Below are 230686 nucleotides of genomic sequence, written 5' to 3' on the forward strand. Positions count from 1 at the left end.
GTCTTGGGAGAAAGCAGACGAACCGGTCTGCCAGCGGAGAAGAGATAAGAGCGGAATTCTGGCCCCCGCTCGCTATTATTCAAAAGATGTCGGATTGGTCACAGCGCACGAACTCAGCATCCGGGTAAAGTTGGGTAATCTACTTCGAAACGCATCGCAACAGGATGACGACGGATCTCCTCTTCACGCTCGACCTGATGGATCAGGTTCCGGAGATGCGCCTGCTTGCCGATCTCTCGCACTTCTTGGTGAGCTGCGAATTCTGGTATCCGATCTCGGACGAGGACGAAGCGCTGGTGCGGCGAGTGCTCGATCGCACTTGGGCATTTCATGGCCGTGTTGCGTCTCGCGAGCAGATACAGGTCGAGATCACGTTCCCTCAACACAAGATCTGGCTGGACCTATTTCTTGGATGGTCGAAATACGGATTCAAGAGCTGGAAGACGCGCTGCTGCGGATGCCCGCCTCACCTTCGCATGCGAACTTGGCCCACAGCCTTACGCAATTAGCGATCGGCTGGGCAACGACACCACGGACCGCTGGCAGGAAGCTGTCCTGCTCAAATCCCTGGTGCGCGCAATCTGTTTGAGGAGGCGGCGAACGATGAGCAGTCGTCACCCGTAAATCGTTTAGTCGCGTGAGTAACCAATCCACGATAGTGATCGTTGGGGCGGGCGAAGCTGGTAACGCCGCTGCCGTCGCTCTGCGGGAGGCTGCTGGCATGGTGGTCATCGGCAATGAAAGTACGCTGCCGTATGAGCGCCCACCTCTGTCGAAGGCGGTCCTGAGCGACGAGGTCAACCCTGCACCAAAATTGATTGTCACGTCGGAACGCCTTGCCGAGCTTGGGGATCGATTATCGCCAGGGCAGCGAAGTGATTTCAATTGATCGCGCGGCCAGTATTGTCACGCTCTCAAACGGATCAGCAATAGCGTATCACCGGCTCATGCTGGCGACGGGAGCCCGACCTCGGAAATTGAGCATCCCGATCGCCGAAGGAGCCAATGCGGCGACTCTGTCGTCTCATGCTCCAGAGCGGCTGCTGCTGACTGCCATGATTCGGGCATCGATACCTTGGGCCCGCAGGCTACGCTCCTACAAACAGATGCGAACGGACAGATAGCATTGATCAATTCCCGAGCGAGCGAATTCATCGGCTGCTCCTCGCAGCTTATCCATTCCGATCTTTTGCGAGCCGACCAGGTACCGAGCGATGAATCAACCGCAGCTGAAATTACCCAACGTGAGGTCTTTGACGACGTCGAAGGATTGGCGAGCGAGGCTCAACTCCCAGATGGACGGTGGCTACGAGTCAGCCGCAGTCCGACCCAAGAGGGGGGCGTTATCCTCGTTTATAGCGATATCACCAGTTTGAAGCATCAGAAAGCCGAGTTGCATGCGACGAACCTGAGACTGGATGCGGCGCTGACGCACATGTCTCAGGGTCTCTGCCTCTACGATAGTGGGGGCGGCTGCGAGTTGTAAACCGGCGCTTCCGTGAGATCTTTGATCTTTCGCCTGAGCTCGTTGTTCCGGGCACGACTTTCGAAGAGGTGCTCGGTCTGAGTGTTGCCGCTGGAAATCATGGCTGCCAGACGGTGCCCGATCTGCTGGCGGAGCCGGAGAACTGTTTGCTCCACAACGAGAGCGGCAACTATCTTCAGTCCCGGCAAATGAGACATCTACCGCTTCCTCAGGTGCGGCAGATGATGATCGGTCCAGCTTCATTTATGATCTGACTGAACAAATCATGATCTTCCTGTGTCCAGACGTGCGCCGTTGGTGATTCTGGTGAACGGGCATTATCGATCGGGTTCGGATCCATAAAGCTCCCCTTTCTATTATGAGAACAAAGGCCACTTGAAGATCTCCCCCAGGGAGTGAGCTGAAGTTCGTCACGAATTCAGACATGGGTGGCTTCGTCATCGAGAGGCCAAGTTCGAGTGTTAAAGAGGCTGGCTTTCGAGAAGCTGACAAAGGTCAAGCAAGGGAGATAAACCGGCGGCCGCATCTGCCACGTCTGATGCGATCATCTCCGAGCAACGTCTCATTCCGCCCGACCTCGCAGTCGGCGCGCAGATTTGCGTCGTGCATCACATTCATCTGGCGGTAAAGCTGGTTAGGAGGTCCAGGCGATGCGGACCGCGGCCAGACCCAGTCTTGCACCGAACATGTGAATTTCGATCTCTACTCGCGACCAGTCGTTCTGCCTTACAATTTGAGCCATGCTCGGGCCGCTAATCATAGTCGCGCCAGCGCGAGAACAGACGAGAGCGCGACCTACGTGAGAGTTCCGGCAAGCGCGGAGCGAACTGTTCACCTAATTAGATGAAGAACGAAATCGCTCAGACGCAAAGCGGCCGAGCCGATCATCCCGCGTACGGCTAAAGGAGCGGCCGTGCCGGTGATCCCGGGACTGCGGCTGCCACTGCGTGTAATGGGCACTTCGCGACGTCCCCGGCGCCTCCGATCCTGCGCGTCATGATGCAACCTCCGACTGACAACCGGAGCTACATCGATCAAGCGGCGTGTTTCATCTCAGGCGAGGCAATACGAACGGCCAACTTTGTCCCGGCTGCTATTGACGCTCAGCGTGATGCAGATGGCGCTCGTGTCAGGGCGAGCTTGGAGGAAGCGGACATTTCAGCGGCGACTTCGACACTGAGCGCTTGTTAGGTTCGAGACCAATGTCGGCAAGTTGACGATACGCACGGTCGGACAAAGCGCAAAAGCGGCAACTTCAGTTTGGTATGCGGATTGCTTTGTTACGGCATGATCACCGATCGCTTCCAAGGCGACGGATAGGTAGCAACAGCAGAGGCCCGGCTATGTCGCAGGCTGAGGTAGAACGGTTTGTCAAGAATCTAACGAAAGAGGGTAGTCTGCTCGAAAACCTTAAGCAGAGTGCTACAGGTCTTGCACCGATTGTAGCGGTCGGAAGAAGTCACGGCTACGATTTCACGGTTGACGAGATTAGGAGCAGCATCCGAGCGCCAGGCCGACACGAGTTGATGCAGGTCGACGCGATTGTCGGCGGCAGGCAGGATTTAAGCGGTGCGGGCTTGAGCAGCATTGTGCATACCACTGCGTTGGCTAGTTCATCGTCGGAGGCACCCACGAGCGCCGTGCAAGCCGCGGAAGCCGGCCGTGACCTGGTCGCTATCGTTTTGCTTATTGTAGTTGTTGTCGCGGTCGCGGCCTGACATGTTTTCAGCTCTGATCGCATTGGCTCGTCCTCAAGGAGACGAACCGGTGCGAAGAGAACTGAAATCACGCCTCGTCAGGCGTGAGATCATTGCTTTCAGGCCTAGAGATGCGGCTTTAGGGCGCACCCGCACCGTATGACGCACACTGCCACCGAACACTGCCGACAGATCTTTGACCGGCGTACCCCCGAGCAACTGCGCACGTTGTCACACATCAAGCGCTTCATGGAGCGGCTGGCTGTGACTTGGAGTTCCGCAGGGCGCTTTCGGAGAACGTTGATTCTCCTCGCGCGGTAACAGAGCGCTACGGCATCGAAGTTGACCCAATGAAGATGCTGCCGCTCTGGCGCGGCGGCTACCTGAAACACCGCTTCAAGCCGGAGTCTACGCCCTGGCCCCTGGCTATGATGTGGGACGAGTTTATCTGCGAGATGTTGCGCCATCGCGGCATCCTGCGCGAAGAGGGCGAAATGTCGACGATCAACTCTCGCTTTCATGCTTGGCGCGAGCGCCAAATCCGGCGCTGCAACGACGAATTGGGCGTAACGGCGGCGTCGGTCACGTACCCGATCATCGCTTTCGAGCTGAGCGACGGCTGCTCCGTCGGTTGTTGGTTCTGCGGCCTCTCGGCCGACCGCTTCAAAGGCTATTACGAATATAGCGAAGAGCATGCGGCGCTTTGGCGCGGTGTGGTCGGTATCGCGAGCGAGATGTTTGGTTCGGCTGCCCGTACTGGTTTCTGCTACTGGGCCACAGAGCCTATGGACAACCCACACTACGACCGCTTTCTATTCGACTACTATCAGATCACGGGCGCATTGCCACAAACAACGACGGCGGCCCCGATCAGGGATCGCGCGCTCACCACGCGCGTGCTCGAACTGTTCAAGCGCTATCGCACCGTGACAAATCGTTTCTCCGCGCTGAGCACAACACATCTCGACCAGATTCACATGGCGTTTTCGCCTGAGGAGCTGATCGGTGTCGAACTCGTCCTGCAGGGCAAGGAGGCGCTGACTGCAAAGGCTTTTGCTGGGCGCGCGCGCGAGCGGAGCGAGAAACTTAGGGTCGCCAACAAAGATGATGCAATCGCCTTGCTGGAGGGCGATCACACGACCATCGCCTGCGTTTCCGGCTTTCTCGTAAATATGCTGCAGGGGCGTTTACAATTGGTGACGCCGGTGCCGGGTAGCAAACGCTGGCCTCTCGGCTACCGCGTCTTGAGTGAACGCTTCTTCAGGACGCCTGACGAGTTCCGCGAGGGGCTGCAGCGCATGATTGACCAGCATATGCTCGAGAGCCCAGCTCCCAAATTGCCGATCCGCTTCCGCAGGGACCTGCAATACCAGGCCGGGAACCGATGCTTTCATCTCCGGTCACGCAACATGGAACACCGGGTGCTCGACGACATCGCTCCGACTTCCGTTGGCCATCTAATCGCCTGCGGCAACTGCACAGCGTCGGAGCTGGTTAGGCAGGTCACGACTGACGGAGCGAGAGTGCTCGCAGTAGCCGACCTGCTCGATCAGTTATACGCGGCCGGGGTGATTGAAGAGGACTTAGACGACAGCTTCGCCTGGCAGACCAGCTGACCTGCTACTGCGCTTTCATCCGGCAGCGGTTAGAGTTTCGGATTTTGTACGCCAGTGGGTCCGCCGGAAGAATTTCATTGTCGAGTTGCCCAGGCGAACGGTGCATGATGCCCCTGCAGTTCCACCGCGCTGTCAAAAACATGGAAATTTGGAGTGCACGCAGCGGCGGCTACTCGTTCGTTATAAGCTTGCAGGGCCCGACCGGTCCTGGTTTTCGCGGGAGGTTCGGCTACGTCGCTTCGTGGCGTCCGCTTGACCAGAGCCGTGGCGCGATCAGGGTGCTCGGCTCGCCGCTGCAGAGCTTCGCTGAGGCCGATGACGCCTGCAATAGTATGCTCAATTACCTGAGAGACTGAACTGATTCCTGGTCGCGGAAAATGGAAGCATCTTAAAGATGCTGCAGTCGTGCCGGGTGCTACCCAGGATGTTCACCGGGTCGAGACGTACTTTGTAGCGATTGAGATTATCGCGGCCGATTTCAGCGGGCGCTACACGTTCTATCCGTCGGACGGGCTTGCTCCAAATCGAGCTCATGTGGATTATCTTGAAGATCATCTGCCGTCCCTGACGCCGCTCGGAGCAAACATGTTCGTCGAAGGCTCGACAGATTTGTTCGCGTTTCCCAATCCGGTAGCTAAGCCGTACCACAGGATCGTGATCCACGAGACGCCCCTAGCGAACGGCTGGGCCCTACCGGATCTATTCACGAAATGATCAGCACGATCCGTACACGGTTGCGAGCCAGAACAGCTTGATGACAAGGGCGGGACAGGTCGTAACGCCGTAGTCCCAATGACTTCACTGATTTTGCCGTCCTGCCACGCCTGTTTGCGGCGGCCGCCGTAGTAATGCTGCCAGATCTCGCCGAAGCGACCGGCCGGGGAGCGGGCTTGGGCCTTGACGGGCAGCGACCAGAGCCGCGCTCTGGAGCTATCCGGTTGGCATAGCCCTTTTTCGTCAACGATTCAGCCTGCGCGTTATTTCTTTCGACTATTCGTGCCGACCGGGGGACTAACCTACGAGAGTGGCTAGACGATCATTGATACCGGTTACTGCCTAACCCGGCGCGCCCCTGCTCCAACCTGAATACGGAGTACAGACAAATGCAAAATGCTAAGACGGCACAATTTGAGCAAGAGGTACTTAACTCGCTTCAGTCCATGGAGCTCGAGCTGGCGCTCCGGGGCAGCATGAACGCGCTACCTGAACAGCCAGTCGACACGAACCCGGAGAGAGCCGAACAGCAATCTGCGTTGAACGAGGCTGTGTCTCTCGTAAAGAGACGAGATGTGCTGGAGAGGATTTGCCCCGGCCTTCAGTCCGTCGCAGGCGACGCGCAAGCTCTCGCCAAATGGATTACGCCGGTTCTCCTTCCGATGGCGATTGCAGGCACTGTCCCCCTGAGTCCGCTAGTCTTTGCGGGCGTCGCGGTACTCTTCTTCCGGGTAGGCGTGGCGACGCTCTGCAAAGGGTGCGTTCCAGCCAAGGACAAAAGCGACTGATCTGCCCGGGACCGGAAAGAAAGTGATGACGCCACAACAACTCCTAGCCGAGCTGCAGAAAACGACCGAGTTGCTGGACTGGATACTGAAGCTCGTGCCGCCGTGCGGCGGTGGGTTGCCGCGCGGCGAACAGGATGGAAGTGGAGCGTCGACCATGATGAGAGGGCTACGCCGGGCTCGTGACGCAGGGAGGGCGTAGCCCGACCGGAGTTACGAGCCCGGCGTCGGCGCGATCCACAGCGGACCGCGCCGACTGGTGATCGCGGCCGGCTGGTTATGCAAGTGGTTCTTCCGCCAAGAGGAATCACTCGCGTGCCAGGCCGACACATTACCGATCACCAAATGAGGCTCTACATGAAGTACCGTCAGACCGATAGCCCACCCGTGGCCGCCGCCAAGGCTTCGTTCAGCACCTCGACCGCTTACCGGATCGAGAAGGATCGACGCCTTCCGTCGCAGAAGAAGGCTCCCCGCGGCCGTCGCCGGCCAGATCCCTTGGCCCGCGTATTTGAGACAGATATCGCGCCGATGCTGAAGGCCGCCCCCGGTGTGCGGCCGGTCACGATCTTCGAGGAGTTGCTCCGACGCCATCCCGAGCTCGGCGCCGGCATCCGTCGCACGCTGGAGCGCCGGATCCGGGCCTGGCGGGCGATCCACGGCGAGGAGCAGGAGGTCATCTTCCGCCAGACCCACGAACCCGGTCAGCGCGGCCTGTCCGACTTCACCGACATGGGCGAATTGGGTGTCACGATCGCGGGCGTACCGCTCGACCATCGTCTCTATCACTTCCGGCTGGCCTATTCCGGGTTTGAGCACGCCCATGTCGTGCTCGGCGGTGAGAGCTTCGTCGCTCTGGCCGAAGGCCTGCAGAATGCCTTGTGGTCACTCGGTGGGGCGCCACGGGAGCATCGCACCGACAGCCTGTCGGCCGCCTTTTGCAATCTCGACCGCGACGCCAAAGACGATCTGACGCGGCGATACGAAGACCTCTGTGCCCATTACGGCATGCGGCCTTCCCGCAACAATCGTGGCATCGCCCACGAGAACGGGGCGATCGAGAGTTCGCATGGTCATCTCAAGCGAGCGATCGGCGACGCGCTGTTGCTGCGTGGCACCGCCGACTTCGACGATCTAGCTGCCTATCGTGGCTTCATCGATGAGATCGCCAGCCGCCGCAATGCCCGCAACGCCAAGCGGATCGACAGTGAACGTAGCGCACTTCAGGATCTGCCGGACCGCCGCACGTCGGACTATGAAGAGGTGATCGTCCACGTGACGTCGTCCGGCGGCTTCACCTTGCGCAAGGTGTTCTACACGGTGCCGTCGCGCTTGATCGGCCATCGGCTGCGGGTGCGCCTGTATGACGATCACCTCGACGTGTTTGTCGGCGGCACGCATCTCCTCACCTTGCCGCGCGGGCGGCCGCATCCCAATGGCAAGCACGATCAGGTCGTCGATTATCGGCACGTGATCCATTCCTTGCGGCGCAAGCCGATGGCGCTCCTCAACCTGGTCTACCGCGACCAGCTGTTCCCCCGGGAAGCTTACCGCCGAGCCTTCGACGTCTTGCGCAAACGCTTACCGGACAAGAAGGCCTGCCGGATCATGGTCGATCTCCTCGCACTCGCCCATGAGCGCGGTTGCGAGGCCGAACTCGCCAATCAGCTCACGGCTGACCTGAACGACGGCCGGCTGCCCGACCTCAACCGGCTACGTACTCACTTCGCCCCGGATCCCGCCCAGGTGCCGAACGTCGTGGTACGCCTCGCACCGCTCGCCACCTATGAATGCCTCATCGGTACCGCCGAGATCGGAGGCGCCGCATGAGCACAACCAACGTAGTCGACACCGCGCGCCTCAATCTGTTGCTCAACGAGCTGCGGCTGCCCGCCATCAAGGCGCTGTGGCCGCAATTTGCCGAGCAATCCGATAAAGAAGGCTGGCCGGCGGCGCGCTTCCTCGCCACCATTGCCGAGCACGAGATCGCTGAGCGCGGCCGCCGCCGCATCGAGCGCCATCTCGTCGAGGCGCGGCTGCCTACCGGAAAGACCTTTGACAGCTTCGACTTCGAGGCCGTGCCGATGATCTCCAAGGCGCAAATGACCGCACTCGCCGCCGGCGACGGCTGGCTCGGCAAGGGCGCCAATCTGCTGCTGTTTGGTCCGCCCGGTGGAGGCAAGAGCCACTTGGCGGCAGCAATCGGCTTGGCCCTCATCGAGAACGGATGGCGCGTCCTGTTCACCCGCACCACCGATCTCGTGCAGAAGCTCCAGGTGGCTCGCCGCGAGCTCAACCTCGAGGGCGCCATCAACCGCCTCGATCGCTTCGATCTCGTCATCTTGGACGATCTTGCCTATGTCACCAAGGACCAGGCCGAGACCAGTGTGCTGTTCGAGCTCATCAGCGCACGCTACGAGCGACGCTCTTTGCTGATCACCGCCAATCAGCCCTTTGGAGAATGGAACAAGGTCTTTCCGGACCCAGCTATGACCCTCGCGGCGATCGATCGCCTTGTTCACCACGCCACCATCGTCGAGATGAACGTCGAGAGCTATCGCAGGCGGACTGCCCTCGAGCGAAAGCGTGGTCCAGGGCGGCCACCGGAGCACGCGACACAAAAAACGCTCGCTTGATTGACGCTCCGCGACAATCAAAGCAAACAAAACTCTTGCGCGCGACAATCATCGCGGCGATCATCATCGCGCCGCGACACTGACTCGCCATCCTGATCGCCGCGCTCTTCCGACCCAGATCGTCGCGCTATAGTGGGTCGAATCTATTGTGGGCGCCGCCGGATCTGGAAGCACAATTCAAGGTCCTAGGCATCGCGGATGGGACGTTTATCGATCGCTACTCCTCGTTTCTGAAGCGGACAGACTGGGTGCACAACGCCTTCGAGGACTTGATTTCGAAGTCTCCGGCTCTCCGCCAAATCTGCCGAGCGGACGCGGGGATCGCGTCCGGAACCGTCAACGACGCAGAATTCAACGGGCACGTCTACTCCTTCAGGTCATCACAAGGACTCGGCTACGTGATCGCGTTGCCGATGGGTGCGATGCCGTTAATCTCGAGCGGTGCCGAAATGCTCATGCTGCTCGCGGACACAAGTCTATGCGAGACGCTCGGAAACGCATTGACCAAAACGGGGCTTGGAAAGGATTCAGAGCCGTGGCTGCTGCGGCTAAGGCGTCGGCTGGTCCGCTTCTCCAGCCGGCCCTACCTCGCCAAGCGGTTTTCTAAGCAGATCGGCTGGCAGTTCGGAATGATGATCCACCGGTACGTTCACCTCGGAACAGCTGACACGCCGGACGTGATCAGGGAACTTGGAGCAATTCCACTTGTCACCGACGTCCGGCGTTGGGGGCACCCACTTGAGGCTGGGAGCAACCTTAGATTTTTCGCGATCCAGTTCCTTCTCCTGCATGAGTGCGGGCATGTGGCGGCTGGAGACCTGTCCACAACAGATACAAGTCACTTCGAGATGGAATTCGCTGCTGATGGTTTCGCGTTTCGGGAATTGATCGGCTCTGCCGATGGAGATGATGTGGCTATATCGGGCACTCTGGGGGCGTGGCTGATCCTGTTGGCTGCATGGATTGAGGATCTGTCCCAAGAGACCGCGCCTCGATCACATCCACCGGCAAGGGAACGCCTCGAACGTCTCCGCGCCTACTTGCGGTCTCGAGAGCAGGAACAGCCGTCGATGACGCGCGCCCTGGAAGTTTTCGACGCCATGGCGAGTATGCAGAAACGGCTTTTTGAGGAAGCGAAGTCAGCTGGCGTCCTCACCATGGAGTCTCCGCTGTCGCGGTTTCTAAGCATGTGCGCACAGACCGGCCGGCATGAGATGTTCTACGACCAGCTGCCGCGATGGCTACTATTTGGCGCGCCTTCGCGCCTTTGCCGGGAGTTGGCCCGCCTGCGCGTCTGCATGGAGCGAAGGATTGAGAGCGATCAGCAGGATGGCCGCGCAAAAGAGCAGTTGGGGCTAATAAACTGGGTGTTCGATGCGGCTCTGGCCGCGCCGAGCAACTTCTTGTCCAGAAAACTTCAGGCCTTTTATGCGAGAGCGCGAGCGGCGACCGATAGTTGACTGTCTGCTTTTCGGCGCTCGTCGGGATGCTCGATACCTGATACCGGAGGACGCCTGCGTTCAACGCGCGGCTGGCGCTCTACTTCCAGCCTTCTCGATCACGTCGCAGTGGCGGTGCTGTTTGGATGATACCGCCTCCTGACTTCGAAATCGCGGTTGAGGTCGAGGACGTCAAAGCAACGCGGTCGGTGCGGCCTGCGTAACAGCCGCGAACGACCCCACGTCTTAAAGAACTCACGCTCTTGTCCGGCCTTTGACGCTGCAGCACCGAAGCGTTCGAGCAACAGTCTCAGAGCACTTTGCTCCAGCGCACGATTGCTAATTTGCGTCGCCTGCACGATTCAGGCCTGCTCTCTCCAAGCCAAACAGAATATAGAGGGAGGGTGAGGATCGTACGGCGGGGGTCACTGTTGCGTTGCTGCTGATTGCCCTAGGATCCGAAGCCTTCGCTTCTGGGCCGTGTTCGAGCACAAGGCATGGGGACCGAGGTGGAACGGCGCCACCATGGATTCGCGGGAGCCCAACTCGGATCCCTGTTGAACGGTGCCGGCTTCTTTCACCATGCGCACAGGGCCGACGACTGTCACGCCCTCATCAAGATCCTGACTACCATCCGCAGGCGCGCCGGCGCTTGCGGTGCTGCTAGAGCAAGCCCGAAAGAGAACGGTAAGGCTGTGGGCCGAGCAGTCGCCGTTCGATCTGAAGGATGTCCTGAAACGTCGCGGCTACAGATGGAGCGACGGCAGCCCAGATCCTGGTACATCGACGTCGGCGAGGCGGCTGTCAACGACGAGATCGCTTTCCTCAAGGCGGAGATCTACCTGCGCGAGATCGCCCTCGCCTGCAGACGTTGACCGCCTTTATCCGTTTTTCACCGTGGGCATAGAAACGTGCCCCCGGGTACTCACCGGGGCCGCGGCACGGTGGTCATGCCGCGGACCCGCAACCAAGGCGGCGAAGTCGTTCAGGCTGATCGCGGGCGAGCGAGCGAGCGCCGATCGCACCCATATGAGTTTTATGGCCATATTCTAAAATATTATGTAAAACTAATATCCTTTTGATATTGCGTAAAAATCATATTCGGCCTATATGTCTTAAATCTCATACGGGATGACGGCATGATTTTGAAGACAATCAGTGACTTAGGACTGGCCGTCCGGGAAGCCCGCCGTCGGCGGAAGCTGACCCAGAAGCAACTCGCCCAGACGCTGGGGACCACCCAAGAGTGGATCTCGCAGTTCGAGACCGGCCGCCTGGAGAATCCGAGCCTCGGAACGGTGCTAAAGGCCTTCGCCGCGCTGGGGATCGACCTGAACATCGACAGTGTGCCGGGATCTCTACGGAACAACGACTTGGATACCGGTGATCTGGCGCTCGACGAGCCGAGCTTTCTCAAGGGACGGCGGCGATGAGCAAATTCATGAACGTCCTGATGGGCGGCGTCCCGATCGGCCGTCTCGAGCAGATGGATACCGGCGCCCTGGCCATCGAGTACGCCGATGGTTGGCTCGCGGCCGACAGGGTTCAAATTCCGCTTTCGATGTCGCTGCCTCTCGCCGCCAAGAAGCACTCCGGCGCAAAGGTGGCCAACTATCTCTGGAATCTGCTTCCGGACAGCGACCAGACCCTGCAGAAATGGGGACAGATCTACGGCGTGTCGCCGAACAGCGCGTTCGCTCTGCTGTCGAAGGTCGGAGAGGATTGCGCCGGCGCGATCCAGATCGTCACCGACGAGTGGATGGCCGCCAATGCGGATTCGCCTGGGGAGGTTCAGTGGATCGACGAGGCGGAGGTCGCGAACCGCCTCAAGCGCCTGCGCGAGGAGAGGACCTGGACGGGACGTCGCGACGGCGACCGGGGGCATTTCAGTCTCGCCGGCGCGCAGCCGAAGATGGCCTTACTGTTCGACGGAAAGCGATGGGGCGTACCGAGCGGCCGCCGGGCGACCACGCACATCCTCAAGCCGCCGATGCCTCACCTGCGAGGCACGACCGAGAACGAGTACGCGTGCCTGCGCCTCGCGAACCACCTCGGGATCACGGCGGCCGAAGCTAAGGTCGGGAAGTTTGGCGAAGAGGTCGCGATCGTCGTCACCCGGTACGACCGCGAGATCGACAAGGACGGCGTCGTCAGACGATTCCACCAGGAAGACATGTGCCAGGCGCTCGGCGTGCATCCCGCCGTCAAGTACCAGAGCGAGGGCGGACCCTCGATCGAGCAGATCACCAACGACGTGCTGCGCTATGCTACCGATCCGGAGGCGGACAAGGCGGCGTTCGCTGACATGATCGCCTTCAGCTTCCTGGTGCTCGGTACCGACGCGCACGCGAAGAACTTCTCAGTCATCCACCTCCCGGGCCGGCGGATGTTTCTTGCGCCACTCTACGACGTCCTGAGCTTCGTGCCTTACGACAACGACGAACATGAGCGGCGACGCCTGCGCATGGCGATGAAGATCGGCGGCTATTACAAGTTCTCAGAAGTCCTGCCGCGGCATTGGAGACGCCAGGCGGAACTGATGAAAATGGATCCCGACGAGATGATCGCGCGATTGGTGGTGCTCGGCGAGAAGATTCCCGACGCGCTCAGCGACGTCGTGAAGGAGGCGAGGGTCGAGGGCCTGAAAGAACCGGTGCTTGACACGATGCTGGACGGAATCTCGGCGCGCGGCAAAGCGATCGTGCAGCAATACTCGGCGTGAACGCGCCGCGCTCGGGATCGTCGATGAGGTAGGCGTGACGCCGACGGACGCCGTCGGCGCCCGTCCGACGCTCAAATCCGATGACCAAAGTTTGTGTGAAGATTTGGGAAGGCATCGAAGACACCGCCGAAAAAGGACGAGCTAATAAAATCGTTCGACCGCGAGGCAGACAATCAACTAAGAAAACAATTATCAAAAGGCATAATATCGAAGGTGTACGATTGGCTCTCGCGACCGAGATAGGATAGCCAGCGCCAATTGCCATCCCGACCGCTCAAGTTCTTCGATGTGGATACCGAAGAAGCTGAGGGTTGGCCGGCTTGAGCTTGATATTACACGCGCCATGTTGTCGCAGGGTGCTACTTTGCAGAGGGATTCGCGAGCGATCAGCCCGAGCTAACGAGCGGAAACCCCTGTAAGTGGATCACTAGATTCGGCGCCGGCAGTTATTTGCAACTGAAATCTCCGCGCCGTCCCGGTACATGTCGTGGTTTCCCGAAAACGTATAGACCTGCGCCCGTTTTCCAAGCTTTCCAAAGACGTCGTCCAAAATGGAGGAGAAGTTCGATTTGCACCCATCCGGGGGGCCCGGCTAATGGACAACCTAGTACCCACTTTTCTTGGAACGTGAGTCGTGATTCAAGGTCGGGATGATACCCGAAGCAAGAGAAGTCCACCTTTCGAGGAAAGATCGCAAGGTGCTTGAGGCGTGCTGTCGCTCACCGGTGACGTTGCAGCGCGATTTGAAGCGGGCGCGGATAGTTCTGTTGGCGGCGGATGGGCGCAGCACCCGGTCGATCGCCAAGGAAGTTGGGGTCCAGCCGCGGATTGTCAGCCTTTGGCGGCATCGCTATGCCGACCATGGCCTTGAAGGGCTGCAAGACAAGCCGCGGCCTGGCAAGCAGCCGATCTATACGAAGACGACCGACAAGCGGATTCTGAAGCTGCTGGATAAGCCGCCACCGCAAGGGTTTGCGCGCTGGACCGGCCCCCTGCTGGCCGAGGCGCTGGGCGATGTCGATGTCCAATATGTCTGGCGGTTCCTGCGCAGCCACAAGATTGACCTGGTGGCTCGCAAGTCCTGGTGCGAGAGCAACGACCCGAACTTTACGGCCAAAGCCGCCGATGTTGTCGGCCTCTATGTCGCGCCGCCGGCGAAGGCCATTGTGCTGTGCGTGGACGAGAAGCCCTCGATCCAGGCTTTGGAGCGAGCGCAGGGTTATCTGAAGTTGCCCAATGGCCGCGCCTTAACCGGCCAAAGCCACGATTACAAGCGGCATGGCACCACAACATTGTTTGCGGCGCTCGAAGTCGCCACCGGAAAGATCATCGCGACCCATTCAAAACGCCGGCGCCGCGTCGAGTTTCTCGATTTCATGAACAGCGTCACCGCGACTTTTCCGAACCGCAAGCTTCACGTCATCCTCGACAACCTCAACACCCATAAAAAGAACGAGGACTGGCTCAAGGCCCACCCCAACGTGCAATTTCATTTCACGCCGACAAGTGCGTCATGGCTCAATCAGGTCGAAGTATGGTTTTCCATCTTGCAGGGGCAGTCGCTCAGCGGCACCTCCTTCACGAGCCTCAAGCAGCTTCAGGAACACATCGATGCCTACGTCAACGCATACAACGACAGAGCCGAGCCCTTCGTCTGGACCAAGAAAAAGGTCCGTCAACGCCGTTTCAAAGGCCGCCGTATCACTCAGCTCTGATTCCGGGTACTAGATCGAAGACGGCCGACCTGTTATTGGCTGAAGGAGCACGGCAATTTCGATCTGCTCGATGTTGGCGGCAATGGGCAGTTGGACATGGCGGCTTGAGTCGCTCTCATTCATCCACCATTGCGAGATAGTCCGAGAGTCGCATCCGACGATAGCCGGGCCGCTGCGGCGCCTCGTCTCCCGGTGGAACCATCAGGACGCTCTCCTCGCCGCGCGGCCGTGGGACGAACTTTTTGGGCGGGACCGGGTCGGCGCGATCCCAGTCGATCTCAAACGCGTCCGCAAAGTACTTTGCAATTCCGGCGTGATCGAAGATCAGTGAAGCATCGCGGTTGGTCGATACCCCCATGCCACTCCAATTGTGACTCCCGATCAGGACGCGCTTGCCGTCGACGACCATACCCTTGGTATGATGGTTGGGGATTTGCTTGAGACGCGAGTCGATGTCGACCCCCTTCGACTTAAAATACCAGGCAGAGTGGGTGGGATCCGAGAACTTCTTGCTGCTGTCCGCGCGCAGGATCACGCGGGCATCGTCCAGCGAAACCAGCTTGTCGGTCAGTTCGCCGATCAGATCGTCGATGTAGCCGCGATGCTGCCGCGGGTTGCTCGGCATTCCGATATAGGGGATCTGGAAAACGAGGCTGCGCCTTGCGGAGCGGATCAGCTTCAAAACGGCCTCGCTGTACACTCCGCCTTCGCGGTCGGGCGTGAGCAGAGGGGCCGCGACAATGCTTTCGGTGATCTCCAGGGGCTTCTTCAGCCGCGCTGGCGGCCGGCGTTCGCGCGGCCGCTCGATGGCTTCGAAGACGGACTCCGGCACATCGACCAGCGGCTCGCGATCATCCGCTTTCACCGGCACTTCCTTGCCGCCAAGGTCATGCGACCGCCGCACATCCTGAAGGATGTGCTCGCGAAATCGCTCGGCTATAGTTGGGCTTTGAACAATCACGTGCCACTCGCGATTGCCGGGCAGGTCCTCCTCCGTAGCCCTGTCGCGCTCGGATGGATCGATGATCGGCTGGCTCGACGAACTCTTCCAGTTGCCAGAGGACAGCCAGAACTTGTCATCGTTCCGGACGGTGACCTTGATGTGATAGGACTGCTGAACCAGGCCGGTTGTTCCGAGCGGAACGGCGATGCGCTTGAACTTGCCATCGCCGAACCGATCGGCCCACTTCTGAAAGATCGCCTCTGCATCGAATTCGGTAGTCTCGTCGTCAACGTCAGCGAACGTCTTGAAGTCGGCTGCCAGGATGATCTTCGTTCCGGCAGCGAGACGTTTTGCCATCAGGTCGCTAATGGCTGATGCACGAAATTCGTATATCGCCGAAACCCAGGAGCCTGCATCCTCGCTCATAAAGGCCTTCAGCTCATCGAAGCCGTATTCCGGGCTGACGTGCGCGCGCACCGTCATCAGTTCTTCGACCGGACTCAACTGGTATTTTGGATCGCGGCGGGCATCGTCGTCGTAAGCGTTCGGAGCCGCGGCGGCCTCGAGAGACATCAGGCCCTCGAGCTGCTCTTCGACCGTGGCCGGGGCGTATTGGACCTGATAGCCCTGGAACGAATGCGGTCCGTCCGCGCGCAGCCCCTCCAGCGCGCCTGGTTGCGCTGACACGGCGATGCAGGGCGTATCGCCGATGCGGCCGTCATCCTCAAGATAGCCGACGCGCGCTGCGAGCACGCCTTCCGGCTTCTGCTTCCAGAACGCCTCGGCGGCATGCTCGACCGACATCCCGACACGGGCCGCACCGGCCACAGTCGATATCGTGCCGAGGTCGACCGTGATGGTGACCGGCACCGTGACGCTCACCGTGCCCCGCCCGCCGGGGGCGGGCTGCGGCGCCTGTGCGATCGCCGGCCGGGACTCGATCACCAGAGGCAGGGTCCAGCGCTTTTTCGCTACGTAAAAGTTGAGCTGGCTGGCCGGGACCGCCAGGTTCGTCTCCTTATAGATGCCGGCGAAGTGCAGGCCGACGACTTCGCGGGTCTTGAAATCGACGACCACCGATCCGGAGTTGCCGCCCAGCGTCGTGCAATCATGCGTCGTGGCACCGGCACGCGGCGCCGTGATGTAGCCGGGGGCAAACCGCTTCACGTCATATATGCCACGATAGAGCCGCTGCATCAGCGCCTGATCGGAGATGCGCGATGGCGGTGCCTTGGCGGGGTAGCCGAGCGTGAAAACGGCGGTGTTTTCCAGAGCGTCGGATCCTGCGATCTTGAACGGCGGCAGTTCATCCCCGTGGCCAAGGGACGCAAGCCTCATGAAGGCGATGTCGTTCGGCCCATCATCCGGCTCGATGTAGAGCACTTCGGCAATCTGGCGGCGCAGCCCACCAGATGCCGCATCGCGAAAATGACCGGTATCCCAAACCGTGCTCATCGTCCCGCCGCCGGCGCCTTGACGGAACACAAAGCCCTGCCCTTGTCGCCGCGCGAAGACATTCGCCACGTGGCGGTTGGTCACGATAATTCCGGCATCGATCAACCAGCCTGTCCCCGCGAATGGCGCACCGCCCGGAAAGTCCACGAGGTCGATGCGGCCGACCCGGTCGACCAAGCCTTCCGGAACCGCGCGACTTTGCTTCGACAATTCGAACAGCGTCTGTGCCTCGACACCGATAAGCGACACATCCTCAAAATTGAGACCGGCTTCTCCATTTCGCTCGACGAAGAAAACCGGTCTCTCCTCAGACACGATCGTCTCCAGATCGGCGATCGGACTGCGTGTCAAAAGGTCAATCACATCACGCGGGCTTGGCGGCGCTTCCTCGAGGTTTGCCGTCTCGAGACCGGCCTTGTCCCTTATCCGTTTGGCGATGCTCTGCGCCGCGTCGGGATTGCGCGCGAGCAACCGTTTGACGAACTCGATCAGATCGCTTCGTTGGGATTTGTCGGCCATCGTTCGCGCTCCGCGGTTGCTGGAAAATGATTACGGCGTCGCCGGCGAACTTGTCGCCGGTCAAGCGACGCGCGCCGGAAAAAGTTGTTTGATCTTCTGATGAAACAAGTCGGCGAATTGCTCAAACCCCGCCTTCGCAGGATGGAGTTCGTTGTGCCAGGAGGACACCTGCGGCGCCAGCACACCTTGCGTCCTGACGACCGTCACCCGAGGACCGCTCAGCGACTCCAGCATCGCCTCAAACTGCCCGAGCATCTCGCTGACGACGGCTTGGCCCGACGCAATCGTCGGAAAGTTGCGCAGACCGAAGGTCGGCTTGAGCCACGGTCCGAATTTGCAGATGCCGCGGCCGTCGGGTATGGCGAAATCATAACCATGAAAGATGAGATGCGTGTCGGGGCTGCATTTGTCGCGGATTGCAATCAGATCCTCATATCCGGCGCGCACCAGCGCCAAGGCCGCAGCAAAGCGCGGCTGATTGACGTGCGCCGCTGGTGGCTGAGTCGGATTCCAGTCCTTGACCCAGAGCGCCATCGGATTGTCGACGATGTCGTTTCCACCTCCGGAAAACAGCAGCAGGTCCCAATCGCCGCCCGCGGGACTGCCGTTCGTCAATCGTTCGGTCAGGGTCGTGCGCTCCTCGACACCCAGCATGAAACGAACCTCATCGCCCGTCTTCGCCAGGTTGAGGATGGGCACGCCCAGCCGTCGCTCCAGTCGCGGAACGATGCCGCCGCCGAACAGCGGCACGGGATATTCGAACCACGAATCGCCTTCGGCGAGGATCTGCAGAGGCGCGAACGCCTCGCCGCGCTCGCCTGCCGCCTCGGCGCCGCCTTCCCCGCGTCCCGCTCGCGGCGGCAACGTGCCGCGGGCCTTCATGATTTTCATGACTGCCTGGTATTCGCGGGTCCGGCGAACGCGCTCGCTGCGCTGTTCGCGTCGCAGCTTTTCGCGCTCCTGGCCAATTGTCCTTAGCGACGGCGACTGCGCTACCGCTGCCCGTGCGGTCTCGAGACCAGCCGCGCGTGGCCGCGCCGGCGCTGATACGCCGGCAAGCACGCGCGCTTCGTCCAGGGTCACGGGCCCGGCCGCGACCGCCGCCTCCCTTGCGCCAGATTGCGAGCCGGCCTTGCCCTTGCCGGACCGCGGCTTGACGGTGACCTTCCTGGTCCGCTTCTGCTTTGCCATACGCACAGCATGCTATCGTGATTGCAATACACATTCCGCACCCAGGGTCCCGCCATTCGCGCGGGCCCAGGCAGACAAAATAGGATCAACATACTACTTCAAGATGCATGAACGACCACCGCTCGTCAATGCGGCACTTGACTCAATCCAGGCAAGCGTACGCCTTGGCTCATATGGCTGCTTGAAATTCGAAATTCGGTCGACGCGGCGATCGAACTACAGCTTGTATTTGCCGTCCGAGTTTACCAGGACTCCGGCGCGCAAGACCCTGCACCTGCCGGTATCGACGCAGTCCTGCACCTTTTTCAAGACCTCATCGACCTTCATGCCGTCGCCCGCCTTGCGGCCGACCCCGTTGTTGAACAAGTCCATTTGCGTCGCGAGCGGCTTGCCGGGATTTCCGTCCTCATGCGTAGTCGCCCATTTGTCGGCCCAGACAACGCCCACGCCGCTGTCGGCCGCCATACGGGCGTTCCACAACGCATGACGAAAGGCATCGCCATTGTCGTCTTCGAGCGCCGTCGACTTGTAGCGGGCGAGAGCCTCGTTCACGGCAGTTTTCGCGTGTAACAGAACCAGAGCGCCGACGACGGGATTTTGCCTGAACAAATCCCATTCTGGGGCACTGAGAACACCTGAGGTGATCGGCAGCCCGCCGGATTCCTGACCAGACTTTTCATGTGCGAGCCTCTCCGCGGCCCGCTCGCGGCCCTCGGTCCAAAATCTTTCCGTCGGCTTCGGGGCCGCGGCCTCACCATTGATCTTGGCCTTCGGGACCGCTGCATTTCCGACCTGAGCCACCGCGCTCACGCCGAGCAAAGCCAACAGTTCGGCGGGAAGACCCGGAAGATGTCCGATAGGCTCGTTGCTGGCAGTTGCCACGACAAGCCGACCTACCGCGACCACATAGGCAACGAGAACCGCGGCTTGAAGCAGCAGTTGCTGCACGGCCGTCATATCGACGGTGTTCTGAACGCCAAACTGGCTATTGGTTGTAATGTCGGCAGGCTTCGCGTCATCGATCTCGATATTGCGGTACATCGACCCCTGGCGCCGGGGGTCCGGGGAGAGAGCGCTCTCGTGGGCACCTGCATCCTTTGGCGGGGTCGCGGCATGGATCGAATTAACCACGCCGTTTCCGACGAGGCCCCCGAGCACGACACCAGCGAGCGCCCAGATGCTTGCATCAATCTCAACGAAGGACTGCACCACGCCGCTTCCGCCCGCCTTCCACAAGGCAACGTTCCAGAACGAAATTGCGAGGAAGGCCGAAGAGAGGACGACAAACCACCCGAACGTAATGACGCGCTGCAGTGAGTAGCAATTGAACTCGTCGACCAGCGCGGTCTTCACGCCGGTGATGCCGCTTGCAAACATAAATACGCCGAGCAGACAGACACCCCCGACAACCAATCGCAGGTAGCTTGGCGTCGCCGCCTCCGCATATCCGAGCGAAACCGCGGAAGCCACGATGAATGCCAACATTGCCGCGGAAATACGCCACCACTTCGTTTGCAGATTCATTTCGTTAAACCCTTACCGTCAACCAGAAATCAACTTTGCGGGAAGGACGCAGCGCCGGATCCGGATGATCGGCCGGTTCGACGCAGCCTCGAATACACGAAGGTCAAAGACATAATTGCCGCCGGCTGCGGGCCGATAAGACCGGCGCCACGCCGCTACCGATTCGACAAACGGGCCGACCCAGCCCGCCCAGTCCCCGGTCCGAAGTCCGGAGCGCGCAAGGCCCGACACGTGCAGGCCGTCTCCCTTGATATCGACCTCTTCAGCAAGAAGCGGCTCGAAGGTGAGGAGCACATCCAATGAAAGTTCTCCGAGAATCGCGTCGTGGTCGGAAGCACTGCCACCGCGCGGCCCAAGCAGATCCTTCAGCATTGCGGCGAAGTGTTCGCCGAACGAGCGAGCTTGCGACGCCATCTCCACCTCGGCCACGGTGAGTATGGGCACCAGCGGAGCACCCGACGCAACGGTCGGAACCCGATAGACGAATTCCTTGGCGACAGGTTCCCCCCGGATTTCGGCATTACGTGTCAGATCCAGCTCCGTCTGCACGGAGCGATAGGCAAGAATGTCGAGATCCAACGCATCGAGCCGTCTCAGTCGCTTCGCCAGATCCCCCTCATTGAAGATCAGCGGACCGACATCGTCGGTCTTCGGATGGGCGGCGTCGGCCGGACAATAAAGCTCAAAGCTCCCGGGCCCGGGCAGACCGGCGCGGCTCTTATCACGCTTGATGACAAGACGGCGCCGGCTGTCAGCCATGACCTCCTCTGCAACATCGTAAACATCGAGACGCTCGACCAGCGCGGCCTCGGATTCGATAATCTGTTGCGACAATGCGCTTGCGAGGTCTTGCGCGCGTGCCGCGAGGAATTTGGCAGCAGCCTCGCCGGTCGCCTCCCTGCCGAGCTGTCGCAGAACGGGCTCGACCGCCTCGGCAAAGATCGCAAACGCCCTTGCTCGCAGCGCGTCCCGGGTAAGGCCGAGTAATGCTTCCGTGGGCAATGGGCCGGTTCCCGGATTGTAGCGGAGGGTCAATTTGAGTCGATCGCTTCCGCTGCCTTCGTAGCTCCACGTTCGCGAATGCCTCCAAAGCCGCGCATCGCCGATCGTGTTCGCCACCGTGTCTCTAATTGATTCAACCTCGATCGCGGGCGTCCGCGGATACCGCTTTCGCACGATCGGGATGTCCGCATCGGGCAGCTCATAGACCCGTGGTGTCGCGAGCTTGAGCCATGCGGTCGGCCGATAACGCCCCGGATCTCCCGGCACCACGGCCTCGAGTGCGGGTCGCGGCAATCGCTGCACGTGCGTCAGCCGATACCCGGCCGGCGAAGGAACGGTGTTCTTGTCGTAGTTCGGCGTCACGTCGGTTGTGACAAACAAGTGCCGTCTCCCGCTCGCCGGAGCTCCGATCTGCATCGCGGACGGCCGCATCGTGTACGGCACGACGCCGGTGTCACGCGACACGATGCTTCCATAGGCCTGCGGTCGCTTCTCCTCGTCATGCGGGACGGCAGCCTGATCCTCGTAATACGAGATCGTGTCGATTGCATCTGCAGCGGAGAGCCGCATCAGAACCCTGTCCTTCAAAATCGCGTTTGGAACGTTTCCGATGGCCGGCCGGCCATCGAGAACGGGGCGAAGATCTGCGACAAGTGACGCGGCAATCGACGCCTTGGCGATCAGGATCTGCTGCAGAGCGTCGCGGCCTCCTTGCGTGTCGGACAGTCTTTGCACGGCCGGAACATCGAGCACTTCGTCGTACAGCGTAAGCGCACGGGCAGCGGTTGCATCTGCATCGATCCGGTCGAAGCCAACCGACCGCACGGGCTTTTCGTCCCCGAACGTCGGCACGTCGGCAACGAAGCTGTGCAGGCCGGTTGAAATGGGTGGCAGTGCGAGGTCGTGGCGCACGGCGGTGGTGAAATGATTGGCCGGCGGAAGCACGTCTTGCCGCACCAGCCAGATCGCCCGCTCGACCAGCCCCGGGACGCTGCCATACCCCGTTGCGAGCAGGAACTGCGGCGCAAAGTGTGCCATGGAAGCCTCCAGTTCTTCCAGGGTGCGCCCAAAACCGGCGGGGAACGCCACGGTGTTTGCAGGCTTGGCAGAGCCGTCATGGCGCAGCGGCAGCGGCAACGGCACAACCACGCTCTTCACATCGGAAGGCTCAGTGCCATCCAGCCCATCCAGGCTGGTGCGCTCGACCCGAAGCGCCAATGCAAGCTCAGCGAACTCTCCATCCGAAACTTCGACATCAAATCCGAACACGACAGGATCGCGAGACAACAGCCGTTCGGCTTCCGTCCTGACCGTCGTCGCCGGAATTGTCCGCAAGTCTCTCACGCTCGTCATCGCACCGAACGCTGCGCTGGCAGCCTCCATGAACTTCCAGAGCTTCTCGACGTCGGGCCTCGCAAACGCGACCGACCGCTTCAGGGCACGAGTCTGCTCGCTCCCGCCATCGGTCAACGACACGCCGATGTGTTCGTCGCGAAGCTGCAATGCCGCCTGGGCGTAGATGACCCTGGCGCGATCTGACATTTCAATCAGCGCCCGGTACTGGTCGTCGGTCAGGGGGCCTTCACCTTCCGGCACGATTGACGACGCAGAGCGGGGATCAAGCACCATGGCTACGTTGAGCCGGCCGGCAGTGCTGCCAGGCCACCATGCGAGCAGCAGCCCGGGCAAATCGTTCAGCGGGATCAGGCGATCGGAGTATCGGATTTTGACCGGGACGCTCGCGAGCGGCGGCCCCGACCAATCGTTGCCGTAGACGTCGCGCCATTGACCGGCGAGCTGCAGCGTCTTGCCTACGGCAGCATAGGGCGACCTCGCATTCATCAGCTTGGCGAACGGCAGGGCCAGCCGGTAGGTGAGCATCTCCGTCACGCCCTCGTCGTCGGTGTGCCCCACAGCGAGGCTCTCGGATATCGAGACCAGCTCGGCATTGTCATCCCTGACCGAATAGGCGAACATGGAGAAGCGCGCGGCGAACTGGTCCCAAAGCTCCTCGTTGAGACCGGTCGGAACGGCGGGCCGCTCCGGCCGCGTCACGATGATGGGCAAGACCCCGGCCGGAGCGATTGGTTCGCTGAGCTCCGCCCGCGCCAACGGGTTTTCGCTGTCGATCTGGAACGTGAACGAGTGACCATCCAGATAAGCCGCAGGATCGGCCTGGTCGGCAGGAACATCGAATACGACTGCGTTCGCGTATCCCGCGCTCTCCTCGGTCAGGTACAGGATCATCATTAGCTCGATCGGCGGCGTGCTTCCATCACCCTCCGGGCGAGGCGGGAGCTGCTGGATCGAACTGCCAGCCGTCGGCCAGCCGATACTCGTGCCGGCGCGGTTCGTGACGCCCGCGCGCCGCACGATTTCGACAAAAGCCTGAAGCTCGTCGATCGAAGCCACATAGGTCTCCGAGATAGCCGTTTCCGCGGCCAGCTCTGTCGCTCCGAAAGGCCTTGCTTCGGCCGACAGGTCACTCTGCACGACCACGGCCGAAGTCGCTGCACCAACCAGCGGCTCAAGCCCATCCGGCTTGACGTTGTAGAACTCGGCGCGTGCGATCCGTTGCGCGCCGCCGGCCTCCAGGTTGAGGGCATCCAGCCAAACGCGATCGCCTTCGGGCATACCGGCGATCTCGAAGCGATCGAGGACGGCAGCACCCGGGGCCGGTTTCACCAGTTGCAGCCGCAGCGTCACCGCGATGACGGCGTGCGAGCCGATTTTTGCCGCGGCTTCCGGACGCGTCCGCTCGCCGATTCTGAAGGCACGGAGGCCTGGACGACTGAGAAGGCCCTCGCTACGCGTCCTCGCCTGGTGACGAATGACCTCGGCCGGGAACGGGACCAGATGGGCACGGTTGCCACCGAGAACGCGGGGGCGCCCCACGGCGAAGTCGCGCGGCACCGTTCGAAACCTGTCGGCGGCGCTGATGCGCCCGCCAAGGTCGGTAAACAGGTGCGCACTGGCCGCGAACTGGACCAAGGCATCGCTCTCGACGCCGTCGATAGCAAAGGTGAGCGCCCCGCCACGCAGGAACGAATCTCCCGTCTCAATGACGAAGGCCGGCCGCTCAGCCGGGACGGCGGGGCGCCCGAGCGGATGTTGCAGCCAGGCGAGCTGGTAGAGACCATGATGCATTCCGGGCGCAAGGTTCGGAGGCATGACGCCGGCGGGCGGCGAATCCGGGTCGGGGAGCCGCGGTCCATGCAAGAACAGGCGCGTCGCCATTGCGAGAACGCCTGAGCGAACCTCGTCCCGTTCCAGTTCGTCGAGCAGATCGCCCAGCCTGAAGGCATGAGGCGATCCATCCGCACGCGGCGCTGCGGTCCTGATCTTCTCCGCGGCGATGGCACAAAGGCGCGAGATCGAGCCGCGGATGATCAACCCGACATAGTCCTCGAACAGGACCTGCGCGATCGGGAGCCGCTGCGGCTCCGCCTCGGCGCCGACCGACTCGGCAACTCGGGAAGGCACAAGAGCGGCCATCTGACGCTGGAGTTCGGCGTCGATCTTTTCGCGGTAGGCATCGTTGACGACCTGCTTGTCGGCAAGGCGCGTCGTCACCGGCCATTCCGATTCGGCAAAGCCGCTCCGGGTGATCGTCGCGGTGGGCGGAAGCGGGAAGAACACGCCGCCGATTTGCGCGGCACCATCGACCGCGTCCGGCGCACGCGAGATCGTCGCGTCCACATTGGTCCGAAACAGCGCATCGACAAACAGGAAAGACGGTTGGCGCTTCCGACGCTCGGATGCGTGGGCGGTTCCGTCGAAGATCGTGTCGCCCGCAGCAACCCAAAGCGAAATTCTGTCGAGCGTGTCGAACGTGATCTCGTGATCGCGCAAGGCGACACCGGGGCTCCGGTTCGTGGTGTTTGCGATCGTCCAGGCCGCCATCAAGACAGCCAGGCTCGATCCGCCGACGGGATGCCCATCGGCCGTACTATCGGGAATGACGCCGAGAAAAACGGCGTTGGCGCGAACGGACGCGTCGGCTGCCGCTGCGAGCGTCATGTCCGGCATCAGATACACGGGCATCCGCCATGGCCCAAGATCCGGTGCGAGCCGCCAGTCTGCCGGATTGATGTTTTCGGTCCAGGCCGGCGGCTCCTTGAACACCAGAAGCGGCCTGCCGGCTTCGGTCACGACAATCGACTCGGTGCCGGCACGCGGCTGGAACAGGTAGTACTGCGTGTTGCGGTCCGACCCGACGTAGACGGAATAGTCTACGGTCGTCGAGAAGCTGAAATGCAGACTGATCTCGATGGTCTTGCCGAACACCCTGAAGCGGGCGATCACGACCGAAATCCGCACGCTGACACCGGCCTCGATATAGAGGCGAATGCGGTGGTCCGTTTTCATATCGAAGCCGTAAGCAACCCATACGCGAATGGAGACTCCGGCCTTCACGATGCCGAAGTCGACATAGCCGTATATCTCGCCGAGTATGCCGACCTGCCCGCGGATCGCGACGAAGGTGGATGCTGCCTGCGTCCACTGACGCACCTCCGGGCGAGCCGGATCGTGCCAGAGCACGCCATAGCCTCCCTCGATCTCGGCGAACACCGTGACCGAGAGCCCGGCACGAAAGATACCCTTGTTGATCTCCTTGCCGAGGCCGACACGAAACGCCATGCCGACCTCGGTGACGGGCTTGTAGGTCAGAAGGCTATCATCGACGATCAATGCGCCCGATCCGCCGCCCTGGTGAAATCTAGGCTGTGGGATCAACCATGCAGCAGGCCCCGATACGCGGCGGAAGTAGAGCCCGCCAGATCCGATGAACGGGAATACCTGTACGCCGAAGGCGCGTCCATAATCCTTGTTGAAGGGATAACCGAGATCGACGGTGAAACCGCCGTCGGTATAGATCTCAAATGCGATCGTTGGAAGCGTGACACTGACGACGCCGAATTCCAGCTGACGCCAGGCCGGCGGCGCGACGATCTCGATCGAATAGACGCCGAGCTTTTCACTGAGCTTCCGATACAGCACATCCAGCGAGAAGAGATAGTCGCTGGAGCCGGGCGACAGCGTGACACCGAAGCGAATGCCATAGATGTCGTCGTCGCGCATCGCAAGGCCGAGCTCGACGCGATCGGCGAATACTGCGGAGAAGCCGACGGACCAGCCTCGCGACGGGTCGAAGCGGATGTAGTCCCTCTCGATCGCGGTGGATATCTTGTCCAGCGCGGCCGTCTCGTTGTTTCCAGGATCCTGGTCATACGGCGCTTTCGATGTCAGGGCCGTAAAGCGACCGACGACCTCCTTGGTGGTCCTGGGAGGAGGCTGGGTCGCCGGAAGCGGATCGACACGCTGCCCGAGCGCAATCGCCTTCAGATCGAACACGCCAATCTTGCCATCGATGGGCTTGCGGGCGGCGAACCAGCCGATGCCACTCGCGGCCTGTCCGCTCCCCAGCGTTTTGGGGTCCACGAACAGGAACAGGGAGATGCCTGCCTCATCCTTCGGAAACTTGTATCCGAGAATTTCGAGCTGGGCGCCGATCGCATAGAGCAGCTTGATCTGCGATGAAGCGCCGCCCCCCGGCGGCCGGAACTGCTTGTCGAGAATCTTGAACCGTTCGGCCCGCAGCTTGATCACGCCTTCGATGCCGATGTCGAGCTTGCCATCGCTTTCCGGGAATTTGATGCCCAGCGCCCAGCGCGGAGCCCATCCGCCACCCGTCCTCACTCCGTCACTGAAGCCGAACAGCACCGACAGCTTGAATCCCTTCTTCGGCGCCAGCGAGCCGAGGAATCCGAGATCAAGATCGAACTCGAGACCAAAGCGGAAGCCGTCGGTCTCCGGAAAATTTCCGAATCCAAAATAGCCGAGATCGGGAAGTCTCAATCCCTTCCCGAACAGGTTCAGAGCCTTGAACTTCAATGGAAAGGAGGACCAGAATCCGCGGCCGGGCCGCTTGGCGGCGGAGCCGAACTGAAAGCGCAGCCGCCCCGGATTGAAGAACATTCGCAGGGCTCGCTCAATCGCGTGGCCGGGCAGGTTCGGAATCCTGAACCCCGTCGCAATGCCCATGTCGCTGAAATCGAGGGCCTCGATATCGATGACATCAAGCCCGCCCAGGGAGCCAAATTTGACCCTGCCGTCCAGAAGAAAGCGGGAGACGACCGATCTTGCATCCGCCCCGTCGGGTTTCGAATCGTCGGTCACATAAGCAATGCGATTGACGTCGACTATACGGATGATTGCATCTTCATCGCCCTCTTCAGGTGCAACCTGCCCCTCCTTTTTGGCGGCGTATCTGAAGCTTTGCTCGGGGTCGGTCTCATAGGTGTATACTTCACGCGTGGCTCCGCCTTCGCGTATCCGCTCGTAGCGTCCGACCAAAGACAGAATGGAGTCGTGCTTTCTCTGCCAGGCCGTGCTCCCTCTCTTCTCCCATATGTCGCCGAACCCATGGAACAAACGTCCCAGGTAGAAGTCGATCTTGGCTTGAAACGTCGAAATTTCGCCGTTCGCAAAGCTGACGAGCAAGCGCCGGATCTTGAAGCCGTAAGAACCGTCGTGTTCGGGCTCTTCCTCATTTGCTAGGGCAGGTTTGATCGCCGAGCCGTCGTCCCGATAGTCGACCAGACCGGAAAGGCGCGATTTTGTGGACCCGCCCGAATTGCCGATACCCTTGAGTTCGATTGCAACATACTCGCCGCGCAGCCGGTCGAGATCCATGCCGCCGAGCAGACCCTGGACCTGCGCGGGGAGATCGCCGAGCCCCAGATCGCAATTGATGATGAGAACGCCGGCCCAGTTGCCGTCGTTGAGAATGCTCAGCAGTAGCTGGTATTGCCTGGCCGCAGCGGAGTCGGTGGCAGCGGCTTCTGTCTTCGCACGGTTGATGAAGGCCTTAAGGATATCACGCGCATTCGCGGTCGGATCCTCTTTTCCCTCGGGTCCCGGGCGCAGAAACTGATCCCTGCCCGACCAGGATGCCGGGTCATCGGCGAGTTCGATGATACTTCTGCTTTCATATCCCTTGATGATGAAAAGCGTCTCGGGGCGTAGTTTTTGACGGTCCGCGCGCCCTTCTGCGCCCGGAATGCCGACATCGAAAGGCCAGCCCCCGATTGCCAACCGGCTCTCGAGGGAGGTGCCACCTTGCGCCGTCACGTCGGGCATCTTGTTCGCGACCAGGAACAAGCGATTGCGGATCAATGCGTCGGCAACGGCCGGCAGCACCGGCCCCTTCCCTCCGCCCGGGGTCCGGCCGCGAACGGCAAATTGAAACTGCGCCGGCTGCCCCTTGGCGGTGCCAACCGAAACGGCAAAGACGATCGCCGCGATGCGCCCGTCCGGCAGGCGCTCGACCTCGAAGCCGAGCGGCGTCGTCGATCTGCTGATGTCCGGATCGGTTTCGGTCGCGGGCGAACTCTCGGTGACAGTATATCCCTTTGGGGCCGCCAGCTTGCGGCGCTCATGCGCCAGCCTTTCTATGTCGAACGCCTGAGCGGACTTGCGCTTGTCCTGCTGAACGCCGCGCGGCGGCAGGACAGGCACAAAACCCGCCGGAATATTCGCGGCGTCCTGCCTCCCGACCGTCAGCTCGAGCGGCGCATGCTCGAGCACACCGCCATCCATCTTCAGGTTGCGGCCACTGGGTGGCTCGGCGATCATTCGCATGGTGCCGGAGGGATCGCCGCGGTGCACGCTCATCCACGACGTAACGCCGAGGCTGTCACCTTGCGCCGAGAGCGCGGGCGTGTTCGTGGCTGCAGTGCTCTCGGCGGCTTCGGCAAACCCCTCCGGCGGGCGCTTGTCAATCGCGGGGCCGAGGTCGAACGTGACGAATATATCTCCGGACGCTTCAGTTCCGGAAGCTGAAGGCCCCAAAGTCTCGCTGGGCGCAAAACCAGGCAGCAGTCCGAGCAGCGCAAGGTCGAGCGCCGCACCGGCTTCGGTGCCTCCCGCAGGTGGCTTCACCTTTGCCTTGAAGGTCCCGCGCAACGACATCGTGTCGTCGTAGTCACTGGCACCTGCTTCAAGTTTCAGCGGCTGGCGCGTGAATACAAAAACCGGTCCGCGCTGCAGCGCCGGGGTCGGATGTGGCACGACTTCAACGTCGTGCCCGGGCGCTGTCGGGATCGCCAGGACGAGCGCTTCGGTGTCGGAGCGAGGCAATGGCTGGAGAAACGACCGGAGCTGGTCCAGCGGTGCAAACGGATCAAGCGAAAGCACGCATCGACCGCTTCTCGTGCCGGCCTCGCCGCCGTGCAGCACGGCAGCCTCTTCCGTAGAGGTCGCGGGCGATCCATCGTTCCGCTTCAGGTAAGTAAAGCGGTTGACGAGCCCCGCGCCGACGATCTCGTCGATCGACGTCGGCGTCAGGACATCGCTACTCGAGCTGAGGTGACCCTCGCCACGGAAACATCCGATCGCGGAAGCGTCCGTGAGATCGAGCTCCAATTGCATGATGGCGAAGGGCGAGCGGCTTGTGTCCAGTGCGCGCCGTCGACCGAAAACATGTCCGGATCCCTGGGGCGTGAATACCAGACCGATCGGGCCGGCCGAAAGTATCGATCGGTCGAGGTCAAGGACGTATTCCAGCAATCCTGTTGCCGGATCCTCGAGCTGGACCTGGTTAGCGCCGAGCGGAAAGGACCCGCTGCGCCCGCCTTTCAATACGAACAGCGGCACACCGCCGCCGGCGCGACCGAAAGCAATTCGCTCCGCTGTCTGGGCGAGCCCGATTGTTGCCTGCTCGGCCGCCCGATGATCGAGCCATGCAACGATCTCCGAAAGTCCGGCAAACGGTTGCGCTGACGGCAGCACCCAAAAGATGCCGTTGCGAACGACGCTGTCGTCCAAGGTCAACGACGGCTCCGACGCGACATCGTTGATAGGACGAAACAGGATTCTGGGGTTTACAGCATCGTTGGCAAAAATGGACGAAGTTCCACAACGGGAAAATGTCACCATGAAATGCGACTCCCTTCGGTCAACGGCAATCCGAGTAAACGACAATCCTTACGGTCAATAATCAGGGGGGCTGGAAGGCCACCGAGTTCAATCGTCACCGCCTTGCCGAGCCGTGCACCGGGCGGCCATTGATCGGTGGCGTCCTTGATCGGTTCGAAGCAGCCTTTTTGAATATCCGCCGGGAGGACATGTGCAAGGCGTGCTCCCAGCGGCACCTGACGATCCTGCCCGCCGATCTCGATCTTGACGTTCGGCGAATAGGTCAGGCCACCGAGGGCGACCGCACATGCAACCTGATATTCCGGCTTGCAAAGGACCGTTCGGTCGAATGCGGTCGTATGAGCGTCGGCTGTGAACTTGTCCAACGCGGCCAGATCCTGCGCCGCCACGATCAACGTGGCCGGATTTTGAGCGAGCGAGTCAGGCGCCTTGCTGAAATAAATGGCCGGGCTCGGAATAGTCGCTATGGTCTGGACCTGGCGCAAGTTTCTCGGGAGAAAAACCCGCACAACCCCTTGCTGGAGCAAATCCTCAAAGACGACATGGGACGCGAGGGCCCCGAGTTTAAGTGTGGTACCGGCCTCCACTGCAGCCCCGGCGGCGCTCTCGGCCTTGGCATTCTCGGCATTGGCGTTCTCGGCATTGGCGTGCTCCGCCTTGGCGCTCTCGGCCTCGGCACTTTCCGCCCCGAGGCTGCTCGGCCGGTTAAGCCTGCCCGACAACATGTACGCCAAAAACAGGTCAGAGGCGGCGCGCCCGCGCGGCGCGGCCACCTTTCGCGGCCTAGGAACCAATGCGTAGGGATCAATCGGATCGGCCTGGGTGGCCAGATCCAGTGGCGCGCCGGGCTGCATCGTGCGCGACACCGGATCCACGCTGGTCGACTTGAAACGAAGCGACATCGCCGGGTGCAGATCGAAGAAATGGAAATTTCGATCCGCCCGATGCGTGTGTAGCATCATCCCGTCGATCGTCTTCGGCAGGCGCGAAACCACTTCAGATACGATCTGCCCGTTCAGGAGCTTGTGACTCTCGTCAACAAGTTTCGAAGCCGTTCGTCCTGCGGCGATGCTTGCGTAGCAATCGACGATCCGTTCCCAGGGCTTCGTGGCCGGATTCTCCACGGCGGGATTTCCGACGGAAGACGTAAGTTTTTGAGGTAGCGTCGCCAGATGCAGGGCGACGGCCCAGTATCCGGGGATCAGGTATGGCGTGCTCTCGGCCTTGGCGAGCCGAAGGACGATGCGCACCCCGTCGGTCGTGCGCGTTCCGTTGAGGCGGCGAACCGGGACGACCTCGACCGAGCCGGACAAGTTCGGCTCGAACTGGTGAAGAGGGTATTTCGCCGAATCGACGCTGCCGCCAGGTCGAGCGAGCTCGACCCAAGGTGTCGATGGATACTCGAATTCGGCCGGCGGGCGGTTTGCGGGAGCCTCCGACGCAGGCGCCGCGATCGGTGTCCGGCACGCCTTGCTGATCGCGTCAATCTTCAGGTCGCCCTCCGCGAGCGTGACGCGAAACGGACCATACGGCATGCTTCCTTCCGGAAACAGTCGAAGCGCCATATCGTCGGACTCGGGCGACGGAGCCGACGCGTGCGTCAGCGCCGCGGAAAGAATCTCGATCTCGACCCGACGATGGGACGGTTGCGGCGCCGGCTCGCCTGCAGCCTCGGTGGCCGGCCTGGCAGGATCCGCACAAGCGCCGCCTGCTCCTGAATTCGCCTTGGCCTGCCCGCGTCCTTCGATCTCGAGCGCGAGCGGCACGCCCGGCGCGCTTTGTCGCAACAGTGCGGCGATCGTCTGCGCGCGCTGGAACGAAAGCTTCAGGTTTGAATCGTCCCCGCCCTCGCTGTCGGCGAAACCCGAAACGCGGACGAGCAGGCGCGACTTCGACGGCCTGCCACTGTCACGATTCGCCGCGACGAGCAGGGCCCCCAGCTCCTTGATCTCCCGAATGATGGCAGCTGGCCGCTTCTTGTCGGACGACCAGACATGGCCGCTCAACCTGCTCGCACCGCGGGGAAAGCAGATCAGAGGCTCGCGAATGACGATAGTGCCGCCGGTTTCGACAGGACCGCCATTGATGAGCGCCAGTTTCTGATACAGCGCATTCACGCAGGTACCGTGTGCACCGCAGTTGTCTTCACGGACTGCGGCGGACGTTGCACGAGTGGCGGTCGCAAGACAAAGGAGCGTCAACAGAGCCGCGCATGGCCGGCATGGCGCCCGCCGACTCGTTCGGTTGTACCTCATCCCCCACCCCCTTAGAAAGATTGCCCCATCAGCAAATGACTTTCAACGAGTATAAATTCTCAAGCAGTCGGTGACAGCATAGACGTCAGCCAACGTCTCCATCCCTGAAATGCGGCAGCTATCGCAATGAAATCCTGCGCCCGATCGCTGTGGTGGTCGACGATCTCCGCATATGCAGATAAGGCTTCGACGAAACTGCCGGCCTCATCGGCCAGCGAAAGAATGGCGTAGCCATCGAGTGGCCGCCGACTGCGGGCCTGGCGGCCGCCGTTCGCCAGGTATTTGTCGACCGACGACCACCATCCAAGCTTGCTCGGAATCTCTCCTGGAAATGCCCTGGTCAGGGCGTGCCCAGCCGGCTCTATCCAATCGGGATGTGTCCCGGCGAGCGTGTTCAGGACACATCGCGCCGCGGCCTCCGAGCCCGATGCGGCCATCTGTGCGACCAACCCCGCGAATTCGCGCGTGAACTTTGGGTCGGCGATCACCGCGTTGCCCGGAATCGCGGACGAGCCCTTCAGCAAGGTCCTCATGCCGGAGACTAGCTCCGGAAAATTGGGCTGCAATTGGGAAGCGACGGCTTCAAATGACTTTCCGAACTCCTGCAACATCCGCGCCCCGATCGTGGAGAAAACGGCGTTGAAATCGAGCTTTCGCAAAATCGGTCGCGCCGTATCCGTTTCATGGAAAGCGAGCACGCGCAATGCGCCGCTCGTGGTCGCGGCCGCCGGCACCTTTTGTCCACTCCTGCACATCGCTCCGACTGCATCGAGGATGCGAGCTTTTCGCTCCAGAACGACCGAGCCGGCAACGAAGTCATCCGCATGCACGATGCACGCTGCATAGTCCCAGGCTGCATCGCCCAATCCGGTCGGGAACGATACGAGCTTCCAGTCGGCCATGCCGGACTGCAGCAGGACGGGAATGGCCTGCGGGTCGCGTGCCCCAAGACGCAAGCAGAAGCGCAACGGCCCGCCGGCAGCTTCATCGGCCATGCGCGCGGCATCGAAGTCGCCGTCGCCAAGCGCAGCGAACGCAGGCGCCAGCGGTCCGGAGGTCGTGCCTCGATTGAGCCACTCCCGCAGCTCGTCCCAGTTCCCCGAACGATACTGGGTTTCGCAGACCATCCCGACGAGCGCAGGATTGTGCGCGCCCCTCTGCAGATCGTCCAACACGGAGGAAAGCCCGACGACCGCTCCCCGCTGCAGAAGACGCCTGCCGAAAGCCACCAGCAACGAGGACGCCACCCTAGGCGGCAACGTTCTGAGCGCCTCCGCAGAGACCGCCCGTCCGAGCCTGACCTTGAGGTAGACTTGCGCCGCCCCCGTCAGGTCGTCGACGGCACTGGCCAGGAGGGCTCCCACCTCTGGCCTCCAATAGGAATCCGCCTCCTCGATTCTCTCCTCGCCGCTCAACAGCAGATGGTAGATCGCTTCCGCGCGCATGTCGGTGCTGCTGTTGGCCCGGGCGCGGAAGAATTTCGTGGCTCGCAAATTGGCGTTGTCGAACCGCCGGCGATCCTGCCGGCGCATCAGGTCGAGCATCGCAAGCCTTACATCGCTTCGGTGCCGCAGGCACTCGCCGGTGCGGGTCACAAGCCAGCGCTCGGATTCAAGCCGCCGCAACAGCTCCATCGCTTCGTCCGTTGACAGCGCATCGGCTTTTTCGACGAGGCCGCTGGCCGGGGCCATAACCTCGCGGATGACGTCGGTGGTGACGGCGCGCACGACCAGCCCGGGCACCGCGAGCTGCCGTACCTGCGGGTCGTTGATGTGATTGACCATCCGGTTGATCAGGATGCCCGTAATGCGCCTGCTCGTCACCAGGTCTGCGCCGGCATCACTGTCATCGTCTCCGGCCGACTCCTGCGCATCCCCTGACTCGCGGTCAGATGCCTCGACTTCCCGAATGATCTCGTCCAGGAGAGACGCACGCTCCGCTTGGTCCCTGCTCTTGAGCCAGTTCATGACGATTGCGACATCGAGAGGACTGCCCCGCAGCAGCTTGGCAAGAGCTGTGATCTGCGAACTCGCGATTCCGATGGCATCGCTTTGGTTGCGCCGGCGGATGAGTTCGACAGTGGCCGCGAGTGGAAGCGGCCCGAGCTTGATGGGCGGGTGACTAGTCGTGATCTCCGGCGCGCCGGCGCGGCCTGCTACAACGACCCGCAAATTCTCCCAGCTCCCCCCCGATCTCGCGCCCGTCGGCGGCGTCGGTGCGCGCAGCGTTGCGATTAGATCTGAGATACCTTTCACCGCCTGCTGGTCGTACTGAACCACTTCGAATGTGTCGAAGACGAGCAGTACCGGCGCCCGACCCTCGTTGATCGATTCGATGATCGACCTCAGCTCGAAGCAATATGCATTGAGCTGCGATCGCGTCGTATCTTCGAGCAGCCGCTGCGACGGATTGTTGGCCAGCAGATCGATTGCACCGCGCAAATCGGCTCGGAATTTGGCCAGCGGCGCTTCCAGCCCGGGAAACCACGTGGAGAATTGGAGGGCAATGTCGATGAGGATCTGCAGCGGCTGGCGCGGTGCCAGCGCGGCGCGATCGAAATCGAGATAGGCGAAGGGTAGATCGACGCCCGGAAACAAGGCATGGTCGAGAATGAATTTTCCGATCAGACTTGACTTGCCCATGCCGCCGATGCCGCTGATGATCAGCGGCTCGTTGGCTGCGTCGCTGAAGGTTATTCTCTGCCACAAGCTCCGAATGGCTCGACTTGCATATTGCCTGAGCTCTTCGGGCGGCACGATTCCAACATATGCGCGCAGCGTCTCGATCTGCTTTTCACGGCCGACGATGCGGTCTCTGCTGCCGTCCGCGCCATCCTGCTCCGTCCGCCCAACCAGGACTCTCAAGGGCTCCAACAATTCGCGTTTGGCGATTTGCCTGCGGACATCTGCCGTTGGCGGCACCGCCGCGAAGTCGGTCCCGGCGAGCCAGCCGGACACGACCATCAACTGATCGAGCTCCGAGGCCGTGGCGGCGTCTAGCTCGGGCAAATCACCCTTTATGACCCGGCGGAGCATGGCGCCCTCCAGATCGTCGCTGTCCGCAGGTATGTCGATCGCGGACTTCAGCGTGTTGGACGCGTTGGCATCCAGCAGCACCTGCCGACGGACGCTGGGCTTGAGTTGCCACATGGGCGTCCCGCTCCGCGGCACCAGTTCGGATTGGGCAAGCAACGCACGAAGATCCGGACTTTCGTCCTTGTCGGGCGAGAAGCCGATACTGTTGGGAAGGAAGTAGCCGCGGGTGGCGGCGGCCAGCAGCTGCTGTGACGCGAGGTCACCAGGGAAAGCCGTCTCGGTCTTGCCCGACACGGAATTCGCAGCGTCCCGCACCACGCTCAAATCGCTATCGAGCTTTGCCGTATCGATACCGGCTGCTCGCAATCGCGCGACGATGTCAGCCATTGAAGACGTGCTATCCGGTGCCGCCATGCCATTCACCTCTATTGCATGACCTTGATTGCCTTCAGCGCTGGGACCACACCGCCAGCCAACGTCTTCAGCCTGAGCCCAGGATCGGCCAAATCCGGCAACGTGGCCTTCGAATATTCGTAGAGCGCTGCAACCGTATCATCGTTGTAGCGGCCGTCCGCGCCAGCGGCAGAAACTGCTGCCCGAATGCAGCTCTTCCAGGCTTCGATGCCAATCGTGTCGTAAGCGACGACATCGTGCTTGTACTGACTTGTATATTCGCGCACAAAATCGGGAATATGACCGATTAGCAGCCAACGCATCGATTTCAAGCCCGGTCCCAACACCTGCTGCGTGTCCGTGACACCGATCATCCCCGCGATGAGTTCCTTCAGCCCTCCGTCAGGCGGCGACTTGTGGATGTCATCGATGACGATCCAAACGAGTTCGCGCAATACCAGTTCCTGACCTGCCGCCGGCCCCGCCGTTCTGTCGATCACGGTTTCGCTCACGGTAAGTCCAGCGTTTTTGGCGCGATCCTCCAACAGCCGACCGAACCAGGCCGGCAGATCGTTTGCCCACCAGCGGGTACGTTGCCGCTCGTCCGTAGGTTTTTCCGGCATACCCCTCATTTCGCCGAGATCGATGCGGCGGCCGAGTTCCAGGAGAAAATCCTCCGGCCTGTCGGATTTAAATTCCTTCATTTCCTCGGCGGAGAATTCGACCACGATCGCGGGCCGACGTCGCGCAATGGCGCGCAGGATTCGGGTGGAAAAGCTCTTGCCGGACTTTCCAGGCACACCAGATGCGTTCTGCTCGCTGACGACCAGAACCCGCTGCACCGCATGCGAATCGAACATCGCGAATGCGGCTTCCTTGAAATCCACCCTTCCTAGCACAGGCTCGGGCTTCTGGCGATCATCGGACAACGACCACAGCCCGTCGTTGGTCCCGAAAACGGCGGATGATTCCAGCAGAAGGCCTGGTTTCTCCACCGAAAGCCGGGCGATCACCTGATTTATAAACACACCCTGATTGCAGAGACTGGTGGGCCTGTTCGGATAGGCTGACGGGTGCCCCGCATTGTGAAACCCGACGATATCCGGCGTTGCGTCGAAGCAAGGTGATCCGGAGGAGCCTCCGTTCGTGTTGGTCGAATAAAACAATCGGGTCGAGGGATCGGGATCGCTGTCGACAAAGTCCCCCTTATCGAACATCTGGGGACCGGCGGAGGGATGCTGCAGAAGCGCGATTGCACTGCCAGGACGCGGCGGGCGCACCGGGGCGCCCAAACGCTGCCATCCGCGAAGCTTGCCTCCGCCTCCGCCAATGGATTCGGCACCGATCCGCTCGGCCAGACGAATGATTGCGCAGTCGAGGCGCTGGTCAATCGGCGGCGGGCCGAAAAGGTGGGTCCGTCCGTCATCCGGATGCTTCATGCTCGACCATTCGAGCCAACGGCTGGCTGGCGGATTTTCCCGAGGAGTCACGAGCCTGACCACGCGCAGACCACTCGGCGGGGCTGCGACGGCGAAGGCGCCGACGGGCGCCCAGTAGTCGAACACGAAAGCTAGGCTCTGCTCCGCTCCCGCCAGCGCAACATCCCCGGCCGGGCCGGGGACCAGGAAGCGCTCGACGACGTGACGCGCCGTCAGAACGAGATCTGCCCCGATGAGGAAACCGGTCCCCTTGAAGCCCGGCTCGTACGGATCGTCGATCCAGATCGCACACACACGGTAACGGGCGGCCTCCATTCCTTCAAAGAACGTCTTCGAAACCAGGAAGGGCTGAACCTTGTTGTTCAGGCTCTGGAGGTTAGCCTGATCGGCCACTCCGTCCGCATTCACGGCAATCTGGTCCGAGAGGATTCCGCGAAGCACGGCATTGGTCTGACTGCGACTGATGAGCTCGACACAAAACCGTTCGAGCCATCCCTGGCTGGCCAAGTGCGGTACCAGCGCTTCCGTCAAGACGACCTTGTTGCCCGGATCCTGTGGCGCAAGACGCTCGATATAGTTCTTGCGATCGCTCGGCTGCGTGTCGGGCGGCAGGATCGCGTCGACCGCCGCCGTTATCACCGCCCACGAGGCGTAGAGATTCAAGACTTTCGGTAAAATCGCCTGCGTCGGCATTTTAGATACCCCACTCCCCCGTCTGGCTTCGGACGATCGCAGGGTGATCGGCTATCGCCGACAGGAGCACGGCTTCGTTGCGCGCTCCGGGGCGGCCAAAATAATGCAGTCCCACAACCTTCGACGATGCGAAATCCACCAGCGGACTGCCGGAGGACCCATTGGTCGTCGAACAGTCGTGGGCCAGTACATCCGTGCCGAGAAGCTCCAGCACGCAACCCGGAGAAAAGCGCTTGGTGCCGTCGAGCTCACCGAAAACTTTGAATACGTTCTGATCGTCCGCGAGGTCCTTGATCGGGTGCCCTGCGACGAAAACATTCCGTTTCGCCCATCCGTTGGACTGTGCCTTCAGATCCATCACGATCGGTGACGGCATGCCGCCTGCCGCGTCCGCCGTCGGCGGCTTCAGCCGGAAAATCGCGAGATCCGGTTTGTCACCGCCCTCGACATAAAGCACCTCGTCGAGGGCGAACCGCGAATGCTTCGAGCCTCCCTTCTCGAAGCGGAAATCTACGACGCATGGCCGATCGGTCCGCAACCGCCATCCCTGGCGCACGTCGGTGGCCGCCAGCGCAGCGTTCTGTCGGGCCACCGCACCGGCGACATGCGCATTGGTCACCAGCGTGTTCCTGCCAATCAACCACCCGGTCGCAACAGGAACGAACGGCTCAGCGCTTCCGACCATGATGCAGCCAACCCGAGCGCAGATGTCCAGGATCGCGTTCTGTGCCGTATTGATATACGCAACCCAGAAGTCGTCTTTCGCAGTCGCCGCACTGGTGTCGGGCGCATCGCCCTCGACGAACCAGGCTGGCCGCCCAATGACTTGGATCACGGCCTCCAGATTCGCCAATTGCCCTGCGTTGAGATCGCGATGGCTGACGTGACCGCCGGCGAGCGAGGCGGCAAGGTCGAGTCCTTCCCGTGCGGTCTTGTTGGCAACCGCGCGAGCGAGCTCCGTCGCGCCGGGAGACGCCGCTTTGAGATTCCATTCGATGCGCTGCTCAACCTCCTGCAACGACGGTGACTTCGGCGCGACTGACTCCAATCCGCCGGCTTCTCGCGGCGCCGCCGCTGGTCCGAGCCCCAGCTTCTTGATCTCTTTGATGACTCGTTCGGCGCGTTCCTCAGTGGACTCCGGGAAGCGGGCTCGACTTATCATGGCGTCTCTCCGCAGGGGACCGTCATCAGGGCGGATCGATTGTTACGTCATAGGTCTTGTCCGGCTCCGCTCCGACATTGATGTCTACGGAGCGGCTCTCGCCAGAGGCGGTGAAGATGCGCAGCCGAACCTCTCCGGTTGGAAGCCCGATCTGGGCATGCCCGTCCGCATCCGTTTGATACATCAGTTCCGGCACCGGACCGCTTGCCTGCTCGACCGCGATCCGGGCACCGGCAAGCGGCTGCCCATCGCGGAGGGTCACATGAATGAAGCACCGGCTGCGCGGCACGGAAGCTGTCAAGCCGAGGCGGCCTGCAACCACTCCTTCACCGTCAACACGATCTCCGGCGAAAGTCGCGGTCCGGAATTCGCCGTCACGCCGAGACTGGGCGCCGTGCCACCTATTCCATAAGCGTGCACCGCAACGGCAACAGCTTCGCTGGTCGCCGACGCCTGGACCCAGACAGGCGAGCCACTCTGGCCTCCGTACGTATCGACGTCGTAATAGATGCGGTGTGCGGACGTCCGAAGCACCCTGTTCTGGTGGAAGTACTGGTTTCGCCCGTTGTCGAGATCACCCGGATAGCCCGAAATGTTGACGAGAGCGTTCTCCAGCTCGGCATCCGTCTGCGACGCGATCTTGAAATAGCCGACCTCCTCGCCCAGCGGCTCCGCCAGCTGAATGCAACCGATGTCATGATCGGGATCGGCCGAGTTGATCCATTGCTGAAGCGCAAAGAACTTCGTTGCGGTCACGGTCCTGAAGGGAGATACGCCTGCGTCCTGCCCCGGCGAGACCTCGATCGAACCAATCCAGCCGTTGAAATCCGACGGGCTGTAGACGCAGTGTCCTGCGGTCAGCAGGGTCTTGGGGCCGATAAACCACCCCGTCCCGATATACGAAGATGTCTGTGGCGGCCGAGGCTTCAATTTCAGCCCGGCAATCTTGCGCCACGGCGGGGCCTTTGTATTGGTAATTCTGACGCGGTCGTCGGTGCCCAGCACTGTTTCGTTGCCGACCCGCACGCCCTTCGGTTTTATCTTGACATCCGATTTTCCAAAGACAAGCAGATCCTGCTGCGATTCGCCCTTGGACTCGGCGCTGCCATCACTGCCGGCAGTTTCGATGACGGGCGCAATGGGTTGATTTTCGGTGGGCGGCAAGGCCGCTGACGACGACCAGGGCAACGCATTCATGCCAAATCCTCCTCAAAAAATAAATCAAGAGATTACGGCTACATCCTAGTTGCGTCAGAATTTTCTGCAACCAAAATCGGATCTTCGTTCCCGTCTCGCCATCGACGACGGGATCTTTTAAGGTCAGGAGCTATTCCATATTGAACGATGAGCTTGTGGCCTGTCTTCTGCTGGAAAACTGGGGCAAAGTCCGTTGAGCACGTATGCGACTGAAGGGACGACATTCAGTTCAGCTGCATTACTCTGCCGAGAGCATGTGGCGGCGGGCATAGGCAGAAACTTCACCTCGACATTCCTGATAGCGTTCCTCCTCCGACTTTCTCGCAACACACTGTAATGACGAACCACTAAAGAATGTTGTTCAGTAGAGAGAGCGCTCGCGAAGTTTGCGCCGCGCGGGCAATGGTTCCCGTCGCCGATCGCTCGGCAAAGGCGAAAGTCAGTTTGTCCGTATTCACTTCCGACAATCCAAGAAGGCTGTCCGGCCTTTCCCCGCTCGAGCCCGAGAGTTTGGTAGTGAGGTTAAGCCCTTCGCTCGTGAACGCCATTTCGGCGGATCTGACGAGGCTGATCTCTCCAGCCAGACTCGTGTCCACGCTGGGACTGCGGAAGGAGTCCACCTCTGCCCCAGTTTGCGGCTTGCTCCTGCGCCAAGATCATCTCCGTAACCGAGCCGACTGACAGTTGATCGTGATCGAGGTCGCTGTCGTTTGAGAGTACGCCAATGGCTGCCGACGCTGTAACAACCCTGCCTTTTGCTACGCCATTGCTGTCGGAAATTGCGACCGGATCGTGGTTGGTTGGGGTGAACAACACCCACTATCCTTATTGCGACAAGTACGGCGGTCGCACCCAATGCGCCGATACCAGGGATTGTCATCAGCCGGCGTGTGACGTCCTCTCGATCGGCGACCGCCTCGATCTCCTTTGTCACTTCGCGAATCCGTTCTTCGAGGCGGCGGAGATCGGCGAAGAGATCGCCCACCAGGCGACGCATCACTGGTGACAAATCGTTTCTTTCGTCATTCAAAGCGCGCGGCAACTCGAGTTTTAAAGGGGATCAATCGCTGTCCGCTCAAGCTCCCGAACAACGCCAAACTCTTCGCCGTTGAAGCAGTCCTCAGGGCGATCCGAGACGTCGTGATGAGGCCAGCGCCAGAACACCATGAGTGTTCAACCGAACAACAGAATGAGAGCGACGACTATCTGTGCTTGTAACACTTCCCCCGGAAAAGGCTTGCGGCACTATTTTGTCCAGAATTTTCGATGGGCCAACAAGCGCGCCGATGCGACTCAGTTCGAGAACGGGCCTTCGGAGCAAATGCTGGCTTGGTATGCAAAATCGGCAACAGATATTCGTCACTTCTTAAGGAGAGATCAGCCGCAGGAGACCAAGTTGCCGCGGCCAGAGCTCGGCCGATCAGCGTTGCTGCGCAACTGCGCTGATTCACTCCATCCCTTCGCCTGACCACCGTCCCTGCTATGGCGCTCAGGTTGGTCGTCCAGGCAGCGGACGACCTCTTCTCGAGCGTTCGCGTTTATCTGGCGCGCAACTGGTTTTCTCTAACGGACGATCTTCTAGACCGAAGGCGGGACCGCTCAACGCCACAGACGAAGATGGCGAGACCTGCCTTCGGTCTGGCAGGTGCAGTTCGGATTTGCGCCTTGCACGAACCAGCGAGAACTTGGATGGAGAAAATAGAAGAAATTGGAGCAACCACGATCGGTTGGAAAAGCAGCAATTCCGATCGACATCTTAATGTGCTGGGCAGCCAGAATGATTCCCGCGGCCATGGATGTGAACCCCACCGAGAATTGCGGGTCACCTGGCCGGTTGACGTAGTCGGCAAGTTGCTGGATGCCGACCGACGCGCACCCTGGATTGCTTAATGCCTCCTCGACCTCGTTAGCGCTCATGCCGCGAGCAGATGTCCACGCTGCCCGTTGCACCTGCGACAACCCGCGCAACTCATCAACCAGGGCAACGAGTTCTTTGCGTGGATCGCGAAGCCGGTTGTGGCACTTCAGGCACATCCACGGCGAGGGAACGTCGTAGATGGAGACGCTTGACCGCAGACCCGTAGCGTGCGTGCTGCCGCCCATCAACATGCGCGGCCATACATTCTGGATCGCGTGCCGGGCGAAGTTTCCATCAGTATCGTCAACACATGAGAGTATCGTGTCGAACCGGAAGATTGCCTCATCGGACGCGAGCTCCGGAAGCTGATCGCCTCGATCGACGCGACGCAGAAACTCCTCCCACTTCTTCATCACATGGTGGGCCGTCAGCCCGCGGGACCGCAGATATTGGGCAACGATCTCAGCCTTCGATCGATCGTCGTTAAAGTCAACGATGCGAGCAAGCGGATAACGGTTGAGATTGGTTATATCGTCCAGCGCCTCCGGATCGATGGCCGTCACGTGACCCCGCACACCAGGCACGGAGCCGAGGGCCAGCGCGAAAGCCTGGCCGACCGCACCGGCGCCGACCAAGTAGGGCTGGCCGATGGACAACGTCTCGGGCAGCTCAGCGGAGGGCAAATCTTCCCACCCCGATCGGGTCTGCAGATCGAGGAGCGAATACGCAAGCTGATCGACGAAGGAACCGCGTTCGGGGTTAATTCCGCGCAGGTGCTTGAAAACCTCGGCAGCAGCTAGACACCCCGCGAAAGCAGGGCCGAGTGGATTTTTGTCCCGCGGTATCACGCTAGGAGCTGATCCGAGCGGACCCGCGTAGATATTCCATCCGTCTGCGAAGATCGACAGTCGTCGATCCGCGGCGAATCGCGCGCCCTCATTTCCAACCGTGATCTCAACGTCTGCGCGTTTATCAGCGGCGATATCGAGCTCAACGCGGACACGATCGCCTACGGCTTCCTTCGCCCATGCCAAAAGAGACTCACCGAGACTTCCAGGCTTGGCGTACGGTACGACGCCGTCGAGAAGGCGGGTCTCCGGCACTGACAACGCGATGCCCTCGACAAGCTGGTCTTGCCGGACCAGTTGGTTCGTCAGAGTCCAGATCATGTGCTGCCCGGCGAACGTGGACGCGATCGCGGCGGGCACCGTGACTCTCACCAAACCTTTGCGGGCCTGATCGATAGGTCGAAGGGCACCGGAAGGGTCCGGCCGCAAATGCCTATCGCCGAGAAGAGGGCCAGACATCAGCGCAAATCCAGAAAAGAAACCGTACCGGCACCTTCGAGAACGAGACGGCGGGCCGCGTCGGCGATCGAAAGAAGGTGCCAGTAGTTGATCTGGAATTCATGGATGCCGGCCCGATGCGGCCATGGACCGGTCCAGTGACCGTACCGCGGAAAGACCACCGACAAGACCCCTCGACTTATCGCACGGGCGTCGTCGTATCGGGAATGCTCGACCCAGTCGCCCGGATGCGAATGCACCTGAGCGAGCGCGACCCAGCGCTTTGCTCGGGTGGCCGCCGACACCGCCGCCATTGCCTCGCCGGTGACGTCGTAATTGCCCCACGTGCCGCGCTGTGGGGGCACAACAACGGCTTCCACGCGCCCGCACCCTCCAGGCAGATCGCGACCGTACCAGAAGCAGCACGTCTCGACGCGCCCGGCCCCTTGCAGCACCCCGACCGTTTGTTCGAGGGCATTCTTGGGCGCGTAGAGGATAGCGGAATTGGCTTGATAGGGCTGCTGCGGCGGCGATCGGCGTATCTGGTCGTCCTGATCGAAATTGCTCATGCGGTTACCCCTGACGGCCCCTGTAGTAGAGCCGCATGGCCTCGGTGATGGTGAACAAGGTGTGGTTGAAATTGTGGCGCTCAGGGTCCCAGACATGCCGCGCCTCTACCGAGTGGCGCAAGTCGTAGAACTCCAGCGTCGTGGAGTTGCAGATGAGCTGCCGCTTTTGGTCGTTGTAATTTGGATGCACCCTAAGGTGCGGCGCCTCGATGTTGGGAAGCCACCGATCATCGTCGCCCAGCTTGTAGTCCTTCGTAATCGGGTTCACGAATTGCGCGCTCGGTGGCCATTCGGGATAGCAGTGAAATTGAAGTCGCAGCAGGAAGAAGTCGGCACTCGGGCTCCAGAGCGGCACGCACAGGGTTAAGGCGTCGATTCTGCACCAGCCGGCCTCTTCCAAAGTCCGTCCCTTCAGAGCGAGAGGAAGATCCCGCTCGAGCGCCTCGCCGCCACGAGCAGGATCTGGGACAGGTGTCTCGTTGGCATTGGCCATCACGCCCCGCCGGTGCCACCGACGATCTGATACTTGCGTGCCGGACAGATATGCTGCTCTTGGGCCTGCCGCAGCGTGAGCCCGAGATAGGGCGTCAGGTCGGCGCCGGCGTGTTGGCACTGGAACTTGTCGTCAGCGTCCTTGTGCTCCGCCGGATTAAACTTGCCGTAAGAAGCGTCCCATACAGCCTGCAGCGTGGTCGCCCACGAAACCTTAAAGGTCACGTCGCGGTTTGTCTTCGTGTTCAACACCACGACACGCGTTTCTTTCGCAAAATCAACAACTTCATTCTCATCGGCAACTTCAGCCATCTGCTCGGCTCCTTCCAAAATCAGCTAATTAGCTGAGCCCCTCAGACTAGAGCAGCGGCGGCGCCGGCTTTTTGCGTTTTCACACGGAGTCACGACGAACAAGGGCGCGGGGTGTTGTTTTCAAGCCGCAAGACGTCGCTAACGACGGCCATTCGATCGCAGCTTCGTCGCGGACAATCTCGCACCTGTGCCTTGCAAGCGCGCATTCTCTGCAGGCAACGGTGCAGTTCGTGCTGAACGTTCGCATCAGGCCTTGTCAGCCGTCCCAGCGGGACATACGTCGGCAAGCTATTCGCCGAGCGATGCAAAGAAGTCGGGTCATTCGGAGGAAAACTCTGCGATCGCCGCGTACAAGATATCGACAAACCCGGAACACTTCTGTAGGGAAGTGCACAATATTAAACGCGCCACCTAAGAGCGTAGCCGTAATTCAATCCGTTTCAAGTCGCCCGTATGGTTGGGCTCAATGCTTTCAATGTGAGCTAGCGCGAATGCCTGGTACCGGAACCATTTCAGTGGTTTGCCAGCGCCCCCCATAAATATGTGAGAAGATCACGCGATGACTGTGCGCGAGCAGCTGTTTACTTTGTTGCGCAACCTGCCTCTTCCAAGGCCCTCAGCCGCTTCGCCTCGGAAACCTCCATGCCGCCGAATTTGGCCTGCCAATTGTAGATCGTCGCCTCGGAAACACCCTGCTTGCGAGCCAGGTCGGCTGTCTTCGCCCCAGCCTATGGTCCTTTAATACCGCGATAACCTGCTCTTCCGTGAACCTTGCTCGCTTCATCTGTCCTCCTTCTTCTGATATCTGAGGCCGGCAAACTGGACCATTTTTGGCTAGAGTTCTCGCTGCCGATCCGTCGACATCCGGACGTACTGCGCAGCCCGGAGCTCGCGCTCCCGAGGCCCGGGCAGCGGGGCATGCTGGACGGTGAGCTCTGTTTCCATGGAAGGCTCCCGAACTGTGCAGCGGTCAGCCTATTCAACCCGCCTGAAAACCAAGAAGTGTGAAGCTGTTCACCCCCGCCGAATCCCTCTTCGCCTACAATAGGAACGTCCCGGTCCGGGACGCTCATCCGGGAATGGACGAGTCGGAGCTGGGGAAGCTGGAGGCCGGCCATGAAGCGCCACGCCATGAGCAAGTATTTCGGTAGTGGCGCCGGCCACGTTCTGCGCCAGCACAACAGCGCCGTGCTGCTGTTCAGCTGGCGCGGCAAGTCCGACGGATCGGCCCGATATGTCGAGCGCGTCAACCGCTACGCGCGCGATGGCGTGGAATATCCCTGTCTTGCCGCCTTGCTCCGCGCGGTCGAGGCCGAGCACGCTCAAAAGGAGCGCTGATATGCAACATCAACGGCATCGCCCCACCGACCTGTTGGATCTGTACATCGGCGCTAAGCGCGCGTTGGAGCAAGCGATCACGGCGCTCAATGCCGGAGCGGCAGGGCCGCGGCAGCGAATTCGGTGCCGGCCTCAAAGTTTGCGACGGCGGAGCTGTTCCAACCCATCCTTGATCAATCGGAGATCTGCGTGAACGTGCTTGCTTGCGGAGCCGGACGCGGACTCGAGCAATTCGCGCCGAAGGCCCCTCATATCTTCAAGCGCCTGCTGGTTCCTTAAGCGAACGTAAGCTGAGACTATTGCTTTACACCACATGTCGTTCCAAATGCGTTACAAAATGAGTTCTCAAGATTGACTGAACTGCAGTGACCCGCGAGTACATATGTGAATCGCAGATGCCGAAATCTCAAATATCATGTGCAAACGGCACACGGGGAGACTGTAAACCCAGCTCGCAGACTTCGGCAACAACCTGCGCTCGGAGGGAAACACGCCGGAAGAATACGGAACCCAATCCGCTGGACGCACTCGGCGCCGCGCGGAACTTCGACGCGCCGGAGTGGACCGGCCCCGGCCTGGAGGTTTTTTCCGGATCGAAAAACCGAGCTGGGACGGAGAGGTCTGTCACTGTCTGGGCGGCAATAAGCGACAAACGCAGCTTCATCCCCCAAAAAAGCCGGGGAGTGATCCGCGGAACCCAGCTTGCCAAAGCCAAAGAGCTGCTCAGTGACCTTTGACCTTGCCCCCATATGTGGAACGGCCCGCGAGGCAAGAGCTTTTTCAGTCGATTTCACACATTGGAACGGTGCGGTCATATGTCCGGCCTTTGCGCGCGGCACAATATGGCCGCTGGCCTCGATGAGATCCGCGGAACGAGGAGCTAAATCAAGTTTACGCGCTTGAGCGCATTGGGGGCAGTAGCTTCACTCGTTTCGGGATTTCGTCCCATGGGTTCATCGCCTGTTGTTGCACCTCGCCCTCTGCCGGCCTGCGCCGGTCAGATCGTTTTGGCGGTCACTGCGTCACCGCGGCAATCGCCAATGGGTCGGGACGCCGATAAATTCCGCCCTTGTTCAGGAGCGCCCAGATGATCCGCGCCGTCTTATTGGCCTGCGCGACGGCGGCAACCTTGAAGGGGCGTCTGGCGAGAAGCGCCTTCAGCCACGGCCGCGCCCGAACGTCGTTTCGGACAAGCCGCAAGACGGCCGTTGCCCCGACAACGAGGAGAGAGCGGAGTTCTGGATTTCCCATCTTCGATATTCGTCCCAACCGCTCTTTGCCTCCGCTTGAATGAGGCCGCGGCGTCAATCCCAGCCAGGCGGCAAAGTGGCGAGCCGACTTGAACCCGCCGGGATCCGGCACAAGCGCTTTGATGGTCGCCGCCGTAATGGCGCCGACGCCAGGGATCGTGGTCAACCGACGCATGTCCTCGTCGTGCTTGGCCTCCGCGACGATTGCGCGCTCGAGCCTCTCGATCTGGTCGGCTGAAGCTTCAATCTCGTCGGCAATAGCCATCAGCGCGAAGCGCGCTGCTGCGGGCAGGCGTGCATCTGTCTCATCCCGTATGATTGCGACCAGCGCCTCAACCTTTGCCAGGCCGGCGGTGGCGATGATCCCCAATTCTGCCAGATGCGCGCGCAACGCGTTGACCGACTGCGTTCGCTGCCGCACTAGAAGAGCGCGGGTCTTCAGCACCATCGCGGCAGCCTGTTGCTCAGCCGTCTTAATCGGCACGAAGCGCATGGTCTTTCGGGTCACCGCTTCGCTGATGGCCTCAGCGTCCGCCGCATCCGTCTTGCCACGCTTGACGAAGGGTTTGACATAAGCCGGCGGAATGAGCCGGACCTCATGACCGAGAGCTGCGATCTCGCGCGCCCAATAGTGGGCGCTACCGCATGCTTCCATCCCCACCAGGCATGCTGGCAGCTTCTCAAAGAAACGCAGAACTTCGCTGCGCCGTAGCTTCCGGTTGAACACGGGTGAGCCCTCGGCATCCGCCCCGTGAACCTGGAAAACGTGCTTGGCCAGATCCAGCCCGATGGTGATAACCTGTTTCACGGAACGGTCCCTCCTTTGTGGCGTTCGAACAACGACCACGTTCTAGCACTTTGATGCTGTTGGAGCGGGCCGTTCCACCACATCAAGTTTTATCCAGTCCTGAGTTCGCCCCGGCTGTTGGATTTGCCCGGTTGGGCGGTGGTAGCGACGGGAGCTGGCGCGGAGCCCTCGGCATAGCGCAGCGCCAGATCCCGGCGCGGATCGCAGGTGAAGGCGAACTCGGACGGCGTCTTCCATCCGAGCCGCGAGTGTGGTCGTGCGTCGTTGTAATCGGTCCGCCAGCATCGGAGCGCGACGCGGGCATGGGCCAGCGACGTGAACAGCGTCTCGTTCAACAATTCATCCCGCAGCCGGCCATTGAAGCTCTCGATAAAGGCATTCTGCATGGGCTTGCCCGGCGCGATGTAGTGCCATGCAACACGGCTCTGATCGGCCCATGTCAGGATGGCGTTGCTGGTGAACTCGCTGCCGTTGTCGCTGACCACCATCTTCGGCTTGCCGCGTTCCATCAGCAGCCGGTCCAGCTCCCGCGCCACACGGGTGCCGGAGAGCGAGGTGTCGGCTACCAGCGCCAGGCACTCGCGGGTGCAATCATCGACCACGGTGAGGATACGGAAGCGGCGGCCATCGGTGAGCTGATCCGACACGAAGTCGAGCGACCAGCGGTCGTTCGGCGCCATCGGCACCATCATCGGCGCCCGGGTCCCGATCGCCCGCTTGCGGCCGCCGCGGCGGCGCACCGCAAGCCTCTCTTCCCGGTAGAGCCGGAACAGCTTCTTGTGGTTGATCAGATAGCCTTCCCGCTTGAGCAGAACATGGAGGCGCCGATAGCCGAAGCGGCGGCGCTCCTGGGCGATCGCCTTCATGCGCTGGCGAACGCCGGCTTCGTCCGCCCGGGTCGTCCGGTATCTCATGGTCATGCGGCAGCAGCCGATGGCTTTACACGCCCGCCGTTCACTCATCCCGTGGGCAGCCACGAGATGCGCGACAGCCTTCCGCTTGGCCGCGGGCGTCACCACTTCTTTCCCAAGAGGTCCTTCAACGCCGCATTGTCCAGCATGGAGTCGGCCAGCAGCCGTTTCAGTCGCGTGTTCTCGTCCTCCAGCGTCTTTAGCCGCTTGGCCTCCGACACCTCCATGCCACCGAACTTGGCCTTCCATTTGTAGATGCTGGCGTCGCTGACGCCATGCTTGCGGCACAGATCGGCGACCGACACGCCGGCCTCATGCTCCTTCAAAATCCCGATGATCTGCTCTTCCGAAAAGCGGCTGCGCTTCATGCTCTGGTCCTTGTGGTGGGCCAGAACGAACTTCAAACTGGATCAAGCCCGAGGGGCAAGGTCAGATGTGATCGGGCACGATTGGTAGCTTTTGGAGCGCTTCCAACATCTGCTTGAGTTTGGCCGAACTGGCGTATCGCTCTTCCGTAATGTTGTCGCCGCCATGGCCGAGTATGTCGGCGCGGAGTTCAGAAGCCACGCCAGCGTGCTTCAGATCAGCGCCTCCGCTTTTGCGAAACGAATGGAAAACCTTCTTCTCGGCGGCATTGGGCACCGCGACGTTTGGCACTTTGATCCAATCACCATAGAACGTGTCGCCGAGTCCGGTCATTAGCCGCTCGCAGCTCCGGAAATAAAAGCTTGTGGCCCAGCTTTTTAATGGCGGAGTGGTATTGAAGAAACCCAAGTCGGAGAACTTCACTTATGAGCGGCACTCGCCGCATCGACTGCAGATTCTTCAGCGCTCGGTGCTCGTTCGGCCGAATGAAGATATAGGGGATTCCATTCTCTTCGAGAACGTCATCGATGTCCAAGCCGCATAGCTCCTCTCGGCGCCCGAAAGTGTATCTCGCGAGGTACGGTACGACGTGCAATGCGTCGTGATAGACGAGCGAACCGGCCTTGATCCTGTTTTCGGAATCCTTGCATCCTCTCCATGGAGCTTGACGGAATATAGCGGCCAAGTCTTCAGCAGAAAACGGATTGCTTTGGTCGCGATCCCTACCTTTCTTCGTTACCCCTAGGCCTGCAGCGATCGCATTCGTCAAACAAGGCGGCCTCTGGCGGGAGGTATCCGATCTTTGGCGTACGGTTCCGCCTCCGCGCGCTGAGAGAGAAAGATGTCGTTGGCCAGCACTGAGTCTCCGCCCGCGCGTTTCGTCCACAGCACGCCATCGCACCACACGTGGTCAACGCGGTCCCACTGGCAGGCAGATGCCGCATTCGGGAAAAACCCGCGTCCATTGTGATTGGCGCTTGTGTTGCATAGTAGCGGAATGCCCGTGAGGCCCTCGTATTCGACGAGAAGTTCGGCGATTTTGTGCTGAGAGGTCCTGCAAATAGTCTGCAATCGAGCAGATCCGTCCAGATGCACAACAGCGGGGATCTTGGCCCGCCATTCTGCTCGTGTTAGGTGCTCGAAGAGCATGTAAGGGTCTGGCGTTCCAGGACTAAAAATATCCGGCGCACGATCCTCCAGGCATATTGGCGCTACCGGCCGGAAGTGCTCGCGAAGTTTGATGTCGTTGAGACGGTCCTTCATTCGCGGCGATGTCGCCGCGGCCAGTATGCTTCTGCTACCCAAAGCCCGAGGTCCAAGCTCCGCGCGGCCGGCAAGGAAAATGACGGGCTTGTTGCTGGCGAGAATCGTTGCAAGTTCACGCATGCTACATGGTGAGCCGTCCCATCCGGGCGGCACGTCGCCTCGTTCCACGGCTGGACCACTATAGACGGACCATTCCAATGGTACAAAGCCTTGGTCCGCCCCTAATGCGGAGCAAGCGGCACCTATTGCCGAGCCACTGTCATTCGGAAAGGGTGGCACCCAGATAGCATCGAACAAGCCGGCAGCTCGTAGTGTGCTATTCCATTTTATGTTGAGACCGCAACCGCCGGCGATGCACAGATTGCGCGCGGGAAGCCTCGAATGTCTCTGTATAGCACTCGCGAGCTTGGTAACGAGCAGACGCTCTTGGAACCAATGAAAGGATGCAAGCACATCTTCGGGGGCTTTGGCTTTTAACCGTAGCGCGCTGGCATCGAAGAACTCGTGGACAGGCTCAAGCGCGGCGTCCTCGCTGCAACGATCGACTGGCTCCGTAAACGTGCTAAAGTGCTTTTCGTAGAGCTCCTGAAACACCTCGACGATGCCTTCGTCGACCGAACCGAGCGCGATATAGGCCATCAACTTGCCCGCAACACCGAGGTCCCACTTGGTCCGGTTCGACTGCTTGTATGGTCCGAAGTGGTAGCCTGCGGCAGCATAAGCATGCCCGATCAGCGGGAAGAGGCACTCGAGGAACCTGGCTGCGCGGCGTTCTATATGGTAGAGACGTGGAAAGGAGGCGCCGTCCCACACCAGACAGAACGCGGGCTGCCCGGCCTTGGCGAAAGGGCTAGTACAAAAGGCCGAAGCCACATGGGCTGTGACATGCGGATAGCTTTGATAGGGGAAGGCGCTCCCGTTGAGCATTAGCCCAGAGCCGTCGTGCGCTATGAGGAGGCCTTCGGCATCGCCCTCAACATACGGCGCCCCTTTAAGGGTAATGGGTGCAGTCCCACTGAAAACCTCAAATTGTGACTCGACCTCGCCCCACCATCCGTCGATGACGAAGCGATCAACGTCTCGCGGATCAAAACCGTGCTCTGCCAGGGCGACAACAACTGCATCGAGATTGTCGATTTTTTGATATCGCGGATTATTGCCCCGCTTCTCCTGCTCGATACAAAAGACAAGCCGTCCGTCCTCGATAAGAGCGACTGCTCCGTCATGGGTCAGTTTGATACCGCAGATGCGCATACTGTCTCCGAACCTAATGCCGGTGATCCACTCGACTTGAAGGCGCCGCAACTGTTGCTCATCGCGAGACTCAGATGGGCTCCCATCTGTCACGATGCACGCTCTGGGCCAGTTCAAATCAGTGGAATCGCTGGCGATTGTCTGATCAAAGTCGGAGTTGGAAGCGACTTGACCGATTCGTGACACCGGACGCGTTCGGTTTCGGACCAAGCACTCCCGCCTACGGCGACAATTTGCGTGCGTGCGACCTGCGGCCCTTTGTGCCTTCTCCGACGTCGAGCGAACGAGTGCATCGGAACTCTTTACCGGATGGTGAGATCGTCGACCAGATCAGGAGACGTGACCTCCAGAGGCGGCGACGAAATGCGGTCTTTGACGTTACGATTCGACCGATGCTCGCCGTTAACGGACATAGGAGCTGCTTACATTGCCGAGTGCAAGTCATCAGCTGAAGCGCAGATATTCACAACCATGCCTTTCGTCTGGAACTGGACCGGCCGTTATTTGATCCTAAGGCTATTTAGCGCCTGGACGACGCGCGTCAGGCCGATGGCCGATGCCCCCGGAGGGGCGCCGAATGAGAGTCGCAGACCGTTGACGTCGCCAAACGCGTCTCCCCCAACGCAAGCCACGTTAGTTTGCTTCAGGAGCCAGCTTGCAACATCATCCGTCACTCCAACGCGACCTTCGTCCTGCAAAGCAGATGCAAGCCTGTTCAGATCAAGATAGAAGAATAATGCCCCGTCGGCACGAGGTGGCGTTACATCACGTAGATTAGAAAGGATGTTAAGACCTATGTCGCGAGCGTCGAAAAGCCGTTGGTATGTCTCCCGCTCAATACGGCCGCCGACCTGAAAGTGGCTCAGCGTAGCCTGCTGCGCCTCTCGACTTGGTATCATCGCTGCATAGCCCTGAAGCTTTCTAGCGGCGGAAACGATGGCCCTTGGAGCCGCGAAATAACCCAAGCGAGAGCCTGATATCTCCAGCGCCTGTGAACATGGATTGACCATGATCGTTCGCGATCGCACGGCGGGGTGCGCCACGACGATCGACTCATGGCGGTGTAAACCAGTGAATACCAATCTTGAGTAGCGCTCGTCCGAAATGATCCATATTCGGAATTCGATAGCAAGCTCGCCGACGTCCTGCAATGTTGTTCGGCTGTAGACTGCGCCCGTCGGATTGTTGGGTGAATTGATAATCATCGCTTTAGTCCGCGATGTAATGGCAGCTCGGATTGAGTTGCCATCAGGAGTATATCGTGGGCGCTGAGCGTCGACGAACACTGGTACTGCGCCAGCGGCGTGAACCAGTGCTGGGACAAACGGTTGCCAGGGGCGGATAATGATAACTTCGTCGCCCCGCTCTAGGACAGCCAGGCCCGCACAAAGCAGCGCTTCCTTTGAGCCGGCAGTGATTGCGATCTCTTCCGCACTCCAATCAAAGCCTGTCTGGGCGGCGAGCCTTTCCGCAATAGCTTTGCGGAGCGGCATGAGGCCAATGGGATCCAGGACGCCGCTCGCCCCAGAATCGACAGTAACCATCGCCCTCTCGTGCGCTAATGAGAGTGACTGGAAGATCTCGTCATTTGCGAGATCGATAAACTCATGCCCGCCAAAAGCAGAACCCGACGCCACGTCCTGGGCGCCGGGCACACGCTCTGTAAAACAGAACGATATCGAGTCTGACTGCAAGTGACCTCCTACGGTCGTCGAACTCGAGCAGCGAGCCAAAGCTCGCGACCGCCGTACTCTCGCGGTCTAGCCATCGAACCATATTCGGCGAGGCTGGCGATCTCACCTACACCGACACAGCCCCCCTACACAAAGCCGACAGCCTAATCGCCCGTCGCTCCATGCTGAGTGCTTGGTGCGACAATTGTGGCTCAACATCAAACTGACGGCTCTTTGGCTCGACTACGCTGCATAGAACGGCTGGACTGCTTGCAAAATGCGGGCCCCTGCCATCCTCCTACTTGCGAAGCGTTTTGCAGCCGGCACGTGGATACTTGAACGACCTCGGGCTCAAAGGATTTCGCAAACGTGAGGACTAGGCACGTGCGCCGCGACAGAGCCGTTGACGGTGACATATTGCAGTTGCTCCTGCCAAATTCGTTCAAGGTGCATCGGCGCCCGATCCGCGCAGGCGGCACGGTGTGTCATCGCCAGGAATTTTGGTGCCTGATCAATCACCAGTGTTAGTAGTTGATCCGGTACGCGTTGAAAACGCGCGTTAAGATGTTGCGACCTTTCCAGACAATCATGCACCATGCAAGCTGATGATAGAGGGTCAATATGTAAGCCAAATGGAAGCGAAGATTACAATGGCGTGAGAAGGACGGTTTTCACTCTGTGGAGGTTGAGATCGACAAAGCCGTTCTATTCGTCACTCGCCCCCTGAGATTGATTAGGGTAAGGCAGGAAAACATCGGGCCGCGAGATCGGTCAGGCGCTCGCTACCCCAGAGAGCCTGTTCGTAGCAGTGTGCGCACAGCGGCTACCAAATGTGAGTTGGCCAAAGAACGGAGGGGCTAGGTTGCCTATAAGTCCATTCGTTACTCTGTCCCGCAGACGGACGTGCGCACTTCGACTGTCCAGGACCCGGCTCTCGGTATCGGCAATCGCGCAATGGGTCGCTTTGCATCATCTGCCGGGTCTTACTCGCAAAACACGAAAATACCAACGCGCCGCTACCAGGCCTGCTTGGAGCCCTTTTCTAATGCTGGTCGTCCGTAAGGACCCGCTTTGGTGGTTTCCCCGCAGAATGGAAGGAAATGAGTGGAACATCAGAAGGCTTTCACTGACTTCAAGCACTCGCACCTTCGCTCCGGTGTGGCGCTTTTCGCACACAGTCGTAGCATCTTGAACATCGTGTGAGGGCCTGAACGAGGCACAACACTCAACTGAGTGGCTAGAGTGGCTCGTGTTCCAATTTTCCTCGCTCTAGAAGTGCCAGCCAGTATTTTCAAAGGAGTGGTACGACGCTTGCTTAAGGATGAAGCGAACTTCCGCCTTCATATAGCCATGCGAGGCGCCCCGCCAGATCGGCTTCTTAAGAAGTGGGTGACTATATGTCCGGTGTCGCCGGTGCGTTTCTCTGCGCTTCAAGCGAACCATGGTCGCGTGTTGTTGATCAGCTGAAGAAAATGATTCCGACGCTTGCACTCCGTGGGCAAGCAGGTGTCGCGGTCTATGCTTTCATGCAAGAGCGTGGGATCCGATATGCAAGGGCGATTCAATCGAACGATAATTCAGTGCGCATCGACGGAATCGAACAGGACCCGCGCTTTCGGCCTCATGTTGCAATCGCGCAGATCCGCAGCGGAGGTGGGGATGACGGCGATGTGCAGTCAATTCCCAGCCGCTATTTTGCAATTTCTCTGGACGGCGCCTTGGTGAACGCTCATGAACTCAGGAGCGAATTGCTCGCTCAGGGACCACTGATAGATACCAACACAGACGCCGAGCTCTTGCTGAGGTGGATCGAACGATCTTGCGAACGAGAATATTGGCGTCACGGCTTGCCCGCAGACTACGAAGCTATCTTTCGCGAGCTTGATGATCGTATCGATGGTGCCATTTCCGCGCTTTTGCTAGATATGAACGGTGATCTTGTTGCATATCGCAATCGAAGCGGTTTGCGACCGTTGGAGACTATGCGGGCAAGCAATGGATTGTTGCTCTTTGCTTCCGAAAATTGTGCCTTCGCTGGCTTGAAAGGTGAGACCCAGCAGCTCTTGCCTGGGAGCATACGGCGCGTGGACGCCAAGTCCGGCCGCAGCGTTGACCATATCCTGAACAGCCGAGGATGTAAGGCCAAACTCTGCGCCTACGAAACTCTCTATTTGGGAAGTCCGAACACATCGGTTGAGGGCCATTCACATCGCCAGACCCGTCACAACATCGGGCTGGCCTTGGGGAGAATCGTTGCGGAGCGAGTCCAAGCAGACCCACTCTTGATGCCGCCAATCGTGTCCTCCATGCCAAAGACTGGGGGGCCGTACGCCGATGGTCTGTTTGACTCTCTCGCCGAACAGGGCGTGCTCGCCGAGCGTAGTGACGTAGTGGCAACGCAATTTCTTGAGCGAACGCTCCTGGGCAGACCCAAGGCCCGACAATCTCGCATTGCTCAGAAGTATCTCGTGTCGGAATCTGCCGTCGCTAAACGGACCATCATAGTTGTCGATGAGGCCCTCATTCGAGGTGATACCAGCCAAGCCGTCACAACGATGCTCCTTGCCGCTGGAGCCGAAGCCGTACATTGGGCAATTGGTTCGCCGCCTATAGTTGCTCCACACTACTACGGCATGGGTATTGATACGCTAGATGAGCTCGCATTCTGGCAGGCGTTGAAGCGACTGCCGCCCGAACTACGCGCCCAGAGTCTTCGCTTCCACAGGATGGATCCGCCAGCCCTCAAAATTATTGAAAGCAACATTGCGACGGCAATCCAAGCAGCCACCATCACTTATCTGCCCTTCCGTGCCCTTGTACCCATATTGGCCAACAGGCTAGAGGGCATCGATTTGTCGCCCTTCACGTTGGAGATGCCGACCCCCGCTGGACGTCAGCGCGCGGACAGAAACTTGAAAGCTTTGCTGGCCGCTCTTCCTGTCAATCCCCGTCTGAGGTCAGCATCATGATGCCCGCTCTCGTATTTGACTGGAACGGAACACTGCTCGATGACACATACGCGCTGCTCGAAACGACCAATGTAATTTTGGACCGCTTTGGTCGTCCGAGCATCGATATAAACACCTTTCGAGAGCATTGTGATGTTCCCCTCGATCGTCTCTATCGTAGCCTCGGAATGTCGCAGGAGGAGGTTGAGGCGGTGGAGCGTGACGAAGGCGCACTGTTTCACGACACGTACGAGCCTCTTGCGGATAAAGCCGATTTACGTGAGGGGGCGCGCAGAGTGCTCGCGTTAGCCCGCCGAGAATCTGCTCTACTCATCATCCTCAGCAACCACATAGTCGCGCCTCTACAGTTTCAGCTGAGGAGACTTGGAGTGGATGACTACGTCACCGACGTGCTCGCCTTTGAAAGCCGCGCCACGCAATACAAATCGATAAGCAAAGGAGAGCGGCTTCGCCTTTATATGAACAGGCACAACCTGAAGCCGTCGTCAACCTTCATCGTCGGCGATATGCCCGTCGAGACTGATATTGCACGCAGTCTCGGGCTGACAAGCATATCCATTACCGGAGGATTTGTTTCGACCTCGCGCCTGCAAGCTGCGCGTCCAGATTACACCATCAACAACCATCACGAGCTGTTGCCGATCCTACAAAGCCATGGCTTCTTTCGGAATACTAAATCATGAGCAAGGGATCGTCAGCGAACGCGGCTCCCAAAACGATCAAGCAGAGCATAGGGCTTATCGGAGCGGGGCGCATGGGAACAGGTATAGGGATCAGCCTGCTGCGTCAGCAAAACGAACTCCACATCAAAGTCAACAAGAACCGGTTCGGTGCTGATCGCCTGATGGGTGCAGGGGCCCGCGAGCATGCGTCGATCGCTGAGTTGGCGCAGCATGTAAGTGTGGTGGTGTTGTCATTACCGTCCAGCCGCGAAGTTGAGACGGTGTGCCTCGATCACGATGGACTGTTTGTTAACATGTGCCGAGGAGGTTTGATAATTGATTGTACGACCTCGTATCCCGCATCGACCATTGCATTGGCCAAAACGGCGGAAAGACGAGGTCTTAGCTTCATTGATGCTCCAGTAACACGAAGCCCCGAGCAAGCAGAGCTCGGCCTTCTCAATGCGATGGTTGGATCGGATGCAACACTCTTTCCCGTTGCTGAACGCATTCTTGCTGCGTTTTGCGAGACCGTTATGCATGTTGGAGATGTCGGACACGGCCACAAGCTCAAGCTTGTTTACAACAGCATGACTATGGGCATCGCTGCGGTCGCCGCTGAGGTCTGCCAATTCGCGGATAGTCTTCAGATAGATCTTGTGACACTGCGCTCTTTGGTCAGTCGGGGCTCTACGAACAGTGGAATATTCCAAGCCTTCGCCGCCTTTTTGTTGGGAGAGAAACCAGATGCACTGGCAATCTCGATTGCAAATGCTGCAAAGGACATCGAGTGTGCTGTGCGCCTAGCGCGCGAGAGTGCCGTTTCCGTGCCGGTCCTGGATGCTGCCGCGCAGGAACTCAACCTCTCAGTTGTCGCAGGCAAAGGTGAACTGACCCTCCCACATTTGGCCCGATCGTAGACGCTTGGTGTGGTTCCAAGCGGGCCATTTTTCCACGAGTCCCTGGTGCCCCTCGACTTCCTGGGCATCGAGAGCGATGACTAGGACGAGATGGTCCGCATCTTCAAAGAAGTCAGCGGCGTTTCTTATACGATGGGGTGGAGTTCGATCCAAACAGCGTCAAGGTCAATCGCATTCGCGAGGAAACTGAGTATGGCGGCCTGCGCATCACCGACGCGTTGGTCGATACTGCCAAGGCCCGAATCATTATCGATTTCGCCTTTGGTGATGCGGTCGAATCGGGTCTACTGGACATGGACCTGTCGGTTCTCCACGATCTTCCTGCTCGCATCTGCGCGCTTCTGCGCGTGAGATGGTCATCGCCGAGAAATTCCAGGCGATGGTCATGCTGGACCGCACCAATATTCGTGGTGCTCGCGGCCTCATCATTGGCGCGGATACTTGAGGGCTTTGGCACACGCAGCTGTTATCCGTCCGCGCTGATCTGCGGACAACGTATCTCATTTCTGCTCTCGCCTGAAAGAACAAGAAGGTGTCGGTCCAGCAAAGAAAAGGACCGCTGCCGGATTTCTCCGACAGCGGCTCAAGTCTGGGGAGAGGCAGACGTACCGGTCTGCCAGCGGAGAAGGGCGGAGCGCTTGAAGCGATCCGGCGGCACTAACGAAGTCGTTCTGCTCCGGTTTGGTATCTGGTATTCCGGTTCTAGCTCGCCTGGCTCACGAATTTGGTGTCGAGATAGCCCTCGATTGCCTCGAGGCCACCTTCCGAACCGAAGCCTGACTCCTTCGTTCCTCCGAAGGGCACTTCGGGAAGCCCAAGGCCATGATGATTGATCGATACCATCCCGCATTGGAGATCGGCCCCGATCGCGGCCATCGTTGCGGCGGATCGCGTGTAGGCGTAGGCGGCGAGCCCGTAAGGCAGTCGATTGGCCTCCGCCACAACCTCGTCATAGGTTTTAAACCGCGCAATCGGCGCGACAGGGCCGAACGGCTCTTCATTCATGATGCGCGCTTGAGGTGGAACATCGGTCAGGACCGTCGGCTCGAAGAAGTACCCCGTATTGCCGATACGCTTGCCGCCGATGCGCAACTGGGCGCCGCAATCGAGAGCGTCCGCGACGAGGGTCTCCATTGCATCGACCCGGCGCGAATTGGCGAGCGGCCCCATCCGGCTATCTCTTTCAAGGCCATTGCCAACCTTGATCGCGCTGGCCTCGGCAACGAACCTCTTGACGAAATCTTCATAGATACTGTCATGCACCAGAAACCGCGTCGGCGAGACGCAGACTTGGCCCGCATTGCGGAACTTGTTCGCCGACAAGATTCTTGCGGCTTTCTCGACGTCGGCATCCGGGAAAACGATGGCAGGCGCGTGCCCGCCGAGCTCCATGGTGGTGCGCTTCATATGGGCGCCGGCAAGGGCTGCGAGATGCTTTCCGACCACGGTCGAACCGGTGAAGGAGACTTTCCGGATGATAGGATGGCGTATGAGATAATCTGAAACTTCGGATGGCACCCCGAAGACGAGATTGATCACGCCCGCAGGCAAGCCAGCATCCGCGAAACTACGCACCAGCGCCATGCAGCTCGCTGGCGTCTCTTCAGGTCCCTTGACGATGATGGAGCAGCCGGCTGCAAGGCTGGCGGAGATCTTCCGCACGGCCTGGTTGATCGGAAAATTCCAGGGCGTAAATGCGGCAACCGGCCCGACCGGCTCCTTGGTCACGAGCTGGACAACATTGCCAAAGCGCGCCGGGACGATCCGTCCATAGGCGCGCCGCCCTTCTTCGGAGAGCCAGTCGATGATATCGGCAGCAAGGAGCGATTCAGCACTCGACTCGGTGAGCGGCTTACCCTGTTCGAGCGTCATGATCAATGCGATGCCGGCTGCGCGCGAGCGTATGAGATCGGCGGCCTTGCGCATCGTCCTGTATCGGTCAAAGGCCGAAACCTTTCGCCAAATCTCAAATCCCTCCTGAGCGGCCATGATCGCACGATCGAGATCGCCACGAGACGCATAAGGAGTTTCGCCAATCGGCTGGCCGGTTGCGGGATTGAGGATCTTTTCCGAGCGATCCGAACCCCCTTCCGTCCACTCGCCGGCAATGAACATCCTGATCTTGGGGTACACAGGTTCTGCCTGCGTGGCTTGTTCTCGGCGCATCATGCCCGCATCTCAATGTCCCCAGCGAAGAGACAGCGGGTTGAGCTCACGCGCAAGCTCGATCAATCCAGCTCTCGTCGCCGGATGGATCTGCTCGAGCGGATGCCGCACGGCTTCGCATTTGATCACGCCGCCTTCAGCCATTACGCTCTTGGTGGCGCGCAGGCCGCACTGGCGGTTTTCGAAATTGATGAGCGGCAGCACCCTTGCATATGCAAGAGCGGCTTCCTGCCTGCTGCCCCCTTTGTGATGATCGAGCACGGGGCGGAGCAAATCGGGCAACAGCGCGCTCGACATTGTTCCGCTCGCACCGGCATCGAGGTCCGCCATCATAGTGATGGCTTCCTCCCCGTCAAAAGGACCAATGATGACCTCACCGCCGAGCTCGATCAGACTGCGGAGCTTGGCAGCCGCAAACGGCACCTCGATCTTGAAATATCTGGCGAGCGGCACCTCGCAAGCGAGCCGGACGAGAAACGGGACCGTCAATGTAACGCCGGAGAGCGGCGCGTCCTGGACCATAATTGGAATCCCGGCGGCGTCCGCGACCCGGCCGAAATGCCCGATCATGGCGCCTTCATCCGCCTTGAGGCTTGGACCATGATAAGGCGGCATCAGCATGAGGAGGCTTGCGCCACGTTCGGCCGCATAGCGGGCGCGTTGCACCGCAATCTGCGTGCTGAAATGGCTGCAGGTCACCATGACGGGCTTGCGGCCCGCGACATGCGAGAGGCAGAGATCGACCAGAAGGTCACGTTCCTGATCAGACAGCAGGAACTGCTCGGAATAGTTGGCCAGAATGCAGATCCCGTCCACGCCTTGGTCGATCATGCAATCGAGCACGCGCCGCTGCCCTTCGAGATCGAGATCTCCAGATTCCGTAAACGGCGTCGGAGCGACCGGGAACAAGCCGCGATAGATGGGGGGTTTCGCATTTCTCATGTAGAGGATTCCAGACAGGAGGCAGTCAGTTGCTGTCTAACTCGATCAGCCCATCGCGAATATCCAAGGAGTGGAGCCGATGCCGTCGGACTGTTTGGACAGATTGACTGGCGTGGCGTCACAAACAAGATTGGTTGGAGGCTTTGTTCGCGTTGGAAGCCTTTCGCGCCTCTAGATCCAGCCAGGCGGCACCAGATCCGTCAGGATGGCAAGGCATTCAAACAGGAAGTAGCTTCCGAAAATCAGCTCGACGTTCTGGGCCGCATCGATATCGCGCACGATCGCCTTTCGGGTGAAGCAGCCGCCGGTGAGCATTCCAGGCGGGCGCGGGTCATCGGGAGCAGTCGGTGTCAGGTATTTCGAGCTCAGTTGAGTAACTGTGCGCTCCGCAAATAATCTATATTTGGCGCCCCCCTCAGGACCAAGTGCGGATGCGAGGCGCAGCGCCGCGGCGGCAGCGATAGCAGTGGCCGCAGTATCCCTGCTGGTGTTGGGGATCGCCGGATCGTCGAAATCCCAGAAGGCAATGAGATCCGCGGGGACATGGTCGATCCACCAGTCAAGAAGGCGGACGGCGTAGTCGCGCCATAGCGGTTCGTCGGGGCGGACCATGGCGGCGTGAGCGGTGTAGAGCATCGCCCATCCCTGCGCCCGGCCCCAGGTGCTGATATCGCTATATCCCTTGTGCGTGTGCGTTCTGAGCACCTTACCGGTGTGATCAAGGGTGGAAGACTGGATAACTGAATTGTCCTGCCGCACATGGATCTCCAGGACGCGCCGCATATGTGCATTGGCGACCTCCTCCATCCGGGCATCGGAAAGCTCGTCCGCGGCCCAATAGAGCAGGCCTGTCGCCTGGAGCGAGTCGATGCTGCTCTCGGAAGCTCCCACTGCGCTCGCCTCCTCGGCATCCCTGCCCAACGGTATCAGTCCGAGGTGTGGATCGAACATATCACGAAGCGATCTTGCTGCTGTCAGAGCCACCGCGCGGGCGTTTTCTTCCTTGAACAGGATGCTGCCGAGGGCGCCGGCATGATAGAAGCCGAAGCCCTTGAAGGCCGTAAGCCGCTCGGCACGCGGCAACATTCGGCTTAGCGCAGCACGCGCGTCTTCGATTGGGAACTGGCTGCGATCAGCGAGGTGCGCGAGCCAAAGCTCACCGACAAATGCCCCGCCGGTCCAATCACCATCGGGGGTAAACGTCCATTTTCCGTCGGCGGCACTCGCCCAGTGTGGCAAGCCCGAGCGTGCGGTGTCCCGAGTCTCGGCAATGCGCTTCAGCATACGCTCGCGCGCGGGCAGATATTGGCTTTCCGACATGGCTTCTGGTCCAACATAATACTCGCCGCGCGGCTTTGCCCTGGCGGCAACTTAAAGCTCTTTACCAACAGATCCTGGACTGGCGCGAACGGTTGGTGTTCACGAGACTTCCAATCGTGCTTGGCTGCATCTCTGCGGAGTAGCAAGCCTCGTCAGCAGCACCGCAGGGAAAGCCGCGTGCAAGTTTATGCCAATCACGATGACCCTCCGACGTAAGCGTGCTGCTTTCGACAATCCTCGTTGTTCGTTAGTGATGCGAGTCCGCAGCGCCGATGGCGCCGGTTTCATAAAGATGCTTCAATTTCCTAGCGTCATAGCCCAGCTCTTTCAGAATCTCTTCCGTTTGCGCACCGAGCTTTTGCGGCGGCAAACGCACGTCCGGCTGCTCGCCGTCGTAGCGCACGGGATGGCTGACAAGGGTGATGGGAGCTCCGGTCGCGCCGGTCACGACCTGAAAATTTTTGTTATGCGCGATCTGCGGATCCGCAACGACGTCGGCATAATCGTTCACCGCAGCGTGCCAAATTCCACGCGCCTCGAACAGGACGATGCATTCCATGGTTGAGCGTTTGGCGATGTTGGCAGCAATCATGGCTGAGGCCTCGTCCCGCCGGCGATACGCCTCCTCGTCAGGAATTCGCTGGTCGGCCGGAAGGCCAAGCGCGCCTGAGAGCGCCTCCAGCGATCCCAAAGAGATCGCAATGTGCCCATCGCGTGTCGCATAGATGCCGTAAGGCGCACCGTAGTACCAGCCGGCCACCGGGCCCGGCTGACGGACGTCGTCAGGCCTTTGGCCGTTCAGGTAGCAGGTAAAAGATTCCATCTGCAGGTCGAGCGCAGCCGACAGCAGGCTAACATCGACGCGGCAGCCCTGCCCCGTCCGCGCCTTCCGCACCAAGGCAGCCAGGATCCCCGCCGCAAACAAGGCGGCGCCGTGATGATCGATGGCGGAAACGCCGACAGCCCGCGGCCCCTGCTCGCGACTTCCGGTGATCATCGCAAGTCCTGATAGCGCCTGGATCAAGAGATCCTGGCCTGGGCGATCGACATAGGGCCCGTCAGGACCGTAGCCGGAGGCAGCGGCATAGATGATCTGCGGATTGATCTTCTTTGCATCCTCGTAGCCGAGACCAAGCTTGTCGAGCACACCCGGGCGGAAGTTCTCTGCGATCACATCCGATTTGGCGATCAGTTGCCTGGCGATGACCACGGCTTCGGGTTTTTTCAGATCGAGCGTGAGGCTGCGCTTGTTGCGGTTTCCCGTCAGAAGCAACATTGATTGGCCGTCAACCCGCTTGTCCGCCCCGCCCCATTTCCTCTGAAAGGCCCCCCCGGGCGGTTCCACGGCGATCACGTCCGCACCGAGGTCGGCGAGAAACTGCACGCCGACCGGACCCATCAGAAAGTGATTGAGGCTGAGGACTCGAATGCCCTTCAAAAGATCGACCATACATCCTTGCTTTCGGTTTTACCTGAAATCGAGGTGCTGGTTCTCGATTTCTGAAATCGATTTCAGACTTAGGCTGTGCGAGAAGCGGAGTCAAGCGAATCTACCAACTTTCGAATGAGATTCGCTTCATCCCGCTCCATCTGTGCATGAGAGGGGCAGAAAATAGCGCCGATGGCCCGCATACAGGGCTTGAGAAGGTAGCGCTCGTGATGGTTTAACCCTTTTGAGGGGAGACCCTCTCCTTCTCCTGGTTGACCAACGCAAATGGACAAGAAACCTGTAATCGCGCCCAAAGGCCGGCAGCAGCCGCGCGTGAAGATCGAGGACGTTGCCCGGAAGGCGAATGTGTCGCCGGCGACGGTGTCGCGGGTTCTCAATCACCCCGATATCGTACGGCCGGAGCTTCGCGACAGGGTCATGCGGCATATCAATGACCTCGCCTACACGCGCGATAGCGCAGCCAGAGCATTGAAATCGGGACGCATGCGGACCGTCGGCGTCATCGTTCCGACACTGGCGCTCGGTATCTTTGCAGAAGGCGTGGAAGCCCTCCAGAACCGCCTCAGCGAAAGCGGCTACACGCTGTTCATTGCGAATTCGCAATATGACCAGCGGCGTGAATTTCAGGAACTGCAAAGTCTCATTGAACGCGGCATCGATGGAATCGTGCTGGTCGGAGCTTCCCACGGACGGGAGCTGAGGAGCCTGATCGAACAGGCAGGCGTACCCGTCATCACCACCTATGTTGCCAAGGCCGGCGGCGGCATCCCCGCGATCGGAATCGACAACGAAAGCGCCACCCGCGAGATGACGGAGTATCTGCTAAGGCTTGGACACGTCCGTTTTGGCGCGATTGCCAACGTTGTCGCCGCGTCCAACGACAGATCCCGCGCCAGACTCGAGGGAATTCAGCGCGCGCTGTCGGACGCCGGTCTCCCGCTCAAGCCGAGCCAGGTCGTCAAGGCCGATTATTCGCTTGCCCAGGGCCGTAGCGCCCTTCGTCAGCTCCTCACCGATCATCCGGACACGACAGCAGTCATCTGCACCACCGACACGCTTGCCATCGGTGCAATGGCAGAGGCTCGCAAGATGGGGCTGGCCGTACCGGCTACGCTTTCCATCACAGGATTTGACGATGTGGAGCTGGCGGCGCAAATGGACCCGCCGCTCACAACAGTCAGCGTTCCGGCAGCAGAAATCGGCCGGGGAGCCGCCGATTATCTCATCAATGCCATTGCCGGAAGTCCTGTCCCGAGAAGTGTCGTGTTGCCGTACCGGCTGGTCATGCGCTCATCGAGCGCCCCGCCGCGGTCCAGCGTCCGTCCCGCCCGTCGCGGGCGCAGTCGAGATCATTGACCGGGCCACGGTCCTGATAACTATTTCAGAACCGGAGGCTGGCGTCCGCATCCCAGGACCCGATGACGCAAGCTGCTCGCCCCTTATCATTATTCGCCCGTAAGTAGAGGTGGCTGAGCATGCGATGCGCCGCCTGCGCGATCGTCAATGGCACAAGAGACTTCTCAATGCTCGCGTTCAACGTGAACGGAGTGAACGGGCGCATGGTGGTGGCTGGCGCCCAGTTCGTGCAATCTATGATGCAGGCGATGATGCGCAAGTTCCAGGGCAGCTCGCAGCCGCGAGTGTCGCGCTTCGTCGGACTTGGGAGCGAGCGTGTCCATATAGGCGATCGATCCCTCGATTTGAGCAAGGACCGACACTGCATCCGCGGTGGCAAAGATGGGCATTCCGCCTACTTTGACATATACCGCACTGGTGTGCGCCGCAATGTCGGCCTCGCGTCCGGCGACACTGCCCCGAACGCGCAGCGCGATCCAACATGACTCGTTGATGGGCAGGGAGAGCTGCCCCTTGCACGACAAGCCTCCGCATCGAACCTCCTCGAGGACCGTGCCGTTACATATGAGCTCCACCCGCGCCGGCGGGACGCTGACCGATTCGATCCGCCAGTCGATCGTGAGGGTGCCGCCTGAACGGGGAAGGGACACCGTGCCTCCAGGGCGACGTCCTTCAACGGTCATCTCAACCAGAGGCCCGACAGTGATGAACGTGTCCCCGCTGCGTACGGCATCCATCCAGTTGCGATACGTGAAGTCGCGTTCGCCCAACCGCACATAGGTCCGTGAGCCCCCGAGGAGCGCGGCCGCGTCCATCTTGTCGGAGCCCGCCACCAGCGGCAGATGGTAGCCGATGTTGAGGTAGCGATACCAATCGGCGAGACCAAATGCGCTGAGCTGCGCGGTCCGCGGGTTGAACGACATCATTTCGATGGCGTCGACAAGGCCGAGCACAATGTCGGCCGCACGCTCCGCCTGCGGGTTCGGCGCATGCGGCATTACCACCAGCCCCCCTTGCTGACGGCAGCGCTCCGCCCAGTCGGCCATGGTCGCTTCCAGAACATGGCCGATTGCAGCTTCGTTGGACCCGCCGCAAGAGAGCGGATTGATCATCTCACCTTCATAGCCGAGCAGCGATATGTGCCCCAGAACCTGCATCCGGTTCTCCGTGCCGACCCGAACCAGGAATTCTCCGTCGCCGCCGAAATCCTTTGCCCCGAACGTCGTGCGTCCGTCGAAATCGGCGACGTTGGTGAATAGCTCGCCCCACTGTGCGGCGAGCAAGTTGACCACGTTGACACCCTCCGCCTTGCCCTCAAGCAGCGCTGTCTGCGGGCTTAGGAAATGGACGTGCGTATCAGAGCTAACCCATCCCTGTTCGCGCCAGCGCAGCACACGATCGAGCTCAAAGGTGAGAGTGTCCGTGCTTGCAGTGATGTCGACGATGGTGCGCAACGGGCGCACCTCAAAACCCCTGCAGATCTCTACGAACACGGGCCCGAGCGGCAGGTCCGCCTCGCAACTGCCGTCCACGTAGACGTACTGGTTCAGCCCATTGGCAAATTCGCCCGAGAAGTCCTCGAACCTGCCGGTATTGACCTTGCGGTGATGTCCCTTGGGTGGCAGATACTCCCCATGCGCACCATGGACATGCAACCGCGCGGCAACGCGCACGCCACTGTCCTTTTCCATGATGCGGATCTTGACCGGCCTTGTGGCCGGTTCGACTGTCGCCACATTGAGCGAGGCGCTTGCGTTACCGCCACCTTCCAACGATCGAAGCTCGAACATGTGCAAGCGGCCATCGTCGGGGCGCAGATAGAGTCTTGCGTCCGGATGCGCCGAGTACTCAACGATGACTTCGCTCCCGCAGCGCACGGGCTGCACATCAACTTTGGCGCCCAGCCAATCCGCTCTGGAGTACTCGAGCACTGCGCGTGCCGAGATGACCGTGCCGAGGTCCATGCCGATCTGCTGGCCCCGATCGTCGACATCGAGCTCGCCAAGCTTGTTCAGATGGAACCCCGGCGGCAGCCTCACCTTCAGCTTGCGACGGCCCTGGAGGCGCAGCGGGTGCTGGGTGAGCGCTGTCGTGGTCACCGCAAACACAAGCGAGATTTCCTGTTCCGCGCGCAAGCTCAACGCCGAAAGCTCCTTGTCCGGATAAGGATTGGGGAGCGCGTAAAGCCACACGTTCTCACCTTGTCGATCCATGCGTCCCGATTGGGTGCGAGCCTCGCCCTGGAAGAAGTTCGCCCCCGGCGCTCTGCCGAGTACAAAGTCCTCGCCGGTGCTTGCATGTACGGTGGGCGCGCGTAGCGGCAAGGCGGCGAACGCACTCGCACTCCAGGAGATGTGGTTCTGCTGGATCGCGAAGCGGCGCAGCACCGGCACGTCGGTCTCGCTGCCGTCGGCATAGCGGAGCCCGTATGTCGCCACCCGGTCGCCGAGTGGATTGCCTTCTACAGGCAGCGTAGCCGGGCCGATCTCTCCGAAACCCTCGGGGCTTGCACTGGGGCGGTCTGCCGCCACTTGCACGAACAGCACATAGCTCGCCATCGTCGGCGGCAACGCGATTACGGCAGGAGGGGCGCCGGGGCGCAGCTCCAGCACATCCGGCCCTATTTCGCTGCCGAAGAGAAAGGGCATGCCGCGATGGGTCTGGAGCCCGCGAAGTGAATCGATCCAGCCGGTGTCACCCGGGCGGGCGGCGAACCCTTCACCGGCATTTGCGCGCTTGGCGTTGAAATATCGCTTCAAGTCCACAGGCGTGAAGTGCGGCGATGAAGGTGTTTTCATGCTTCGGACTCCAGTTTCAGCAACTCAGTGCCTCGCAAGCATTCTTTGTTTGTTGTGAATGACTGCTCGCGCAAGGACGCTTGCGCCGACCCCATGCTCATGCCGAGCATGAAGAGATACGCGCGAGCCCTTATGTTTTGCAGCTAACGTGGACGCCTTGCGTCCGTCGCGGGCACGGCGAAGCGCAGGGGCAGAGCGTGTTCATTCACCTATGTAGAGGCAGCCGCGCTTCTTTGCGATCTGGTAGACCAGCACGCTCAGGAGCGCGATCAACGATCCGTAGACGGGAAACATCCAGGCGATGTGCTCGCGTTGCAACCAAACCAGCAGATAGGGTGACGTCCCGCCAAACAAGGAGACGCCGAGCGCATAGCCGAGAGCCACTCCGGTGGTCCGCACGGCGCGCGGCATCAGCGTGGTGGCGATGAAGTTATAGAGGGCCATGTTGAAGCCCACGATCGCGCCGCCGAACACCGTAACAAAGAAGAACGTGACGATGCCTTTTTCCGAATAGAGCAGTGTCAGGAAGAAGCATGGGATGAGCAACAGGCGCAGCAGCGCGAACGCGCGCGAGGGTCGCACCTTGTCCGCGAAAGCGCCGACAAACGGCGCCGTTGACATCCAGATCAGGACCATCAGGGTCATGATCCCGTACACATACGTGCTGTCCTCCTTGAAGACCGTATTGGCCATGTTGGGAAGACCGGTGTTCCAGGCATAGTTGGCGATCTGCACCGACCCGATCACCAGGATGACGGCGAGCAGCGAAAGGCGGACGCTCCATAGCGTTTTCCACACACCGCCAGTCGATTCCTGAATGCGCGAAGACTCGTCTTGCCGATGCATGGCTCGATTGATCAAGGTTTCCGGCACCGTCGTGCGCAGATAGATGATCAAAAGGCCCAGCACGCCGCCGACCGCAAAGGGTATACGCCAAGCCCACTCGCGCATGGCTTCAGGTGCGACCGAGGCGCTCACCAGGAAGGCAACTAGGCTGGATCCAAGGCTTCCCAATTGGATGAATGTGCCGCCAATCAGACCGAGATAGCGTCCCTCCTTACCAGGTGGCGCCAGTTCAATTGCAATGGCGTTGGCGACACCAGCTTCAGCGCCTGTGGCAAACCCCTGAATCAGCCGCATGATCAGCAGCGCTATGGCCGCCGTGACGCCGAGGTCCTTGTAGGTGGGCAACAAGGATATCAAAAGCGAGCAAACCGCCATGGCCGTGACAGAGATCAGCATGACGCGCTTGTGGCTGATGCGATCTGCGACCGGCCCCAGCAAAACAGCGCCCAGCGGTCGAGCGCAAAAGCCCGCGCCGTACACGGCAAGTCCCGCCAGCAGCGAGGTGGTGGGATCATCGGAAGGGAAGAAGTGCGGCGAGAGAAACGCCGCCATTACGCCGTAGACATTCCAGTCGTACCACTCTAGCGCCACCCCTCCTCCAAGGCCGGCGGTCATTCGCTTGTTGGCAGTTTGCTTGTCAAGCTGGACGGGTACAGCGCTGGGCTGAGCAATGATGTTCATGGGTCCTCGGGCTCTATTGATGACTTAATGATTTTGCGGGTCGCGCGAGAACGAGCAGCCGCTCGTCGGCTCAACTGCGCCCGCCGCGAGCGGGGGTCTACGAGAGCGGCGGCCTTGAGCAGGCCGGACCGCGGAAGCGCAAGCGCAACAGCTGCCCGGGATGCCGGCGGAAAGCCCGCCTGGCTTCACGTAATTGCGGGCCTCGCCTCACGAGCGGCCATTGCACGATCCTAATGGCGCAGGACGCCTTCATCGTTGCTTCCGACTTGCGCGGCGACTCGCATAAAGCGCGCGCGAGATTCCGTGCCATTCCCATGGCCAGCCTTCCTCCTGTTGCTCTAAGCGCGCTTCTGAAGAAGCTGATGTTCTTGTTGGACAGCGCGGCGTCACAAGACCCGTCGCATCGTCAATGAGATCCTTCAGATGTGACCCACTCTCGCCGGCCGCATCCTTCTGGTTTCCCGCAGTACCGGGCATTTCGACATCGAGTTCTGAAATCGATTTCAAGATTAGTAAGAATTCGGAACTGCGGAGTCAAGCCGTTTTTTACGGGTGAAGCCCGCCTCATGGTCTCCGTCGGCTCCGCGTTGAGCAAGGTGGCTCAGCGCCGCTGAGGCTGGTTCTTCCAAGAAGAGGCTTTTGGATGCCTCGTTGCGAAGAAATCGATTTCAGTCTAAGGCGTGGTTCTCATATTCCTTCAGGAGAACCGCTCCATGTCCGAGACGCCCGATCTCATCCTCTCGACATCTGTCGCGCCCCACGTGCGCCTATTGACGCTGAATAGGACATCAAAACGAAACGCCTTGAGCAACCAGTTGATCGTGGAGCTTGGCGCCATCTTGCGCCGTGCCGCAATCGATGAGGATGTCCGCTGTGTCGTGCTTTGTGGCAGCGATGCGTTCTTCTCTGCCGGAGCCGACATCAAGGAGATGCGGGAGCGCGGCTTTGAGGCAATCGACAATTCCGCCCGACGTTCTGCCTGGGGGGATGTCGCCAATTTCCCCAAGCCTCTCATTGCCGCGGTCGAGGGCATTTGCTTCGGCGGCGGCCACGAATTGGCGCTGCTCGCGGATATCGTGATAGCAGGTGAAGGGGCGGTATTTGGGCAGCCTGAGATCAACATCGGAATATTGCCCGGCGACGGCGCAACGCAGAGGCTGACACGCGTGGCTGGCAAATCACTGGCCATGCTGATGATCCTGAGCGGCCAATCCATCACGGCGCGGAGTGCGATGCAGGCCGGCCTTGTGGCGGAAGTTGTCGAAAGCGGCAGGGCGCAGAGGCGAGCGCTCGAAATAGCCGATCTGATAGCGCAAAAGCCTCCCCGCTCGGCTGAACTTGCCAAAGCTGCCGTTCTCGCCGCCTTTCAGACCACGTTGGACGCCGGGCTCGAGTTCGAGCGGCAAGCGATACGTCACGCTTTCAGCACAGCTGACCAGAAGGAGGGAATGAACGCCTTCTTTGACAAGAGGCCGCCGAATTATCGCGGGAAGTAGCCCCCCGCGATTGGCTCGCACGCGGCGCCGGCGAAGCTCGCCCGCGCAACATGCGACATTCAACACTCCTTCGGCTCGACCGGGCCGGCGCTACGGGCGACGATCTCGTATTGGCCGGCCTTTGCCACGCCAATGTACATGTTCATCCTGCAGTGGCGCTTGCCCGGCACCATCTCCGCCGGCCCGCCAGGCCCTTCCGCAATCTTGGCGTGGTCAAGCGCGGCAGCGACAGCCTCGCGGTCAATTGTACCGGCTTCCCTCACTGCGGCTTCCCACAGCTTCAGTCCTCGATACGTGCCGGTCGCGGCGCTTCCTGCTGAGAACCGGAACTTGCCCGGAAACTGCTTTTCGTAGGCCGACTGAATTTTGGCGCTCACCGGATCTTCCGCCGCGAGCGCCTTGTAATAGTCGAGGCTGCTGGCGAGGCCTTCGATCTCGTGAGCCTGGTTCATTTCGAGCGTGTTCTCGTCATAGTAGACGCAGCCCAGCTGTCCCCCATTCCTAGAAAAGCCCGCTTCATAAAGCTGTTTGAAGAACGAGCCGACGCCCGGGGGGATAACACTGTTGAAGACCACGTCTACCTTGTTGGACGTGATGCGGCTCACGGTCGATGAAAAATCGATTTGGTCAAGCGGGTAGTACTCCTCGAACACCACCTCCCCGCCGCTGCTCTCGATCACCTTGCGCGCATAGGCATTGATTGTTTGCGGCCAGACGTAGTTTGATCCAGGCAGCGCGAAGCGTCTGCCACCGTTCTTGATCAACCACGGAATGAACCGGTCGCAATTCTGCGCCGGTACCGGCCCGGTGCAAAACAGATAGGGCGTGCACTCCCTGCCTTCGTAGGCCTGTGGATAGATGTAGAGCGTCTTGCCACGAGAGATGATGATGTCCTTGATGGCGTTGCGCATCGAGCTCGCAATGCCGCCGAGTACCAGGTCGACCTTGTCTCGTTGAATCAGCTTGCGGACATTGCCAACAGCGACGGACTCGTTGGACGCGGTGTCTTCGATCAGGAGGTCGATCGGGCGCCCCAAGAGACCACCGTTCTCGTTGATCTCGCTCGCGACCATGCGCGCGACATTGGCGTCGGTATTCCCGGCAAAGCCGAGTGCCCCCGTAAGGTCGGTGGCAATGCCAATCCTGATCGGGCCTTCAGCGGCGTTGGCCCAGTCAGGACGGATCACCCAGCTGCCCGGGCCGGCCGCAATGGCCGCAGACACAAAGGCGAAATTGCCGAGAAAGCGGCGGCGGCTGAGTTGCCGGTGATCATTCAACATGGAACTGACCTCCCCTTGGCTCATGGCCTTAATCCACGCGCCCTGCTCTTTCCTGGGGGGCGCGGTAACCGGAACGCTATCCGTCATTTTTCGGTTTCAAGTCGGCTCTTCGGATCAACTTTTTAAAATCGCGAACGAAGTGCAGCAATCAGGACAGTCTGAAAAGCTCCCTCGCGTTCTCGCCAAGGATCCTGACCGCCAAGCGCTCTGCGTCTCGGGGGCGAAAGTAGCCGCTCGCAACTTTTTCTTTCAGAACCTCGCCGATGAGCCGGCGTGCGCCCTGTATCGCGGCAAATGTCTCCTCAACGTGAAGACAATCTCCTCCGATCATCATTCGCGATTCATCCGGCAAGACTTCAATAGCCTCGTGCAGGGCCAGCTTGAAATGGGACGGGCTCAACAGGAAGGACCAGCACAAATCGAGCCAAACATTGCGGTACACAAAAGCCATTCCCAACAAGTCCCGGCTCCAGGGATAGGCCAAATGCATCAGCAGAAAACGGGTCCGAGGATGACGCTCAATCAACCCGGTCATGCGTAGCGGGTGGGAGCCGCTTATGATTGCCGTTCCAAGATGAGTTTGGACTGGCAGGCCGGCTTCGCCTGCGAGCTGACAAAACAAATCGACGACAAAGTCACAGAAAGCCTTGCGCGCCGCAGGGGATGGAGACCTTTGTCCCCAGGCCTGCCGAGCGAGGTCCTCGTTCGGTTCGTCAAAGCTTAGATCGCGGTCATAGGCGAGCGCGTTTTTGAGCGCAACGTGATTGCGCCGGGCGCAGCCGGCTACGAGCTCCCGGATTGCGTCGCAATAATCGTCGAAGGTTTTCACCTCCATGCCGAGGCGCCGCAGCAACGTATGGCCGCAATTTCCATTGTGATCGCGAGATTCCGGGTGCCAGCCGAGGGCGAATGCATTGATCCGCAGGACCGCATCGTAACTTTGCCCTAGGACCGGCCGCGGATCCATCAACGGATCGAGAAAAGGGTCCGTTACGATCCTTCCGATGGCGGCGCGCCCAATGACTTCACTTGGCCATGTCGCCTCCCTGTGGCGCAAGCGCACCAAAGCGTCTACTGCCTCCCAGTTGTCGCGCGTGATTCCGGTTTCGGCGACGCCGTAAAGCTCGGCGACACCGCCGGCGAGGTTACGAACGAATGCATTTGAGCCGCTCCTCTCCAGGAACGGAGCAAGGGCCTCCCAGGTGATTGGCTCGGTAGCGGTAGATAACATATCGCCAGTCGCCTTGGGCTCGGATGGCAGGACGTGGCTTGTCCAAGCCGCATAGCTCTGCTGGAACAGTTTCAAAAGATTCACGTCCCGGCTATGTGCGACCTCGGACATGTGATGTTCATGGACATCGACGACCTGGCACGCATTCACAAAATCGCTCATGGTTTTGGACATCGTCCCTCTCTGTTCAGTCATCGCAAGGAACTTCAACGCGCCATCTTTCGGGCGTGGGATGGCAGCCGGGACGCCTCTACGGCGCCAGATACGTCAAGAGCCGCGGGTCGTCGCGCAGCTGTTGCGACGGGCCCGACAGCGCGACACGGCCGCGATCGACCACATAGGCCTGCTCCGCGACGCGCATTGCGAGATCGAGATGTTGCTCGACGATGATGATCGCGATCTCTCTGGCTAGTTCGATCAAGCGCTCGGTGATCTCCTCGATGACGCCGATCCAGACACCCTCGGTCGGCTCATCCAGCAGGAGGAGTTTGGGGTTTCCGAGCATCGCGCGGGCGATTGCGAGCATCTTGCGCTCGCCACCGGACAACGTTCCGGCCGGCTGATCCAGACGCTGGCCGAGTTTTGGAAACATCATCATGACCCGGTCCACTGCCGATCTATCGCGGTGCAAAAGCGATCCGACGGCGAGATTGTCGCGCACCGACAGGCGCCCGAACACTGAATGCTCTTGCGGCACATATCCAATGCCGGCCCGCACCCGCTCTTCGGTTCGGCGGCGATCGATATCTTGGCCGTTGAATTGCACGCCGCCCCTCCATGCCGGCAGTTCGCCCACGATCGCCTTCATGAGCGTGCTCTTTCCGGCGCCGTTACGGCCGAGGACGGCCACACCGCCCCGCGGTGGGACGGTCATATTGACACCGAACAGCACCTGGCTGCGTCCGTAGCCGGCGTCGAGATGCTTGAGATTGAGGAATTCAGGCACGGCGCAAATAGATCTCCTGGACGCTTCTGTTGGCCTGGATCTCGGCAACCGTCCCCGACGCCAGAACCTTGCCCTGATCGAGCACGGTTAGCCGGTCGCAGATGTCTCGGATGAAATCCAGGTCGTGCTCCACGATGACAAGCGAGCAATGCTGCTTGATCGGCTGCAGCAACTCGCCCGTGACGCGGCGCTCCTCAAGGCTCATGCCACCGGTCGGCTCGTCCAAGAGCAGAAGGCGCGGCCGGCATGCGAGCGCCATCGCGATCTCCAGCCATTGCTGCTGACCGTGAGAAAGGGTCGCCGCAGCATCAAACGCGCGATCGGCGAGCCGGAACTGGAGGAGCAACGTCATGACCTCCTCGTGCAGTCGTCCCCGACTGCGCGAGAACGCCAGATCCAGCAGTGAGGACCGGGCCTGCAGCGCGAGCAGGATGTTGTCGTATAGCGTGAGGGTCGGTAGCACGGCGGTGATCTGGAATTTCAGGCTCATGCCCGCTCGCGCACGCTCTGGCGGCGTCAACGAGGTGACGTCAGTATTGATGAATGTCACCTTGCCTCGCGTCGGCACTAGCGCACCTGCAAGACACTTCATCAGCGTGCTCTTGCCCGAGCCGTTCGGCCCGATCAGGCCATGAAACTCTCTCTCGCCGACGCTGAGCGCCGCTCCGTCCAGCGCGGTGAGTTTGCCAAAGACCTTGGAGATGCCGGCGGCTTCAAGGAGCGGCATTGCGCTTCTCCTTCAGGCTCGGGCCGAAATGACCTACACGTTCCCGCTCGCCCAGCACGAGGCTGATCAAGCCGAGGGGGCGGAACAGAATGACGAGCAACAGCAAAACGCCGAGAATGATCGGCCAGATATCGCGATAATTGTCGGAGAGCCAGAAGCTGAGGCCCTCAACAATCGCGGTGCCGATGACCGCACCGATCAATGTCCCGGAGCCGCCGAACAAGACGTAGAGCACGACCTGGGTAGACATGACCACGCCCAGCATGTTCGTCCAGACGAAGCCCTCGTGAAACGCATAGAGGCTGCCGGAAGCACCTGCGATCGCGCCGCTGATTGCGAATATGATGGCCTTCAAATGCTGCACATTGTAGCCGAAGAAGGCGATGCGCTGTTCATTCTCTCGCAATCCCGCCAGTGCCAGACCGAACTGCGACCGCAGCAAAAAGCGCGACAGAAGGTAGATCAGAACCAGAATGGCGAGAACCAGATAGTAAAATCCTGGTCCCTCGCTCAATTCGTGCGAGCCGATTGTCATCGGCGGGATCGAAGGGATACCGTTCTGGCCGCCAAGATAATGAGAACCCCGAGCGAGCCGATCGGCTGCATAAGCTCCGGTCATAGTACCAAGCGAAACGAAGACCACACTGGAGGGGTGACGGCCAAGCAGCAGGAAACCTGCCAGCAACAATGCCGCTACAAAACCGATCAAGGTTCCGGCCGGAAGAACGGCAAAAATCGATGCGACCCCGAAATCGCGTGAAAGCAGCGCCACACCGTAGCCGGCCGTGCCGAAGAACAACGACTGACCCAAGCTCAAGATCCCGGCATAGCCCCACACCAGGTCGAACGACAACGCGAAGAGGCACAGGATGAGCACTCGCGTTGCATAGACAGTGATGTAATCCCGCAGGACGAGCGGTGCGATCGAAGCGGCAATCAGCAATGCCAGTTCGAGAATTGGAAGCACCTTCGTTCGCCCTGCGATGGCAGATGCCATGACGGGCGAACGAGCAGCTTCAATCACGTGTGGCGGGGGCTGTGTGCCAGTGCCGGTCGATGACATCAGCACTCCTTCGGATCGACCAGGCCGGCGCTACGCGCGACAATCTCGTACTGGCCGCCCTTCGCCACTCCAATGTACATGTTCATCCTGCAGTGGCGCTTGCCGGGCGCCATTTCGGCAGGCCCGCCCGGCCCTTCCGCAATCTTCGCGTGGTCGAGGGCGGCGGCTACCGCGTCGCGGTCAATTGTGCCGGCCTCCTTCACTGCAGCCTCCCACAGCTTTAATCCTCGATAGGTGCCGGTCGCGGCGCTGCCTGCCGAGAACCGGAACTTGGCTGGAAATTGTTTGTCGTAGGCCGATTGAATCCTGGCGCTTACCGGATCCTCCGCCGCAAGCATCTTGTAGTAGTCGAGGCTGCTCGCGAGCCCTTCAATCTCTTGGGCCTGGTTCATTTCCAGGAAATTTTCGTCGTAATAGACGCACCCCAGCCGCCCGCCGTTTTTGGAGAAGCCGGCTTGATAGAGCTGTTTAAAGAACGGGCTGACGCCGGGCGGGACAATGGCGTTGAAAACCACGTCGACTTTGTTGGATATGATCCGGCTAACTGTGGAGGAAAAGTCAATCTGGTCGAGCGGGTAGTATTCTTCAAAGACGACTTCGCCACCGCTGCTCTCGATCACCTTGCGTGCATAGGCGTTGATTGTTTGCGGCCAAACATAATTGGAGCCAGGCAGGGCAAAACGCTTACCACCATTTTTGATCAACCAGGGAATGAACTGGTCACAATTCTGTGCCGGTACCGGTCCCGTGCAGAACAGATAGGGCGTGCACTCTTTACCTTCGTAACCTTCCGGATAGATATAGAGCGTCTTGCCGCGAGAGATAATGACGTCCTTGATCGCATTGCGCATCGAGCTCGAGATACCGCCAATCACCAAGTCGACCTTGTCTCGCTGGATCAGCTTTCGCACATTTCCCACGGCGACGGATTCGTCGGAGGCAGTATCCTCAATCAGGAGTTCGATCGGGCGTCCCAACAGGCCGCCGGAGTCGTTGATCTCCTTGACCAGCATGCGAGCGACATTGGCGTCAGTGTTGCCGGCAAAGCCAAGTGACCCGGTAAGATCGGTCGCAATGCCAAGCCTGATCGGGCCTTCCGCAGCATTTGCCCAATCCGGGCGAATTATCCAGCTGCCCGGACCCGCCGCGATGGCGGCGGAGGCGAAGGCGAAATTGCCGAGAAAGCGGCGGCGGCTCAGTTGACGGCTGGCGTTGATCATCGGTTGACCCCTCTTCCCGAAACAAGGCCTTGCGGCCGGAACTTGATGAAAATGATGGCAAGCACGAACACCAGAACGTCGGCGATAACCGGTGACATCAGCCAAGGCAGCCAGGCACTGAACGTGCCGATGACGCCGGCGCCAGCGACTGGGCCGGCGAAGGACCCGACCCCACCGACCATCACAGCAACGAAACCCTGGATAAGAAAGCGGATGCCGAGATCGGCGAACAATGAAAAGACCGGCACGATCAGCGCGCCGGCGAGACCCGCGAGTGCCGCACCAAATGCAAAGGTGACGCTGTAGATCATGCCCGTGGAGATGCCCGAGGCACGCGCCAGCTGTGGGTTCTCCAGCGAGGCGCGGACTCGCAGGCCGAACGAGGTGTAGGCGAGCAGAGCATGGCTCGCGGCCATGACCAGCAAAGTGATGATGACGATGACGCCGCGCCAGGCGGCGAAATGCAGACTGCCGATCGTGATAGAGCCACTGATTGGCTCCGGCACCGAGAGATACAGTCCCCCGGTCAGGCCGCGCACGGCTTCGCGAATGATCAGCCCCAGCGCATAGGTGCCAAGCATGGCGACGATTGGAGCGGCATAGAATCGGCGCACCACGAGTTTTTCCAGGACGAAACCAAGCGTGCCGACCGCGACGGGCGCGGCAAGCATGCCGAGCGGGACCGGCAAACCGACGCTGTGCATGAGATAAGTGACGTAAGCGCCGAGCAGGACGAACTCGCCTTGGGCGAAGTTGAAGATGCCCATCATGCTGGCAATGATCCCGAGACCGAGCACGACCAGCACAACAATGGCACCGAAGCTCAAAATCTCGAAGGTCGCGATAAGTAGCGTATCCATGCTGCTGCGTCACATTCCTTGGGCTTGCGAGCACAGCTTCTTCACGCCGACCGCGCGAAGGCGTGAGCTACTCGTTGGAATGCGAAGGGCTGCTGTCACAAGAGCGCTCCTGGAAGGTCATCCCGGCAATGGGAGTTGCAGGCGATGGTGGGCTTCTAGGGCGGCCCGCCTGTCGGCGCTTCATTCACGACATGCGGCTCGAGATTGCCTAGATCAACGTAGGGAGATTTGGGTAATGTTGGGTAATGTTGGCCAGGCGACCGACATTGCGGACACGTTAAAGAGGTCCTACGGCGGGTCGCCGGCCGTTCTCGCCAGCCCAATTTCGATGCAGCCAAAAGCGATAGAGAGCTATCCGCATGCCCTCACCGCAGGCTCCCGCAAACGCGCGCGTCGTTAGCGCCTACCGAACTATCGGAGGAAACCAGAAGAGCTGACGCACCATTTGCGATGGCCGCAGGCCGTGAGTTCAGCACCGAGAAGGCATCAAGTCATTGTGGCCGAGCACCTGGCTTGCCGACCAGCGGAAATGTGAATTCAATTCCCGCACCCGCAAACGTGGTCCACAGAGTCTGCAGCAGATCGTCGGATGCGGGAGGCGTGTCATTGTACTCTTCGAGCCGCCTGATGACGGCGCACGATAACCCGCTTCGCTCGGCCAACTGCTTCACCGACCAGTTCAGCATCCCCCATGCGGCTCGCAATTGCCTCCCCGTGAGCTTCGATGCGGCTCTCCGCTCCCTTGCGAGTATATCGTAATGCGCGTCGATCTACACGCCGAGCCACTCCCTTACACCGCCATAGCTGTTGCCGAGCGGTACAGCGTGCATCGATGGCAACGAGAAGGTCGCTGTCGGCGCAGTGATCATCGAGTCCGGCATCTGGGTTGCGACGATGACGGGCTTGGCAACAAGCCGGCAGGCCCTGACGAACTCCTTTTGCCGGCCCAGCACCTCCTCAGGGGGATTTCAACCCTGAGGTCGCCTCGCGCGACCATGATGGCGTCTGACAAGTGGATCATATCCCAATACGATCAAGCGCCATCGGGGTCTCGATCTTGGCAACGCCACCGGCGGCCTCACCGATCAAAGCTCGTGCCTCGACCAGGTCAGATGGTTTCTGAACAAAGGACAGCAACCCAGTCGACGCCAAGCTCGAGGCCGAACGCAAGATCGGCTCGATCCTTCTTGGTTAGAGGCGAGATCTTGAGCAGCGCGCCTGGCAGGCTGGCGCCCTTGTGATCACGGATGACGCCGCCGATCACAACGCACGCCATTCTCCGTTCAGAACCGAGCTTTTCGACGACTAGCTAGACGAACGCCCATCGTCAATGAGCAGGGCCTGACCGGGATAAGCGGCTGCGAATATTTCTGGATGAGGCCGCGGGATTGACTGCTTCCCGCCTGTCTCTTAGCGCGAAGCAGACCGTCTCCCCGGCATCCAGCGCGAGCTTGCCTTCATCGAGCCGGCCAATGCGGATCTTCGGGCCTTGCGGATCCTGCAGCACGCCGATCGGCCGATTGAATTCCAGCTCCAGCGCACGGATCGAGACGAGCACACGGGCGTGATCGTCATGGGTCCCCGCGGCTGAAGTTCAGCGTGAAAGTATCAGCCCCCGAAAGATAGAGCGCACAAAGCTTTTCAGGTGATGCGGTTGCCGACCCAACGGTTGCGACAATCTTGGCATGGCGTGAGCGGCGCATCGTGCCCCTCTAGTTCAGAAGATAAGTTCGGCATCAAACGAGATAGGGCCGCTCACAAGGTATTCAAAGCGAGCTGGCCGACGTTGCGCACTTTCGCTCTCTCCACCGTCCGTCGTTGCTGGACCAAGAGGTGAAAACACTGCACTTATGCACCGGATGCCGCCGCCGTCTGTCCCTGATGGGTGGATTGTACGATGCTGTTCACCGCGCGGTAGGCGAACACGATGGCTGGTCCGATCGTAATGCCGGCCCCAGGGTAGATCCCACGCATCGGTGAAGTCATGTCGTTGCCGCAGGCATAAAGACCTGCGATCGGCACGCCGTTTCCATTTAGGACCCTTCCGCCAGGATCCGTTGACAGGCCGGTCGCAGTTCCAAGGGTCGCCGGGACAATCGGGAGCGCAATGAATGGCCCGTTCTTGATAGCTCCAAGGTTCGGGTTTTTCTTTCCAACCGCGGGATCTCCCAGGGTTCGGTTGAAAGCCGATTCACCGCGTTTGAAAAGCGGATCGCGCCCTTCAGCTGCGTGGGCATTATGTTCTTCAACGGTCTTTTGGAGCTCTTGCGGGTCGAGGCCCAATTCCGCCGCAAGCTCCGCAATCGTCCGGCCAATCTCGATGTAACCCAAGCGGGCATACTTCTTGATACTCAAAGTCCAGGGCCAGGGGAGCAGGTGTCCCATGCCTCTGAGGCGGACGAATTCCTTGTCGCAGATGAAATAGAACCGCTTGTCCGCCGGATAGCCGCTATTGAACATGGCAAGACAGATGTCATGGTACGAATTGGATTCATTGACGAAGCGCTTAGCATTTGGCCCCACCGCGATGACACCTGGACGGCCACGATCGAGCCAGCCGTACGGGACCACTTGCGAGGAGCGGCCGTTCCTGAGGATCGACACGGGCGTCCAGAATCCACTCGATGCAACGTCATTATCGATCGCAGCTCCGAGCCTGCCTGCGAGCGCAATGCCGTCTCCTGTGACATCGCTGTGGGCCAGCGTATCATTGTGCTGGTGGGCTCGGCTGAGCTGGGCTCGCAATTTACCGTTCCGCGCAAAGCCACCGGTTGCCAGGATTACTCCGTGCGAGGCTCGGACGCGGAGATCCGTGCGATCCCGCTTGAGGAGTGCGCCAGTAACTCTCCCTCCCTCCCTCATCAGATCAACCGCTGGGCAGCTTGGCCAGATTTCAGTGTCGTATCTGCGAAGGCTTGCCAATAACCGCGCGATCAGAGCATTGCCGCCACTGAGTTCAGTGCCCCTCCTGTAGCGCAGCCGGTCGCCTGCGTAGCGGCTGACCCGGCGAAGGACGTGCTTGAGCGAGGCAGCCGACTGGAAGGGATTGAGAAAGCTTCTGACCTCGCCGGACGAAATCATCATGCCGCCGAGCACGACGCGAATCGGATCACTTATCAGGTCGAAATCCTTGCCGAGAAGCCGTCCGTCGTAAGCTGCGGGGCTCAGCGCCCGGCCCATGTCGATCCCGCCGATCTGGCTCGAATGATAATCCGGAGCGGAGGCCAGTGTGAACTTGACTTCACTCCCATTCTCCAAGCTGGCGAGCGCCGTTGGGCCGTCTTCAAGATAGGCATCCACGAAGTCGGGGCGATAGTAATCGCCAAGTTCGTGTTGCAGATAGATCTTCGCATTCGCAATCGAATCATCGATTTTCGCCGCTCGAGCCTGCATTGAGCATGGAACCCAGATCATGCCGTTCGAGAGGGCGGTCGTGCCACCGAGCCGGCCAGACTTCTCGCATACCGTCACGCGAAGTCCGGCTTTTGCCGCATAGAGCGCCGCGGACAGCCCGGCAGCGCCGCTGCCGATCACGAGCACGTCCGTCTCCCAATCGTGCGTCGGCTTGTTCGCTTTGGAGGAGGAAGCGGTACTAGGTTTCAATTTGGTGATCGGGTTGTTCATTCCTGCCTCGGTGCAGATTTCTGCATTGATTGCTGACGCTTTCGCGGGAGCGGAACGGCTTTGAATTCTTCGGCTGCAGCTTTCACCGCCCGCTCGATCGGAATCCGTTCGATGGAGGAGGCGCCAACGAAACCGACACATCCGGTAGACCGGTAGACTTCCGAGGTATCCTGGGGCTCGGCGATTGCCCCGCCATGGCAGAGAAGGATGACTTCCGGCCGAACGGCTTGAGCGGCAGCATTGATCTCGTTGATGCGCCTGATGGCCTCTTCGATCGACTGTCCCGCCTCATGACCCACAAGCCCGCCGCGCGTTGCGCCGACATGTGGGACAATGCAGTCGGCTCCCGCGGCTGCCATCGCCTTGGCATCGTGCGGGCTTGCGACATAGGCGAGGGAGAAGATGTTCTTCTTGCGGGCCGCCGCGATCAGCTCGACCTCACGCTCGAAGCCGAGCCCGACGCGGCCACGACGCTCGCGCCATTTCTCACCCATCGTTGAAATGGTCGGGTAATTGATCACGCCGGAGAATCCGGCAGCCCAGAACTTGTCCAAGAGATCATCGAGCTCGAGCCGGAGGGGATCCCAGGCCTCGACACCGCCTATAACAGGAACCGAGGAGACGACGTTGCGGATCTCCGCCGCGAGCTCGAGCGTGCGCGCATTGGAATCGCCGATCCGGCTCGTCGGCAGCCCCATCAACCGCGACAGCCCGGTGCTGTAGACCACGAGCATGTCGGCGCCGCCGAGAGCTGCGCATTTTGCGACGAGGCCGCAACTGCTCGCCGCGGCAAGCACTGCCTTTCCAGCCTCAACTTGAGCTGTGATCTTTGCGAGTATTTCGGCCCGATCAAACATCCGCAACTGATGAATCTCCTGGTGTCAATTGTTCGACGATCCACGATGCGGCCGCCTCCGCAAATTCCGGATCATTGATGTGACAATCCAGCTCGCGGGCGATGATCGATCGCGGCAGATGTCGCCTGACCGCGTCGAACCAGGCCCTATCGGCTTCAGGGTTTCGAAAGATGCCGCCGTCCCGGTCATAGTCAGAGACCCCCTTGACCGGCCACAGAACGAGGGCGGGCGCCTTTGCTTGCGAAAGGCGCTCGGCTGTGAGCCTGCCTATGCGCTCATTCTCCGAGACGGTCGTACGCATGAGCGTCGTGAAGGGGGTATGCGAATAGAATTGGCGCTCCTTGAACTCGGCAGGCACGCTCGAGGGAGGGCCAAAATTTACCATATCGACGGCCCCCGGGGCGATGAGCTGCGGAATCATGCGGCGAGATGCTGCTTTGAGCCGACCCGGACCCGCACTAGCGGTGCCGCCGACAAGCTCGTCAGCGAGCTCGGTTGTGGTCAGATCGAGCACCGCATCGAACTCGCCGGCGGACACGAGCTGCTCCATCTTGCGGCCCCCGGCGCCATTGGCCGGAAAGACAATCGCGTCGATGCCTGCCTCTGCCAGCCGCGCGACACAGCGATTTGCCGCCGGCGTCGTGACCCCAAAGGCCGTGATCGCAACCGTCTTCTTCTTCCGCCGATCCTGAGCGGGCACATAGCGCATCGCCGCAATGGCCCGCCCCGCATTGTCCAGAACGCGTTCGGTGAACGCGTTGATCCCGAAAAGATCGACCAGGGTCGGATAGAGGATGATGTCGTTGTGGAGGGCCAATTCGGCCAGGAGGGCTGGCCTCGCGCTGCTCACCAGTAGCTTCGGGAATCCATACGGCAAATCCGATACAACTTCACCGAAGACCGCGCTGCCTTTGCCGCCCGCCACGCCGACGATGGCGTCGATCGCACCTGATCGGAGGAGCTCCTTGACCTCTTCACGCGCGCTTGCAGCTATTTCCCGCAAGACCTCGGCGGGTGAAACCACGCGTGCATCGCTGCTGTTCCTCCGGTTTGATGTGCCTACATCAATCGTAAGAGTCTTGCGGCCCCACTGTTCGATGACGCGCGCGAGATAAGCGGTTTCGCGGCCCTTTGTGTCCAGGGTTGCGACGATCGCGGCCATGCCCGCAGGATCGCACCGCTGACCATCCCGGATCGACCTTTCGTCGTCCGCGTAATGGTGAGACACGATCTTCCTCCTGGACGTTTCTGGACACCTGGAGGTCTAGATCGGAGTGAAATGGCCCATAAGCCCGGATACGAGCGCGATTGGGTAAAGTTGGGTAGCTCCAAGCGGCCATAGCAGCAGCCGCTTCATCCTGAGCGCCACCGTAACGAGGGAAGCCGCCTCTCCCCTTTGCAAGGAGGCGAGCGTCAGCTGGCGGAGCTTTGTGGTTTGGGCCGCCCGCATCGTCGGCGCGCTCCGAGACAAAAAGATGCCGCTGCCGGAATCTTCCAGCAGCGGCGCGAGTCAGGGAGGAAGCAGACGAGCCGGTCTGCTAGCGGATCCGTAGGACGCAGCGATAGCTCGCCCGGAATTTTCTACCCGAGACGCTTCACGGGCCCTTTTTCAGAACGAGCCGAACTCGGGCAGCATCGGCAAATCGTATCCGGCTCACAGCAAGGCGCGGAGAGGCTACTCAAGCAAGAACGGCTATGACGGCGTTAGCGTTCATCGCATCCAGCCGAGCCCGGCTCCCCCGCCGAAGAAAGACATGACATTGCTCCCCCAAAGATCGACGAGTGGTGGTCTAGACCTCGATGGAATGGCGTGTAAGATCGGCGAAAGGTTCAAATGGGTAGGATTGGGTAGAACCGTGAGAGCCAATGTCTTTGGTCGCCTTGCCGCAAGTCTCCCCTCGCCTCGCGGTGATCAGATAACGATCTATGCGCCGTCACTGCGGACTCTTCCGCAGAATGCCATGCTCGTCATGGCTACACTTCCTGTCATCGACTGGAACGACTGCCTCGTGCGGGACTTGCACGCGAGCCCCAAGGCGCCCCCTTGCTGCTATGCGGCCGTCGTCATGATCGATCCCTTTGCCTGCTGGGAAGATCTCGGAGATCTGTTACAGGATGCAAAGATGACCGGAGTGACGAATTTTCCGCCAGCCTGCATGATTGAACGGACATCGGCAGGAGTGCCGCTCGATCGCGGTCAGGAGCTCGAGCTTCGCCGTATGGAGTGGTTTGCAAGGCGCGGGTTCAAAGTCCTGTTTATCGCGGCGGACGAGGCAAAGATGACAGCAGCGGAGCAACGGCTTGGTTCGCAGCTGGATGGGGCCGTCTATCTGCGACCCGAGGCGCTTGCGCTGCCGATTGGATCGGATATCGGGCTCGTAAGCCTTGGCTCTCATGGATCGTCGTCGGTACCGAGGTTCTCCCTGGAGCAGGCCGCCACGGCCAAGCAGCCGCTACGACGGGCATGAGGCCTTATTCGAGGATCCGCAGTTTCTTGATTTTATTGTAGAGGGTTTTGCGCGAAAGCCCGAGAGAGCGAGCAGTCTTGCCGCGGTGAAGCCGGTTTCTCTTCAAGCCCTCGATGATCCAGTCTCGCTCGGACAGCGAGGCCGCGGGCCGTGCGCCAAAAGGTGGCTCCAACAACGGCTTTAGCACCTCACCGGTGATGTGACTTGATGGCAAGGTCACGAGCTGGTTCACGACCTGCCGCAACTCGCGCAAATTGCCTGGCCAATCGTGCCCCGCGAGCGCAAGGAATGCAGAGTTTTCTATCGTGAGCGTCTGGGCGCTGGAATCTCCTTTGGCTTCGACGGTGAAGTGTTGAACGAGTTGCGGCAGATCTTCAAGCCTGTCGGGTAGCGAAGGCAATTGGACATCCAGCCCGGTAAAAAGGTCGAGAAGCCGCGCGCACAGAACCGTTTCAAGACCAGCGCCTCGGGCCACGGTCGCGGTGGCAATGATCCGGGCGTTGGAACGCATGACAGTTACCCCGTTCAGAGGGGTAAATCCGCCTGTCTCGAGGTAATCGGCAAGGCGCTCCTGTCCATCGCGCGAAAGTTGGTCGACATGCAATAGCACGACGGCACCGTCACTCGACGCCTCCAGGAGTGACAATTGGCGTCTGCCGCTCTCAAGACGCTCGGCGCCGAACAACGGGCCAAGTATATCCATCGCCGGACCGGGGCGGCAATGAAACAACGCCGTTTTGGCGTGCCTGCGGTCGCTAAACGCGTGAACCAGGGTTGCTATTCTACGCTTGCCAGAGCCGGCCTCCCCCCAGATGAGGACCGGGCGGGGGGTCGCCGCAACGCGTCTGGTGATCTCAAGGATGCGCTTCATTGCCGAGGACTGTGCGATCACGCCGTGCCTGAAACCACTCAACTGCAGCTGCCGTTCGAGCAGATCCACCTTCTCGCGCAACAGGTGGATGGTCTTGAAGCCCGACGTCACCTCGAGGACCGACATCTCCAGAGGCACGCGGTCCAGCGAAGAGCCTCCGATGAAACCTTGGATTCCGGTCTCGCGGCAGATGTCGAGGAGTTCGTCCGGCTTCGTAATGGGGCCGCCCCCAAGCAGGCAGATGGTGCTCTTGTTGACGGATTGAGCAACGCGCGCAACGGCGCTCGTACGCGCTGCAAGTTCAGACAGGCTGACCGACGGATCGGCTCCGCTTTCAACCGCGCGGTTTAGATTGAAGTTGATGCAAATGGCCTCGGCGCCCGCTTCGACCATTCGACGCGCCTCGGATTGACTGCGCGTATAGGCAATTGTCATCAGGCCGCGTTTTGCAGCTTTCACGAGGAGCTCGATTTCCCGGGAGTAACCAAGACCACACTTCTCGAGCAATGACCTGCGCTCATCGTCGATGTGTATGACCGATGGGAAGTTGGTCACGCCGCCAAATCCCCATTTGATGATCCGATCGAGCCAACGATCAACATCGAGCTCGGGGTCGAATGTACAGGTGCCGAAGAAGACCGGCAGTTTCGTGCTGGGCAGAATTTCGGTCCGTCCGAAGCTTGCCACGAATTCGTTACTATTGCGGATTGGGAGGATCGAGGCAGGCGAGGCCCCACCCATGGCACGAAAACGGCCCGCATTGAGCGCGAGCACGAAATCGGCCCCCGCCCGCTCGGCGGCTCTGGCGGTCATGCCCGACCCGATCCCCGCACCAAGGACAAACGAACGGGAATTGCGGAAGAACTGCCTGATACCGGCTCCCTTCACCTCAGCCGTCCGCCTGTCGATCCTGAGCCGCGCATCATCGCACGGCTCTACGTGAAGACTAGCTCCAACTCGCAGGTGCGTGCAACCGCCATACCGCCTTTCCATTGCCCATGAACAAGTGGCAATCGGCTGGAGCGGCGGTGAGGGTGAACTTGGAGGCGCCTTTGGGCCAACCGGATTGTGGCGCCCTGGCGACGAGAGCTTCGTTTCCGGCATTACCGTAGATGTACGTGACGCTGCCGAGATGCTCGACGAAATCGACCCCAAGTTCAATCGAGATCTCCTGCTGCCCGGGCATTGACGAGGAGAAGTCGTCCGGGCGAATTCCAACAGTGACCGGCTTGCCAACCAGCATCTGGTCCGGCTGGACCGGAACGGAGATCGTGGGCCCGGCGTCCAACCGGACATCCATGCCATGTTCATGAGCTGCTTCGACCTTGCCGCCCAGGAAGTTCATCTTGGGCGAGCCGATGAATCCTGCAACAAAGCGCGAAGCGGGATTGTGATACAGATCGTGCGGGCTGCCGACCTGTTCGATGTTGCCGTCCTTGAGCACCACGATCTTGTCAGCCAAGGTCATCGCCTCCACCTGGTCATGCGTCACGTAGATCATGGTATTTCCGAGCTGCTTGTGGAGCTTGGCGATCTGAACCCGCATCTGCACGCGCAAATCGGTGTCCAGGTTGGAGAGCGGCTCATCGAACAGGAAAACTTTTGGTTCTCGCATGATGGCGCGCCCGATTGCGACGCGCTGGCGTTGCCCTCCTGAAAGTTGTCGAGGCTTGCGCTCCAATAGATGGTCGATCTGCAATAGCGATGCTGTTTTGGCTATCTTGGCGGCGATCGCGGCTTTCCCGGCTTTGGCCATGCGCAGGGGAAAGGCCAGGTTCTCTTTCACCGTCATATGCGGATAGAGAGCGTAGCTTTGAAAGACCATGCCGAGGTTGCGATCGGCCGCATCGATGTCGTTGACGAGCTCATTGTCGATGAGGAGCCGCCCACCGCTGATGGGCTCGAGCCCGCCAATCATGCGCAGAAGCGTGGATTTGCCCGACCCGGACGGACCAACAAAGATGACAAATTCGCCGTGATCGATAGTCAGGTCGATATTACTCAGGATCTCGATTGTCCCAAAAGTCTTCTTGAGGCCCTCCAGGCGAACGTCGGCCATTATGCCCTCCTCTGTCGCGGTTGAGCCGCGCGAGCAGCACTTACCTCAATCTCGCGCAAGCTCGATACGATGAAGTCGGGAGCCATCAAGGACGGATCCTGACGCGTTGGCACGCCGGTTGTAACAAGCACCGTGGCAAGACCCGCCCTCTTTCCGGCTTGAATATCCGTAGGAACTTGATCTCCGATCATGATGGTCGACCCGCGCTTCGTACCGAGGCGTGAGAGCGCTGTCTCGATCATCGGCACTTGCGGCTTTCCAACGATCGAAGGCCGCACTTGCGTAGCAGCGGCCACAGCTGCAATGGTCGCACCAGCGCCAGGTTCGAACCCGCTGGCCGTCGGCAGCAGAAGATCGGGATTGGTTCCTATGAACACAGCTCCATTGAGGATCGACTCAACCGCAATTCGCAGCTTCTCATGCGTGATGTCCCGGTCAAGCCCCATCACGACAGCTTCGGGCGCTCGGTCCGTGACCTCCAGCCCAACATCTCGCATGGCCGTCACAAGCGAGGAAGCTCCGATGACATAGATTCGCGTTAGGTGCGGATAATTGGTTCGAACGAGTTCTGCGGCGGTGATAGCGCTTGTAACGACCTGAGACGGTGCGATCGAAAGACCAGATCCTCTCAGCCTGCCGACGACGTCCTCCGGGGTATGCGTTGAATTGTTCGTCGCAAAGCAGAATGGCACGCCTGCTTTCTGCCATCTCGTAAACGCCTCTATGGCATCCGCTATTGCGGTGCCGCCACGATAAACGACGCCATCCAGATCGGAGATAATCCCTTCTATCGGCGGCCAGTTGATCTTAGAGCTGAGGCTAACCATTCATCAGCATCCCACCATTCACATGGACAATCTGCCCGGTCATGTAGGAAGCTGCGGGGCTGGCCAGGAACACCGCAAGCCCTGCGATATCTTCCGGCAGTCCGACCCGGCCCAGCGGAATTCGGCCACTATGGCGCGCTTCGGTTTCCTCCCGCGGACGCCCGTGCAAGGGTGTATCGATAATCCCGGGAGCAATCGCGTTGACGTTGATCTTGAACGGAGCACATTCATAAGCGAGCAGCTTTGTCACATCGTGCACGATGGCTTTTGACAAGCAATAGTCGGCGCCGCCAGCCTGGTAGTTGAAAACAGCACCTTGAGATGACAACGAGGACCCGACATTGACGATGCGGCCGCCTTTGCTCTTCATGAAGCGCTCGATCGCCAGCTTCGCGCAACGAAGCACTGCGACGGAATTGATCTGGATGGTTTTTTCGATTCGATCGGCATTTCCGGTCAGAAGCGCCTGAGCCGATTTTATTCCGGCGTTGTTGATCAGGACATCGAGCCTGCCGAAGCGCTTGGCGATCTCATCAAGCACCCTGCCGACATCATCTTCTCGTGACACATCCATGCTCATCGGCAGGATGCCATTGCCGTGCGGCAAACGAGTCAGAATGACTCGCAGGTTTTCCAAATTCGCGTCGGTTGCCAGGACGTTCGCACCGCCTTGACGGAAAGCATTAGCTATGGCTGAGCCAATGCCTCCACCTGCACCGGTCACAAGCACGGTCCTGTCTGCAACTGAGAACTGTTCGGTCATTCCAACTCCAAGATCGATTGAGAATTCAGAAATTCGTCGACGGCCCAACTGCTAGGCATCGATCTTTGGGCGCCGCGTCGCGTCACACATAAGGCGGCAACCGCGAGCGCCTTTTTGATCGCTTCTCGTATCGGCAACCGATGAGCAAGAGAGGCTGCGAAAGCTCCATTAAAGGCATCCCCCGCCGCGGTCGTATCAACGACCTTCACAGGAAATGCGCGGAGCGCGAAAGTCGCGCTGGCATCGGCGTAGTAGGCTCCCTGCGCACCTAGCGTGATCAGCGCTGCCTTCGGCCCGAGATCGAGAAGCTTTCCAGCCGCATGAGCGGCGCCGTCGAAGTCATGCACCTCGACACCGGTGAGCTCGAAAGCTTCCGTCTGGTTTGGTGTGACGAAATCGACACTCCTCCACGCCGCGGGCGACAGGCCCGCCCTCACGGGGGCCGGATTGAAAATAAGATCGAATTCCTTGACGCTCTTCAATGCAAAAAGGTGATTGAGCGCGGGGACCGGCATGCCCATTTCGGCAACGACGATTGCGTCCCGCTCAATGAATTCGGCCGCCTTCTCGACCATGCTCGGAGTGACATTTGCATTGGCTCCCGGGTCTATGACAATCATGTTGGAGCCGTCGTCGCCGACGAGGACAAGAGCAGAACCGGATATCTCCCCCGGGCATACCTCAATGGCATCAAGGCGGACACCTGCCTCACGCAGCGCTTGCAGCAACGATCGGCCAGCGTCATCATCGCCAAGCCGGGTGTAGAAGCTCGGCCGAAGCCCCAATCGAGCGGCGGCGACCGCCTGATTTGCGCCCTTGCCTCCCGCATTCTGCTTTAAGCTTCCCATCAGGCTTTCACCCGGCGTTGGAAGCCGCTCGACGTTGAAGCAGAGGTCAAGATTGGTCGTTCCGAAGAACATCAATGGTCTGGGGCTCATTTCACGGCCCCGAAGGTAAGGCCACGTTCGAGATGACGCTGGCCAAGGATAATCAGGACGATCGGCACAATCATGGTCACCACCAAACCCGCAGCCATGACCGGATAGAACTGAACGCCTGGATTAAGCAGCTTGAGCAGGGCCACGGTGACCGGTGCTTTCGTCGAACTGAGGATCAGGCCGAGAGCGAAATTGTGCCAGGCAAGCAAGAAAATGAGCAATGAAGCGCCGATTAGGCCGGGCTTTAGAAGCGGAAGAACGATGTGCCAGACTACACGGAACGGCTTTGCACCATCCATGGCCGCCGCCTCCTCAATGTCCTTTGGGATGTCCTCGATATATGATCGGCTTAGCCAGATGATCATTGGCAGCGTGACGACCTGATAAACCCAGATCATGCCGAGATAAGTGTCATAAAGGCCAACTGTTTGGAACACGCTGAACAGCGGTATAACGACAAGGAGTGCCGGCGCGAAGCGGAAGCCCAGAATGAAGAACGCGATGTCCTCCTTCCTAGGGATATCACGTCTTGCCAAGACGTAACCTGCGGGTACGCCGGCGATCAGCGATACGAGCACCGCGCCAAGCGATATCACGACGCTATTGGCGACCGGCGTCAGGAAATCAACCTTGATGGTGCCGTAGCTTGTCGCCCCGGCCTGGGCGGCATCGAACAAAACGCGGAAGTTTTCAAATGTTGGAGTGAAGACAAAGCGCGGCGGCAAGGTCATGACCTCGGCCTGCTGCTTCAGCGACATCATCACGATCCAGACCAGGGGAAATGTCAGGATGAGCGTACAGACAACAACCAGTCCATTAAGGAACAAGCTTGCGGGCGTTAAGCGTTTGAAGCGCATTGCCAGCCTCCTCTAGCTTACGCGCTGCCGAACCAACCGCCACAATTTTACCATGGCCAAGGTCCCGAGAAGCACGATCAACCAGTTGACAACCATGAGCGCGGCACCACGCCCGAAGGCGAGGTTTTGAAAGGCTGTGATGTAGGCGCGAACCGAGAGCACGGAGGTACTGTCACCTGGACCGCCCTGGGTTGTTCCGAAGATGATATCGAACTGATTGAGCGACTCGATCAGCCGAAAGACTGCGGCGATCAGGATATACGGTGCAATGAGTGGAAGCTCAATATGGAGGAACGTCGCCCAACCCTTAGCGCCATTGATCCGCGCGGCTTCTCTGATCTCCTCGTTAATGCCCTGCAAACCGGCGAAGATGATGAGCGCAAAAAATGGTGTGTAAGTCCATATGTCGATGAGAACTAGCGAGAACATCGCCGTACCGGCGTCCGAAATCCAGGCGAAGCGGCCGATCCCGACGAGCGAAAGCAAATAGTTCAGAATCCCGTTTTGTGGATCCATCATTGTGGTCCACATCAGGGCGACGCTCATGGGCGGCAATACCAACGGAAGGAGAATGACAGGCCGCATCAATTGTGCAAGAAACACGCGGCTTGCGAACAATTTGGCGAGCGCAAGCCCAGAGAACGCTTCCGCGAGGACCGCGGAGCAGGCATACACCGTGGTCGCCCGCATGCTGTTCCAGAAATCTTGAGTCTTGATTGCCACTTCATAGTTGGTGACCCCAATGAAACGAACCAGGGGACGGCCAAACTTGAGATCGGTCAGCGATTGGAAGACGCCATAGAAAAACAGAAAAAGAAATCCGAGCAGTATGATGATCGCGGGAGCAATCGCAGCAAGGCTCCACCAGTCAAGAGCATGCTGCCCGGCGCTTTGCACCTGCTCTTTTTTGGGCGGTGCCAGTTGGCCTACCGATGATTGTAGCATCACGGTTGCGTCGATGCCTCGAAGGTTCATCGCTCACTTCTCGAAAGATACGCGGGGGTAGTGGAGGCGGCAATCCGGTGATGCCGCTCCCCGGTTGCCTTACATGGAGGAGCGAATCTCGGAGGCGAGGTCGGCCAATGTCGCCTTCACGTCCGCACCATTAACCATCTTCTGCATGGCAACTGCCCAGGCGTTCATGGCCTCGGCAAACCCTACGCGCGGCGTAAAGGCGAGCGCAGCCCGGTCCTGAACACTCTTGAAGGTATCCACGAAATTTGTGAATTCCGGTTTAGCCGCATAGTCGAGCCAAACCTTGTCGCTCCAGGTCGAAGCGCGCGGCGAGTTGACGAGCTTGCCGGCGATGGCACCGTTCAGCTCGACCTGCTTTGACGTCGCCCACTGAATGAAGAGCCAGGCCGCTCCCTTTTTCTGGGAAGCAGCATTCATGGCCAGGGACCAGATCCAGATGTTCGATTCGAAAGTCTTGCCGTTCGGAGCTCGCAGTGGCGGAGCGAAGGCAATCTTGCCCGAAGCGGGCTTGCCGGCAACATCGTTCCAGAACCCGAACATGTTAGAATCGATCGCCATCGCTGTCCGACCCGAATTGATGCCATCGACCACTTGGTACCAGTTGTCGTTGGCAAAGGATGGGGCAGCACACCTCTTGATCATCTCCACGTAGTCTTTGTGGAAGGCGATCGACTCGGGAGAATTGAGACCGGTTTCCAACTTGCCGTCCTTGACGACGAAGTCGTGTACACCATAGGACTTGGCGATTGAGATCGCGGCCGTGTGGATGCTGCTCCAAAAGCGCACTCCTCGCACACCCAGGGGCGTGATCGCGGGATCGGCAGATTTTAGCTTTTCGCATGCCGCCGACATTTCCGGCGGGGTTGTCGGAACCTTGATACCGTGTTTGTCAAGAATGTCCTTACGGTAGAACAATTGGATGTTTTCGAACCCGTGCGGGATGGCCCACACCTGACCCCGGCCCGGTTCGATCTGCCCGCCATTGACTTGCCAAGTCAGCGCGTCACGCAATGCGGGGAAGAAGTCCTTGTAGTCATAGCTTGCCGATGTGAGCTTAGGGTCGTTCAGATAGCGGTCGAGCGGCTCAAGCAGTTGACCGGGCGCAAGATCCCAAGCCGGTTGAATTCCTGTGCCGACGACATCCCACGAGGGCGATTTTGTGCTCAGCTGGATGGTCAGCTTATTCCAATAGGCATCGTCCGGATAAAGCTCGGGCGTCACCTTGATGCCCGTCAACTTCTCGAACTCAGGAAGCTGTGCTGCAACCGCGTCAGCATATGGATGGATGTCGTAAGCCCAAACGATCGAAGCGCCCTCGAACTGGCGCCAGTTGATATCCTCCGCTTTGGCCTGGCCGAAAGATGCGGCCGCACCGGACAAGAGAGTTGAGCAAATCAGAGCGGCTTTGACGAAATGGTAAGAATGGCCGCGCGGTGCGGCTAGCGTCCTTGGCATTGGTCCCTCCTCTGGGCTCTTCGGCCCTCAAGTTCACGTGCCTGTCGTCTTCCAGGGCCGCGAGTGTTGGTAACGCTAGCCGTGATTTTCCGCCCTTATGCACCCATTCAGATCGAAGTTGGGTATTTTTGGGTAAGTCAAGAAAACAGCGTTACAGCAGCCGTTGCAAAAGCCATGGGGAGATGATCAATGCAGGCCCATGTTCAGACCCCGCGCAGCCAGCCTACAAACGAGGGCCGAGCCGGGCCAACCGCCCGAGCTGATGCATAGTAGCTCGTTCGAATCCCTCTGTTAATCTCACCTTGCGGCACGGACGCCTCGATCTTGTTCTTGATTGTGCTGCTTTTAAGAGGGACGAGTGCTTGATGCATTGCCGCAACCTTTCTCGATCCGCAAACAATCTGGTCTCTCAACCCGCCATATTGCAGGACGAAGCTCGAGCGCGACCGCGAGCATCAGCAACAAGGCGTTGCGGATTAGGCCCAACGAAAGCCTCAGCCAGGCTGAGGGTGAGGCGGAGATTGTGGTCGACGGCGGTGAAGGCGATGTTGGCGGCGTCCCCCTCCCGGCCCTTTGAGATGGCAGCGACCGAGATGCCCGTCGCTCTTCATGTGGCCATTCACGGCTCGATGACTGAGAGGCGCCTGAGCCGATGCGCAGATAAGATTGCCGCAACTTAAGGCCGCACTCGCGGGCCAGCCGATTGGTTAATCGCCGCATATTCCAGCTTGGCATCGGTCGGGAGGTGATGGTCTTGGGCTGAACGGTGGTCTCCACCGTCGCTGCTTGAGATCGCGCGTCCGCAACGCGCCGGTCTCATGCGCCCCCTCAAGCTCTCGGCCAGCAAGAGCTCCAGCTTGTCACCGAGCCGCTTACGTCAATGGCCAAGCGTGCCCGTTACGCAAGCTGGCGCCCTCGTCAGTCCGAACGCCTACGTGGGCGTAGGAAGAATCGGATCAAGCTCCTCCTGCTCGAGGATCTTGGATCCATCTTTGGCCAAGTATGCCGCCAGTGAAGCGATGCCGGAGTTTGGTGGGCAACGAGCGGGTGCGGACTTTTTGGTCGGCGCCCGCCCCGAGATGCGGCAGGATCGGTCGTCCGACGGCGCGCTCCATCGTGTGGAATATCCAGGTGCCGTCCGGATCGATATCCGACCAGTGAAAGATCGGGGTTTGTTCGGACACCATTGCCGAGATCGTGCGCAGGGCCTGTTGGCTGGCAAGCGAGGGATACCCGCCAACATACAGCGTAGCACCCAGTCGAGCGGCGTCGGCCTCGGCGACGTGCCTGTTGAAGCTTGCCAAGTTTTCGATCGTCAAAACATACGCCGGCGGCTCCCGGAAGCGGACATGATCTGCCTCCTTAGGCGCGATCCCGAGATGAGCGGAGTGGCTCCGGAGAGATCGGCCCCAAGAAGATCGATCTTACCCGCGATCAGCAGCGGCGGGGCAAAGCGTTCCAGCCCGATCGCCCGCAGTGCCTCGCGGGGCCGCGCGCCCGGAGGAAACTCGAGGACGCCACTCAGGAGCCGAACCACGACGCCTTCAACGCGTTCCAGCGTCTTGCTGTGCCTCACCGTCCGTCGCGAGAAGGTCTTATAGTCCACGTCGAGATGCTTGTTGTCCAGGATGGCCTGGGCGAGATCGAAGGCGTGGCGCAACGTATCGACATCGGACGAAGCGACCCGCGGGCTACCGCTCCCGGTCGATCAACGACGGATCGACTGGTGCGCGCATCCGCACCTGAAGCGGTGGTTCGATCTGGTCAAGGCAGGCCGGGCGTGATCCGCGCGCAGCGGCGTTCATCGAACCATGATCGCCGCCCGGCGCGACCCTAACGATCAGCTGGCCGGCGTATGGTAGCCTTTCGGTTGCCATGCGCGACCCTTGAGGCGATCCATGGCCATGATCGAGTCCGCCGCCCCATCCGCGCCGCAAGTCCAGCGACATGGCTCGATCTTTGACTGTAGGAGGCGCTTCATCCAGAATAAGAGTTTAGGACTTTGGTTCTTTGAATGCCTTCTTCTTCAAGGCGGATAAATAATTTCCTCGAACTCTTGGACGAGATTTACCGGCCAAGCGCATTTCTAGCGTCACAACAAGTTCCTCAAATTTTTTGCGTGTTGCGCCCGCCAGAGGTCGTTGCCGATAATAGCTGTACAGGCGCTCGGTTATGACAGCTGTCACCCACCGTGGCGTATCTTCCGATTCGTAAAACTCACTTATCCTGGTTATAGCTAGGGAACGAGTCGATCTCGAGCAACATGAAAGAGCAGAGCAGCGTGCGAATTGCAGATGTCTTCTCGCTGCGTATCTGCTCATCGATAAAATCAACCAGCTTTTCGCTTCCAAGGCTTTGATAGGCGATCTCGGCAACGATGGTCGGCATGACATGCTTGATCGTACCCTCGATGAACCTAAATAGCTGGGACAGCTTTTCACTCAGTACCGGGCGCGACCATTGGACGGTGTTTGGGCAACAGCTCCTTATCTGCACAACGGGTCTGTTCCGACCCTGAGAGACATGCTGGTGCCGCACGCCAAGCGGCCGATGTCGTTTTGCGTAGGCAGCCGTGCGTTCGACCCGGTCAACGTCGGGCTCGCGACGAAAGCACAGTCGTCCGAAAGCTGTGCGGCCGGTCTGACGAACTTCGATGTGTCGCTGCTTGGGAACAGCAATCGCGGACATTCTTTCGAGGGTAAGGAAACCGACTTAAGGAAACTGCCGCCCGGCATCATCGGACCAGAGTTGACCGACGCCGAACGGCGAGCGCTTGTCGAATATCTCAAGACTCTATGAGCGATGGCGTTCGACGCCGACTTGTGTGCCGGCGTCGCTAGCTTCCGCCGAGTTCGAATGCGCCTCGTCCGAACACGTGCCATTCGGCAGATTGTCCCTGCTCAGCCAGGTCATGTGTCCCTCCTGCCGGGACGTCGTCGATTGTCTTGAAGCCGCCATGAGCTCGCCGGTCCTAAGCAGCCCCGACTTGGCCCAATCCTGACGATCCCGCCCAACCGCACTTGGCGATGCTGGGCGCGGCTACAGTTGCGCACTCGAAAACCTGTTCATTTTCCAAAATCTGGGCGCTCCAAGTGTAGTTTTTACAACATTTAGCGCCGAGCTATTATGGTTAAGCCAATAATTCGCCCTACAACCTTGTTGTGCAGCGTAGCAACGAACCGGAAAGTTATCGCGGAAGAGGTGGTGGCGATCATTGGCGTGCGAGATCAGCCGGCTGCTACCGATCGGGGCCGTATATCGGCCGACAATAAGCCAAGGCGAGGACTTGGGAGGAATAAGAGCTTGGCGCCGACGGAGCCTCTGAAAACGCTCGCCCCTCTTAGACGGCAGTCGGCCTATACTACCTCTCCTCAAATGCCGCGCCAGAAGCTTCCTTCCATCACCATCAACAATCTCGCTCCAAAGGCCCGCTTTCAGAGACCTCCAAAGCTACGCTTCCGGATTAAATCGACAGCTGGGGGTTTATTTATCGAGGCCAGTTCCGCCCGATGCTCTACTGTTCATCGTTGACCACATATTGTCGCGGCGGCGCTGCACCGAGGACCGAATGCGCATGGCTTCGCGGTACTTCGCGACCGTGCGGCGGGCAATATCAATGCCCGAGACTCGCAGGCGCTCAACGATCGCGTCATCGGACAGAACCGCTGACGGCTCTTCGGATTCGATCAGCTGCTTGATGCGGTGACGCACCGCTTCAGCGGAATGCGCCTCACCGCCATCCGCCGAAGGGATCGATGCCGTGAAGAAATATTTCAACTCGAATGTGCCGCGATTTGTTGCCATGTATTTGTTGGCGGTGACGCGCGACACCGTGGATTCATGCATCTGGATGGCCTCGGCAACGGCCTTTAGATTCAGCGGCCGCAAATGCGCAACACCAAGGGTAAAGAAGCCGTCCTGCTGACGCACGATCTCGGTCGCAACTTTCAGGATGGTGCGGGCGCGCTGGTCGAGCGCGCGCACCAGCCAGGTCGCGTTCTGCAGCGCGTCGTTGAAGTAGGACTTATCGACGTCCTTGCCGATCTTCTTCGACAGCTTGGAATAATAGGTCTGGTTGACCAGCACGCGCGGCAAGGTGTCGCTGTTGAGCTCGACATGCCAGCCGCCATCAGGAGCCGGACGGACATAGACGTCGGGTACCATCGTCTGCAGCCGCGCCGACCCGAACTTCATGCCCGGCTTGGGACTGAGCCGGCGGAGCTCGTCGATCATGTCGGCGATGTCCTCGTCGTCGACGCCGCAGAGCTTGCGCAAGCTCGCGATGTCGCGCTTGGCGAGGAGATCGAGATGCTCGACGAGGGCCTGCATCGCCGGATCGTATCTATCGAGCTCGCGGAGCTGGATCGCCAGGCACTCGCGCAAGTTACGCGCACAGACGCCGGGCGGATCGAACTCCTGCAGGACGGCAAGAACGTGCTCGACATCCTCCTGCGTTGCGCCGAGCCGCTCGGCGGCCTGGCCGAGATCCGGCGGCAGATAGCCGGCTTCGTCGACGAGATCGATCAGATACTGCCCGATCATGCGCTGCGCCGGCGCGGTGAATGCGACCGACAGTTGTTCGGCCAGGTGGTCGGACAATGTTGTCTCGGACGCGACAAACGCTTCGAGATTGTAGTCTTCGTCACCCGAGCCGCCGCCACCCCATTCGGTATAGGTGGTCATGGCGCCATCCCGGGCGTCGCGCACTTGGGCCTCGGCCAGCTGATCGCCGCTGACCTGATCGACCTCAGTCGGGGCTTCGGCCCCAGCTGCATCGTCACTGGCACGCTCGAGCAGCGGATTACACTCCAGCTCTTCCTCCACGAAGGTCATGAGGTCGAGATTAGATAATTGCAGCAGCTTGATCGCCTGCATCAGCTGCGGCGACATGACCAGCGACTGGGATTGCCGGAACTCTAATCTTTGCGTGAGCGCCATGAAGCAAGAACCGTTACTGAAGTTGGTCTGCGTTTTGCTCATCTAGTCAGGAGCTGATCTAAGCGCTTTGATGTCGCGCAAAAGCGGATGCGAGGTGAGATGAAGGCAGCGAACAACGGAATCCGACACTCAGTCGGAGCTCCCTCGTCAATCCCCATTGTGCGCGAGATGAGAGGACTAGGGTCTGTACCTAAATAGCGCCACGTGATTCTCTTGCCTACGTGTTGATTCGGGGGCGAGAGAATGCGCGCTGGTTTGTTTTGGCTGAACGACAGGCAATGGGCGCGTATCGAACCGCATCTGCCGAGGGGACTGACGGGGCCGGATCGGGACGACGACCGACGCATCGTCAGCGGCATCATTCACATGCTGCAATCGGGTGCACGATGGCGTGATTGTCCACGTGAATACGGCCCTTACACGACGATCTACAATCGCTTCAATCGCTGGGCCAAGCGAGGACGATGGTGCGCAATCTTCGAAGCGCTGGCCAAGCCTGGCGAAGACGGCGTCGTACTGTCGCTCGACTCGACCTCGATTAAAGCTCACCGGTGTGCCTCCGGCGGAAAAGGGGGGAGCACAATCAAGCAATCGGCCGCTCGCGCGGAGGCCGCACGACAAAAATCCATGCGCTGAGCGATCCGCTCTGCCGGCCGGTCGTCCTGCATCTGACTCCAGGCCAAGATGCCGATATCGCTGCGGCTCCCGATGTCCTGGCGCTCGCGCCACCCATGAGCGTGCTCCTCGCCGACAAAGGGTATGATGGCGACAAGCTTCGCGGCGCAATCATTCGTCGTGGCGCCAAGCCCGTAATCCCCAATAAATCTAACCGTGTCGTCATCCATCGCTTCAACAAACGCGCCTACAAAGGACGAAATGTCATCGAACGCTGCTTTTGCAGGCTCAAGGACTTCCGGCGCATCGCCACGCGATATGACAAGCTCGCCCGTAATTTTTTGGCCGCTGTTCATCTCGCCGCTCTCGTCGCATATTGGCTCAATTGAGTCTGGACCCTAGTACCCGGAATCAGAGCTGAGTGATACGGCGGCCTTTGAAACGGCGTTGACGGACCTTTTTCTTGGTCCAGACGAAGGGCTCGGCTCTGTCGTTGTATGCGTTGACGTAGGCATCGATGTGTTCCTGAAGCTGCTTGAGGCTCGTGAAGGAGGTGCCGCTGAGCGACTGCCCCTGCAAGATGGAAAACCATACTTCGACCTGATTGAGCCATGACGCACTTGTCGGCGTGAAATGAAATTGCACGTTGGGGTGGGCCTTGAGCCAGTCCTCGTTCTTTTTATGGGTGTTGAGGTTGTCGAGGATGACGTGAAGCTTGCGGTTCGGAAAAGTCGCGGTGACGCTGTTCATGAAATCGAGAAACTCGACGCGGCGCCGGCGTTTTGAATGGGTCGCGATGATCTTTCCGGTGGCGACTTCGAGCGCCGCAAACAATGTTGTGGTGCCATGCCGCTTGTAATCGTGGCTTTGGCCGGTTAAGGCGCGGCCATTGGGCAACTTCAGATAACCCTGCGCTCGCTCCAAAGCCTGGATCGAGGGCTTCTCGTCCACGCACAGCACAATGGCCTTCGCCGGCGGCGCGACATAGAGGCCGACAACATCGGCGGCTTTGGCCGTAAAGTTCGGGTCGTTGCTCTCGCACCAGGACTTGCGAGCCACCAGGTCAATCTTGTGGCTGCGCAGGAACCGCCAGACATATTGGACATCGACATCGCCCAGCGCCTCGGCCAGCAGGGGGCCGGTCCAGCGCGCAAACCCTTGCGGTGGCGGCTTATCCAGCAGCTTCAGAATCCGCTTGTCGGTCGTCTTCGTATAGATCGGCTGCTTGCCAGGCCGCGGCTTGTCTTGCAGCCCTTCAAGGCCATGGTCGGCATAGCGATGCCGCCAAAGGCTGACAATCCGCGGCTGGACCCCAACTTCCTTGGCGATCGACCGGGTGCTGCGCCCATCCGCCGCCAACAGAACTATCCGCGCCCGCTTCAAATCGCGCTGCAACGTCACCGGTGAGCGACAGCACGCCTCAAGCACCTTGCGATCTTTCCTCGAAAGGTGGACTTCTCTTGCTTCGGGTATCATCCCGACCTTGAATCACGACTCACGTTCCAAGAAAAGTGGGTACTAGGAATTCGGATGCGGCACTGTGACGCGAGGGCATCAACAAACAGGACAGCTTCCCGTGGCGATACTCCTATCAAGGACTTGCAGTCCCCGGCAGTTTCGGTGAGTTCTGCGCGTAGCCGCGATCCTCCACCCTCCCGCAGGAGCGCCGGCAACAGCTGCGCGGGGCTCAGGATCAGTGCCTGCCGCCACTCAGACAGTCCCTCGCTGTCGAGCCTTGCTGCACGCTCGAATTAGCGCGAACTTCGAAGCCGATCGTGGAAGGAAGTTGCGCAAACGAATTGGCACTAGGGCTGGCAGTCGAAAATAGTTGAGGTAGCGGGTTGAACCGGCCGCAAGATCGCTATTGCGTCAAACGCGATTGCGAGGCGATCACCATTCAGCTGCCCAACGCCTGCCGCTTGTTGGCCGCTAGCGTCTGCCCCATGTGCGTCGAGAAGAGTCTCTTGTCCGGGTTGCTGACGCAAATCGGCAGAAGTTCGAATAGCGGGCATATATTGGCCTGCTCTTCGGCTTATCCTGCCGAAAGTTCCAACGTATTCGGGATGACGAATCTGGGGCCTCTGACGCATCAAATCTGGGACAGTTAGTTTCCTCCGCTTGGCCGCTGAGCGGGACGATCTTGTCGGTTTGGTCGAGAGCCCTGCGCCAGTCGCCTTGCTTGCAGCGGCCGGCCGACATACTCGCTCCGCGAGAGGCGTCCGCACGCGCGAGACCGCCATGATGTTCCTACGACCTCGAGCAACATTTCATCGCTGGCCAGCGGGGTCTTGCCAGCGCGTTGGCCCACTCCTCGCCATATCGGTGCTGCCGGTGAAGCCTGCCGCCTCCCCAAACAACACCTCTCCGAAGCTTCGGTGGGATGCCGACCCCAATCACTCGCCTCAGTGGCATCTGAGCTGCGGCGAAACGACAAGAAGAATTCGCGCTCTTGGTACAACTCACCGGGTCGCAGAGGCAAGCTCCCGAGCCGAACCCCGGCTCATCGCCCGCGTCGTCGTACCTGCCATTCGCGCTCCCGCTGCCTCTGCGCCGATGGTAGCACCATACACCGCGCTGTAGAACACCGCAGCGGAAGTTGGCGCCGCGACATCTTATTCCGGCTACCGACGCAATTGAGCGGCCGCGTGAGGAGTTCGAGCGACGGATCAAGATCAAGACCGTTTGCCATCAGCGGCCGCCGCGGCAATGCCGTCCTGGCCTGCTCACCCCCGGCCAGATCAACATGCGCAAGGTCGACGGCTGGAGACCCCTCACCACAAATCCTTCGATAGGTAACTTGGGACGCGCCTAGTTGTGGGGCGCGCACCATAGCCACAATGCAATGCGCATCGCGATTGAACTCGCTGCGCACGGGCAGGTAGCTTCATGTTAGTGGAAATCGCGCCGACATTGCCGCAGCTGGCAAGCCTCGATTGCACAACGCGAAGCATCAACTTCTCGATAAGGGCCGCGCTGCCGCTCAGGTGAAGGGCCTGGCTTCAGCGATCACGGCTTCGTCCAGCGGCAAGCCCCTGCCATAGGGACGAACCAGCTTTCGCGGGCGGTCGCATCGAGCAGCGGCACCTCAGTTGCCTGATTGATATGGCCGGGACGGCCGGCTGGCGCAGCCTCGAGAGCCTCGAGACGGTTGGTGGCGAGAATGAAGATGTTGTCATTGTTGCTTCAACCCGTTCATTGCGTTGAGCAGCCTGTTTAGCAACACTTACTTGCAAAAACCTATAACAGCGCGATTCCTGGCAAACAGATCGACATCCTCGATCTGAAACGGATGGAACTTCATATCAATAGCGCCGGGATCGCGTGGTCGGTATGACAAAGCATGCGATTTACCGCCTAGGACCTGCATTGTCCGAACTAGGAAATCCAGCCTCAGGCGAGTCTGACGCAGCGAGACTTGCATGAAGCGCCGACGCCCCTAGGTCCACGCCAGCCACTGATAAACACCGGACACGCGCGCCGGATGCGCTTGCCCCGTCATCTGGTTTGAGCCAATTCCGTTGAAGTACATCGTTGAATCCACTAGAGATCGGCTATCCCGACCGCAGCAGATGAATCGCAAAGGAAGAGCCCGCCGACGCAGGGTCCTTGATCGTTCCTTTGAAGGCGTACGGAGCTAAATGATGCCGCGCCGGGTTGCTTTGGCTACAGCATTTGTCCGGTTTGCCGCCCCTAGCTTTCTGATGACGTTCTTCATGTGGAAATTGACGGTATTATCAGTGACGTTAACAAGTTGCCCGATTACCCAGGCTGACTTCCCCTCTGCGACCCAGTATAGGCACTCTGTTTCTCGCGGTGTTAGCGGAATGTCTGTCTCGCAACTCTCATCAAGCGGCGGTGTAATCTGCGCGACAGCGTTGTGAAACGCCGACGCCAATGTCGTGAGATGAGCCATGCGATCCTGTGGATCGGCATCATCGAAAGGAGATGCAAACGATACGAAAGCCGATCGGCCTTGCGATCCAAACAATGGCACGCTCATGCCATGCTTAAGGCCTGCTTCTTTGGCCTCGCGTAAGACGCGCAGCTCACGGGGCTGCAGTTCATATCGACTGGTTAGTTCATCCCAAAGAAAGGGCCTTGGCAGCATTGCTGTCCGCCGGACCACCGGGTCGATCGCTTGATATTCTTGTTCAGCATAGCGTTGGCACCAATCAGACGGGAAGTTTATAGTTGGCGGGGGCGGTAGATACTCTGGCAAACGACGCTCATTGGAGCAGGAGAGTGCTCCGTAGGCGACTTTATCAAAGCCTTCATTGCTCGCGAAATTCACAAGAAGATCGAACAGCGCTGCGATTGATCTTGTCTGTATAGCGCACTCGATGAAGCTGAATAGGTCGGGCCCGCGACTTTCCCGTCTGCTTGAAGCGAGTGGCATTTTGCCGTGCGACTGGTCATCCATTTTCTATTTCCGTTTGCTTACACAGATGTTGGCTTTGCTTCTTGCAGCTGAAAGCTCGCGCGCGAAAGGAAAGCGCCGGCCCAGAACTGTTTCACACGGTCCCAGCACGCTCCGAGAAGATAATCGGAGCGACTTGACGCACGCTGGCAGGTCGAGCCAAAGCGAAGCTGACTTTGTTCGCTGCTGACCGGTCGGGCTGCTCTCCGAGGTGCCAGTGCCCCAGTCTCTCGAAAGAACGGCTGGCAAATCATGCAACGATTGCGGCGGACACGGTCAGCACTTCTCGTAAGAACATGCCGGCATCTCGAGCGCCACCGCAAAGGAGCGAGGTCGGCATGGAACTGTTCGCAGCTCGGCACACCACACCCGGACGGGTCCAGCGCCCTCAGGTGCTTGCGCATTTTGGGCCACCACCCGCGGACATCAACAAATGGCTGCTTGACGAGGACGACAGCGTGCATGCGATCCTCAGGACTTTCCAAGAACCACCGATGCGCACAGCAATTCTCGCACCACTCGCCGATCGGAGAACTTGCCCCCATAATAGGGGCACTCGCAGAAAGATGGTCTCCTCTGGTTGAGCGGATGTGACATACGTCGAACATGCGACAACGTCTCATGCGCGACACAGAATTTGATATAGATCAAGAGCGTGATTAAAGGCCTGCCGTCTCACCTGCATTGACGGGGCGCGAATGGCACTCCCTGAGTGCCATCTTAACGCGCGAGGCAAGTCCAGTACCAACCTTCCTGCGGGCAGCGGAGCAGCAGTTTAGTGTGGCTCTGCTTTTCGAGCAGTCGAGGACGGCACTTTCGAACTTTCGCTGTGGCTCGCCTTTGCGAACTTCCCATCGGCGTCGTGAAGACTTGCCCCCTCCTTGCAAACCCGAGGAGAGAGCGAATGAACGAGGAAAGAAACAAAGGCTCGTTGTTGATCGGTCCGGGAGCAGGTTGATAGAACTCCTTGTGGCGTGGCGGAAATGTTGCGCCTCTCGGGCCTAGGGTCTGAAGCGGGTTACACGCCAGCTCGGGTGCAGCCTTCACACGATGAAGGGCTATGGAATGGCGGGTGAGGTGAAGCCGTTCAAGTCGTGTCCGGGTTAGCTCTCCCGCACCACGGTCTTCAGGTAATGGTAGGCCTTGATGATCTCGACCAGGCGCTGCTCCGTAGAGCGGTCGCCGCCATTGGCATCGGGGTGGTGCCTCTTGACCATCGCCCTGTACCTCGCCTTGATATCTCCGAGCGTCGCATCGACATTCAGGCCCATCACCTGCAACGCTTTCCGCTTGGCATTGAAAAGCTTGCGCGTCTCAGGCCTGGCCTCCGCGCGGGCGCGTCCCTTCAGCTCAGCGAGCATGCAAAAAGCATCGCAGTCGTCCTCGGAATGGGCCGGGCTGCCGGTCATCTTGCGGGCGCTGATGGGCTCGCCGATTTTCCAAGTTGGACGATGGCCCGTCAGCGCGTCATTCTGGTAGCGCGCGATCGCTTCGGCGTCCATCCCGGAGAAGAAATTGTAGGACTGATTGTATTCGCGAGCATGCTCGATGCAGAAGTGCCAATATTCGCGCGCATTGTGGCGGCCCTTTGGCGCGGGATGGGTTGCCTTGTTCTGGCAATCAGGCCATTCGCATCGCACCGCGGTCCGGCGCTCCTCCTGCGCTTCCTGCTTGTTGATGCGAATGGAGGCGAAGAATTTGGATGTGTCGCTCAGCATGACTTGGCTCCGTTGGGCGGAGCGGCAGTTAGCAGCGCCGCTTCTAAGCTAGAGAATTGGTTTCGACGGCAAGTTGGATCTGACTCGGCCTTTGCGTCTAGTTCAGTGCATGGTGTAGCAAGCACTTCCCAGCAATCGACATGCCAGGACTCGCGCGCTTGGTTCAGACAATCATCTCTTTGCGATCTCAGATCGATTCAATTGCAATGTGCTGTCGGGCTCTGCACATCGAGGTCTTGAACGGGACCGGGTGAATACGAACAAAGCGGGAGCTATGCAGGAATCTGGCTGATGACGCGCTTAGGGAAGCAGCGGAGCAACGCGGATGGTGAATTTGCGAGAACTTCTCGACGAGGCGATATGGCCAGAATGAGACTATCAACATCCTGCCCTTCGCTCAGCCGCCTGCGGTTGATCATGCGTGCTACAAATTCTGCGCAACAGAGCGCGTGTTCTGCTCGCCCGGTGCCGCGACGGAATCGTTCCAGAGACGCCGGCGAGATGAAGCGGCCAAGGATGGCCGCGCAACACCGCAAAAGCTATCGGCGCAATCGAGGCGGCCGGGCCCAAGGTGAGGACCGGGCGCGCGACTCTCGCCGGTTGGATCCGCTTCACGTACTTGATTTTGCCAGCCGAGCGCGGCGACCAGGAGCTTTGATCCCCTGCTTAGCCGGGCCGTATGTTGACTCGCGATTTCAGGAGGCACGATCGGCCCTGCTGGAAAGGATGCGGCGAATCTTTTGCTATTAGCGATTTTTGGGGCCTGAACAATCGATCGCGGGGCAAATACGTGCGCCGCAGCACAAGTCCGCCGGCGATCAAAGAGAGCCCGAGCTGGTTCTGAGCGGCAAGAAGAAGGCCATGGAGGGTCTCAACGGCGCCCAGCCGGCGCGGTCGCGGAGCATGCACTCGACATCTTTACTGCGAGCGCACCAAATATGTGCGTGGCCGCGATTACCGGACAAGGATCGCCGATATAAAGCCTATTGGCTTTCTGTGTCTTGCCGGCCGAGCACCAGCAGAGAACCACAATCCGAGCGAGAGCATCCGCCGCGGTACGGCACACGAACATGCGAGCCAGGAACCGTTGTCGGCCACCAACCGTATTAGATTGTGCAAGCTGAGCAAGCGTGAGACGTTGGGATGACCGAAGAGCCACAATCAGTTGCCGAGATCATCGCGGCGTCAGAGTGCCGACAGTATTTGAGCCCGTCCCAAACAGGCAAAAACGATGCCGCCTGCTCGGCTTCGTCACCAGTCGCGATTGCGGCGAAATGACTGAGCTGAGATCGCACTCCGGTTAGTCTCTAAGCACGTCAGCTTGTCGACAGCTGATCCTAATAGAGTGAGACAGTGACACGATTGGATCGGCATTGCGAGCCGACTCAAACCACCGGAGAGTCGACATGGACCCTTTTAACCGCATCAACCCACTCGACCGTGACCACGCCGCGGCACCGCAACAGCAGCAAGCGGAGTTTGAGCCTTACTTGGATGAAGTGCCCCAGCTTGATACCTCGACAATCGCAGAGAATCCCGTTTTTCATGATCCCTACTACCCTCATCTGTCTGAAGAAGGCCTTAGACTGGCCCAGGCATTGGGACTTGAGCACCAGAGCACGGACCGTCCTCATCCCGAACACGCAGTCACCAGACGCGAGGACGCCGCTGCGCAGCATCGCGCGCCGCAGGGTGGGCCGGAGGAACTGACTGCGCAAGGTCACGATCAGGATCCGTGGCAAGAGCCGATACGCGAAGCGATCCTAGCATCGTCTCTCAACCGGCCAGCCCCGGGTGGTCTGGCACCGGATCCCGAAGAAGCCGTTCGTTACTTCAGCTGGAGCGGCGCCTACCGGCCGGCTGCAAACGAGCTAGCCTCGGTCGCTTCCAGCTCAGGTCACGAAGTCGTTGTGGATGAGGATTACACCGGCCAACCTACGAAGAGGCAGAGGACACTAAGCCTGGCGGAAGAAAATGCCACTGCGCGCCAGCGCACCGAGCCCGGCAATTCAACCGGTCGCGAGTTAATTGAAGACGCCGGCGCACCGCTTCTGGCCAGCAGCCGGTTCGTCCTTCCTGAGGAAGTCTACGATCAGGATCTGCTGTGGGCCATGGTGGATAACGCTCGCCCATCGTCATCTCTCGAACCAAACGAGGGTCATCACCAAGCCCTGGACTCAGAAGCGGCCGTTGGTCCGTTCAACGCGCAGCACGGCGACCAGCACGCGTCCGCTGCGCACGAGCGCAGCAACGTCCCGCCGAGCCAGGACAGCCGACCTACCAGTTTTATCGTTCACAATGACCGTTACACGGCGCTGTTCGTGCCTGCGGGGGCGATGAGGCGAAGCACCCCACTCAATCCGCCAGGCTCAACCATTCAATTCGGATCTCGACCGGAAAACGTTCTGCCGCCCAGCCTGCAGCCAACGGATCGAACCGCCCGATCGCTTTTTGGACGGTCGATTGAGCAAGCCGCTCCGGCGTCCTCCAGGGCTCAGAGGACGTACCCCGCGGCCCGCGAGATTTACGCTGCATCATTCTCCGTTCCCGAGACTTTTTTGCACGGCACCCAACCCGCGCCGGACACGATGCGGGCGAAACTCGGCCAGTGGGGCCTTCTGCCGGACGAAGCGCATCCGACAAAACAATACGACATTCATGGTGAGCGCTACACCGCCCTTTTCGGACCCGGAGGCTCCGATGACCTTCGGCTCATCCATCACCCACGAATGTAGACGCCGAGGGACATCTCAAACGCATGGAGCCCGTCCAGATAGTTCCGGAATTGGACTTGTTATTGGACCATAGCTTGCTCCGGCTGCTCCTGCGAGGTTGGCGCGGTTCTGGGCAGCACAGATGTCCGCTGCTCGCGTCGATGACTTGCCAGCATCATCGCTTAGCAACTCCTCGTTGGGCCGAACTTCTACCTCCGTTTTCTTGCTAACTACGGCGTGATCACGTTGATTGCCTCGAGGCGGTTGTGCAGCGAAATCGGCAGTCGAGTGCCGGCCTCCCGCGCACTTTGCCTGCAATATCTGCTCCACATCCACAGTTGCCTGGGCACGCACTGACGCATTCACCCGCGGGCGGCTCTTGAAGCTGCGATGAAGGGCTTGTCGGCGGCTTGCCGGGCCGCGAGAGCATCGAGCGCGCCGTCGCGCTGGTAACAGGTCATGATCGTGCGACACGAGCTCGCCGCTATAATCGACACGGATCTTTGCTCGGAATGCGACTGACTTGCAGCCCTCCCAGCTCACGGCCTTGTCGCTGGAGGCGATCCGCAGCAGGCGGCCCAATACGCCTGGAGAAGACATAAATTGTGATGGAGGCGCGGATAAACGAGCCTACCAATTCGTGCAGCAGATTTCGCAGCTCACGTCAGTTAGTTTGCTGGGTAGTAACTCCGGGAGACTTCTTCAATGCTGATCGTCGACACAATTTTGAAGCCAGACAGGTTTGGCGGTATTGGACTTTTCTCCGCGACTCGTTTGCCCAAAGGTTCGTTGATCTGGATTCACAACCCAATCGTTGACATCACGGTGACGCCTGAACAATACGAAGCCCTAGCTCCAACATTCCAAGCGCTACTTGATAAGCATGCCTATCCAAGAGACTACAAGGCTTACGATGGTGTTATCGAGTACAATGCTGACAATGCCCGCTTCATGAACCACAGCAGCCGCCCAAACACATACCAAGACGACCGCCGAGTTTTCACAGCCCGTGACGTACAACCCGGTGAAGAACTGACCTGCAATTACTTATTTTTCGATCCACGGTGTGACGTATCGTGGAATGAAGAACCATCCATGAATCTTGATGCCCCAACGGGCTAGGCGACGGTGGATTCAAGTTCGCGGTCTGACGACTTGATCCGTTGGCGAATTACGCCGGCAAGACTTTCGGCAACTCGTTGTGGCCATCGACCGACTCGGCCAATTTTCTAGCTGCCTTACCGAGCAAGAAGATTTTGCGAGCGGAGCCTTGTTCGACAGACATCCCTTGGCGCGCAGAGCTCCTTGGCGCACCGTCGCGGGAGCGCTTTCGATGAGGTATCTCCTCGAGGCGGACTTCATTGCATCTCTAGAGCTTACCCAACGCCGGATCTCCGCGGATGTGCCCGTTCTCGCACTGACTTTTGAGTCTTGATCCTCGATATTTCCTGAGATGGCCCGGGCACCGATCCTGATATTACCTTTAGGATAGGCCGATTGTGCCGCTTGATGTCAGAGTAGCAGATGTGCTGTTACAAACGCACTTGATGAGGGCTTATCGCGGCTCGATCTTTGCGCCTCCGATTTAGCTTCGCGCAATGCAGAGAGCATCCGTCCCATCTGGTCACGATCCTACATACTGCCATATCAGGACCTGTTTAGATAAGAGATCAGCGACTATCGTGTGATCGATTTCGTCGGCCGAGGTCCATCCGATCTTGCCGATCAACTAGCATTACGCGCTCAAGGATGCCGCGAGGGACGAAAGCCGCAAGACAATGGGCGCGTCGATCCTAAAGCGGTCCGAGCACGACTCCTAGCTTACTGGCGTACTCACGCTCCCAAAAACTAGGGTCCAGACTCAATTGAGCCAATATGCGACGAGAGCGGCGAGGAGCTATGCGGGAAACTGGGTGATGACGGAATGAGATAGGCGGCGTATCGAGGCGGGTGTCGAGCCTGCCAGAACCTCAAGGAGAGCGATACGCCATGAACGAGCATAGCAACATTGTCCCACTGCGTCAGCCCGATGAGATCGACGATCCACTGACGAATATTTTGCGATCTGGTGCTCGGCAGCTGCTTGCGCAGGCTGTCGAGATGGAAGCCGAGGCGTTTCTCGCCGCGATGAAGGGCTTGAAGCTTCCCGATGGCCGCGACCGCCTCGTGCGGCACGGCCATGGTCCAGTGCGGACGATCCAGACGGGGATCGGCGCCGTCGAAGTCGCCCGGGTAAAGATTCGCGATCGCGCGGTGACCAGCGATGGCGAGCGGATCCGCTTCACCTCGGCGATCCTGCCGTTGTGGGCACGGCGCACGAAGAGCTTGGATGCACTTTTGCCGGTTCTGTACCTGCGAGGCATCTCGACGGGCGACTTCCAGGAGGCGCTGGCGGCGCTCCTGGGCAAGGATGCGCCGAATCTTTCTCCGGCGGTGGTTTCCAGACTGACGACGGAGTGGCAGCTCGAGTACGAGCGTTGGCAGAAGCGCGATCTGTCGGCGCGCCGGTACGTATACGTGTGGGCGGACGGCGTCTTCCTGCAGGCTCGCATGGAAGACCACAGCGAATGCATGCTGGTGCTGATCGGCGCGACGCCGGAAGGCAAGAAGGAACTCATCGGCTTCCAGGTCGGCGTGCGCGAGAGCACGCAGAGCTGGCACGAACTGCTCGTCGAGGCGAAAACCCGTGGGCTGAAGATCGCCCCGGAAATCGCCGTCGGTGACGGCGCGCTCGGCTTCTGGAAGGCGCTCGACGAGGTCTTTCCCGCCACGCGACATCAGCGGTGCTGGGTGCACAAAACCGCGAATATCTTGAACAAAGTCGCAGTGTCGGTACAGGCCAGCATGAAGAAGGATCTGCGCGAGGTCTATTTGGCGTCCAACCGAGCTTCGGCCGAAGTGGCGATCGATGTCTTTGCCGAGAAATACGGAGCGAAGTACGACAAGGCGGTCGAGTGCCTGACGAAAGATCGCGACGCAATGCTTGCGTTCTACGAATTCCCCGCCGAGCATTGGGACCACTTGCGGACGACGAATCCCATCGAAAGCGTGTTCGCGACGGTCCGGCACAGAACGGTGCGCACGAAAGGTTCGTTATCGTCAACGACTGCCAAGTTGATGGTGTTCAAGCTGCTCTGCGCCGCATCAAAGACCTGGCGGCGGCTGAAAGGCACAAATCAGTTGCCGAAGGTCATCGCAGGTGTCAGATTCGAAAACGGCATCGAGGTCATCCAAGTGCCGGAAAACCACGCCGCCTGATCGCCTCGTCACCCAAAATCCCGCATAGCTCGCGGCGAGATGAACAGCGGCCAAAAAATTACGGGCGAGCTTGTCATATCGCGTGGCGATGCGCCGGAAGTCCTTAAGCCTGCCAAAGCAGCGTTCGATGACATTTCGTCCTTTGTAGGCGCGTTTGTTGAAGCGATGGATGACGACACGGTTAGATTTATTGGGGATTACGGGCTTGGCGCCACGACGAATGATTGCGCCGCGAAGCTTGTCGCCATCATACCCTTTGTCGGCGAGGAGCACGCTCATGGGTGGCGCGAGCGCCAGGACATCGGGAGCCGCAGCGATATCGGCATCCTGGCCTGGAGTCAGATGCAGGACGACCGGCCGGCAGAGCGGATCGCTCAGCGCATGGATTTTTGTCGTGCGGCCTCCGCGCGAGCGGCCGATTGCTTGATTGTGCTCCCCCCTTTTCCGCCGGAGCCACACCGGTGAGCTTTAATCGAGGTCGAGTCGAGCGACAGTACGACGCCGTCTTCGCCAGGCTTGGCCAGCGCTTCGAAGATTGCGCACCATCGTCCTCGCTTGGCCCAGCGATTGAAGCGATTGTAGATCGTCGTGTAAGGGCCGTATTCACGTGGACAATCACGCCATCGTGCACCCGATTGCAGCATGTGAATGATGCCGCTGACGATGCGTCGGTCGTCGTCCCGATCCGGCCCCGTCAGTCCCCTCGGCAGATGCGGTTCGATACGCGCCCATTGCCTGTCGTTCAGCCAAAACAAACCAGCGCGCATTCTCTCGCCCCCGAATCAACACGTAGGCAAGAGAATCACGTGGCGCTATTTAGGTACAGACCCTAGTACGAGCTGAACTTGCAACGGCCGGCTGGTTGCCATCAGGCAGCTCGCGGAGTGAAAAGAACACTAGGCTTGAAATCTCACGGCTCATCCAAGCTGAACCAGCTTGTGCTCACCGGGCAGACCACAAAGTTCCGGCACATGCACGTGCCTTGGACGCTAGCTCCGCAATGCAGCGAACCTCGACACTCGTTCGTCCGCCTTCCACCCAATGTAGGGAAGTTGACGCGGCACGCTCTTAGTAAGCTCCTGCAGAACAAAGGAATTGCTCCGGCACGCGGCTTGCTACGTTGAGGACGTCATCACCAATCGTCGTGCGGTGATCTTCGGAGCGGCCCCGGCTCGTTATTGGGGGCCTGGTGCTCCGACGATTTGCCGTGCGGCGATACTTAGCGAGCGCGACTACAACTCGGGAAAGTTCAGGGCAATCTTTATGCGATCAAGAGTTCTCTTTTTGGGGGCTGCGACCATGGCGATCGCCACAACGGGTACATCTATGGCGAACCTCGGGCGAGAAGCCCTGCCACCGTCGGTGTGGAACTGGTCCGGAGGCTACATTGGCGGGCATGTAGGCGGCGGGTACGGTCGAACCTCTTTCACCAATCCGTTCGGCCCACCGATCTACGGCGACGTCGTCGATATTCCCTCCTTCGTCGCAGGTGGCCAAATCGGCTACAATTGGCAGAACAATAGTTGGGTGTACGGCCTCGAACTGGATGCCAGCGCAGCTGTCGCGAGCGGCTCAAACACCTGCCTCGCAGCCTCAGACTTGATTGTAAGCGCAAACTGCAACGCAGCTCCGAACCTCTTTGCGACCGGGACCGGTCGCATCGGTTACGCCTTCGGCTCGCTCGGGCAAACGCTTGCCTATCTCAAGGCAGGTGCAGCCTGGCAAGAGCTATGCGGGAAACTGGGTGATGACGGAATGAGATAGGCGGCGTATCGAGGCGGGTGTCGAGCCTGCCAGAACCTCAAGGAGAGCGATACGCCATGAACGAGCATAGCAACATTGTCCCACTGCGTCAGCCCGATGAGATCGACGATCCACTGACGAATATTTTGCGATCTGGTGCTCGGCAGCTGCTTGCGCAGGCTGTCGAGATGGAAGCCGAGGCGTTTCTCGCCGCGATGAAGGGCTTGAAGCTTCCCGATGGCCGCGACCGCCTCGTGCGGCACGGCCATGGTCCAGTGCGGACGATCCAGACGGGGATCGGCGCCGTCGAAGTCGCCCGGGTAAAGATTCGCGATCGCGCGGTGACCAGCGATGGCGAGCGGATCCGCTTCACCTCGGCGATCCTGCCGTTGTGGGCACGGCGCACGAAGAGCTTGGATGCACTTTTGCCGGTTCTGTACCTGCGAGGCATCTCGACGGGCGACTTCCAGGAGGCGCTGGCGGCGCTCCTGGGCAAGGATGCGCCGAATCTTTCTCCGGCGGTGGTTTCCAGACTGACGACGGAGTGGCAGCTCGAGTACGAGCGTTGGCAGAAGCGCGATCTGTCGGCGCGCCGGTACGTATACGTGTGGGCGGACGGCGTCTTCCTGCAGGCTCGCATGGAAGACCACAGCGAATGCATGCTGGTGCTGATCGGCGCGACGCCGGAAGGCAAGAAGGAACTCATCGGCTTCCAGGTCGGCGTGCGCGAGAGCACGCAGAGCTGGCACGAACTGCTCGTCGAGGCGAAAACCCGTGGGCTGAAGATCGCCCCGGAAATCGCCGTCGGTGACGGCGCGCTCGGCTTCTGGAAGGCGCTCGACGAGGTCTTTCCCGCCACGCGACATCAGCGGTGCTGGGTGCACAAAACCGCGAATATCTTGAACAAAGTCGCAGTGTCGGTACAGGCCAGCATGAAGAAGGATCTGCGCGAGGTCTATTTGGCGTCCAACCGAGCTTCGGCCGAAGTGGCGATCGATGTCTTTGCCGAGAAATACGGAGCGAAGTACGACAAGGCGGTCGAGTGCCTGACGAAAGATCGCGACGCAATGCTTGCGTTCTACGAATTCCCCGCCGAGCATTGGGACCACTTGCGGACGACGAATCCCATCGAAAGCGTGTTCGCGACGGTCCGGCACAGAACGGTGCGCACGAAAGGTTCGTTATCGTCAACGACTGCCAAGTTGATGGTGTTCAAGCTGCTCTGCGCCGCATCAAAGACCTGGCGGCGGCTGAAAGGCACAAATCAGTTGCCGAAGGTCATCGCAGGTGTCAGATTCGAAAACGGCATCGAGGTCATCCAAGTGCCGGAAAACCACGCCGCCTGATCGCCTCGTCACCCAAAATCCCGCATAGCTCGCCTGGCAAAATAATCGAGGCGATATCGTCAACAACTTTGAAGGGGGCGACCTGCCACAGGAGAAAACCCATTTCGACTATGGCCAAGTTGGTGGCGTCATCGGGCTCGGTGTGGAGCAAGCCCTTACGCCTTCATGGTCGGTGAACGTCGAGTATGACTATCTGCATTTTGGCGGGCCGAGCGTCGCGACCGCTTCGACCGCGAAGTTATCTCCGTCTACGATTTTGCCGGCGAGCACGACCAGCCTGTCCAGCAACTATCACATTGGGAAAATTGGTCTGAACTACCACTTTGGTGCGGACCCAGAAGCCGCACCAAAGTCCGATTCGCCGCTGCATGCGAGATCAGCCGGCAGCGTACCACCCATTCCCTACACGTCCGGTTGGTCGTTCGAAGGGGGCTCGCGGCTCTGGCTGAGCCGGGGAAGATTCCAGTGGGATCAAAGCGCAGTCCCGTATGGCTGGCCTGAAGACCCCAGCATACTGATTTCCAGGCTCACTTATCATGCACTGGACGGACTTTCGGGGGAGGTATTCGGCCGTGTCGACAGTCCCTGGGGAGTGTTCTTGAAGAGTAGCCTTGGTATCGGGTTCTTCAACAAAGGGAAATCGAACGATGAAGATTGGCTGCCCCACGAGGGATACCCCTACCTAAATACTCGTTCAGGTGAGTCAAACGGGCGATTTGCATATTACACGGCCGACGCCGGTTACGATGTCCTGCGCAGTACGAACTACAAGATCGGCGGATTTATAGGCTGGGCCTATTACAGCCAGAGCTCAGACTCGAGGGGTTGCGTTCCGCTCACAAATCCGCAGGACTTTTGTCGTATCAAGCCGAGCGACGATAGGATCGTTGGCAGCCAAGATACTCAATGGAATGCGCCTCGAATCGGCTTGAGCGCCGAAACTATGCTGACCGAGCGCTGGCGCCTGAATGCGGACATCGCTTACCTGCCCTGGACCGACTTCAAGGGCCGCGATAATCATCTCTTGCGCAAAAAGACCACCTTTAGTGAGCAACACGGCAATGGTGGCGGCGGCGTCCAGGTTGAAGGCCTTCTGTCCTACTTTGTCACCAACAATATCAGCCTAGGCGTTGGAGGCCGCTATTGGGCCATGTGGACGAAAAAGGAAGCGGACTCCGCGGACTGCGGAAACGGCTGCGGCTCGCTAGGATTTGCGAACTACAGCATGGAACGGTGGGGTACGTTCTTCCAGGCGTCTTACAAGCTCAACTAAGGGCTTCACTGTTACGAGGCTCCAAACTGCAGATGCTTAGGGGCCGTTCTGAAGTTCGCTGATGGCCCCAGTCCTCGGCGCCCATTCGCCGCCGAGGACTATGTCGCGATCACGCCTGTACACCGGCTTGCTTCGATTGCAAACCGCCCGCATGGACAAGGCGAGCGCAACTCCGCTCGCGAACCGGAGCTCGTTTCTGGTGATAAGAGCTCGATCCGTTGACCCGGAATTCGCTCCAAAGCCGATTCCGCGCACCATTGCGAAGGCGCCGACCGACCGGGAAGCCGCGGCCGTTGTCTCATCGCGCGGCGGCCGGAGGCGGGCGCAAAGTGCCTGGCGAAAGATCAACGGCTTATTCACCGAGGGGAGAGTTGAACGGCTGGCGGTCTGCAACGGACGAGCCGCTCACAGAGGAATTCAAGCCGTGGGTACACAGCGTCGGTGAGGTTCTGCGCGAGGATCCATCCAGCGCAACGACTCGGGCAGTATTGCTTGGCGAGCTACCCGCCCTTGCATCGCCACGCGAACTCACGCGGGTCATTTCCTTTCATGTAACAGCAGAAGATCACCAGATGGAATGCGAGCCGCGCGTCCTTGCCCCCGATCACCAGACGTGACCAAGGATTCCAGACCGTCCTGATTCCTACACTCCCCGCTATGGCCCGGTCGTCTGCCCCTGCTGGGACCTTCATGAGCAGCATCATCCGACATCAAATTCAGCTTACTGATCGTGTGAAGGGCGAGCGCAAGTTCAGTTTTTGCAATCTGCTCATCGTATTTGCCTGCACTTTGGTGCCACCCCCACGGGCAGATCCTCGGCGCTAGAAGTGAATGCGGCCCAATTGGCTGGGGGAGACTAAAGGCAATCGGCATTCGGCCACTTTTCCTCGCCAGCCAAACACGTAACCGGCGGCAGGGCGCCGAGCCCGTATGGAAGGCGCGCCCCCACGATTCCTAAATTCCGCAGCGGGATCTCTCCTGGGCAATCCTGACCGCGGCGAGCCCCAACATCACGTCGCCGGTGAACCCGAAATGGAGACGATAGAGCCACCAGATTGCGCAGCACCGGTCAAGATCGGACAAGGCTAGCCCGCGCCTAATTGCTGCGAGCATCCGCGCCATGGGCTTCATTCCGTGGATCATGTGGAAGCCTCGGCGTCTCGGGGCCGGCGCTCGCCATTCAATGACTTTCCGGGCGGTGGCGGCTCGCTGTCCGGCGCGTGCACCTGCAATAGATTGGGAGCTGAGATTGATGTTCGCCATGACGTTCTTTTCCGGTTTTTGAGGCTGGTTGCACACGCCTATGTGCATGCGATCTTGCGTGACTCTACGGTGGAGCTACTGCTTGCAGAACGCCCAGATTTGGTAGTGTTAAATTGACACGATTTCCTCGACAAATACGCTCACGCAATCCCACTGCTACGCAAAGCGACTGCGCCACTTGCGACGGTCCTTGCGGCTAGGCGATCTTTGCTGCCACCTCCTTGAGAATACCTTCGCGTCCGCCAAGACAATCCAGCCTCGCACTTGCAGGGCCTCCGCCGTTTCCAAGCAAGTGCTCAACGGGCACCGGTTTCTGCCCAATTTGCCGAACCCAGCCGACATCGAGCGCTGGCTTGCGGCCGAGCCCCGTTTGCCCTGGTAATTCTCGGTCACCTCGCGAAGCACCGCCCCGAGCAGTTCGGCCGCGGCACACCGTCGTGCAGCGCTCACGGGGATCCCTCAGACGCAAAGCAGCCGAGAAGACGATCATCCCGCGCACGGCTAACAGTGCGGCGCTGGCCGGTGATCCCGGGACCGGGGCGCGGCGGCGTGCCTTGGGCACTCCGCGACGCACCCCGGTTCTTCCGATCCCGCGCGCAATGGTGCAACCTCGGACTGGCCCACAGCCGGAGCTGTATCGGTCAAGCGCCAGCAACATCCTCGAGTGAAGCAACACGGCGACAATATTGCCGGCCGGATGACAGGTCGGCACCACGCAGACGAATGGCCAGGATGACCGTGCATCTCGAGCGCTGCCAGCGGGCCCGATGATGCGTACCCGCTGGCGGCTCGAACAATCCACTGCTAAGCGATGAACCGTCTATCCAGGTAAGGACAACCAAAGTGACCGCACGACTCAGACCCAGCGCGATCGGCTCACCGTCAAGTTGGTCTCATACCCGCGTAAGCTTAACGAATCCTCCTTCGGCTAGTTCGGCTTTGTAGGCCCGTCCGTTAAGATGGATGGTCGTGGGGCTATTGGCGGTCGGCATGAAACCTTCTTCGCGCAGCTTGTCTATGAGGGCAGGTGTGGCCCATTGCTGTGGTAGCGGCCTTCCATAGCGTCGGTTCTCCGCGAAGAAGGCTCCGAAGTCCGGTACCCCCGCCCGGCCGGCCCCAAGCACTTGGTCTTCCGCAGGGTTATGAACAAGAAGAACGCGATTACACTCATCCAAACCGGCCGTGTAGCGGTGACCCTGGATTTCATAGGTCATTGTCGGCTGGTCCGAGTCCGGCAAGAGACCCCGGTGGAACAGCCTATCGACCATCGAGTCAGGGGCGATTTGCGAACCGTGTGAAAATCTCTGGGGAGCGGCGAAGGAGACATCTACCGCTTCCTCAGGTGCGGCAGACGATGATGGTCCAGCTTCATTCATGATCTCGCTGAACAAATCATGATCTTCCTGTGTCCAGACGTGCGCTGTCGGTGATTCTGGTGAACGGGCATTATCGATCGGGCTTGGAGCCATAAAGCCCTCCTTTTTGTTAAGAGACCAAAGGCCTCTAGAATATCTCCCAGAGGGAATGAGCTGAAGTTCGTCACGAATTCCGGCATGGGCAGCTTCGTCATCAAGAGGCCAAGTTCGAGTGTTAGAGAGGCTGGCTTTCGAGAAGCTGACAAAGGTCGAAGAAGAAAGACAAACTCGCGGCTGCATCTACCACGTCTGATGCGATCATCTCCGATCCTGAACTCATTCCACCTCAACTCGCGGTCGGCGCGCAGCTCTGCGTCCTGCATCGTTTCATCTGACGGAAAGCTCGTTAGGAGGTCAGGCGACGCTGACCGTAGCCAGCCCCAGTCCCATACCGAACATGTGCATTTCGATCTCTGTCCGCGACCAGTTGTTCTGGCCTGCACTTGAGCCTATGCTTGGTCCGATAAGCAGAATGACCGCGATAGCCGGGCCAACGCGAGAACAGACGAGAGCGCGATCTGAGAGTCCGGCAAGAGCGGAGCGATCTGTTCACCTGATTAAATGAAGAAAGAAATCGCTCAGACGCAAAGCAGCCCAGACGATCATCCCGCGCACGGCTAAAGGTGCGGCGCTGGCCGATGATCTCGGGACTGCGGCTGCCGCTGCGTTTAATGCGCACTCCGCGATGTCCCCAGTGCGTCCGATCCTGCGCGCCATGATGCAACGTCGGACAGGCCGTCAGCCGGAGCTACATCGGCCAAGCTGAGATTTTCATCGTCAGATGAGGCAATACGATCCGCCAACTTTATCCGGCTGCTATTGATGCTACGCGTCATGCAGATGGCGCTCGCGCCTTGTTGTTGGAAAAGAGGATTCACTCGTGTCCTGATTAAGACAAATCGTTGTAATTGTTGGCGAAGCCGCCGCTGAAATGGCCGTCTTCCTCTAAGCGTCCGCTGGCGAAGAAGCGTAGCCGTTTCTTGCTTGCCCGCCCGGGCACACAAACGCTAGCTTCTGCGTGTGGCGCTATCGATTAGCCTTAGCAGCTCTCCACATGGTTGACCAAGATGGGCGACTCTGAAGCTCGCGCTCACCTAACGACTTGAGATCGGCATTCGTCGGTGTTGCGGCCGAACAGCTGGGCCTTCTCACGTCCTGGACGACGCGCTCGCTCGGGCGATAGCCAAGATGCAAGCGAGCGGCGCGGAACGCATGACGGCCTCGGTCCTGATGGTCGCCAGACCCAAGCGGCTCGGGGGAAAGCGGTTTGCCCGTCCGCTGGCGATCCGGCCGCGACGGAAAGTGGAGCACTGGTGAATGGTGATCTTGCTCGCGCGCAAGAGACCGCCTCGGGCGCGTTGATTGGCAGCATCGTCTAGGCGATGACGCAGCCCCGACTGGCTGTTTAAGGAGCGGACGCAACGCGTGACGCTGAGGTGGCTCGCGTCCTCGTCGATCATGTTCGGCGCCAGCCAGTCTTGTCGCAAACCCGCCACAGCAACGTAATGTCTGCGGCGCCCGACAACTGCACCAGGTTCTCATATTTCTCTTACCGTAAGCGACGTTCGCGTCCCACTCGCAAAGGTTTGGCGTGGGGATTGCAGTCTGTTGATCAACGTGTTTGCAAATCGCTGGCGGGGGGTATGGAGGCGACAACGACGGAGAATTACGAGGTGCGGCCGAACGACCAGGGCAGGAGCTCGTCGATCCGGGACTGCGGGTGACCGGTTGCGATCGCTTTGAGCGTCGCTTTCATCCAGACGTAGGGCTCCACGCTGTTGATTTTGCAGGTGGCGATGAGCGAAGCTATGCGCGCCCATGAACGACCACCTTCGTCGTGACCAGCAAATAAACTATTTTTACGCGTCAGAGTCAGCGGCCTGATTTGATTTTCGACGGGATTGGTGTCCATCTCAACGCAACCATCGTCGAGAAACAAGGTGAGGCCATCCCAATGGTTCAGGAGATAGGCGATCGCCTTGCCCATCTCGCTGCCCGGCGACAGGCGAGCGGCTTGCTCGCGCAGAAACCTCTCGAGTTCAGCGACGAGCGGCCGTGATCGCTCGTTACGGGTCGTTTGCCGAGCCGGGGCGTCGGCGCCACGGATCTCCTTCTCGATCGCATAGAGTGCGGCGATGCGCGCGAGAACGGCTTCGGCGATGGGTGAGCCGGCTTTCGGAGTCGCTGCGATGATCTTGCGCCTTGAGTGGGACCAACATGCGGCCAGCCGCAGCGGCACGCCGCCTTTGCGCTTGGGCCGTGCGAGCCGATGATAGCCCTGGTATCCGTCGACCTGAAGGATGCCGTCGAAGCCCTCGAGGATGCGCTCAGCAGCTTCCAGTTCAGCCCTTCAAACAGCGCTTCGAACTGCACGCGCGTCAGATGCATGACGCCGTCGCTGATCTGCGGCCACTCGAAACGACCATCGCGGCCAAGGCGCTTGTAGACCAAAACGAGGCCCGTGCCGTCCCATAGCAAAATCTTCAGCCGGTCGGCGCGCTTCGAACGAAAAACCACGATCAGGCCCGAATGCGGATCGAGCCCAAGCGTGTTTTGCACAAGACCGGCCAGCGCGTCGTGCCCGCACCGGAAGTCAACAGGACGCACAGCAAGCACAATCCGCAGTCCCTGCGCCGGAATGATCATGCGCCGCGCTCGATCGCAGTCACGATCTCCGCGATCCGCACCGCCGACACGTCCGCATCCAGGCGGACCGAAACCTTGCCAATCGTAATCTCGACGGGCCCTCGCTCTTGCCTGACGCCACTGGATCGCTCAGCTCGATCGACACGAAATCCGCCGCGTCGTCCGTGACCAATGCGAGCCGGCCAGCACGCGCCAATCTGCGCCACGTCGTCAACTGCTGGGCCTTCACACCATAACGCCGTGCGACATCACATACCCGGGCGTCGGGCTTCATGCTCTCGAAAACAGCGCGCCCCTTGATCTCCGCAGACCATAACCGGCATCCAGAACGCGTCCGGCGCGTAAGCTTCCCCACAAAGCCATCAGCTTCGGCTTCCTCCCCCGATTGTTCCATCGCCTTCAGTCTCCTCTCGGCTCTCTGACAAGCCAAGGATCGCAGAGCGAAAGCCGAAGCGAAACCAGTCAATCAAATGGGAGAAAAGCTCCGCTTACCTCTTACCGGCCAGGCCTGGGATCAGACCAGAAGTCAAATCGGCCCAGAAAGGCAGGCATTCTTATTGCAGACGTTACCGTGAGGTTTGTAGCGACGCGCTTCAGGCTACATGTGGACAGGCGCAATGGCCGTGAAGGACGAGTTCGGGCAAGCGGACTGCAACTTTGCGCGACCGGTGTCTGGTGGAAATGTTCGGGCCAGGGTTCGCGCTCCAGATCAGGTTGAGGATGGCGAGGCAATTAACTCGAGAGAGGCTGGAGCCGGTCCCCAGTCCGGCAGACGAAGGCTTAACGCGCCGGGCGGTGTTGGGCGCCACCATCGGCAATATGCTCGAATTCTACGACTTCGGCACCTATAGCTTTTTCGCAATACAGATCGGTCAGGCGTTCTTCCCGGCAACCGACCAGTTCGCCAGCCTCATGCTGTCACTCGGAACCTTCGGCGCGGGTTTTGTGACCAGGCCAATCGGGTCCATCGTGCTCGGCTCCTATTCGGATCGGGTTGGCCGCCGGCCTGCCATGACCGCCAGCTTTGCTATGATGAGCGTCGCGGTCCTATTATTGGCCATTACGCCATCGTACGAGACAATAGGATTTGCCGCTCCGTTGCTAGCCATCTTCGCACGCTTGCTGCAGGGCTTTGCTCTCGGAGGCGAAGTCGGTCCAACGACAGCCTACTTGATGGAAGCGGCACCAGCCAAAGCCCGCGGTCTTGCTGTCTCCTTTCAGCCCGCGAGCCAACAGGTCGCTGCGACGGCTGGAGCGTTGGTTGGAGAAATACTCTCGCTCACCATGACAAGTGAGGCGCTCAATGCATACGGATGGCGGATCGCGCTGTTGCTCGGCGCCGTTACTTTGCCGTTCGGACTTTGGCTGCGGAGCGTCCTACCCGAAACGTTTCTCCGCCCGGAGGCGCCGGTTCTGGTCACCCGGCCTGTAAGGCGATCGCCCGCCGCTCGCCGCATCATGAGCTTGGGATTCGTCATCTTGGCCAGCTGCACGATCACTACTTACGTTACGGGATATATGACCACCTACGCCTTGAACACCCTCCACGTATCCGCGCCTCTCGCCTTCGGCGCCACGCTCATCAGCAATATGGCAGGCATTGCTGCGGCGCTGTTGGGCGGCCTGCTCGCCGACCGCGCAGGCCGCCGGCGCATCATGATATGGCCGCAGGCAGCTGCGTTGCTGATGATCTATCCGGTATTCTTGTGGATTGCAGAGAGCCGCAGCGCCTTCGCACTTTTAGGAGGCCTCGGCACGCTCACCCTTATCGGAACGGTTCCGTATAGCGCCTTCTACGTAAGCATGGCCGAGAGTTTGCCCAGGAACATTCGTGGTGGCGCCTTCGGGACGACTTACGCTTTTGCCATAGGCATTTTCGGAGGCACAGCTCAACTGGTCGTCACATGGCTGATCTACTTGACCGGGAGCGCACTCGCGCCCGCCTGGTACATGCTTTTCGCGAGCGCGGCCGGGCTCTTTGCCATGGTGATGATGCCGGAGACGGCGCCACTCAATTTCGAGCGAAACCATAGACGAACATCTGTAACGGCACGATCGCCGCCCTAGTAGCTTAGCCGAACAGGTAAGGATGACATCTGTGACGTCCGAAATGCGAACATCGAGCAGGAGCACGGTATGGGGCTAGCCCGAACAGCAATCTATCCTGAAAACTGGCGCAGCTTGACATCGTGAAGGAGTTCCGGCCGTAACGGCAGCGTCGCGGTCTGAAACGGCTTTCTCCGTTTACCCAACGTTCGCCGATGCTGCAGTTGAGCGATCGGGCTGCCGTCACCCGCCGGCTGGAGTGAGCAATGACTCTGATCATCTTTAGAGAACAAGAAGGCGCGGCTCGCACCATCCGCCAGCGTAAACGAACGGCATAAGGAGTCGTCCGTGAAGAAGGACTAAGCCACTGATCGGGAATCTCGATTTGGGCTAAGGGGCATTTCCAGATTGCAAGGTTTTGATGCTTTGGGCGTCAGAACCTTGCGATTTGGTTTTCGTGGATTCCCTCGAAGCGGGAAGCATGATTCCTTGTCTGCATCGGAGGGAACGATGCGGCCGAAGAAGCACAAGACGACGGGATCGAACGATCTGTTCCGGGCTCGGCTCGACCAGATCATCAATATGAAGCACGAGCTGGTTCTGCTCGCCGGCAAGGTCGATTGGGACTGGATCGACGGCGAGATCGCGCCGCTCTACAGCGAGAACGGCAGGCCCGGGATCGAGACGCGCTTCATGATCGGTCTGCTGTTGCTCAAGCACATTTACGGGCTGTCCGATGAGGAGGTGTGCGAGCGCTGGGTCCATGACCCATACTTCCAGTTCTTCACCGGGGAAGAGTTCTTTCAGCACACGTTCCCGCACGAGCGCTCGGACCTGAGCCATTGGCGCAAGCGGCTTGGCGACAAGCTGGAGTTGCTGCTGGCCGAGAGCTTGCGGGTAGCGCACGAGGCCGGTGCATTACGCAGCCAGGACCTCAAGCGGGTTACGGTCGACACCACGGTGCAGCCGAAGGCCATCACCTTTCCGACCGATGCCAAGCTGCTGCATGCGGCCATCAAGGGGCTCAACCGCCTGGCGATCAGGCACGGCGTCAGGCTGCGGCAATCCTATGCTCGCATCGCCAAGGCCGCCGCGATGATGGCCGGCCGCTACGCCCATGCCAAACAGTTCAGGCGGCATCAGCGGCAGTTGCGTATCCTGCGTAGCCGGCTGGGCCGGATCATCCGCGACATCCGCCGCAAGATCGAAGGCCAGCCAGCACTGGAGCAGGCGTTCGCCCTCCCGCTCGGCCGGGCCACGCAGATCCGCTCGCAGCAGCAGCGCCAGCGCGGCTGGAAGCTCTATTCCTTCCATGCCCCGGAAGTGGAGTGCATCGGCAAGGGCAAGGCCAGCGCGCCTTACGAGTTCGGCGTGAAGGCCTCCATCGTCACCAACAACCGCCGGGCTCCCGGTGGCCTGTTCGTGCTGCACGCCAGCGCACTGCCCGACAACCCCTACGACGGTCACACCTTGCGGGACGTCATTGACCGCACCGAGACACTCACCGGCTGTCCGATCGAGCGGGCCTATGTCGACAAGGGATACCGCGGCCACGACGCACAAAATCCCCGTCGCGTCTTCATCTCCGGCCAGAAGCGCGGCGTTTTCGGTGTCATCAAGCGCGAGCTGCGCCGCCGCTCCGCCATCGAGCCCATCATCGGACACCTGAAGGCGGAAGGCCACCTCGGGCGCTGCTACCTCAAAGGCCGCGCCGGCGATGCCGCCAACGTCGTCCTCTCAGCCGTCGGACACAACTTCCGCCGCATCCTCGCCTGGCTGAGATATCTCTTGTGCCTGTTCCTGGCCCAGCTATGGCGCACGCTCGCCCGGCCAGCCTCGATCAATCCGGCTTCTTAACGGACGACTAAGGATGCGGCCGCTGACGGAGCAGCGGCCGCACGAGGCTCGATCCTCATTCTCTGCTTGATTGTTTTCCGTCGTCAGTGCAGCACGCACGCGGGATCGGTCAAGCAAAAAAACAGATCGCAGATACCATTCAATGGGTCATCGGCGCACTGAGGATACGATGTATCGGCTACCTGCACGCTGGAGGTGAGCGGTTGCGCGGCAACTTCTGCAGCAAATGGAGGTACCGCCGCGGTCGCAAGTGCGAGGGCGCTCGCCGTCACCAAAACTGACTTCTTCATTGGGAGATCGCTTCCCTAGGTTAGCCCCAGCCGTGATGACGGTCTATATGACGACGCTACAATCGGTAAAATTGATTTTCTTGATCAGATCTATCGACCGAATGGATAAGTTCGGCCATCACCGCATCGCTCCGTCTACCCGCTCGGAACCTGTAGACCTACTTATGATCGGATGCTCGTCGCACCTCCGTCGATGCATTTCTCGGAGCACCCGACTAGGGTCTGTTTGGATTCAGGATTGAACTTCCCAGCCGGAACGATTCAAACTCAATCCGCTGCAGAAATGCCGGGGCCAAACACCTAGTTTTCCGTTAATTTCTCGGCGTCAGCTTACGGACAGCTAAGCTGCTTATCTGCGGAGTCAGGTCTAACGACCTGAAACACAATGCAACCGGCATAGGAGTGTGGTCGTCATGGACGATCGAGTTAACAATATGTCGCATGTTCCATCCTACGATGAGTATCATTACGCTAGCCCGTCTTATTCGTAAAGGACCGGCTCATGCGTCGGCTTTGTCAGCTTTCTGTCAGCTCGTCCAAATAGTAGCTCGTTGTGATGAGAACCAATTACAACAACTGGCCCTCCGACGGGCAAAGTGTGGACCAGCAGCGCGATGCGCTGGCCGGCACTTCTGGCGCAGATGGTGCTGCTTTTACGGCCGCTTTAGCTGCTGGACCAGCGTCTTCCGCTTTTGACAAGAGGACAGGTGTGTCAGTCCGCCTACACAGAGTAAGTAGCAATATTGGCAACGCCCAAAGTGTTTCTTTGTTTACTGATGCCAATGAACGCAATAAGGTGGGAGCGATGACCGTGGCGCCGGGGCGCAACAGTTTGCGAATTCTCAGCATAGAAAATCTCGGCCGGTCGAGGTACAAAGGGGTCGGGACGGCTATGATTGAAGTCGCCGATCATACTAGGCAGTCCGCGGGCCTTTCCAAGCTATCCCTTCTCTCTCAAGATGAAGGAGCTTCAGCATTTTTCTACAAGAAGGGATTCCGGTTTGCGGACGAGGGCAAGAATGCGGAAATGCGGACTGTCATTTCCAATCCACGATACGTCTCAGATGAAATTCTTATGGGCGAGATGGAGCGCTAGCCCGTCTTATTCGTAAGAGTGCGCCTGAGGGCTGGCGAGCGTGGTGTAAAGCGCTGATGCGGCGTAGGATTCGGTTGCGAAGCCACCCCATCACCTTAAACCACGCCCGCCATGACCGATGATACGATTCTGCCATCCTCGTTTCCAGCCGTTCACGCCAAGAAAGTCACAGCTGCCTTCGATGGCGGTCGATCCACGTCTACGACACGGATAAGAGCCGGCCCGTGGCCGTCGTGCTGCGGCCCGGCAAGACGCCGGGCGGCGTCGAGGTGCGTGCCCATCTGCGCCGCCTGGTACGGCATATCCGCACGCGATGGCACAACACGCAAATTACGTTCCGTGGCGACGGGCACTATGCCCGGCCGGAGGCAATGGCGTGGTGCGAGACCAACGGCATCGACTACATCTTCGGTCTGTCCGGCACCAAGCCTCTCGCCAGAAAAGTCGACGAGGTCGCCGACGACATCCGCACCCGACGCGCCATCGAGAACCTGCCGGTTCTGCGTGGCTATACCGAGACCCGCCACAAGGCAAAGTCCTGGGATCGCGAACGGCGCACTGTCGCCCGTATTGAGGCGGCGATGCTCGGCCTCGACATCCGTTTCGTCGTCACCAGCCTCGATGTCGGCTCGGCCGAGTGGATCTACGACAGCCTGTATTGCGCGCGCGGCCAAGCCGAGAATCTGACAAGCTGCATAAGTCACAGCTCGCCTCCGACCGCACCAGCTGCCGTTCGGCGCTCGCCAACCAGGTCCGTCTCGTGCTCCATACGGCCGCTTATTGGCTGATGCTGACCGTGCGCGAGGCCATTCCCAAAGTCCGGGAATTGGCCGCTGCCGAGTTCGCGACGCTGCGTCTTCGGCTCTTGAAAATCGCTGCCCGTGTGGTCGAGACCACGAGCCGCATTCGCCTTGCGTTCGCCGCGGCCTGTCCGGAAGCCGACCTGATCCGCTGCTTGCCAGGTGCGCTGCTGCCGCTCGGTCCTTGACCGGCGGGGCGTCCGCCCCCCGTTCGCCCAACCTATACCTCAAGCGCGTTGCAAAGTACGGGTCGTCAGGCGGTGAAAAGCCGAAGGCAATCCTGTGCGCCTCGTCAGACAAGATGTTCGGCCGCATCAATCGGGCCCCAAAGCCGCACTCTCACGAATAGGACGGGCTAGCATTGTTAGGAGGTTTGTGCATGTGCACATGATGCGCGCCGACTCGAACGACGGCCAGGCGCGGAGACGTGACCATAGGAGACTCCGTGAAATCTTGGACGGACTTCGCTGCAGGCTCTCCGATTGATCGATATCGTACAGATTCGTCGCACTCTCAGGATTGCTGGCTTCTTCAAGAATGCAGGAGCTTTGAATGAAGGATGGGGAATGCCATGGGTGTGCTGGTTTCCGCTCGATCTCGCCCACCGTTCCGATTTGGTGTCGCCCGCCATGCCCAATCGCTTTTCTTAGCTGCGGCTGAAGTTCGTGCATGGTTTCCTCGGCGCGCCCGGTGCTGCTGCTTCTTCCTCGCACGTGCGTCAGGCATTTCCTGGCATTGGACGGGGTCTTCTCGGCATAACGCATTGCAAGCTCGTCAGGCTCCAAGCTCTTCTCAGGCAATTGCAGACGCGACAACCACAAGCAGTTCTGCCCGCAGCAGCCCATTACCCTTGCCGTCCCACCAAGCCTGGTAGGTGCGATCACGGGTCGTTTCGGGGATGATCCGACGCGAGTAAAGGTGCAACAACGGCTACAGCTATCAACTAGGAAATACGAGCGTCGGCCTCCAAAGAACGGAAGCCGGATTTCCTATGGCGACTGGTTTCACCAGCCAGCGGTGGCGAGAACTGTTTCCCGGACGGACTGATGTCACATCAATCGTGGATTTTCAGGTTGCACATCCGCTCGTCGGTAACGCCGGCGATATTCTGCTCGAGCACCAACTAGGGCGAGACGGCGAACGGCCGCTAGTGAACTGGCGTCCTGCCAATGACGAAGCGAGAGCCCGTGCAGAACAACTGGGCTTCGTTCATGTGGATCCCGATGATATGGTACTTGATCCCACCCAGTCCAAACAGTGGAGATATAGGGATGGTGAATGGCAGCGCGCAACCAATTCTTCGATGTATCTCTCCAAAGCGTCGAGCGATGATGAACCTTCATCAGAGCCCGACTCGGATGGAGACTTCATGTGACGTGAGATCTCTACCAATCCATTTGAGGTGGAGCAGAGCGCAGACCAACCGACACCTGCGGCTTACGATCGAGCCTTGGACGGAGCGAAGCCCAAGCCAATTCGGCTCAAGCCGTGAGGTGCACTGTACTGGCGGCGGTTTACGAGAGCTGGTGCCTATAATAGCACAAAAGAAAACCCCGGCTTCCAGCCGGAGTTTTCGACTCCCGCCCGGGCGGGAGGAGCGGATTGCCTATGGCAGGCGCCAGCGTCATTGTGTCCTCGCCATCAGAATGGCTCGGGATCTTTCCGGGTTGCCTGGGTGAGGAGGGTTTCGTTGGCCGTTTTCTTCGTAGGCGTCTCGAGAAGTGTCGGGCCAACTCATCGAGCAACGAGACCATCCACCCGGGCTCGCCGGCATTGGATGCGAAGATCAAAAAATGGAGCAGATGTCAGGACAACTACCTTGCCTTCGTTCAACTCGCGTCAGTCAGGCTATGGCTGCGCCTTAATGAATCCGCGCCCTAACACTACTTTGGCAGATTGTTAGAATTGGGCTTTTATTAGGATTCTCATCCTGGCTTGGTTGTGATTCAAGCTTGGGATGGACCGATTCGTTTTGACTGACGCCCAATGGGCGAAGATGGAGCCGCTGTGTCTTGGCAAGCCGGGCGATCCCGGCCGGAGCGGCAAGCTGTTTGTCGAAGCCGCGCTGTGGATTGCCCGCACGGGCAGTCCGTGGCGCGATCTTCCGCGCGCCTTCGGCAACTGGATAACTGCGTACACGCGCTTTCGCGACTGGGCGAAGGCGGGCGTCTGGAAGCGCATGTTTGATGCGGTCTCAGACGAGCCGGACATGGAATATGTCATGGTCTGTAGAAGTTTCGACTTAATCTGACGGCAAGGTTTGAACTGGCAGGGAATGGAGCTGCGGGCGAGCAGGAGCGCTCACCCAAAGGGCGCTCCCGCGCAGCCCGCGGCGTCTCACAGGGAGACGTTACCATGACCCAGGAACAGAAGTCATTCGCGCGAAAGTCGGCATGCTGGAATTGGCCAAGCAGCTCGGCAACGTCAGCCAGGCTTGCCGGATGATGGGCTATAGCCGCGACAGCTTCTACCGGTTCAAGGAACTGTACGACAAGGGCGGCGAGCTGGCGCTGATTGAGATCAGCCGCAAGAAACCGGTCCTGAAGAACCGTGTCGCGCCGGAGGTCGAGGCAGCCGTCGTTGAGCTGGGGATCGACCAGCCGGCCTGGGGTCAGGTGCGGGTCAGCAATGAGCTCAGGAGCCGCGGCCTGTCGATCTCCCCGTTCGGCGTGCGGGCGGTGTGGCTGCGTCACGACCTCGCCAACGTCAAGAAGCGGCTGACGGCGCTGGAGGCCAAGATGGCCCAGGACGGCCTGGTGCTGACCGAGGCCCAGCTCGTTGCGTTGGAAAGGGCCAAGTCCGAGAAGGAGGCGCACGGCGAGTTCGAGAGCGAGTGCCCCGGCTATTGCGGTGCGCAGGACACCTTCTATGTCGGCAACATGAAGGGGGTCGGGCGGATCTATCAGCAGACCTTCATTGACACCTACAGTAAGGTGGCGTTCGCCAAGCTGTATGATCGCAAGACGCCGATCACGGCGGCCGAACTGTTGAATGATCGCGTGGTGCCGTTTTTCGATGCGCGGGGCATCCCGCTAAACCGGATCCTGACCGACCGCGGCACCGAGTATTGCGGCAATCCGGAGCATCACGAATATGAGCTCTACCTCGCCGTCGAAGACATCGATCACACCCGCACCAAGACGAGGAGCCCACAGACCAACGGCATTGTCGAGCGCTTCCACCGCACCGTGCTCGAGGAGTTCTATCGCGTCGTGTTCCGCAAGAAGATCTATCCGAGCATCACTGCCTTGCAGAGCGATCTCGATGAGTGGATCGCTGCCTACAATGAGGTGCGCCCACATCAGGGGCGCTGGTGCTACGGCAAGACGCCGATGCAAACTTTGCGTGACGCAAGTGCTCTGTCGAGAGAAAAATTGTTGCCGGCTGCGTGGGGTCGCACATGAAACCTTTGTCGGACACCTGCCGCGACAAAGCACTCGCTGTCAGCTCAAGTCCCTTCTTTTACAAAGTTTTCCGTCTTGCAACACTCAGCGGCCTACATTCTCATCCGAGCGCCGATGTTCGCCACACCCCGCAATGGCAAGCTTGCTTGCGCGCCGATTGGCGATCCTCCGGACTGCGGGCTGATAACCCTCCCGAAAGGAGTGTTCTCTCCAGGCTCCATGCTTTTGTAAGATAGAGCTTGATGGGGCTCGGCGCTGCTCAGGCAGTCCGCCAAGCCGATGGAGGCATGAGCGCTGTCACCGGATGGCTCACCGCCGCAAGACGATACCTCACCGGATCCCCAGTCGAGCCATCTGCGCTGAAGCGTGCTCCGGATCGGGGAGGGGCTGCCACGGCTGGCCAGCGGCGGTGCTTAACAAGGACTTGCAGAACACAGGAGTGAGCCTGCCGCGATGGATCACGACATTGTCGTGCCCCTCGGCGGCTCGAGCGCTCTGCCAGTGCCGATTGTAGCCGCGCTGTTCGTCGGACTTGACGTGGCAAGCGGCGAATTCGCGATCGCCCAGCGTTGCCAATTGCCAGGCATTTACCGGGCGCTTGGTATGGATGTGCACCCACATCGGCCTTGGCATCGCACCGCTGCGCAGCGCCCTGGGCTGCAGCTTGATTTCGAATAGCGTCCCCGGCTCTCCCTTCAAGGCGTGCGGTGGATCCACTGACGCCAGTTCTCCCGCTTCCCGCAACTGTTCTAGGTATTCTTGCGATGGAAACGCATAGGTCTTCGTGCAATCGCTTGTGATTGCTGCCTTTCGCGCGTTCAATGAGCTTGCCTGTCCCTGAACCTCGGACCACATCCTTGTCAGCCGGACTATTTTTTCGTGCACTTCAGGCACTTGCGCAGGCGTGAGCAGGCCTCGCCGGCGAGGCTCCTCCAGCGCGGCTACACAGGCCTCAATCTCGGAGGACTGCGTCTGCATGCGCTTGATGACGACATCCAACACGTGTTCGGCGTCCTCGGGCTTCATGTGGCGAGCTTGCGAGGCGGCGCTTTGCTGAGCCGGCAGATCGAACTGCAGCAGCTGGTCCAATCGCTCAAGTAATCCCGGCAGTGCTTTCCTGGATGGCGGAGCCATCCACATCTGGAGGTTATCGGCCGCAGCGGATGACGCGCGTGCCTGCTCCGGAGTGGCGAGTTTCTTTGTACCGAGATCCGAGAGCACGATGACCTTGCCCGCCGGGGCCGTCGCCGCATCGGGCCTAGCGAGTTGCGGCGTGGCGGGGCTGGCCGTCGAACTCCCCTCTCCTGCGGCTGCTGCGGGCCTTGCTTTGCCCGTTCTGCGCGCCGGACTGCCTCCGCCCGCTGGGCCAATATTATCCGGAAGCGCAGCCCAAGCCGGCGGTTCAATCGTGGCTTGCGTCTTTGGCTGCAATGCCAGCAGCCGCATGACTTCGTTCGCCGTCACCCACGCAGCTTCCACGATCTGGTCCAGCAACGGCAACGGAAGGTCAGTTTCCGTTGCAGTCCCCCTCAGGCTGTCAAGCATGCCGCTCAGCCCCGATGCAAATTCCGAAAGTCGTTCCATGACTCCTTCCAGAACGGCGCGATGCTCCGCTTCGAGCGCCGCTCCATCGCTGTACAGAACGGCTTGGGCCGTCGAGACGAACGCCGGAAAAACATCTCCGATGAAGGCCCCGAGCAGGCGCACCCTCCCGCTCTCATCCATGAGGGCGTCGCGCACGTCTGGTTCCAACGTGCTCGCTTGCGAGTTGACTAAAAGCTCCACGAGAGCGATCCGCGATTGCAGATACATGCACTTCGTAAAGAGCGCCCAGCCCGTATGATGCCTTAGTGCGGCATCTTCGGCCGTGCGCATGGCGGGCGTGCTGCCTGGAAGGTGGGCGGTAGCGGCACAGACTGACTGCATCCGCTCACAGCGCAGCACCTTCTTTCCCCACAACTCCATGCATGCTGCATAGTGGTTCGCAACGCTTGTAAACAGTCGGCTCAGCTGTGCAGGCGAGGCGATGTCTTTGAGGCTGTCGAGCACGCCTTGTGCTTTCTTTCTGCTCTCCTCCAGCTCGTAGATAATCTGGGTCGCCACTTCATTACATTCGTCAGCCTCCCTCACAGTGTCATCGCGGAGCCGGCGAGCCCGATCGTTTGGCAGAATTCGGCGCGCCAAATCGGGTGGCAGACTGGCGTAGTACGCCAGAACTGTTGCGCCTGCTTTGACGACCTGATCCATCAGATCTTGTCTCTCCGGCAAGTTCCGGGCATGCCCGGCCGCTCGGCGGCAAGCTTCAAGTTCCTCAAGCAGGCTGCTCAATTCTCGCTTTGCTGCCTTTATCTCCTCCCTCGTTGGCGCCGCTACGTCCGAAGTTGGCGGCGGGTTCGCAAGCGTCGCCGCTCTCACATCAGGCTCAGACCGTATCCGCCCTACGACGGCATCGAAGGACTGATCGCGTTCCCCAGGGAAGAGACCAGACTCCGGGCTCGAACGGCTCGATTCCCTAATGCTTTCGGCTCCCGCGGCCTCAAGCTCTGATGGACCAGCTCGGCCAATGCCTTTCATGCTTCATCTCCGGATAATTGAGGGTGCGCAGCCTGTCTGGATAGGCCGACTGGCTGACGACTAGCTGACCAAGAGCATTCATCCGGATGCGCAAGGAAGAAGATGCGGCCTTGTGTTCGACTTCTATCGCAGCTTCCATGCTGCTGGAGTAACCGCGTCAGTTCCGGTGTCATCAGCTGAGACGCGAACAGGCCAGACGCCCCCTTATAGAAAACTGACAGCTATAGAAAAATGACAGTCGCGTGCACCAAGCATTCGCCTCACGTATCGTTCTTCACGGGCGATTCAACGTCTGCCCGGTTATAAATAGCTGCCGACAGAACCTTCGCTTCTATCCATTCATCTGCGCAGTTTGAAGAAGCCAAGATAGTTCACATCAATCCACACCCACCGCACACCGGCGGTCGAGACTGTCCCGATCATGGCCTAAGCTTCAATCCGCACGGGGAGAGCGGAATAGCCGTGCACGAAGTTAGATGCAATTCGCTCGGGTTCGCCGACGACCTTGATCTTCAATCCCCCATCCAAAATCTCTTCCCAGAGGACTCTCAACTGCAGTTCCGCAAGGTGTCGGCCAAGACAGCGATGGATTCCGAATCCGAACGAGAGGTGTTGCCGCACATTCTTGCGGTCGATCACGAAACTGTTGGCGTTCTCAATGACCTCTTCGTCTCTATTGCCGGAGATGTACCACATGACGACCTTGTCGCCTGTCCTGATCGGTTTTCCCCCAACGATGCTGTCTATAGCAGCAGTGCGGCGCATATGTGCGATCGGCGTCTGGTATCGAATGATCTCAGACACGGCGCTCGAGATCAACTTGGGATTGTCAGTTAGTTTCCGCAGTTCGGAGGGGTACTGGCTCATGAACAGGAGGCCGCCGGTAATCGAGTTGCGCGTGGTATCATTGCCGCCTACGATCAGTAGAATGAGGTTCCCAAGAAACTCAGTTGGCTCCATATGGCGTGTGACGGGTGAATGCGCCATCAAAGAAATCAGGTCGAGGCGTGGCTCGGCATTGATGCGCTCGTTCCAAAGCCGTGTGAAATAGTCCAGGCACTCCGACAAGATGGTGCTTCGCTTGTCCCAGCTGTCGATGGCATAGCCTGCTTTAGGAGTTGTAACAGCTGCGTCCGACCAATAGGTCAGGAGTCGCCGATCCTCAAATGGGAAGTCGAACAGCGTGGCGAGCGTTTGCGTCGTCAACTCTATGGAGACCTTGGTTACCCAATTGAAGACTTCATTACGCGGCAAGCCATCGAGAATCATCCGGACCCGAGAGCGGATCAAGGTTTCGAGCCTCGTCAGGCTTTCCGGCCCGACGATCGGACTCACCGTGTTGCGCTGCTCGGCGTGCTGGGGAGGCCCCATCTTGATGAAACTTGGGGTCCAGTGCTTATCAGGCACCTCGACAATGGTGACACCTTGCTGTGACGAAAACGCGTGGTGGTTTGTGTCGACCGCTACGATATCCCGGTATTTCGTTATTGACCAATATGGACCATGAGCGCTATTTTGACAGTAGTGAACGGGATCTTCTCTTCGCAACCGCTCGAAGCAACCCCATATGCTGTCGTCTTGAAAGCGCTTGCCCTCGCTTACATCCAGCTCGCTGAGCGGGATAATATATCCATCATCCGCTCTATGGATTTCCAATCGCCTGTTCATAACATCTCCGCAGATTTTGTTCGCGAGAGCTTACGGATCCAAACTTACGATTCACCGGTTTGAGCTGTCGTGGCGTTTGGCTGTGACAAGCTACCCGAACAGACTATCTCAAAGTGCGGCTAGCCAGCCCTACCATGTCGGGCAGTAAGGATCGCATTGACTTTCCGGCTCCATCTACTCAATGGATCGCTGAGAGCTGTCACCACCGCTGGCCTCGCCGTTTCCGGGAACGGCATCGGCGTCAACATAGTGGCTGTCGTTGCCCTGACGGCGAAGGAGCTGGTCCGGCTGCCGCGGCTAGGTCCTGTTCTTCCCAGTGACACCGTCCTGCGCCGCCCTAACAGAGGCCGCCGACGAACGTCATCGCGCTGCCCGATCGCTATCTGAGCGCTACCGCGCGAGCCCAGCGCGAAACTTCGCCTTCATTGAGGGCTCCTACAACCGAACTTGGCTTCATTCCGCTCGCATATATCGCCCCAATCGACATGGAGCTAAGAGCCACCTAACCCCGTCTACTTTTTCGGGCGAAGATCTATGAGTAATCGACTCGCTACGACTGCTTAGGCAAATCGATCCAGATATCCTGAGCACCATTTAGGAGCGTATCCTGATCTGGAACATAGATGCTATCGGAAACCGTGAGGCCATGAGCCATTGCAGCCCCAATAATTAAGAATGGGAGCTTGACCTGCTCTAAATCTTTGAAATTATCAGCGTCGACAATCCGAACAAACTCGAGTCTAAACTGTCGAAACTCTATCCGAGATGTCGCCGACGCGACCAGATCCTTCACGCTTGACGCTCCTCGGGCGATCTCTTCTCTTGAACGGTTGAGTGCCGTGAAGAGACAGGACAGCTCATCAAGCTCGGAACGGTTAAATCGCCTCAAGCGCGACGAAATGGGCACTCCGTTCTTGTATCTCACGGTCGGCACAAACCTTATCTCGCAATCGAGAAGCAGGTCTGCGACGGCGCGCTTTACCAGGATCGCCTGACCTATATCTTTCAGGCCGAAGTAACTGCGAGTTGGCCTCGAATAGCAGATCCAGCGGATTGCTCCAGTAACGGCTTCCTTCAAATAAGTTTCAGGCCCCCCTAAACGCAAATCACAGTCACCTTGCGATACATACGTTCGATAGCCGACCGGGAACATTTCGGTGTCGCTCGACGAAATCACGGCAGTTGCTCCTGAACGTAGGGCAAGTCCAATATCATCGTCCAAATTGAAATCGTAGCTCCCACCTGGTCTAAGCTGGATCTTGTTCGGGTACACTGTGACGATCGCGACATCATTCTCCAATGCCGCTCTTCTAATCAGCTCTGCATGCCCAAGATGCAGGGCGCCGAGAGTGTGGACCGTTCCAATCGTCTGACCTGTTCTCGCGACCTCCCGGATGAACGCCTTGCCTGCGGAAAGACCTGTCAGATGCATCTTCTTACTCCGCTTTTTGAACGCCAAAATAGTGGCGCGTTCGGATCTCGGAAGGCGCGCCGCCCAGCGTCTCGTGGGCCGCGCACGCCAACGAGCACCAAAGAGGTTTTACGCCCTCTCACACCTCGACCACCGCACGAACTGTCCAAAGCTCGCGCGCACTGTTCTTGCAGCTCCGAAGCAGTCAGGTTGACCCTTCTCGACCCCGTCTGATCACCGATGAGAATTCAGCCAGATAGCTTGATGGTTCGCGCGGCTGCCGCCCCTCCAGAGCGACCTGCAGTCCCCGACAACGGTCGGCGAAAAATGGTGGCTCGAAAGTGGTTATCTTAGCGCCCGAAAAGTCCACCTTTACGAAACTGGCCTGGAACGGCGATATCCCACTCAGGTTCGCATCGCGCAGGGACGATTGGTTCATGCGAACGTATGCGGCTCGCGTTGCCTCCAGGTTACTTTCGGTCATATCCGCGGCGAGATATGCCTGAACGAGATTTGATCCCTCGAAATTTGCGTGATTCAATGCCATTGATTGCGGCGGATCACCGGTGATCATCGACCTGTAGAGGTAAGCTTGGGATAGGTCCGCATGCTCCAGATCGCAGTCGCGCACAAAGGCGCAGCGGCCGCGAAAACCGGTGAATTTGGCCGCTCGCATTGTGCTCTCTGTTATCGAAATGCTTTCACCTGATGCGCTAGATAGATCCGCCCCATTCAGCTGACAGGAGTGAATAGATGCACCGGTAAGCACGGCACCCACGAGGTTCGCGTCGGACAGGCCTACGGACAGAAGCCGCGCCTCGGTCAAGTCTGCCTGTTCCAGCTCCGCTCCCGCAAGATTTGATAGGTGAAGATCAGCGAATGGGGCGCTCAGGGCTCTCGCCCGAATCCGCCCGCTCACCTTTGAGAGTCTCAGATACGGAAGATGAGCGCCCTCTAAGACGAGACCATCGATCGAGATGGGACGCACGATCGATAAACAGTCTCCCTTCGACTGAAAGAACGAGCAATCCGCCAGATGCGCCTTCGTGATCGTGACCTGGCTCAGCTTTGCGAAGCGGAAGGACGCTGAAGGGAGGAAGCATTCATTGATGGTTGAGCCCTGTAATTCCGCGCCGTCGAATACAGCATCACTCGCGTCGCACTGGTAAACGAGGAGCCCGCTGAGCATCGCGTTGTCAAAGCGTGTTCTTTTCATGCTGCAACCGTGAAAAAGGCTACCGGTTGCATCGATTACATTGCGCAGACTGGCATCATCGAAGTTGCAGACCTGCGCTGCCATCGCATGCATATAGGCAAAATCGAGCTTGGCCCCCATGAAACTTGCCCGCTCTAGCCCCGGACAGATAAGGTTCGCCTCAGAAAGATCTGCTCGATCCAACTTTGTTCCGTAGAGCTGCGCGCGATTGAGGGTACAGCGTCGCAGCGGGAAATCTGATAGGTCATGACCGCTAAGGTTCTCGGAGGATAGCTGCAAGCCAATCCCGGTCCTTCTGATTGCCTCCTCGGTTCGCCTCCTAACAGCAGCAACCGCCAGCAGCCGGTCGGCAGCCCGGCTCCAGTACCGAACGAACTCGCCATCTGATGAAAGCTTGTCTTTCGGATCTGAGTAGTGCTCTGCCCCTTCATTCACGGTGCACTCGCTATCAGCGCCGATCCTTTGCGACATGTCGAGAGTTCCGTACTGCCAGGATTACGAGGACCTCTTTGTGCTTGGCATGGACGCAGGCTGCGGGCTTTGTGGCGAACTCGCCGGGGATTTGGTGACACGACGTGTCGACGAGACTCTTATCATGTCGCTGTCCGCGGCGGCCGACGCTTGACCACGTCAGCCGAATTCTTGTCATGCGTGTCCACTGCCAATCGGTGCAATTGTCTACCACACCCACCAACCCTGATCCGTTGTTTGGCAGCGCTGATATGTCCGAAAGTGTGTTTCTTTTCGCCAGCTCTTCGACACTCCACATCACTCTCCATTAACCCGAATGCGCAACATTCTAGGTCTTTCTTCTTGTTCGGAATGGACCCGCGGCTTGCGGGCGGAACAGTGATCGTTCACCTAGCTCTGCACTCAGCCTGGCCTTACCTCATCGGCAGCAACAACCGTGCCAGCCGCATCAGTCGGAATTGTCGAGCTAAATCGGCAGCGTAATTTCCACATGGGCGCAGAATGTTCTGATTCTGACAAACACGGTCCCGCTGACAGAAACCGCATTATGGTCGCTACGCCACCTTGAAAGCAAAAATTCCGACTTCGGTTGCAGGAGGGCAAGAGCCGCAGTCCTTACGGGCACGCAATCGATCAATTGCAATTCGACACTTGCGGATCGCCGGCCTCCTGGTTAGCCAAAGCTCGCGATCGGCTAGGCCTGCTCCGCGAGCCGACGGGTCCATCTATGGGAGAACGAGTTGGGCCGATCGAAGTCGCACCCCCGTGGCTTGTTTTGCGACTAACGCTCGGCGCGCCGACGCGATCCATCGCATCAGTATTCCCAACAATGGATCTTCATGCCACGCGGCCCGGTCAGAGCCCGATGGCCGCGGCATGATCCGGCGTTAGTATCCCCAGCAGCTTCTTGAAGAGCTTTTCAAAGTCCTTCACGGGGAGCCGATGCAAGCTAGTCCAGGCAGGCTGCCCCATGCGGCTCAAGCTTACGGTAAGCGGGCCCTCCCCCGGGCTGCTTCCCCATAACCTTTCATACGGTACTGCCATGAAGCGGAGAGCGACAATGGCCCATCTCGCCAAAACTCTGCTCCGCAATAAACAACAGGCTCGCCGGCACAGACGCAATGGCCACGGGCTTTCTTCAAGCAATTGGGTCTGGTCAGCTGTTCGACAGCTAGGCTTTCTAGCATAACAGCATCTTTATCCGGACTGGAGCCCGACTCGAACACAAATATCTGGACGAGAAGCATGAGCTGGATTGCCGGTCAGGGGCCTGCCGCACGCCTCAACACCGGACGTTCGAGAACCAGACCGGTGCATCTTATACAAACTGCGCCCGTCTCAGTTCCTGCTCCTGATCTGATCAACTTTTGCATGACGATATTGAAGGCCGACAAAAGGAGACCGGAATGGCCCCATTTGACAACGTCAACCCATCCGAGGCTCGGATGCATAACCTCGATCCACAACAGGAAGAGACGGCGCAAGCAGACTTTGAGCATCGGCTTGGAGAGGCTCAGCCAATCCTCGCATCATTAGCTTCACCCGCGGCTGGATCGAACCCGACGGTAACGGACGGCAACAAGAAAGCGCAAGCTATCCCTGAGAACGAACGGTGCGCGGCTGCATCGTTCGTGAGAACGCGCGGTCAGCTTGCCGCAACGTTGACTTGCGCTAACCTTGCGGAACTCAGAAGAGACATCGAACTCGCTGCGCAAAGATCAGCACAATGGCCAAGAGCGACTGGATCGTCAGCCTATCGCGTCGACAGTGACCGCGTTTACGACGACGTGTTGGCATCGTCATACACGGAGCTGCAGCGCTTTCAAAACCACGCCAGCCACTGCAGGCCACATGTGTTGGACCGTCAAAGCGCGATGGCCCATTTGCGTTCCATGGCGGCTTTGCGTTACGAGCAAGCTCCCTGGAATATCTGGGGAGGCCAACGACTAGATCTGGGCCGCGCAGCGGCAGAGCACATGAGGGGCGATACCAATTCTTCGCCTTTTGTGTCACTGTCCGAGGACGCCTCACTACTGCTCGTTTCGCCGGACGACGACAAGGAGTTTGGCGCCAAAGTCATCGCGGAAAACGCGAATGAGTTGCACACCTACACGGTGCCGAGGGTCACAACTTGGACGGCGGAAGACATCGTCAGTATTCTCGAGGATGGAACCGAAAATGATGAACCCGATCTGGCATGGGTGAGTGCTACCCCAACCGAAGAGCGTGAGGTACTATTTCTGGGTGGGAATCTGGACGACTTTCGGACGGCCAGCGCATCGAATCCGTACAAAAAGTCAGGAGCAAAAGGCTGATGACGCAGGCTCCGGAAAGGGTGATTTGCCTTTTCCGATGCTTGGAAAAGTCGAAAACAGCGTTCATGCTATAATCCTCCGGTCCGTCTGCCCGGCGAGGGGGAGCGTCAACAACGCCGGTCCTGGCTGGATCCGCTTAAATATGATGTTCTCACGAGGGCCGCGGGCAGCGCGTGGACGTAGCGAGATCATCTGGACGTTCAACCGAGAGGTATTGGCTCAGCCCCATACGACGACTGCATGAGCCGCCGATCTTCCACCTCAAAGATCGAATGGAGATCGGCGACATTCATGAGTTAGCTGAGCAACAAGTTCAGGCAACTTGATCCTTCCCTGACGAAAAGACGGCTAGAAAGAGTCTGGCAGTCCTGACGATCGAAAAGATCCGTATCATGCCCGGCGAAGCTGTCCACACGATGGAGGATCAAGTCTACGAAGCGCCCGTCTGCTCTGTGCTCTTCGTTACCAGATGAACTTTGCGCCATCCGGCACTTCGCAGATGAATTCGCCTTGATTCGCGAGTTCGGTGGTCCCGACGACAAGTTTGGAGGCTCGCACCGTCAGCTTGCCTTCGCGGCTAAGGCTATGGCGGATGTACTCGGTCACGGCATGTCCGGAGCTGTCGACCGTTTGATGAGCATTGGCGAAGCTGATGCCGCTCTGGCTGGTCACCCTGAAGGCATTGATGACCAGACCGGCCTGCGTCGCCGACGCAGGTTTGCCACCATCCGCGTTGGTACAGTGGGTCATATCGAGGATGAGCTTCACATTCTTCCCCGCTTGGAGGGCTCTGAGTACTTCAGTGTATTTCGGCGAGGGGTCGTCGGCTCTTGCCGGCGCGCTCGCGGCCGAAAGCAAGGACAACAGGATCGTTAGTCCTCGGCCAGTAACCTTCATATGCTCTTCTCCCTCGATAAGTACCGCCGATTGCGGCCTCCAAGTCGTGATGCTCGCGATGCGTTTGGCTGATTCCAGACAACAAGCGCGCTCGTACAAAGCAGCCTGTCGCAACGACGCGCAAGACGTTGTAATGGCTATTCCGACATCACAACCTCGTATGTTAGGTTTGCGGAAGTGGCTTAGCTTCCCGCGCGTCGACTAGACCGGCTTGATCCAGCGTCGTCCGCTTGGAAACAGCAAACCAAACCGGTTGCGCTGGTCCGCCACAGGCCTCTCGAGCGAGAGAATGTAGTTCTCGCCTCTGCATAAGTAGACGATCTACGAACGCGCCTTTCGCCACCTCAAGCACCGGCTCGTCCATCTTGCTGCGCACGGGCTGTCTGCCTTAGATCACGCGTCCACAATGAAGTGGTGGGCGCGTCCTGGCGTGCCGATCCGAACAATCTCAGGCATCCAATAGCAGCCCAATCGAACACCAATGCCAGGAGGCAAACGGCAGCACCGATTTTGATCCGACGCTTCGCGCGACTTCCTTCCGGCTGGCTGTTCGCCATGCTGACTGACTCAATTCGACTCCGTCAAGAGCTGAAACTAAATGGCGCCCTCTCTGGTCTGTCAGCTTCTCGAAAGCTGCGCCTGCAACAATCTAGGCTGGCATCCGGCACTTCGAAGGGAGAGAGATATGAACGTTGATCCACGAAATGCTGTGGACACTCCCTTTGAGGTTCACAACGTGGTACAGCAGGCGCGCCGCGTCCATGGACAACAGGATGAGCTTGGCGCCGAGAGCAGCGCAACGGCACACAATTCCGAAGATCAAGCAAGCTTCGAGCAGCAGCTGAATGACTTGGATATAGACGACCTCGATTCGGCCTACCCGACGCCGCCTTCACTCTGCTTAGCGGCAAATTCCGCGACTGCCACGTCCTCGTCTGCGCCAGGCGAGGCCGCCTCGGAACCCGGTAGCTGCCCAGCCCCATCATTTGTCAGTGCCCGCGCTCAGCTTGCAGCAACACTGACAGGTGCCAATCTTGAAGTGCTTCGCAATGAGATCGACCTTGCCGTGCAGCAGGCGGCGCGCTGGTCACCGGCGAGCGCACCTAGCATTGACCGAGACGGCGTATTTGACGACGTCGTGAGGTCGTCTTATGTCACACTGCGGCGTTTTCAGAATCAGAATAGTGACTGCAAGCCGCATACGGACGAAAACACAAGCGCCATATTGCATGTTCGCAACACGGCTCGGGATCATTCTTCCATTGGAGATCATCCAGAGCGGTATCCTATTGACCGGGCGCGCCAAGCTGGCTGGCATATGCGCGGCAAGACAACAACATCACCCTTCGTATCGTTGGTCGAAGATCCGGCGAAACTCGCCGTTTCTCGCGATCATTGGGCGAGGGCGATCGCCAACAATGCGAACGCACTGCACACCTACACTGTTCCGAAGCACAGTGTCTGGACGCCAGACGACGTGATGAGCAGCATTGCGCTCAGAATGAATGCTGAAGACTACGACAACATCGATGCGGACGTCGATTTGATGTGCTCACTTGGCAGAACGCCAACGAAAGAGACCGAGCGCCTGTTCTTGGGCGGAAACTTGGAAAGCTACCGCACCGGCAGAGAAGAAAATCCCTATAAGCGCGAGAGCAATGAGTAGATGGTCTCTCGGCCAAACCGTTGGGCTGGTTCGTTGGTTTTCAAGCACCCAAACTCCCAAAAGAAAGACCTTGAAGCGGCGTACCAACTCCGCACACGCAGAACAGCTTAAGCTTATGCGGCGACCGGCGGCCCGATCAACTCGCCGGTCGAGCGGCAGAGCGGTTGGGTCTCCGACAAGATGCACTTCCGGCGACGCGAGGATGTCGGACAATCCTCCTCCTGTGCGCGCTCGTTGGAGCATCCCGGCGCCTTGGACATTGTGAGTTCGAACGACATACGAGCTCACGGCTGGCTGGCGGCTTTGGTGGAGTTACGCCGCTGAACGCGCTGCGTCCCTCTCTGTACTCGGTCTGAAATTGGCCGCGCGGTCAAGCAACAGGTGTTTCGGCCGCGATCGCATCGGGCATTCGCTCCCCGCGATAAGCCGCGCTGTTACAAGACAGCCGATCCGTCACCTGGATGCGTTCCATCAAAACAATCGATTTTGCGGAGCGCGCCTAAGAGGCTCATAGTCGATCGCAATATAAGGAGGCCGCATTCAAGATGACGTCTGGCAATCGATTCTCTCCTCAATCCCTTGCCGAACAACTTGGCTCGAGCGATCGACAGTCTTCACCTCGAACGTTGCTTCCTGTTCATCAAGTGGACGTCCACCTCTCGCCACGGTCTCCCCGCTAAATTGACACGCATGAGGCGGATCGGATCGCCCCGCTCCTGGTGTCATGGCTTACCCCGCTTGCCAAGAGCGCCTGCCTCTTCTGCACTCAATAGCGCTTCTGCGAGACGTTTAATTGGACGGACGAATGCTCACGGCTTTGTACACAGCGAGACGGACCGCCGCGCGCAGTTCGACGGCATGGTCGAACTGTGTCGCCGTTGCCTCACAACGATTCCAAACTGAAGGCACCCCGACAAAGAGCATTCAATTGCACTTGAATCTCACCTCGCGTCAGATTGTAGGATTTCCGACAGTCTCGCGACACAGTCCGCTCGTGTGAACTCTTCCTGACGGGTACCAACAATTGCGAACGTCTCAAAAACTCAATGCTCGGCCGATTCGGTTGATCACACTACCCAACTCCTCCTTTTTAGAGCTTGCATCGTTCATCTGCTCTGTGAGGGCTGGGCGAAGCGCCGTCTTCGCAGGCAGACCTGGATCCAGCGCGCGAGAACAACGCGGGCAGTCTTTGTTTCGCCTATGCCGACGAAAGGCAGAGTTCCTGAGCCGTGCACCCGATCCGACGACATGGAGCCGGCGTCGCCGCCTCAGACAAGGCACGACAGCAATGCCGCACGTAATTTGTCCTTCATTGGCAGCACTAGCTCAGTTGGGACGGAGAACGCCTCGGAAGCGACCGAGCATTGGAACGGTTGACATCTTACTTGGATAACGCCGGCAAACGAGAGGACGTCTGTCCCGAAGGACGCGTTGATCGTTTCGTCGCATCTCGGCCTTTTACGCCCCATTGGCCGGCACATAGCGCGCGAAGTGTCTTTAGCGCGGAACACTTGCAATGCCGCGACTTGACGGCACTACGGCCAACAGCCTCGCAAGACTGACCGCGGATCAAGACGAACTGGGAAGTATTCAATGTCGGTTTCGCAAGCCTGTTCGACGACAAATACAGCTGATCTCGCCCGTGCCTTGCTTTCGCTGGGGCAGTCTCGCGCGATCACTACCGCTAGCATTCGCGCAGCGCATGCAGGCATTGCTATGTGCCGCCCACAGATGCATCAGTGCGCCGCCAGGGCTCTCAACCCCGTAAGTCATCGCAGAGCTCTTGCCAACATAACGGATATGTTGAGCTGCGCCGCCCGCCCAGGCGACCCGCCGCGAGCCGTCACATATCCGATGTCAATGGATGCGCATGCATCGGTCGCCTGCCAACAAGCTCTTGCGGGTCGTCTACGGCTTTTCGAATTCATGCCAGACCGGCAGCATCCAGTCGCCGGATCTCTTGGTCAACCCTAACACGCTCAAGTCTTGCCGAGGACGGACGAGAGGCGATGGATGCGAATTCTCCTGGTTGATCATCATGCGGACTTTGGCCGCGCTGTGAAGGCAACGCTCGTGAATTGCGGGTTCGCGGTGGACGTGACGCCCACGCTGGATGAGGCGTCAGCCGCGCTGGATTGCGCAAACTACCACCTCGTACTGCTGGAGTCCGTCTTGCCGGATGGGGATAGTTTGGACTGGTTGAAGCAGTTGCGGCGCGAAGGACGATCAATGCCGGCAATGATGATGAGCAGTCTCAATGATCTCAGCCGCCGGATCGCGACCTTCAATGCGGGAGCGGATGATTTCCTGCCCAAGCCTGTGTCGATCGACGAACTCATCGCTCGCATGCGGGCCATTTTGCGAAGGTCAACGCAAATGACGGCGCCGGTCGTGACATTCGGGAATCTGCATTTCGATCCGATCGCCAGACAAGTCTCGGTGGGTGGCCGGATCCTGAGGATTGCTCGGCGTGAGGTGTGCATTCTCGAGCATCTGCTCAATCGCGCCGGCCGCACTGTGCCGCGCGCTTCGCTGGAAGATAGCTTGTACGCGTTCGATGACGAGGTTTCGACCAATGCGCTGGAAGTCGGGATTTATCGCTTACGCGCGCATTTGAACCAGGCGGGTGCGACGCTCAGAATCAAGACCGCGCGCGGCGTCGGTTACACTCTTGAACTCGTTGGCACAGCATCGGCTGCCTAGCAGCGTCACTTAAAGGCAACAATCGCTTGAAGGTCCTTAATAATGCCGCCGGCGCTACCCAGCCGCCTGCGATCACCAACCCACAACGCTCTGCCGCTCTCAATCGTCTCTGCTACCTCCTATGCGGATTTGCTTTGCTGTTTCCGCTTGCGGCCTCAGCCGAGACCAAGCGGGACGGCAAAGGAGAGATGCCACGTGCGGCACCCGGCAGCACCACGGGCACGCTCAATATTACCTCGTCACAGGGAAAGACGGTGCATTTGAGCGCACCGGCGGCGACCATTTTTGTCGCCGACCCTGCAATTGCCGATTATCAAGCTCCGTCGAGCAGTACAATTTTCGTGTTCGGCAAAAAGTCCGGGCGGACGAGCCTGTTCGCCCTCAACGAAAACGGCGAGGCTCTTGCCGAGCTGCGTATTGTCGTAACCCAACCACTCGAGGATCTACGGGCCGCGCTCAAGGCCGAGGTCGGCGACTATCCAATTCAGGTCAGCTATACCCCGCGCGGGGCGATCCTTAGCGGTATAGCGCCCAATGCCGATGTCGTTGAGGCTGCGAGGAAGGTCACTGAGCAATTTGTTGGCGCGGGCGCCCCGGTCGTCAACAAGATCCAGGTCGCCGGCTCACTGCAGGTAAATCTCAGCGTGCGCGTAGCAGAAGTCTCCCGCACCGCCGTCAAGGATCTCAACATCAACTTCACCGCCTCGGGCCCAAACGGCGCTTTCCTTGCCACCGGCAAACCGGGAGGGTCCGGCAGGGCTGGCGGCGGCGGCACGATTGGGATCGGGTTTAGCACCGGCAATATCAACCTCAGCGCTGTTCTCGACGCTCTCGCCAGTGAGCACCTCGCCTCAATCCTGGCTGAGCCGAACCTGACGGCAATGTCCGGCGAAGCCGCAAGCTTCCTCGCCGGCGGCGAGTTTCCGATCCCAGTCATGCAGGACAACAGGCAGGTTTCGGTCCAATTCCGGCAGTTCGGCGTGAGCTTGGAATTCGTCCCGACAGTGCTCAGCAACAACCAGATCATTGTCCGTGTGAAGCCCGAAGTCAGCGAACTATCGACCGAAGGCGAAGTCAAGATCAATGGTATGGCGGTTCCTGCCCTCTCGACGCGGCGGGCGAGCACCGTGGTCGAGCTCGCCAGCGGCCAGAGCTTTGCAATCGGCGGCCTCATCAGGCGCAACTTCAACACTGATATCGGCGAGTTTCCCTGGCTCGGCGACGTACCGATCCTTGGTGCGCTTTTTCGCTCTTCATCGTTTCAAAAACGCGAAACCGAGCTAGTTATCGTTGTTACACCTTACATCGTACGGCCGGGATCAAATCCAAGCCAGATAAGTATTCCGACCAACCGCATCGCACCGCCATCAGATGCAGGCCGCATCTTGACGAACACGGTGGCACGGCCGCCTCAAGGCCGCGATGCGCCGCGCGCGAGCGCACCGGGACTGACGGGCAACGCCGGCTTTATCATCGAATGAGGATCGACATATGAACATGCGATATTTGTCCCATTCGATTGTCCTTGCCGCAATATTGGGGGGCTGCGCAAATACTGCGTCGATCCATCCCAATCCTGCCGAACAAGGAGTCCAGGTCGAACAGAAAAAGCGTGTCTTGCTTCTGCAGAGCCTCCATGCCCTCGAAAAGCTTCAGCTGCGTAATTTTATCGCCGACGCAAGTGGTGGCCGGCGGGATGCGCTCCATGTGGATGTCAGCGGCTCCCATAAGCTCATTGCGCAGGTGGCGCACGAAGCACGCGCCATGGGGGTTGTTCCCTCTAACATCCGGCTGTCCGCTTCTCCCCTCAATTTATCGGGCCGTTCCGCCGTCAGGATCGAGGCGATTACGTTTGAAGCGCATCTTCCGAACTGTCCGTCGCTTTTGATCGCAGGACCAGCAGTGGACGACAATTCGTTCGAACCGACTCTTGGTTGCTCGACCAAAAACAACCTGGGAGTGATGGTGAACGATCCGCTCGACCTGGTTGATAATCGGTCTGTCAGCACGGTAAATGGCGATCGCGCCGCCGCTCCTCTTGCTAGTCACTCTACTCTCGCAGCGCGCAACAAGGGCAACGGAGAAGATGGAGCAAGCACGACAGCGCCGGACGCAGCGGGACCAACAACACAGAATGTGCAGCCGCTCCGATAGGCGCTTTAAGCGCTTGTCGGAACCTACTGTGCAGCACCTGGCGCTCAGGCGCACGAGCGATGCTGCAAGGCGCAGAGAAGGCAATTGCGAGCCATCATTTATCCTTTCATTCTACCTTTCCGCTTGGCGATGTCAGGTTTTGGAAAGCAAACGTGAGTAGCGAAATAGCGAGAGAGCGAGCCCTGCGGACTGAACATGGACCGATTCAACACGATCAACCCAGCCGATAAGGCGTCCGCTGCGTCGGATGCCGCCGTGGAACAGCCGGATCAAAAGCATGTGGCGTTTGAGCAGCACCTGGCAGGCGTGCGAGAGGCGGGCCCTGTATATCCGCACGCGGCGCTTCATGATGTCACTGAGGAAGACGATCACCTCATCCAGGCGGCATCGGCCGCTGCTCTCAATGGAGGGCCGCCGCCGAGTGAGACCACCGTCAAAATTTATGATCGTCGGCTTCGCAAATTCGCCGAGGGGCTGAAGAAGTCCGGCAAATCAATTGCTGGGCTCGATGACGATGCCTTACTCGCTAACGCTAGGAAGCTGCTGCCAAACGACAGGGTCATCGCGCCAGCATTGTTAATGATCAGTCGGTACCGCGAGCCCGACGCCAACGCTCGCCCCCTCTCAACACATTATCGTCCTTCCAGGGAAGATGAGGGTCTTATCAGGGATGCCGCCGAGGCAGGTTTTGGTCGACAGATCGGCAGGAAAACGGCCGAGAGCTATGCGAGCGGACTGCGGAAGTTGGCGGTAGCGCTCCGACCCTTGTCCATTGCCGACCTCAGTGATGATAAACTGCTCGGACACGCGGATAGGTTGTTCCCGAAGGACAAGATGCTCATCTCCGCCTTGAATGGCCTTCGGGACTATCGCGCCATTACCCTGCAGACCAATTTAGGCGGAGAAGGAGGCAGTTCGCGCCAGGTCATCCAGCCGTCCACCCCCTCAGCTATGCCGGCCGATGAGCAGCCGATTGGGGACGATGCAGATGAGCGCAGCTCACGGCCGCCGGGGTTCAATGCTCCGCAGGTCTGGCATGGAGTGGGGTTGGCCGTCCATTCGCCTACGGAAAGTGTCGCCCAGGACGTGCTTTTCGATGCTGCAGAAGCCGAGAGCTTCTTGCCGGCGACCATGCTTGGGCCAACGGTCAGTTCAATGGTTCACTCGCCGGTGCAAAGTGTCGATCAGGAGGCGCTTTTCGATGCCGCGGATCGTGCGAACCTTTTGTCGGCGGCGACCTCCAATGCGCCGGTACCTTGGCCAACGATGAGTCCAACCATTCCCTCGCCGGTGCAACGTGTCCCTCGGGACGCGCTTTTCCATGCCGAGGGTCGCGAGAACCTCTTTCGCGCGCTGACCTTCGATGCACTGGTGCCTGGTCCAATGATGAGTTCAATCATCCACTCGCCGGTGCAAAGTGTCCCTCAGGACGCGCTTTTCGATGCAGCGGACCGCGAGAACCTTTTGCCAACGCCGACCTTCGATGCGCTGATGCCTTGGCCAACGATGAGTCCAACCGTTCCCTCGCCAGCGCAGAGTGTTGCTCAAGAAGCGCCTTTCGATGCCCCTGCTTGGCATCCGAGCTTGCGGCAGCCCGATTTCGCCTCTGAAGACCACTCTGGACAGATGATGAACGAAGGCGCTGCGGCGCAGACCACCCTTGAGCAGACGATCGCAGCAGCCGGCGAAGCCTTTGATGCGTCTTTGAGCGTTCCCGAACATTTCTCCCACGGGACTCAGGCCGCGCCGAATATGATGCACAGGCTTCGCCGCTGGGGCCTCTTGCCGGATGCAGCACAGCGGGTAAAGGCCTACGACATTCGAGGTGAGCGCTATATGGCCGTCTTGGGACCGGGAGGGCTCAACGATGTTCAGCTCGTCCATCTGCTGTCGCCCGCTGTCGGCGATACGTTTGATGTTTCTTTCGCCGTTCCCAAGAATTTTTCCCATCGCACCCAGCCGGCCCCCGACGAGATGCTGTCCAAGTTAGGCGAGTGGGACTTCTTGCCTGTTGTGGAACATCCAATCATGAACTTTGAGATCGGCGGCGAACGCTACACGGCCATCTTGGGACCGGAAGGGCCCAAGGACGTTCAGCTCATTCATCACCCTCGGCCCGCTTTGCCGGGCGAAGCTAGGCCTGCGGCACTGAGGACTTCCTCAGATATCTACGGCGGTCTTGCGCCAGGGCTTGATTCGGCGGCTCCGTTCGAATGGAGTAGGGACGCTCCCTCGGCGCTGGCGCCGAACCTTCCTCTGCCGTCTGCCGCACCTGCATCAGGCCATCAGCCAGTCCCGCAAGTGCCTGAACTGGGAGAGTTCTTGGGCGACGGCTGGACGCACGCCTCCCAAGAGGCTTCGCCCGCCGTGATCGACATATTGCAGAATCTAGGCCTTCTGCCGAGCCGGGACGTCCCAATGACCGCTTTTTTTATCCACGGTCAGCTCTACACGGCAGAGAGCCTACCGGGAAGCCGCGTTCTTCTCTTCCATCAGCCACAATTTGGCTGAATGAGGGGCTCGTCGGCACCTCGGACAGCTGTTCAGGCGGACCTAAAACCACGTCTGATCCTCCTTCCGGAGATCTTAGAAGCACGCTTCAACGATGCCGGGCGGTGAGCAAATCCGACCTTTCCAGTGCCACCATGATCTCAAGCAGCTATCGATCAAGTAAGCATTCGGCAGCACCGCACTCTGCAGAGCAAGAGAGGCGCGGTCGAGTAGCTCAGCCATTTGGCTTTCGCCCTCACAGATCCGGGCGGGCGGATTTCCCGCACCCGGCTCTTCCCGAGGGTAACCCGCGTCATATCCGCGCCTGCGCCCAAGTGCGAGTGATGCGTGGAACGGGCAGAGGGAAGCGTGCCGTCAGGGTGTCGAACTCCGACCAGCCCATGCGCCGACTTTTCTGGCTGCGTCGTCTCAGACAACGTAGCCAGATCCGACGCACTTCGCGGTAGAAGCCGTTGAGCGCTGGATAATTGTGCGGCCTGCCATAGTAGCCGTAGTGCCCGCGCAGTGCGGCGGCGAACCGCTCGTGCTGCGTGGCCAGTGGCGCGTGCATGAGCCGCCAGGCGTCCTGGCGCAACGCCGTCAGCTTGCGCGTCAGGCGTTTCCCTTCCGTCTTGTGCTTCACGATGAACCGGCCATCTCGGGTCCGCCCGCAGTAGTGGGTGAAGCCGAGGAAGGCGAAGGTCTCTGGTCGCCGCTCGCCGCGCCGCTGACGCGAGACGGCCGCGAACCGGCCAAACTCGATCAGCCGCGTCTTGCCCTCATGAAGCATCAGGCCAAAGCTGGCCAGCCGCACCTTGAGGGCCAAGAGCATTTCCTGCGCATCTGCCTTGCTCTCGAAGCCCATGACGAAGTCGTCCGCATAGCGCACGGTCACGACGCGACCGCGGGCATGACGACGACGCCATTGGTGGGCCCAGAGATCGAGGATGTAGTGCAGGAAGATGTTGGCAAGGAGCGGGCTGATGGCTCCCTGAACGCAAAAGATAACTTCCGCTTTGAACGCGTCATCGTCGGCTGGCGTGATAGAGCCGTTGTTGATTTGAGACGCAAAAGGTAATACCGTTATGTCATATGATTCGATCGACGCAAGCGCAGAAAGCCGAGCGGCTGAGGGCGGCGCGACGCTTGCTCGCGAAGAAAATCGGCATGGCGGAGGCGGCCTTGGTGCTGTCGCGCGAAAGCGGCTTGTCGCTGCGGCAGGCCTATCGCTATCTCGAAGTGGCCAAAAGCAGGGAGCGGCTCCTTCCCGCGCCGCAGCCATCAGTGACGCTCTCCCTGAAGATGCCGGCCGATCTTGCCCAAAAACTCCAGACGCATGCGACGGCTTCCAGGCTTTCGGCAAGCGAGGTGATGCGCCGAGCGGTGGCCGCTTATCTCGCGTCTGTCCGCGAAGATGGCTGAGCGGCGAAAAAAACGCGACGTTCGACTCGAATTTGCGTTCGATCGCCTCGTCGCCGTCAAACTTGAACAGGTTTACGAAATTCTCGTTCCAGATCAGGTGCGCTTCGCGCGCGCTGGCGCCGATGTGACGGGAGGCGAAGATGAAGACCGCCGCGATTTACGCCAGAGTGTCGTCGGACAAACAGAAGGAGGAGAACACGATCGCCAGTCAGACGAGCGCGCTGATCGCTTTCGCGCGCGAGCAGAACTGCGACGTGCCGGCGGAATGGGTGATCGAAGACGACGGCTATAGCGGCGCGAGCTTGTTGCGCCCCGGACTTGAACGACTGCGCGACCTCGCCGCAGAAGGGCGGATCCAAGCCGTGCTCGTCTACGCTCCCGATCGGCTGAGCCGGCGCTATGCGCATCAAATCCTTCTTATCGAAGAGTTCGCGCGCGCCGGCGTCGAAGTCTTGTTCATTCGCTCGAGACGGGCAGCGACGCCGGAAGACGAGCTGCTGCTGCAGTTTCAGGGCATGATCGCCGAATATGAACGCGCGCAAATCCTGGAACGGTCGCGGCGAGGGAAGCGCCATCGCGCCCTTCAAGGCCAAGTGAGCGTGCTTTCCGGCGCTCCGTTTGGCTATCGCTACAAGCGCAAGACCGATCACTCTGCCGCCTATTATGAGATCGACGAGCGACAGGCCGGTATCGTGCGCTGGGTCTACGAGCTTTACACCGCAAAAAGCCACAGCATCGGCGCCATCACGCGCCTGCTCAATGAGCGCCAGATTCCGACAGCCAAAGAAACAGGCCGCTGGGAGCGCTCGACGGTCTGGGCGATGCTGCGCAATCCCGCGTATAAAGGAACGGCCTGCTTTGGCAAGACGCGGATCGCGCCGCGCATGCGTGTGACGCGGCCGTTGCGATTGCGCGGCGGCGTCGCTCCTCGCAATAGCGCAAATCATGAGCTTCCTCGCACAGAGTGGATCGAAATCCCTGTGCCGACCATCATCAGCGAAGAGACCTTCGCATTGGCGAACGAGCTTTTGGAAGCCAACAAGAAGCATGCCCCGCGACGCACGATCACGCCGAGCGCCCTGCAAGGATTGTTGAGCTGCGCCAAATGCGGCTATGGGCTCTATCGCACCTCGACCAGGTCGAGCGCTCGAACCATCCATTACTACCGCTGCTTGGGCTCGGATGGCTGGCGCCGGCTCGGCGGGCCGGTCTGCGACAGTCGCCCGACGCGCCAGGATTTGCTGGACGAGGTGGTATGGAAAGAGATCGCGCGTTTACTTGAAGACCGACAGCTCATCGAAGACGAACTTGAGCGCCGGCTCAAGGCGGCGCGCAACTCCGATCCCACACAGCGCCGGGAGGAAACGCTTCGCCGCGATCTTGCGCGTTCCCGGAAAAGCATCGAGCGTCTCCTCACGGCCTATCAAGAGAGCCTTCTCTCACTTGAAGAGCTGCGCAGTCGCATGCCCGATTTGCGTAGCCGCGAACAGGCTTGCTTGTCGGCGCTGCAGGCGATCGAAGACCAATCGCAGGAGCAGGAGGTTTGTCTGCGTCTCGCTGAATCCGTGACTAGCTTCCTCGAGCGCCTCCGCTCGTCCGTCGGCGCGCTCGATATAATCGAACGCCAACGCGTGCTGCGCCTTCTCGTGAAGGAAGTCCTCGTTGGCGACGACAAGATCGTCATCCACCACTCCATCCCCCTCCCACCCACCCCTCCCGGTGGAAAGGCGCCCGGCGCCGCCAATAGCTCCGTGACCGCTCCCCCACCGCAAAGTTATCTTTTGCGTTCAGGGAACCATGCCTGCCCCTTGCGGCGTGCCCCTGTCCGTCTCTCGCTTCTCGCCGCTCTCAAGAACACCGGCCCGCAGCCACAGCTCGAGGAGCCGTAGGATGCGAGGATCGGCGATCCTGTGCGCCACCATCCGCAACAGCCACTCGTGGTCGACCGAGTCGAAGAAGCTGCGTATGTCGGCATCGAGCACCCAGTTCACACGCTGGCTCATGATCGCCGTATGCAAGGCATCAAGCGCCATATGAGGATTCCGCCCCGACCGGAAGCCGTAGGAGAACCCAAGGAAGTCGGCCTCATAGACGGCGCTCAACACCTCGGCCACCGCGCTTTGGACGATCTTGTCCTCGAGCGCCGGCACACCGAGAGGCCGCTTACCGCCATCGGCTTTGGGGATGTAGACTCGCCGCACCGGCTGTGGCCGGTAGCGACCAGTGTGGACCCGTCCGCAGAGGTCGCGGATGTTATCCGTGAGCCCCTCTTCGTACTTCGCCATCGTTACCCCATCGACCCCCGCGCTGGCCTGCCGCTTTTGTCGTCGAAACGCCCGAAGCAGAGCGTCCTCGTCGATGTGGTGCAGCAAGGCCGTGAACCGGGTTTGGGCAGCCCGCTTGGCCGCCGCGTTCACCCGATCGAGGTTCGGCGGCAAGGCAACCCGGCTCTGTGTCCGGACCCTGGCCTTCTCGCGCGGGCTCCCCTCGGGCTGGCCCCTTCCCTCCATACGTCTCGTTTCCTTCGACGACTTCACAGGTACTATGGACCAGTCCGACTCCCGACCTCAGCTCGGACCGCGGCTCTGGCAGTGCCTCGCCGCTGTCCCCCACTGGAGACCAATCCAGTGGACCCGATCGGGCCTCTCATGTTCCGATGATTGCCTTCCATGCGTGATGCGGCCATCGACCCCGACGGAGCGGCATCGTCTCGCATAACGACGATGCTCATGCTGCCTTCGTGACTAGGGAACACACTCGGCCTCCGGCTGATGGCGCTGGTGGTCGAAGGCATGACCGGCGCGGCATGTGCAGTGAGATCGGCGACAACGTGAAGGCCTTCCTCAACCGCCCGCTCTAGGGCGATCGGCCCTATCTGTGGATCGGCCACGTACGTGAAGCTGCGTCAGCAGGGGCGCATCGTCTCGGTCGCGGTGACCATCGCGTCGAGTTAACAGCGACGGCCGGCGTGAGGCGCTCGGCATTGACGTCGGCCCATCCGAAGCCGAGACGTTCTGGGCCGCGCTCCTGCGCAAGCTCGTCCGCCGCGGCCTGCGGGGCTACGGGCTCGTCGTCTCCGATACTCATGAGGGATCACGGCCACGGTCGGCGAAGTTCTCAACGCCACTAGCGCTGCCGCGTCCACTTCATGCGCAATGCGCTGGCACGTGCCGGCAAGAGCGCACGGCGCCTCGTCTCCGCCTTCATCGCCACGGTGTGCGCCCAGGACGATGCCGAGGACGCGCGGGCGTAATGGCGCTGCGTCGCCGACCAGCTCCGCTCCCCTGCCAAAGCGCGGCGCCTTCCTTGCAGCGCCGGATCCGCTACTGACGGGCAATGCACGGCGGCGGGCAGGAACTCATCTTCCGTCAGACCTCCGGCTCTTGCGATTGATTTGATACGCAAGCGGCTGACCGCTGGCGTTGTCACGTGACGATCTCCTTCATCCCGCTAATCCCGAATCTTTTTCGATTCGCCTGTGCGATGTAGTGCGCGGGCTTCTTCGCCATGTTTCTGAACTTGGCCACTCTAGAATCAGAAATGCCGTCAGTTGCGAGTTCCTTGCGTGCAATGAAAATTCAGATCGAAGCCCGTAGCACGAGTAAGTACGCGGCAACGGGCGGTGCTCCCGCCGCTCTTCGTAAATATGAATGTGCATCACGTCTTCGACCTCTGGACCCACGAGTGGAGAAGCAGCGGCAGCTATGCCGGCGGCAGTCTTATGGGCTTCGAAATAAAACCGAGGTCCTACGCCTTCTCGACGCCCTGCGTGAGCGAATAGCGGAGTTCGGTCTTTCGCTAAATGAGGAGAAGACCCGGATTCTGAAATTTGGACGGTACGGGGCCGAGCGCCTCTCGCGCCGGGGCAACGCCGCCCGAAGACGTTCGACTTCCTCGGGTTCACGCACATCTGCGCGGTGCACCCAACGAAATCCGCACTTCACAATGCGGATTTCACGGATCGTGAGCATCGATTTCGCGCGATCGTGAGCACTGAATTCAGACGATCGTGAGCAGCCCGCTACGGCCGATGGGAGATAGAGTCAGTGTTCTGGTTGGCCGTCAAGGGTGATGGTTTTGGCGCTGCGTTTTCGCATGCTTTCTCCGGTGAGCTGGAGGCGGTGGGCGTTGTGGACGAGGCGATCGAGAATGGCGTCGGCGACCGTGGGGTCCCCAATGGCTCCATGCCAGGTGTCCACGGGAGCTGACTTGTGACGATGGTGGATGCGCGGCCATGTCGGTCCTCGAGGATTTCGAGCAGATCGCGGCGTTCCGCGGCGGTGAGCACCGATAGTCCCCAATCATCCAAAATCAGAAGCTGAGCGCGGCCGAGGCTTTTGAGGAGCCGGGCGTAGCGTCCGTCTCCGCGCGCGAGCGCGAGCGCCTCGAACAGCCTTGGAACGCGATGATAGAGGACTGATCGGTTGTCGCGGCAGGCCTTGTGGCCGAGCGCGCAGGCTAACCAACTTTTGCCCAGGCCGGTTGCCCCGGTGACGAGCAAATTCTCGTGGCGATCGATCCAGCGACCTTCGACGAGTTTGGCGAAAACGGCGCGGTCGATGCCCCGCGGGGTGCGCAGATCGACGTCCTCGACGCAAGCAGTCTGGCGCAGTGCGGCGATCTTGAGGCGCGTGGTGAGCCGCCTGGTGTCGCGTTCGGCGGCTTCGCGGTCGACCAACAGGCCGATGCGATCTTCGAACGGCAGGGCTTCGAGATCGGGCGATCGGCGCTGCTCCTCGAAGGCCTTGGCCATTCCGGTCAGTCGGCGCCGTAGCTTTTGACGAGCGCCAGAATGCCAAGGCAGGTTCGAAAGCCTTGTTCTGGATGGGGCCGGGCGTCGATCGCGGCCTGGAAAAACGCTGCTGTCGAAGGACCGATCCGCTCGCCGGCGGCGATCACCGCGGCGGGGGTCCATTTGCCGTAGCGGCGATGGGCGCTGGGCATGTGGTCGGCGATGGTGGTGTGTCCGCGTCGGTTGGGCGCGCGGGCATGGCTGGCGATCCGCTGGCCCTTGTGGAAGATCTCGACCGTCCGATCGTCGATACGGGCATCGACCAGCTCGCCAATCAGACGATACGGCGCGGAGTACCAATGGCCGTCGACCTCGACATGATAATCGGGAGCGAGGCGGCAGCGCTTCCAGCGTGCGAAGGCATAAGGCTGATCTGGCAGCGGGGTTAGCTTGGGTTTGTCGAGTTCGGCAAACAGTTCGGCGCGGCTTGAGCCGAAGCCACGCATTTGACGAGCATTGAGTTCGTCGACGAGTGTCTTGATGGCGGCGTTGAGCTCGGCCCGGGAAAAGAAGCGCTGATTGCGCAGCCGGGCCAGAATCCAGCGCTGGGCGATTTGCACCGCGACCTCGACCTTCGCCTTGTCTTTTGGGCGCCGCGGCCGTGCGGCGAGAATGGCGGTGCCGTAATGGCTCGCCATCTCGGCATAAGTGCGATTGAGGCCGGGATCGTAGCGGTCGGGGTTGCTGACGGCGGCTTTGAGGTTGTCGCAGACCACGAACGTCGGCGTTCCGCTCAAAAACGTGAACAAGTTGACGTGGGCCCGGATCCAGTCGGCCAAGCTCTCGCTGGGGCAGGCCTCGGCGTAGGTGTAGTTCGAAGCGCCCATCGCCGCGACGAACAGCTTCATCGGCTGCACTTCCCCGGTCAGGGGATCGACGATGTCGATGGTGTCGCCGGCGAAATCCACGAACACCTTCTCGCCGCCCAGATGAATCTGCCGCATCGAAGGTCGGACCCGCCCCTTCCAGGCCTCGTAGGTAGTGCAGAACCACGTGTACCCGAAACCGTCGGGATTAACGGCGCGATACTCCTCCCAGAGCAGGCGACGGGTTACGTTGCGCCGGCGGAGCTCTTTATCGATGTAGCTCCAGTCGGGCACCGGCCGCTGCGGGCTCTGAGACGCTGGTCGTGGGGCCGGGAAAAGCAAAAGCTCCAGGTCTTCATCGGTCATTCCCTCCGGAAGCGGCCAGCTCAACCCAGCAGAGCGGGCGCGGCTCAGGTAGCTGTGCACAACGCCGTTGCTGACGCCCACGCTCCGCGCGATGGCCCGCTCTGGCAGGCCTTGAAAATGTTTTAACCGAAGGACTTCCTTGATCCGGCGCATCGACAATCTCTGGGTAGGCATTGGACTTCCTCGTTAACCACGAGGTCATCCCTAAGCCGGTTGAGTTGTCGGCCGAAGCGCTGCAAGGCTCCGAAAGCCTTGCTCACGATCCTGCGAAATCGTTGCTCACGATCCCCTGAAATCCGCGCTCACGATCCCGCGAAACGCGCATCACAATCCGACGGGTGACAATCGACTCCCGCAATGCCAGGATGGCACGATACGACACGGCGTAACGAACCGCCGCCAGGCGTTCATCGTTGATACCGGCGCGTGGCTCCGCCGCGTGTTGCAGGGATACCTGAACTACGACACCATTCACGGGACTCTGATACGGGCTCGCGCCTTGGCCCGGTGCGATGCTTACGCGCTGGCCCGCCGAGCGACCACAGCGCGTTCTGCAGACCCTCGGCCAGGGCGACGAAGCTCTCGCCCCAGGACTGGTAGTCGCCTCACGTGTCTCGGCGATCAGCTTCGGATGTTGTCCGTGAACAAGCCTCCAAGCACTTGATTGAGAGTCTGTTTTCCGGTTGCGGCGGCATTTGAGATTGCAGGGGATTGGGGCTTCACAGCAAAAACCTGCAATTTCGATTTTGGATTTCCCTGCCGCTGCGAACCGTGATTCTGTGCTGCATCGGAGGGACCGATGCGACCAAAGAAGCACAGGACGACAGGCTCGAACGATCTGTTCCGGTCCCGGCTGGACCAGATCATCAACATGCGACACGAGCTGGTTCTGCTCGCCGGCAGGGTCGATCGGGACTGGATCGACGGCGAGATCGCGCCGCTCTACAGCGACAACGGCAGGCCGGGTATCGCGACCCGCTTCATGATCGGATTGCTGCTGCTCAAGCACATCTACGAGGGGGTGTGCGAGCGCTGGGTCCACGATCCGTACTTCCAGTTCTTCACCGGCGAAGAGTTTTTCCAGCACGTTTTCCCGCATGAGCGCTCAGACCTGAGCCACTGGCGCAAGCGGCTCGGCGACAAGCTGGAGCGGTTGTTGGCCGAGAGCCTTCGCGTGGCGCACGCGAGCGGTGCGTTGCGCAGCCAGGACCTCAAGCGGGTCACGGTCGACACGACCGTCCAACCGAAGGCCATCAGCTTCCCGACCGACGCCAAGCTGCTGCATGCAGCGATCCGCGGGTTGAACCGCCTGGCGAGGAAGCACGGGGTCAGGCTCCGGCAATCCTATGTTCGCGTGGCCAAAAGCGCGGCGATGATGGCGGGCCGCTACGCTCATGCCAAACAATTCAACCGGCATCAGCGACAGCTGCGCATCCTGCGCAGCCGGCTGGGCCGGATCATCCGCGACATTCGCCGCAAGACCGAGGGCCAGGCCGCATTGGAGGGGGCATTCGCCCTGCCGCTGAGCCGAGCCACCCAGATCGGCTCGCAGCAGCAGCGCCAGCGCGGCTGGAAGTTGTATTCCTTCCATGCTCCGGAGGTCGAGTGCATCGGCAAGTGCCGCGCGGCGAACAGGATGGAAGTGGAGCGTCGACCATGATGAGAGGGCTACGCCGGGCTCGTGACGCAGGGAGGGCGTAGCCCGACCGGAGTTACGAGCCCGGCGTCGGCGCGATCCACAGCGGACCGCGCCGACTGGTGATCGCGGCCGGCTGGTTATGCAAGTGGTTCTTCCGCCAAGAGGAATCACTCGCGTGCCAGGCCGACACATTACCGATCACCAAATGAGGCTCTACATGAAGTACCGTCAGACCGATAGCCCACCCGTGGCCGCCGCCAAGGCTTCGTTCAGCACCTCGACCGCTTACCGGATCGAGAAGGATCGACGCCTTCCGTCGCAGAAGAAGGCTCCCCGCGGCCGTCGCCGGCCAGATCCCTTGGCCCGCGTATTTGAGACAGATATCGCGCCGATGCTGAAGGCCGCCCCCGGTGTGCGGCCGGTCACGATCTTCGAGGAGTTGCTCCGACGCCATCCCGAGCTCGGCGCCGGCATCCGTCGCACGCTGGAGCGCCGGATCCGGGCCTGGCGGGCGATCCACGGCGAGGAGCAGGAGGTCATCTTCCGCCAGACCCACGAACCCGGTCAGCGCGGCCTGTCCGACTTCACCGACATGGGCGAATTGGGTGTCACGATCGCGGGCGTACCGCTCGACCATCGTCTCTATCACTTCCGGCTGGCCTATTCCGGGTTTGAGCACGCCCATGTCGTGCTCGGCGGTGAGAGCTTCGTCGCTCTGGCCGAAGGCCTGCAGAATGCCTTGTGGTCACTCGGTGGGGCGCCACGGGAGCATCGCACCGACAGCCTGTCGGCCGCCTTTTGCAATCTCGACCGCGACGCCAAAGACGATCTGACGCGGCGATACGAAGACCTCTGTGCCCATTACGGCATGCGGCCTTCCCGCAACAATCGTGGCATCGCCCACGAGAACGGGGCGATCGAGAGTTCGCATGGTCATCTCAAGCGAGCGATCGGCGACGCGCTGTTGCTGCGTGGCACCGCCGACTTCGACGATCTAGCTGCCTATCGTGGCTTCATCGATGAGATCGCCAGCCGCCGCAATGCCCGCAACGCCAAGCGGATCGACAGTGAACGTAGCGCACTTCAGGATCTGCCGGACCGCCGCACGTCGGACTATGAAGAGGTGATCGTCCACGTGACGTCGTCCGGCGGCTTCACCTTGCGCAAGGTGTTCTACACGGTGCCGTCGCGCTTGATCGGCCATCGGCTGCGGGTGCGCCTGTATGACGATCACCTCGACGTGTTTGTCGGCGGCACGCATCTCCTCACCTTGCCGCGCGGGCGGCCGCATCCCAATGGCAAGCACGATCAGGTCGTCGATTATCGGCACGTGATCCATTCCTTGCGGCGCAAGCCGATGGCGCTCCTCAACCTGGTCTACCGCGACCAGCTGTTCCCCCGGGAAGCTTACCGCCGAGCCTTCGACGTCTTGCGCAAACGCTTACCGGACAAGAAGGCCTGCCGGATCATGGTCGATCTCCTCGCACTCGCCCATGAGCGCGGTTGCGAGGCCGAACTCGCCAATCAGCTCACGGCTGACCTGAACGACGGCCGGCTGCCCGACCTCAACCGGCTACGTACTCACTTCGCCCCGGATCCCGCCCAGGTGCCGAACGTCGTGGTACGCCTCGCACCGCTCGCCACCTATGAATGCCTCATCGGTACCGCCGAGATCGGAGGCGCCGCATGAGCACAACCAACGTAGTCGACACCGCGCGCCTCAATCTGTTGCTCAACGAGCTGCGGCTGCCCGCCATCAAGGCGCTGTGGCCGCAATTTGCCGAGCAATCCGATAAAGAAGGCTGGCCGGCGGCGCGCTTCCTCGCCACCATTGCCGAGCACGAGATCGCTGAGCGCGGCCGCCGCCGCATCGAGCGCCATCTCGTCGAGGCGCGGCTGCCTACCGGAAAGACCTTTGACAGCTTCGACTTCGAGGCCGTGCCGATGATCTCCAAGGCGCAAATGACCGCACTCGCCGCCGGCGACGGCTGGCTCGGCAAGGGCGCCAATCTGCTGCTGTTTGGTCCGCCCGGTGGAGGCAAGAGCCACTTGGCGGCAGCAATCGGCTTGGCCCTCATCGAGAACGGATGGCGCGTCCTGTTCACCCGCACCACCGATCTCGTGCAGAAGCTCCAGGTGGCTCGCCGCGAGCTCAACCTCGAGGGCGCCATCAACCGCCTCGATCGCTTCGATCTCGTCATCTTGGACGATCTTGCCTATGTCACCAAGGACCAGGCCGAGACCAGTGTGCTGTTCGAGCTCATCAGCGCACGCTACGAGCGACGCTCTTTGCTGATCACCGCCAATCAGCCCTTTGGAGAATGGAACAAGGTCTTTCCGGACCCAGCTATGACCCTCGCGGCGATCGATCGCCTTGTTCACCACGCCACCATCGTCGAGATGAACGTCGAGAGCTATCGCAGGCGGACTGCCCTCGAGCGAAAGCGTGGTCCAGGGCGGCCACCGGAGCACGCGACACAAAAAACGCTCGCTTGATTGACGCTCCGCGACAATCAAAGCCGCATTGCCTCGCCTTAATTGTTACCGGATCCTAAGCCGTTGCCTCACGTAAATTGCTCCCCTGGACCGGGAACGAGCGAGGGGCGGAGATGGGGTGGCTAAGCATGGCAACGCGGAAGGAACTGACGGCGGCGGCAGGCGTGCGCTATCGGCGGTCGGATCGCGCGAAGAAGGCGCGGATATTGGACGAGTTCGTCGACATCACCGGATTCCATCGGAAGCATGCGATGCGTCTACTTCGAAACCAGGAAGGCGTACATCCGGGCCGACGGGCGCGACGTCGGATATATAATGAAGCAGAACACACCGCACTCGTGCTGCTTTGGGAGGCGTCAGACCGCATCTGCGGGAAGCGACTGAAAGCATTAATGCCCGCGCTGATTGAGGCGATGGAACGGTACGGGCACCTCGACCTTGCCCCTGAGATTCGCACCAAACTTTTGGCGATGAGCGCTGCGACGATCGACCGCGCCTTGGTGCGGGTTCGAGAAAAATTGGGTCGCAAGCGCCGGCGGCACGCGGGGCATTCCCTGCGTCGCAGTATTCCAATACGGACTTCGGCAGATTGGAATGATCCGGCGCCGGGATTCGTCGAGGCCGACCTTGTAGCGCATAGCGGTCCATCTGCGCGCGGCAGCTTCATCCAGACCCTCGTGCTCACCGACATTGCTACCGGCTGGACAGAGTGCGCACCTCTGATCGTGCGCGAACAGACGCTGGTGAGCACGGTGCTGACGGAATTGCGCAAGCAATTGCCTTTTGCGCTGCTCGGCTTCGACACGGACAATGACACCGTGTTCATGAATGAGACGTTGAAGGCCTACTGCGAGGCGGCCAACATTGTCTTCACGCGTTGCCGTCCCTACCGGAAGAATGACCAGGCGTTCGTCGAGCAAAAGAACGGCGCCGTCGTGCGCAGGATGGTCGGCTATCGTAGGTTCGAAGGCCTGGAGGCGGCCAAGCTACTGGCGGAACTCTATCGGTCAGCGCGGCTGTTCGTAAACTTCTTCCAACCTTCGTTCAAACTGTTAGCCAAGCAGCGCGACGGTGCTCGTGTACGTAAGACATACAGCGCGCCGGCAACACCCCACCAGCGCCTGTCAGCGGACGCCCGCACGCCTGATGCGGTCCGCCACCATCTCCAGGAAATCTATACCGCTCTCGATCCGGTCACGTTGTTGCGCGACATCCGCGACGTGCAGGAGCGCCTCGCGGCGCTCGCGGATATCCAACCATCCGCCCATCCTGCTGCGGCATCACAATCGATTGATCGCTTCCTGGCAAGCCTGCGAACGGCCTGGAAGGACGGCGCCACGCGCCCGACGGATCGGCCAATCGTGAAGGCTAAAAGGGGCCGGCGTCGTCCCGATCCGCTTATCCGGGCAACGTCAGATTTGAGAAAATGGTTTGAAGCCGAGCCTTGGCGGACCGGCAGCGAACTGCTCTCGCGCCTGCAGGTGGAATATCCTGGAGACTATCCGAACAAGCTTCTTCGAACCCTTCAACGTCGGTTGAAATCCTGGCGCAGCGAGCAAGCGAATGCGCTGCTGTTTGCTTCAGAAAAAATGCCGCCAGGGCATGAGGTCACAACACCCCAATGACGTGCGAGGTGCCAGCGGAGGAGGCCGGGCGCTCCGAAACCCCGGCCATCTCCGCACCCGGCCTCCTCCTCAACTCAGGCCAGGAGCAAAATAAATGAGGCAACTGATCGCGCCCGGGAGCATCGATATGTGAGGCAATACGTCTTCCGACCCAGATCGTCGCGCTATATCGGCAAGGGCAAGGCCGCCGCGCCCTATGAGTTCTGCGTGAAGGCCTCCATCGTCACCAACAACCAAAGAGCTCCGGGCGGCTTGTTCGTGCTCCACGCCTGCTCGCTGCCGGACAACCCCTACGACGGTCACACCCTTCGCAACGTCATCGAGCGCACCGAGAGCCTCACCGGCTGCCCGATCGAACGGGCCTATGTCGACAAGGGATATCGCGGCCACGACACACAAAATCCCCGCCGCGTCTTCATCTCGGGCCAGAAGCGCGGCGTCTTCGGCGTCATCAAGCGCGAGCTACGCCGCCGTTCCGCCATCGAGCCCATCATCGGACACATGAAGAACGAAGGTCACCTTGGCCGCTGCTATCTCAAAGGCCGCGCCGGAGATGCCGCTAACGTTCTCCTCTCGGCCGTTGGCCACAACCTCCGCCGTGTCCTGGCTTGGCTCAGAGACCTTTTGTCCCTCTTCCTGCTCTCACTCTGGCCAACGCTCAACTGTCCAGTTCAGCCCAATTCGGCTTATTAACGATCGACTCGGATCGCAGGCAGCGCGGGCGACTCGCCGCCTTGGCTGACTTCAATCGGGAGCTAGTTCAGTTTCTGCGGAGAAAAATCTCGTGTTCCGAGCCTGGCGGCCCGATACCGGCTGTTTAGTTCACGTCCCCGAGAGTAAGACTTTTATTTGGCTCAGATCCGGATGGGGCAGAAGCTTGTGCAAACCCATTCGCAACTTGAGGTCTTCCGGCGCCCACGGATCTCCCTGCTGCCAGCTCGGGGGCACATAAAGAGACAAACTTGGCAGCGGCTGGTTGCGCCGCACTTGCGGCGCATAAGGCGAGGATGTTGAGTTGAAGCCGTCCATGTTCCACCCCCTGAACGCTTAAAGCCGACTACAGAAGGTCAGCGACAGGAAACAGCGCGGGCGCGGCCTGGCGCCTACCGACCTGGGGGGCTGGATAAAGGCACTATCCCTGCCGCTCCGCGCTGCCGTTGAGTTTAGCGGAAAGCGTGACTCGGCGCTGACCGTTCTGGATAGATAGCGCTGTCCCTGCCACGTCCCGTTAACCACAACGGCTCTGTATCCGGGCTGGCTTACTGAAAGCTGACGAGACCCGGCAATTCCCAAAACGAAAGCGGCCCGTGTGGGCAAGTTGCAGTCAAGCGTGAGAACGACGTTCCGGCGGCACGCTTGGTACCACGTCAGCCTGAGCATTCGCCAGCTAGCAGCTCCGGTGTCCAGCGCCCGGCCTGCCGGAGGGCCGCAGGCGGTGGCCACCAGAAGGGCCTCTTCCTTGTCGTTGAGTTCGCGCTCTGCCCGGTAGGCGGCTCTTCGCTCTGGTTCTCCGCCAGGTTGCCTTCGACAAAAACGTCGAAGGGTGGGAGACCGCCAAGTGGCCGACGCCCAGGCTTGTGGCGATCACGTCATCACTCATCCCGGCATCGGCCGCCAACCGGATCTGCGCCCCCTTGAGCGGACAGCGGTTGCCTGCCTCCGCCTAAGAAAAGCTCTATTCGACAAAAAGAGAGGTATCTATGGCAAACGAATCTTAGATAACTCGCGGCATCTTGAGTTCAGAGCAATCGTGGGATTTGGCGGGTGAGCTGAAGCCACTAAAGCGACCCACACCCTCGTCAGTGGGCGACATATGCCCTCGGCTCTGGAGGAAGTAGCTGCGATCGGGCTCTTATCGCAAGCTCAGTGAAGCGCCTGCCTTCCCGCGGGTGATGGCTGTGGCTTGAGATGATCCAATATCTTCGAGCCGGCGCTGAACGACCTCGACCAGAATTTCTCCAGAAAATCCAGGTGACACCGCAACAGCTCCGAGGAAGTTTTGGAGTCCGCGATATCCTTCAGAAAGGTGGCCTGATCGTGCAGGGAGGAAGCCGCCAAACCTAGTCCGTCCTTCAGGGCCGCAGCGAACAGGTTGCTTGTCGCTTCAATCGAGCTCTGCCATTCCCGAAAAGTAAATGGAATAGGCGATGCGGCTGTCGTAGATTTCCCAGCGCCATCGGCGGAAGCGCCAGATATCAGAGCCGGGTCGTGCCCGACATGTGGCCGCCGCTCGCGTTTCTCGTCTTCGCTTGCATTCGGTGCCATTCGAGATCTCCTAGCTTGAAGGGCTTATAACGTACTAAGTTGTTCGCCGCTCATTTCGATCATCCCCTACAAGGTACCACAATTGCCAACACGCGATACCTACCTCATTTGGTAACGTGGCAGCAAAGGAGGCAGTGAACGCGATACGGCCAGAGCCCATAGGCTGTAAAGCGCGCGTCCGTGTGCTGTCGCTTTGCCCACCGGTGCCGGCCCAGAGGCTGAGAACTGGGGCGATCGGATGGAGGATGGTGCCGGCTGCGCGTAGATGGCTGGCGGCGGCAAAGTCGGTGAGCGCACGTACATGGAGCAGCAATCAACATTCAATAATTGTTTAAGATTCTCCAAGCCGCTGGAACGGGCGATCGCTTCTACCCTGCTTCGAAGGCTTCACTGGCAGCCTGCTCGGCCTGTTGACGGCCCTGCCCTCTGAGCCAACGAGCGCTTCTGGACGGGCCACATGAAAGCGACTTTGAATCGCGGTGGATGCCCTCGACGGCTGGAAGCCGATTCGGCCGGCTGGCGTATATGATCTATTAGAACCATCTCGGCGGCTCGCGCAACCAGGCGACCGCCAGGCACTTAACCGCCGCGGCACCGCTATACGGGATCATCCAGAGGTTCTTGCCGACCGAATGCGAAATCCATGCTTCGATACGACGAGCTAACTGCCGGCGCAAACTTGCGATGTTCGGCGAAGCTTGTCCGGTGTCAGCTAGCGGGTTGGGTTAGGTGAAGCAATAGACGTTGCAAGCACCCCGCGCGGGAAAACGGCGTTGATGGACAATGGCGGCAATACCCTTGCGTCTCGAGTTTAGCTGGAGGCTTGCTTTTTCTCTCGCACGCAGGCTTACGTCCTGTGGCTCTCGAACGTGTGCGGCGCAATGTGGCACTCGGGCGATCTTGAGACGTATAAACGCTGTGATCGTATGAACTTGTAGCAGCGCGGCTCGAGATAGACGACCAGAGACATGCTCCAGATGGCACCGTCCCTAGTACCCGGAATCAGAGCTGAGTGATACGGCGGCCTTTGAAACGGCGTTGACGGACCTTTTTCTTGGTCCAGACGAAGGGCTCGGCTCTGTCGTTGTATGCGTTGACGTAGGCATCGATGTGTTCCTGAAGCTGCTTGAGGCTCGTGAAGGAGGTGCCGCTGAGCGACTGCCCCTGCAAGATGGAAAACCATACTTCGACCTGATTGAGCCATGGCGCACTTGTCGGCGTGAAATGAAATTGCACGTTGGGGTGGGCCTTGAGCCAGTCCTCGTTCTTTTTATGGGTGTTGAGGTTGTCGAGGATGACGTGAAGCTTGCGGTTCGGAAAAGCCGCGGTGACGCTGTTCATGAAATCGAGAAACTCGACGCGGCGCCGGCGTTTTGAATGGGTCGCGATGATCTTTCCGGTGGCGACTTCGAGCGCCGCAAACAATGTTGTGGTGCCATGCCGCTTGTAATCGTGGCTTTGGCCGGTCAAGGCGCGGCCATTGGGCAACTTCAGATAACCCTGCGCTCGCTCCAAAGCCTGGATCGAGGGCTTCTCGTCCACGCACAGCACAATGGCCTTCGCCGGCGGCGCGACATAGAGGCCGACAACATCGGCGGCTTTGGCCGTAAAGTTCGGGTCGTTGCTCTCGCACCAGGACTTGCGAGCCACCAGGTCAATCTTGTGGCTGCGCAGGAACCGCCAGACATATTGGACATCGACATCGCCCAGCGCCTCGGCCAGCAGGGGGCCGGTCCAGCGCGCAAACCCTTGCGGTGGCGGCTTATCCAGCAGCTTCAGAATCCGCTTGTCGGTCGTCTTCGTATAGATCGGCTGCTTGCCAGGCCGCGGCTTGTCTTGCAGCCCTTCAAGGCCATGGTCGGCATAGCGATGCCGCCAAAGGCTGACAATCCGCGGCTGGACCCCAACTTCCTTGGCGATCGACCGGGTGCTGCGCCCATCCGCCGCCAACAGAACTATCCGCGCCCGCTTCAAATCGCGCTGCAACGTCACCGGTGAGCGACAGCACGCCTCAAGCACCTTGCGATCTTTCCTCGAAAGGTGGACTTCTCTTCCTTCGGGTATCATCCCGACCTTGAATCACGACTCACGTTCCAAGAAAAGTGGGTACTAGTTGACGATCAGCACTACCGGCTTGTCAACCGAGTGGCAGGGTCCCCTAGCCAAGGTGGTACAAGTCGACGTCCTCGAGGGTGTAGGCGCTGAAGCTCCCGAAATGGGCGAACAAGTTGTTGCGCTTGGCGCCGCAGCTGATCCGGTGATCCGGTCGGCGAGGCCGCGGCCCAGAGGCTATCGGGCGAGCGCATCGGCGCCTCGCGGAAGATGCGAGCATCGATTGAGCGCCAGCCTGCAGATCGCAGCGTCAGGACAGGACGACCTAGTCACGTGAATCTAATGTTCGCCACATAAAGTCTGCTGGGTTTTGTGGCAGAAGCGTTTGACGGAAGCCAAAATCTGGTCTGCGGACTTGGTCCATTTGAAGGGCTTCGGGTTTTGGTTGTGCAGGTGGATGAAGGTGCAGATGTCGGCCTCGAGTTGCCCGACGGAGGTGTCGTCTAATCGCTGCTGGGACGTCAAGCATTTAGTTTCGTCAAGAGACGCTGCCGGGTGCGTGGTTGTCTTCGCGGTCGACATTGGTCGCCGCATGATGGAGCTTCGCGGACGAGCCTTCAATGTGGACGACGCACTTTGCTGAGTCAGCAGTGCAACCCCATCAGCGGAATGGCTCGGCTCACGTCCTGGCAGGGATACCTTAGGCGTTCAGGTTCTGAACGCTATCCGAGCTTATGCGGCAGCTCCGGCATTCGGATTGAACAGCTCGCCGGTCTTAAGCATCGTATGCTTATCACCGCCAGTTTCCGTGCCACAGCCACGGCGGCTCTTTTGAAGCCGATCCTCTCCCGGAGATGCCGTCCCCACGTCCGCAGAGCGCTGTCGGTTGAGCTGCGCGTCAGAATGACCGCTGCCGCTTCATAGAGAAGCCCACGCAAATGGCGGTCGCCACGTCGGGATATATGGCCATCATAATCGACTTCTCCGGATTGGTAGCGGCGCGTTGTCAGGCCGATCCACGCGCCAACAGATCGGGATTTCCTAAAGTTGTCAGGCTCCTCAATAGCTGTGGCAAAAGAGGTTGCGGTGATCGCACCGATGCCCGGAATCGACATGAGGATGCGGCAGGCCTGACTCTCGCGCGCATCCCGAACCAACTGGCGACCGAGTTCGGCGGCGCGGATGCGAATGCCACGCCAGGCTTCCAGCATCGGAAGCACGATGGATGCAAGTCCGTCCTGATCAACCAGAAGGTTCCGGACGTTCTCGAAGGTGCTTCCCTTTCCGGCGGGAACAAGCAGACCGAAGGTCTTCATGACGCCGCGGATCTGGTTCGAAAGCTCGGTGGTGATCCGGACCAGCCGCGTGCGCGCCGCGACAAGCGTGCGGGTCAGCATGCTGTTGAATCCCTTCACGCGCACCTCACGAAAGAACCCGACTTCCGCGAGCTGCGCCAGACCATCGGCGTCGTTCGCGTCCGTCTTGTTCGCCGCCATATCGAGCGCCGCTTTATCATGGCGCGCATCGACGCAGATCGCCGGCAATCCTTCGGTGCGCAAAGAATGATAGAACCATACCGACAGCGGTCCCGTCTCGAACACCACGCGTTTCACGGCCGGCGCCCGCTTGCGGATGAGCGCGGCGATGACACTGGGATCAGATGCACACTTGCCGCGCCAGATCCGTTCACCTGCTCGACGGATCGAGACCGCCGTCTCTTTCATCGACACATCGAGACCGATATACTCTTCCATGGCTGTTCTCCATTCGATGCTTGGGCCCGGCGTCCAGTCGTGAGCCCGTATTTCCATCCTATCGGGGAACAGCCACCCTCCAAGACTATTGATTGTCTTTAGGGCAACACGCTCCTGCGATTACCCCATGTGGACGCCCCCTCACGGCATCGCTGTGCCAAAGTGGTGTCGTTGACCATCACTTGAACGGAGGCGTCCATGTCGGAATTTAGCATAATCGCGTTGGATCTGGCGAAGAATGTGTTCCAGATGCACGGCGCGGATGCATCAGGAACCGTGCTTTTCCGCAAGAAGCTGCGCCGGGATCAGATCCTTAAATGTCTTGCCGCGCAGCCGACGTGCACGGTCGCAACGCGACTTTGCGGCATGGCTGGGGCTTACCCCGCTGCAGCGCTCCACCGGAGGCAAGCAGAAGCTCGGCAAGACGTCACGTATGGGCGAACGAACCCTGCGACGACTACTGATCATCGGCGCGAGCGCGGCCGTGCGCTGGGCAATGCGCAAAGACTCGACAGCGGATTCTTGGCTTGCGCGCATGCTTGCCCTCAAGCCGCCCATGCTGGTGATCGTCGCCCTCGCTAACAAGATGGCGCGCATCGTCTGGGCATTGATGGCGAGAGGCGGAACCTATCGGGCTCCGGCTGCGGCGAAGTAGTTCCGCGGCAGGGACCGTGAGTGTGAGAAGGTCAACCGGAGAGTATGGCGCACGGTCACGAGACAGGAATGGGAAAACCAGATCATGGATACGCGCCTCGAGCACGCGAAGTTGAATTGGACCCGTTCCGCGAACTCCCATACGGGCCAGCGGCATGTGGCAGCCGCAACAAAAGGCCGAACACATGTCAGCGCCCGACCACGCTCCGCACTCTTCGAAAGATTCTTCTTGCACCAACGGGGGCGTCTACACATGTCCATGACGATATGGACATCGAGGCCTTCAGGAACTTGAGCATCGATCTCTTTTAAAAACTTCAAGACTCGACTGCCCGGTGGCGCTTGTAGCATTTGCCGATGACGAACCCCGAGGCGACATCGAGCGCGGCAAACAGCGTGGTCGCACCATGCCGCACATAGCTGTGCGTACGACGCTCCGGTATGCCGGGCATCATTGGCAAGACCGGCTGCTCGCGATCGAGTGCCTGAATCTGGCTTTTCTCATCGATGCTGAGGACAAGGGCTCGGTTCGGCGGGGACAGGTAAAGCCGACGATGTCGCGTGCCTTGTCGACGAGCCGCGGATCGCTCGACAACTTGAATGTCTGGCTACGGTGCGGTTGCAAGCCGAACGCCGACCACATTCGGCGGATCGTGGTGCGGGAAAAGCCAGTTTCCGCAGCCATCGAGCGGATCAACCATTGCGTCGCCTCGGCCGGCGTCGTACGCAGCGTGCGATCGATCATGGCGGCAACCTGATCGTCGTTGATGGTGCGAGGGCGGCCAGGGCGTGCCTCGTCAAGCAAGCCATCACAGCGATCCTTCAAAAATCGGCGGCGCGACTTGCCAACGGTGTGTTCGTGGAGGCCGAGTTCGGCAGCCACAGACTTGCTTGGCAAGCCATCCGCCCACCGCAGGATCGCGCGGCATCGCTCAGGAAAGCAACCGCGCAGCACGATGACGACGAACTTGCCTCTCCAAGTACGCCCGCTCCTGCGGACTCAGCACCAACGGCGCGATCGGCCGGCCTTTCCCACCTGCATTCGCCACAAGCGCTCTCCTCTCTCGAGATTCAAGCTATCAACCAATGCGACGAACTTGCGTTCCGGATGACTAGGGTCTGTACCTAAATAGCGCCACGTGATTCTCTTGCCTACGTGTTGATTCGGGGGCGAGAGAATGCGCGCTGGTTTGTTTTGGCTGAACGACAGGCAATGGGCGCGTATCGAACCGCATCTGCCGAGGGGACTGACGGGGCCGGATCGGGACGACGACCGACGCATCGTCAGCGGCATCATTCACATGCTGCAATCGGGTGCACGATGGCGTGATTGTCCACGTGAATACGGCCCTTACACGACGATCTACAATCGCTTCAATCGCTGGGCCAAGCGAGGACGATGGTGCGCAATCTTCGAAGCGCTGGCCAAGCCTGGCGAAGACGGCGTCGTACTGTCGCTCGACTCGACCTCGATTAAAGCTCACCGGTGTGCCTCCGGCGGAAAAGGGGAAGCACAATCAAGCAATCGGCCGCTCGCGCGGAGGCCGCACGACAAAAATCCATGCGCTGAGCGATCCGCTCTGCCGGCCGGTCGTCCTGCATCTGACTCCAGGCCAGGATGCCGATATCGCTGCGGCTCCCGATGTCCTGGCGCTCGCGCCACCCATGAGCGTGCTCCTCGCCGACAAAGGGTATGATGGCGACAAGCTTCGCGGCGCAATCATTCGTCGTGGCGCCAAGCCCGTAATCCCCAATAAATCTAACCGTGTCGTCATCCATCGCTTCAACAAACGCGCCTACAAAGGACGAAATGTCATCGAACGCTGCTTTTGCAGGCTCAAGGACTTCCGGCGCATCGCCACGCGATATGACAAGCTCGCCCGTAATTTTTTGGCCGCTGTTCATCTCGCCGCTCTCGTCGCATATTGGCTCAATTGAGTCTGGACCCTAGACTAGCCCCGCCGCATAGAGCGCTTTTGCGACTGACTCGAAATACTGCGAAGGCACCGGGTTGCCGAGCCTTGCCTTGCCGAGCAGCTGACGCGCCAGAACATTGTCCTCCACAATGTTGAGGCGAAGCGCGCGCGCCTCACCAAGCAGCTGTGAAGCAGCTTCACCCTCGCCACGGCAGACCAACACCGGCACACCGGTCTCGCCGCGAACATAGCGCAGACCAATCAACGTTGCCGGTCCCCGCAATATCAACGTGGCCCGGCTGATGCCGAGTGGAGCCTCGTTTGCCGACTCTTGCCGCAGCCGCCGGTGCTCGCGCTTCACCTGCGGATTGCCTTGCTGTTCCTTGTTCTCCCGCTTGGCCTCCGTTTCCGTCATGCGCATGTCCTGCATAAACAACCAACGCTGGATTAGAAGGTCAGCCAATCCGCCGACCAGAAAAGCTCCAGCGGCAATGCCAATCAGCAGTTTAACCTCGGTGAAGACGAAACCAAAACAGCCCATGCCGCAGACTGGCAGGTACACCAGCGCTTTCCAGCTCGCGGTCACGGTTAAAAAGAAGATCGCACCAAGCAAAACCACTTTAGCCAGGGTCTTGCCAAGCTCGATGGCCGAACGTTTCGAGACGATACGCTTCAAGCCTTTGATGGGATCGAGTTTCTCGAGCTTCGGCTTGAGCGGCTCCGAAGCAAACATAAAGCCGCCATTGGCCAGGACATTGGCCAGAAGAGCTGCTGTCACGGCAGCGGCGAGCAACGGAGCGACAGTGGCAATCGAAAGTTCTAGCAAGCCGCTGAGCGCTTGTGGCACCGCGCTTGTGAACGGCTGCTCCTGCAGTTTATCGACCAGCCGGACCGTCTCCTGCCACTTGTCCTCAATGGCACCCGCTCGCCACCACAGACAGCCGAAACCGGCACAGGCGCTGACGCCGCTCACTAGATCGGAGCTGCGCGCGCTCTGCCCCTTCTTGCGCGCATCGCGCAGCTTCTTGGGCGTCGGAGGAAGCTTTTTCTCCTCACTCGTAGAGCTCATTTCAACAGCTTCCTCAGATGATCGAGCATGTCGTTCGAGGTCAGGATTTCAGAACCGGCATATTCGAGCAGATAGACGGTGTAGCTGACCATAATGACCCCGAATGCAACATTCTTGATCATCGGAGAGAGATCGTTCATCTTGAGCTGAGATGCAAAACGGCCGAGCATCATGACCGAGATATCCACCAGCAACAGCAGGGCCAGAACCGGCCCGGCGACCAACAAGGTCGTCATCATGATACGATCGAGAAGGGCAAGACACTCCATTGCCCCTTGCACTGTCAAGGCAGGCAAAAACTGATAGACAGGCCACACTAGGTAGCTGCCATAAAGGCCGCTCACCATGGTCTGCAGCCCGCCGACCAGAACGAAGATCGTAACCGCCGTAACACCGAGAAAGAGCCCGGTTCCAGTCGCTTGGCTGTGCGTCGCGGGATCCTCCCCCGCAACTTGGCTTGAAATTCCTCGTTGGGTATCGATGATGTCGCCGACTGCCTGTATGCTCCATAGTGGAATACTGAGCAGGATGCCGAGCATCAGACCGACGAACACCTCCTTCACGCCAAGCATGGTAACGCTAACCAAGCGCGTGTTCGGGTCCAAGGCCTGCAGACCGAGCTTGATCTGAGCAAGGCAAGGCAGGCCAATCGCAATCGTCAGGCTTCCCCGAATGAGGCCGCTGATACGCGGCCGGGTGAAGACAGGAAGCACCAGCATGATGCCTAGGGCGCGGGCCGCACTCAGGCCGGTTGCGGCGACGAATTCGATCGAGCCCTGAACGAGAACTTGCGCCTCTGCGGGTGACAGGCCAGCCATCCAAGCTCTGCTAGTATCTTGCGGTGAGTGCCGGAAACTCGCTGAAGATGCGCTCGGCCTGGTCGATCAGCGGGGCGCTGAGAACCGGGGAAAAACCGGCGAGCACGGCGACGACAACCAGAAGCTTGACCGTCAGTGGCAGGGTTTGGTCCTGGAGCTGAGTTGCCGCCTGGATAAGGCCAATGATCAGTCCGGAGATCAGAGCTGCGAGCAACGGCGGCAGAACCCAGATCATGAAGAGCACGAGCGATTGACTGAGGTGCGTAAGGATGCTGGCTTCGTTCATGGTCAACCTCCTGGCGTGGTGTAGCTTAGTACTAGCCCGTGCATGAGACGTGACCAGCCGTCGATAGTGACGAACAGAAAGAGCTTGAAGGGGACAGATATCACTGTGGGGGATACCATCGACATACCCATGGCCATCAAAATCGTGGTGACAATCAGATCGATCGTGATGAAGGGAAGATAGAGAAGAAAACCGATTTCGAAGCCCCGCTTGAGTTCGGAAATCAAGAACGACGGCACAAGAATTGAGAAATCATCTGCCGTTACGCTGCCGCGCATCTCCTCCGACCAGACATGTTCGGTGGATGACAGGAAGAAGCGGCGCTGCTCTTCATTGGTGAATTTCTTCAGATGAACACGCAGCGGCTCCTGTCCCTCCTTGGCGGCCATCACCCAGTCATCGAAACTCTGGTAGCGAAGTTGCGGATCGGTAAGGCGGTTATAGGTCTGCTCGAAGACTGGAGCGCTGATGAAGACGGTCAGGATGAGTGCCGCTCCGTAAAGGACGATGTTCGGCGGTATCGATTGAGTTCCTAGCGCATTGCGCACGAGGAAGAGAACAACCGAGACCTTGATAAAGGCTGTAGTTGTGACGACAGCAAAGGCCAGGAGACCAAGGCCGACCGTTATTGCAAGAAGCGCCAGGATGCTGGGTTGAATTTCAGTCATTAAGCGCCAACCTGCCGCGTAACCTGACGGCGAGCTCCTCGCCGATCCGCACGATGTCGCCTCGGCCGATACGTTGGCCGTTCGCAACGATATCGACCGGCCCGTCAAGATGCCGGCCAAGTTCGAACACGTGGCCTTCGTTGATGGTTCGCAAGGTTCCCAACGGCATCGGCCAGCGGCCACATTCGAATACGAGTGTGATCTCGATGCTGTCGATATCCGCCTCTGACGGGGGCTGCTGTTGCATCTGGTTTTGGGGCATCACATCTTCACTTTTTAGAGGGTGGGATCGCAAGCGGAATGGTCCTCGCAGCACCAGCCTGTCGCCGCCAATCTCTGCAGGGGCCCACAATCGGTCTGCAACGAGAACAATTTGGCCTCGCGCGAGTGGAATTGTGTCCGGGAGCAGCGCATCGCCTTGCTCTGCTTGGCGAAGAACGCCGATCGCGACGCGGAGCGAGCCGATATGGCCTGCAACGATGACCGGGAGTTCGGAAAGCAGCCTGGCCGCCTGTCGCGGTAATCGGCCGAGCAGCTCGCCGAGGACGGTGAAAGCCGGAGGCACCGGACCGTCGAACGGAGAGAATAGAAGCAGCCGAGCCTTGCTGGCGAGCTCACCATAGGCGACGTCAAATTCAAGATAAGGCTGCGTACTCCGCGCTTCCTCGGTGCGAACAAGCTGCAGATTCCGCTGCGTCATTCTTTCCAGCGCAGCAAGCAAGGGTTCAAGCGCAAGTTCCAGGACCAGCGAACGCGCCGGCTCAGAAGGTAAGGTAAGCCCATTCTGCACGGTCCGAACCAGCGCTTCCGCAAGCTTACCCGGCAAGGACAGGATCAAGGTTTCACCTTCTACTTCGAAGACGCAGTCGAGCATCGGTGCCGCAGCCGGCTCCGCCTGCCAGACGGTCCGGCTCACGCGCACAGATAGCGGCTTCTCGCCGAGGAGGCCTTGTAGAGGCGCACGCAACGCTGTGATCTCGTTAAGCCACGAGGCCACTGCGTGCGACAGGATCAGCGACGGCATGAAGGCTGCGCGCTCAGCCGGCCGGTCCGAGGCCGGTGCGGCTTCCGCGCCGCAGGCCCCGAGCTCGCGCGTGAGAGGATCTGCAATCATGCTGGCTCACCTCCCGTCTGCCCTGACGGGCCGCGCCGGTAGCGGAGCAAGACTTCATCATCAGCTTCGATTTCGGCGGCGGCTTCGAAATGAGCACTCGTGGTGCGCCGAACGTCTTGATCAATCTCACGCCATTTCTGGCTCGCCGCTGAACGCCTGGCCCAAACGGCCCTCGCCTCAAGAACCGCAGTCTCAGCTTGCGTCTGAGCAGCACGGGCATTTTCAAGAACCTGCTGCGCCGCTGCAATCTCGTCTGTGAGCCGGCCGATGATGAGATGATAGCGCCGCTGCAGCTCGCAAACAGACATCGCATCGGCTGCTAGCATCTCCCGATAGAGCTCTGCCTCGAGCTTTGCCCGGCGCTCTTCGGCATGTGTAAGATGCTCGAAAGCTCGTTGGACAGCTTGGATCGCAAGGTGGCGCTTGGCTTCCATGTTAGACAATTCACGAATGGCGCTTCGCTCCCGCATGTCCTTTACGAGCCGCAGCTTCGAGGCGTGAACGGGACTTAGGCGGTCAGACGCGATATCCATGCGATCGTCTCCTCAAAGCTGCACGCCTCACCCTGCCCCTGGCGCAGAAAGGCCCGCAGTTGCTCGATCGAGGCGATCGCCCGATCGGTCAGCGGATCAGAGCCTTGTTTGTATTCACCGACCTTGATCAGGAACTCGGCCTCAGCGTACCGTGACAGCAGATCACGGAAAAAGGATGCCGCCTTGCGATGCGGCACGGACACGATCGCATCCATGACGCGGCTGCGGCTCGACAACACGTCGATCGCCGGAAAATGCTCCCGGGAGGCCAACGCGCGGGAGAGAATAATGTGGCCATCGAGGATGCCGCGTGATTCTTCCGCTATCGGATCACCCGTGCCGTCACCTTCGACAAGCACAGTATAGAAGGCCGTAATGGAGCCATGCTCGCCCATGCCGGCGCGCTCCAACAAGCCCGGCAACAGTGCAAAAACGGATGGCGGAAATCCGCGCCGGGTCGGCGGTTCTCCTGCGGCAAGTCCGATTTCACGCATGGCGCGGCTAAAGCGCGTCAAAGAATCCATCATCAGAACGACGCGAAGGCCCTGATCACGAAAATATTCGGCTAGCGCTGTCGCCATGTGGGCGCATTGGGCCCGCTCCATCGCCGAACGGTCGGAAGTCTCCACCACAACGACGGAACGGTGAAGGGCTTCGCCAAGATGACGTTCGATGAATTCACGCACCTCTCGACCGCGCTCGCCGATCAGCGCAACGATAGTGACGTCGGCCGCTGCGCCTCTTACGATTTGCGACATCAGCGTCGACTTGCCGCAACCGGCATCACCATAAATTCCGATCCGCTGACCTTCTCCGCATGTGAGAAGACCATCCAGGACACGGACGCCGAGCGGGAACGGCTGTTCAATCGCGCGCCGTTTCATCGGATTAGGCGCCCTGCCGCGCAGCGGTCTGGCTTCGCCGGCTTTTATAGGGCCCTTGCCGTCGAGCGGCCGGCCAAAACTGTCGATCACGCGGCCGAGCAAATCGGGGCCGGCAGCCACTTCCTGCATTCGCCCGGTCGTCACCACCTCTGCGCGATTGGACAGCCCCACCATGTCCCCGATGGGCGTGAGTAACACCCCATCCGGCAACAGACCGATTACCTCGGCCTCGAGCGACCATCCGCTGCGAGGATCCTGCAATAAGCACAGTTCTCCGACCCTGGCCTCCGGCAAGACGGCGTGCAGCAGCGTGCCCACGGCCCGCGTGATCCGGCCGCGGACAGCGCGTGTATCGATGTGCTTGGCGGAAGATCTTAAGGATGAGAGTGCGGCCTTTACGGTTCCTTCTGCGGCCGCGGCATGATGGGTCGGTCGTTGCACGGTCACGATTCAGCTTCCTCCGTCAAGCCAAAGCCGAGGCGCAGCGCGCGCAGCTGCGCGGCAAGCCCAAGATCGACGTTGCCGAACTCGCTCCATAAAACACATTGGTCCGCGCTCAGCGCCGGATCCGCCTCAATCCTGAGCTTCGGCCGGCCCTCAAGTCCGTCATAATCCTTGAACTCACTGGCTAGCAGGTCGGCTTTCAGTGGGGATACGTGAAGGCAGACCTCCGTGTTTTTATATCTTTGCTCGATGGCATGACGAACGCACTGGACCAGCATCTTGCCCGAATCAAATGCGCCAAGCAGATCGCGAACGATCTCAAAGACCAGTTGCGGCAATTCCCGCTCCAGAACCGCCTTGCGTTGGGCCAGTTCACAAGTCGCCTGCGCAATCAGCCGGGCCATTTCCTCTGCGCCAGCCTTTGCACCCTCGGCGCGGCCCTGCGCACGTTCCCGCTCATAAGCCAGGCGTGCCCACCCTCGAACCCGCTGCAGATGCCGCTCGGCAGCGGCCAGCGCCTGTATGGCATCGTGCCAGATCTCAAGCTGCGCAGCTGGGATCAGCGGTCCAAGAGCCCGAATCTTCGGGGCCGCGGGTGGTGCGAGGGCATCGGCCGTCATGCCCCAGCATCCTCAGTGCGCAAATGAGCCATGACGAGGGAAAGCAGCGGGCCTGCTGCGCTACGGTGCTCGGCAGTTGAGCTCTCGGCGGCCGTCCCAGCGGGCAAGCGTAGAAGCACGCGGATACGAGCAAGCGATGAAGTCTCTTCGAGCCAAGCGCCGAGACAAGCATGCCCGTCATATTCGATCTGTCGGGACAATTGCTCTGGATCGGCGATCGGGGCCGTTGCGACGGCGCAGGATAAATGCCGGACTGCGAAAGCATGCGCCTCGGCACCGATCAACTCCACCAACACAGGCAGATCGTGCCTGGAGAACAGCTTGAGGATGGAGCGTGCATGCCAAATGCCGCCCGCGAGCAGCGCAGCCCGCCGCGGATCATGCCCCAGGAGAGCATCTTCGCTCCAGTCGCCGCAGCTCACCTCCCCCTTGCTGCCCAAAAGCAGTTCGGCGAGCCTTGGCTGTAGCCTGGCACTCTGCTGTAGCCGAGCCAAAGTGGAAGGTGAAAGCAGCGGGTCAAGAAGCCCGGCGAAACGACCGGGATCGGCCGAGGCAGCAAGCTCGCGCAGCCGATCGGCTGCGAGCGTGAACGAGCGATTGGTTTTTGTGGCTGTGGTTGACATTGATGGCGGCATGAGCGTCCAGACTATGACGCATCAGCAATCATCTTGCCCGCCGCTTGGTCAGCAGACAGGCGCGAGCCCCTACCGAACACGCTCAGCTTACGCGATGATTTTCCAAACTGACGCATGCGCGGGCCCAGCAATACGCAAGCGACGATGCCGAATACCGCTCCGGCGCTTCCTACAGCAAGCGCAAGTAACGGCGATGAGCCGGCTCTTGCTGACTGAGCCACAGGGACTCCCGGACCGGCAGACTGCTCGACTGGAGCGCGCTCGACCGGCACGAAGACAACGGCGACCTTGTCATAGGACAGCCCTTCAATGCTGTTTGCGACGAGCATCTTGATCTGCGGCAATAGTGCCGAAAGCCTCGCGCTGGAGCCATGTCGAATGAAGACCGATGCCGAGGATGGGGTCGCACCTTGCCGCAACAAGTCGTTCTTCGGCAGAACGACGTGAACGCGTGCTGAAAGGACGCCATCTATATCGCTGATCGTGCGCGACAATTCTTCGCTTAGAGCATAAACGTATCGTGCCCGCTCCTCGATCGGCGAGGCAACGAGGCCCGATCCCTTGAACACCTCGCCGAGATTCTTGAAGGATTGGCGCGGCAGCCCCTCAACATTGAGCAGGTCAATCGAATAAGCGAGCTGCTTTTCCTCGACCTGGATTGTGCTGGTTCCGTCCTTGGCGACAACACGGACAGCATCAACGCCCTTGCCAAGGAGAAGCGCGAGCATCTCATTAGCCTCGCGCTCCTGAATTTTGGTGTAGAGATCGGTCTTACAGCCGATCAGCGAGAGGAGAAGGGGCATAGCAAGAAACACGCGAAGCCGTCGCCACGATTGACGGCCGCCGGAGCTCCCCCTCTTCATATCGCCAGTCATCAGCTTACTCAGCCGGCCGATAGCAGCTTGTTTAGCGACGAGCTGACGGCGCTGGTGCCCTTGGAGACGAGGGAAACCTGAACAACGTCTTTGTAGACGTCTCGCAGATTCGTCATCATCGATTCGAAATCAGCTCCAACCGGCTTAACAGCCGCATTGGCTCCGGCGTTATCCGCCGGCAAAAGTGGCTGCGCAGCCGGCCCAGGCTGCACCCCATTTACGACAGCCGGCGCAATCGCCGGAGAAACGGCTCGACCCTGGTAGATGCCGGAAAGGGTTTGGAGGATTCGGTCGCCCGGCGGACTTGCCAGCACATTCGTGCGCTGGACCTCCAATATCGGAGGAGTCGCTGCGGGTGGATTCGCGGTCGGGAAAGGCGACCCCTGATTGGGAGCTACTTGCGCCAGGGACTGCTCGAAACGCGCCTGCTCGCCAGCAGCTGCCGGAGAGCAGGCACCGGAAAGACAACCGGCTGAACTGGGAGGGATCGGCGTTGCGCCTAACAACATGGAGTGTGTCATTGTGCTGGTTTGATGACCTAAGCTTTAGCCGATGAACCGATCAAGTTCATAGGCTGCCGAGCTGACGAAAACCTGACGGAGATCAGGTTGACTTGGTCATCTAATGATCACGTTTGGCTTCCAAGCTGCGGCGAAACTCTAACTTCATAATGAGCGGAAGGCGTCAAGGAATGCTCGCGCGGTCCACGGTGGTACATATCTTAAAAAGAATTTTTTGTGCCGGTGTTCTCATCTGTGTCGGAATTTTGCGCACGTCTGCTGCATCCCTTTCGCTGCCGCCCGCCCCTTATAGCTACACCGTTCTCGATCAGGATCTTGCTGCGGCGCTGCAGGAGTTCGGAAACAATCTCAATATCAGGGTCAATGTCAGCGCCGACGTCAGGGGCCGGATTCGTGGACGAATGCCGGACCTGCCGCCACGAGAATTCCTTGACCGTTTGACTGCTTTGTACAATCTCCAGTGGTACTATGACGGACTTGTCCTTTACATCTCCGCCGCCCAAGAGGCGCAAAGCCGGCTCATTGTATTGAACCCAATCAGCTTCGATGCGCTCAAGGCCGCGCTCGACGCGCTCAACATCTCGGATGAGCGCTATATCGTGAAACCTGCCCCGGGAGAGGGCCTCATCCTTGCTTCTGGCCCACCCAGATTTGTTGCGCTGGTGGACCAGACCCTCAAGGGCCTTGTGGCGGAAGCGCAGGCCCGGCGCAGTCCCGCCGCCGAGAGGTCACAACACGAGTCGGTTTTGATGTTGTTTCGCGGCTCCTCGAGCACGGTCTTCCGGGACGGGCGGCCGGAAGCTTCTCCCGAAACGCCGCTTCATGGGGGCGCTGTGCGCGAAGCCGGTCCAGGCCAGAAGTGATGGTCGAAGATGCAAGACCGCTCCGACTGAAGTCGCATCCGATCGTCAGCTTTTCGAAAGCTAAAGCCCCCAGCATGAGCCTGCGAGGTCTTGACGGCTGCCCTGCTTGAGGCAGCCCGATAGATGGATAAGAGACCGGATGCTCGAGGGAAATTGGGTAGCGCTGCCTTCACGCAGTGCGAGGCATTAAAGATCAATGTGGGCCTCCGCACGCGCGCTTCCGAGCTAGCTGAGGCTTCGCATAGCTCAATGCGCGTCATCAGTTGGAAGGAGAAACAGGGTGGATTTCAATGCAGTCGCCCCGGCGAATACGAGCCCGGAGCCCGACACAGCACGGACGGCTACAGATGCAACCGAGTTCGAGCGGCAGCTCAGCGGTTCAGAGGCTCCCGCTTCGGCGCAGGGAGTCGCCCATCCAGTGCTGCAGGGCGAGGCTTATTCACCCTATCTCGACGCGGGCCATCCCTACTCTCCATACTTGGAGACAGGACACCTCTATCCGCCTTACCCAGATTTAGCGCATCCCCTTGGGCCAGACTCGGGTTGGCAGGATAATCTATATGCCGCGCCTGCGGCCGTCGCTGCGCCAGAGCCGGACAACGGCCAGCAGCATCTCTCGCCGCAGGCCATAGCTCAGGCGATCGAGGAACATCCCGGCTTCGATCAAGATGTGATATGGCAGACTCTGGATGTCGGCCCATCGGAAGCCGAGCCACGGCACGGTGAGCCTCAAGCGGGGACATCGCATGCAGGACCATCGCGCACCGCCCCTTTTTCAGGATGAGCCGCCGCACGCCGGCCCCTCGCATGCCCGGCCATTGCAGGCGGGACCGCCCCAACCTGGGTCTTCTGAAGCTCCGCCAGAAAGGACCGCGAGGCGATCCATGTCGTCGAGATGAAGGTAAGCGCGTTGCGGATCAGGATAGTCTGGGTATGACCGGCCCCCCTAAATACCTTCAACATACCGGTTGTTAGAACCAGCACAGTTCTTCGCACAAACCTCCAAACACCGGACCACCTGAGATCACTCGGGGCACGAATCGCGGCATCAATCCGGCCTCACTCTTCGTCAGCTTCTTGCAAGCTGCCCCTGCTAGCACGAAAGGAATAGGTCATCTCGCGGCACCGCCGCTATCTGAGTTTTATGACATGGACACAGGCGCAGCCGATATCGCAGCAACGGCGCCAGACGCTGGCACAAACACCGATAACGCCGCGAACGGCGGCGACAACTCGCACGCAGCATTGTTGCAGCGGGCCTTCGAAAAAGCTCTGGTTGCCGTCGCTACCCAGGTCATAAGCGATACCCAGTCAGACATGGATGACGCTATGAGCGAGCTAGATGATGGCTGAAGGCCGGATTATCAGACGCGCACAGGGAGGACCTGACGGACGGCAAGCCGAACCGAAAACGATCGGGTGAAGCAGGCGGACTTGGCAACAGCAGCCGCTAGACCGTCTTAGGTGATCCTCCAGGCAGGCGGTGCGGCCGTTCTGCAGGACCTCGCAACTTTCGGAAGACGCCGCAGCGACTTGCTCATGCCGCCGTGTCACATATTCTTCGATGAGGGTTCATCAGGAGCGCTCTTTAGCCAGGGCACCAGACGTTCTAAGCGAGCCCGAGCGCTCCCCGCCGATGAACTTCGTCATCTATTATCCTCGATTGGTTCTGCAGCCGCCCGCGAGATCGTGCGCTAGAGAGATCCTCCGAGATTTTCCGGAACATAGGCAGACTTGGCGCTCGCTGCGCCCATATCTGCAGAACTCCGGGGACCGCTACCCCTCAGCATCGAGGCATGTTGCTGCTGCCTGATCCTGAGTTATGGCGTATTTGTCGCTACGAATTGGCGCCAAAGCTCAGACTGCCCCTATCACGCTAAGAGCTAAGATCCTCATCGAGGCCGCCGCACCTAGTACCCGGAATCAGAGCTGAGTGATACGGCGGCCTTTGAAACGGCGTTGACGGACCTTTTTCTTGGTCCAGACGAAGGGCTCGGCTCTGTCGTTGTATGCGTTGACGTAGGCATCGATGTGTTCCTGAAGCTGCTTGAGGCTCGTGAAGGAGGTGCCGCTGAGCGACTGCCCCTGCAAGATGGAAAACCATACTTCGACCTGATTGAGCCATGACGCACTTGTCGGCGTGAAATGAAATTGCACGTTGGGGTGGGCCTTGAGCCAGTCCTCGTTCTTTTTATGGGTGTTGAGGTTGTCGAGGATGACGTGAAGCTTGCGGTTCGGAAAAGCCGCGGTGACGCTGTTCATGAAATCGAGAAACTCGACGCGGCGCCGGCGTTTTGAATGGGTCGCGATGATCTTTCCGGTGGCGACTTCGAGCGCCGCAAACAATGTTGTGGTGCCATGCCGCTTGTAATCGTGGCTTTGGCCGGTCAAGGCGCGGCCATTGGGCAACTTCAGATAACCCTGCGCTCGCTCCAAAGCCTGGATCGAGGGCTTCTCGTCCACGCACAGCACAATGGCCTTCGCCGGCGGCGCGACATAGAGGCCGACAACATCGGCGGCTTTGGCCGTAAAGTTCGGGTCGTTGCTCTCGCACCAGGACTTGCGAGCCACCAGGTCAATCTTGTGGCTGCGCAGGAACCGCCAGACATATTGGACATCGACATCGCCCAGCGCCTCGGCCAGAAGGGGGCCGGTCCAGCGCGCAAACCCTTGCGGTGGCGGCTTATCCAGCAGCTTCAGAATCCGCTTGTCGGTCGTCTTCGTATAGATCGGCTGCTTGCCAGGCCGCGGCTTGTCTTGCAGCCCTTCAAGGCCATGGTCGGCATAGCGATGCCGCCAAAGGCTGACAATCCGCGGCTGGACCCCAACTTCCTTGGCGATCGACCGGGTGCTGCGCCCATCCGCCGCCAACAGAACTATCCGCGCCCGCTTCAAATCGCGCTGCAACGTCACCGGTGAGCGACAGCACGCCTCAAGCACCTTGCGATCTTTCCTCGAAAGGTGGACTTCTCTTGCTTCGGGTATCATCCCGACCTTGAATCACGACTCACGTTCCAAGAAAAGTGGGTACTAGTATCTTCATCTCCTCACTGAACACGAAAAGCGGGCGCTAGCGCCCACTTCAGTGACTTACCCCATAAGCTGGAACCGCTTCGCAGTACCAGCCAGACCTCAGGCCAACTCAAGCATCGGACGTTGTGCCTGGATTCTCATTGCTGTCGATGATTTCCTGGTTCACCTGGCGTCCAGACCGGTCAACCCACCCCGAGCCTGGTTGTTCATAAATCGTCTGGGCTCCGTCCGAAGTCAATTGATCAAGCGTACGGCCCGCATTCGACTGCGTCACCTTGAGATTGTTCTTACCGTCAAAGCGGTCTCCAAGCCCTTCGACGACCATGGCATTGTCGCCGTTAGTAATGGTCAGCTTCGAGGCCATCGTTTTGCCCTTGCCGATATCAACGGTGTCGACAGTAATCTTCGTGCCGTCGTCGAGCTGGAAAGTCATGTTCTTCTTGAAGTCAAAGTCGACCTTGCCGTCACCGTCGGCATCGACGTGGGGATCGCCTTTAATCGAGGTGATCTTGCCTGTTTGACTGTTACGAATGAGCACTGTTCCGTCATTTTCGTCGACCAAGATCGAATACTTATCACCAAGCTTGATCTCAGCCTTGCCGTCCCTGACCTCATGTGACCACACTGGCGCCGGCTGAGAAGACTGCGTGGGCACCTGGGCAGCCGCAACAGGCACCATCGCAAGAGGCGGCGGCGGAGGAGGAACGAAGAAGACGGGCGCCGTAGAGGTGGGCGCTCCGCTTGCATACTGGTAGTTGCCCGGCCCACGCCCTTGCTCGCCGTCGTCGATACTCGCCTGATTCACGGCGCGTCCGGCGCCATCGACCCATCCCTGTCCACTCTCATGGATCGTTTGGGCACCATCAGACGTCAACTCGTCAAGGGTCATCCCAGCGTTGGACTGCGTCACCCTCAGATTGTTTTTGCCATCCTTGTCGTCGCCGAGCCCCTCGACAACGATCGCGTTGTGGCCGTTCGTAATCGTAAGCTTTGAAGAGATGGCCTGGCCATTGCCGTAGTCGACATTATTCACAGTAATCTTCGTGCCGTCGTCGAGCTGAAACGTCATATCCTTCTTGAAATCGAAGTCATCCTTGCCGTCTCCGTCGGCATCAACGTGCGGGTCGCCATGAATGACCGTGACATGGCCGGTCTGGTTGTTGCGGACTGTCCACGTGCCATCCTTCTCATTGGCCGTAATCGTATACTTGTCCCCAAGGTTGATCGTGGCCTTGCCATCCTTGACCTCATGCGTCCACACCGGATCCACAGCAGGCTCGGCATTCTGATTCAGCTGGCTCATCAGCATGGTGGAAGGAGGAGGCGCCATCATGTACGCCTGCGTCGTAACGACGGCTGGCGCCACGACGACCGGAACGACACTCCCAACGGCCGTACCGACGAGGGCTGGTGAGGCTACCGGCAAGTACTGGTAGCTCGCCGGGGCATATTGCCCCAACATGGCGTTGAAGGTGGGAGTGACAACAGCGCCCTCCGGCGCCACTCCGTTCATCGAGTCGGGCGCACCCACCACTGGCAGGCCGGCCACGGGAAGATACTGCATTTAGTTCACTCCTGTTGCATAGACGACATCTGTAAAACTGTGAGCGTTACGCGCATAGTCACCCAAGATCCGCCGCTTCAGATCTGCATGAGAGCGCCTGATCAGCTCATCCGAACGAACGACTAATTCCCTTGCCAGAACCGGCAGCCTATGGAGATCCTCTCTCGCCCCATCACCGTAACCGCACGAGCACATCACGCGCATTCAACTCACAGATACGGTAGCCCGAACACCTGTCGAAAAGCTGACGATGATCAGCGAGCCAAGCCGCACGCACTTTGGCATCGATCGGATGTCCGAAACGCATCCTTCGCTGAACGTATCGCAAGATTTAATATTCCCTCCTGGCAAGATTCGTCTGGTACCAGCGGTGCTCCCATGTCTTCAGGCAAATGACACGACGTTGCCGGTTATCAGCCAATCATCTCATCCTCACCGCAATCAGCGCTCCCGCCGGAACTGCACATCATCTGCGAGGAGCGATCAACAGCTTGAACTCTCGCTGCATTTTCCCAAACATCAAGACTTCGCGAAAGGTGAGCTTTCGCAAGCCGCCATCTTAGCCAAACGGGACAAGCGAGGGCTGAGATCCGCACGGCTCGATGACCTTATCCCGCTTCCGTGCTCCACCCTGCAAGCCACGCGCCTGCGAAGGTTCCGCCAAGTCAAATCATTCCTGAACGCGCAGCTAAGCACGGCTCAACTCGCCTTCATCCAAGCCGGCTATAGGGCGCCGCTGGGAGCGACAGGGCGATCCGATGATTGCGAGCAGATGCAAGCCTGCCGCAAAATATCACTCGCCTCAACGTGAGGCTCGTCAGCTTTTCGAAAGCTAGCGCCCCTAGCATGAGGCCGCTGAAGCTAGGCGAACAGTCGTCTGCGCAACAAGACGAACATAGGAGAACGCAATGATCGGAGAAATGATTGGAAGCGCCGCCGGCGGTTACCTAGGCGGCCCGGCCGGAGCGGCAATTGGTTCGGCACTGGGCGGGACCGTGGACAAGGTCTTTGACAAGGTGGTCCACACCTTGGTGCCCGACGAGGGTCACCATGATAAGGCCGAAGACCACAAAGACGCCGGCGAAAAGACCGAGGTGCAATCCAAGCACGAGACTGCCTGCAAGAGCCCGGAGCTGAACCTCGGGCTCAGCACGCTCGGCGGTACGCCCATGTTCCTTTCCATTCCTGCGATCGTCTCGCCGGCCCGCACCTCGTAACAAATCAGAACCAGCGTTATCCCAAAAGAAAGGCAAATAGACATGGCGGTTGACAATGTTGGCGGAAATGGCGGCGCTGCTGGTGCCCAGCAGACCGGCGATAGCGGCTTCCAGAACCAGATGGCTGAATTCGAGCGTGTGAGCCAGAAGGTTCAGGCCCAGGCCGTGGCAATGCGCAGAATTACGACCGAACTCTCGTCCGAGAAGAAGGTCGCCGACGAGCGCGTCCAGTAATTCTGCAAGACGGGTGGCTCACCGCAGTTGCTACCGTCGCCGCGCTGTGAATGACGAAGTCTGGATGAGCCGTACGGCACCGCCGTACGGCTTCTCTCGTTATTCGGGGGATTATCGTGAACGACTCTGTTTCGCTTGAGTTCGAGGTGCTTTCGGGGGTCTATACCGGGCTCAAAGGAAAGACGGCGGGCGGCGAGAGCATTGTGGGCAGCGGCCTCGATGCGGACATGATCTTCGTTGAACAAGGGCTCGAACCGCATCATCTTCGCGTCATCCCGCAGCGCGATTCGATCGAGCTCGAAGCGCTCGCTGCCAGAATCAGCATTGACCGTCACGCTAGCATTGCAACAGGTGAGCGCGTCAGAGTGCCGCTTCCCGCGATCATTCATGCCGGCGCGATGTCCATCCGCTGGTCGGCAGAGGATTTCCAACCAATTGCTTCGAGCAAGCGATCTCGCCGCTCGATCGTGGCACTCAGCCTGATCTTGCTCAGCTCTGTCGCGATCGGCACCGTCTCAATCATCTTTGCCCCCGGCGATAGGGCGGTGGCGCCAAGCACCGGATCATCGCACGCGGTCGAAATTGCCGCTAAACCAACCGTCGATCATTTTGACGCGAGAGCTGCTGATGAAATGGCCGCATCACTGCGCCAACAGATCGAACGAGAGGGCCTTCCTGACGTCAAGATCGGGCACGGGCCCGGCGTCGTGACCGCGGAAGGGACGATTGCGCCGGACCTCGTCGCAAAATGGAAAGAAATCCAGCAATGGTTCGATCGTCAAAGCAATGGTACCCCGACCCTTGTGAACGCTGTCGCGGTGAAAGAGGAAAAGATGCCGTCTTCGATTGCTGTCCAAGCCGTCTGGCGCGGAAGCGAACCTTATCTGCTTATTGCCGGGCAGAAGTATTTCGTCGGCGCGCTCTTAAGTAATGGATGGACCGTTGATCGAATCGAGGATGGACGAGTTCTGCTCAGCCGCAACGGCCGATCTGCCGCTTTGCCCTATTAAGGTCTCTACCCTGCAAAAGAGAAGGAGAAGGCTATGGCTAGGCTGCCTCAGAACTCCGTAGGGCCCGGCAACTCATCGCAGGGGTTAGATGCGGGCCAGCACGCACCAGTCATCGGCTCGCCTCCTTCGCGAGGTGATAAGCTCGAAGTCGGAGGCGCCCATGCGGATAGCGGCACGAAGCGGGCGTCGTGGCAGGATGCGGCTTCGTATGATCTGCCAATTGATGGCGCGAGCGAAGCGGCGCTCGGGGTCGATTCCGTCGGCGCCATCTCACGCGTCACTTTATTCGAAAGCGAAGCAGGAGCGAATGAGGTAGATGCACGCGCGAGATTGGCTTCGCTTTATGGTCCCAATCTGTCCCGCGGACTACTCTCCTTCGTAGTTCCGCGCCTTCGTCATCCCGACGTACTGCGCGCTGACAAGCATGGTGTTCTTCTGGAACGCTTGACGCGAACATTGGAGGCGACGCCGGAAGACAAGACGGCGCGAGAGTGCTTGGCAATCCTGCAGCAGGAGCTGCAGCGGTTACTAATGCTCCGACAAAACCAAAACAGCTTAATCAAGGGTTAGCCATGGCCGATCCTGATGGATTGCATCGCGTCGCCGTTCCCCTGGCTCCAGGAGTCTCAAAATCCGGCGATATTCCGTCGATCTCCGGGCCAGAGCGCGACCTGCTTTGCGCACTCTCATATGTCCATCTCGCGTGCGGGCAGAGCGCACACAGCCTGGCTCTGTTGCGAATTGCAGCTCGCGAGCATTCCAACGACGTCGGTCTACTCCGCATTCTAGCCTACACGCTCATCGCCGAGGGCCTCGGCGAGGAAGCACTCCATGTGCTGGACCGGCTGGACGCACTTGATACGCAACCCTCTTCTCGCATACCGATGACGCTGTTGCGCAGTCACGCGCTACGGCACGCTGGCCGCATGGCCGAGGCTCGCGAGGTCTTCCAGACCTATGTGTCATTGCGCGCGAGTACAGCCCTCATCCGAAAGCAATAGGGATCTATCATGGCTAACACCTTGCGCGGCTTTGTCGTGCGCGCTCCGGCCCACCCGGATTTCATGGTTGCCTTGATGCTGCTTCTAGCGATCGGCATGATGATCATGCCAATCCCAATCATCGTGATCGACATGCTGATCGGCTTCAATCTTGGCTTTGCCATATTGCTGCTGATGGTTGCCCTCTATCTCAGCACACCGCTTGATTTCTCGTCCTTGCCGGGCGTCATCCTGATCTCCACCGTATTTCGGCTGGCGCTGACGATTGCAACAACACGGCTGATCCTCGCCGAAGGCGACGCGGGCAGCATCATTCACACCTTCGGCGACTTCGTCATTTCAGGGAATATTGCGGTCGGAATTGTCATATTCTTGATCGTGACCATGGTCCAATTCATGGTTCTTGCCAAGGGTGCCGAACGCGTCGCAGAGGTGTCTGCGCGCTTCACGCTTGACGCGCTACCAGGCAAGCAGATGGCGATCGATGCGGAGCTACGCAACAGCCACATCGATCAACACGAAGCACGCCGCCGACGTGCCGCCTTGGAACAAGAGAGTCAGCTTCATGGCGCTATGGATGGTGCCATGAAGTTCGTTAAGGGAGACGCGATCGCCGGGCTGATCGTGATCTGCATCAATATGCTTGGCGGAATAAGCATCGGCCTGCTCTCCAAGGGCATGTCGCTCGATGAAGCGCTGCATCAATATACTCTTTTGACGATTGGTGATGCGCTCATTTCGCAGATTCCGGCGCTGCTGCTGTCAATTACCGCCGCGACCATTGTCACGCGCGTCAACGGACCCTCCAAACTCAGACTCGGCGCCGATATCGTTCACCAACTTACCGCAAGTACGGAGGCACTTAGGCTAGCCGCTTGCGTCTTGGTATTCATGGGGCTCGTTCCTGGCTTTCCTTTGCCCCCGTTTGCCGTGCTGGCCGTCCTGTTCGCTGCCGCAAGCTACGTCAAGGTCGGCCCCAAAGACGACAAGCCTGCCGCCAAAATAGGAGCTAGCGCCGCGGCATCGGCGCCGGTTCCTGCAGCGGTCCAAAAGCAGGCCGCACATGCGGAAGCGCTTCCGATCGCGTTGTTCCTTGCACCAAACCTGACGGATTCGATCGACAAAGACGAGCTGGAAGAGAGCATTTCGCGTGTTTCAAGGCTCGTGTCGGCGGACCTTGGCATCACCATTCCGCGGATCCCTGCCCAGATTGGCGACAGCTTGTCCTCGTCGCAGTTCAGGGTCGATGTCGATAGTGTGCCAGTTGAGCGTGATGTGATCAATCCCGGGCACTTGGCACTCAACGACGATGTCGCGAACATCGAATTGAGCGGCATCCCCTTTCAACAAGACCCTGAAACGAATCGGGTCTGGATCGAAGAACGGCATGCAGCGGCTCTCAAGGCCGCCGGAATCGGATATCATCGGCTAAGCGAAGTTCTTGCCTTACGTCTCCATTCCACATTGACGCGCTTTGCACAGCGCCTGGTCGGTATTCAGGAAACCCGCCAATTGCTCGCTCGGATGGAGCAGGAATACCCTGATCTGGTGAAGGAGGTACTGCGTACGGCCACCGTCCCTCGGATCGCCGAGGTCCTGCGCCGCTTGCTCGATGAAGGCATTCCAATCCGCAATACCCGCTTGCTTCTGGAGGCATTGGCAGAATGGAGCGAGCGCGAGCAAAACGCCGTCCTGCTCACCGAGTATGTTCGTGCTACCTTAAAACGCCAAATCTGCTTCCGGTATGCTAATGCCCATCGCGTCGTGGTCGCCTTTATCATCGAGCGTGAGAGCGAGGAAATCATCCGCGGCGCAGTACGGGAAACGGCCGTAGGCCCATATCTCGTCTTGGATGAATGGCAGAGCGAAAAGCTGCTTGCACAATTTCGTCAGATTCATGCGACCATCGCGCAAAGTAAGAGCCAGCCTGTCGTCCTCGGTTCGATGGATATCCGGCGTTTCGTGCGCGGTTTTCTCACGCGCAACGGAATCGACTTGCCTGTTCTGTCCTATCAAGATCTCGCCGCGGACTTCACGGTCCGGCCGATCGGATCCGTCAAGCTTCCAAAGGCGCCTTCCTCAGGAGGGCTCCTAACAGCTGCAAGCTAAGAGTGCGCAGCACTACCTTGTGAGTAGCCGATGAAATCTAATGACACCAGCTTCCGCCGATATCTGTGCTCCGCCAGTCCAAGGCTGCGGCCGGCTCTGCTTGCGATGCTGACTGTTGTGCTGCTCGCTGGTTGCGCTACCGCAGACAAACATGGCCTTTCACCGCAGCAGAGGTCCGCATCAGACCTCGCAGACAGCGAAGAGATCGACCCCGCCGCGCGCGAGCGCATTTCGCACGCGCTTGGCCGAGATGCTGATGAAGGGGCTCTGCGCGACGCATTGAAGCAACAGCCGAACAACATTGATGCGGCTATTCCTCTTGCGCGAGCCCTGCTGGCACGCAACTGTCCGAATGATGCGCTTGAGGTGCTCGACGGCGTGTTATTGGCAACCCCTGGCGACCTGCGCGCATTAAATGCCAAAGCAGTTGTTCTCGATCACGAGGGCCGTCATCAGGAAGCCCAAGAGCTATACCGCCAAGCTCTCGCGGCGGAACCTGCAAACCCGATGCTGCGCAACAATTTCGGACTGTCCCTCGCCCTTCAAGGCAAGATGGACGCCGGCGATGCCAGCGCAGCACCTCAGGCGGGCAGCCGGAAAGCATTGGCTCGTTCAAGATAAGGCGATCAAGAGCGGGCAGGAATAGCGAAGCGTGATGCTTAGCTGTCAGCTTGCCGACAGCTAGGCTTACTATGAGCGCGGAACCCCACTCCGGCGCGGCCTCGCCGACATAACAGGACGTGTTATGTTTCAAAACACTAAAGCTCTATCTAACAGCGAACGTGCGTCCGAGCTCGATGAAATGGGAACGAGCTCGGACGATGGCTCCCACACGGATAGCCCAAGATTCTTGGATGTATTCTCTGCTCTGAGTTTGGCGCCATCGAGCTGCTCCGTTGATGCATCTTTGGCAGCAGTCCCGCCATACGCGCTGGTTGACGAGCGGCCGGTGGTTGAGATCTCAAAATCTTCGTTTGAGAATAAGCTGGCAGATTTTTATGGAGGAGACATAGAGGATATTGCTGCCAATCCGCAGCGATACTCGCGCTGGGTTTCCGAAAAGGCTCACGCACAGCGGACACTGCATTTCGCTTCGGCACGAAGTCTATTTCGGAGAAATCGTGCTTTTTCAGCTATCAGCTTGGGAACAAGAGCGTCGGGCTTCTGAGAACGGAACCCGGAGGCCGCATGAGTGAGCTGTTCAAGGGCAACAATGATTAGCGCCATCAATTTCCTGGACGAGATGAAATCACCTCAACAATAGCTTTCCGGGTTACTCATCCGCTCGTCGAGAACGCGGGCGATATCTTGCTTGAACATCAGCTCCAGATCGACGGAAACAAACCGCTCGTTCTCTCCCACTCTTCCAATCCGGAAGCGAAAGCCCGCGCGGCAGCGTTGGGCTTTCTTGAGGTTAGTGACTCGATGATGGTGCTAGATCCCACCAAGCACGATGACAAATGGAAGAACGAAGGCGGCAATTGGCAGCGGGCGGGTAAGCCGCCTTTGTATCTTGCCGCGACTGAAGACAACAGCGGCAATGCCAAGTATACCGAGAGTGTAGCGAAGCCCGCGAACGATCCGTATGATGAGGAATATGACTTTATGTAGAGCCTACAGGCATCACACGAAGAGCGATTGGCCGGATCGGCGGGGCAAGATCAGGCCTCTATCTCATTTCCTGCTGCATGTACTCTTGAGCACCGACATCTTTTCCGTATCCGCAGGCGGAGTTGGACTGCGCTGTGGGCCCTTTCGTCTGGCGGAATCAAGCCGGACGAGCAGCAGATCGATTATCTCTCGGACTCCGCAGCCTCGTGTTCCTCCTGATCTGCAGCTTGCGCCAGCAAAGAGCCTCCTTGTATCAGCCGAAATGACGCGGTCTATCGGCACTGCGAAGCTACAGCGCGCGATGGCGGCGCACGATCTCCATGACACCCGGTCCTGCCATGTGAGGATCTCCTCCTCTGCCTTCCCGGGAAAAAACTTGCTCGCAAACCGTTTTCAGCCCTTTAGCCGCCGGCAGCGGACGGCATGATTGGTTGGCAGAATCTTGCCGGCATGAACGTCCTCCGGGAGGATCACATCCTCATCAAACCCGCTCGGCACTGCTACATCCACGCCCTTCTGGCATCTTGTCGTTCAGATAAGAGAGAGGAGAAATAGCGAAGTAGTTAACATGCGCCAACCAGGCTCCGGCTTGCAACCGCAAATCACATGACCGCGATCTGCGGTGCCCTTGGTATCCTTAATCTGAGTGACTTGTTGGCAGGTGATTTAAGGACGGTGAGCGGTGCGCTCGGCTTCCCTTTGCCTTACGTAAACCGCGACGGCCGGCAAGTGACTTCCACTGTCTCATCGAAGCTATCGCTGAGCATTTGTTTACCTCGCGCGTCAACAACCGATGGGCTTTTGCGGCAAATCTTCTCAATCGCGCTCCCCCGCGGCACCTGATGCGCGCGGCCGATAAACTACGCTGTTGTCGCACGTTCATCCTGGACTACTTCGGCGCAGTGTACTCAGAGGAGCTGCTCGCTGGCAGACAAATCGTCAAGCCGCTCATCGTGTAGAGCGAGATGTGTGACGGCAAGCTGCTGAGTGTTGTGCCAGCGTATATCGCGCTTGATCTACCCCCAAATCTCCAGAGACGCCAAGTTCTCCTGAGACGTTGTGCGCAAGGTTGTGTTCATGACATGTCGACGGTTACATTTGGCCACCTGAAGCCTTGGACTCGACGACGCGCACCACTCCGGCGGTTAGCGTCTATGCCGGCACGGTCAGATCAGATCGAGCAGCATGCTTCACGCTTCAGAACGACCTGCAGGTGGTTGTGATCCAGGATCATCGCACACCAGTCGTCACTCAGATGATCTGGTATAAGGTCGGTTCCGCGGATGAACCGCCCGGCAAATCGGGGCTTGCGCATTTCCTCGAACACCTGATGTTCAAGGGTACTTCCAAACATCCGGCGGATGAATTCTCCAAGGCCGTGCTGCGCGCCAGCGGCTACCAGAACGCCTTTACCGGGTTCGACTTCACCAGCTACTTCCACCACGTGCCTCGAGAGCACCTCGGCAAGATGATGGAATTTGAAGCCGACCGCATGACCGGTCTCGTTCTCAAGGACGAGAACGTGCTCTCCGAGCGAGACGTCGTGCTGGAGGAATTCAATATGAGGGTCGCCAACCATCCAGGTAACCGGCTTGCTGAGCAGATGATGGCGGCGCTTTACCTCAACCACCCCTACGGCCACCCTATTATCGCGTGGCGCCAGGAAATCGAAAAGCTTACCCGAGAGGACGCGCTTGCCTTCTACCGGCGCTTCTATGCACCTAACAACGCGATCCTGATTGTCGCTGGCGACGTAGCCACCAAGGAAATGCGCTCCATGGTGAAGGAGACGTTTGGCGGCATCCCCGCGCAACCTTCGATTCCCAAGGAACGCCTGCGGCCGCAGGAACCGCCGCCGGCCGCGCAGCGCAGAGTGACACTGGCCGATGCCCGCGTCGAGCAGCCGGCCCTGCGCCGCTATTATCTCGTACCCTCGACTCGCAGCGCGGCCGCGGGCGAGGGTCCAGCGCTTGAGGTGCTCGAGCAGTTGATGGGCGGCGGCATTAACTCATATCTCTATCTCTCGCTGGTTGTCGAAAAGCAGCTCGCGGTCACCGCCAGGGCGAGCTACCACTCTGCCGCGCTCGATCCATCGCTATTCGAGATTTCCGTCATACCAAAGCCTGGCGCCAACCTCAGCCTGATCGAGCGCTGCATCGACGAGGTAATCGCCGGTATTGCCCGTAATCCCGCGAGTGCCGAAGATCTCCAGCGGGCGAAGACGCGGCTAACCGCGCAAGTCGCCTACGCCCAAGACAGTCAGGAACTGCTCGCTCACTGGTATGGCCGCGCCCTGACGACGGGACTATGCATCGAGGATGTACAACGCTGGCCGGACGACATCCGCGCGGTCGGCGCACCGCAGGTGCATGAGGCCGCGCGGATATGGCTCGACAAGAAACGAGCGGTAACCGGCTATCTCGTCAAAGAGTCTACCCCGCAACACTGGGAGACGCTCTAGTACCCACTTTTCTTGGAACGTGAGTCGTGATTCAAGGTCGGGATGATACCCGAAGCAAGAGAAGTCCACCTTTCGAGGAAAGATCGCAAGGTGCTTGAGGCGTGCTGTCGCTCACCGGTGACGTTGCAGCGCGATTTGAAGCGGGCGCGGATAGTTCTGTTGGCGGCGGATGGGCGCAGCACCCGGTCGATCGCCAAGGAAGTTGGGGTCCAGCCGCGGATTGTCAGCCTTTGGCGGCATCGCTATGCCGACCATGGCCTTGAAGGGCTGCAAGACAAGCCGCGGCCTGGCAAGCAGCCGATCTATACGAAGACGACCGACAAGCGGATTCTGAAGCTGCTGGATAAGCCGCCACCGCAAGGGTTTGCGCGCTGGACCGGCCCCCTTCTGGCCGAGGCGCTGGGCGATGTCGATGTCCAATATGTCTGGCGGTTCCTGCGCAGCCACAAGATTGACCTGGTGGCTCGCAAGTCCTGGTGCGAGAGCAACGACCCGAACTTTACGGCCAAAGCCGCCGATGTTGTCGGCCTCTATGTCGCGCCGCCGGCGAAGGCCATTGTGCTGTGCGTGGACGAGAAGCCCTCGATCCAGGCTTTGGAGCGAGCGCAGGGTTATCTGAAGTTGCCCAATGGCCGCGCCTTGACCGGCCAAAGCCACGATTACAAGCGGCATGGCACCACAACATTGTTTGCGGCGCTCGAAGTCGCCACCGGAAAGATCATCGCGACCCATTCAAAACGCCGGCGCCGCGTCGAGTTTCTCGATTTCATGAACAGCGTCACCGCGGCTTTTCCGAACCGCAAGCTTCACGTCATCCTCGACAACCTCAACACCCATAAAAAGAACGAGGACTGGCTCAAGGCCCACCCCAACGTGCAATTTCATTTCACGCCGACAAGTGCGTCATGGCTCAATCAGGTCGAAGTATGGTTTTCCATCTTGCAGGGGCAGTCGCTCAGCGGCACCTCCTTCACGAGCCTCAAGCAGCTTCAGGAACACATCGATGCCTACGTCAACGCATACAACGACAGAGCCGAGCCCTTCGTCTGGACCAAGAAAAAGGTCCGTCAACGCCGTTTCAAAGGCCGCCGTATCACTCAGCTCTGATTCCGGGTACTAGTGATCCATCCTTGCACTCGACGCGGGATCCTCCTTGGAGGAGCCTCCCTCTCCATGGCGGTGCTCGCTTCGTCAAATTCGCATGCCGCACCACGATCACTGGACCGGACCAGGATCAAGCGTTTGATTTCGTCTTGCGGCATAGAAGCCTGGTTCGTGCAGGACTCCACTGTCCCATTGATCTCGATGGAATATGCCTTCACCGGCGGCGCGGCTCAGGATCCCGCTCAAAGACCTGGCGTAGCCCACATGGTTTCTGGGCTGCTCAAGGAAGGTTCCGGCAAATTTGACTTCAAGACCTTTCATCAGCGGCTGGACCGCCATGCCATTGAGCTGCGTTTTCACGTGACCCATGATCACTTCCGCGGTGCCTTGCGCACGATCAATGACAGCGCGGAGGAGGCCTTCGAGCTTTTACGGATCGCGCTAACCTCGCCGCGTTTTGAGGCCGCCGACGTCGAACGGAACCGTGCCGCTGTGCTTGCGCGCCTTCGGCACGACTCAACCGATCCTTCGTCGCTGGCTCGCCGCAAGTTCCTCGAAGTCGCTTTTGGGGATCATCCCTATGCTCGCCCAGTCGATGGCTACTTGGAAAGCGTGCCGAAGATAGAGGCCGAGGATCTCAAGGGTTATGTCCGGCGCGTCATTGCAAAAAGACACGTTCAAAATCGCGGTGGTCGGCGGGGTCGATCCAGGGGCCGTCTGCAAGCTGCTCGATAAGACCTTTGGCAGCCTGCCGAGCAACGCGGAAGCGATGCCGGTCGCCGACGTCATCGCAGCAAAGCCGCCGCAGCGGGTCTTTATTCAGCTCGATGTGCCGCAGACAGTTGTGACTTTTGGCGGTCCAGCCGTCCGTCGCAGCGAGCCGGGTTTCATGCCCGCCTGTATCGTCAACCACATTCTCGGCGGCGGCGGCCTGACGTCACGCCTGTTCCGCGAAGTCCGCGAGAAGCGCGGACTGGCTTATTCAGTCCGTGAGCAGCTTGTCTGGCTGGATCATTCAGCCATGTTTCTCGGTACCAGCGGCACCTGCGCCGATCGGGCCGGTGAAACGGTTGAAGAAATCGAGAAGCAGGTCCGACAGATCGCCGCGGAAGGACCGACTCAGCAGGAGCTCGATGACGCAAAGTCCTACCTGAAGGGCTCGCAACTGGTAGCTCTCAACACATCATCAAAACTGGCGCGAACGCTACTGCAGCATCAGCTTGACAAGTTGCCTATCGACTATCTCGAAAACCAGAATGCCGTCGTCGATGCGGTGACGCTGGAAGACGCCAAAGAGAGCAGCGCAGCGGCTGTGGGGCGGGGGTCTGCTCACAATTATCGTCGGCCGCGCCCCAAAGGACGCAGCGCAGGCGGCCATTGTGCCGTCCAGGACTACACCCCCGCCGGGCGCCGATCAGCTAGACACCGGCCCGACGACGCCGCCCAATTTATTTTCTAGCAGCCCATGTGCTTAGCTCTCGCGCGCAGAGAGGCCTTTAGCCACTCACCTTTAGCTCGTGGAGATATTCCTCGGCATACCGAAAAGACGGCGATCTGATCCAGTAGACCTTTGATGGTCTGCGAAGCCATAGTCGGACCGCCTAGCATCCCCCCGATTTGCGCTTTCATCGAGCTCGCAATCTGACGCTACGTAAGACTCGGTCTCCCATTAAAATTTGATAGCGGCAGCGACAGCATCCATAGCGAACCTACGGCAATCCAACGATCACCATGGGCAGACTTTGATTCTTGCCCCGCATATTCCAGCCGCACACAAACCTCACGTAAATCACCAGTACAAGTGATTACTCCCATTGCCGGAGCTGCATCATCACGCGACGTTACTCGCTAGATGTTGAAAACGCTTATCAGTTGCAGAGCTCTCGCATCGGCGGTTCATTGCCCCTTCTTTCCGCCATGTTCGCACCCAAAGCAGTGACGCGCCGATAGCGCACTTTGCGCGCGGCAATAGCAAGAGCTCAGGAGATTTTTCTATGGTGAAGCCAGTGGTAATTGTAGTCGGTGCGGACAAGGGAGGAGTCGGCAAGACGACCGTATCACGAACGCTACTGGACTACTTTAGCGTCAATAACGTGCAAATACGCGCGTTCGACACGGAGTCGCCCCGGGGAACGCTGAAGCGCTTTTACCCCGGGATCACTGAGATCGTCGACATGACTGCGACGGCGGACCAGATGAAGATCTTCGATACCTTGAACTCAGGGCTGTCCGTCACTGTCATCGATGCTCGCGCAGGCCTACTGTCCTCTGCGCTGGCTTCCTTGCGCAACATCGGCTTTCTGGACTCGGCACGGTCTGGCCAGATCACATTTGCCGTGTTCCACATCCTGGGATCATCTATCGCGTCGCTAGACGAGATCGAGGAAACCGCGACTTTCATGACCGGTGCAAAGTACTACCTGGTCAAGAACTTCATCAACGACACTCAATTCTTCCAGTGGGATCAAGCCACTTATAATTCCTATTTTCATCGCATCAAACATGCGACTGAGTTGACCATCCCGAAGCTTAACGAGATGGCGTATGAGCAGGTGGAAGTCGCGTCCGTCCCGTTCATAGACTTCGTCGCGAACAAGGGACGCAATGATGAACCCGCGAACAACTCCTTCGTGCTGCGCGGCTATGTCCGGCACTGGCTGGCAAATGTCTGGAGCGAATTTGATCGCATCAACTTGACGGAATTGGCCGGGGCCAAGTCCGCCACCCGGGCCGGCGAGAAGTAGCCGTATATCCGGCAAGCTCGAGCCCACGCACAGAACGAAATTGATCTGCTGGCTATGTTAGCGACCCCCATCTACATCATCTGCTCACCTAGCCCGCAGGTCGGTAAAACCCTCATCGCTCGGGCCATGAGCGAGTTCTTGCTGCTGAAAGACGGTACAACGCTGTCGTTTGACGTCAACTTGAAAGAGCCATCATTGCTCGACTACCTGCCCAACATCACGGAGACCGCGGATGTGATCGACACATACGGCAAGATGCAGCTGATGGACCCTCTCATCGTTCACGATCGTGTACCCAAAGTAATCGATCTCGGCTTTCACGCCTTCGACGAATTCTTCAAGATGTGCGAGGAGATTGGCTTCGTCAAGGAGACGGCGCGGTGCTGTGTCACCCCTGTCGTACTCTTCGTCGCGGGCGCAGATCGCATCTCCTTTCGTGGTTACGAGATGCTGCGGCGGCGAATTCCCCCGGCCTCGCTGGTCATCATCCACAATGAATTCGCACTGCGCGGCGGATTACCTGAAGCGATGGACGGCGATCGGGTGATTCGAATTTCCGCACTACCGCTGTTCCTTAAGAGATATATAGATCGGCTTGGCTTTTCCTTCACTGGGTATCTGCGCAACGAGAAGGACTGGTCCACCGAGCTGCATCAATGGATCCGGCGGAATTACGGCATGTTTCGCGATCTGGATTCGAGTGTGACGCTGCGAAGGTGGGATCGGCCGCGGGGGACGGACATCGGTAGCCTACGTTGCACGAGGGCGACTTGAAGAGATCGGTCTGATCCCCCATCTATTTGTCTGGCCTATGAGAGGCCGTTGAGCGCTGAGTTCAACGGCGCTCGCAACGTGAACGCATTGCGTTTTGCTAATCTTCTCTTGGATGTCCATCCTATACCATGATCGTCCGCACGGACGCACGGGCGCAATTAACAGAGCTCATTCGGCAATGGCTCATGCAGACAGTCCGTCATGCAGGCAGTCCGTCCCGGAAGGCGTCGATTAAATTTTGACTTTTGTGACCGGCGAGGCGGATCGACGGACCCTCCTTCGGAGGTGCGCTCATAGCTGAAGGCCGAGCTTCCCGAGGACCTGATGCAGGAGCGCGCTTTTGATCGCGCGGGCAATCTCGTTTCGTATCTGGCGCCGAGGACCGGCTCGGCATCGGCATCGCCCGTCAGACCATGCTCAGCCAGTCGCTCATCCAAGCGGGTTTCAAATTGTACACCCATCACGCCGACGAGCCGCTCCTGCATTTCAGCATAATCTTGGGGTACCATACGCCTCACCACGCTTTCCATGGTTGCCATCGCGTCGCTAAATAGTCCCGAAATTCCGCCGCTTCCCGTCCCGCGCCGACGCCTCGGCCCTGGCCACATCGGCCTCGGTCACTTGAGACACATTCATGAAGCGCATGTCGGGAGCGTTGTGCCGCAGCTCCAGGGCGTCCCGCAGCTGGGCTTGGTAGGCAAGATAAACCTCGATCTCGTCGACATCCGCGTCGGGATCGGCACGGCGAAGTGAGTTGACCCTCTCGCGCGCGATCCCGTCAAGCGCTTCCAAGCGAAACAAGACGCGGTCGTTCTGGAGCAGTTCGCCGAGGCGCCCGTCATAGAGTCCGTCCTCGACATCAGCGTTCAGGCGTGCGGTCTGCATGCCGTTCCAGACCAAAGTAACGCGATCTTCGCAGCTCCCGTTCGCTCCCGAAGCCAACTCGAAATACTGCTCGCGTAAACGGGGCCTGACGGCTGCCTGCCGCAGATCTTCGGCGACCGCCAGGCGGAACGCCTAGTGATGGTAGTTCACGGTCTCTGCAGGCAGGCGCGTCAGCCCATTGCTGATGGCCTAGAGCCGCTGGAGGCCGGTCGAAAGTGTCTCGGGCAGGCTGTCGAGCTGATTGTGATCCACATTCAGGCGGCGCACCTCGGCCAAAATGGGCGCAGGCAAGGCGGTAAGGGACCGAGACGACAGATCTAGCGGCTGATTGAGATCACCCGTCCCCCGCCAAGCCGACGTTCGGCTTACCGCTTGTTGCCGATCCCCATGTTGCCCCTGCCCGTCTTCGGCAGCCCAGTTGGCCAGCACCTCCTCCGGCGAGGCAACCGCTCCGGCAGCGGACGTGTGCACGCCGGCCAAGGTCTCTCCCCACAGCGGTGCGGCCGGAGAGCCTGGTTCGGAGCTTTCCAAATCGGAAGTTGCGGAAGGAATACGAGTGACGAGCTGTTCTGTGTTCATCGATATCGTTTCTTCGGTAGCAAAATGAAGCGAATGCGCCGGGGCGGCGCATCTTAGAACCGCCAATCCTCCACTATGGCTGACGCGCCACCGGCCCACAAGGAGTGAGGTGCGATCCCACAAGCGTGCCGACAGGCACGAATGGCCCGGATACGCTTCTGCAACTAGCACCCACTGCAGACAGTGTAGCGAATCCAGACGGCGTTTCGCTCGCGGATCAATTGATATTGCAGTCCACCGGTCTCGCCTGCGAGCTCTGCGCCCATTGAGCCAAGCCTGCAAGGGAGTAGCGGCGCTCATGATACGAGCGCCACCTGTCGATAACCTGACGCAGTCCGGAGCGACGAAATGACGGATGGCGTTTGTAATTCCGTAACCTTGGGCTCAGCTCTCCGCAGACGAATCACTTTGTGCTGGACCGGCTGGTGGCGGGTGCCGGTCCGCCGGCAGCAGCGCGTTTAGGCCGGCAACTTTGCTGTGACGTGAGGCGAGGCGGCCATACTTCTCCCCGGGGTCAAACGCTTGGGCGATAGCTGAGCTCAAAAGCTTGCAGCCTATCGCGCTAACGCGCTTGGCTACGAGACGCAGCGCGCCCCGATGTCAACACCGCGGGCTCGCTAATTCTCTTCGACGCGGAGTTCCCAGCCATTTTAACATTGGTCACGTGAACCGGCAAACGGCGATCGGGCGGCTCTTCACGGTATCCTTCCGACTGGATAATCGGACAGGTGCATCTGTCACTGGTACGACAGATTTTCTGTGTCGAGCTCAGTGTAGCCTAGCTGCGCCGCGACCAAATAACTCGAGCAGCTAGTGCGCCTTGTTGATCTCGCGTTAAACACGCTTAACCCTATGAGCGCTGGAATTGTGCAGGACACACGTTCGCGGCGCATTGAAACCGCGAGGATCTGCCGCGATTTCTCGCCAAACGCGCGGCGTAGGATAATATTGACTTATAAGCGTCGCATACATCGGACTTCTCGCCTCCTCCGGACACGAGCGGGCGATACGCCGTTGTCGGCTCAACTATCCGGCAGGAATGCGGAGCCAGGGAACGACCGCTCGACGAGCATCGCCATGTTTTACACTTAAGGATCAACATCCGTGATGACTTCGATTGATGATACGCTAAGTGAGATCAGATGGCTGCGAAACGGAATCTGGCGCTGCCGCCGGCTACTTAACACCGACCTGCCTGGCACCGAACGCAAGGCCCTTGAGAAGCGTCTGCATGAACAGCTCTCTGCCTTTGAACGGCTCTCGTCGACGGCGTTTCCTTTCGCCTTGAGCTCTAAAGTGTATTCGGTCAGGAGCACCACAATCGGGCGAAGCGACTCCCCTGAAGCGCCCATAGAGAACGCCGCAATGGTATCAAGCGGTTGCATGGGGAAATCGATCAGCGGCTAACAAAAGAGGTTTCCTAGCCCAATCTGTTACAGCTCAGTCTAGCCGAAGGTAATCCTGAGAAATCTAAGGCAACCGCGATGAAACAAACGCGCTGATATTCCGGCAATCATTGGCTGTCGCAGCCGACTTAGCCACTTCCGCAAAAATACGTAGTCGCGGGCCACAATGCCATAAATTGATGACAGTACGGTCCACTGCCTCCACAGCTGACGCTGATTGCCCTTGGGACCAGCCACAGAGAGACGAAAGCAACTTCACAAAACCTCGAAGCCGCGAATGGCTACAGCGCTGAACAAAGCGCAACTGCTGCAGCACGAAACTCGAAATTCAAGGCCGCACCACGCCTGGGCAACTGTATCGCTAATCGAGCCAATCCAATCACGGATCGGTCCCACCCAGCCGACTGCGCCTCGGCAGGCTGATGCTCCAGCCCGGTCGACCTTCAGCCACCAAGCTGGCCAACCCCGCCGCCCGTCAGTCTGAATACTTCACTATCGTTCGAGTTCGCAACTGCCGCGTCTCTCGATGAGGGCCTACCGGGCGCTTGTTGAGCGATTGTCTCGGTGCATCGTTTTCGTTTGCCGCGGTTGGCATCATGCGCCGGCATTCGCGGTGCAAGTTTTTGAAATTGTCCCTAAGACAAAACATGGCCACGTCAACATCGCTACGGCCTGTAAAGCGGTCACAGAAGCGGATCACGTCTGATTTGCACGACGCCAAGACTTCCTCGGCTCGCCGATCTCGCGCGCGAGCGTGTCCTGTGCACCATGTCGCAGCGATCGCGATCGCAGCGAGGACGGCTGCAAAGCGATGCGCATTGCAAGTCCAGCCCATTCGTCGCTCTTGATTGACCAAACCCCTCATAAGACGCCTGTGCTTCTCTGTTTTTCTTTGCCCCGAGAGGTGATCTGTTTACCGGATTGGAATGCCTCGGCAGCCATGAGTCTCGCTTCTCGCGGGCCGGCTGCAATGATTGCCGCGCTCCGAATCATTATCCCGCCACTCGCAACACGCATTGCGAAGACCGCGACAAACAGAGATCGGCCGTTTAGCACTTATGTGCCCATGTTGGCTCCCAATATGGTTTTCTGCTTCGCCATGCCTACAACCTGACGTTACGGTCGATTCAAGCACTTTGAGCGCGCGGGCACCGCATATCATCTCGGTCAGCGCTTTCGCCAAGCGACCGTCTACAGGCCTTCTCCGCCGAGTAGATCGGATGGCGCGTCAGTCGGATGGCATGGAGTTGTGCATCATTGACGAGCTCTACGGCCGCATATTCGCCAAAGCACGATCTCGAACGCGAGAGGCTTGGCATGATCCTTGGGTGCCGCCTCACGGCCCTGCATGTGCGGTTGGAGACGCGAGCGTCAAAGTCCTACAATAGGATGCGGCGATTTAAGACGCGGAGTGGAGACAGATAAAACGCCTCCCTTGCCGCTAACCGCCCAGTTATCACTTCGAACGGCACGCGGATTGCTGGGTAAGTATCAGCCAGTTGCCGGGAAGGAAGCGGCTCAGGCGGAGCCGGAGTTCCAATGAGACTTATTCGATTCATGTTAATCGACCTGGCGCTGATGCTGGTCGCACCTGAGAGTGCAGAGGCTACGATCAGCTACTGGGCAGACTTCAAATCGGCTCGCGAAGCTGTGGGATCATTGATGCCGATTTCCGGCCGCGGGCCAGTATTCAGCTTTGGCGTGAGCCGGCATCTTTGCCCCCCAACCTCTCAAGCCGCGCCATTCAACATTCACCAGAAGGCCTCGGCCCGGCCAAGCAGACCAAAGACCTCGCGTTGCTGGAAAGGCGGCGCTTAACTCTTAAGGTAAGCGCGCCGGCCACCGTACCGATTGCCACGATCCACCGGCGTGGAGCTGCTCAACAAGGCTCCGGACTTGAAACCGCTCTGCACGCCTCCCTCCCACTTTATACCCTCTTGCGAGCAGCAGCGCCGTGCTGGAGCGGAATAGACTGGATGGCCAGCAGCATAACGATCACCTCCAGTGCAGCCGCTAGGCTCCTCACTTAGATGGAAGATACAGCACATGGGCGGGTTCACCAAAGAAGCCAAGAAGGGCTATATTGAGGTTGCCTTCAACGGCTCGCTCGCGAGCATTCTGCTTGATACGCAGTTCAGCGTACCGGCCAAAGGCGTCACAGCGATTTTTGGTCCGCCTGGGTGCGGCAAAACTACACTCGCGCGCTGCATCGCTGGCGTGCAGCGTCTGCCGAATGGCTTCTGTGCGATTGATGGGGAGATTTGGCAAGATGAGACGACGTTTCGACCGCCTCATCTGCGTCGCGTCGCATATGTATTTCAGCTACCGATCCTCTCTTCTCATTTGTCGGTACGACGCACCCTTTTATACAACGCGTCAAACTCGGAACCGACACTGATCGATTTTGATGGTGTGGTCGAATTGCTCGGCTTGGCGCCACTGCTCGAGCGTACGCCATCACATCTTTCCAAGACCGAGCGGCAGCGACTTGCCCTTGGCAGTGCGCTGCTAGGCCAGCCTCGGCTACTCCTGCTGGACGATCCACTCATTGTGCGCGACCGCTCCGCCAAATGCGAGATCCTGCCATTTCTCGAACGCATCCTGCAATCGCTTGCGTTGCCGATGATCTACATCAGCCATGACATCACCGATATCGAACGTCTCGCCGATCATCTCGTCATGATGAAAGATGGCACCGTGACTGCGGCCGGTCCGCTCAATGTCACCCAGAGCGACCCGGCGCTCGCCAGCCGCAGTGAAGCGGCAATCTGTCTGGATACTATGGTCGGCGGTTATGACGGGCGCTACGGGCTGGTCAAGCTCCGCCTCAAATCCGCGCGCTTTCTGATACCAGCAGTACCGCTAAGGCCGGGCGCAAGGCTGCGGCTGCGCATCGCTGCCGGCGACGTCAGCATTGCGTGCGAACCTCCGCGCGCAAGCTCTATCCTCAATGTATTTCGAGCACGCATAACGGCCTCTCTGCCGCACGGCGATGCTGAGGTCACCTTGGTTCTGACCCTTGAAACTGGCCACTCTGGCGTGCCGCTTTTGGCGCGCATCACGCGCCGCTCCTTTGATGCCCTACGGCTCAGTATTGGAGCGGAAGTATTCGCGGAAGAGCTATGCGGGAAACTGGGTGATGACGGAATGAGATAGGCGGCGTATCGAGGCGGGTGTCGAGCCTGCCAGAACCTCAAGGAGAGCGATACGCCATGAACGAGCATAGCAACATTGTCCCACTGCGTCAGCCCGATGAGATCGACGATCCACTGACGAATATTTTGCGATCTGGTGCTCGGCAGCTGCTTGCGCAGGCTGTCGAGATGGAAGCCGAGGCGTTTCTCGCCGCGATGAAGGGCTTGAAGCTTCCCGATGGCCGCGACCGCCTCGTGCGGCACGGCCATGGTCCAGTGCGGACGATCCAGACGGGGATCGGCGCCGTCGAAGTCGCCCGGGTAAAGATTCGCGATCGCGCGGTGACCAGCGATGGCGAGCGGATCCGCTTCACCTCGGCGATCCTGCCGTTGTGGGCACGGCGCACGAAGAGCTTGGATGCACTTTTGCCGGTTCTGTACCTGCGAGGCATCTCGACGGGCGACTTCCAGGAGGCGCTGGCGGCGCTCCTGGGCAAGGATGCGCCGAATCTTTCTCCGGCGGTGGTTTCCAGACTGACGACGGAGTGGCAGCTCGAGTACGAGCGTTGGCAGAAGCGCGATCTGTCGGCGCGCCGGTACGTATACGTGTGGGCGGACGGCGTCTTCCTGCAGGCTCGCATGGAAGACCACAGCGAATGCATGCTGGTGCTGATCGGCGCGACGCCGGAAGGCAAGAAGGAACTCATCGGCTTCCAGGTCGGCGTGCGCGAGAGCACGCAGAGCTGGCACGAACTGCTCGTCGAGGCGAAAACCCGTGGGCTGAAGATCGCCCCGGAAATCGCCGTCGGTGACGGCGCGCTCGGCTTCTGGAAGGCGCTCGACGAGGTCTTTCCCGCCACGCGACATCAGCGGTGCTGGGTGCACAAAACCGCGAATATCTTGAACAAAGTCGCAGTGTCGGTACAGGCCAGCATGAAGAAGGATCTGCGCGAGGTCTATTTGGCGTCCAACCGAGCTTCGGCCGAAGTGGCGATCGATGTCTTTGCCGAGAAATACGGAGCGAAGTACGACAAGGCGGTCGAGTGCCTGACGAAAGATCGCGACGCAATGCTTGCGTTCTACGAATTCCCCGCCGAGCATTGGGACCACTTGCGGACGACGAATCCCATCGAAAGCGTGTTCGCGACGGTCCGGCACAGAACGGTGCGCACGAAAGGTTCGTTATCGTCAACGACTGCCAAGTTGATGGTGTTCAAGCTGCTCTGCGCCGCATCAAAGACCTGGCGGCGGCTGAAAGGCACAAATCAGTTGCCGAAGGTCAGCGCAGGTGTCAGATTCGAAAACGGCATCGAGGTCATCCAAGTGCCGGAAAACCACGCCGCCTGATCGCCTCGTCACCCAAAATCCCGCATAGCTCTTCGCGGAAGTCGCGCGCGCCGTTCCGCTCGGGCTGCCGAGCGGTGGCTTGCAAGGCCTGCCACATCCCCATGAGCACCTTGGACGGCTATGTCTGGACGCGAGAAACACACCAGCAAGATCGCGGCCATCATCGATAGTCTAGATGAGATAGATTCGAATAGCGCTCCGGGCAGTTCTTTACCTGCCAAAGACGATCTTGAGGCTACCTGCCGATTCCGCTTTGGATGTCGCGCAGCGAGGAAGGCATCACCTTACAGGTGCAGCGGCACTCGAGGGGGGCACACACATTATGCTCGCAAGCGAACGTTGCGAGGGGAGAACAGATCTCGATTTCCCAACCGTTCGGCAGCAGAACAATCCGGTCTTGACAAAAACGGTTGCCGAGGCTGCGCCCGCCGTCTCCCGGGCGCTTCGCAGCAGGACCCCATCTCCTTGCGATCAGCAAATTCGCCAAACAACGGGAATGAGCTGACCGGACCTGCGCGCCGAATCGTTACGATAGCCAGGCGTACCGGACTTAACAGACGTTCCGAAAAACATGCCTTGCGGCCGGCGCCGTTCAACCCCAGCTGCGGCTATTGGTCGGAACGATACCGGGCGGCGCACGCCCATCGAAACCCTTCGCCATTTGCGGAAGCCGCCTTAGCTCCCGCGTCCGCTGCTGCGCCGCCTCGATGCCTTGCGAACGCGCCGATTGTGGACCTTGAACGGCACGACGTCGCAGTTACCAGCGGCGAGCGCCAAACTGCCATAGCCCGGCCAGGCCGGCTGTGCAGTGCCTACCGGTCGGGGACGAGATTGCTTCGGTTTAGGTCTGGCTGCCGTCTTCCCGCCAACCGCGTAGCCAGCGCCCGTGTACTTTCGTGCTCAAAGGCGCCTGTATCCAAGCCGCTGGGCTGGTCTTGTTGCGCCAATTCTAGGTCTAAGAATGCGTGGCATATGGTTTGCGCCACCAGTGAGGTCACGATCTACAAAAGCAAGTTTGTGAGGACACCATGCTCGGAATTGGAAGTCAGTTGCCGCCATTCGACATCACAGGCGTGAAGCCCGGTTTTCAAGCGCAGGAAGAGGAAGGGCAGAGTGCGTTTGAGACGCTGACCGAAATGAGCTTTCCGGAGAAATGGAAGATCATCTTCTTTTACCCAAAGGACTTTACCTTCGTCTGCCCGACAGAGATCGCAGAATTTGCTCGGCTTTCCAAGGAATTCGCTGACCGAGATGCGGTTGTACTGGGTGGCTCGACTGACAACGAGTTCTGCAAGCTTGCTTGGCGGCGCTCACATGTCGACCTGCACAATCTACCAATCTGGCAATTTGCCGACACAAAGGGAACGCTCGTCGATGGCCTCGGGGTGCGTTCACCCGAAGGGGTTGCCTATCGTTATACCTTCATTGTTGACCCCCAAAACACGATTCAGCACGTCTATGCGACCAATCTGAGTGTGGGCCGCAGTCCTAAGGACACACTCCGCGTTCTAGACGCGCTGCAAACCGACGAGCTCTGTCCCTGCAACCGCGAAATCGGCGGGGAAACACTGAAGGTTGCGTGACGCAGCATGTCGCCGATCGAACAAATCTACGACAAGATTCCCGATTTCGCGAAGGATGTCAGGATTAACTTGACCTCCTTGATGGCCGATGAGACGCTTTCGCCGCGGCGAAAATACGGGGTGCTGGTAGCGAGTGCAGTTGCCACCCGCAATTCAGCCCTGATTGCCGCGGTGGAATCGGCAGCCTCGGGCGTGATGACATCTGTGGCGATCGCCGCAGCGAAAGCTGCGGCCTCCGTAGTGGTAATGAACAATGTCTACTACCGCTTCGTTCACCTCGCTTCCAACCCAGAATACAAGACGATGCCGCCGCGGCTGCGCATGGACGTGATTGGCAATCCCGGCGTGGACAAGTCCGATTTCGAGCTGTGGTCGCTTGCTGTCTCCTCCATAAACGGCTGCGGTATCTGCATTGATGCCCATGAGAGGACATTGAGAGCCGCGGGCGTCAATTCGGAGACGATCCAGACCGCCGTGCGCTTTGCTGCGATCACACAGTCAGTGGCGATCGCACTCGAGGCCGCTGGGCCTGCCTCCCCTCAGGCAGGAGACTGATCTTTTCTCTGCCATCAGATCGACGGCATCGTGGCGCTACTCAGTGGCGCCACAACGAGCCTTTTGCTGCTTATCTGCATGTCACGTCTTGCGTCGCGTTGCGATGACGGGTGTCTTCTCAAACAACCCGGCGCTATGCAGGTGACAGTGAGCGCGCCACAGATACAGTGAGATTGCGTCGGCTAACGCCGCACCACCCTTCGCTCTGTCATCACCCAAACTTGAACAGAACACCATATCCGCCGCGCGGGTGGCTCCATTCGATGTCGCCGGTCGGCTCGGCGATCACGCGGCAGGTACCGCATTCAATGCAGCCATCAACTGTAACTTCGACCTGGCCGTTGTCGTTGAGCTCGTAGCATCGCGCCGGGCAGGCCTTCAAAAGTGTGAGGAGCTGCGGCGATGGCGTCTTGTGCGCACGTACCCTGACGTGAGGGTGCCCGGCGTCGACAAGATAACGGTTGTAGTACAGCTTGTCTTCGACGCGCACGGAGGGTTCGACATTCATGCTTTTGCCTTCCACTGTTGGACTTCACACTGTCGCGATCACCGCCAGGCCCTGGCAAAACGGTAAGCATCGCCGACCAGACCTGACCATGACCGCGTCTTGACAAAGGATTTGAGGCTCGCCTTCTCCTTCTCAACCTTGGGCGTACCATCGACGCGCACAAAGTTCTGCATCGCCTTGGAGATAAGCTGCGGATAAGTGAGAAAGAAATTTTCGGAGTGGGTATGCATGAGGGGTGGCAAATCCTTGTACTTCTTGAGATCTTTGATGACGAAAGAATCGTCCAACATCTTTTTGTAGATTGAGAGATTTGTTGCACTCATCGGTTCGCCGCGCGATTTGACCAGACCTATCGCTTCGGCCGCGATACGGCCCGATGTCATCGCGAGATTGGAGCCCTCACGATGAACGGCATTGTTGAGTTGGGCGGCATCGCCCACGACGACCCAGCCCTCCCCATAAAGCTGTGGGATCGATTTGTAACCGCCTTCGGGAATGAGATGCGCCGAATATTCCTTTACTTCGGACCCTGCTATCAGTGGCGCCACAGAGGGATGCCTTTTGAATTCATCGAGCAGGCCATACGGCGTTTGGCCCGTGCGTTGGAAGTCGGCGACGAGACAACCGATGCCAAGCGAAATGCACTCTTTGTTGGCGTAGATGAAACCCATCCCGGTCATGCCGCGGGAAATGGTACCGGCAGCCTCTATCACGACGCCTTCATCCCCCTTAAGATTGAAGCGTGCTTCGATGGTTTCACGGGGCAAGAAGTGCATTTCCTTCACCGCGAGCGCAACGTTATCGGGTGCCGGACGGGCGCGCAGGCCCGCACGCGTGCCGAGCAAGCCATTGACCCCTTCGGCCAGAACGACGACGTCAGCATGTATCTCGCCGTCACGGCGATCTGTACGAACACCGACGACCCTGTTACGATCGTCCTGCGCGAGCTCTGTGACGGTGGTCTCGCAAAGCACGATCGCGCCAGCTTCCCGCACCTTTGAAGAAAACCATTTGTCAAACTGGGCGCGTATAATCGTATAGCGGTTCGGCCTCTGCTCGTTGAAGTCCTCCGAACGGTAGTGCATGCCGACATGCGAGCGATCGTCCATCATCCAGAACCGCTGTTCGATCAGGTGGCGTTCGAGTGGCGCCTCCTCTCGAAACTCGGGGATCAGCTTTTCCATCATGTCGGCATAGAGGATGGCCCCCTGCACATTTTTCGATCCGGGATATTCGCCCCGCTCGAGCTGCAGCACCTTCATGCCCTGTTTGGCCATCGTCAATGCCGCCGCGTTGCCGGCCATACCGGCTCCGACCACGATCGCATCGAATCTCTCTTCAATCATCAATATCTCCTCTAGACCGCGATCCTGGCGCGCGAATCTGGCAGAAGCCGCGCGCGAAATGCAGCCGTCAGGGCTGGCAACAATTGCATAGCATCACTGACGATCGCGAGATGGGCGAAGTCGAAGATCGGAGCGTTTTTGTCCGTGTTAACGGCGACGATCAGATCCGCGCCCTCGACGCCGACCCGGTGCTGGATCGCACCGGAAATGCCCGCGGCAATATAGAGCTTCGGCCGGATGGTTTTGCCTGTCTGACCGATTTGCCGGTCAGACGTAACCCAGCCCTTTTGCACGAGAGGACGCGAGCAGCCATATTCAGCCCCAAGCAGAGCTGCGAGCTCGCGTACCAACCGGAAGTTCTCAGGCGATCCCAGTCCAAGGCCGCCCGCAACCACAACATCGGCATAGGCCAGAGTGGAAGTTTCTGCATCGCGGTCGGGTAGGAAGGACAATACTTTCGTGACTATATCGTCTTCTACAAGGCCGAGCGGATGAACGACGATACGAGCGGCATCGCGCATAACGCGTGCAGGCATCGGCATCACTCGCGGGCGGACCGTGGCCATCTGCGGGCGGTAATTCAAGGTATAGATTGTGCAGAGCAACGAGCCGCCAAAAGTTGGCCGCGTCGCCGCAAGTGAACCGTCGGCGTCCACGTCCAGCGTGGTGCAGTCGGCAGTAAGCCCCGTCGATAGATTCGTCGCCACGGAACCTGCGAGATCGCGACCAAGCGTCGTGGCACCCAACAGTAATATCTCGGGCTTGTAGGTGTTGACGAGTTCGGTGAGCGCTTTCGTATAAGATTCGTTGCGGTAATCCGACAACACATTGTCGCTCACGAGATAGGCCAGATCGGCGCCGTAGCAAAAGGCTTCAAGTGCGGCGTTGCGTGTGTGCTGCCCCTCCGGACCGACAACGACAGCGGCAAGATTCACCTTTAGCCTGTCGGCAAGACCACGCCCCGCACCCATGAGCTCCCAGGAAACGGGATGCACTTGGCCCCGCTCCAGCTCGACGAAGACCCAGACGTGCTTGTACGACTTGAAGTGCTCCGGCAGTTCTTTTTTGGCTGCTCCGCGGCCGGCCCCTGCTGGCATCGCCGTTTTGCTGACCTTGCTCATAGTCTAAATTCCTCTGGAGATAGGCGCGCCCGCGCCACGGGTTGCTTTTTCGCTTTCGTTAACCGAAGTTCACTTTTGGCCGGCAAGTGGCTGGCTGCTCTGCCCGCCTGCGCGCTCGGACCAGTCGCACCACAATACGCGTCGTCGCAATTGGCGCACCCATTCGGCCGGCTTTGGAGGGATCTTGCAAACTGAATCCTTGGGTGCCGGGCTCGACGAGCGCCACCGTGGCCGGCCAGGACGAGGTGATCCTGACCGGCCACTTCCATGCCTTAGTTGACTAGTCCGTTCGCGGCGCCTCGCCGGTACCATCGATGGAGGTCCTGGCAAGGCTTCTGTCACGCGACCGTGCCGAGCCTCCAGCGCTGGCACTCCGTGTGGGAGGAGGGCACCACTTTTCGTAGCGCAGTTTCTATCTGCGATGAGATGCAGACACATTTGAGCGGGATCGGGGGCCGATTTGATGCGGACGCTACTGTGCATAGCCGCCGCAAGAGCCGCGCGAAGGGGACACCTATTATTGACTACCATCTCACCGTCACTACGAAACTGCGACCGCGTCAAAGACCGTTGCGAACAGACCTGACGGCATCGTAGGCCTCGATATGATGCCGCAGGGGGGCTCGGCAGGCAATGTAAGCAGCATCATGGGTCCTCCTTCAAACTCACCGCGGGCGCCACCATCTGTCGGCATCGATGATCAGATCAGCAGGACAACAGCAAGTGTCGTACCAGTTGCAAAGACGATTGAAGTCAGTGGGACGTATTGGCTTGCGCCACACATCAAACAGCTGCTGATACCTGGTCACGAATAATCCGGACATGGGTCGGGAATACGACAGCCGTTGGCCGGGCCATGACTAAGAGACTTGCCGCGATAAATAGAAAGCCGCATTAACGGAGCGCCTCGGCGTCCGCCGGACAGACTTCGCTTACAGTGGAACGCTAGGTCACTTCAACTCGCTCAAAGGAACGAAGGCCGCAGCCTTCTTGGAGTCTGAGACGGCATCCTTCAAAACCTTGAACACTCGCTCGTCGATCGGTGACGATGCCACGAAATCTCCATATGCCCGTTCCAGCATCGCCTTGCATCGAGTTCTGATTTCCGGCTCTGCGGCACCAGCAAATTTCTCCTGTGCGAGGTATTGTCCCATGCGCTTCAAAATGTGAAGGCGCGCGACATTCACGATCTTAGGGTCGTACTCGACGCCAAGCAGCGAAAAAAACTCCTCTGCCGATGAGGCCTTGCCGAGTCGATCTAGAATACCGGTTGCTGGGGATGAGCTGATCATCGAATATTCTCCTTCGGTTTAGCTCTGGTGAGCGCCCACATTGAGCGGATCCGAAACAGTAACGACAACGCGCCCGCGGGTTTTGCGGTTGCGCTCAATCTGATGAGAACTCGGTGACGGCGCGGAAAGACTTCTCATGACTGACACCTGAAGTTCGCGGGCCCGGTATATCCTAACACTTGGTTGACCTTTTCCATCGTTAGCTCCTGATGACTACACAGCCCGAAGACGGCATGGATATTGTGGCAAGGGACCACATATTTCATCGACACCCTTGCGTCGACCCTCGCGTCGGCGCCTCTTTCCCGGGTCCGTGCGGCACTCCATCATGGTAAGCGGAAGATCTGCTTCGATAATTGCGCGGACGCGATGTTTTTGTTGACCGCGCCCGCCGTTACCGCCGCAGTCTTTGTGATCCTAACGGCCGACCTAGTGCAAGAAGTCACGCTTCTCTTTATGACCTTGTTCAGCAAATGCATCGTGGCAAATGCGACAGCGCTATGAGGCCGAACGCGTTGCCCTTTGGTGCGACAGGTCCGTTGCGGCGCACCAACACGGGTGAACTGTAGCCTAGCACTCGATCTTGCCGCCTTAACCACACGGCCGTCCGCTCGCATCCAAGTTGGTGATCCGCGCCCTCCTCCGACCTGCGGCCTACAAATGCGCTGAAGCCTTTTCGGATAACGATGCGACTGCGGTCTCTCCTGGCGTTTCAGATGCCCGGCCGCTGGACACAGCCGGCCATGCTGCGGCCTGCAACAGCAAATCGCGCCGACGCTCGGCCATCCGGCTCTCACCGCTTTCTTCACCGAAACAGATGTTGAATTCGTTACATTGATTGCACACGGGTGTCGTGCACATCGCAAGGCCTTCGTCCTCGCAAAGCATGCGGTAGAAGAAGCGCTTCCAACGCATATTGTTGACATTGCTCGCGGCGAGCGGCGCGAAATGCCGGCTCATCACGAGCGAGAGTTCGCCACGATCACGCAAGCCGAGAGCTTCCCAAAGATGGTCCGGCTCCATGGCGCGGCGCGCGATCATCGCAGCCAGCCACCGGCCGATATCCCCTTCCGTCGAGCGATGCTTGAGCAACAGATCGCGAAGCATTGCGATCTCCTCATCCTCTTCCCGCTTGAAGGGCGCGGCCTGCTCCGGGGCCCTGATCCCGGTTGGGAGAAAGTGCTGCTCCAGTAAGACCGCCAATTCAACGCCGGACAGGCCAACTTTCTCAGACAGACAGCCACCATCCATCGTGGCAGCCGCCAGGATAGACGCCAGGGCATGGCGATCGAGATTGCTGTCGATGGCGATATCGGCATTTGCAGGATGTTCACCGGTGAGCAGCCGGTAGGTTGAAATTCCCTTGTGCAACTGGCTATTGGCGTCAGCAGCACAGGCAGTCGTGAACGGAAGGACGTGCGGCTCGGACATAACTCTGCGGTTTTTCACAATGCGTGGTTCGTCACGGCGCACTCTGGTTTTCGCGGCCGATCGTCAGTATGCCGGCCCCCCCCCGGGAAGGGGGGTGAGGGAGACCGGCATCTGTCGCTCGCCTTCGCAAGGCGGCGACTCGCGGCCTTTACGAGGCTGCGAGTTCGGCGGCGGTTTTGCCGATGATTGATTCATCCACGGCCTTTATAATGCCATGCTCCATCAGCATGTCCTCGAGCTCATCCATTGAGATCGGGGTCGGGATGATGCCCTTGCCGCCATTATTGTGAACCTTGGCCGCTAGTTTCCGATAGTGATCAGCCTGCTTGGAATCGGGTGCATATTCAAGCACCGTCATGCGACGCAGCTCTGCATGCTGCACCACATTGTCACGCGGCACGAAGTAGATCAGTTGAGTGCCAAGCTTCTTGGCCAACGCTTCCGCCAGTTCCAATTCCTTGTCGGTCTGCCGCTCGTTGCAGATCAGGCCGCCCAACCGCACCCCACCTGAGTTCGCGTATTTCAGGATCCCCTTGGAAATATTGTTTGCGGCATACATTGCCATCATTTCACCAGACATCACGATGTAGATCTCCTGCGCCTTGTTTTCGCGGATTGGCATCGCAAAGCCACCGCAAACAACGTCGCCAAGCACATCGTAAGAAACATAGTCAATGTTCTCGTAGGCTCCGTTCTCTTCAAGAAAATTGATCGAGGTGATGACACCGCGGCCGGCGCAGCCGACACCTGGCTCAGGGCCACCGGACTCAACGCAGCGAATGTCCTGGTAGCCAACCTTCATTACGTCCTCGAGCTCTAGATCCTCCACGCTGCCGGCGCTCGCGGCAAGACTCAAAATCGTGTCTTGAGCCTTGGCGTGCAGAATAAGGCGAGTCGAGTCCGCTTTCGGATCGCACCCTACAATCAGGATCTTCTGACCCATCTCTGCCAGCGCCGCTAGCGTGTTCTGCGAAGTGGTGGACTTGCCGATTCCGCCCTTCCCGTAGAAGGCGATTTGTCTTAGTGAAGCCATGCTTCTCTCCATCAACCGATTTGCCAAACGTTGCGCGCTTCTTTTGCGAGCTTTGCTTCCCTCGCAGAAGCGGGGGCACACGGGTTCAAGGGAAGGAGCGCATCGCTCGCCTTACACGTCGGCGTGCACTCAGCCCTCACTCAGTGTTGCTGCCGCTTATCAGCAACAGCCGTGCCAAGGTCTAACCCGGCACCTTAAGCTTCTGATTACGTTTCCAAAAGCAACCAGCCGGCGCGCGATCGTAGGCTGTTTTGGATCTGACAAGATCTGCCCGGCTGTCAGACAACGAACAAACAATCGCAAACATGAACGCCAACAGCCAAATAGGCTGACTTAGCCGATGCCGCCATTGTGGAACAGAACTTGCTGCCGCTCGCGCAAGCTCAGCCATGTGAGGAGTAAAGATGCCGGACGGAGTCAAAATGAGACGGGCCAGCGGCTTTGCAAATTCGCTGAGGGCGCACCATGCGCTGATATTGACGTTGACTGTCAAGAACTTCGAATGGCTCCCGGGAAGCAGCAGCCCTGTGCTATTCGCCCAGCATAGCACGCCTACATAGGTACGCCGTGGCTACAATCATCTTTTATCAGAAGCCCGGCTGCGCCACGAACGCGCGTCAGATTCAAGCGCTAAAGTCCGCCGGTCATGACGTGGTCGTCCAGGACATCTTGAAGGAGCCATGGCATGCGGACGAATTGCGCAGCTTCTTTCGCAATATGCCCGTCGGCTCCTGGTTCAACCGAGCCGCGCCTCGTGTCAAGTCGGGCGAAGTCAATCTCGATTCTATCGACGCGGCGAGCGCACTCGCATTGATGGTGAGTGATCCACTCCTGATACGACGACCGTTGATCGACTTAGACGGAATACGATGTGCCGGGCTCGATCGCGAGCCCGCGCTGTCGCTGCTTGGCCACCAGACGCAGGAGCATCTCCAGGGATGCCTGCACCAAGCAACTCGCACGCGCTGCCCGAAGATGGGATCAAGCGAATGAGCCTGTTCCGGACGATCACACCAGAAGAATGACGTTCTCGACTTGCGGCTTGCTTGGCGCGAGTATTTCCTTTAGCAAAACGTGTTTCGCAGCTGTGATCCTGATGCAACTGAGCGGCACGATCGCTCCCATATTTGATTGGTATCAAATCTTTCGCCGTTCCTTATGTGTGACAGAGACCTTGCGCGGCTTCTCGCGCGACTTTTGGAATGGAGAATTCGATGAGAGCAAGAACAGTCCTGGCAACTGTATCGGTCTTCGCGCTAGCGACCTCGTTGGCCAGCAACTCGGTACGTGGTGCTGATCTGGGTCCGGCGCCGGTCTACTATAAAGCTCCCCCTATTGAACCCCGCAACCCGTGGATGATCCGCCTGCGCGTGCTTGGCGTTTTGCCGGATACCGCAGGCAGTTCCGTCAACGTTCCAGGGACGCCGTTGCTGTCATCACCCAACTCTGGGCTTTCGATCAGCGATCAAGCTATACCAGAGCTCGACATCACCTATTTCTTCACAGCTAACTTAGCCGCCGAACTCATTCTCGGCGTGACCAGCCATCACGTCAGCGGCAATGGCGCGCTCACAGGGCTCGATATCGGCAAAGCCTGGCTCTTGCCTCCTACACTGACCCTGCAATATCACTTCACCGATTTTGGGCCGCTTAAGCCCTATGTCGGCGCGGGCATCAACTACACTGTATTCTTCAACCAATCGGCAGCCAATACTTCGCTCGCCGGGCTTTCCGTCACGGATCTAAACATCAAAAACCAATTCGGCGCGGCAGTCCAATTCGGTTTCGATTACATGCTCGATCGCCACTGGGGCCTCAACTTTGACGTTAAAAAGCTGTGGCTGCGGCCGGAGTACTCGGCCACCTTAAACAATGCGATTGCCGTTACGGGCCGCGCCCATATTGATCCATGGCTCGTCAGCGGCGGCGTCGCTTACAAGTTCTGACGTTAGAGCAGAGCCAGAGTGGAGAGGCCGTTTGATAAACTCGGATCCCAGCAGGATCATCGAGCTCGTCTCCTACTCTCGCCGGACTGACACGGAAAGCCGGCTGACGCGCCATCGACGCGTCAGCTCGCAAGAGAGGGAACCGCTGGCGTTGCTCGCGCTGCAAGTTACGAATCGCGCAGCACGTGAGTAACATTACACAAACGTCGACTCAGAATATGATCATACGTCTGTTTCGCCACGCTTAAGACCGAAGCCATTTTCCCATTTGCCTGATAAGAAGGCGATACGCCGCTGACAGCCTAATCTTGGCCGCGAAGTGCCCGGTTAATCTCAGACGATCCGCCCCCCAACGTCGAGCCGACCATGCTAGCTAACCCGGCAAGCGGCCGCCAAGCGACGCCTCTAGCTTCGCTTGAGCACTATCACAAGCCGGTCGACACGTTGGCCGTGCTTGAGGTGGGATATGACGATCTCGTCGACATCCTCAGGCGTGGTCGCGCGATACCAGACTCCGTCGGGATAGACAACCAGCAAAGGACCAGAGTTACAAAAGCCAAGGCAGCCCGCAGTCGCGAAGCCAATATCGTCGAGGCCTTGCGCTTCGATCGCCTTGCCCATTCGATCCCACAGAGCTTGCGCGCCGGAGGCGCCACAACTGCCGTGGGGATGGTTTGGCGGACGCTGCGTGTTGCACGCAAAGACATGGTGCCTATAGAGTTGAGGGAGATGAAATTCTTTTTCTGAGTTCACGCGCCTATCCTCTGATAGTGAATTTCAGCTGTCGGGATGAGATGTGAGCGCATAGCCGCCCGCAATGTCCAACGATGACCGTCCATTGGCGCATGGACACCTGCTGACACCAACTCCCGCTTGCGAAGGCAGTCGGAATGGTCGGGCGCCTTACTCGCTGTCGTCGCTGAGATGAGCGATAGGCACATTCACGTCCGAAGGTCGCCTGCTGATCAATGACAACCTCTTCTCCCGGCATCGAGACCTCTCATTCATGCAACAATCCCCCCGATCAACTTTCTCGAAGAGCAAGTTGCACACCAAATGCGTCATAGCGCGCCTCACAATTGAGGGAAGTTGCGGCAATGCCGACGTTCTCGCCGCTATCAGCGATTGAATGCCCATGGCCTCGCTCAGAACAATAATGTCGGCCGGAGAGACGGCGTCGCCCTCGATCTGTTCACTCATCAAATCGCGGTTACCGGTTCGCTCAACCCGGCCCCGTCGTTTCCTGCTTTAAGGTATCGACAGCAGTTCGGCTCAACCGGAATACCCCGCGGCCACGAGCGAGCGGCTGATAAGCCGAGCTGGCACGGGTGTTGAGGACATCGAACCACCCGTTCGGAGTGAGCTTCCCTGGACGCTGGCCGATTTGTATCACCCGCCCATTCGGGGCGAAGCGGACGTGGATGATGATTTGTTACAAGCTCATACCGATTCCTTATTTTGGCCGCTTACGATCACGAGCTGACACCCGACAAGCTCGACTGTAATGTGGTCGATTTCGAATATCTTAGCGGGACTCCTTCACGTGATTGCAGATGCGCGTCGTAGCACTGCTCGACCATGCGACACCACTCCAAGACATCATCGGTAGGCTTGCACAGCACTGCGCCGTATTCGGCCGGCTCATTGCTCACGGCCCAACATTCCTTTGGCCAATGCGATCCCGGTCGCCCGCGTTGAGTGTCGAACTCACGCATCACGCCCCGCCCGCGGCGCAGCTGGACAAAGGGACCCATGCCGTCGCTATCGGCAGCAAGCAGCCGTTCGATCTCGATCAATTCCTCGGTCGTGATCGCCATCGTCGTTCTTCTATCCTCGGGGACGGTGGTCCTTCATTGCCAGAACAGGCGCTCAGGATCCGCATTCAATTCGTCGATTGCAGGGATCAAGCGATGATAGAGGCTGTAAAATTCCCAGACTCCCCCCGCATGATTTTTGCGAAACAGCTTCCAGATCCCGGTCACGCCATCATAAAGGATCAGCGCGACATCGACGAGCGCGCCATCCTTGTCGATATTGCGCGAGCAGCAGGGACTCTCGATGCAGTAGCCGCCCCACACGGGCGTCACGTTTGGCGAGACGTAGAGATAGCGCTTCCGCGCGCTCAAGCCGCGTTCGATCCGTTTGCGATCAAGCTCGTTGAGATGACGCGCCAACCCCGGTTTTACTTTCCTCATCAGTGCGGAATTCATGATGAAAGCCTCCCTTCAATGCCTTTTGATGTTCTCTTGAACTCCAGCAGATGAGCAGCTCCTCACCAAAATCAACGATAAAGATAGGCTCATGCGCTTTGTTGTTGAGAGTATCGATGACGGTCTGGCGGCTCGGCCTGGCGGCGAGCGAAGCTCCGTCCGTCTCCGTATCGACCGATGAGCGGTGCTTGATCAGGTCGGCTGTCGGTTTACCCCGCTGGCCCCACCAATATTTTGGAAAACCTCGCTGAGTCATGACTCCTCCGGTAGTGGCAAATCATCGACCTCCTCGCCTGCATCCACTGGCTCAAGTTCCTTGCGTTTCATGCCAACGCGGTAGCCGCTTTCCAAAAACTCCACGCCGTAGATGTAGAATTGCTGCAAGAACGTGCCGATCGAGACGACGTAGCCCACCTCCCCCTTCTTGACCAAGACGTCTCCGATCTCCTTGCCGGGATAGGTGCCATCATTCCGGATGACGCGATTGGCGCGAAGCTTTTGGCCAAAGCTGAAGGCGGGTGGGTCGCTTAGCTCGACGGCGTCGCTATCCCGGGGAATTCTGTTCATATTTCGCTCCTCATGCACCGACGGCGCGGGGGCACGCCGAGGGGACACTCTGCTCCGCATCACGAGGCGCCCTCGAGCGCCGAAATGTCGCCAGGCTGTGCTGCCCGCCAGCAACAGCCCCATCGCAGGAATCCAGAGCGGCCACCGTCCGTAAGAGCAGACGCCGGCGCCTGCGGAGCCGCCAGTTCGCAGCGCGACGTTTGGGACGTGTTCAGCACCAGCGATTGCATTGCCGGTCAGGCTCCACACTTCAGACGGGCGCCTGGTAGCGAGGCAAGGCCCTGTCAACCACGCAGGTGTTGTCGACCGGACAGGCAGCGGCACATTGCGGTTCGTCAAAATGCCCCACGCATTCGCTGCATTTCGCCGCTTCAATGACAAAGTTTCCCCCCTTCTCCGAAATAGCAACGTTCGGGCATAAAGGCTCGCAAGCTGAGCAGCTCGTGCACTGCGAGGCGATGATTTTGAATGGCACATATTCCTCCTTACGCCGCAGAGATCCGATCTCCAGGCCAACGCGGGGGCACGCCGCGCTGCACATGCTGGATCTCCCCGCGCTTTACTTTGCCGACATAGGCCCTGAACCAAGCGATCGTCGACTTCTCAATGTACTCATAGGCGAATTGATCGACCGGCTCGATCCCAGCCTTGATCAGGCCGCTCTTGGGGCAGCCGCCGATCTTAGCCACGAAGACCGCGTGGCAGTCACGGATGTCGCGCATGATCACGGATAGCCTATCTTCCTCGCCATAGCCGGCCTGGCAGTAACCCTCCACACGACGTAGCCCGACGAACTTGGCGCCGGATGTGGAGAGCTCGTACAGTTGGAATTCCTTTGCATGTCCAAAGTGCTCGTTGATCAATCCCGAGCCCTTAGTTGCGACGGCTACTAGAACAGTGATCGCGCTCATCTCTCCGGAGACTCCCGCCAACTCCTTTTGACCGGCCGCGACTTTGGAGACGCGCTCATTCTCTACCCTTTTTTGATAAGCCTTGCGCATCTCTAGGTCATAATGGACGTCCATTTTCATCACCTGATCATTGGTGAACTCCGCGCTGCGATCCTCGCCGAGTAGACCGACCGCATCAGCGCGGCACTGCCGGCAATGCCGCATCATGTTTATCTTCCCTTCGCAAGCATCTTGCAGCGTCTTCAATTCTTGAGCCGTCGGACCGCGCTGACCGTTGAGGCCAAATGCTGTTCCGTGCTCGGGTACGGAGATCAGCGGCATGATATTGTGAAGGAAGGCACCGCGCGACGTGACCGCCTTGTTGACCTCGACCAGGTGGTCATCATTGATATTGGGGATCATCACCGAGTTGATCTTGCACAAAATGCCCCGTTCGCTAAGCATCTCGAGCCCTTGAAGCTGGCGATTGGTGAGTATCCTTGCCGCCTCGATGCCGGTGTATCGCTTGTGGTTGAAGAAGATCCATGGATAAATCTTGGCTCCGATTTCAGGATCGACCATGTTGATGGTGATGGTGACGTGGTCAACTTTGGCCCTCACGATGGTATCGACATAGTCTGGCAGCGCTAGTCCGTTGGTTGACAGACACAGCTTGATGTCAGGAGCAGCCTCGGTGACCAACGCGAGCGTTTTGAACGTCTTTGCTGGATTGGCCAGGGCATCGCCGGGACCAGCGATGCCAAGTACCGTCATCTGCGGAATGGTCGTCGCGACCGCGATCACTTTTCTCACTGCCTGCTCAGGGGTGAGCTTCTCGCTCACCACACCCGGACGCGATTCATTGGCGCAGTCGTATTTTCGGTTGCAGTAGTTGCACTGGATATTGCAGGCAGGTGCGACCGCGACATGCATGCGAGCGTAATGATGGTGCGCATCCTCGCTGTAACAGGGATGGTTTTTCACCCTTTCCCAGATTTCGACCGGCAGATCGCCTCGGCCGGCCTGCGAGCCGCAGCTCGCCCGCCCGGTCTTCGCCGAAGCGCGGCAGCCCTTATGCTCGGTTATGGACTGCATGATCTTCCCGCTATTGACCGCTGCTTTGATATATTTTCCGCGCTCCACGACCGAGATCACTCCCCTGCAAGCATCGACGCCCACAGATCATCCTAGAGCGCGCTTCAGGAAGATTAGCAACTTGCATGCCGTGGCGAGGATGATGCGAATGCAACCACAGTACACCGAGTAGGCGCAGCGATAGCGTTGGCACTTGCAAGACAGCAATGATGAGCTTGTTGGCAAAGCGACAGATGCGTCGCCATTCTCACTCGGGGCTCCATCTCGTGTGCTTTTCACTCTCGCGGGGCTCGCCCCGATCCAGCTCATCTGAACGGGCTTTCGCGCGCTGCCGCTCTCAATTGGCCCGATCCGAACTGGGGAAGCCGGACATCATAAGGCCAATACTAGGGCAACACGCGTCCGAATATGACAGGCAGCAATGAGGGCCAAAGATGATGGTGCAATCGCCTTGTCCCGACTGGCTGAGTAAACCCCGCCTCATCAATGCCGTCGCGGCGGGCCGACGTTTGCTGATCTTGATATGCTGCGCCGCAGCCAGTCGACCCCCAAAGCCCCGAGACAGCGCCGACTTACCGGCGAATAAGCCGACCGATGCATCTGGTGTGCTCAGCACATCGCATTTTCAATTCCCTGATGCCAGGACGAGAGAGACGACAATGATCTCGGTCCCCAGGGCGGGCGCCAAGGTCCGCGAGAGTAACCTTTGCATCCGCCGCATCGACAGCGCTCATCTCCGTGAGCGCTTCATGGATCGTCGCCGCTCTCATCCCGCTTCTTCGCGTCGATTGTGATCGGTAACCGTGTGTCGCTCGCCATCTCGGGCAAATCGAGCACCCAACCGTTAGCGACTTTGATCCAGCCGCCCCATAGGGTCTCGTACTCGGAGGCCACGATTGACTCTTCGATATCCTTTTTTGGCACGTAGATTGACAAGCCCGTGTCCGGAGAGCGGCGGATCATGATTTTCACGAGGTCTGCTCCCTGACCGTGGCGCGGGAGCTGGCGCGCATGCGAGTCACGATATCTGACACAGCGCACACGGCCTCATCGACTTCGGCGAGGGAGGTTTCGCGCGAAAGAGAAAAGCGCACGGCGCCGTGCATCCGCCACGCAGGCACCTGCATGGCACGCAGAACATGCGATGGCTGCATTGAGCCCGACCTGCAGGCTGACCCGAGCGATACGGCGATGCCCGCCCGGTTAAGACGGTGGGCAATCGCTTCACCTTCGAGATGGTCGAAGGCAATATTAGTCGTATTCGCCAAACGATTGCGAATGTCGCCAAGCACAACGCACTCGCCATTGCGCAAAATTCCCTGCTCAAGGCGGTCACGTAACGCGCCAATGCGGATGCGCTCGGGTTCAAGCCGCTCCGCCGCAAGTTCGGCAGCTTTTCCTAGTCCGACGATTCCGGGAATATTCTCGGTCCCAGCGCGCCGCCCTCGTTCCTGTGATCCGCCGCAGATCAGCGGCTGGAATTTTGTCCCTTTACGCAAATATAACGCACCTACCCCCTTCGGGCCGTGCAGTTTGTGCGCGGATAGTGAAAGCATGTCGATCGTGCTGTCCTTTAGGTTTAAGCGTACTTTACCAATGGCCTGCACCGCATCTGTGTGAAATAGCGCTCCCGCCTCACGGGTCCACCCGGCCAGACACTTCACGGGAAATATCGTTCCGGTCTCGTTATTGGCCCACATAACCGAGGCAATCGCTGTGCGTGGCCCAAGCGCGCAGCGAAACGCCTCGATGTCGAGCCGGCCGCAAGCATCTACGGCAATAATGCGCGTCTTGACTCCCCTTGCCGCCAATTGCTCCGTTAGCGCAAGTACGGCGGAGTGCTCAACCGAAGTGGTGACAACCTCGTCTCGACCTTCCTGGGTTGCAAGTGCCGAGAGGATTGCGGCATTATTGGCTTCGGTCCCTCCCGAGGTGAAGACGATTTCGTGATCGTATGCACTACCTAGCAGGCCGCTCAAGCTTCTCCGTGCCTGCCTCACCGCAATTGCGGCCTCGTTGCCAAAGGCATGCGCGGACGAGGCATTGCCGAATTGCTCAGTGAAGAAAGGCAACATGGTTTGCACGACGGATGGATCAGTTCGGGTCGTTGCATTGTTATCGAGGTAAATCGGCGCTCGATTCTCGCTCACTGCACCACCCCGCCTGCAGCAACAACGAGGACCAGGCGATCCAAACCTCCGATCTTACCTACCAGGTGCCCCTGAATCCCTTCTAGACTCACGCTCGGAAGCTTGTACGGCTTGCCAGCATTGTCGAGCCGCGCCAAGAGCATGCTGCTATCGTGCCGATCAGCTAACAGGCGCCAGCTTCGGCTTGGCGATTGGGTCCGATCTCTTCGTTCGCGCAGCGAACGGGACCCTCTCGCATCGTGGGGATCGACGAGTTCTTCAGTCGGTCTGGTTCGGCCGGTGTGGTTCATTGCCCTTTCCTTATCGCCTGATCAATGTTTCCATCAGCCGAATGATTTTCCACAGGAGCAGTTGGTGGCCGCGTTCGGGTTATGAAAGGTAAAGCCAGAGCTCTCCGGTGCCAGCACGAAATCGATGGTTGTGCCGGCCAGATGCTCTCGGCTCTTGCTATCGACAAACACCTTGAGCCCATCGCAGTCGATCACGGTGTCGTCAGGCTTTGGCTCATCGGCGATGCCCATCTTGTATTTGAATCCATTGCAGCCGCCTGCTTCGATCATGACGCGCAGACCACCCGCCCGCCGCTCCGAAGATGAAATCGCGCTCTTGATTGCATTGACTGCGCTATCGGTCAGGTTGATCACGTCTTTGCCTCGTCAGCTTAGGCCCAGCTAAGAGCAAGTCACGTGCCAGCGCGCAGACGCCTGATGATGCTCATTTCCGCGCCCCTTGGCTGGCAACGGATGTCGGGTTCCTGACAAGGCACGTAAGGCGGTGCCAGCCACCGGCGCGTTTTCTTTCCGAGCTTCACTGAACGCCGCCACGCAGGCGACGGCAGGCAATTTGCATCGCATCTGGCTCCGACAACGCGTCGGTGAAGAGCATAGATCAAGGACAGATTTAATGACCGCTATCGAGAACACTGCACTCGGCAGACTTGAGAAGGAGAGCCGCCTTCTCAACGCCGTATTCAAAGGCGCGACCACCAAGCCGGGTCGGTTCGGCTTTCGCGGCGACGTCGCACTAAAGTTCCAGACTCAGGTCGCGGACGAGAAACGACCGCCAGACTATTCCATTGAGCAGGTTCTGACGATCGCCCAAAACGGAGAACGCACTATCCCCGTGCTGGCCGGCTACCTACATTCCTTCGCGTATCTTGTTGACGTCGCGACCGTCCTCGACGGTGCCTTGAGCCCAATCGGCAGCTATTTCATTTTCTGCAACAACATCGATTTGCTGGCGAAGTATCGAGTTAAGCTCGGCGATATTAACTTCCACGTCTTACCCTGCGATGAATCCACGGTTTGGAAGGAGATGATGGACTTGGTCGGGCTGAACAAGGACGACATCAAGAAGCTCGATCCGGCCGGCAAGCTTGATTACCTCCTCGATGCCACAAGGGATCTCGATCTATCCTATGAGGAAATCTCGTATGACGACGGACTAAAGAGGATGGAGGCTGTGAAAAACCGCAACGAGAACCGCCCGGTCTGAGGGCGGTCTTCAGTTGTTGGCTCATGCATCGTCCTCCGCGAGATGCACACCGACGGCGCAGATGTCGCCATCCACAACTACCAACGCGATCGGCGTAAGCGCTCTACCTTGACATGGACCTTCGACGCACCGCCCGGTGCCGAGTTCGAAGGTCGAACCGTGCTTGCCGCACATCAGCCGGATACCGTTTGGATCGAGGAATTCGTTCTGCTCCCAGTCCAAATTGACGCTGTGGTGCGGGCATTTATTGACATAGCCAAGCACCTTCTTGCCCCATCGCACCACAATGATGGGCCACGGCCGGTGATTGCCGTCATCTTCGAGGACCATAAGATGAAATCCGATGGCCTGGCGGCTCGGAATGTCGTTAAAGCTGCAAATCGCATAGACGAGAGTTGGCTGCATAGGTTGCTCTTGCAAGACTTAATTGTCGCTGTGCAATTGCCCCTGCAATAACCGTACGAGCGCCGAAACGAATCGTGTCTGGTCATCCGACGCGCAAACTTGGCTATTTCAGCAGATCTCGTTGCACAGCGGCGTATATTTCAGACAAAGGCACATTGAGCCTTCTCGTTCCCTCCGTGCTAGCTGCAGAACTGCTGCTCCGCGCTCCGGGCTTGCCGGACGGCCAAACGCGGCGGATGTCGCTGCTGCTCGTTAATGGCCACGCCGCATAGCGGGGCCACGGTGCCCTCCGATGGCGTATGTCTCACGGCGTCGCGGCCTTCGCAGAAGAGCCATGTGCTCGCTTCCAGCCGGCGCAGGGCGCGCGCAGCGAGCGCGCGCCCCCTTTGAACTAAGACTGTTGCGCCCGCGCTTTGAACGGTCAAACGCCCATCACTTCAGGTTCGGTGTTGCTATTGCAGCCACCTTACTCCATGCGCGTTCGGCAACATATAGCGCGACGATCTGGGTCGGAAGAGCGCGGCGATCAGGATGGCGAGTCAGTGTCGCGGCGCGATGATGATCGCCGCGATGATTGTCGCGCGCAAGAGTTTTGTTTGCTTTGATTGTCGCGGAGCGTCAATCAAGCGAGCGTTTTTTGTGTCGCGTGCTCCGGTGGCCGCCCTGGACCACGCTTTCGCTCGAGGGCAGTCCGCCTGCGATAGCTCTCGACGTTCATCTCGACGATGGTGGCGTGGTGAACAAGGCGATCGATCGCCGCGAGGGTCATAGCTGGGTCCGGAAAGACCTTGTTCCATTCTCCAAAGGGCTGATTGGCGGTGATCAGCAAAGAGCGTCGCTCGTAGCGTGCGCTGATGAGCTCGAACAGCACACTGGTCTCGGCCTGGTCCTTGGTGACATAGGCAAGATCGTCCAAGATGACGAGATCGAAGCGATCGAGGCGGTTGATGGCGCCCTCGAGGTTGAGCTCGCGGCGAGCCACCTGGAGCTTCTGCACGAGATCGGTGGTGCGGGTGAACAGGACGCGCCATCCGTTCTCGATGAGGGCCAAGCCGATTGCTGCCGCCAAGTGGCTCTTGCCTCCACCGGGCGGACCAAACAGCAGCAGATTGGCGCCCTTGCCGAGCCAGCCGTCGCCGGCGGCGAGTGCGGTCATTTGCGCCTTGGAGATCATCGGCACGGCCTCGAAGTCGAAGCTGTCAAAGGTCTTTCCGGTAGGCAGCCGCGCCTCGACGAGATGGCGCTCGATGCGGCGGCGGCCGCGCTCAGCGATCTCGTGCTCGGCAATGGTGGCGAGGAAGCGCGCCGCCGGCCAGCCTTCTTTATCGGATTGCTCGGCAAATTGCGGCCACAGCGCCTTGATGGCGGGCAGCCGCAGCTCGTTGAGCAACAGATTGAGGCGCGCGGTGTCGACTACGTTGGTTGTGCTCATGCGGCGCCTCCGATCTCGGCGGTACCGATGAGGCATTCATAGGTGGCGAGCGGTGCGAGGCGTACCACGACGTTCGGCACCTGGGCGGGATCCGGGGCGAAGTGAGTACGTAGCCGGTTGAGGTCGGGCAGCCGGCCGTCGTTCAGGTCAGCCGTGAGCTGATTGGCGAGTTCGGCCTCGCAACCGCGCTCATGGGCGAGTGCGAGGAGATCGACCATGATCCGGCAGGCCTTCTTGTCCGGTAAGCGTTTGCGCAAGACGTCGAAGGCTCGGCGGTAAGCTTCCCGGGGGAACAGCTGGTCGCGGTAGACCAGGTTGAGGAGCGCCATCGGCTTGCGCCGCAAGGAATGGATCACGTGCCGATAATCGACGACCTGATCGTGCTTGCCATTGGGATGCGGCCGCCCGCGCGGCAAGGTGAGGAGATGCGTGCCGCCGACAAACACGTCGAGGTGATCGTCATACAGGCGCACCCGCAGCCGATGGCCGATCAAGCGCGACGGCACCGTGTAGAACACCTTGCGCAAGGTGAAGCCGCCGGACGACGTCACGTGGACGATCACCTCTTCATAGTCCGACGTGCGGCGGTCCGGCAGATCCTGAAGTGCGCTACGTTCACTGTCGATCCGCTTGGCGTTGCGGGCATTGCGGCGGCTGGCGATCTCATCGATGAAGCCACGATAGGCAGCTAGATCGTCGAAGTCGGCGGTGCCACGCAGCAACAGCGCGTCGCCGATCGCTCGCTTGAGATGACCATGCGAACTCTCGATCGCCCCGTTCTCGTGGGCGATGCCACGATTGTTGCGGGAAGGCCGCATGCCGTAATGGGCACAGAGGTCTTCGTATCGCCGCGTCAGATCGTCTTTGGCGTCGCGGTCGAGATTGCAAAAGGCGGCCGACAGGCTGTCGGTGCGATGCTCCCGTGGCGCCCCACCGAGTGACCACAAGGCATTCTGCAGGCCTTCGGCCAGAGCGACGAAGCTCTCACCGCCGAGCACGACATGGGCGTGCTCAAACCCGGAATAGGCCAGCCGGAAGTGATAGAGACGATGGTCGAGCGGTACGCCCGCGATCGTGACACCCAATTCGCCCATGTCGGTGAAGTCGGACAGGCCGCGCTGACCGGGTTCGTGGGTCTGGCGGAAGATGACCTCCTGCTCCTCGCCGTGGATCGCCCGCCAGGCCCGGATCCGGCGCTCCAGCGTGCGACGGATGCCGGCGCCGAGCTCGGGATGGCGTCGGAGCAACTCCTCGAAGATCGTGACCGGCCGCACACCGGGGGCGGCCTTCAGCATCGGCGCGATATCTGTCTCAAATACGCGGGCC

General features: G+C 59.5%; 174 protein-coding genes and 19 pseudogenes (1 of these 193 only partly in view). 81 read left to right on the forward strand and 112 right to left on the reverse strand.

What is annotated here, in order from left to right; genetic code table 11:
* Nucleotides 1-137 precede the first annotated feature (137 nt).
* The 17 genes and pseudogenes from CIT37_RS33990 to CIT37_RS34070 all read left to right on the forward strand — a co-directional run.
* Nucleotides 138-624 (forward strand): annotated as a pseudogene (locus CIT37_RS33990) (sugar phosphate isomerase/epimerase); the annotation flags it as partial.
* A 34-nt stretch (nt 625-658) separates the two neighbouring features.
* A complete protein-coding gene (locus CIT37_RS33995) occupies nt 659-889 on the forward strand; it encodes an FAD-dependent oxidoreductase (protein WP_256379504.1) in 231 nt (76 codons plus the stop codon).
* A complete protein-coding gene (locus CIT37_RS34000) occupies nt 876-1124 on the forward strand; it encodes a hypothetical protein (RefSeq protein ID WP_256379505.1) in 249 nt (82 codons plus the stop codon). Before CIT37_RS33995 ends, CIT37_RS34000 begins: the two co-directional genes overlap by 14 nt.
* Before the next feature lie 2 nt (nt 1125-1126).
* Nucleotides 1127-1486, forward strand: coding sequence for a PAS-domain containing protein (locus CIT37_RS34005; RefSeq protein WP_157158436.1), 360 nt, complete (start codon nt 1127-1129; stop codon nt 1484-1486).
* Between the two features lie 17 nt (nt 1487-1503).
* Complete coding sequence (locus CIT37_RS34010; protein ID WP_232208683.1) at nt 1504-1740, forward strand: hypothetical protein; 237 nt, start codon at nt 1504-1506, stop codon at nt 1738-1740.
* A gap of 1089 nt (nt 1741-2829) precedes the next feature.
* Nucleotides 2830-3204 carry a Nif11-like leader peptide family natural product precursor gene (locus CIT37_RS34015; RefSeq protein WP_018645240.1) on the forward strand — a complete coding sequence of 125 codons (375 nt, stop codon included), beginning with the start codon at nt 2830-2832 and terminating at the stop codon, nt 3202-3204.
* A gap of 248 nt (nt 3205-3452) precedes the next feature.
* Nucleotides 3453-4799 (forward strand): radical SAM family RiPP maturation amino acid epimerase, encoded by a 1347-nt coding sequence (locus CIT37_RS34020; protein ID WP_099421823.1) that lies wholly within the window; start codon nt 3453-3455, stop codon nt 4797-4799.
* A 104-nt stretch (nt 4800-4903) separates the two neighbouring features.
* Entirely contained in the window at nt 4904-5155 is a 252-nt protein-coding gene (locus CIT37_RS34025; RefSeq protein WP_370126333.1) for a hypothetical protein, read from the forward strand.
* A 49-nt stretch (nt 5156-5204) separates the two neighbouring features.
* Nucleotides 5205-5513, forward strand: coding sequence for a hypothetical protein (locus CIT37_RS34030; RefSeq protein WP_028160486.1), 309 nt, complete (start codon nt 5205-5207; stop codon nt 5511-5513).
* Nucleotides 5514-5902: 389 nt separating this feature from the next.
* Entirely contained in the window at nt 5903-6301 is a 399-nt protein-coding gene (locus CIT37_RS34035; protein WP_028160485.1) for a hypothetical protein, read from the forward strand.
* A 312-nt stretch (nt 6302-6613) separates the two neighbouring features.
* A complete protein-coding gene (gene istA, locus CIT37_RS34040) occupies nt 6614-8128 on the forward strand; it encodes an IS21-like element ISBj11 family transposase (RefSeq protein WP_039228609.1) in 1515 nt (504 codons plus the stop codon).
* A complete protein-coding gene (gene istB / locus CIT37_RS34045) occupies nt 8125-8934 on the forward strand; it encodes an IS21-like element ISBj11 family helper ATPase IstB (protein ID WP_018270204.1) in 810 nt (269 codons plus the stop codon). The genes istA (CIT37_RS34040) and istB (CIT37_RS34045) overlap by 4 nt, the downstream gene beginning before the upstream one ends.
* Nucleotides 8935-9080: 146 nt before the next feature.
* A complete protein-coding gene (locus CIT37_RS34050) occupies nt 9081-10394 on the forward strand; it encodes a phage exclusion protein Lit family protein (RefSeq protein WP_095424345.1) in 1314 nt (437 codons plus the stop codon).
* A gap of 731 nt (nt 10395-11125) precedes the next feature.
* Nucleotides 11126-11248 carry a hypothetical protein gene (locus tag CIT37_RS34055; RefSeq protein WP_306330604.1) on the forward strand — a complete coding sequence of 41 codons (123 nt, stop codon included), beginning with the start codon at nt 11126-11128 and terminating at the stop codon, nt 11246-11248.
* A 264-nt stretch (nt 11249-11512) separates the two neighbouring features.
* Entirely contained in the window at nt 11513-11806 is a 294-nt protein-coding gene (relB, locus tag CIT37_RS34060) for a type II toxin-antitoxin system RelB family anti-toxin (RefSeq protein ID WP_035711448.1), read from the forward strand.
* A complete protein-coding gene (locus tag CIT37_RS34065; RefSeq protein WP_095424346.1) occupies nt 11803-13095 on the forward strand; it encodes a type II toxin-antitoxin system HipA family toxin in 1293 nt (430 codons plus the stop codon). Before relB ends, CIT37_RS34065 begins: the two co-directional genes overlap by 4 nt.
* A gap of 650 nt (nt 13096-13745) precedes the next feature.
* Nucleotides 13746-14810 (forward strand): IS630-like element ISRj1 family transposase, encoded by a 1065-nt coding sequence (locus tag CIT37_RS34070; RefSeq protein ID WP_011084514.1) that lies wholly within the window; start codon nt 13746-13748, stop codon nt 14808-14810.
* 115 nt (nt 14811-14925) lie between these two features.
* Here the strand turns inward: CIT37_RS34070 and CIT37_RS34075 are convergent, their stop codons facing one another.
* The 11 genes from CIT37_RS34075 to CIT37_RS34125 form a co-directional block, all read right to left on the reverse strand.
* Nucleotides 14926-17727, reverse strand: coding sequence for a trypsin-like peptidase domain-containing protein (locus CIT37_RS34075; protein WP_095425294.1), 2802 nt, complete (start codon nt 17725-17727; stop codon nt 14926-14928).
* Between the two features lie 60 nt (nt 17728-17787).
* Complete coding sequence (locus tag CIT37_RS34080) at nt 17788-18810, reverse strand: SGNH/GDSL hydrolase family protein (protein WP_148311847.1); 1023 nt, start codon at nt 18808-18810, stop codon at nt 17788-17790.
* 324 nt (nt 18811-19134) lie between these two features.
* Nucleotides 19135-20442 carry a DUF6973 domain-containing protein gene (locus CIT37_RS34085; protein WP_095425293.1) on the reverse strand — a complete coding sequence of 436 codons (1308 nt, stop codon included), beginning with the start codon at nt 20440-20442 and terminating at the stop codon, nt 19135-19137.
* Between the two features lie 18 nt (nt 20443-20460).
* Nucleotides 20461-30384 (reverse strand): hypothetical protein, encoded by a 9924-nt coding sequence (locus CIT37_RS34090; RefSeq protein WP_152036295.1) that lies wholly within the window; start codon nt 30382-30384, stop codon nt 20461-20463.
* The gene (locus CIT37_RS34095; RefSeq protein WP_028143546.1) at nt 30378-32501 is read right to left on the reverse strand and encodes an OmpA family protein; all 2124 of its coding nucleotides are present in this window, start codon (nt 32499-32501) and stop codon (nt 30378-30380) included. The genes CIT37_RS34090 and CIT37_RS34095 overlap by 7 nt, the downstream gene beginning before the upstream one ends.
* A 197-nt stretch (nt 32502-32698) precedes the next feature.
* The gene (locus CIT37_RS34100; protein WP_038973107.1) at nt 32699-36061 is read right to left on the reverse strand and encodes a hypothetical protein; all 3363 of its coding nucleotides are present in this window, start codon (nt 36059-36061) and stop codon (nt 32699-32701) included.
* 38 nt (nt 36062-36099) lie between these two features.
* The gene (locus CIT37_RS34105; RefSeq protein ID WP_095425291.1) at nt 36100-38199 is read right to left on the reverse strand and encodes a trypsin-like serine peptidase; all 2100 of its coding nucleotides are present in this window, start codon (nt 38197-38199) and stop codon (nt 36100-36102) included.
* Nucleotide 38200: 1 nt separating this feature from the next.
* Nucleotides 38201-39361: a trypsin-like serine peptidase gene (locus CIT37_RS34110; RefSeq protein WP_080588718.1), complete on the reverse strand. Its 1161-nt coding sequence runs from the start codon at nt 39359-39361 to the stop codon at nt 38201-38203.
* 25 nt (nt 39362-39386) lie between these two features.
* Nucleotides 39387-39662 (reverse strand): carboxypeptidase-like regulatory domain-containing protein, encoded by a 276-nt coding sequence (locus tag CIT37_RS34115; protein ID WP_157158172.1) that lies wholly within the window; start codon nt 39660-39662, stop codon nt 39387-39389.
* Nucleotides 39659-40558, reverse strand: coding sequence for a trypsin-like serine peptidase (locus CIT37_RS34120; protein ID WP_049806740.1), 900 nt, complete (start codon nt 40556-40558; stop codon nt 39659-39661). The genes CIT37_RS34115 and CIT37_RS34120 overlap by 4 nt, the downstream gene beginning before the upstream one ends.
* Before the next feature lie 347 nt (nt 40559-40905).
* Complete coding sequence (locus CIT37_RS34125; protein WP_131233136.1) at nt 40906-41154, reverse strand: hypothetical protein; 249 nt, start codon at nt 41152-41154, stop codon at nt 40906-40908.
* Between the two features lie 128 nt (nt 41155-41282).
* Between CIT37_RS34125 and CIT37_RS34130 the strand changes: the two genes are divergently transcribed.
* The gene (locus CIT37_RS34130) at nt 41283-41564 is read left to right on the forward strand and encodes a hypothetical protein (protein WP_154694114.1); all 282 of its coding nucleotides are present in this window, start codon (nt 41283-41285) and stop codon (nt 41562-41564) included.
* A gap of 593 nt (nt 41565-42157) precedes the next feature.
* Here CIT37_RS34130 and CIT37_RS34135 read toward each other — a convergent pair.
* From CIT37_RS34135 to CIT37_RS34155, 5 genes and pseudogenes are all read right to left on the reverse strand, one after another.
* Nucleotides 42158-43624, reverse strand: coding sequence for a ThiF family adenylyltransferase (locus CIT37_RS34135; RefSeq protein WP_157158173.1), 1467 nt, complete (start codon nt 43622-43624; stop codon nt 42158-42160).
* 98 nt (nt 43625-43722) lie between these two features.
* Nucleotides 43723-44271: a Mov34/MPN/PAD-1 family protein gene (locus CIT37_RS34140; RefSeq protein WP_028143554.1), complete on the reverse strand. Its 549-nt coding sequence runs from the start codon at nt 44269-44271 to the stop codon at nt 43723-43725.
* Between the two features lie 4 nt (nt 44272-44275).
* Nucleotides 44276-44764, reverse strand: a complete 489-nt coding sequence (locus CIT37_RS34145; RefSeq protein ID WP_028143555.1) for a hypothetical protein — start codon at nt 44762-44764, stop codon at nt 44276-44278.
* Entirely contained in the window at nt 44764-45075 is a 312-nt protein-coding gene (locus CIT37_RS34150; protein WP_028143556.1) for a hypothetical protein, read from the reverse strand. The genes CIT37_RS34145 and CIT37_RS34150 overlap by 1 nt, the downstream gene beginning before the upstream one ends.
* A gap of 584 nt (nt 45076-45659) precedes the next feature.
* Nucleotides 45660-45859: pseudogene (locus CIT37_RS34155) on the reverse strand (transposase); the annotation flags it as partial.
* Between the two features lie 332 nt (nt 45860-46191).
* Between CIT37_RS34155 and CIT37_RS34160 the strand changes: the two are divergent.
* Complete coding sequence (locus CIT37_RS34160; RefSeq protein ID WP_028143557.1) at nt 46192-46413, forward strand: hypothetical protein; 222 nt, start codon at nt 46192-46194, stop codon at nt 46411-46413.
* A gap of 1014 nt (nt 46414-47427) precedes the next feature.
* Here the strand turns inward: CIT37_RS34160 and CIT37_RS34165 are convergent.
* From CIT37_RS34165 to CIT37_RS34185, 5 genes are all read right to left on the reverse strand, one after another.
* Nucleotides 47428-48471, reverse strand: a complete 1044-nt coding sequence (locus CIT37_RS34165) for an IS110 family RNA-guided transposase (RefSeq protein WP_018273859.1) — start codon at nt 48469-48471, stop codon at nt 47428-47430.
* 89 nt (nt 48472-48560) lie between these two features.
* Nucleotides 48561-49750, reverse strand: a protein-coding gene (locus CIT37_RS34170) for an IS3 family transposase (protein WP_095425220.1) whose coding sequence is annotated in 2 segments (ribosomal slippage) — nt 48561-49504 and nt 49504-49750 — 1191 coding nt in all. Because the reading frame shifts where the segments join, the coding sequence is not laid out codon by codon here.
* Between the two features lie 61 nt (nt 49751-49811).
* Nucleotides 49812-50081 carry a site-specific integrase gene (locus tag CIT37_RS34175; RefSeq protein WP_028144096.1) on the reverse strand — a complete coding sequence of 90 codons (270 nt, stop codon included), beginning with the start codon at nt 50079-50081 and terminating at the stop codon, nt 49812-49814.
* A 432-nt stretch (nt 50082-50513) separates the two neighbouring features.
* Entirely contained in the window at nt 50514-52268 is a 1755-nt protein-coding gene (gene nodU / locus CIT37_RS34180) for a nodulation protein NodU (protein ID WP_080588739.1), read from the reverse strand.
* A 500-nt stretch (nt 52269-52768) separates the two neighbouring features.
* Complete coding sequence (locus CIT37_RS34185; protein WP_049802023.1) at nt 52769-53962, reverse strand: pyridoxal phosphate-dependent aminotransferase; 1194 nt, start codon at nt 53960-53962, stop codon at nt 52769-52771.
* 1376 nt (nt 53963-55338) lie between these two features.
* On the opposite strand from CIT37_RS34185, the gene CIT37_RS34190 reads away from it, so the two are divergent.
* Genes CIT37_RS34190 through CIT37_RS34200 form a run of 3 tightly spaced genes read left to right on the forward strand, consistent with a single transcriptional unit; the run spans nt 55339 to nt 58492 of the window.
* On the forward strand, nt 55339-56910 hold the full coding sequence (locus CIT37_RS34190; protein ID WP_223153742.1) for an amidophosphoribosyltransferase: 1572 nt from the start codon (nt 55339-55341) through the stop codon (nt 56908-56910).
* Nucleotides 56907-57593 (forward strand): HAD family hydrolase, encoded by a 687-nt coding sequence (locus tag CIT37_RS34195; protein WP_028144093.1) that lies wholly within the window; start codon nt 56907-56909, stop codon nt 57591-57593. The genes CIT37_RS34190 and CIT37_RS34195 overlap by 4 nt, the downstream gene beginning before the upstream one ends.
* Nucleotides 57590-58492, forward strand: coding sequence for an NAD(P)-dependent oxidoreductase (locus CIT37_RS34200; protein ID WP_041956566.1), 903 nt, complete (start codon nt 57590-57592; stop codon nt 58490-58492). The genes CIT37_RS34195 and CIT37_RS34200 overlap by 4 nt, the downstream gene beginning before the upstream one ends.
* 702 nt (nt 58493-59194) lie before the next feature.
* Here the strand turns inward: CIT37_RS34200 and CIT37_RS34205 are convergent.
* From CIT37_RS34205 to CIT37_RS34220, 4 genes are all read right to left on the reverse strand, one after another.
* On the reverse strand, nt 59195-60658 hold the full coding sequence (locus CIT37_RS34205; protein ID WP_035711516.1) for an NAD-dependent succinate-semialdehyde dehydrogenase: 1464 nt from the start codon (nt 60656-60658) through the stop codon (nt 59195-59197).
* A 12-nt stretch (nt 60659-60670) separates the two neighbouring features.
* Nucleotides 60671-61600 (reverse strand): dihydrodipicolinate synthase family protein, encoded by a 930-nt coding sequence (locus tag CIT37_RS34210; protein WP_018645246.1) that lies wholly within the window; start codon nt 61598-61600, stop codon nt 60671-60673.
* A 171-nt stretch (nt 61601-61771) separates the two neighbouring features.
* The gene (locus tag CIT37_RS34215) at nt 61772-62920 is read right to left on the reverse strand and encodes a hypothetical protein (RefSeq protein ID WP_018645247.1); all 1149 of its coding nucleotides are present in this window, start codon (nt 62918-62920) and stop codon (nt 61772-61774) included.
* Between the two features lie 247 nt (nt 62921-63167).
* Complete coding sequence (locus CIT37_RS34220) at nt 63168-64370, reverse strand: CaiB/BaiF CoA transferase family protein (RefSeq protein ID WP_028144091.1); 1203 nt, start codon at nt 64368-64370, stop codon at nt 63168-63170.
* Between the two features lie 264 nt (nt 64371-64634).
* Between CIT37_RS34220 and CIT37_RS34225 the strand changes: the two genes are divergently transcribed.
* A complete protein-coding gene (locus tag CIT37_RS34225; RefSeq protein ID WP_018645249.1) occupies nt 64635-65726 on the forward strand; it encodes a LacI family DNA-binding transcriptional regulator in 1092 nt (363 codons plus the stop codon).
* A gap of 164 nt (nt 65727-65890) precedes the next feature.
* Here CIT37_RS34225 and CIT37_RS34230 read toward each other — a convergent pair whose 3' ends face one another.
* Both CIT37_RS34230 and CIT37_RS34235 read right to left on the reverse strand, forming a co-directional pair.
* Nucleotides 65891-68524, reverse strand: a complete 2634-nt coding sequence (locus CIT37_RS34230; RefSeq protein ID WP_231088532.1) for a CehA/McbA family metallohydrolase — start codon at nt 68522-68524, stop codon at nt 65891-65893.
* Nucleotides 68525-68725: 201 nt separating this feature from the next.
* Nucleotides 68726-70051: an MFS transporter gene (locus tag CIT37_RS34235; RefSeq protein WP_063615341.1), complete on the reverse strand. Its 1326-nt coding sequence runs from the start codon at nt 70049-70051 to the stop codon at nt 68726-68728.
* 713 nt (nt 70052-70764) lie between these two features.
* Between CIT37_RS34235 and CIT37_RS34240 the strand changes: the two genes are divergently transcribed.
* Nucleotides 70765-71547 carry an enoyl-CoA hydratase-related protein gene (locus tag CIT37_RS34240; RefSeq protein ID WP_028144089.1) on the forward strand — a complete coding sequence of 261 codons (783 nt, stop codon included), beginning with the start codon at nt 70765-70767 and terminating at the stop codon, nt 71545-71547.
* 59 nt (nt 71548-71606) lie between these two features.
* Here the strand turns inward: CIT37_RS34240 and CIT37_RS34245 are convergent, their stop codons facing one another.
* The 11 genes and pseudogenes from CIT37_RS34245 to CIT37_RS34295 all read right to left on the reverse strand — a co-directional run bounded on the left by CIT37_RS34245 (nt 71607) and on the right by CIT37_RS34295 (nt 84517).
* Entirely contained in the window at nt 71607-72827 is a 1221-nt protein-coding gene (locus CIT37_RS34245; RefSeq protein WP_018645254.1) for a substrate-binding protein, read from the reverse strand.
* A gap of 148 nt (nt 72828-72975) precedes the next feature.
* Complete coding sequence (locus CIT37_RS34250) at nt 72976-74232, reverse strand: amidohydrolase family protein (RefSeq protein ID WP_158644822.1); 1257 nt, start codon at nt 74230-74232, stop codon at nt 72976-72978.
* Between the two features lie 76 nt (nt 74233-74308).
* The gene (locus CIT37_RS34255; RefSeq protein WP_018645256.1) at nt 74309-75004 is read right to left on the reverse strand and encodes an ABC transporter ATP-binding protein; all 696 of its coding nucleotides are present in this window, start codon (nt 75002-75004) and stop codon (nt 74309-74311) included.
* Nucleotides 74997-75731, reverse strand: a complete 735-nt coding sequence (locus tag CIT37_RS34260) for an ABC transporter ATP-binding protein (protein ID WP_018645257.1) — start codon at nt 75729-75731, stop codon at nt 74997-74999. The genes CIT37_RS34255 and CIT37_RS34260 overlap by 8 nt, the downstream gene beginning before the upstream one ends.
* Entirely contained in the window at nt 75718-76728 is a 1011-nt protein-coding gene (locus CIT37_RS34265) for a branched-chain amino acid ABC transporter permease (RefSeq protein WP_018645258.1), read from the reverse strand. Before CIT37_RS34265 ends, CIT37_RS34260 begins: the two co-directional genes overlap by 14 nt.
* Before the next feature lie 65 nt (nt 76729-76793).
* Nucleotides 76794-78014: a substrate-binding protein gene (locus CIT37_RS34270; protein ID WP_035711494.1), complete on the reverse strand. Its 1221-nt coding sequence runs from the start codon at nt 78012-78014 to the stop codon at nt 76794-76796.
* Entirely contained in the window at nt 78011-78874 is an 864-nt protein-coding gene (locus tag CIT37_RS34275) for a branched-chain amino acid ABC transporter permease (protein ID WP_035711497.1), read from the reverse strand. The genes CIT37_RS34270 and CIT37_RS34275 overlap by 4 nt, the downstream gene beginning before the upstream one ends.
* An 845-nt stretch (nt 78875-79719) precedes the next feature.
* Nucleotides 79720-80577 (reverse strand): annotated as a pseudogene (locus tag CIT37_RS34280) (pyruvate kinase); the annotation flags it as partial.
* A 145-nt stretch (nt 80578-80722) separates the two neighbouring features.
* Nucleotides 80723-82498, reverse strand: coding sequence for an FAD-dependent oxidoreductase (locus tag CIT37_RS34285; RefSeq protein ID WP_049802025.1), 1776 nt, complete (start codon nt 82496-82498; stop codon nt 80723-80725).
* Entirely contained in the window at nt 82495-83295 is an 801-nt protein-coding gene (locus tag CIT37_RS34290) for a phosphoenolpyruvate hydrolase family protein (RefSeq protein ID WP_232577542.1), read from the reverse strand. The genes CIT37_RS34285 and CIT37_RS34290 overlap by 4 nt, the downstream gene beginning before the upstream one ends.
* Nucleotides 83296-83347: 52 nt before the next feature.
* Nucleotides 83348-84517 (reverse strand): Tm-1-like ATP-binding domain-containing protein, encoded by a 1170-nt coding sequence (locus CIT37_RS34295; RefSeq protein ID WP_035711506.1) that lies wholly within the window; start codon nt 84515-84517, stop codon nt 83348-83350.
* A 799-nt stretch (nt 84518-85316) separates the two neighbouring features.
* Between CIT37_RS34295 and CIT37_RS34300 the strand changes: the two genes are divergently transcribed.
* Nucleotides 85317-85823 carry a hypothetical protein gene (locus CIT37_RS34300; protein ID WP_018645264.1) on the forward strand — a complete coding sequence of 169 codons (507 nt, stop codon included), beginning with the start codon at nt 85317-85319 and terminating at the stop codon, nt 85821-85823.
* 4 nt (nt 85824-85827) lie between these two features.
* Here CIT37_RS34300 and CIT37_RS34305 read toward each other — a convergent pair whose 3' ends face one another.
* From CIT37_RS34305 to CIT37_RS34340, 8 genes are all read right to left on the reverse strand, one after another.
* Nucleotides 85828-87507: a phosphoenolpyruvate hydrolase family protein gene (locus CIT37_RS34305; RefSeq protein ID WP_231088533.1), complete on the reverse strand. Its 1680-nt coding sequence runs from the start codon at nt 87505-87507 to the stop codon at nt 85828-85830.
* A gap of 133 nt (nt 87508-87640) precedes the next feature.
* Nucleotides 87641-88753: an ABC transporter ATP-binding protein gene (locus CIT37_RS34310; RefSeq protein ID WP_011084700.1), complete on the reverse strand. Its 1113-nt coding sequence runs from the start codon at nt 88751-88753 to the stop codon at nt 87641-87643.
* Nucleotides 88753-89580 carry an HAD-IIA family hydrolase gene (locus CIT37_RS34315; RefSeq protein WP_011084699.1) on the reverse strand — a complete coding sequence of 276 codons (828 nt, stop codon included), beginning with the start codon at nt 89578-89580 and terminating at the stop codon, nt 88753-88755. The genes CIT37_RS34310 and CIT37_RS34315 overlap by 1 nt, the downstream gene beginning before the upstream one ends.
* A complete protein-coding gene (locus CIT37_RS34320; RefSeq protein ID WP_011084698.1) occupies nt 89573-90343 on the reverse strand; it encodes an SDR family NAD(P)-dependent oxidoreductase in 771 nt (256 codons plus the stop codon). The genes CIT37_RS34315 and CIT37_RS34320 overlap by 8 nt, the downstream gene beginning before the upstream one ends.
* Nucleotides 90340-91281, reverse strand: a complete 942-nt coding sequence (locus CIT37_RS34325) for a ribokinase (RefSeq protein ID WP_018645268.1) — start codon at nt 91279-91281, stop codon at nt 90340-90342. The genes CIT37_RS34320 and CIT37_RS34325 overlap by 4 nt, the downstream gene beginning before the upstream one ends.
* Nucleotides 91278-92138 (reverse strand): carbohydrate ABC transporter permease, encoded by an 861-nt coding sequence (locus CIT37_RS34330; protein ID WP_011084696.1) that lies wholly within the window; start codon nt 92136-92138, stop codon nt 91278-91280. Before CIT37_RS34330 ends, CIT37_RS34325 begins: the two co-directional genes overlap by 4 nt.
* A gap of 12 nt (nt 92139-92150) precedes the next feature.
* On the reverse strand, nt 92151-93113 hold the full coding sequence (locus CIT37_RS34335) for a carbohydrate ABC transporter permease (protein WP_011084695.1): 963 nt from the start codon (nt 93111-93113) through the stop codon (nt 92151-92153).
* Nucleotides 93114-93182: 69 nt separating this feature from the next.
* Nucleotides 93183-94568 (reverse strand): ABC transporter substrate-binding protein, encoded by a 1386-nt coding sequence (locus tag CIT37_RS34340; protein WP_011084694.1) that lies wholly within the window; start codon nt 94566-94568, stop codon nt 93183-93185.
* 358 nt (nt 94569-94926) lie between these two features.
* Between CIT37_RS34340 and CIT37_RS34345 the strand changes: the two genes are divergently transcribed.
* Nucleotides 94927-95145 carry a hypothetical protein gene (locus tag CIT37_RS34345; RefSeq protein WP_161966258.1) on the forward strand — a complete coding sequence of 73 codons (219 nt, stop codon included), beginning with the start codon at nt 94927-94929 and terminating at the stop codon, nt 95143-95145.
* Nucleotides 95146-95189: 44 nt separating this feature from the next.
* On the opposite strand, the pseudogene CIT37_RS34350 reads toward CIT37_RS34345, so the two are convergent.
* From CIT37_RS34350 to CIT37_RS34365, 4 genes and pseudogenes are all read right to left on the reverse strand, one after another.
* Nucleotides 95190-95445, reverse strand: a pseudogene (locus CIT37_RS34350) (IS5/IS1182 family transposase); the annotation flags it as partial.
* 79 nt (nt 95446-95524) lie between these two features.
* Nucleotides 95525-95887 (reverse strand): Wadjet anti-phage system protein JetD domain-containing protein, encoded by a 363-nt coding sequence (locus CIT37_RS34355; RefSeq protein WP_026312353.1) that lies wholly within the window; start codon nt 95885-95887, stop codon nt 95525-95527.
* Nucleotides 95884-96228 carry a hypothetical protein gene (locus CIT37_RS34360; protein WP_014497905.1) on the reverse strand — a complete coding sequence of 115 codons (345 nt, stop codon included), beginning with the start codon at nt 96226-96228 and terminating at the stop codon, nt 95884-95886. The genes CIT37_RS34355 and CIT37_RS34360 overlap by 4 nt, the downstream gene beginning before the upstream one ends.
* A 557-nt stretch (nt 96229-96785) precedes the next feature.
* Nucleotides 96786-96956: a hypothetical protein gene (locus tag CIT37_RS34365; RefSeq protein WP_014497906.1), complete on the reverse strand. Its 171-nt coding sequence runs from the start codon at nt 96954-96956 to the stop codon at nt 96786-96788.
* A gap of 72 nt (nt 96957-97028) precedes the next feature.
* Between CIT37_RS34365 and CIT37_RS34370 the strand changes: the two genes are divergently transcribed.
* On the forward strand, nt 97029-97367 hold the full coding sequence (locus CIT37_RS34370; protein WP_275937772.1) for a c-type cytochrome: 339 nt from the start codon (nt 97029-97031) through the stop codon (nt 97365-97367).
* A gap of 684 nt (nt 97368-98051) precedes the next feature.
* Here the strand turns inward: CIT37_RS34370 and rpoN are convergent.
* Nucleotides 98052-99506 carry an RNA polymerase factor sigma-54 gene (rpoN, locus tag CIT37_RS34375; RefSeq protein WP_011084688.1) on the reverse strand — a complete coding sequence of 485 codons (1455 nt, stop codon included), beginning with the start codon at nt 99504-99506 and terminating at the stop codon, nt 98052-98054.
* A gap of 243 nt (nt 99507-99749) precedes the next feature.
* On the opposite strand from rpoN, the gene CIT37_RS34380 reads away from it, so the two are divergent.
* Nucleotides 99750-100510, forward strand: a protein-coding gene (locus tag CIT37_RS34380) for an IS5-like element ISBj2 family transposase (protein ID WP_110115815.1) whose coding sequence is annotated in 2 segments (ribosomal slippage) — nt 99750-100089 and nt 100089-100510 — 762 coding nt in all. Because the reading frame shifts where the segments join, the coding sequence is not laid out codon by codon here.
* Between the two features lie 22 nt (nt 100511-100532).
* On the opposite strand, the gene CIT37_RS34385 is transcribed toward CIT37_RS34380, so the two are convergent.
* The 3 genes from CIT37_RS34385 to CIT37_RS34400 all read right to left on the reverse strand — a co-directional run bounded on the left by CIT37_RS34385 (nt 100533) and on the right by CIT37_RS34400 (nt 106256).
* Nucleotides 100533-101597 carry an IS630-like element ISRj1 family transposase gene (locus tag CIT37_RS34385; RefSeq protein WP_011084514.1) on the reverse strand — a complete coding sequence of 355 codons (1065 nt, stop codon included), beginning with the start codon at nt 101595-101597 and terminating at the stop codon, nt 100533-100535.
* Nucleotides 101598-103755: 2158 nt separating this feature from the next.
* A complete protein-coding gene (locus CIT37_RS34395; protein ID WP_018645272.1) occupies nt 103756-104541 on the reverse strand; it encodes a helix-turn-helix transcriptional regulator in 786 nt (261 codons plus the stop codon).
* Between the two features lie 1100 nt (nt 104542-105641).
* Complete coding sequence (locus CIT37_RS34400; RefSeq protein ID WP_011084684.1) at nt 105642-106256, reverse strand: J domain-containing protein; 615 nt, start codon at nt 106254-106256, stop codon at nt 105642-105644.
* Between the two features lie 1406 nt (nt 106257-107662).
* On the opposite strand from CIT37_RS34400, the gene CIT37_RS34405 reads away from it, so the two are divergent.
* From CIT37_RS34405 to CIT37_RS34415, 3 genes are all read left to right on the forward strand, one after another.
* Nucleotides 107663-108991 carry a hypothetical protein gene (locus tag CIT37_RS34405; protein ID WP_011084682.1) on the forward strand — a complete coding sequence of 443 codons (1329 nt, stop codon included), beginning with the start codon at nt 107663-107665 and terminating at the stop codon, nt 108989-108991.
* A gap of 684 nt (nt 108992-109675) precedes the next feature.
* The gene (locus tag CIT37_RS34410; protein WP_011084680.1) at nt 109676-110092 is read left to right on the forward strand and encodes an SET domain-containing protein; all 417 of its coding nucleotides are present in this window, start codon (nt 109676-109678) and stop codon (nt 110090-110092) included.
* Between the two features lie 867 nt (nt 110093-110959).
* Complete coding sequence (locus CIT37_RS34415) at nt 110960-112228, forward strand: IS256 family transposase (protein ID WP_035716818.1); 1269 nt, start codon at nt 110960-110962, stop codon at nt 112226-112228.
* Between the two features lie 6 nt (nt 112229-112234).
* Here the strand turns inward: CIT37_RS34415 and CIT37_RS34420 are convergent.
* A pseudogene (locus CIT37_RS34420) lies at nt 112235-113017 on the reverse strand (IS5 family transposase); the annotation flags it as partial.
* 510 nt (nt 113018-113527) lie between these two features.
* Here CIT37_RS34420 and CIT37_RS34425 point away from each other — a divergent pair.
* The 3 genes from CIT37_RS34425 to CIT37_RS34435 all read left to right on the forward strand — a co-directional run bounded on the left by CIT37_RS34425 (nt 113528) and on the right by CIT37_RS34435 (nt 116590).
* Nucleotides 113528-113992 carry an outer membrane protein gene (locus tag CIT37_RS34425; protein WP_244611324.1) on the forward strand — a complete coding sequence of 155 codons (465 nt, stop codon included), beginning with the start codon at nt 113528-113530 and terminating at the stop codon, nt 113990-113992.
* A gap of 56 nt (nt 113993-114048) precedes the next feature.
* On the forward strand, nt 114049-115317 hold the full coding sequence (locus tag CIT37_RS34430; protein ID WP_035716818.1) for an IS256 family transposase: 1269 nt from the start codon (nt 114049-114051) through the stop codon (nt 115315-115317).
* A gap of 172 nt (nt 115318-115489) precedes the next feature.
* Nucleotides 115490-116590 carry a hypothetical protein gene (locus CIT37_RS34435; protein WP_240537881.1) on the forward strand — a complete coding sequence of 367 codons (1101 nt, stop codon included), beginning with the start codon at nt 115490-115492 and terminating at the stop codon, nt 116588-116590.
* Nucleotides 116591-118746: 2156 nt separating this feature from the next.
* On the opposite strand, the gene CIT37_RS34440 is transcribed toward CIT37_RS34435, so the two are convergent.
* From CIT37_RS34440 to CIT37_RS34455, 4 genes and pseudogenes are all read right to left on the reverse strand, one after another.
* Nucleotides 118747-119322 (reverse strand): hypothetical protein, encoded by a 576-nt coding sequence (locus tag CIT37_RS34440; RefSeq protein WP_011084675.1) that lies wholly within the window; start codon nt 119320-119322, stop codon nt 118747-118749.
* 1612 nt (nt 119323-120934) lie between these two features.
* A complete protein-coding gene (tnpC, locus tag CIT37_RS34445; RefSeq protein ID WP_223154101.1) occupies nt 120935-121609 on the reverse strand; it encodes an IS66 family transposase in 675 nt (224 codons plus the stop codon).
* Nucleotides 121610-121659: 50 nt separating this feature from the next.
* Nucleotides 121660-121914: pseudogene (tnpB, locus tag CIT37_RS34450) on the reverse strand (IS66 family insertion sequence element accessory protein TnpB); the annotation flags it as partial.
* 19 nt (nt 121915-121933) lie between these two features.
* Entirely contained in the window at nt 121934-122308 is a 375-nt protein-coding gene (locus CIT37_RS34455) for a transposase (RefSeq protein ID WP_011084671.1), read from the reverse strand.
* 326 nt (nt 122309-122634) lie between these two features.
* On the opposite strand from CIT37_RS34455, the gene CIT37_RS34460 reads away from it, so the two are divergent.
* Nucleotides 122635-123981: a citrate-proton symporter gene (locus CIT37_RS34460; RefSeq protein WP_174719444.1), complete on the forward strand. Its 1347-nt coding sequence runs from the start codon at nt 122635-122637 to the stop codon at nt 123979-123981.
* 489 nt (nt 123982-124470) lie between these two features.
* Nucleotides 124471-125817 (forward strand): IS5-like element ISBj5_B family transposase, encoded by a 1347-nt coding sequence (locus CIT37_RS34465; protein ID WP_011084757.1) that lies wholly within the window; start codon nt 124471-124473, stop codon nt 125815-125817.
* A gap of 83 nt (nt 125818-125900) precedes the next feature.
* On the opposite strand, the gene CIT37_RS34470 is transcribed toward CIT37_RS34465, so the two are convergent.
* Nucleotides 125901-126107, reverse strand: a complete 207-nt coding sequence (locus tag CIT37_RS34470) for a hypothetical protein (protein ID WP_011084669.1) — start codon at nt 126105-126107, stop codon at nt 125901-125903.
* Nucleotides 126108-126663: 556 nt separating this feature from the next.
* Here CIT37_RS34470 and CIT37_RS34475 point away from each other — a divergent pair.
* The 5 genes and pseudogenes from CIT37_RS34475 to CIT37_RS34495 all read left to right on the forward strand — a co-directional run bounded on the left by CIT37_RS34475 (nt 126664) and on the right by CIT37_RS34495 (nt 131407).
* Complete coding sequence (locus tag CIT37_RS34475) at nt 126664-127203, forward strand: GNAT family N-acetyltransferase (protein ID WP_014498653.1); 540 nt, start codon at nt 126664-126666, stop codon at nt 127201-127203.
* A gap of 191 nt (nt 127204-127394) precedes the next feature.
* Nucleotides 127395-128191: pseudogene (locus CIT37_RS34480) on the forward strand (IS1380 family transposase); the annotation flags it as partial.
* 803 nt (nt 128192-128994) lie between these two features.
* Nucleotides 128995-129378 (forward strand): hypothetical protein, encoded by a 384-nt coding sequence (locus tag CIT37_RS34485; protein WP_011084664.1) that lies wholly within the window; start codon nt 128995-128997, stop codon nt 129376-129378.
* A gap of 582 nt (nt 129379-129960) precedes the next feature.
* Nucleotides 129961-130254 carry an IS5 family transposase gene (locus CIT37_RS34490; RefSeq protein ID WP_011084662.1) on the forward strand — a complete coding sequence of 98 codons (294 nt, stop codon included), beginning with the start codon at nt 129961-129963 and terminating at the stop codon, nt 130252-130254.
* A gap of 142 nt (nt 130255-130396) precedes the next feature.
* Complete coding sequence (locus tag CIT37_RS34495; protein WP_011084661.1) at nt 130397-131407, forward strand: IS481 family transposase; 1011 nt, start codon at nt 130397-130399, stop codon at nt 131405-131407.
* 330 nt (nt 131408-131737) lie between these two features.
* Here the strand turns inward: CIT37_RS34495 and CIT37_RS34500 are convergent, their stop codons facing one another.
* The 4 genes from CIT37_RS34500 to CIT37_RS34515 all read right to left on the reverse strand — a co-directional run bounded on the left by CIT37_RS34500 (nt 131738) and on the right by CIT37_RS34515 (nt 138747).
* On the reverse strand, nt 131738-133981 hold the full coding sequence (locus CIT37_RS34500) for a T3SS effector XopP-like protein (RefSeq protein WP_011084660.1): 2244 nt from the start codon (nt 133979-133981) through the stop codon (nt 131738-131740).
* Nucleotides 133982-134407: 426 nt separating this feature from the next.
* On the reverse strand, nt 134408-135649 hold the full coding sequence (locus CIT37_RS34505; protein ID WP_011084659.1) for a cytochrome P450: 1242 nt from the start codon (nt 135647-135649) through the stop codon (nt 134408-134410).
* Nucleotides 135650-136199: 550 nt separating this feature from the next.
* The gene (locus CIT37_RS34510; protein WP_011084658.1) at nt 136200-137081 is read right to left on the reverse strand and encodes a pantoate--beta-alanine ligase; all 882 of its coding nucleotides are present in this window, start codon (nt 137079-137081) and stop codon (nt 136200-136202) included.
* A 184-nt stretch (nt 137082-137265) separates the two neighbouring features.
* On the reverse strand, nt 137266-138747 hold the full coding sequence (locus CIT37_RS34515) for a pentapeptide repeat-containing protein (protein ID WP_011084657.1): 1482 nt from the start codon (nt 138745-138747) through the stop codon (nt 137266-137268).
* Between the two features lie 1406 nt (nt 138748-140153).
* On the opposite strand from CIT37_RS34515, the gene CIT37_RS34520 reads away from it, so the two are divergent.
* Nucleotides 140154-141062 carry a hypothetical protein gene (locus CIT37_RS34520; protein ID WP_014497924.1) on the forward strand — a complete coding sequence of 303 codons (909 nt, stop codon included), beginning with the start codon at nt 140154-140156 and terminating at the stop codon, nt 141060-141062.
* A gap of 462 nt (nt 141063-141524) precedes the next feature.
* Here CIT37_RS34520 and CIT37_RS34525 read toward each other — a convergent pair whose 3' ends face one another.
* Complete coding sequence (locus CIT37_RS34525) at nt 141525-141959, reverse strand: VirK family protein (RefSeq protein WP_011084653.1); 435 nt, start codon at nt 141957-141959, stop codon at nt 141525-141527.
* 685 nt (nt 141960-142644) lie between these two features.
* On the opposite strand from CIT37_RS34525, the gene CIT37_RS34530 reads away from it, so the two are divergent.
* From CIT37_RS34530 to CIT37_RS34550, 5 genes are all read left to right on the forward strand, one after another.
* A complete protein-coding gene (locus tag CIT37_RS34530; RefSeq protein ID WP_014497925.1) occupies nt 142645-143625 on the forward strand; it encodes a hypothetical protein in 981 nt (326 codons plus the stop codon).
* Between the two features lie 2013 nt (nt 143626-145638).
* Nucleotides 145639-146328 (forward strand): response regulator, encoded by a 690-nt coding sequence (locus CIT37_RS34535; RefSeq protein ID WP_011084649.1) that lies wholly within the window; start codon nt 145639-145641, stop codon nt 146326-146328.
* A gap of 26 nt (nt 146329-146354) precedes the next feature.
* Nucleotides 146355-147809: a type II and III secretion system protein family protein gene (locus CIT37_RS34540; protein ID WP_018647881.1), complete on the forward strand. Its 1455-nt coding sequence runs from the start codon at nt 146355-146357 to the stop codon at nt 147807-147809.
* Nucleotides 147810-147819: 10 nt separating this feature from the next.
* Entirely contained in the window at nt 147820-148482 is a 663-nt protein-coding gene (locus tag CIT37_RS34545; protein WP_011084647.1) for a CpaD family pilus assembly lipoprotein, read from the forward strand.
* Nucleotides 148483-148677: 195 nt separating this feature from the next.
* Entirely contained in the window at nt 148678-150993 is a 2316-nt protein-coding gene (locus tag CIT37_RS34550) for a hypothetical protein (RefSeq protein ID WP_011084646.1), read from the forward strand.
* Between the two features lie 292 nt (nt 150994-151285).
* Here the strand turns inward: CIT37_RS34550 and CIT37_RS34555 are convergent, their stop codons facing one another.
* Nucleotides 151286-151957 (reverse strand): reverse transcriptase domain-containing protein, encoded by a 672-nt coding sequence (locus CIT37_RS34555; protein WP_244611381.1) that lies wholly within the window; start codon nt 151955-151957, stop codon nt 151286-151288.
* Between CIT37_RS34555 and CIT37_RS34560 the strand changes: the two genes are divergently transcribed.
* The 3 genes from CIT37_RS34560 (at nt 151883) to CIT37_RS34570 (ending at nt 154283) form a co-directional block, all read left to right on the forward strand.
* Entirely contained in the window at nt 151883-152050 is a 168-nt protein-coding gene (locus tag CIT37_RS34560; protein WP_167456546.1) for a hypothetical protein, read from the forward strand. The two genes, CIT37_RS34555 and CIT37_RS34560, sit on opposite strands and share 75 nt — an antisense overlap.
* An 89-nt stretch (nt 152051-152139) precedes the next feature.
* A complete protein-coding gene (locus CIT37_RS34565) occupies nt 152140-152394 on the forward strand; it encodes a ribbon-helix-helix protein, CopG family (RefSeq protein WP_223153759.1) in 255 nt (84 codons plus the stop codon).
* Between the two features lie 140 nt (nt 152395-152534).
* Nucleotides 152535-154283: a recombinase family protein gene (locus CIT37_RS34570; protein ID WP_244611325.1), complete on the forward strand. Its 1749-nt coding sequence runs from the start codon at nt 152535-152537 to the stop codon at nt 154281-154283.
* Here the strand turns inward: CIT37_RS34570 and CIT37_RS34575 are convergent.
* The gene (locus CIT37_RS34575; protein WP_244611326.1) at nt 154182-154832 is read right to left on the reverse strand and encodes a reverse transcriptase domain-containing protein; all 651 of its coding nucleotides are present in this window, start codon (nt 154830-154832) and stop codon (nt 154182-154184) included. The genes CIT37_RS34570 and CIT37_RS34575 overlap by 102 nt on opposite strands.
* A gap of 371 nt (nt 154833-155203) precedes the next feature.
* Between CIT37_RS34575 and CIT37_RS34580 the strand changes: the two are divergent.
* Nucleotides 155204-155644 (forward strand): annotated as a pseudogene (locus CIT37_RS34580) (transposase); the annotation flags it as partial.
* 793 nt (nt 155645-156437) lie between these two features.
* Here the strand turns inward: CIT37_RS34580 and istB (CIT37_RS34585) are convergent.
* The 3 genes and pseudogenes from istB (CIT37_RS34585) to CIT37_RS34595 form a co-directional block, all read right to left on the reverse strand.
* Nucleotides 156438-157147: pseudogene (istB, locus tag CIT37_RS34585) on the reverse strand (IS21-like element ISFK1 family helper ATPase IstB).
* Between the two features lie 8 nt (nt 157148-157155).
* Nucleotides 157156-158532 (reverse strand): annotated as a pseudogene (gene istA, locus CIT37_RS34590) (IS21-like element ISFK1 family transposase); the annotation flags it as partial.
* Between the two features lie 82 nt (nt 158533-158614).
* On the reverse strand, nt 158615-158833 hold the full coding sequence (locus tag CIT37_RS34595) for a hypothetical protein (protein WP_161966259.1): 219 nt from the start codon (nt 158831-158833) through the stop codon (nt 158615-158617).
* Nucleotides 158834-159157: 324 nt separating this feature from the next.
* Between CIT37_RS34595 and CIT37_RS34600 the strand changes: the two are divergent.
* The 5 genes and pseudogenes from CIT37_RS34600 to CIT37_RS34620 all read left to right on the forward strand — a co-directional run.
* A pseudogene (locus tag CIT37_RS34600) lies at nt 159158-159988 on the forward strand (IS5-like element ISBj2_B family transposase); the annotation flags it as partial.
* Nucleotides 159989-160172: 184 nt separating this feature from the next.
* Entirely contained in the window at nt 160173-161687 is a 1515-nt protein-coding gene (istA, locus tag CIT37_RS34605) for an IS21-like element ISBj11 family transposase (RefSeq protein WP_039228609.1), read from the forward strand.
* Nucleotides 161684-162493: an IS21-like element ISBj11 family helper ATPase IstB gene (istB, locus tag CIT37_RS34610; RefSeq protein WP_018270204.1), complete on the forward strand. Its 810-nt coding sequence runs from the start codon at nt 161684-161686 to the stop codon at nt 162491-162493. The genes istA (CIT37_RS34605) and istB (CIT37_RS34610) overlap by 4 nt, the downstream gene beginning before the upstream one ends.
* A gap of 113 nt (nt 162494-162606) precedes the next feature.
* A complete protein-coding gene (locus CIT37_RS34615) occupies nt 162607-164118 on the forward strand; it encodes an ISNCY-like element ISBj12 family transposase (RefSeq protein ID WP_011084703.1) in 1512 nt (503 codons plus the stop codon).
* Nucleotides 164119-164283: 165 nt separating this feature from the next.
* A pseudogene (locus tag CIT37_RS34620) lies at nt 164284-164811 on the forward strand (transposase); the annotation flags it as partial.
* A 129-nt stretch (nt 164812-164940) separates the two neighbouring features.
* Here the strand turns inward: CIT37_RS34620 and CIT37_RS34625 are convergent.
* The 5 genes and pseudogenes from CIT37_RS34625 to CIT37_RS34645 form a co-directional block, all read right to left on the reverse strand.
* Nucleotides 164941-165147 (reverse strand): hypothetical protein, encoded by a 207-nt coding sequence (locus tag CIT37_RS34625; protein WP_011084638.1) that lies wholly within the window; start codon nt 165145-165147, stop codon nt 164941-164943.
* Between the two features lie 834 nt (nt 165148-165981).
* Nucleotides 165982-166383: a hypothetical protein gene (locus CIT37_RS34630; protein WP_011084637.1), complete on the reverse strand. Its 402-nt coding sequence runs from the start codon at nt 166381-166383 to the stop codon at nt 165982-165984.
* A gap of 1002 nt (nt 166384-167385) precedes the next feature.
* On the reverse strand, nt 167386-168450 hold the full coding sequence (locus CIT37_RS34635) for an IS630-like element ISRj1 family transposase (RefSeq protein WP_109866559.1): 1065 nt from the start codon (nt 168448-168450) through the stop codon (nt 167386-167388).
* Nucleotides 168451-168774: 324 nt separating this feature from the next.
* Nucleotides 168775-168933: pseudogene (locus tag CIT37_RS34640) on the reverse strand (IS630 family transposase); the annotation flags it as partial.
* A 234-nt stretch (nt 168934-169167) separates the two neighbouring features.
* Nucleotides 169168-170189 (reverse strand): annotated as a pseudogene (locus tag CIT37_RS34645) (IS110 family RNA-guided transposase).
* A gap of 349 nt (nt 170190-170538) precedes the next feature.
* On the opposite strand from CIT37_RS34645, the pseudogene CIT37_RS34650 reads away from it, so the two are divergent.
* Nucleotides 170539-170844 (forward strand): annotated as a pseudogene (locus tag CIT37_RS34650) (transposase); the annotation flags it as partial.
* A 254-nt stretch (nt 170845-171098) separates the two neighbouring features.
* Here the strand turns inward: CIT37_RS34650 and CIT37_RS34655 are convergent.
* Nucleotides 171099-171892 (reverse strand): annotated as a pseudogene (locus CIT37_RS34655) (IS630 family transposase); the annotation flags it as partial.
* A gap of 107 nt (nt 171893-171999) precedes the next feature.
* Here CIT37_RS34655 and CIT37_RS34660 point away from each other — a divergent pair.
* Nucleotides 172000-172781, forward strand: a pseudogene (locus tag CIT37_RS34660) (IS5-like element ISBj2 family transposase).
* A gap of 9 nt (nt 172782-172790) precedes the next feature.
* Here CIT37_RS34660 and CIT37_RS34665 read toward each other — a convergent pair.
* Genes CIT37_RS34665 through CIT37_RS34715 form a run of 11 tightly spaced genes read right to left on the reverse strand, consistent with a single transcriptional unit; the run spans nt 172791 to nt 181226 of the window.
* Nucleotides 172791-173828 carry an EscU/YscU/HrcU family type III secretion system export apparatus switch protein gene (locus CIT37_RS34665; RefSeq protein WP_011084630.1) on the reverse strand — a complete coding sequence of 346 codons (1038 nt, stop codon included), beginning with the start codon at nt 173826-173828 and terminating at the stop codon, nt 172791-172793.
* Nucleotides 173825-174646 (reverse strand): type III secretion system export apparatus subunit SctT, encoded by an 822-nt coding sequence (sctT, locus tag CIT37_RS34670; protein WP_011084629.1) that lies wholly within the window; start codon nt 174644-174646, stop codon nt 173825-173827. The genes CIT37_RS34665 and sctT overlap by 4 nt, the downstream gene beginning before the upstream one ends.
* Before the next feature lie 10 nt (nt 174647-174656).
* A complete protein-coding gene (locus tag CIT37_RS34675) occupies nt 174657-174932 on the reverse strand; it encodes an EscS/YscS/HrcS family type III secretion system export apparatus protein (protein ID WP_011084628.1) in 276 nt (91 codons plus the stop codon).
* Nucleotides 174933-174934: 2 nt separating this feature from the next.
* Nucleotides 174935-175600, reverse strand: a complete 666-nt coding sequence (gene sctR, locus CIT37_RS34680; protein ID WP_011084627.1) for a type III secretion system export apparatus subunit SctR — start codon at nt 175598-175600, stop codon at nt 174935-174937.
* Nucleotides 175593-176714 carry a type III secretion system cytoplasmic ring protein SctQ gene (gene sctQ / locus CIT37_RS34685; protein ID WP_011084626.1) on the reverse strand — a complete coding sequence of 374 codons (1122 nt, stop codon included), beginning with the start codon at nt 176712-176714 and terminating at the stop codon, nt 175593-175595. The genes sctR and sctQ overlap by 8 nt, the downstream gene beginning before the upstream one ends.
* Nucleotides 176711-177247 (reverse strand): hypothetical protein, encoded by a 537-nt coding sequence (locus CIT37_RS34690; protein WP_095425549.1) that lies wholly within the window; start codon nt 177245-177247, stop codon nt 176711-176713. Before CIT37_RS34690 ends, sctQ begins: the two co-directional genes overlap by 4 nt.
* Nucleotides 177223-178578: a type III secretion system ATPase SctN gene (gene sctN, locus CIT37_RS34695; protein ID WP_011084624.1), complete on the reverse strand. Its 1356-nt coding sequence runs from the start codon at nt 178576-178578 to the stop codon at nt 177223-177225. Before sctN ends, CIT37_RS34690 begins: the two co-directional genes overlap by 25 nt.
* The gene (gene sctL, locus CIT37_RS34700; RefSeq protein ID WP_011084623.1) at nt 178575-179195 is read right to left on the reverse strand and encodes a type III secretion system stator protein SctL; all 621 of its coding nucleotides are present in this window, start codon (nt 179193-179195) and stop codon (nt 178575-178577) included. Before sctL ends, sctN begins: the two co-directional genes overlap by 4 nt.
* Entirely contained in the window at nt 179192-179830 is a 639-nt protein-coding gene (locus CIT37_RS34705) for a nodulation protein (protein WP_011084622.1), read from the reverse strand. The genes sctL and CIT37_RS34705 overlap by 4 nt, the downstream gene beginning before the upstream one ends.
* Nucleotides 179831-179841: 11 nt before the next feature.
* The gene (gene sctJ, locus CIT37_RS34710; RefSeq protein WP_011084621.1) at nt 179842-180705 is read right to left on the reverse strand and encodes a type III secretion system inner membrane ring lipoprotein SctJ; all 864 of its coding nucleotides are present in this window, start codon (nt 180703-180705) and stop codon (nt 179842-179844) included.
* Nucleotides 180706-180713: 8 nt separating this feature from the next.
* The gene (locus CIT37_RS34715) at nt 180714-181226 is read right to left on the reverse strand and encodes a nodulation protein NolB (protein WP_085968164.1); all 513 of its coding nucleotides are present in this window, start codon (nt 181224-181226) and stop codon (nt 180714-180716) included.
* 170 nt (nt 181227-181396) lie between these two features.
* Here CIT37_RS34715 and CIT37_RS34720 point away from each other — a divergent pair, with 170 nt between their 5' ends.
* Entirely contained in the window at nt 181397-182089 is a 693-nt protein-coding gene (locus CIT37_RS34720; protein ID WP_020608155.1) for a secretin N-terminal domain-containing protein, read from the forward strand.
* 556 nt (nt 182090-182645) lie between these two features.
* Here the strand turns inward: CIT37_RS34720 and CIT37_RS34725 are convergent.
* A complete protein-coding gene (locus CIT37_RS34725) occupies nt 182646-182822 on the reverse strand; it encodes a hypothetical protein (protein WP_161966260.1) in 177 nt (58 codons plus the stop codon).
* A 416-nt stretch (nt 182823-183238) separates the two neighbouring features.
* Between CIT37_RS34725 and CIT37_RS34730 the strand changes: the two genes are divergently transcribed.
* Entirely contained in the window at nt 183239-183442 is a 204-nt protein-coding gene (locus CIT37_RS34730) for a hypothetical protein (protein ID WP_011084616.1), read from the forward strand.
* Between the two features lie 570 nt (nt 183443-184012).
* Here CIT37_RS34730 and CIT37_RS34735 read toward each other — a convergent pair.
* Together CIT37_RS34735 and CIT37_RS34740 are read right to left on the reverse strand one after the other, a co-directional pair.
* A complete protein-coding gene (locus CIT37_RS34735) occupies nt 184013-185077 on the reverse strand; it encodes an IS630-like element ISRj1 family transposase (protein ID WP_026192128.1) in 1065 nt (354 codons plus the stop codon).
* Nucleotides 185078-185231: 154 nt separating this feature from the next.
* On the reverse strand, nt 185232-186686 hold the full coding sequence (locus CIT37_RS34740) for a DUF1521 domain-containing protein (protein ID WP_014497946.1): 1455 nt from the start codon (nt 186684-186686) through the stop codon (nt 185232-185234).
* A gap of 250 nt (nt 186687-186936) precedes the next feature.
* Between CIT37_RS34740 and CIT37_RS34745 the strand changes: the two genes are divergently transcribed.
* The 14 genes and pseudogenes from CIT37_RS34745 to CIT37_RS34810 all read left to right on the forward strand — a co-directional run bounded on the left by CIT37_RS34745 (nt 186937) and on the right by CIT37_RS34810 (nt 200951).
* Nucleotides 186937-187497, forward strand: a complete 561-nt coding sequence (locus tag CIT37_RS34745; RefSeq protein WP_014497947.1) for a hypothetical protein — start codon at nt 186937-186939, stop codon at nt 187495-187497.
* Between the two features lie 97 nt (nt 187498-187594).
* Nucleotides 187595-187903, forward strand: a complete 309-nt coding sequence (locus CIT37_RS34750; protein ID WP_011084613.1) for a hypothetical protein — start codon at nt 187595-187597, stop codon at nt 187901-187903.
* 42 nt (nt 187904-187945) lie between these two features.
* Nucleotides 187946-188137, forward strand: a complete 192-nt coding sequence (locus CIT37_RS34755; RefSeq protein WP_014497948.1) for a hypothetical protein — start codon at nt 187946-187948, stop codon at nt 188135-188137.
* 116 nt (nt 188138-188253) lie between these two features.
* The gene (locus tag CIT37_RS34760) at nt 188254-189147 is read left to right on the forward strand and encodes a SctD/MshK family protein (protein WP_011084612.1); all 894 of its coding nucleotides are present in this window, start codon (nt 188254-188256) and stop codon (nt 189145-189147) included.
* Between the two features lie 33 nt (nt 189148-189180).
* Nucleotides 189181-189717, forward strand: a complete 537-nt coding sequence (locus CIT37_RS34765) for a hypothetical protein (protein WP_011084611.1) — start codon at nt 189181-189183, stop codon at nt 189715-189717.
* A 2-nt stretch (nt 189718-189719) separates the two neighbouring features.
* Nucleotides 189720-190148, forward strand: coding sequence for a tetratricopeptide repeat protein (locus CIT37_RS34770; RefSeq protein WP_011084610.1), 429 nt, complete (start codon nt 189720-189722; stop codon nt 190146-190148).
* Nucleotides 190149-190157: 9 nt separating this feature from the next.
* Complete coding sequence (gene sctV, locus CIT37_RS34775; RefSeq protein WP_011084609.1) at nt 190158-192257, forward strand: type III secretion system export apparatus subunit SctV; 2100 nt, start codon at nt 190158-190160, stop codon at nt 192255-192257.
* Nucleotides 192258-192287: 30 nt separating this feature from the next.
* Complete coding sequence (locus tag CIT37_RS34780) at nt 192288-192878, forward strand: tetratricopeptide repeat protein (RefSeq protein ID WP_011084608.1); 591 nt, start codon at nt 192288-192290, stop codon at nt 192876-192878.
* 181 nt (nt 192879-193059) lie between these two features.
* Nucleotides 193060-193868: pseudogene (locus CIT37_RS40360) on the forward strand (effector protein NopP).
* A 1114-nt stretch (nt 193869-194982) separates the two neighbouring features.
* Nucleotides 194983-196329: a M16 family metallopeptidase gene (locus tag CIT37_RS34790; protein WP_018647480.1), complete on the forward strand. Its 1347-nt coding sequence runs from the start codon at nt 194983-194985 to the stop codon at nt 196327-196329.
* Nucleotides 196330-196371: 42 nt separating this feature from the next.
* Complete coding sequence (locus CIT37_RS34795; RefSeq protein ID WP_026192128.1) at nt 196372-197436, forward strand: IS630-like element ISRj1 family transposase; 1065 nt, start codon at nt 196372-196374, stop codon at nt 197434-197436.
* 66 nt (nt 197437-197502) lie between these two features.
* Nucleotides 197503-198908, forward strand: a pseudogene (locus tag CIT37_RS34800) (M16 family metallopeptidase).
* Nucleotides 198909-199427: 519 nt separating this feature from the next.
* Complete coding sequence (locus CIT37_RS34805) at nt 199428-200177, forward strand: P-loop NTPase family protein (protein WP_011084600.1); 750 nt, start codon at nt 199428-199430, stop codon at nt 200175-200177.
* 54 nt (nt 200178-200231) lie between these two features.
* Entirely contained in the window at nt 200232-200951 is a 720-nt protein-coding gene (locus CIT37_RS34810) for a hypothetical protein (RefSeq protein WP_011084599.1), read from the forward strand.
* 546 nt (nt 200952-201497) lie between these two features.
* On the opposite strand, the gene CIT37_RS34815 is transcribed toward CIT37_RS34810, so the two are convergent.
* The 3 genes from CIT37_RS34815 to CIT37_RS34825 all read right to left on the reverse strand — a co-directional run bounded on the left by CIT37_RS34815 (nt 201498) and on the right by CIT37_RS34825 (nt 203800).
* Nucleotides 201498-201959 (reverse strand): NEL-type E3 ubiquitin ligase domain-containing protein, encoded by a 462-nt coding sequence (locus CIT37_RS34815; protein WP_074076604.1) that lies wholly within the window; start codon nt 201957-201959, stop codon nt 201498-201500.
* A gap of 66 nt (nt 201960-202025) precedes the next feature.
* Nucleotides 202026-202415 (reverse strand): hypothetical protein, encoded by a 390-nt coding sequence (locus CIT37_RS34820; protein ID WP_014497954.1) that lies wholly within the window; start codon nt 202413-202415, stop codon nt 202026-202028.
* A gap of 1088 nt (nt 202416-203503) precedes the next feature.
* The gene (locus tag CIT37_RS34825) at nt 203504-203800 is read right to left on the reverse strand and encodes a hypothetical protein (RefSeq protein ID WP_161170740.1); all 297 of its coding nucleotides are present in this window, start codon (nt 203798-203800) and stop codon (nt 203504-203506) included.
* 2067 nt (nt 203801-205867) lie between these two features.
* On the opposite strand from CIT37_RS34825, the gene modC reads away from it, so the two are divergent.
* From modC to ahpD, 4 genes are all read left to right on the forward strand, one after another.
* Nucleotides 205868-206977: a molybdenum ABC transporter ATP-binding protein gene (gene modC / locus CIT37_RS34830; protein WP_014497956.1), complete on the forward strand. Its 1110-nt coding sequence runs from the start codon at nt 205868-205870 to the stop codon at nt 206975-206977.
* Nucleotides 206978-207033: 56 nt separating this feature from the next.
* The gene (locus CIT37_RS34835) at nt 207034-208302 is read left to right on the forward strand and encodes an IS256 family transposase (protein ID WP_014497957.1); all 1269 of its coding nucleotides are present in this window, start codon (nt 207034-207036) and stop codon (nt 208300-208302) included.
* 1028 nt (nt 208303-209330) lie between these two features.
* The gene (locus CIT37_RS34840; protein WP_011084586.1) at nt 209331-209885 is read left to right on the forward strand and encodes a peroxiredoxin; all 555 of its coding nucleotides are present in this window, start codon (nt 209331-209333) and stop codon (nt 209883-209885) included.
* 6 nt (nt 209886-209891) lie between these two features.
* Complete coding sequence (gene ahpD / locus CIT37_RS34845; protein WP_011084585.1) at nt 209892-210440, forward strand: alkylhydroperoxidase, AhpD family; 549 nt, start codon at nt 209892-209894, stop codon at nt 210438-210440.
* Nucleotides 210441-210651: 211 nt separating this feature from the next.
* Here ahpD and CIT37_RS34850 read toward each other — a convergent pair whose 3' ends face one another.
* The 6 genes from CIT37_RS34850 to nifH form a co-directional block, all read right to left on the reverse strand.
* Entirely contained in the window at nt 210652-210948 is a 297-nt protein-coding gene (locus tag CIT37_RS34850; protein WP_011084584.1) for a ferredoxin family protein, read from the reverse strand.
* Between the two features lie 38 nt (nt 210949-210986).
* Complete coding sequence (locus CIT37_RS34855) at nt 210987-212294, reverse strand: FAD-dependent monooxygenase (RefSeq protein ID WP_011084583.1); 1308 nt, start codon at nt 212292-212294, stop codon at nt 210987-210989.
* Between the two features lie 11 nt (nt 212295-212305).
* Nucleotides 212306-213415 (reverse strand): electron transfer flavoprotein subunit alpha/FixB family protein, encoded by a 1110-nt coding sequence (locus tag CIT37_RS34860; RefSeq protein ID WP_014497958.1) that lies wholly within the window; start codon nt 213413-213415, stop codon nt 212306-212308.
* A 950-nt stretch (nt 213416-214365) separates the two neighbouring features.
* On the reverse strand, nt 214366-214707 hold the full coding sequence (gene nifW / locus CIT37_RS34865; RefSeq protein WP_011084580.1) for a nitrogenase stabilizing/protective protein NifW: 342 nt from the start codon (nt 214705-214707) through the stop codon (nt 214366-214368).
* 654 nt (nt 214708-215361) lie between these two features.
* Nucleotides 215362-216180, reverse strand: coding sequence for a nitrogen fixation protein NifQ (locus CIT37_RS34870; protein WP_018647473.1), 819 nt, complete (start codon nt 216178-216180; stop codon nt 215362-215364).
* Nucleotides 216181-216286: 106 nt separating this feature from the next.
* Nucleotides 216287-217171 carry a nitrogenase iron protein gene (gene nifH / locus CIT37_RS34875; RefSeq protein WP_011084578.1) on the reverse strand — a complete coding sequence of 295 codons (885 nt, stop codon included), beginning with the start codon at nt 217169-217171 and terminating at the stop codon, nt 216287-216289.
* Between the two features lie 567 nt (nt 217172-217738).
* Here nifH and CIT37_RS34880 point away from each other — a divergent pair.
* Together CIT37_RS34880 and CIT37_RS34885 are read left to right on the forward strand one after the other, a co-directional pair.
* Nucleotides 217739-218164 carry an ArsC/Spx/MgsR family protein gene (locus CIT37_RS34880; protein WP_011084576.1) on the forward strand — a complete coding sequence of 142 codons (426 nt, stop codon included), beginning with the start codon at nt 217739-217741 and terminating at the stop codon, nt 218162-218164.
* A gap of 209 nt (nt 218165-218373) precedes the next feature.
* Nucleotides 218374-219117: an OmpW/AlkL family protein gene (locus CIT37_RS34885; RefSeq protein ID WP_018647470.1), complete on the forward strand. Its 744-nt coding sequence runs from the start codon at nt 218374-218376 to the stop codon at nt 219115-219117.
* A gap of 405 nt (nt 219118-219522) precedes the next feature.
* Here the strand turns inward: CIT37_RS34885 and CIT37_RS34890 are convergent, their stop codons facing one another.
* The 10 genes from CIT37_RS34890 to CIT37_RS34935 all read right to left on the reverse strand — a co-directional run bounded on the left by CIT37_RS34890 (nt 219523) and on the right by CIT37_RS34935 (nt 226673).
* Nucleotides 219523-219870, reverse strand: coding sequence for a (2Fe-2S) ferredoxin domain-containing protein (locus CIT37_RS34890; protein WP_011084574.1), 348 nt, complete (start codon nt 219868-219870; stop codon nt 219523-219525).
* Nucleotides 219871-220589: 719 nt separating this feature from the next.
* Nucleotides 220590-220934 (reverse strand): hypothetical protein, encoded by a 345-nt coding sequence (locus CIT37_RS34895; RefSeq protein WP_011084572.1) that lies wholly within the window; start codon nt 220932-220934, stop codon nt 220590-220592.
* Between the two features lie 33 nt (nt 220935-220967).
* Entirely contained in the window at nt 220968-221327 is a 360-nt protein-coding gene (locus CIT37_RS34900) for a DUF3024 domain-containing protein (protein WP_014497964.1), read from the reverse strand.
* On the reverse strand, nt 221266-221583 hold the full coding sequence (locus CIT37_RS34905) for a hypothetical protein (protein WP_014497965.1): 318 nt from the start codon (nt 221581-221583) through the stop codon (nt 221266-221268). The genes CIT37_RS34900 and CIT37_RS34905 overlap by 62 nt, the downstream gene beginning before the upstream one ends.
* Nucleotides 221580-221894, reverse strand: a complete 315-nt coding sequence (locus tag CIT37_RS34910; protein WP_161966261.1) for a nitrogen fixation protein NifZ — start codon at nt 221892-221894, stop codon at nt 221580-221582. The genes CIT37_RS34905 and CIT37_RS34910 overlap by 4 nt, the downstream gene beginning before the upstream one ends.
* Before the next feature lie 250 nt (nt 221895-222144).
* A complete protein-coding gene (locus CIT37_RS34915; RefSeq protein ID WP_011084569.1) occupies nt 222145-222369 on the reverse strand; it encodes a 4Fe-4S binding protein in 225 nt (74 codons plus the stop codon).
* A gap of 10 nt (nt 222370-222379) precedes the next feature.
* Complete coding sequence (gene nifB, locus CIT37_RS34920; RefSeq protein WP_011084568.1) at nt 222380-223879, reverse strand: nitrogenase cofactor biosynthesis protein NifB; 1500 nt, start codon at nt 223877-223879, stop codon at nt 222380-222382.
* Between the two features lie 747 nt (nt 223880-224626).
* Nucleotides 224627-224851 carry a putative nitrogen fixation protein NifT gene (gene nifT / locus CIT37_RS34925; RefSeq protein ID WP_011084566.1) on the reverse strand — a complete coding sequence of 75 codons (225 nt, stop codon included), beginning with the start codon at nt 224849-224851 and terminating at the stop codon, nt 224627-224629.
* The gene (gene nifS, locus CIT37_RS34930) at nt 224848-226029 is read right to left on the reverse strand and encodes a cysteine desulfurase NifS (RefSeq protein WP_011084565.1); all 1182 of its coding nucleotides are present in this window, start codon (nt 226027-226029) and stop codon (nt 224848-224850) included. The genes nifT and nifS overlap by 4 nt, the downstream gene beginning before the upstream one ends.
* Nucleotides 226030-226352: 323 nt before the next feature.
* On the reverse strand, nt 226353-226673 hold the full coding sequence (locus CIT37_RS34935; protein WP_011084564.1) for an iron-sulfur cluster assembly accessory protein: 321 nt from the start codon (nt 226671-226673) through the stop codon (nt 226353-226355).
* Nucleotides 226674-226932: 259 nt separating this feature from the next.
* Here CIT37_RS34935 and CIT37_RS34940 point away from each other — a divergent pair, with 259 nt between their 5' ends.
* Nucleotides 226933-227523: a hypothetical protein gene (locus CIT37_RS34940; RefSeq protein ID WP_014497969.1), complete on the forward strand. Its 591-nt coding sequence runs from the start codon at nt 226933-226935 to the stop codon at nt 227521-227523.
* Between the two features lie 21 nt (nt 227524-227544).
* Here the strand turns inward: CIT37_RS34940 and CIT37_RS34945 are convergent, their stop codons facing one another.
* The 3 genes from CIT37_RS34945 to istA (CIT37_RS34955) all read right to left on the reverse strand — a co-directional run.
* Entirely contained in the window at nt 227545-227928 is a 384-nt protein-coding gene (locus tag CIT37_RS34945; protein WP_011084562.1) for a Rieske (2Fe-2S) protein, read from the reverse strand.
* Nucleotides 227929-228550: 622 nt separating this feature from the next.
* Nucleotides 228551-229360, reverse strand: a complete 810-nt coding sequence (istB, locus tag CIT37_RS34950; RefSeq protein ID WP_018270204.1) for an IS21-like element ISBj11 family helper ATPase IstB — start codon at nt 229358-229360, stop codon at nt 228551-228553.
* Nucleotides 229357-230686: the 3' portion of an IS21-like element ISBj11 family transposase gene (gene istA / locus CIT37_RS34955; protein ID WP_039228609.1), read on the reverse strand. The gene runs 185 nt beyond the window's last position; only the last 1330 of its 1515 coding nucleotides appear in the window; the start codon falls outside the window, past its right edge; it ends in the stop codon at nt 229357-229359. Before istA (CIT37_RS34955) ends, istB (CIT37_RS34950) begins: the two co-directional genes overlap by 4 nt.

The organism is Bradyrhizobium ottawaense, from assembly GCF_002278135.3.
Classification (GTDB): domain Bacteria; phylum Pseudomonadota; class Alphaproteobacteria; order Rhizobiales; family Xanthobacteraceae; genus Bradyrhizobium; species Bradyrhizobium ottawaense.

Bases quoted from the DNA above. Each gene is read 5' to 3' on its own strand.
- CIT37_RS34015 (WP_018645240.1), top strand. From the start codon at position 2,830: ATGTCGCAGGCTGAGGTAGAACGGTTTGTCAAGAATCTAACGAAAGAG.
- CIT37_RS34025 (WP_370126333.1), top strand. From the start codon at position 4,904: ATGATGCCCCTGCAGTTCCACCGCGCTGTCAAAAACATGGAAATTTGG.
- CIT37_RS34035 (WP_028160485.1), top strand. From the start codon at position 5,903: ATGCAAAATGCTAAGACGGCACAATTTGAGCAAGAGGTACTTAACTCG.
- istB (WP_018270204.1), top strand. From the start codon at position 8,125: ATGAGCACAACCAACGTAGTCGACACCGCGCGCCTCAATCTGTTGCTC.
- CIT37_RS34055 (WP_306330604.1), top strand. From the start codon at position 11,126: ATGGAGCGACGGCAGCCCAGATCCTGGTACATCGACGTCGGCGAGGCG.
- relB (WP_035711448.1), top strand. From the start codon at position 11,513: ATGATTTTGAAGACAATCAGTGACTTAGGACTGGCCGTCCGGGAAGCC.
- CIT37_RS34065 (WP_095424346.1), top strand. From the start codon at position 11,803: ATGAGCAAATTCATGAACGTCCTGATGGGCGGCGTCCCGATCGGCCGT.
- CIT37_RS34070 (WP_011084514.1), top strand. From the start codon at position 13,746: ATGATACCCGAAGCAAGAGAAGTCCACCTTTCGAGGAAAGATCGCAAG.
- CIT37_RS34075 (WP_095425294.1), bottom strand. From the start codon at position 17,727: ATGGCCGACAAATCCCAACGAAGCGATCTGATCGAGTTCGTCAAACGG.
- CIT37_RS34085 (WP_095425293.1), bottom strand. From the start codon at position 20,442: ATGAATCTGCAAACGAAGTGGTGGCGTATTTCCGCGGCAATGTTGGCA.
- CIT37_RS34090 (WP_152036295.1), bottom strand. From the start codon at position 30,384: ATGGTGACATTTTCCCGTTGTGGAACTTCGTCCATTTTTGCCAACGAT.
- CIT37_RS34100 (WP_038973107.1), bottom strand. From the start codon at position 36,061: ATGGCTGACATCGTCGCGCGATTGCGAGCAGCCGGTATCGATACGGCA.
- CIT37_RS34105 (WP_095425291.1), bottom strand. From the start codon at position 38,199: ATGCCGACGCAGGCGATTTTACCGAAAGTCTTGAATCTCTACGCCTCG.
- CIT37_RS34110 (WP_080588718.1), bottom strand. From the start codon at position 39,361: ATGATAAGTCGAGCCCGCTTCCCGGAGTCCACTGAGGAACGCGCCGAA.
- CIT37_RS34120 (WP_049806740.1), bottom strand. From the start codon at position 40,558: ATGAATGCGTTGCCCTGGTCGTCGTCAGCGGCCTTGCCGCCCACCGAA.
- CIT37_RS34130 (WP_154694114.1), top strand. From the start codon at position 41,283: ATGGCTGCCGACGCTGTAACAACCCTGCCTTTTGCTACGCCATTGCTG.
- CIT37_RS34140 (WP_028143554.1), bottom strand. From the start codon at position 44,271: ATGAGCAATTTCGATCAGGACGACCAGATACGCCGATCGCCGCCGCAG.
- CIT37_RS34145 (WP_028143555.1), bottom strand. From the start codon at position 44,764: ATGGCCAATGCCAACGAGACACCTGTCCCAGATCCTGCTCGTGGCGGC.
- CIT37_RS34150 (WP_028143556.1), bottom strand. From the start codon at position 45,075: ATGGCTGAAGTTGCCGATGAGAATGAAGTTGTTGATTTTGCGAAAGAA.
- CIT37_RS34160 (WP_028143557.1), top strand. From the start codon at position 46,192: ATGAAGCGCCACGCCATGAGCAAGTATTTCGGTAGTGGCGCCGGCCAC.
- CIT37_RS34175 (WP_028144096.1), bottom strand. From the start codon at position 50,081: ATGACCGGACTCGGCGACACGTTCTATGGTGATTGGATCAAAGTGCCA.
- nodU (WP_080588739.1), bottom strand. From the start codon at position 52,268: ATGCGCATCTGCGGTATCAAACTGACCCATGACGGAGCAGTCGCTCTT.
- CIT37_RS34190 (WP_223153742.1), top strand. From the start codon at position 55,339: ATGTCCGGTGTCGCCGGTGCGTTTCTCTGCGCTTCAAGCGAACCATGG.
- CIT37_RS34195 (WP_028144093.1), top strand. From the start codon at position 56,907: ATGATGCCCGCTCTCGTATTTGACTGGAACGGAACACTGCTCGATGAC.
- CIT37_RS34200 (WP_041956566.1), top strand. From the start codon at position 57,590: ATGAGCAAGGGATCGTCAGCGAACGCGGCTCCCAAAACGATCAAGCAG.
- CIT37_RS34205 (WP_035711516.1), bottom strand. From the start codon at position 60,658: ATGCGCCGAGAACAAGCCACGCAGGCAGAACCTGTGTACCCCAAGATC.
- CIT37_RS34210 (WP_018645246.1), bottom strand. From the start codon at position 61,600: ATGAGAAATGCGAAACCCCCCATCTATCGCGGCTTGTTCCCGGTCGCT.
- CIT37_RS34215 (WP_018645247.1), bottom strand. From the start codon at position 62,920: ATGTCGGAAAGCCAATATCTGCCCGCGCGCGAGCGTATGCTGAAGCGC.
- CIT37_RS34220 (WP_028144091.1), bottom strand. From the start codon at position 64,370: ATGGTCGATCTTTTGAAGGGCATTCGAGTCCTCAGCCTCAATCACTTT.
- CIT37_RS34225 (WP_018645249.1), top strand. From the start codon at position 64,635: ATGGACAAGAAACCTGTAATCGCGCCCAAAGGCCGGCAGCAGCCGCGC.
- CIT37_RS34230 (WP_231088532.1), bottom strand. From the start codon at position 68,524: ATGAAAACACCTTCATCGCCGCACTTCACGCCTGTGGACTTGAAGCGA.
- CIT37_RS34235 (WP_063615341.1), bottom strand. From the start codon at position 70,051: ATGAACATCATTGCTCAGCCCAGCGCTGTACCCGTCCAGCTTGACAAG.
- CIT37_RS34240 (WP_028144089.1), top strand. From the start codon at position 70,765: ATGTCCGAGACGCCCGATCTCATCCTCTCGACATCTGTCGCGCCCCAC.
- CIT37_RS34245 (WP_018645254.1), bottom strand. From the start codon at position 72,827: ATGTTGAATGATCACCGGCAACTCAGCCGCCGCCGCTTTCTCGGCAAT.
- CIT37_RS34250 (WP_158644822.1), bottom strand. From the start codon at position 74,232: ATGTCCAAAACCATGAGCGATTTTGTGAATGCGTGCCAGGTCGTCGAT.
- CIT37_RS34260 (WP_018645257.1), bottom strand. From the start codon at position 75,731: ATGCCGCTCCTTGAAGCCGCCGGCATCTCCAAGGTCTTTGGCAAACTC.
- CIT37_RS34265 (WP_018645258.1), bottom strand. From the start codon at position 76,728: ATGGCATCTGCCATCGCAGGGCGAACGAAGGTGCTTCCAATTCTCGAA.
- CIT37_RS34270 (WP_035711494.1), bottom strand. From the start codon at position 78,014: ATGATCAACGCCAGCCGTCAACTGAGCCGCCGCCGCTTTCTCGGCAAT.
- CIT37_RS34275 (WP_035711497.1), bottom strand. From the start codon at position 78,874: ATGGATACGCTACTTATCGCGACCTTCGAGATTTTGAGCTTCGGTGCC.
- CIT37_RS34285 (WP_049802025.1), bottom strand. From the start codon at position 82,498: ATGAACAACCCGATCACCAAATTGAAACCTAGTACCGCTTCCTCCTCC.
- CIT37_RS34295 (WP_035711506.1), bottom strand. From the start codon at position 84,517: ATGGCCGCGATCGTCGCAACCCTGGACACAAAGGGCCGCGAAACCGCT.
- CIT37_RS34300 (WP_018645264.1), top strand. From the start codon at position 85,317: ATGCTCGTCATGGCTACACTTCCTGTCATCGACTGGAACGACTGCCTC.
- CIT37_RS34305 (WP_231088533.1), bottom strand. From the start codon at position 87,507: ATGACCGCCAGAGCCGCCGAGCGGGCGGGGGCCGATTTCGTGCTCGCG.
- CIT37_RS34310 (WP_011084700.1), bottom strand. From the start codon at position 88,753: ATGGCCGACGTTCGCCTGGAGGGCCTCAAGAAGACTTTTGGGACAATC.
- CIT37_RS34315 (WP_011084699.1), bottom strand. From the start codon at position 89,580: ATGGTTAGCCTCAGCTCTAAGATCAACTGGCCGCCGATAGAAGGGATT.
- CIT37_RS34320 (WP_011084698.1), bottom strand. From the start codon at position 90,343: ATGACCGAACAGTTCTCAGTTGCAGACAGGACCGTGCTTGTGACCGGT.
- CIT37_RS34325 (WP_018645268.1), bottom strand. From the start codon at position 91,281: ATGAGCCCCAGACCATTGATGTTCTTCGGAACGACCAATCTTGACCTC.
- CIT37_RS34330 (WP_011084696.1), bottom strand. From the start codon at position 92,138: ATGCGCTTCAAACGCTTAACGCCCGCAAGCTTGTTCCTTAATGGACTG.
- CIT37_RS34335 (WP_011084695.1), bottom strand. From the start codon at position 93,113: ATGAACCTTCGAGGCATCGACGCAACCGTGATGCTACAATCATCGGTA.
- CIT37_RS34340 (WP_011084694.1), bottom strand. From the start codon at position 94,568: ATGCCAAGGACGCTAGCCGCACCGCGCGGCCATTCTTACCATTTCGTC.
- CIT37_RS34365 (WP_014497906.1), bottom strand. From the start codon at position 96,956: ATGCCGACCATCGTTGCCGAGATCGCCTATCAAAGCCTTGGAAGCGAA.
- rpoN (WP_011084688.1), bottom strand. From the start codon at position 99,506: ATGGCGCTCACGCAAAGATTAGAGTTCCGGCAATCCCAGTCGCTGGTC.
- CIT37_RS34385 (WP_011084514.1), bottom strand. From the start codon at position 101,597: ATGATACCCGAAGCAAGAGAAGTCCACCTTTCGAGGAAAGATCGCAAG.
- CIT37_RS34395 (WP_018645272.1), bottom strand. From the start codon at position 104,541: ATGGATGACCAGTCGCACGGCAAAATGCCACTCGCTTCAAGCAGACGG.
- CIT37_RS34400 (WP_011084684.1), bottom strand. From the start codon at position 106,256: ATGCTGAGCGACACATCCAAATTCTTCGCCTCCATTCGCATCAACAAG.
- CIT37_RS34405 (WP_011084682.1), top strand. From the start codon at position 107,663: ATGGACCCTTTTAACCGCATCAACCCACTCGACCGTGACCACGCCGCG.
- CIT37_RS34410 (WP_011084680.1), top strand. From the start codon at position 109,676: ATGCTGATCGTCGACACAATTTTGAAGCCAGACAGGTTTGGCGGTATT.
- CIT37_RS34415 (WP_035716818.1), top strand. From the start codon at position 110,960: ATGAACGAGCATAGCAACATTGTCCCACTGCGTCAGCCCGATGAGATC.
- CIT37_RS34425 (WP_244611324.1), top strand. From the start codon at position 113,528: ATGGCGATCGCCACAACGGGTACATCTATGGCGAACCTCGGGCGAGAA.
- CIT37_RS34430 (WP_035716818.1), top strand. From the start codon at position 114,049: ATGAACGAGCATAGCAACATTGTCCCACTGCGTCAGCCCGATGAGATC.
- CIT37_RS34440 (WP_011084675.1), bottom strand. From the start codon at position 119,322: ATGGCTCCAAGCCCGATCGATAATGCCCGTTCACCAGAATCACCGACA.
- CIT37_RS34455 (WP_011084671.1), bottom strand. From the start codon at position 122,308: ATGGAACAATCGGGGGAGGAAGCCGAAGCTGATGGCTTTGTGGGGAAG.
- CIT37_RS34460 (WP_174719444.1), top strand. From the start codon at position 122,635: ATGGCGAGGCAATTAACTCGAGAGAGGCTGGAGCCGGTCCCCAGTCCG.
- CIT37_RS34465 (WP_011084757.1), top strand. From the start codon at position 124,471: ATGCGGCCGAAGAAGCACAAGACGACGGGATCGAACGATCTGTTCCGG.
- CIT37_RS34470 (WP_011084669.1), bottom strand. From the start codon at position 126,107: ATGAAGAAGTCAGTTTTGGTGACGGCGAGCGCCCTCGCACTTGCGACC.
- CIT37_RS34475 (WP_014498653.1), top strand. From the start codon at position 126,664: ATGAGAACCAATTACAACAACTGGCCCTCCGACGGGCAAAGTGTGGAC.
- CIT37_RS34485 (WP_011084664.1), top strand. From the start codon at position 128,995: ATGGCGACTGGTTTCACCAGCCAGCGGTGGCGAGAACTGTTTCCCGGA.
- CIT37_RS34490 (WP_011084662.1), top strand. From the start codon at position 129,961: ATGGACCGATTCGTTTTGACTGACGCCCAATGGGCGAAGATGGAGCCG.
- CIT37_RS34495 (WP_011084661.1), top strand. From the start codon at position 130,397: ATGCTGGAATTGGCCAAGCAGCTCGGCAACGTCAGCCAGGCTTGCCGG.
- CIT37_RS34500 (WP_011084660.1), bottom strand. From the start codon at position 133,981: ATGAAAGGCATTGGCCGAGCTGGTCCATCAGAGCTTGAGGCCGCGGGA.
- CIT37_RS34505 (WP_011084659.1), bottom strand. From the start codon at position 135,649: ATGAACAGGCGATTGGAAATCCATAGAGCGGATGATGGATATATTATC.
- CIT37_RS34510 (WP_011084658.1), bottom strand. From the start codon at position 137,081: ATGCATCTGACAGGTCTTTCCGCAGGCAAGGCGTTCATCCGGGAGGTC.
- CIT37_RS34515 (WP_011084657.1), bottom strand. From the start codon at position 138,747: ATGTCGCAAAGGATCGGCGCTGATAGCGAGTGCACCGTGAATGAAGGG.
- CIT37_RS34520 (WP_014497924.1), top strand. From the start codon at position 140,154: ATGGCCCCATTTGACAACGTCAACCCATCCGAGGCTCGGATGCATAAC.
- CIT37_RS34525 (WP_011084653.1), bottom strand. From the start codon at position 141,959: ATGAAGGTTACTGGCCGAGGACTAACGATCCTGTTGTCCTTGCTTTCG.
- CIT37_RS34530 (WP_014497925.1), top strand. From the start codon at position 142,645: ATGAACGTTGATCCACGAAATGCTGTGGACACTCCCTTTGAGGTTCAC.
- CIT37_RS34535 (WP_011084649.1), top strand. From the start codon at position 145,639: ATGCGAATTCTCCTGGTTGATCATCATGCGGACTTTGGCCGCGCTGTG.
- CIT37_RS34545 (WP_011084647.1), top strand. From the start codon at position 147,820: ATGAACATGCGATATTTGTCCCATTCGATTGTCCTTGCCGCAATATTG.
- CIT37_RS34550 (WP_011084646.1), top strand. From the start codon at position 148,678: ATGGACCGATTCAACACGATCAACCCAGCCGATAAGGCGTCCGCTGCG.
- CIT37_RS34560 (WP_167456546.1), top strand. From the start codon at position 151,883: ATGACGACGACGCCATTGGTGGGCCCAGAGATCGAGGATGTAGTGCAG.
- CIT37_RS34565 (WP_223153759.1), top strand. From the start codon at position 152,140: ATGGCGGAGGCGGCCTTGGTGCTGTCGCGCGAAAGCGGCTTGTCGCTG.
- CIT37_RS34570 (WP_244611325.1), top strand. From the start codon at position 152,535: ATGAAGACCGCCGCGATTTACGCCAGAGTGTCGTCGGACAAACAGAAG.
- istB (WP_018270204.1), top strand. From the start codon at position 161,684: ATGAGCACAACCAACGTAGTCGACACCGCGCGCCTCAATCTGTTGCTC.
- CIT37_RS34615 (WP_011084703.1), top strand. From the start codon at position 162,607: ATGGGGTGGCTAAGCATGGCAACGCGGAAGGAACTGACGGCGGCGGCA.
- CIT37_RS34625 (WP_011084638.1), bottom strand. From the start codon at position 165,147: ATGGACGGCTTCAACTCAACATCCTCGCCTTATGCGCCGCAAGTGCGG.
- CIT37_RS34630 (WP_011084637.1), bottom strand. From the start codon at position 166,383: ATGGCACCGAATGCAAGCGAAGACGAGAAACGCGAGCGGCGGCCACAT.
- CIT37_RS34635 (WP_109866559.1), bottom strand. From the start codon at position 168,450: ATGATACCCGAAGGAAGAGAAGTCCACCTTTCGAGGAAAGATCGCAAG.
- CIT37_RS34665 (WP_011084630.1), bottom strand. From the start codon at position 173,828: ATGAGCTCTACGAGTGAGGAGAAAAAGCTTCCTCCGACGCCCAAGAAG.
- sctT (WP_011084629.1), bottom strand. From the start codon at position 174,646: ATGGCTGGCCTGTCACCCGCAGAGGCGCAAGTTCTCGTTCAGGGCTCG.
- CIT37_RS34675 (WP_011084628.1), bottom strand. From the start codon at position 174,932: ATGAACGAAGCCAGCATCCTTACGCACCTCAGTCAATCGCTCGTGCTC.
- sctR (WP_011084627.1), bottom strand. From the start codon at position 175,600: ATGACTGAAATTCAACCCAGCATCCTGGCGCTTCTTGCAATAACGGTC.
- sctQ (WP_011084626.1), bottom strand. From the start codon at position 176,714: ATGATTGCAGATCCTCTCACGCGCGAGCTCGGGGCCTGCGGCGCGGAA.
- CIT37_RS34690 (WP_095425549.1), bottom strand. From the start codon at position 177,247: ATGGATATCGCGTCTGACCGCCTAAGTCCCGTTCACGCCTCGAAGCTG.
- sctL (WP_011084623.1), bottom strand. From the start codon at position 179,195: ATGACGGCCGATGCCCTCGCACCACCCGCGGCCCCGAAGATTCGGGCT.
- CIT37_RS34705 (WP_011084622.1), bottom strand. From the start codon at position 179,830: ATGCCGCCATCAATGTCAACCACAGCCACAAAAACCAATCGCTCGTTC.
- sctJ (WP_011084621.1), bottom strand. From the start codon at position 180,705: ATGACTGGCGATATGAAGAGGGGGAGCTCCGGCGGCCGTCAATCGTGG.
- CIT37_RS34715 (WP_085968164.1), bottom strand. From the start codon at position 181,226: ATGACACACTCCATGTTGTTAGGCGCAACGCCGATCCCTCCCAGTTCA.
- CIT37_RS34720 (WP_020608155.1), top strand. From the start codon at position 181,397: ATGCTCGCGCGGTCCACGGTGGTACATATCTTAAAAAGAATTTTTTGT.
- CIT37_RS34730 (WP_011084616.1), top strand. From the start codon at position 183,239: ATGGACACAGGCGCAGCCGATATCGCAGCAACGGCGCCAGACGCTGGC.
- CIT37_RS34735 (WP_026192128.1), bottom strand. From the start codon at position 185,077: ATGATACCCGAAGCAAGAGAAGTCCACCTTTCGAGGAAAGATCGCAAG.
- CIT37_RS34740 (WP_014497946.1), bottom strand. From the start codon at position 186,686: ATGCAGTATCTTCCCGTGGCCGGCCTGCCAGTGGTGGGTGCGCCCGAC.
- CIT37_RS34745 (WP_014497947.1), top strand. From the start codon at position 186,937: ATGATCAGCGAGCCAAGCCGCACGCACTTTGGCATCGATCGGATGTCC.
- CIT37_RS34750 (WP_011084613.1), top strand. From the start codon at position 187,595: ATGATCGGAGAAATGATTGGAAGCGCCGCCGGCGGTTACCTAGGCGGC.
- CIT37_RS34755 (WP_014497948.1), top strand. From the start codon at position 187,946: ATGGCGGTTGACAATGTTGGCGGAAATGGCGGCGCTGCTGGTGCCCAG.
- CIT37_RS34765 (WP_011084611.1), top strand. From the start codon at position 189,181: ATGGCTAGGCTGCCTCAGAACTCCGTAGGGCCCGGCAACTCATCGCAG.
- CIT37_RS34770 (WP_011084610.1), top strand. From the start codon at position 189,720: ATGGCCGATCCTGATGGATTGCATCGCGTCGCCGTTCCCCTGGCTCCA.
- sctV (WP_011084609.1), top strand. From the start codon at position 190,158: ATGGCTAACACCTTGCGCGGCTTTGTCGTGCGCGCTCCGGCCCACCCG.
- CIT37_RS34780 (WP_011084608.1), top strand. From the start codon at position 192,288: ATGAAATCTAATGACACCAGCTTCCGCCGATATCTGTGCTCCGCCAGT.
- CIT37_RS34795 (WP_026192128.1), top strand. From the start codon at position 196,372: ATGATACCCGAAGCAAGAGAAGTCCACCTTTCGAGGAAAGATCGCAAG.
- CIT37_RS34805 (WP_011084600.1), top strand. From the start codon at position 199,428: ATGGTGAAGCCAGTGGTAATTGTAGTCGGTGCGGACAAGGGAGGAGTC.
- CIT37_RS34810 (WP_011084599.1), top strand. From the start codon at position 200,232: ATGTTAGCGACCCCCATCTACATCATCTGCTCACCTAGCCCGCAGGTC.
- CIT37_RS34820 (WP_014497954.1), bottom strand. From the start codon at position 202,415: ATGAACACAGAACAGCTCGTCACTCGTATTCCTTCCGCAACTTCCGAT.
- CIT37_RS34825 (WP_161170740.1), bottom strand. From the start codon at position 203,800: ATGCAACCGCTTGATACCATTGCGGCGTTCTCTATGGGCGCTTCAGGG.
- modC (WP_014497956.1), top strand. From the start codon at position 205,868: ATGGGCGGGTTCACCAAAGAAGCCAAGAAGGGCTATATTGAGGTTGCC.
- CIT37_RS34835 (WP_014497957.1), top strand. From the start codon at position 207,034: ATGAACGAGCATAGCAACATTGTCCCACTGCGTCAGCCCGATGAGATC.
- CIT37_RS34840 (WP_011084586.1), top strand. From the start codon at position 209,331: ATGCTCGGAATTGGAAGTCAGTTGCCGCCATTCGACATCACAGGCGTG.
- ahpD (WP_011084585.1), top strand. From the start codon at position 209,892: ATGTCGCCGATCGAACAAATCTACGACAAGATTCCCGATTTCGCGAAG.
- CIT37_RS34850 (WP_011084584.1), bottom strand. From the start codon at position 210,948: ATGAATGTCGAACCCTCCGTGCGCGTCGAAGACAAGCTGTACTACAAC.
- CIT37_RS34855 (WP_011084583.1), bottom strand. From the start codon at position 212,294: ATGATTGAAGAGAGATTCGATGCGATCGTGGTCGGAGCCGGTATGGCC.
- CIT37_RS34860 (WP_014497958.1), bottom strand. From the start codon at position 213,415: ATGAGCAAGGTCAGCAAAACGGCGATGCCAGCAGGGGCCGGCCGCGGA.
- nifW (WP_011084580.1), bottom strand. From the start codon at position 214,707: ATGATCAGCTCATCCCCAGCAACCGGTATTCTAGATCGACTCGGCAAG.
- nifH (WP_011084578.1), bottom strand. From the start codon at position 217,171: ATGGCTTCACTAAGACAAATCGCCTTCTACGGGAAGGGCGGAATCGGC.
- CIT37_RS34885 (WP_018647470.1), top strand. From the start codon at position 218,374: ATGGAGAATTCGATGAGAGCAAGAACAGTCCTGGCAACTGTATCGGTC.
- CIT37_RS34895 (WP_011084572.1), bottom strand. From the start codon at position 220,934: ATGGCGATCACGACCGAGGAATTGATCGAGATCGAACGGCTGCTTGCT.
- CIT37_RS34900 (WP_014497964.1), bottom strand. From the start codon at position 221,327: ATGAATTCCGCACTGATGAGGAAAGTAAAACCGGGGTTGGCGCGTCAT.
- CIT37_RS34905 (WP_014497965.1), bottom strand. From the start codon at position 221,583: ATGACTCAGCGAGGTTTTCCAAAATATTGGTGGGGCCAGCGGGGTAAA.
- CIT37_RS34910 (WP_161966261.1), bottom strand. From the start codon at position 221,894: ATGAACAGAATTCCCCGGGATAGCGACGCCGTCGAGCTAAGCGACCCA.
- nifB (WP_011084568.1), bottom strand. From the start codon at position 223,879: ATGCAGTCCATAACCGAGCATAAGGGCTGCCGCGCTTCGGCGAAGACC.
- CIT37_RS34940 (WP_014497969.1), top strand. From the start codon at position 226,933: ATGACCGCTATCGAGAACACTGCACTCGGCAGACTTGAGAAGGAGAGC.
- CIT37_RS34945 (WP_011084562.1), bottom strand. From the start codon at position 227,928: ATGCAGCCAACTCTCGTCTATGCGATTTGCAGCTTTAACGACATTCCG.
- istB (WP_018270204.1), bottom strand. From the start codon at position 229,360: ATGAGCACAACCAACGTAGTCGACACCGCGCGCCTCAATCTGTTGCTC.